This window comes from Streptomyces sp. 63XJN7_1_ISO-PGPR-S23-121, assembly GCF_056173025.1.
In genome coordinates, this window is sequence record NZ_CM149653.1 from 7,281,636 (window position 1) to 7,509,011 (window position 227,376).

Sequence of the window (227,376 nt, forward strand, 5' to 3'; positions counted from 1 at the left end):
CGCCCTGAACTCGTTCGAGCTGCCCGACGAGACGATAGGGCGGCTGGACTGCGCCCTGGCGCACGACGGTTCGCTGCACTCCGCGCACCACAGCGCCGGACTGCACCGCGAGACCTACAGGCACACGTGGCTGCTCGCCGACGGCTCGGCCCTCACCCTCTGGGAGCTCGTCCACAACACCGCCCCGGGCGGCGAGGCGCAGCACGAGGTGTACGTCGACGAGGAGGAGCTGCGCGCCGCCACCGCGAGGCTGGCGCTGCCGCCGGACACACCCGACTTCGAACTGCCGGTGCCGGTGCAGCTGTCGCCGATCCCCACCCCGCGGCACGTCTACGTCCAGGGCGGCTCCGCGGACCACGCGCGCCGGCTGCTGCGCCGGGCGGAGAACGCGGACCGGCCCGGCGCGGACACCGCCGCCCTGCTGGCCACGGCGTCCGCGCACCAGATCACGCAGGCCTTCGGCGCCCCCGGCCGCACGGGCCGCGCCGCGATCGGCTTCTCGCTCTACGAGCACGCCTTCCTCCTGCGGGACGGCGTCGAGATCTCCCTGTGGGAGGTCGAGCACACGGCCACGCCCGACGGGCGGCACATGTGCGAGGTGTACGTGAGCGAGGAGGCGGCCCGCCGGGCCATGGAGCGGCGGGCGGCGCAGCCCTCCTGAACCGCCGTCACGGACCGGCCGTGGAACGGCGCGATGCGCCGGGCCGGATCCTTCTCGGACCCGGCCCGGCGCATCGCACGGTGCCACGGGGCGCCGCCCCGGGCCGCCGTCGGCCGCCGTCTCACGCCGCCACCGGCTGCTCCGTCCCGGCCGTGGAGGCCGACGGGCCCGCGTCGGCGCTTCCCGGTGCCGCGGCCGCGGGCGTCTGCCCGCGCAGGCCCTTGAGGACGACGACCAGGGCGGTGGTGACGCAGACGCCGGCCGCGACGGCGACCAGGTAGAGCAGCGGGTTGCCGATCAGCGGGACCACGAAGATGCCGCCGTGCGGAGCCCGCAGCGTCGCACCGAAGGCCATCGACAGGGCGCCGGTGAGCGCGCCGCCCGCCATCGAGGCGGGGATGACCCGCAGCGGGTCGGCCGCGGCGAACGGGATCGCGCCCTCGGAGATGAAGGAGGCGCCCAGCACCCAGGCGGCCTTGCCGTTCTCGCGTTCGGCGGCGTTGAAGAGCCGGCCGCGCACGGTCGTGGCCAGGGCCATGGCCAGCGGCGGGACCATGCCGGCCGCCATGACCGCCGCCATGATCCTCATCGCCGAGTCGCTGGGGTCGGCGACCGCGATGCCGGCCGTGGCGAAGGCGTAGGCGACCTTGTTGACCGGGCCGCCGAGGTCGAAGCACATCATCAGGCCGAGCAGCGCGCCGAGCAGGACGGCGTTGGTGCCGGAGAGTCCGCTCAGCCAGTCGGTCATCGCCTTCTGCGCGGACGCGATGGGCTTGCCGATCACCACGAACATCAGGAAGCCGACGACCGCCGAGGAGATCAGCGGGATCACCACCACCGGCATGATGCCGCGCAGCGCCGCCGGGATCGGCACCCGCTGGATCGCCATTACCACGGCACCGGAGATCAGACCGGCCGCCAGACCGCCGAGGAAGCCCGCGTTGATGGTCAGCGCGATCGAGCCGCCGACGAAGCCGGGGACGAGGCCCGGCCGGTCGGCCATGCCGTAGGCGATGTACCCGGCCAGGACCGGGACGAGGAAGCCGAACGCCACGCCGCCGATCTGGAACAGCAGCGCCGCCCAGCTGTCGGCCTGCGTCCACACGAAGTGGTCCATCACCGACGGCGCCTTGTTGATCTCGTAGCCGCCGATGGCGAAGCCCAGGGCGATGAGCAGACCGCCCGCCGCGACGAAGGGCACCATGTAACTGACGCCGGACATCAGCCACGTGCGCAGCTTGGTGCCGTAGCCCTCGCCGGGTTCGCCGCCGCGTTCGACGGGCGTCGCACCCGGCGCCGCGGAGGTGACCTCGCCGCGGGCCGCCTTGCCGCGGACCTCGGTGATCAGCTCGCCGGGGCGGTTGATGGCAGCCTTGACGCCGGTGTCGACGGTCGCCTTGCCGGCGAAGCGGTCCTTGTCCCGCACGGGCACGTCGTGGGCGAGGATCACGCCGTCCGCCGCCTCGATCACCGCCGGGTCGAGCCGGGTGAAGCCGGCCGAGCCCTGGGTCTCGACGACGAGGTCCACGCCCGCCTCGCGGCCCGCGTTCTCCAGCGACTCGGCCGCCATGTAGGTGTGCGCGATGCCGGTGGGGCAGGAGGTGACGGCGACGATGCGGAAGGGCCGCTCGGCCTCCGCCGCCGCCTCGCCACCGCCCGCTGTACCGTCCGCGGTGCCGTCCCCGGTGGTGTCCGCGGCGCTGCCCGTGGCGGTCCCGGCGGAGGCCGCCGCCGGGACCGCCACGGAGTCCTCGTCGCCGTCGGGGGCGGCCGGTTCCTCCCCGCGGATCAGCGCCGCGGCGGCCGGGGCGTCGCCCACCGAGCGGAGCGCGGCCGTGAACTCGGCGTTCATCAGCTGCCGGGCCAGCGAGGAGAGGATCGTCAGGTGGGCGTCGTCGGCGCCCGCCGGAGCGGCGATCAGGAAGACCAGGTCGGCGGGGCCGTCCGCCGCGCCGAAGTCGATGCCGAGCGCGCTCCGGCCGAAGGCGAGGGTCGGCTCGGTGACGTGCGCGCTGCGGCAGTGCGGGATGCCGATGCCGCCGTCCAGGCCGGTCGGCATCTGCGCCTCGCGGGCTGCCACGTCGGCGAGGAAGCCCTCCAGGTCGGTCACCCGGCCCTGGGCCACCATCCGTTCGGCGAGGGCGCGGGCCGCCGCTTCCTTGGTGTCTGCGGACAGGTCGAGGTCGACCAGGTCCGCGGTGATCATGTCGGTCATCGCGGGCTCCTTAGCTCGCGTATCGCCCGGTACGCGGGGTGACGGGCGAGGGCGGGGACGGGGGTGCTGCGGGGAGGGGTGACGCGTCGGGGAGGAACGGGCACCGGGGTGCCTCCGTGCGGGCCGGGGCCGCGCGGGCCGGTCATGGGACCGGCTCCCGCAGCGGGCGGTCCACCGGCACCTGGTCCGTGACCGTGACCGCGGCCGGGTCCAGGTCGGCCGGAGTCGGCATGACGCTGCCGGGCAGCCGGACGGCGGCGGCGCCGTGCGCGACGGCGGAGGCCAGGGCCTCCGGTCCGCCGCCGCCGGCGAGGAGGAAACCGGCGAGCGAGGAGTCACCGGCGCCGACGTTGCTGCGTACGGCGTCCACGCGGGCGCTGCCGAACCAGGTGCCCGCGTCGTCCACGAGGAGCTGCCCGTCGGCGCCCAGACTCGCGAGCACGGCACGCGCGCCCAGTTCCCGCAGCTCCCCGGCGGCCTTCAGGGCGTCGCCGACGGTGGCGAGGGGGCGCCCGACGACCTCCGCGAGCTCCTCGGCGTTGGGTTTGACGACGTCCGGCCGTTCGCGCAGCGCCTCGCGCAGGGCGGGGCCGGAGGTGTCCACGGCGACGCGGACTCCGGCGGCGTGCGCCCGGGCGACGAGGGCGGCGTACCAGGACGGGGCGAGTCCGCGGGGCAGGCTGCCGCAGCAGGCGATCCAGTCGGCGTCGCGCGACTGCCGCCGTACGGTCTCCAGGAGGAGTTCCCGTTCGGCCGCCGACAGGTCGGGGCCCGGTGCGTTGATCTTCGTCAGGACCCCGTCGGCCTCGGCGAGCGCGATGTTGGAGCGGGTGGCGCCGGCGACGGGCACCGGCGCGACCTCGATGCCCTGGGCGTCCAGCAGGTCGGCGACGAGGGCGCCGGGTGCCCCGCCGAGGGGCAGCACCGCGACGGTGCGTCGCCCGGCCGCCGTGACCGCGCGCGAGACGTTCACGCCCTTGCCGCCCGGGTCGACCCGCTCGCCGGTGGCGCGGACGACCTCGCCGCGGTCCAGGGCGGGGACCTCGTAGGTCCGGTCCAGCGACGGGTTGGGGGTGACGGTGAGGATCATGCGCGTACTACTTCCGTGCCGTCGCGCTCGATGGCGGCGGCGTCCTCGGGGCTCAGCCCGCTGTCGGTGATCAGCAGGTCCACGTCGCTCAGGGCGCCGAAGCGGGCGAAGTGCTCCTGGCCGTGCTTGGCGGAGTCGGCGAGCAGCACCACGCGCCGGGCCGCGGCGACGGCGGCCCGCTTGACCGCGGCCTCGGCGAGGTCGGGGGTGGTCAGGCCGTGCTCGGCGGAGAAGCCGTTGGCCGCGACCATCAGCACGTCGGCGCGGATCTCGCCGTAGGCGCGCAGCGCCCAGGCGTCCACGGCGGCCCGCGTACGGTGCCGCACACGCCCGCCGACCAGGTGGAGCTGGATGCCGGGGTGGTCGGCGAGGCGGGCAGCGATGGGCAGGCTGTGGGTGACGACGGTGAGCCGCGCCTCGGGCGGGACGGCGGCGGCGAGGCCGGCCACCGTCGAGCCGGCGTCGAGGATGACGGTGCCCTCGGCGGGCAGTTCCGCGAGGGCGGCCCTGGCGATCCGCTCCTTCTCGCCGGCCGCGGTGGACTCGCGCTCGGCGAGGTCCGGCTCGAAGTCGAGGCGTCCGGCGGGGATCGCGCCGCCGTGCACCCGGCGGAGCAGGCCGGCGCGGTCGAGGGCCTTGAGGTCGCGGCGGATGGTTTCCGCCGTCACCTGGAACTCCTCGGCCAACGACACGACGTCCACCCGGCCGCCGTCCCGGGCGAGCCGGAGGATCTCCTGCTGCCGCTCCGGTGCGTACATGCCTGTTCACCTTCACCTTGTGCCCGAACGTGTGGTTTCACCGGAGGCTACGTGCGGTTTTCCGCAATGTAAACAGGCAAGTGGAATCGCTCGGACACAACCGGGCATGAACGGGCGTCTCCGTGTCCGTGTCCGCGGCCGCCTTCATGTCGGTCTCCGTCCGCGTCCGTCCGTGTCCGTGCCGGTGTCCGGTTTCACGGGCCGAGGACGCCGCAGCGGGACGCGGGTGGGCCCGGCACCGAAGTGCCGGGCCCACCCGCGTCCCCGCCGTGTACGCCGTGCGTCGCTCCGTCGTCAGACCAGCGCGGGTGCCTTCTCCTCCCCGGCGGTCTCCTCCCCCGCGGTCTCCTCCTGCGCCTCGGCCCCCTCGGCGTGCTGGGCCGGCCGCCGGGGCAGGGCGAACATCAGCAGGAAGATGGCGCCCATCACCGCGGCCACCCAGCCCAGCGCGTTCTGGAAGGCGTCCGCGTAGGCCGGGCCGATGCCGGCCCGGGTCAGGTGGTCGTCCATCGTGCCGAAGAAGACCACGGACACCAGGCCGAGTCCGAGGGCGTTGCCCATCTGCTGCACGGTGTTGATCAGCCCGGACGCCGCGCCGGCGTGCTCGCGCGGCACCTCGGACAGCACCGCGTCCGTCAGCGGGGCGACGATCAGGCCCATGCCGAGTCCCATGACGACCAGGGGCAACGCCATCTGCCAGGACGTGATGCCGAGTCCGTACCGCTCGGCCTCCCAGATGTAGAGCAGCACTCCGGCCGCCATGACCAGCGCGCCGGCCTGGAGCACCTTGCGCCCGAAGCGCGGGACCAGCTTCTGCACGGACATGCCCGCCGCCGTCGACACCGCGAGGGAGAACGGCACGCCCGTCAGGCCGGACCGCAGCGGGCTCCAGCCCAGCCCCACCTGCATGTAGAGCGTCCACACCAGGAAGAAGATGCCGAGGCCGACCCCGAAGACGGTCTGCACGGCGATGCCCGCCGCGAAGCTCTTCACCCTGAACAGCGACAGCTCGATCAGCGGGGACCCGTCCCGCGCGGTCTTGCGTCGCTCGTAGGCCACCAGCACCGCCAGGACGGCGAACGCGCCGCCCATCGACACGTACCCCCACACCGGCCAGCCCAGCTCGCGGCCCCGGGTCAGCGGGTAGACCAGCATCAGCAGGCCGAGGGTGACCAGGGCGACGCCGACGAGGTCGAGCTTGAGGGCGCGCGGGGCCCTGGACTCGGTGATGAAGCGGCTGCCGAGTACCAGGCCGGCGATGCCGACCGGCAGGTTGATGAGGAAGATGGGCCGCCATTCCAGCCCGAAGAGGTTCCACTCGGTGAGCAGGGCGCCGAGCAGCGGACCGGAGACGGCCCCCAGCCCGACGATCGCGCCGAACAGCCCGAAGACCTTGCCGCGCTCGTGCGCCGGGAAGGTGGCGTGCACGATCGACAGCACCTGCGGCACCATCAGCGCGGCCATGCCGCCCTGGAGGATGCGGGAGGCGACCAGCATCTCCGGGTTCACCGCGAATCCGCACAGCGCCGAGGCGAGCGTGAAACCGCCGATGCCCACGAGGAACAGCCGCTTGCGGCCATGGATGTCGCCGAGCCGCCCGCCGGTGATCAGTCCGGCGGCGAAGGCGAGGGCGTACCCGGCGGTGATCCACTGGATCTGGCTGAAGGTGGCGCCCTCGTCCCGCTGGATCGACGGGATCGCGATGTTGACGATCGTGACGTCGACGAGGTCCATGAACGCCGCCGTCATCACGATGGCGAGGGCGAACCAGCGCCGGCGGTCGCCGCCCGCGGGCCGGGCCGGCGGTGTGTCCGGGGTGTGCGTGAAGGTCATGCGAGCACGCTATGGGACCAGTAGGCCAGATCACGTCCTATTTCTGCGGCATGCTCGGGTCATGACGACGGACACTCCGGCCCGGCTCCTGACGCTGCTCTCCCTCCTCCAGACGCCCCGCGAATGGCCCGGCGGCGAGCTCGCCGACCGGCTCGGGGTGTCCCGCCGCACGGTCCGGCGGGACATCGACCGGCTGCGCGAGCTGGGTTATCCCGTACAGGCGACCATGGGCTCCGACGGTGGGTACCGGCTGGTCGCCGGCAAGGCGATGCCGCCGCTCGTGCTGGACGACGAGGAGGCGGTGGCGATCGCGGTCGGGCTGCGCGCCGGGGCGGGGCACGCGGTGGAGGGCGTGGACGAGGCGTCGGTACGGGCGCTGGCGAAGCTGGAGCAGGTGCTGCCGTCGCGGCTGCGGCACCGCGTCGCCACGCTCCAGGCCGCGACGACGCCGCTGACCAGTGGGGACGGGCCGAGCATCGCCCCCGAGACGCTGACCGTCATGGCGTCCACGGTGGCCGGACGGGAGCGGCTGCGGTTCGCCTACCGCGCCGGGGACGGCACCGCGTCGCGGCGCCTGACGGAGCCGTACCGGCTGGTCTCGACGGGGCGCCGCTGGTACCTCGTCGCGTACGACCTCGACCGCGACGACTGGCGGACCTTCCGGGTGGACCGGGTCGGCGAGCCCTTCGCGACGGGGGTGCGGTTCGCTCCGCGGGAACTGCCGACGGGGGACGCGGCGGAGTACCTGCGCCGGTCCATGCAGCGGCGCGGCGGCTCCTACGACGTCGTGGTCGCCTTCGCCGCGCCGGTGCGGGAGGTCGCCGCCCGGCTGCCGGCCTGGCTCGGCCCGCCGGAGCCGGCGGACGACGGGGCGTCGTGCGTCCTGCGGGCCACGGTCTCCGACGCGGTGGAGTGGATGGCGGTACGGCTCGCGATGCTCGGGGTGGACTTCACGGTGCGGGAACCCGCGGAGCTGGTGGCGGCCGTCGGCACCCTGGGCGCCCGTCTGACCCGGGCGGCCGCGGAGTCCTGACGGCGGGGCGCGGCGGCCCCGGTGGCGGCACCGCGCCTACTCCCCCTCCCCCGGCGCCTCGTCCCATGTGAACCGCCTCAGCACCTCCAGGTTGGCCAGCGCCAGGTCCAGGGCCCTCGCCGGGTCGTCCGCGGACGCGGCCCAGTGCTCCACCGCCACCCGCACCGCCGCCCCCGCCGTGGCGGCGGCGAACCGGAGCCGGGGCCCGGCCACCGGCGCCTCGGCAACGTTGTCGGCACCCGTACTCGCGTCCGCTCGCCGTCCGCTCGGCGCCCGCTCGGCCAGGGCGTCCCCGAGCGCCCGCTCGCTCCGGTGGCACACGTCGGCCCACACCTTCCGCAGCGCCGGGCTGGTCTCGGCCAGGCGGATCAGTGCCCGGGCCGTCTCCCACGACGCGGCGGACACCCCGGCACCCGGCGCCGGCGTGTGCCGCACCGCGTGCTCCAGCGCCTGTGGCGGGGACAGCGCGGCCGGGGCCTCCCGCACCGCCTCGATCCAGCGCTCGGCACCCAGGGCGTAGAGGGGCGCGACGGCCTCCTCCTTGGTGGCGAAGTAGCGGTAGAAGGTCCGCGGGGCGACGCCGGCGGCGCGCGCGATGTCCTCGGCCCGGGTGGCCCGCAGGCCCTGCCGCACGAAGAGGCGGGCCGCCGCACGGGCGATGTCCATGCGGGTCTCGGCCTTGCGCCGCTCGGTCAGCGAGAGCGGTGGCCGTCCGGCGGCGGGAGTAGGGGTGGGGCTGGTGGTGCTGCTCACTTCGGCAGGCTATGCCGCTGTGGCAGAATCTGCCATTCGGCGGGTCACCCCGGGGTTCAGGTTCGGGGTGGCCCGCTTCTTCCTGCCCTGCTTCCGCGCGTCCTCGCCCTGTCCCGCCCGTGCCCGCGCAAGGGAAGAGCCGGGCTGCGGCACCCGGGGGGGGGAGGGGTGCCGAGCCCGGCTCTGGAAGGTCCCGGCGCCGGGGGGAGTGCGTCGGGACGTGGTCCAAGTGTGCGTCGGAACCGGAGCGGATCCGGGCCCGAACCGCCGGGCCCGGAGATTTTGTTCCCGGGCCCCCGCCGGTTGAAGCAGCGTTGTACGGCCATGTTCGCGCGGGCTTCGGCCACCGGCGTACGCCCCACGCGTCACGCCACGCCCCCCGCGCCACTTGGCCGCCTCGCGACGGCCCCTCGACGGTCCTTACGCCGCTGCCTCGAAGCCGGTGTCACGCGCCAGCTTCTTCAGCTCCAGCAGCGCGTGCTTCTCTATCTGCCGGATCCGCTCACGGGTGAGCCCGTGCTCCTTGCCGACCTCGGTCAGCGTGCGCTCGCGCCCGTCGTCGATGCCGTAGCGCATCTTGATGATGGAGGCCGTGCGCGGGTCGAGGCGGCCGATCAGGTCGTCGAGCTCCTCGCTGCGCAGCAGCGTCATCACGGACTGCTCGGGCGACACGGCGGAGGTGTCCTCCAGCAGGTCGCCGAACTGGGTCTCGCCCTCGTCGTCCACCGACATGTTCAGCGAGACCGGGTCGCGGGCCCAGTCGAGCACGTCGGTGACGCGTTCCGGCGTCGAACCGAGCTCGGCGGCGATCTCCGCGGGCTCCGGCTCGCGGCCGTGCTCACGGTTGAACTCGCGCTGCACGCGCCGGATCCGGCCGAGCTCCTCCACGAGGTGGACGGGCAGGCGGATGGTGCGCGACTGGTCGGCGATCGAACGGGTGATGGCCTGCCGGATCCACCAGGTCGCGTACGTCGAGAACTTGAAGCCCTTGCGGTAGTCGAACTTCTCGACCGCGCGGACCAGGCCGGCGTTGCCCTCCTGGATGAGGTCGAGGAGCGGCAGACCGCTGCGCGGGTAGCGGCGGGCCACCGCGACGACCAGGCGGAGGTTGGAGCGGATGAAGACGTCCTTCGCCCTCTCGCCCTCGGCGATCAGGGCCCGGAGCTCCTCCCGGGTGGCGTCCGCGCCGGTCTCCTCGTAGCCTTCGAGTACCTGCCGCGCGAACACGCCCGCCTCGATGGTCTGGGACAGCTCGACTTCCTTGGCGGCGTCGAGCAGCGGGGTCCGGGCGATCTCGTCGAGGTACATGCCGACCAGATCGCGGTCGGCGAGCTCGCCGCCGCTGGCGCGGACGCTGGTTGCCGCGTCGGCCGTCTCGCCGGTGGCGGACTTACGACGGGCGACGGCACGGGTTGCCATGCGTGCTCCCTTGCGATGAGTGGTTCAGCGGGCGGTCCTGCAGATGTCGGGCACTGTCGGGTCGTCTCCGGTCTCTGCTTCTCGTGTCACGGAATCCGTCTCCGGACTCTCCTCGGGTGCCCTGCATCCGATGGAAACAACGACTGGAATCCGGACAGAATTCCCAACCCACCACCCGATTTTTCTGATCATGCAGTACCCTGTGCCGCCGCATGAGGAGGACGGATGCCGTCGGAACGCACGGATGTCCAGGTCAGGCCCGGGGTCGAGGGCGACCTCGAGAGGCTCACCGAGCTCTACAACCACTACGTACGTGAGACGCCCATCACGTTCGACACCGGCCCCTTCACCCCGGAGGAGCGCCGTCCGTGGCTGCTCTCCCACCCTGAAGACGGCCCGTACCGGCTGAGGGTTGCCGCGGACGCGGACTCACAGGAGATTCTGGGCTACGTCACATCCAGCCCTTATCGCGCCAAGCCCGCGTACACGACCTCGGTGGAGACCACCGTCTACGTCGCCCCGCACGCCGACGGCCGGGGCATCGGCACCCTGCTCTACGCCTCGCTGTTCGAGGCCCTGGCGGGTGAGGACGTGCACCGCGCCTACGCGGGCATCGCACAGCCCAACGCGGCCTCCACCCGTCTGCACGAGCGCCTCGGCTTCCGGCACGTGGGCACGTTCCGCGAGGTGGGCCGCAAGTTCGGCCGGTACTGGGACGTGGCCTGGTACGAGAAGCCACTCTAGGTCCGGCCGGGGGCCCGCCCGGCGGCCGGGCGAGCCCCCGGCCGGACCGGTTCGGCTCAGCCGAACTGCACCGAACGCTTCGCCAGCCCCATCCAGAACCCGTCGATCACCGACTTGCGCAGGTCCAGCTCGCCGGCCGCGTCGGCCGCGCCCATCGTCACGAACAGCGGGGCGAAGTGCTCGGTGCGCGGGTGGGCGAGCAGACCCGCCGGGGACTTGCGGCCGAAGTCGAGCAGCGCGTCCACGTCACCGGCGTCCAGCGCGCGCCGCCCCCAGTCGTCGAACTCCGCGGACCAGGCGGGCACGCCGCCCTGGCGCAGGGCGGCCAGGTTGTGAGTGAAGAAGCCGGAGCCGATGATCAGCACGCCCTCGTCGCGCAGGGGCGCCAGCTTGCGGCCGATGCCCATCAGCCGGACCGGGTCGAGGGTCGGCATGGACACCTGGAGCACCGGGATGTCGGCGCCCGGGTACATCTCCACGAGCGGGACGTACGCGCCGTGGTCGAGGCCGCGGTCGGGGACGTCCTGCACGGGCATGCCGGGGGCGCGCAGCAGCTTGCGGACGGAGTCGGCGAGCTCGGGGGCGCCGGGCGCCTCGTAACGCACCTGGTAGTAGTGCTCGGGGAAGCCCCAGAAGTCGTAGACGAGCGGCACGGTGCGGGTGGCGCCGAGCGCGAGCGGGGCCTCCTCCCAGTGGGCGGAGACGACGAGGATCGCCTTCGGGCGCGGCAGACCGGCAGCCCAGGCGGCCAGCTCGCCGGGCCAGACGGGGTCGTCGGCGAGGGGCGGGGCGCCGTGGCTGAGGTAGAGGGCGGGCATGCGGTCCCGGACGTCGGTCGACATGGCGGCGGCTCCCCATCAGTGGCAGTTACATGAACTAGTTGCTTGAAGTCTCAATCTCTTACGCCCCCGAATGTACGCCCCTTTTGTTTAAGATTCAAGAAGTGGTCTCGTAGAGTGGGATGCATGAACACGGCACCCATCCCGGCCCCCGCCGACGAGCCCCGCTGGCTCACCGACGAGGAGCAGCTCGTGTGGCGCTCCTACATCGAGGCCGCCACCCTCCTGGAGGACCACCTCGACCGGCAGCTCCAGCGCGACGCGGGCATGCCGCACGTCTACTACGGCCTGCTGGTCAAGCTCGCCGAGTCACCGAGGCGGCGCCTGCGCATGACGGAACTGGCCAAGTACGCGAAGATCACCCGCTCCCGCCTCTCGCACGCGATCGCCCGCCTGGAGAAGAGCGGCTGGGTCCGCCGCGAGGACTGCCCGTCCGACAAGCGCGGCCAGTTCGCGGTGCTCACGGACGAGGGGTACGCGGTGCTGAGGCGGACCGCGCCGGGCCATGTGGACGCCGTACGCCAGGCCGTGTTCGACCGGCTCACCCCGGAACAGCAGAAGTCCCTCGGCGAGATCATGCGGATCGTCGCCGAGGGACTTCAGCCCGCCGAGGCGGGCGCGGACCTGCCCTGGCTGCGCTGAGCGGACGGCTCGGGCAGCCGGGGCGGGGTCCGCGGGAAGCCGTGCGCACGGGGCGTCCCCTCCCCCTGCGCACGGGTGGTGCTCGGAACCCGAGGGGTGTCTCCGGCCGGTGTCAGTGGGCGACGACCGGCACCGGCAGCTCGTCCTCGACACCGTCGCCGGAGCGGGCCCCCGTGACGGACGCGCCGCCCGGACGGCCGGCGTTGACGAAGGTCAGGGCGATCACACCGGCCAGGGCCAGGATGCCGACGGCGAACCAGATCGCGCTGGTGTAGCCGTGCACCATGCCCTCCAGCTGGACCAGCTGCTGCTGGGACCGGCCGGCCGCGCCGCCGATGTGGTCGGCGACGTAGGTCGTGGTGGCCGACGCGGCGATCGTGTTCAGCAGGGCCGTACCGATCGCACCGCCCACCTGCTGCGAGGTGTTGACCATCGCGGAGGCCACACCGGCGTCCCGGGGCTCGACGCCCTGGGTGGCCAGGGACATGGCCGGCATGAACGCCGTACCCATGCCGAGACCGAGGAGCAGCATGCCGGGCAGCAGCACGGCGGCGTAGGAGGTGTCGACCCCCAGCTGGGTCAGCAGCAGCATGCCGACGGCGGCGACCAGGAAGCCGGGTCCCATCAGGAGACGGGCCGGGACGCGGGTCATCAGACGGGCGCCGATCTGGGTGGAGCCCGTGATCATGCCCGCGACCATGGGCAGGAAGGCGAAGCCGGTCTTCACCGGCGAGTAGCCCTTCACGATCTGCAGGTAGTAGGTCAGGAAGAGGAACAGGCCGAACATGCCGATGATGGCGAGGCCCAGCGAGAGGTAGATACCGCCGCGGCTGCGGTCGGTGACCACGCGCAGCGGCAGCAGCGGGGCCTTGACCCGGCTCTCGACCAGCACGAAGGCGAGCAGCAGCACGGCGGACCCGACGAACATGCCGATCGTCAGGCTGTCGCTCCAGCCGGCCGACTCGGCGCGGGTGAAGCCGTAGACGAGCGCGACCAGCCCGAGGGTGGACAGGATCACGCCGGGGACGTCGAGCGGGGAGCGGTTGCGGCCGTCCTGCGGCTCACGGATGACCAGGTACGCACCGGCCGCGGCGACGACGGCGAACGGGACGTTGACGAAGAACGTCCAGCGCCAGTTCAGGTACTCGGTGAGGAAGCCGCCGAGGATCAGGCCGACGGCGGCACCGCCACCGGCGATCGCGCCGTAGATGCCGAACGCCTTGGCCCGCTCCTTGGCGTCCGTGAACATCACGGCGAGCAGGGAGAGCGCGGCCGGCGCGAGCAGTGCGCCGAAGGCGCCCTGGAGGGCACGGGAGCCGAACATCATCGCCTCGTTGGTGGCCGCACCGCCGAGCGCGGAGGCGGCGGCGAAACCGGCCAGGCCGAGGACGAAGGTGCGCTTGCGGCCCCACAGGTCGGCGATCCGGCCGCCGAACAGCAGCAGGCCGCCGAAGGCCAGGGCGTAGGCCGTGACGACCCACTGCCGGTTGCCGTCGGAGATGCCGAGGTCCTGCTGGGCGGAGGGCAGGGCGATGTTCACGATGGTCGAGTCGAGGACGACCATCAGCTGGGCGAGCGCGATGAAGACGAGCGCCTTCCAGCGGCCGGCGTCGGGGACGCCGGGAGCCTCGACGGCTGCTTGAGACATGGAGATACCCACTTCGGGACTTCGTGACGGAAAAAGGTCTTCAAAAGGGACGACCGGACCGGGGCGGCGACCACGCGGGCCGCCGTCCTGGTCGGACGGTCGTGAGCAGCGGAGCTGTTGGTGGCGGTACTACTGGTCGCAGGGCCGGCGCAGGTCCTCCAGGGTCACGGCGTTCCCCGGCAGGGCGGAGGGGGCCGGAGCCCGCAACCCGTCCAGGAACAGCTGAAGATGGCGGTGGACGAACCGGTCGGCGCGCAGGCACTCGGTACCGGCCGGGGGCCGGCTGAGCTGGGCCACGGCGATCATCAGGTCGCCCACGCCCACGTCGGGACGGAGCTGCCCGGCCGCCGTGGCCCGTTCCATGACCTCGGCGACGAGCCGCTCGACCCGGTCGCGCGCCGCCTCCAGGTCGGGGTGGTGCTGGTCGAACGTGCTGGACACCATCGGGCACAGCGCGCTGATCCGCTCGTCGGCGGCGACGTGCACGAAGCGCTCCAGCGCCTCGAACGCGTCGCCGGTCTCCGCGAGGGCCAGCTCGGCCGCCCGTGCCGTGCGGTCCATGACCGAGCAGACGACCTCGCGGACGAGGGCGTCGCGGTCGGGGAAGTTGCGGTACACCGTGGCATTGCCGACGCCGGCCCGGCGGGCGACCTCGTCGAGCGGCACGTCGGGGCCGTGCTCGACGAACATCTCCCGGGCGGCGGTGACGATCCGCTCCCGGTTGCGCAGGGCGTCGGCGCGCGGCCGGGTCGCCTTGCGCTGCACGGGGGTGGCGGTCTGCACGGTGCACTCCTCGGACTGGGGTGGCGTGAAGCCTGGGTCGCGATCCGGGGATCGTTTCCCCGTTTCGCTCGGACACAGGGCTAAACGGGGAGACGGTCCCCGGTTATTTCCCGCCCGCGCGGCAATTCACAGTGACCTGCGTCACATGCCTGCGCGGGGTCTCGCCGAGCCGCCCGCACCGGCCCGCCGTCCGGCCGCCGGGGGCGCGAACACCCCTGCCGCGCACGGCACTCGGCGGCTACCGGCGAGAAACCCACGATCGGTCCGCCCCAGCGCGCGCCCGCCCACCCGTCGACCCAGGGTGAACACAAGGGTGCAGTCGGTGACCGGCGGCTGCCGTGGTCCGGGAGGTCTGCATGCAGCCGCAGCCGCAGGTGCGGCCACCGAGCCGTCGGATACGCCTGCGCCGGCCGGCCGCGATAGCGACCGTCGCCGTCCTGACGCTCGCCGTCAGCACCTCGGCGGGCACCGGCCGGCTCGCCCCCGGCGCCTCGACGGCCGGCCCCGGCCCGGCCGGCCTCTCCCGCACCTCCGCGCACGGCCCCTGCATGATCAGCGGCGGCTCCGAGATCCAGATGTCCGAGGGCGTCCCCACCTCGTCCGCGTACGCCCGCTCCACCGGCACCGTCCGCGCCCTGAACCTGATGATCGACTTCTCCGACGCGCCCGGCGAGGGCAGCGCCCTCGACCGCTACGAGGAGTTCTTCCCGCAGACCCGGGAGTGGTTCCGCACCAGCTCCTACGGCCGTCTCGACTACCGCCCCGAGAGCCCGGTCGACGACTGGCTGCGCATGCCCAAGTCGTTCGCCGAGTACGGCATAGAGCGCGGCGCCCCCTTCGACCCCGGCTACCGGGACCTGGTGCAGGACCTGGTGTCGGTGGCCGACGCGGAGGTGGACTTCCGCGCGTACGACCTGCTCAACGTGCTGGTGACGCCGAACGCGGGCCCCTCCGCCCTGGACACGGTCCTGTCCGTCACCTTCGCCGGCAACGCCGAGGCCCCGGTCGCCGACGGCGTCCCGGTGGCGAACGCGTCCTTCGTCTACTCCCGCCAGGACGACGGCTCCGGCTCCTACGACAGGACCGGCTACCGCGTGCTCCCCCACGAGAACGGCCACGTCTTCGGCCTCCCCGACCTCTACACCCAGGAGGGCGGGGGCGCGGTCGGCCACTGGGACATCATGAGCGAGGACTGGGGCGCCGACAACGACCTGCTCGGCTGGCACAAGTGGAAGCTGGGCTGGCTGGAACCGTCCCAGGTGCACTGCGCCTCGCAGCCGGGCACGACGGAGTACACACTGACGCCGCTGGCCCGCAAGGGCGGCGACAAGCTCGTCGTCGTACCGCTCGACGGAACGTCCGGGTACGCGGTCGAGCTGCGCACCCGCGAGGGCAACGACGCGGCCGTCTGCCGCGAGGGCGTCCTGATCTACAAGGTCGACGCGGACGTGGACACCGGCATGGGCCCGGTGACGGTGTTCGACGCCCGCAGGGACAGCGGCGGCTGCACCCGCAGCCCCAACGTCCACGCCGAACTCTCGGACGCCGCCTTCGTCCCCGGCGAGACCTTCAAGGACCCGCGCCGGGGCCTCACGATCACGGTGTCGGGGGCGGACCTGAAGGGCGACCACCAGGTGCGGGTCACGCGGAGCTGAGCCGCGGGCCACCGGGGCGGGCCGCCAAGGGAAAGGGCCCACCGGTCGCCGCATTACGGTAGGCCTGCCGCGACCGCCGTACCGGAGAGCCGATGCCCGCCAACACCACGAACGACACCGCCGACAGCGACGCCGGGGGCACCGGGGCCGCCGTGGAGGCCGGGGGTGCCCTGGAGGCCGGGGGTGCCGTCGCACCGGCCGAGGCGGTCGCGCCGCTGCTGCGCGGCATCGCCGTACTGCGGCGGCTGACCGAGGCGGACGGCGGCACCCTCAGCCTCAGCGGGCTGGAGAAGGCCACCGGCCTCGCCCGCTCCACCGTCGACCGCGTCACCGCCACCCTGTCCCGCATGGGATACGTCCGCCTGGACGGCCGCGACGTGACCCTCGCCCCTCGCCTGATGGAACTGGGCAACGCCTATCTCGCCGCCCTGCGCCTGCCCGCCCTGCTGTCCCACCGGGCCGACGCCCTCGCCGACGAGCTGGACGAGTCGGTGTCCCTGGCGGTCGGCGACCGGGACGGCGTCCGCTTCATCCACCAGGCCACGCGCCGCCGGGCGATGTCCCTGAGCTTCCGCATCGGCGACCTGCTGCCCGCCGAACGCACCGCCCCGGGCCCGCTGTTCGCCACGGAGTGGACGGAGCCCGACTGGCGCCGCTGGCACGCCCGCCGGGCGGCGGACCCGGACGACCGCACCTTCCCGTCCGTACCGCCACGCGAACACGCCACCGCCGGAGCCGACTTCGAGCACCGTACGGCGCGGGCGGCGGCCGACGGCTGGGCCCTCGACGACCAGCTGATCGAACCGGGCCTGGTCGCGGTCTCCGTCCCCGTACGGGACCCCGGCACCGGCCGGGTGGCGTGCGTGGCCAGCGTGGTGAGCCACACCAGCCGCCACACGGCACCGGATCTGCGCGCCGCCCTGCTCCCCCGCCTGCGCTCGGCCGTGACGTCGATGGAGGACGACCTGCGCCACGCCCCGCCCCCGGCCCCGGGGCCGCCGCCCGCGGGTCTGGCGACCTGGACGGGCGCGTCGAAGCAGGAACTGGGCCGGGAGTTCGTGGAGTCCCTGGCCCGCGGCCTGACCGTCCTGACGGCCTTCGGCGAGGGCAGGCCCGCCATGACCCTCACGGAGATCGCGAAGGCGACGGGACTGTCCCGGGCGACGGCCCGCCGGGCCCTGATCACCCACGAACACGCGGGCCTGGTGGCGCAGTCCCCCGACCGCGCCTTCACCCTCACCCCCCGCGTCCTGTCCCTGGGCTTCCCGCCGCTCTCCCTGCTCTCGCTCCCCCGGATCGCCCAGCCCCACCTGACCGCACTGGCGGCCCGGATCCACGAGTCCGCGTCCCTCGCCGTCCTGTCGGACTCGGGCGAGGAGATCCAGTACACGGCGGGGGCCTCCACGAGCCGCGTGATGAGCGCCCGCGTCACCGTGGGCTCCCGCCTCCCGGCCCACGCGACCGCCCCGGGCCGCGTCCTCCTCGCCGGCCTCCCGGCAACGCCCCCCGCCCTCGAAGAGGTCCGGGCGCGGGGCTACGCCCTGGTCGACGAGGAACTGGAAGCCGGCCTGCGCTCCATCGCGGTCCCGGTACGCGACCGCACGGGCCGCGTCGTGGCGGCCCTCGACGTGGCGATGCACGCGGCCCGCCGGACGGCTCAGGCCTGCGTGACGGAGATCCTCCCCGACCTCCACCGGACGGCCACCCGCATCGAGGCGGACCTGCGCACGGCGGGCCGCTTCACCCCCGTCCCGCCGACCTGACCACCCGCTACACTGTCGGCGGTGGCACAGCCGAGCCACCGCCCAGGCCTTCGTAGCTCAGGGGATAGAGCACCGCTCTCCTAAAGCGGGTGTCGCAGGTTCGAATCCTGCCGGGGGCACAGAGAAACACCTGGTCAGAGGCCCTTCCGTCCACCGGACGGGAGGGCCTTCGTACTCGCGGCACACATATGGCACACACGCGGCTGCGGGCAGAGGTGGGGAGCTGTGCGAGATGCCCTCAGAGGACGAGCTGGCCCGACGCCGGTACGAGAAGCTGGTCGACCGGCTGGAGACGTTGATGCGCGCCGGCCTGAACCCCATGTACGAGGGCTACTACGGCCAGCTGGTTCTCGGCCGCGAGGACCTTACCGAGATGGGTGAACTCAAAGACCTTCGACGAGCCGCTCGGGAGGCCGGAGGACGTCTCGGCTGGAAGGTGGCCACTCGACTCGTCGACGGCAGGCTCTTCGTGCTTGACCAACGGGAGGTACCCGAGGAGATCGAGCGGCTGGCCGGCGATGCGACCGCAGAGGCCGTCGACCGCGCACGGGAAAGGGCCTTCCGGCCGCGGCTGACCTGACTCGAAGACAGTCCGGAGTGCGCCGCGCCACCGCGCGGAGCGACGAACGACGCACTTGACCGCGGTTTCCCAGCACGGATCAGACACACGTCACGCGGAGCCCTCCTCCAGAACGGCCACCGCTACTGCGGCCTCTCGGGCCTTCCGCTCCGCCTTCTCCAGCTTGGCCTTCGCCATGGCCAACTGCTTGGAGCGCCGCTTGTGCATCTTCTTCGACACCTCGTCCAGGCGGTCCGGGAAGAGGTGTCCGTACGTGTCCAGGGTCAGAGTCGCCGACTTGTGACCCAGCATCGTCTGAACGACGTTGACGTCCGCGCCACTGGCGATGGCCAGCGAGGCTGCCGTGTGCCGCAGCTTGTGCGGCGTGACCTTGAGATGCCCCAGCCCCGCCCGAGTGACCGCCGGCGCGAAGAACCGCTGACGGAAGTTGCGTGCCCGCAGGGGACCGCCCTGAGGGGCCGTGAAGAGCAACTCCTCATCGTCCCGTTTCTCGACATGGGGCTTCAGCTCCTCGGCAAGGAAGCGCGGGATCGGCACGGACCGGCGCTCGTGGTTCTTGGGGGTGTCCAGGTAGAGCTTGCCGTTGTCCTCGACGTACGCCTCGACGATGTGGGCTCTGCAGGCAGCCAGGTCCACACGGCCCACCTTCAACGCCGACGCTTCACCCCACCGCAGACCGGTGTAGGCCAAGAGCTGGACGAACACCCGGTAGGCACCTGCCGCGTTCGCCAGTGCCTCGACCTGCATGTCGTCGAGGTACACGTGGTCGGTCGGAGCCGGCTTCGGCAGGGGTACCCCGAGGGCGGGATTCACGGCCAGGCGTCGGGCCTTGACCGCGTAACCGAGGACACGGCTCAGCACCACATACGCCTTGCGGACCGATCGCGGGCTGAGCTTCCGGCCTCCCGTCGCCTGGCCGGAAAGCAGGTCCGCCAGCCACTCGGCGATGTCCTCGAAATGGATACGGTCGAGGGAGGTGGTGCCCCACCTGGGGACCACGTGGACGTCCAGCACGCCCCGGTACCGGTTGCGCGTGGAACGCTTCAGGTGAATCTGGGCGGCAAGCCATGAGTCCGCGACCTCAGCGAACTTGGCGCGCGCGGCAGCCGGGTCGCGGTAGGAGCCGTCGTTGAGACGCGACTCCACCTTCAATCGCTCGGCGTCGGCATCGACCTTGCGGGCCAAGGTCTTCATCTTCGGCTTGCCGTCCGGGCCATACCAGCGAACCCGGTAGCGCCCAGGTGGGGTGCGCCCCACTCGCTTGGCTTCGGTCACCGCACGCGCGTAAGCCGCGTGACCGATGCGGTCCTCGATCCAGACGCGGGCCAACTAGCGTCCCTCCCGATCGGTACCGGGTGAAGAGGCGAACGGAAGAAGCAGGGCCGTCGGAGGAACCCCGAGCACGGCAGCGATCACCACGAGGTCGTCGACGTCACAACGGCGGCGGGCGCGTTCCGTACGGCTGAGAGCGGTGTTGGTCATCGGGCGCCCCAGAGCCGCACAGCCAGCCGCGAGTTGCTGCTGAGTGAGGCCGCGGTTGAGGCGCACGTGCTCTATCGCCTGGGCGGTATGGAGACCGGCAGGGCCGATTTCTATGGGTCGAGTTGCCATAACACGTAGCTGTAACGTGCGGCCGACCTTTTTGGCAATAGTTGGTTCTTAAACCCTACAGAAGTCGCGCACCGCCGAATCAACGACCGCCCCGACTAATGCCTCACACGCGACACCCAGAGGGCTCCGCTGCAGATTACGCTCGCCGGAAAGCGAGCGCAGTGTAGCTGACTGCATCCATCGACGATGGACCATCACCTGGGCTTACGAACAGCCTGTCACCCTGGCGCCGATTTTTTGGTCAACCGCCAATTCGCCCTTACGGTATTGCCTCCCGTGCTCACCAACGGGAACTTCTGGAGTCTTCTAGAACCAACTCTGGACTTCTCCGCCCAGGGTGTGGCTGTGTTGTCCACGCAGTTGTCCGAAACCGAAAGGGAGCCCTATGCCGAGCCTTTCCCCCCGCCCTGCCCACACCTCTGCCGACCCCAACCGACGCGGCCCCCTGGCCGCCCCGGCGGAAGTTGCCGAGTACCTCGGGGTGCCGGTGAAGACGCTCTACCAGTGGAAGTACCGGGGCATCGGCCCGAACGTGCACAAGGTCGGCCGCCACCTGCGCTACCGCTGGGCCGAGGTGGACGCCTGGCTCAACGCCCAGGCCGCGTACGACCTCGCCGTCTGAGACCGCCCCACAGGGAAAGCGAAGCGGCTCCCGGCGAGCCACCGCCGGGAGCCGCGCGGTCCCTGCCCTCATCGCCCCTTGCCAGAAAACGATCTGTCTCGGTGAATCCGGACCTTGCCCGTCCGGCCCACCAGGGAGGAACGCCTGTGGATGAATCTACGACCTCTCCGACCCCCACCGCACCCGCCAGCCTTCTGCCTTGGCCACCCGTGGCCGTCCCCGGCCAGGGCGATGCGACCGAGCCCCCGTCCTCCGGGGGTAACCAGCCATACAGCGCCAACGAGGGCGCAGCACTGCTGGACGAGCTCCGGGCGGCGATCGCCCGATACGTGATCCTGCCCAACGGTGACGCGCTGACCGCCGTCACGCTGTGGGTGGCGGCCACGCACATCCAGCCCGCACTGCAGCACGCACCGCGCCTGGCGGTGGTCGGGCCCGCGAAGCGGTGCGGGAAATCCCGACTGCTGGATGTGATCACGGAGACGGCGCACGACCCGCTGATCACGGTGAACACCAGCCCGGCTGTCGTCTTTCGCGCCATCGGTGAGGACCCGCCCACTCTGCTGGTGGACGAGGCCGACACCATCTTTGGCAGCATCAAGGCCGCCGAGAAGAACGAGGAACTGCGCGGCCTGCTCAACGCCGGCCACCAGCGCAACCGGCCCGCCCTGCGGATCTCCGGCCCCGAGCACAAGACGCGGAAGTTCCCCACCTTCGCCATGGCCGCGCTTGCCGGCATCGGCGCCCTGCCGGACACGGTCATGGACCGGGCGGTGGTGATCCGCATGCAGCGCCGCAAGGACGGCGAGCGCGTCGAACAGTTCCGCTCCCGCCGCGACATCCCAGCCTTGCACGCTGTGCGGGACCGCTTGGAGGCGTGGCTCCGTCCGCTCCTGGACAGCGCCGAGGGCCTGGTACCGCGGATGCCGGTGCAGGACCGCGCGGCGGACACCTGGGAACCGCTCGTGATCGTTGCGGAGCTGGCCGGCGGTACCTGGCCCGAGGACGCGCGCGCGGCGTGCGCGGCCATGTGCGCCGCCGAGGCGGACAAGGACGACGAGTCCAATCTCAAGACCCGCCTGCTGCAGGACATCCGGCGCGCCTTCGCCCGCTGCGGCGACCCGGACATCATGCGTACCCGGGACCTGCTGGAGGAGCTTCTCAAGGACCAGGAGGCTCCGTGGGCCGAGTACGGCACCACCGGCCTCAGCCCACGCCATCTTGGGCTCCTCTTGAAGGACTTCGACATCAAGGCCGCCACCCTCCGTTTCGAGGGTGGCAGGCAGGCCAAGGGCTTCGCACGCCTCCGCTTCACCGACGCCTGGGCGCGGTACTGCCCGGAGGAGTCCGCCTCCAAGAGCGGTGACGAGAGCACGCCGATGGAGCCGGGCCCGCACCCGTAAAGACTCGTCGCACCCGTCGCATCGCAGGTCAACCCCGTGACGGGTGTCGTCGCTGCGACGAGTCGTCTCGTACCTCGACGGTCACCCGTACCTGCTCTGACCAGCCGTGCGACGGGTGCGACGGGTCCGCCACCTCGCTGCCCACCAGCCCTCCCCGCTTGGAGAACCCGCTTGCCCGTACGCACCACCGCGACCCCAGTATCGACCATGACCGCCGCGATCCGCCTGGGAGTCGCTCTGGTCGGCACGATCGGCTTCGCCCTCTCGTACGACGCCCTGCGGCAGATGGCAGTGGCCATCCACATCCGCGGAATGCTGACGTACGCCTTCCCCCTCGTGATCGACGGGTTCATCGCCATCGGCGTTGCGGCCCTGCTCATCCTGCGCGCCGCCCCCTGGCGATCTCGCCTCTACGTCTGGGCCCTCGTCGGCATTGCCACCATCACGAGCATCTGGGCGAACGCCCTGCACGCCGTCCGTCTCAACCAGGAGGGCGACGCAGCCGGGCTCCACCTGGACGACGTCACCGTCGGCGCCCTGTCGGCCATCGCCCCGCTCGCGCTCGCCGGAGCCGTCCACCTGGATCTTGTCATACGCCGCCACCCCACCGGACGGCCCTCGACTGAACCGGTCAGTGATCAGCGCCACACTCACGTCGAGAACGTGCGGCGGCCCGCTCTGAACACCGACACGGCCGAGGCCTCGAAGAACGCGGCACAAGCACGGCCCGAAGTTGTGGCGGAGGACATCGCAGACGTGGCGGACCCCCCGGCCGAAGTGGCGGATGCGCGTCAGCCCCACAGCCCGATCAAGGGTCGGCAGCCCAGCGCTTCCACGGAAACGCTCCTGGCTCTCGGCCGCGCCGCGCCCCTGGGCCGCCAAGGACGTATCTCCCGCCGCCACGTCGAAGCGGCGATCCGGGCTCAGGGCTACCCCGTCGGCAAAGACCGCCTCGCCGAGATCACCCGCCGCCTGCAGGCCGAACTCGACCGTGCGCCCGAGCGCGTCTCCTAGCGCGCTGACCGGTCGGTACCTCCCGTCATCGCGCTGCTCAGCGAGTGGACAAAGGGCGGAGCCGACCACCCCAGGCACATCCCGTCCGCCGACTCCTAGTAAGGACTGCCCCGATGCGCGAAGCCCGACGTGAGCTGCCCGCCGGACAGCGGGAGATGACCACAAGCGTCACCCAGCCAGCAAGGTATGCCGTTGGACCGTCCAAGGGTCGGTCCAACGGGAGTTCCGCCCCGGGGGTGGCGGAGACCCTCGGACGCCAGGGGGCACCCGAGGGGGAACACCGCGCCAACGCCGCCGCTGTCGCGCTGCCGCGCGCCGCCGAAGCCGCCGCCCTGCACCGCATCGCCCGTCGCCGCAAGCGCAAAGACACCCAGCGCAAGGAGCGCGTCGACGTGCGCTACAGCGTCGAAGAGAAGGCCGCCATCCTCACCAGAGCCCGGTCGCTCAACATCGCCGGCGCCCATTACGTCGGGGCCGTCGTCATGGCCCACATCCACGGCGATCTCGCCCTACCCGGCCAGCGCACTCCGCTGGACGACTACATCGACGAGCTGACCGCCCTGCGCGAGCAGATCGCCAAGATCGGCAACAACGCCAACCAAATCGCCCGGAAACTCAACTCCGGCGGCCATCCACACCCTGGGGATACCGCCGCCCTCGCCCAGACCGAACGCACCCTGGTCGCGGTCCGTACTGCCATCAGCGAGATCGCGGCAGCGGCGAACCAGGCCGTCACCAACAAGGCAGCCCGGTGATCGCCAAGATCAGCAGCGGTAAGGACACGGCCGGTCTGATCCGCTACCTGTTCGACACCAAGAAGGCCGAAGACCACATCGACCCCCACCTCGTCGCCTCCTGGGACGGCTTCGCTCCCGACCCCGGCCGCACCGACGACTTCACCGCCACAAAGAAGCTCCTGGTGGCCGACCTCGACCTGCGCGTCAAGCAAGCCCGCCGACTTGGCCGGGCTCCCGAGCGACACGTCTGGCACTGCTCTATCCGTGCCGCCACAACCGACCGCCACCTCAGCGACGAGGAGTGGGCCGACATAGCCCACCGCGTCGTGGCCGCCACCGGCCTCGCGCCACAAGACGACCCGGACGGCTGCCGCTGGGTCGCCGTCCGCCACGCCCCCGACCACATCCACATCGCCGCCACCAAGGTTCGTGGCGACCTGAGCACCGCACGCCACTGGAACGACTACCTGACCGCCGACCGCGAACTCGCCGCCATCGAAGCGGAATACGGCCTCTTCCAAGTCACCCGCGGCGACCGCACCGCCGCCAAGCGCCCCACCCGCGCCGAACAGGAAAAGGCACACCGCCAGGGCCAGGAGAAGCCGGCTCGCGAACGCCTGCGCACCATCGTCCGCACCGCCGTGGCCGCCACCACCAGCACCGACGAGTTCATCGGCCTGCTCAGCCACACCGAGGGCGTGCTGGTCGAAGTCGTGTACTTCCCTTCTGGCGATGTGCGTGGCTACAAGGTCGCCAGCGAAGACACCACCACGGCAGGCAGGCAACCGATCTGGTTCTCCGGCTCCGAACTCGCGCCGGACCTGTCCTTCCCCAAGATCCGAGCACGCCTGGAGGCCACTGACCCGCAGCCCGCCGACGGGCCGGGGAGGCGCAGGCCCAACCCTTGGCACCGGGCAACCGCAGCCGCCGAACGCATCCCCCACCACCTCAGCGGATACGACGACCGAGCCTCCCAGGCCCACCTCGCCGCCTTCGGTGAAGCTCTCGACGCCCTGCCCCTCCTCGCTCCCGCACCCCTCCGCGCCCAGCTCCGCGGGGCAGCTTCCGCTTTCGAGCGCGCCACCCGATCCCGCGTCCAGGCCGAACACCATCACGCCCGCGCCCTGCGAAGCGCCGCACGGGCGATGCTCCGCGAGCCCGCCCCCGGGGACGGCACGGCTCTGGCGATGCTCCTCGACGCCGCGATCCTCGTCACCGTCGCGGCCACGCGCTGGCACCAGCTCCGCCACCACGACCAGCAGGTCACCGCCGCGCAGCAGGCCCTGCTCCACCTCCAAGCCGCCTACGACGAGGCAGCAGGCGCGCCCCTGACCGCTCTTGTCCAGCATCGACCGCCCCAACAAGCGGTGAACCGGTACATGCGCCACATCCGCCGGGCCCTGCCCGAGCACGCGGAACAGGTCCTGTCAGATCCCGCTGTCGACGCCCTCACCGCCGCGCTCGCCGAAGCGGAAGCACTCGGCCACGACCCGGAGCGACTCCTCAAGCAGGCGGTCGACCAACGAGCCCTGGACGACGCCCGCTCCCCCGCCAGGACCTTGACCTGGAGAACGCAGCGCCTTATCGCACGACCCGCGCCCAGCGACCGCGCAGAACAGGACCGCAGCACTGTGCAGGCCGAAAGGTCACCACGACCCAACCCGTCGGGCCACGAAGCATCTGCGGTCGCGCCCCCGCGACCGCCGCAGGCACGAAGGCGCTGATCACGACCGCGTGGACAGCCTGGGAGCGAGCAGTTCCAGCACTTCCTCCCAGCGGTAGCGGTCGGCCCCGCCGCCGGCCTTCGGCCGGTGAGGCTCGTAGGAGCCGATCAGGACACCCATCTCGCGCAACACGTCCAGGCTGCGGCGGTATGCCGGATGGGCAGCCTGGGCGGAGTTCAGGTACGGCAGCACGGTGACGGGAACACCCGTGGCGGGTGCCTCGCACAGGATCGCCAGCGCGAGGTTGTCGGAGATCCCGGCGGCCCACTTGTTGACCGTGTTGAACGTGGCCGGGGCGACCGCGATGGCATCTGCAGTACGGCTCGGGCGCGGCTCCCCCGGTGTCCGCCAGGCCGAGCGGATGGGGCGGCCGGTCTGGGCCTCCACCGCCGCCGCGTCAAGGAAGCCGAGCCCTTGCGGGGTGGCTACGACGCCGACGTCCCAGTGCCGCTCCTGGGCTGCCGTGATCAGTCGGCCGACGTCGGCGGCGACCCCGGCCGCGCAGACGACGATCTGGAGGAACGGCTTGTCGTGCTGGTCACTCACGCGGGCACTCCCAGGTGGCTGCCGACACGGTGCACGTGCGGATTGGCCAGGGTTTCAGCCGACGCAAGTTTCGCCGTCCGTGTAATGGCCCAGCAGATCATTCAGGGCGGAGCGGCTGAGAATCACCGGTGACAGTTCAAGGTCTTTTGAGTCGCGTACCGCTGCGTACGCACCGAGGTCGGCGATCTCGACGCAATCGTTGGCGCCGCCGCTGTAGGAGCTCTTGCGCCAGCGCGCCTTATGAAGTTCCTCGGCGTGGAGGCGGCGGGGCGGGGGCGTGCTCACGGTTCAAGCTCCTCGGCGGTGCGGGTGAGATGGGTACGGGTCTCGGCGGGGCTGAGGGCCGAGACCCTGAGCTGGTCGAAGATGTCCGTGTAGTTCTGGATGTCGCTCTCGGACTCCAGGTACACGGAGTTGTTGGGGTTCTCCAGCCAGACCAGCGGTGCCGTGGGCTGGGGGAAGGTGAGGATGACGAAGGGCCCGTAGAGGCCGGGGTGGGCGCCGGCGGAGAACGGGAGAAGTTGGATGATGACGTTGGGCTGCTCGCCGGCCTGGACAAGGTGGGCGAACTGCTGGCGCATCACGGCGGGAGAGCCGATAAACCGGTGGAGGACGGCTTCGTCCAGGACGGCCCACAGGTCGGTGGAATGCTCGCCGGACAGGCGGCTTTCCTGGCGTTCCATCCGTACCTTGACCAGGGCGTCCACCTGGACAGAAGTGAGTTCGGGACGCATCTGGGCGATGACTGCGCGAGCGTAGTCCTCCGTCTGAAGCAGGCCGGGAACGAGCAGGGGCTGGTAGTTGGCCAGCCCGATGGCACCTGCCTCCAGGGCGAGGTAACCGTCGTAGCGGGTCGGGGTAAGAACCGTGGAGTACTTCCGCCACCAGGGCTTCTGCTGCTCCTTGTCGGCACGCACCAGGTCGAGGATGTCGTCACGCAGTTCGGTGTCGGCGACGGCGTAGCAGTCGAGGAGAGCCCGGACCAGTATCGGGGTGGTGCCGCGCTCGCCGGTCTCGATCCGGCTGAGAGACCCCTGGTTGACCTCGATCTGTTTCGACACCTCGGTGAGGGTCAGGCCGGACGCCTCCCTCAACTCGCGCAGCCGTGTGGCGAGCTGGCGTCGGTAGACCGACTGAGGGGCCAGCTTCCTCTTCAGTGCCATGAAGGCAGTCTGTCCATCCACCCATCGGCGGACAACCCGAACGGGCCAACTTAGCCAGACATATTGCCCAGTTGCGCTTTGCGTCGGCACTCTTGCGTAGGACATCCCGTACGCCGCACGGTCCGGCGTGCGTGCCGTTTGCCGAGGAGCCCCTGGTTCCGCCGACGTGTTGGGAGGTCTTCCATGCCCCGGAACACGCTGCTTCGGCAGTTACTCGAAGAGCGCCACCTCACGACTTACACGGCATTCGAGGTGCAATTCTCCCGCGCGGCCAAGAACCTGGCCAAGCAGGCGGATGACCCTCGGCTGGCCTCGGTCGCGGTCTCATCGCGGCAGTTCGACCGGTGGATGAGTGGGGAACTGAAGCAGCTTCCCCGCCCCGACACGTGCCGCATTTTGGAGGAGCTGCTGGGCAGGACTGCCCGCGACCTGTTCGCGTCGCCCTCGGCCTATCCGCCGTCCGCCCCAGAACCCCCACCTGCGGACGTTCCACCTTCTCCCCAGCCCGGCCCGACCGCCCCCTCCGACGATCCGACGGACATTGTCGCCCGAGCCCGCCAGCTGGCCTGCGGCAACGTCGACCAGACCACTCTGTCCTTTCTCTCCTCCCGGATTGAGGCGATCACCGAGCGGTACGAGAAGGGCGGGCCGGACGGCCTGTGGGGGCAGACGAAGAGCCTGCACAGCATGGGGCACACCCTGCTCGCCGGTCAGCAACCTCCGGCCGCGCGCAGGGAACTGTTCCGGATCGCCGCACGCGTCGGCGGACTGCTCGGCTACATGGCGGTGAACACCGGCGCGTTCACCCTGGCTGAGGCGTACTGCGCCGAAGCGCTGGAACTGAGTCGGGCGATCGGCGATCTCGACACCGAGCTGTGGGCCTGCGGCACCCAGTCCTTCGCGGCGTACTACGCAGGCCGCTACGACGAGGCCGACGCGCGGGCCGCCGCTGCGGTGGACCGGGCGCCGAACCACCCGCAGGCCATCCGGCTGCTGGTCAACGGCCGGGCCCGGGCGCTCGGCAAGCTCGATGACCGGGCCCAGGCCGAGCGGGCCATCGGGCGGGCTCTGGAGCTCTCCGATCAGCATGACGTGGCTCCTGGCCTGACCTCCTGCATCTCCTTCTCGCCGTATGGGCGGGCCCGCACCTTGGCCAATGCGCTGACCGCCCGTGTCGCTCTGCAGGACACCGGGCACGTGCTGCGAGACGCCGAGAACCTCGACGACCTGGTCGAGAAGTCCGACTCCGCGTGGAGCCGCTCGCTGGTCCGCCTCGACGTGGCCACCGCGATGCTTCAACAGCGAGCACCGGACGTGGAGCACGCCATGTCCCTCGGGCAACAGGCGATCACTCTGGCCAGCCCGCTGCCGATCAGCTCGGTGCGACAACGCTCCCGGGACCTGTACGAGCGAGCAGCCCCTTGGCGGTCCCGGCCGGCAGTGCGCGAGTATGGCGAACAGCTCCGCGCCTGGGGCTGTCAGTTCCCGCCTGCTGAGGCAGGGTGATCACGGAGGAGTTCGCCGGGTGTCTTGGCCGCACGTCCAGCTCAGCGCCGATCCCGCAGCCTTCCCTGCCCACCCGCCGGCCGACCTGAGTGACCCGGCGGTGATTGCGGCGCACGACCAGGGCGCCTTCGACGCCGTGGAGACCATGGTCGATCACTGGGACCGGCCCGGCTGGACGGCACAGACCCGGGCGTACTACTGGATGCTCACCTTCCCGGACAGCCCAGCGCTGGCCGACCTCGCTCTTCGCTGTCAGCAGCACCTCGCGCCGCTTGGCCTGGATCCGGTCCCCGACGACGGGTTGCACATCACGCTCACACGCGTCGGTTCCGCCGCAGCGCTGCCGCTGAGCCGTCTCGATGACGTCATCAGCGCGGCGGCACCGCTTCTCCCGGCGGCCTTCGGCCTGCGGGCGGTCCCGCTCGCGGGTTCTCGGGGAGCCGTACGCCTGACGGTCGCGCCCTGGGGCCCGGTACTGGCGCTGCACGCGGCCCTCAGCGAGTCCATGGCTTCCCTGGAGCTGACTCCCCGGAAGCCGACCGCGCTGTTCCGCCCCCACCTGAGCCTGGCCTACAACAACCGGCCACGCCCCGCTGCCCCGGTCATCGAGGCCGTCACCCCCCTCCGCGGCCTTGCACCAGTCGATCTGCACGTCCAGGAAGTGCAGTTGGTGCAACTGCGACGCGAGGAACGCACCTACCGGTGGAACGTCGTCAAGAGCCTGCCGCTCGGCTGATCGCTGCTTTCCCGCGCGGCAGGACGGCAACGACCGCCTTGGCGACGGCAGTGGTCTCCACATACCACCGACGTGCCAGCGTCTGCACCAGCCACAGTCCACGGCCGGACTCGGCAAGCGGATCCGCAGCCGTCTCCGACAGGTGCACCCGACCGTCGTCAGGCTCCGGGTCGTGGACCGCGACGACGACCTGATCCCCGTCGATCTCGATGGTCAGACGGTCAGGGCCGGCAGTCGTGTGTCGCACTGCGTTGCCCACCAGCTCGGATACGACCAGCACAGCGTCGTCCACGCTGAGGACGACGCCGGCCAGGACGGTACGAACCCGGTCACGGGCCAGGGAGAGCGGCTCGCACCGACCGGTCAGGGGCATCCAGTGCATGTGCGGACTGTGCACTGCCGGGCTTGAGTCGTTCAGCATCGCGGTCGCTCTTCCGGTCGTACGAATGGGCGTGCCCCACAGGGTCCGCTTGTCCGCAGCGCGTCTCCACGCCGTCCCCCCGACGCTTCTCCGCCGCCCGGACGGCGGGGAGACGGCGTATCGGCGGCGTGGAAACGCCCCTACCGCGACGGGAGCCTCGAAGCCGATGGCCGGCCCTCTCCAGAGCCGTCCGGATCGCCGACTTCGCGTAGAGGAGATCACCGTGCCCGCCCCCGTACGAGCTACCTACCGGCTACGCCTCGCTGTGCCAGAGGAGTCGGGGCGATGACGGCCACCACCCTCCGCCCCGGTTGGTCCCATCCCGTGCGAGCCGCCGTACCGCCCTTCACCGAGGCCGGTTTGAGAAGGGTCCTGGAGAAGGTGCAGTGCTGGGCCCCGTATGTCGACGGCTTGCTGCTCGATGACGTGGCAGCCGTCCTGGACGACTACACGCCCACCGAGCACGAGGTCGACGAGCACGCGCAGCGCCTTGGCGGCCACCTGATGCGACTCGTCCACCTCGCCGTGGTCTCCAAGGCGGCTGAGAGGGACGAGCAAACAGCCGACCTCGTCGAGCGCGGGCGCACCATCCGGTCCGAGGAAGTGCCAACGGATCACCGACGTGCCGTCGGACACATCCGACGTATGGCGTGGACGCTCGACGCACTCATTGAACGCCTGGTGGCCCACCAGTGCCTGACGGAGGCGCCGTGACCTTCCCGTCCCTTCGCCTCACGTACAACCCGCGGGCCGTCGAGCCGCGCGGCAAGAACCTCTCCTTGGTCCCGTACATCACCCAGCGAGAAGGGGAGGACGCGGCACCGGACAACCTCCTCATCACGCGCCACTCCTCCGGCCCGCGGCTGTACTACGCGGACGAGGACCCCCGGGACCGAGACCCGCGAGGCGTGCTCTGGGCCCGGTGCGGGTGGAACCCCGTCGATGCCGAAGGCCGGATCTCCGGTGTGCCGCAGTGGAAGCTGATGCACCCCCACCGGCAGATGGTGTGCATGCAGACGCTCACCTGCCAGGTCTGCACAGGCCCCGCCCGCACGCCCCTCGGCTTCATCTTTCTCGCCGGCCCCCGGGATCACGATCCAAGTCGGCCGAGCATCCTCACCAATCAACCTCCGGTGTGCCCCAGGCACACCCGTGCTGCCGCGAGGCTTTGTCCGCACCTGGAGGACGACCCGACGGTGTTCCTGGTCAGGAGCGCGCCCCTGTACGGCGTGCACGGCACTCTGTACGGCCTGGACGAGGGCGGTGTGAAGGTCATCGCACAGCCGGATGCTCCCTTGCCGTACGGCCATCCGAACATCGGGACGTTCCTCGCCTCGCAGTTGGTTCGCCGCCTCACGTCGTTCCGTGTCGTCGGCCTCGACGAGCTGCTCGACGATCTGGCCACTGCCTCATAGATCCCCGCGTCGGGGCCCTCCAGCCTCACCGGCCGGCCAACCGAAGGACAGGGGGCCGGTGAGCGGGGCGGGTCCGAGGAGTTCCCCCGACTCCACCTCTGCACGGACCCGCCCCACCTTCTGCCAGACGACTTGGAGGCAACGTGCACCAACTGATCGCGAGTCCGTTCCTGGGCCAGTACCTCCTCCTCCGGCCCGGTCACGCCAAGGGAGTGGCCATCCCCGAGTCCCGCTTTGCTGACTACTACCCCGGCAGCTCAGGTTCGGCCCCAACACCCCCTTCACAGAACGTACGTTCGACGGGAAGGATGGCGTGATCGATCGCGTGTCAGTTCGGCACGTCGCTCGTTAGGCAGCGCAGTCGAAGCGCCGGGTGGGAAAGACGCTGATGACCAGCGTCCACCCGCTACGGGAGGGGACCCATGGGCGATCGCAGCACAATCGAGTGGACCGAGGCGACCTGGAATCCCACCACAGGATGCGACCGGATCTCCCCCGGGTGTGACAACTGCTACGCCTTGACGTTATCCAGGCGCCTCAAGGCCATGGGTGTCGCCAAGTACCAGACTGACGGGGATCCCAGGACGTCCGGCCCGGGCTTCGGCCTCAGCCCTCACCCAGACGCATTGGCCATTCCCCACCAGTGGAAGGCCCCACGAATGGTCTTCGTCAATTCCATGAGCGACCTCTTCCACGCCAAGGTCCCTCTGGACTTCGTCCGGCAGGTCTTCCAGGTGATTGCCGAGACCCCCCAGCACACCTACCAACTACTGACCAAGAGGGCCCGCAGGCTGCGGCGCGTTGCCGACGAACTCGACTGGCCCTCAAACCTGTGGATGGGCGTCTCCGTCGAAGACGCAGAGCACCTGGATCGTGTCGACGACCTTCGACAAGTGCCTGCTGCTGTGCGCTTCCTGTCCTGTGAGCCTCTTCTCGGTCCGCTTACCGGTCTGCAACTGGACGGCATCGGCTGGGTTATCGCCGGAGGCGAGTCCGGGCCCCACCATCGCCCCGTAGAGGAGGAGTGGCTGGTGGACATCCGCGACGCCTGCAACCACGCCGGAGTGCCCTTCTTCTTCAAGCAATGGGGTGGCCGCAGCCCGAAGTCAGGGGGACGCGAACTCGACGGAGCGACCTGGGACGAGATGCCACCTCGACTGCCAGTCGCAGCCCATTAACGGCCAAAGTCCAGCAGACGCCGTACGCACTCTGGTGGCGTATGGCAACGATGTGTGACCCTCTCCCCAGCGAGGCCGACGGGAGTAGGGGGACCGAAGGTGGCCGTACCGAAGGATGCCGTGTGGGAACGCGATCCGCACACGGCGGCCAAACATGACTTACTCAAGCAGTACTTGGCCGCATGGGCGCCGATTCTGCTGTCACGACTCGACGTGATCACTTATGCCGAAGGCTTCGCGGGTGCCGGCATCTACAAAGAGGGCGAGCCAGGCTCCCCGGTCATCGCCTACGAAGTCTTCGCCGACGCTCTGCACAGGTTCCCGAAACGTATGCGCGTGATCCTCATGGAGGAGGACGCCCGGCGCGTCAAAGAGTTACAGCGCCAGATGGAGTTCGTCCGCTCCCGGCAAACGGACGACATCACCAAACGATTAGCGGTCGACGTACATCACGGAGATTTCCACCCGGCCCTCCTGGAGAAGCTGCGCGGCATTGGAGCGTTGGGGAAGCCCCTCTTCGTCCTGCTGGACAGCTTCGGCGGGCCCGACATCCCCTTCTCGCTGCTCCAAGAGCTGGGGCGTCATCCCAGCACCGAAGTGATGGTGACCTTCGAGCCCAGCTTCCTCACCCGGTTCGCCGAGAAGCACGACGGTCACCGCCAGCTCGGCGACGAAGCATTCGGGAGCCCGGAGTGGCAAGGGGTCTTCCAGCAGTCCCCCTCGGGCAAGTTCACGTTCCTGCGCGAGCAGTACCGGAACACGCTGCGCCAGGCCGGCTTCACGCACACGCTGTACTTCGAGATGGTCGATGAGGGCGGCAGGATGCTCTACCTGATCTTCGGCACCCAGCACGAGCTGGGGCTGGAGAAGATGAAGGACGCGATGTGGAAGGTGGACCCTTCCTATGGCGTCCGCTACCGCGACCCCAGAGACACTCAACAGCAGATGCTTGATCTCGTCTTCGAGCCGGACACGGCTCCGCTGCGACGGATCCTGCACGACTTCATCTCTGAAACGCCCGACGGGCGAACTATCCCAGAGCTCAAGCGATACGCCCTCTTGGAAACCGTCTACCGGCCCGCCCAGGTGATCGAGACCGTCCGGCAGCTGCGTGAGGCGGGCGCCGTGACGACGGAACCTCGTGCCATCAACGCCAAGACGCGAGTGAGCCTGGCGACGACGCCGCCCACTACCCGTCCGACAGCCGAGCAAGGCGCCCTCTGGTGAGAGGCCGGGAGGGCACATCCAGGGCACATGAGCCTGGGAAACGGCGTTGACCCGTGAGAACTACCGAGAGGAGTTTTCCCAGGTCAACGCACATTCTTGTGCGAAATCCCAGGTCCGCGCCCTCCCGCCCCCAATCGCTGCACAAGTGGCAGGACGTCTCATATCGGCCGCACGAGGCGGCACACGGGCCGTACTGCGCGTGTGGCCCTGAGCTGGGGTTTCCCCTGGCTGGGCGGGCCCTGCCCTAGATACGGCGGCAACAGCCCGAGGCAAGCACCGCCAGCGCTTACTCCCCGCGGTAGCGGTCGGCCCCATCGCTCCCTGGCCGGCGAGGCCCGGCCTGGGCGGAGTTCACGTACGGCAACACGGCGCCAGCCGGACAACGTGCTCCGCCAGGCCGTCGCCTCGGCGGTACCGGTCAAGGACCACGGGCAGTCCCGGCCGTGGCCCGCGCCGCCTGTTCCGGTCCCCACTCACAGCAGGAGGTCGAAGACGGCTCGGGCCTCGTCCCAGTGCTGGGTCTGGGGGTTCTTCAGGTCGGGGTGGAGGATCTTGAAGCTCTGGCCAAGGGCGAGGCTGAGGCCGCCCACGATGTCGGGATAGGCCGCCTCGGTCTCCTCATCGGGCGTGCGGTCCAGAGCGGGATGGGTGGCGAGCTGCTCCAGGATCGGTTTGATCTCCACCTCCTGATCGATCTTCCGGAAGCGGTGAATGCTCTCCTGCAAGCCCTTCGTGATCGGCAGGTCACAGGTACGGATGATGTCGCGCCCGTTGGCCTTGGCCGTGGCCTGGGCGACGGTCAGCAGATCGTAGAGCTTGGCGTCGACGAAGTCGCTGTAGCGCTTGAGATCGTTCTTGTCGACGTTCAGCCCTGCGGCCGCGCGAAAGAACCTCTCGAATCTGGCGATGGACATCACTGTCATGGCGCAACCTCCGGCTGCGGGGGACGGCTGATTCCCGGCCCGTGGGCTGTCCAGCCAGCCTGGCCGACGGGAGCGCGTGAACGCATGCGCATGCCGGGCCGAATCAGGCTCGTTGTCTCGCCCTGCCAGGTCCATGCCTCCCGATCGCCGGGGTTGTCGGACGGATGTGCGGGGCGGGAGAGCCGGGTGGGCAGCAGCCGGGGCCGGCTGACGCGGTTCATCCCGCCCACCAGCCGTTACGACACCGGGCGGGGCCCAGCGCTGTCGCCTGCGCAGGCCGGCGGTACGGCCGGCAGGAGCAGGCGGCGTCGGCGTTACCCCGGACGCGTCTGCGGGAACTTGGGGTCGCGGGGCGGCCGACGAGGAGGTTCCTGTCATGCGGGTGTCGTCTCACGGCGTTACGGTCGTGGCTCTCCTGGCGGATCCGTACACGCCGACGGAGATCGCGCAGCGCATGGCCCGGACACTTTCCACTCGGCTCGCCGACAAGGCGGGCCAGGGGCGGCGTTTCGTCGTAGAGGTGGTCAGTGAGCCGTTCACCTCGGGGACGGAGGACCCGCCCACCTTGATGCGCCGGATCATGGACCGCGGGAGTACGGAGGACTGGGACATCGTCGTGGCCCTCACCGACCTTCCGCTGCACGCCCACGGTCGCAGGCTCGCCGTGGATCTGAATCACGAGCACGGCTTGGCGCTGCTCTCTCTTCCTTCGCTGGGGGGCCTGCGGCTGCATTCGAGGGCCCGGCGGGCCGTCGAAGAAGCCGTGCTCGGCCTGGCGGGTCCCCAGACCACGGCGGTCGAAGGACTTCCGCGAGGTCAGCCGTCCCCGCCTCCAGACGATCGTCTCGAGCCTGTTCATCCGGGCCCGATCGGTGAGACGGAAGCCGACGATCTCCGGTACGTCGTCAGCGGCCCGCGTGGTTACCTGCGGGTACTCGTCGGTATGGTCCGCGCCAACCGGCCGTGGCGGTTGGTGACGGGCTTGTCGAAAGCCCTGGCCGCCGCACTCGCCACCGGGGCCATCGCCACCCTCGACTCCACCACCTGGAGCCTTGCCGAGGCCCTGAGCGCGCCGCGCCTCGTGATCGCCATGGTCGGGTCCGTCGGGCTCATGATCGGCTGGCTGATCGTGGACGGAGAACTGTGGCATCGATCGACAGAAGGCTCACCGGAGGCGAGGCAGAGGGCCAGGCTCTACAACGCCTCGACGGTCGTGACCGTGGGTATCGGGGCCCTGGTCTGCTACGTGGGTCTGATGGTCATCAACTTGGTGTGGGCCCTGTTCATCCTCAACGACCAGGTGTTCGCTTCCATGACGCGATCCCCGCTGCACGCCACGGAGTACCTGACGCTGTCCTGGTTCGTCGCGTCGGTCGCCACCGTGGGGGGCGCGCTGGGATCGGGCTTGGAGAGCGACGAGGCCATCCGGGCAGCCGCCTACTCCAAGCGCGAACAGGAACGTCGCCACAGGCTCCAGGGCGCCCACGATGACTAGCCGGGGTCCGAGTCGGACATACGTCGCCGACCGGTGGTCGTTCTTGGGCCCTGCGGCAGTCTCGCCCACCCGGGTGGTCCACCTCGACCAAGCCGTCGAGCCCCGGCAGGGCGTTCCGGCCGGGCTCACGCCGTGAGGTGGCTTCGGACCTTCGGGGAGGTCGTGCGATCCGGGCTCACGATCGAGGAGACCCGGCTGGAGCCTCTGCTCGCGCTGCGCACGGCTGCGGGGGTGGCGCTGGTCGTCGGACCCGCGCTGTGGCTGGTCTCGCCCGCGTTCGCCGCGTCCGCCGCCCTCGGGGCCTTCTCCGCGGGTACGGCCACCTTCCAGCGCACCTGGCGTCCGCGCAAGGTGATCGCGCTCGGCGCGGGGGCGGGCCTGGCGCTGAGTACCTTCGTGGGCTACCTGGCGGCGGGGCGGCTCGCGACTTTCCTCCCGCTGCTGGCCGTATGGGCCTTTGCCGCAGGGATGGCGTGGGCCCTCGGATCGACCGCTGGGATCGTCGCGGCGACGACGGTCGGCAGCATGCTGGTGACCGTCACTCTGCCCACGAGCGTCGGGCTGGCCCTGGAACACGCCGGCGTCATCGCGCTCGGAGGCGTGGCGCAGGCCGTGCTGATCCTGCTGTTCCCGATCCGGCGGTGGGGGGCGCATCGCGACGCGCTCGCCGACGCGCTGGCCGCCGTGGCCGACTACGCCCGTCGGCTGCAAGACGACCCGGCTGCCCCGTTCGACCCGGAGCCCCTGATGACGGCCCGGGACGCGGCCGCCGTGACGCCGTCGCAGGCCCGCACCCGGCCTCCCGTCCTCCACGGCCCCCGGGGCCTCGCCGAGCGCATCGTGCCGGTCGTCGCCGCGCTCGCCGACCCGGACGTCGGCGCCCCGGCGGAGGGGCCCGGGCGGGACCGCGTACGGGAGCTGCTCAATGCGGCCGCCGACGTGCTAGACGCGGCCGCGCGTTCGATCCGCCGCGGCACTTCCACCGAGGTTCCGCCCCGCAGCGCGGACGTGCTGAGCCTCAACGGGCAGGGTGAGATACGGGAGGGCCCTGCCCGGCAGGCCGGGCAGGGCGAGGTGCTGGAGGGCCATGCCCGGCAGGCCGCCGAAGAGCTCGTGAAGCTGCTCGCCGAGACGTTGGAGGTCGCCGGGGGCGTTGGCGCGCACGAGAAGGCGCCTGCGTCGTCCCGCCCCGCGAGCGCTCAGTTCCTGGTGCGCCCGACCTTGTTCCGGCTGCTCCCTGTTGTCGTCCGGGCGGTCCGCCGTGAGCTGCGCCGCGACTCACCCGTGTTCCGGCACGCCGTCCGCCTGGCGGCGGTGGCCCCGCTCGGTTATCTCATCGCTTCCCCGCTGCCCGTGGGCCACGGGTATTGGGCGCCCATCGCCTCGGTCATGGTCATGCGGCCGGACTTCCACCGGACGTACGCGCGTGCGGTGGGCCGCCTCGCAGGGACCCTGGCGGGCGTGGCCCTCGCCACCGGGATGGTGCGGGCCCTTGGCCCGGACGCCCAGGTGTTCGGCGCGCTCGCGGTGGTGTCGGCAGCCCTGTCGTACACGCTGCTCCGTACCGGCTACGCGTATTCCCAGTGCTTCACCGCCGCGTACGTCGTCTTCCTGCTCGGCATGGGGGGCCACGCGTGGGAGCAGACGGTCCCGGAGCGGGTGGTGCTCACCTTGCTGGGCGGGGCCCTGGCAATGCTGGCGTACGTGGTGTTCCCCGCGTGGGAGACTCCCCGGCTCACGAGTCGGCTTGCGGACTGGTTCGCCGCAAACGGCCGCTACGCGGCGGCGGTGCTCCGCGGCTACGCCGAACCGACCCGGGAGCATCGCGCCGACATGCGCGGGGCCCTGCTGGCGAGCCGGGAGGCACGTGCCGCCTGGCAGGAAGCCTATGACCAGGCGAGGCAAGAACCCGTCCGTCCCAGGGGCCTGACGTCCCGCGAGGCGGAGGAGGCGCAGGAGGCGCTCAAGGGGTTCGACCGAGCGACGATGCTCATGGAGAGCCACCTCCTGGGGGCCGACAGTCGTCCTGCCCCCGAGGTGGAGAGGTTCGCCGAGGCTCTGGAAGCGAATACCGCCCAGGCGGCAGAAGACATGCGCGAGCACAGGAACCCGGACTGGGGGCGCGTGGCGGAGGTGCTCGACACCTGGGAGGGTGCCGCCGGGGACCGCAGCCCGGTCCTGCGACGCGGTGCGGAACTGCAGAAGAAGGCCCTGGACAACCTCGCGACAGCCGTGAGCCGCACACCCTTGGAGCGGGACGTCGGCTCTGCTCGCGAGGAGCAACGGGTGCGGGCGGCTCTGGCTTCGGAGGGTGACGGATCGACGCCCGCCCGCGGGGGTGGGTGAGGGTTTCGGCGTCGAGGAGCGCGGCGTCTCCCGAGTCAGCCGGATCCGCCCAGCACGATCTTCCATACGCGGGTCGCCACCTGGAGGTTGAGCCGGTCCTCGACGTTCGCGAGGTCGTTGCCGCTGATGTCACGGATTCGCTGCAGCCGATAGCGCAGCGTGCTTCGGTGGATCGCGAGGGACGCGGCGGTCTCGTCGTAGTTGCCGCCGCAGTCGAAGTACCGGGTCAGGGTGTCCACCATGGTCGCGTGGTGCCGGGAGTCGTACTCGATGAGCTGCCCGATCCACTCGTGGACGAATGCCTCCAACTGCTGGTAGTCGTTGCCGGGGCCGAGGATGCGGTAGAGGCCGAGCTCGTCGAAGAACGTCGTGCCGTGGCCCTCACGGGAGTGACGGCGCACCTCCAGGGCACGCTGCGCCTCCTGATAACCCCGGGGAATGCCGTTCGGGGAGTCGCACGGGGCGCTCACCCCGATGACCCCTGAATGTGTCCCCGTCTCCACGGCGAGCGCGTCGTACAGCGCCTGGGCGCGCGGCCTGGCGTCGGTGACCAGGACCACGTGATCGGAGCGCCGGGTCAGCAGCGAGCGCATGCCCTGGGCTGTGGCCACCCGGCCCACGGTCTCCGCGAAGGAGTCATCCGCCGTGCGGTTCGACCACTGCACCACGACGATGTAGTGGCTGCGGTGCAGGTCGTGACCGATGGCCTCGGACCGGGCGTAGGCGCTCACCGTGTCCGTCCCGGCCAGGAGGTCGTCGGCCAGCTCGCGGCGCAGTCCCAGCTCGACTTCGGCAAGGTTGCGCAGGTGCGCCAGCTCAAGGGCGAGTGACGTGGCGGCATGTTCCAGCGCCAGCACGGTGTGCTCGTCCGCCTCGCCTCCGGCATCGATCAGGGCGAGCACACCCAGGATCTCGCCGTGCGGGCGGACCAGGGTGACCAGCCGGTCCTCTATCCGTACCGGCCCGGCCTCCCGTGCCACGGCGTGCAGCATCTCGTCCTGACGCACGGGGTCCGGTTCCGGATAGGGGTCGGGCCGGCTGGGGCCGCTCCAGGACCTCAACCGGCCGAAACGGTCCTCGACCAGCGCGGGGAGTCCGGTGAGACCGTGGAGTGCCCGCGTGACGGCTTCCTCTCCGCCGCCCGCGGCGGCGACGTCGGTGATGAGCGTGTGAACGGCCCGCTGGTACCGCTGCTCGGCCACGACCGAGATGAGCTGTCGCTGAAGGGCGGTGCGTTCCTCCCTCACCCGGTGGAGCTCCACCGCCTGGTCACGCAGGCGGCGGTGTGCAAAAGCGAGCGAGAGAGCGGCGGCGGTGTGCCGGACGAGCGTGGCCAGCAGGAATCGTTCTGCCTCGGTGGGCTCGGAATCGGACGTCACCACAAGGTAACCGTGGAGTCGCTCCAGCCCGTGCAGCCCGAGGGCGCGGCCCCAGGGCCTGTCGGGTACGGTCACCGGCCCGTCCTGGCCGGCCAGCTCCCGCACTCTCTGGTCCACCGCCGAGGCGTGATTCCGTCCGTTGGCCGGAGCCGGAAACAGATCACCACCCCTTTCGACGAATCCGGCCTCGGCTCTGTAGGCCCCTACGGCCTCCACGTGGGCCATGGCCAGCCCGAGGATCTCAGCTTCGTCCAGGGTGTCGAGCAGAGCGTAGGAGAGCGCCGCCAGGTCGTTGAGGGCACGGTCGAACTGACCGGCCGATGGTGGCCGGCCCGCCGACGGGGCGGCCGCGGAGGCCAGCCCGGCTCCGCCCCGTGGGACATCGTTCTCCCCGTCGGAGCCGCTGGCGTACGGATCCTGCACCCGGCTGCCGGCCATGGGATGCTCCATCCGCCCGAGCCGTCGGTGGACGAGCTGACGGGTACCCGTCCACAAGCCGACTCATTCGAGATACACGACTTGCACCGTCTTGTGCCGACGGTGCGAACGGCCGCGGGCAATCTCGACTCGCCAGGAGCAGGCGTGCTCCTTCTCCTCTCACCACCCTGGGGTGTGTCCGGGAACCTCCGCCCACACCGGCGGCAAGAGCTGGGCGATGCCCGAGAAGCCCGCCCTGCAGGCCAGGAGGTTCCGGTCGTAAGTGAACCCACGCGATCCGGAGAGTCGGCGCAGGCCGCCACAGCAGGAGGAGATCCTCATGGCCAAGGCAGTGGGCATCGATCTGGGCACCACCAACTCGGTGATCGCCGTGTGGGAGGGCGGCGAGCCGTCCGTCGTACCCAACAACGAGGGCAACCGCACCACACCATCCGTGGTGGCCTTCACGGACAGCGGTGAGCGCCTGGTGGGCCAGCTGGCCCGTCGCCAGGCGATTCTCAACCCCAAAGGCACCATCTACTCGGCCAAGAGGTTCATCGGCCGGCACTTCGACGAGATCTCGGACGAGGCCAGAGCGGTGGCGTACGACGTCGTCGAGGGCGACGGCGGGGCGGCCCGCTTCAAGGTGGGCGACAAGCTGTACGCGCCCGAGGAGATCAGCGCGCAGGTGCTGCGCAAACTCGCCGACGACGCTTCCAAGCAGCTGGGCGAGCGGGTGACCGAGGCGGTCATCACGGTGCCGGCCTACTTCAACGACGCGCAGCGCACCGCCACCAAGGACGCCGGACGGATCGCCGGACTGGAGGTGCTGCGGATCATCAACGAGCCGACGGCGGCCGCCCTCGCGTACGGCATGGACAAGAAACAGCACGAGACGGTGCTGGTCTTCGACCTGGGCGGCGGCACCTTCGACGTGAGCATCCTCGACGTCGGCGACGGCGTGGTGGAGGTACGGTCCACCGCCGGCGACAGCCACCTGGGCGGTGACGACTTCGACCGGCGTCTGGTGGATCACCTCGCGGACGACTTCCAGAAGGAGAACGGCGTCGATCTGCGCAAGGACCCGCAGGCGCTGCAGCGGCTTTTCGAGGCGGCGGAGAAGGCCAAGACCGAGCTGAGTTCGGTGACGCAGACGCAGGTCAGCCTGCCGTTCATCACCGCCGACGCCTCGGGTCCCAAGCACCTCACCGACTCGGTGATGCGCTCCACGTTCGAGCAGATCACCAGCGACCTGGTGGAGCGGTGCCTGGGGCCCGTCCAGCAGGCCATGGCCGATGCCAAGGTCGGCGAGAGCGACATCGACGAGGTCATCCTCGTCGGCGGTTCCACCCGTATCCCCGCCGTCCAGTCGCTCGTGCGCCGGCTGACCGGCGGCAAGGATCCCAACATGAGCGTCAACCCCGACGAGGTCGTGGCCCTGGGCGCCGCGATCCAGGCCGGGGTGCTCAAGGGCGAGGTCAAGGACGTCCTGCTGCTCGACGTCACGCCCCTGTCGCTCGGGGTGGAGACACGTGGCGGCGTGATGACGAAGATCATCGAACGGAACACCACCATCCCGGTACGCCGCAGCGAGACCTTCTCCACCGCCGAGGACAACCAGCCGGCCGTCGACGTGGTGGTCCTCCAGGGCGAGCGCGAGCGGGCCGCCGACAACCGGGTGCTGGGCCGGTTCCAGCTCACCGACATCCGGCAGGCGCCGCGGGGCGAACCGCAGATCGAGGTCACCTTCGACATCGACGCCAACGGCATCCTCGAGGTCAAGGCCCGCGACCGGGACACCGGCAAGGAACAGGGCATCACCATCAGCGAGAGTTCGAACCTGGACCGCAGTGAGGTCGAACGGATGGTCCAGGAAGCCGAGCGCAACCAGGGCGAGGACCAGGCACTCCGCGAGGCCGTCGACGCCCGCAACGAGCTGGACGCCGTCGCCTACCAGGTCGAGAAGCGCCTCGCCGAACTGGGCGACACCGCCCCGGCGCACGAGAAGGCACGCGCCGAGATGCTCGTGTCCGACGCTCGGGCGGCGGTCAAGGAAGAGGCGGGCGTGGAGCGCGTACGGCCGCTGACCTCCGAACTCCAGCAGGTGCTCGCCGGGCTGACGGCTGCCCAGCAGAGCTCCACCGCCGCGGGCGGGCCCGGCCAGGACACCGCGGACGGTGGCGCTGCCGGTGGCGGTGACGACGACGTCATCGACGCCGAGTTCGACAAGGACTGAGGCACGCCATGCCCATCCACCCGAACGAACCCGACCGCGCGGCGTCGGACCCGGCCGAGCCGGCGCCGGAAGCCCAACGTCCGCCTCACGGGGATGTGCCGCGACCGGACCCGCCACCGCCTGGACCGGAAGCAGCGCACGACGAATCGGAACCCGACGCCGTCCACCCCGAGCCCGCCGACGACGAGTACACGACCGCGGTCCAGGAACTCGAAGACCGCTGGCGGCGCGCGCTCGCCGACCTCGACAACCTCCGCAAGCGTCATGCCAGGGAGCTGGAGCGGGAACGGGCGGCGGAACGGTCCCGCACCGCAGCCGCCTTCCTCCCCGTCATCGACAACCTCGAACTCGCCCTGAACCACGCCGGTGCCGCCCCCGGCGCGATCGTGGAGGGCATCCGGGCGGTCCGCGACCAGGCGGTGAACGTCCTCGAACTGCTGGGCTACCCACGACACGCGGAGACCGGCGTCGCCTTCGACCCGGCCCGGCACGAGGTGGTCGGCGTCGTCCAGGACCCCGACGCCCCACCGGGCACCGTCGTCGAGGTGCTGCGCCCCGGCTACGGCGACGGTGAGACGCAGCTCAGGCCCGCCGCCGTGACGGTCGCGAAGCGGGAGTGACGGGTCATGGCACGGGACTTCTACGAGGTGCTGGGCGTGTCGCGGACCGCGAGCCAGGACGAGATCCAGCAGGCGTACCGCAAGCTCGCCCGCAGGTACCACCCCGACGTCAACAAGGACAATGCCGTTGCTTTTGGGGTGTGCGTGGTGTTGAGCCATGCGTGTTGGTGTCGCGTCTGGAGCGGTTGGGGTTGGGCATCCTGACTCGGTCGTGTCCTGCTGAGCTGGTGGACCGGGTCGTTGCCGAGGCCGGGTGCGCGGAGAAACGCCGGCGTGTGCTGTCGGCCCGGTTCACGGTGTACTTCGTGCTGGCACTGTGCCTGTTTCCGCAGGCCGACTACCTGGAGGTCTTGCGGTTGGTGAAGGCCGGCGAGCCGACGCTTCGGCCGTGGGCCGGGGTGAACAAGTCATCTCTGACACGGGCGAGGCAGCGGCTGGGCTGGCCGGTGATGCGAGAGCTGTTCCGGGCCGTGGCCCGGCCGCTGGGCCGGAGCACGGAACTCTTCCACGGGCTGCGGGTCCTGGCCCTGGACGGGATGCTGCTGGCCGTCCCCGACTCGGCCCACAACCGGGAAACCTTCGGCAAGTCCGGCTCGCAACGCAATCCGATGGGCTATCCGCAGGCCCGGGTGGTCGCGGTGACGGAGTGCTCGTCGCACGCGGTACTGGACGCGGTGATCGGCGGCTGGAAAGACTCCGAGCGGATCGTGTCCGACGAACTGGAAGCCCATATCGGGGCCGGGACGCTGGTCTTGGCCGACCGCGGACTATGGGGCCTGGCCCGCTGGCACCGCTTTCGCGACCGGGGCGCCCACCTGCTGTGGAGGATCGAGCGCCGGGCAGCCCGCAGGGTCCAGGACGTCCTGCCGGACGGGAGTTACCTGGCCCTGATCCAGGCGAACAAGCACGCCAAGGCCGCCGGAACCGTCAAAGCTCCACCAGTCCTGGTGAGGGTGATTGAGTACCGCGTGGACGGTCAGGCGGACGTAATCCGGCTTGTCACCAGCCTGACGGACCATGAGGAGTATCCGGCCGCCGAACTCGCCGCCCTGTATGCCCGGCGCTGGGAGATCGAGATCATCTTCGATGAGATCAAGACTCATCAGCGGGGCAGACCGGTCCTGCGCTCGCAGACTCCGGACGGGGTCAGGCAGGAGATCTATGCTCACCTGATCGTCCACCACGCGACCCGCGACCTGCTCAACGAGGTGGCCCGGATCGCGCAGACTTCCGCCGAGCGGACATCGTTTACCCGGGCTCTGCATGTTGTCCGCCGTTCGGTGATCGCGCCGTGCGGCTTTTCCCCCCTCAGCCCGAAATCATGACCGCCTTCTCGGCCTCGCCGAGATCCGCTGGTCTCTCCTGCCACGACGACGCTCACGCGACTGCCCCCGCAAACTGAAGTCGTCGATCACCCCGTTCAGCAGCAAGGCCCCCGACGAACCTGCCAGCCACCGCCGCCCACCAGCCGTCATCACCGTGAACCAAAGATGGCAGTAACCACCAAAAGCAACGGCATTGTCAACAAGGATCCGGGGGCGGAGGAACGCTTCAAGGACCTCAACGAGGCGTACAGCGTCCTCTCGGATCCGAAGACGCGCGGCCGTTACGACCGCTTCGGCGAGGACTTCCGCAAGATCCCCGAGGACTTCGACGAACGGGTCGCGGCCGGAGCGGGCGGCGGGTTCCGCGCTCGCAGGACCGCGGGCACGGGTGGCCCCCGCGCCCGGTACGCCACCGGCTTCGGCGACGACTTCGCGGGGGAGGGTGTCGACATCGAGGACCTGCTCGGTTCGCTCTTCGGAGCGGGCGCGGCCCCCGGCGGCGTACCGGGAGCCGACCAGGAGGCCGAGCTGCCGCTCACCGTCGAGGAGGCGTACAGGGGCGGCCGCCGCACCGTCACGCTCGCCGGCCCCGGCGGGCAGCCGCGGCGGTACGACGTCGACGTGCCGCCGGGCGTCACCGACGGGCAGCGCATCCGGCTGGCCGGCGAGGGCGGCCGGGGCAGCGGCGACGCCCCGGGAGGCGACCTGTACCTGAGGGTGCGTCTCCAGCCCCATCCCCGGTTCCGGCTGGAAGGCCGCGACGTGCACGTGCAGCTCCCGGTGGCCCCCTGGGAGGCGGCGCTGGGCGCGTCCGTGCCGGTGCCCACCCCTGGCGGTGGCACGGCCAAGGTCACGGTGCCCGCGGGCTCGTCCAGCGGCCGGCGGCTGCGACTGCGCGGCGAGGGCATGCCCAATCCCCGCGGTGCCGACGGCGACCTGTACGCCGAAGTCCGTGTCATGGTGCCGTCCACCCTCGGCGACCGGGAGCGCGAACTGTTCGAGGAGCTCGCCGCCACCTCTTCCTTCGACCCCAGGAGGACACGATGAAAGACCGACCCGAGAGAGCGGCAGGCCCCGTCCGGACCGGGCTGGGCGACCGCCCGGCCCGGACGCCCGCCGAGGTGACCGCCTCCACGGCCGTCCGGTTCGCACTCGTGCCCGCACCGAGGCTCTCCTTGGACGCCGTGGCCCGCCGCTCGGGCCTCCACCCCGATCTCGTCCGCCGGTTCGTCGCCCTGGGACTGGTCGACGCCGAACGCGACGCCGCGGGACAGCTGGTGTTCGATCCCACCGCCCCAGCGGTACTCGCCCGCATCCAGCGGCTGCGCGCCGGACTCTGCCTCAACTACGCGGCCATCGGCCTGGTGCTCGACCTGCTCGACCGCATCAGTCTGCTCGAGTCCGCCCTGCGCGTCCGCGGCACGAGGAGTGAAACACCCCCATGGACATGAACCGTCTCACCCAGAAATCCCAGGAAGCCCTCCAGGAGGCCCAGACCGCGGCCGCCCGTATGGGACAGACCGAGGTCGACGGGGAACACCTGCTGCTCGCGCTTCTCGACCAGGAGGACGGTCTGATCCCGCGGTTGCTGCAGCAGGCGGGAGCCGAGCCGAAGGAACTGCGCGAGGCCGTGCGCGACGAACTCTCCCGCCGCCCGCGGGTCACCGGTCCCGGCGCGGCGCCCGGCCAGGTCTTCGTCACTCAGCGCCTCGCCGGCCTGCTCGACACCGCAGAACAGGAGGCCAAGCGCCTCAAGGACGAGTACGTGTCCGTGGAACACCTCCTGCTCGCCCTGGCCGGGGAGGGCTCCTCGACCGCCGCCGGACGACTGCTCGGCCGGGCCGGCATCACGACGGACTCGTTCCTGGGCGCGCTCTCCCAGGTGCGCGGCAACCAGCGCGTCACCTCCGCCAACCCGGAAGTGGCCTACGAGGCCCTGGAGAAGTACGGCCGGGATCTCGTGGCCGAGGCCAGGGACGGCAGGCTCGACCCGGTCATCGGCCGGGACTCCGAGATCCGCCGCGTCACCCAGATACTCAGCCGCAAGTCCAAGAACAACCCCGTCCTGATCGGCGACCCCGGCGTCGGCAAGACCGCCATCGTCGAGGGCCTCGCCCAGCGCATCGTCCGCGGTGACGTACCCGAAGGACTCCGCGACAAGATCGTCTTCGCCCTCGACATGGGCTCCCTGGTCGCGGGCGCCAAGTACCGCGGTGAGTTCGAGGAACGCCTGAAGGCCGTGCTCAGCGAGGTCAAGGCCGCCGAGGGAAACATCCTGCTCTTCGTCGACGAACTGCACACCGTCGTCGGCGCCGGCGCCGCCGAAGGGGCCATGGACGCGGGCAACATGCTCAAGCCGATGCTCGCCCGCGGCGAACTGCACATGATCGGCGCGACCACTCTCGACGAGTACCGTCGGCACATCGAGAAGGACGCCGCCCTCGAACGCCGCTTCCAACAGGTCCTGGTGGACGAACCCAGCGTCGAGGACACCATCTCCATCCTGCGTGGACTGCGGGAACGCCTGGAGGTCTTCCACGGCGTCAAGATCCAGGACACCGCGCTGGTCTCCGCGGCCACCCTGAGCCACCGCTACATCACCGACCGGTTCCTGCCCGACAAGGCCATCGACCTCGTCGACGAGGCATGCGCCCGGCTGCGTACCGAGATCGACTCGATGCCCGCCGAACTCGACGAGATCACCCGCCGGGTCACCCGTCTGGAGATCGAGGAGGCGGCCCTGTCCAAGGAGACCGACCCCGCCAGCGAAGCCCGCCTGGAGGAACTGCGCAGGGAGCTGGCCGACCTGCGCGGCGAGGCCGACGCCAAACACGCCCAGTGGGAGGCCGAACGGCAGGCGATCCGCCGCGTGCAGGAACTGCGCCAGGAGCTGGAGCAGGTCCGCCACGAGGCGGAGGAGGCCGAACGCGCCTACGACCTCAACCGCGCCGCCGAACTCCGCTACGGACGCCTCCAGGACCTGGAGCGCCGGCTCGCCGCCGAGGAGGAGCAGCTGGCCTCCAAGCAAGGGGAGAACCGGCTGCTGCGCGAGGTCGTCACCGAGGAGGAGATCGCCGAGATCGTCGCCGCCTGGACCGGCATCCCCGTCGCCCGTCTCCAGGAGGGGGAACGGGAGAAACTGCTGCGTCTCGACGAGATCCTGCGCGAGCGCGTCATCGGCCAGGACGAGGCCGTCAAGCTCGTCGCCGACGCCATCATCCGCGCCCGCTCCGGCATCCGCGACCCGCGCCGCCCCATCGGGTCGTTCGTCTTCCTCGGCCCCACCGGCGTGGGGAAGACCGAGCTGGCCAAGACCCTCGCCCGGGCCCTGTTCGACTCCGAGGAGAACATGGTCCGCCTCGACATGAGCGAGTACCAGGAACGGCACACCGTCAGCCGGCTCATGGGCGCACCGCCCGGATACGTCGGATACGAGGAGGGCGGCCAGCTCACCGAGGCCGTACGCCGCAAGCCGTACTCCGTTGTGCTGTTCGACGAGATCGAGAAGGCGCACACCGATGTCTTCAACACGCTGCTGCAGGTCCTCGACGACGGCCGCATCACCGACGCCCAGGGCCGTACCGTCGACTTCCGCAACACCGTGATCATCATGACGTCCAACATCGGCTCCGAGCACCTCCTGGACGGCGTCACCGCCGAGGGTGAGATCAAGCCGGACGCCCGCGCCCTGGTCATGGGCGAACTGCGCGGGCACTTCCGCCCGGAGTTCCTCAACCGCGTGGACGACATCGTGCTGTTCAAGCCGCTCGGCGAGCACCAGATCGAGCGGATCGTGGAGCTGCAGTTCGACGAACTGCGACAGCGGCTCGCCGAGCGCCGCATCGAGGTCGAACTCACCGATCAGGCCCGTGAGGCGATCGCCCATCAGGGCTACGACCCGGTGTACGGGGCGCGCCCGCTGCGACGTTACATCTCCCACGAGGTGGAGACACTGGTCGGGCGCGCCCTTCTGCGCGGCGACGTCCAGGACGGCGCGACGGTCCGCGTGGACACCGAGAACGGAGAGCTGGTGGTCACCTACGACCAGCGGGAGGCCGCCGCCCGGGAAGCGAGGGCCGCGTGAACACCAGCCGGACTACGACGGTGACCTGCCCGCACTGCGAGCGCGAGAACCGGATTCCCGTGACCGCCGAGGGACGCCCCAGGTGCGGTCACTGCAAGCAGTACCTGCCCTGGATCGTCGACGCGGGCGACGGCGACTTCCGCGAGGTCGTCGAGCAGGCCACGGTGCCCGTCGTCGTCGATCTCTGGGCGACCTGGTGCGGCCCCTGCCGCATGGTCAGCCCCGCCCTCGAACAAGTGGCTCGCGACCTTGCCGGACGGATCAAGCTCGTCAAGGTCGACGTCGACAAGAACCCACTGCTCAGCCAACGGTTCGAGGTGCAGGCGGTGCCCACACTGCTTGTCCTGGACCGGGGCGAGACGGTCGCCCGACAGGCCGGCGCGGCACCCGCGCACGTCCTCCGGGATTGGGTCGAACAGGCCATGGCAGGCCGGCCGGACCGACGAGAAAGCAGAGGTGATCGGTGATGAACATGCCCGTCCGCAGCCACCGCGGTGGCGCGACAGCAGAGCGGCCTCTCGGGTGGGCCCGTAATCCACTGACGGAATTCGACGAACTGCTCAACCAGATGAGCGGACTGCTCGAATCGACGGTGGGCGGGGCGGCCGCGCCCGCAGCCGCCTGGACCCCCCTCGCGGACGTCACGGAGACCGATGACGCCTTCGAGGTCGAGATCGAACTTCCTGGCGTCAAGAGCAAGGACATCCACGTCGAGGCCAACGGACAGGAACTGGTGGTCACCGGAGAGATCAAGGAAAAGGAGCGCAGCGGCGTCCTGCGCCGCCGCGCCCGCCGAACCGGTGCCTTCGAGTACCGGCTGCGGCTGCCGGGCGAGGTGGACACCGAAAAGGTCACAGCGGAGATGTCGGCCGGTGTACTCACGGTCACCGTCCCCAAGGCGGAGGTCGCCAAGCCCCGTCACATCCAGATCACCGAGAGCGGCGAGAGCGGCGAGAGCGGCGATCGCTGACCCGGGAGCCCGGCGGTGCGGGACCGCGGTCCGGCACCGCCGGCCCGCCGGGAGCGAAGGGAGCCCGGTCATGACCGAGACAGGATTTTCCTCTTTCGACACCATGGTGGACAAGGCGAACCGGCTCCTCAGGGAGATCGAGGAAGCCAACGGCTGGCCCAAAGAGCGCCGTAAGCAGTCGTACGCCGCACTGCGCGCCGTCCTGCACCGGCTACGGGACCGCCTCTCCGTCGACGGGGCCGCGCACTTCGGGGCACAGCTGCCCACTTTGATCCGAGGCGTCTACTACGACGGCTGGAAGCCGTCCGAGACACCGGTGAAACTCAGCGGCGAGGAGTTCCTCCAGCGCGTGCGGGACGAGTTTCCCTACGCGGTCGACGGTGGCGTCGAACGAGTCGTGCACACCGTGCTGGAGGTTCTGGAACGCCACGTGAGCGAAGGCGAGTGGAACCACCTCAAGTCCGGACTGCCGAAGTCACTGGCCTCCGTGCTGCCGTAGACGCTCGGCGCGCTGCCGCGCACAGCTGCGAAGCGGCCCCTGTCCAGGAAGGAGCACCCCCTCATGGTTACGATCCCCGACCCGCACCTGGCGATGGTGCGTCCCGTGAGTCCGCGTACCCCGGAAGGATGCGAGGAGTGCCTCAGGGTCCACTCCCCGTGGGTGCACCTGCGGCTCTGCCTCACCTGCGGGCACGTCGGCTGCTGCGACTCCTCGCCCCTCAAGCACGCCAGCCGCCACGCGGCCGGCGTCGGTCACCCCGTCGTGCAGTCCTTCGAGCCCGGGGAGAATTGGCGCTGGTGCTACGTCCACGAGGCGATGGTCTGATGAGCAGCGCCGAGCACGGGCAGGGTGGACCCCGCGAGACACCGGACCAGTACGGGGCTTTCCCGCGCCTCTCACCGGAGCAGCTCCAGGTCCTGACCCCGCACGGGGAGCGCCGCAGGACGGCCGAGAACGAGGTGCTGTACCGCGAGGGTGAGCCGTTCCGGGAGTTCCTCGCGATCCTCAGCGGGACCGTCGAGATCGTCCACGACCACGGCGGACCCGAGGAGCGCACGGTGGCGGTCCACGGACCCGGCCGCTTCCTGGGCGAACTCGGATTGCTGGAGGGCCAGGCGGCCTTCGACACCGCCGTGGTGCGTGAGCCGGGCGAGATCCTCGCCGTACCGGTGGACCGGCAACGCGCCCTGGTCGGCCGCGATCCCGTCCTCGGTGACCTGATTCTCCGCGCATACCTGGGCCGCAGACATCTGCTCATCGGCCTCGGCGCAGGCTTCCGGATCCTGGGATCGTGCTATTCACCGGACACGTTGCGGCTGCGTGAGTTCGCCGCCCGCAACAGGCTGCCCCACCGCTGGGTGGATCTGGAGAAGGACAGGGAAGCGGAGGCGCTGCTGCGTCGGTTCGCGATCCGACCCGAGGAGACTCCGGTGGTCCTCTGGAAGGGCGACCAGGTGCTGCGCAACCCGAGCAACGCAGAACTCGCCCGGATCATCGGGCTGCCCGCCCCCTCGCCGGAGACAGGGCGGTACGACGTGATGGTGGTCGGTGCAGGTCCCGCGGGACTCGCCGCCGCCGTGTACGGCGCCTCCGACGGCCTCACCACCGCCGTCGTCGATGCTGTGGCCACCGGTGGCCAGGCCGGTACCTCGTCCCGCATCGAGAACTACCTCGGCTTCCCGTCGGGCATCTCCGGGGGCGAACTCATCGAACGCGCGGTGCTCCAGGCCCGCAAGTTCGACGCCCGCCTCATGGTGCCCGCCAAGGTCACCGGGCTCACTCCTCAGAACGACGAGTACGTCGTCACCTTCGCCGACGGGTCGAGGGCTCGTGCGAACGCCGTGGTGCTCGCTTCGGGCGTCTGGTACCGCAGACTCGAGGTGCCCGGCATCGACCGTCTGGAGGGCATCAGCGTCTACTACGCGGCGACCGTCCACGAGGCCGGCCTCTGCCGGGCCGATCCGGTCGCGGTGGTCGGCGGCGGGAACTCCGCCGGACAGGCGGCGCTGTTCCTCGCGAACCACGCGTCCAGGGTCCAGCTCCTCGTCCGGGGCGACGACCTCAACGCGGACATGTCGCGCTACCTCGTCGACCAAGTGGAACGGCACCCGAAGATCGAGGTACTGCTGCACACCGAGGTCCGACGCGTCTTCGGGTCGGAAAAGCTGGAAGCTCTGCTGGTGGAGGACAACACGAGCGGCCGACGGCGAGAACTGCAAGCCGCGGCGCTGTTCGTGTTCATCGGAGCCCGGCCGCGCACGGACTGGCTCAGGGATGTGCTGGCCCTGGACGAGAAGGGCTTCGTCCTCACCGGCGCCGACGCCCAGCCGTTGGCCGACCCGGCCCGGTGGGCTGTTCTCGGCCGTGGTCCGTTGCCATTGGAGACCACCCTTCCCGGCGTCTTCGCCGCCGGCGACGTCAGAAGCGGTTCGGTCAAGCGGGTGGCGGCGGCGGCCGGTGAGGGTGCGATGTCGATCCACCTGGTGCACGAGCACCGCGAGCAGACGGGCAACCTGGTCCGTGCCGCGGGCCCGGAGGGGCGTCGGCCGGTGAGGGGCAGTCGGTGAGCGGCCCTGCGGCAGGCGTGTGACGGGTGCTCCCCCCGTGTGGTGATAAGAAGAACCGCCCACCCCCGGCCCGACTTGCACTGATTGCAGAAGCCGCAGGCGAAGCCTGCGGCTTTCAGGCATCCTGGGCGTCAAGGGACGGGAAACCCGTACGCGAGTCCCAGAATCACGGAGCCGCGCGTACGGGTTGGGTCGCGGGCCTCAGGCGGGAATGAGGCCGTGGGGATCGATGATGAACTTCTCGGCCACTCCCGTGTCGAAGGTCGCGTAGGCGTCGGGGGCGTCGTCGAGGCTGATCACCTTCGTGTTGAGCATCGCGCTCAGGTAGGGCATGCGGTCCCACAGGATCGCCATCATCAGCTCGCGGTTGTAGTGCATGATCGGTGCCTGCCCGGCGGCGATCCGCGGCGACTTGATCCAGGCCTTGCCGAAGTCGATCGGGTACGTTCCCTCTTGCTCGGCCTTCGACTTGGCGAGCGGGTCGGCGCCGTAGACGCCGATGACTCCGGTGGCTCCGCCGGCGCGAGTGGCGTCGATCACCTGGTTGAGGGCGTAGGCCGGGTCCATGTCCTCGGCCTCGCGGCCGATGCCGTGTGCCTCGGTGCCGACGTAGTCGACTGCGCAGTCGACCATGGGTTCGCCCAGGATGGCCTCGATCTGGTCGGTGAGCGCTGCGTCCTGGCTCAGGTCGATCGTCTCGCAGCCGTTCTTCTTCACCAGCTCCAGGCGGTCCTTGTGGTAGTCGCCGACGATGATGCAGGACGCCCCGAGGAGGCGCGCCGCCGCCGCGCCGCAGCGGCCGACCGGGCCGGCGCCGGCGAGGTACACGGTCGAGCCCGGCTTGGCACCGGCCTCCATGAGACCGTGGAAGGCGGTGGGCAGGATGTCCGAGAGCAGCGCCAGGTCACGGATCTTCGCCATGGCCTGGTCCCGGTCCGGGAAGCGCAGGAGCTGGAAGTCGGCGTACGGGACGAACAGGTACTCGGCTTGTCCGCCGGCCCAGTCGCCCAGGTTGAAGCCGTACGCTCCGCAGGACACCTCGGGGTTCGTGGTCTCGCAGACGTCGGTCCGGCGCGCCCTGCAGTTGCGGCATCGGCCGCAGGCGACGTTGAACGGGACGGAGACGAGGTCGCCCTCACTGAGGAACTCGACGTCGGGGCCGATTTCGACGACCTCACCGGTCATCTCATGCCCCATCACCATGCCCTGGGGGACCGGGAAGGACCCGCGGTATATGTGCAGGTCGCTCCCGCAGATGTTGGTGGCGACGATCCTGAGGATGACTCCGTGCGGAGCCTTCTTCCCGTTCGGCATCTGGAGCTTCGGGAAGTCCAGGGACTCAACGCGCATGTCTTTCGGGTTCTGGAAGGTGACGGCGCGGTTGCTGCTTGCCATGACGATCTCCTCTGCCGATCCACGGGGCCTGTCCGTGGGACTGCCGGATGTCAATTCGGTGGCTTGCGACTCCTTCCGATCAGGCGGGCTGGGGTGCGCTGGCGAAGCGTTCGACGATCGCCTTGCAGAAGGCGGGGAGGTCCTGCGGGCCGCGGCTCGAAATCAGCTGGCGGTCGATCACGACCTCTTCGTCGACCACCTCGGCGCCGGCGTTGCGCAGGTCAGTCCGAATGCTGGGCCAAGAGGTGAGGCGGCGACCGTGCAGCACGTCAGCCTCCGCCAGGGTCCAGGGTCCGTGGCAGATGGTGGCAACGGGCTTCCCGGTCTCCACGAACTCCCCTACGAAGGCGACGGCGTCGGGGTCGGTGCGCAGCTGGTCGGGGTTCATGGTGCCGCCGGGCAGCAGGAGCGCGTCGTAGTCCCCCACACGGGCGTCGGCGACCTTCTTGTCCACGGAAAAGGTTCCGGCCGGGTCGATGTCCATCTGGCGTGCGTTGATCTCGCCGGTGTGGAGGGACAGGAGTTCAGCCTGCGCTCCAGCGCCCAGCAGTGCGCCGAGAGGCTCTTCGAGCTCGACGCGCTCAACGCCGTCCGTGGCCAGGATTGCGACCTTCCTGCCGTGCAGTTCGTTGGTCATGGTGCGTCATTCCTTCCGGTGGTCGGCGGGCGGCCGGTTCGGGCCCGTGCTGGTCGCCGCTCAGCTGCCGTCGAGGTGGAGGAGGACCTGGACCAGCCGTCCTCTCGGTGGCCGAAGGTTGCTGGGACGACTGCCGGTTGTACGCCTTGACGTCGGCCTGGCCCGTCCCCACGGTCTGGTGTGCACATCACCGTGGACGAAGTGCCGCACGAAAAAAGGCCTCACCACTTCCACTGCCCCACCCTCGCAAGGCATATCAAAGGGGATGAATCGTTGCGCATGGCCGGTTTTGCGCAGAAAACCCGGCATGCGCTGAGGCATGCCGGGTTCGAGTCCGGCGGGTACACGGCCGCCGTGCGTGCCTACCAGTTGGGTCCGCGCACCGCCGCCGGGTTTAGGGCTGGCTTACGGCCACTGGCTGATCCCCGCCGCCCCGCGGGCAGGACCTGCTCTACGCGGGCTGCTTCTCCACGACGACGTCGAGCTGCTCGATCGTGGGCTCCTCGAAGAGCTTGCCCGTGTTCTCACCGAGCGCTTTCGCGACCGCACCCGACAGATGCGCCTGGCGCCCGTCGTCGTCGGGAAAGGCATCGAAGATTCCGAACGACGAGGGTCCGAACTGAATCCCGAACCACCTGACGGTCTTGGGCTCCCCCTCGACGATCGACAGCCCTTGGTTCAAGAAGTCGCGGACGTCGTCCTCCCTGCCGGGCAGTGCCTCGAGGCGTACCAGAAGCGCTTTGCTGACATGCGTTGCCATCTTGGGTCTCCTCTGCCTCTACGCGGTTCGCGTGGTCCGTGACCGGGAACGCCGCTACGACCGAGACTTCGGCCGTCGTAGAGGCTCCTCAGCGGACTGTCGAAGACACGCGCGGTGAAGGCATCCATCGCCTCCGTGGAACCGTTTGATCCATCCACCGTCACCTGGGACCGCATCACGCGCAAACGCAGTCGGGCTACCAGGCTCAGGGCAGAGCCCAGTCAGGCACGCTGCAGGGATGTCACAGCATCTCCAGCGGCCGTTCACTCGCCGGCGGCGGGAACGCCCGATCCAGCATCGCGAGGTCCTCGGCGGTCAGGTCCACGTCCAGAGCTGCTCTGTTCTCCTCGACGTGCGCGCGGGAGGATGCCTTCGGGATCGCGATGACGTCCTCGTGCCGCAGGACCCAGGCCAGGGCGATCTGCGCGGGCGTCGCACCGTGGGCGGCTGCCACGTCCCGCAGCGCCGGGTGGCCGAGCAGTCGGCCCTGCTCGACCGGCGAGTACGCCATGACGGGGATTGACAGTTCACGGCACCTGGGCAGCAGGCTGTACTCAGGACCCCGACGGCTGAGGTTGTACAGCACCTGGTCGGTCTGCGGCGAGGCTCCGGGCGGCAGGTCCGCGAGATCATCCACGTCCAGGTTGCTCACCCCCCAGGAGCGGATGGCACCCTCCCGCATCAGGGACTCGAACGCCTCCACCGTTTCCTCCAGCGGCACGGCACCACGCCAGTGCAGCAGGTACAGATCGATCCGGTCCGTACGCAGCCGGCGCAGGCTCCCCCGGCACGCCTCGGCGACTCCACGGGCGTCCGCGTGGGAGGGGAGCACCTTGCTGACCAAGAAGACCTCGTCCCGCCGGCCGGCCACCGCCTCGGCCACCACTTCCTCCGCCGCGCCGTCTCCGTACATCTCCGCGGTGTCGACGAGGGTCATCCCCAGGTCCAACCCGGCGCGCAGGGCCGACACCTCGGCCGCGCGGCGCCCGGGATTCTCCCCCATCCCCCAGGTGCCTTGACCAAGCGCCGTGACCGCAACCCCGCAAGGAAGGACGACCGCCCGCGGATCCACCATGGCTTCCTCCTGGGTGTAACGGCGGCCAAGGCCGCCAACCACCAACAGACACGCACTGCCCGATCAGCGCATTTTTTCCGGACCCGGTCGACGGCGCGTCGACGCATCTGCTGTTAACGGTCCTGGTCGCCCTCCAGCATGCGGCGACGCTCTTGCTCACGCTTGGAGTAGGCGGCTGCCCGGATCGCCTCGTCAGTCTCCAAGCCCGATCCAAGGGCGCCGCCCACCGTGGCGATCGAAGCGACGAACCAGGACAGCGTCCAGTACGCCGTGGCGTCCAGCGGGTTTCGAGTGAAGGAGGCGAACACCCTGTCGTTGAGGATGAACAACGCCCACACGAAGTTGATGACCAGCAGACCCACGTAGCAGACGACTACCCCGATGCCCACAGTCAAGACGGTCGAGATGTTGTAGAGGGCTGCCTGCTTCCTCGCCTCCGGTGACTCCTCCGCCGTTCGATGCCACAGTTTCGCATCCACGATCAGCCAGCCGATCATGAGCGCGACAGACCCGACCGTGGCGATCACGAGACGTGGCGTGCTCAGAGACGCGGCGAGGCTCCAGACGGTGGAGTTCACCGTGGCGATGGCTCCCGTGGCGAGTGCGGCTGCCAGGGCCTTCGACAGACCCGGCACCAACCGCCAGGGCCGGTTGGCGCGAACCATGCCGACCAGGACCCTGAGGTATCCGCGCGGCCCACTGGTGACGTACCTCAGATCGGCAGATTCCTCCTCTGCGACCGGGTCTGGTTGGACAGGCGCGTGACGGCCGACGGAAGGCTCCAGCGACAGCCGACTCGTTCCAGCCTCTTCACCCTCCCTGGCACGCGCGCCGGCCAAGCTGAGTACGGCTTCCTCCACGGCCCGTCGAACCCTTGTCTGCAGCCGCAGGCCCCCCAGCGAGGGAAGGGACAGCAGCGCCAAACCGTCTTCATGACTCAGATCGACCACGAGTTTGCGCCCATGAGAGTGCAGCGGGAGATCGGTGAGGGCCACGACGATGTCCCAGTTCTCCTCACGCCCGCGGTCCCTGATCCGGCGCATCAAGGTGGGCGGATCCTCCGTCCCCGAAGTGAACGGCTCACTGACCACCTCTACGTCGAACCGTCTCCCCCGGCCCGACTTGCCGGCGAGTCGATCAGGAAGTCTCCGCGCCACACGCTGAGCGATCTCCGTCGGTGCATCGGGATCCGCCAGGAGAACCACCCGCATGACTGGACCCTTCTCGTCGGTCGCCCGCGATCGCAGGTGACCAAAGATTGCCTCCGCGGACGTGTCGGCGCACCCCGGCCTGCACCGTTTGCCACGCCGGACCACGATCGGTGCCCAACCCGGAGGCCGGCATCGAGCCGCATCCCTGTCGTCACTCGGGGCGACGCCATGCCCTGACCAGCGGTTCCATCGATTTTACGGAGCAGCGACCTTGCCCGCCCCGCACGTCTCCCGCCCACACGACGGGACCTCTCTCGGTGTCCCGAACAGCACATGTTCAGCACATATGAACGCGGGAAGCCCCGCGAAGATGTGAGAACTATGGCGTCATGATTCCCTGACCAGGGCGCGTGTTGCCAGCATTCCCGCAGGTCAAGGCCCAGGTCATAAGGACCTCCTAAAGCGGGTGTCGCAGGTTCGAATCCTGCCGGGGGCACAACGCGTTAAGCCGCTGACCTGGGGTTTCTCCCCCAGGGAGGGGTCTTACTCGGCCTCGGACTTCTCGTCCGGGGCCGTTTGCGTGAGCGGTGCGTGAGCGGACGGGGAGTTGATCTCCCGGACTTTCCCCAACGGATCAGCACCATCCGGCACGGATTCCGCGTCGGCAGACTCCGCGTCGTCGGGCTCGGCCTCCGCTTCGGGAACGGTGTTCTCGGGGGTTGCGCGCGCTCGCGGCACAAGCCGGGCCGCAGCCTCTGCGATTGCCAGATCCGCTTCGGGGAGCAGGCTCGTGTAAGTGTCCGACGTGATGGTGATCGAGGAGTGGCCGAGCATCTCCTGGATGTCCTTCAGGCCGGCACCGGCCGCGTGAGCCAGGGTGGCGGCACCGTGACGGAGGTCGTGGAGCCGGATCGGTGGTAGACCGAGTTCCTCGTGCAGTTCGATGAACCGCCGCGTGACGTTGGCAGGGTGGAGCAGTTCTCCGTTCTCACGGGTGAAGACCCTTCCGGTCTCCACCCAGGCGCTCTCCCACTCCTTGCGGTCCTTGTCCTGCTGGGCCCGGTGCCGTGTCAGGGCCTGGACCGTGTCGGAGTCGAGGGCGATGGTGCGCGCTCCGGCGTCCGTCTTCGGATCGTCCTCGTACACCTCCCAGCCGTTCACCACGAGTTGCTTGGCGACCGTGAGGAGCCCGGCGTCCAGGTTCGTGTCGGTCCACCTCTGACCGCACGCCTCGCCTCGCCGAAGTCCGCGGAAGGCGACCAGGTGAAACAGCGCGTACAGCCGGTCCTCGGCTACATGGTCGAGGAAGAGCCCGGTGTGTTCCGGCGTCCAGACCATCACCGGCGAGGGCTTCTCGCCGGTGCGCTTCCAATGGAGGATGCGCTCCTCAGTCCACACAAGCGCCTTGGGGCGCCTGCCGGCCTCCAGCTCGACGTGGGCGGCCGGGTTGAAGGTGATCAGCTGCTGGGCGATCGCCGCGTTCAGCGCTGCCCGCAGTGTGGAGCGAACACGTTGCCGCGTCGCCGGACCGACAATGCGGCGGTAGGGGTCCATCTCGGCGATGGCCGCTTTCATCGCCTTACGGCGGGCGCGGGGCTCGCGCCCCTTCCAGGCAATCTGTGCGAGATCCTCGACCGCCTTGCGTCGTGCGGCGTTCCCCTCGGCGATCTCGACGTTGGCCTCGGCGATGGCCTCGAACATCTCCGAGAGGTGAGTGACCCGAAGGCGGTCGAGCCGAACGTGCCCGATGCGCGGTTGAAGGTGGACGCGAATATTGCTCTCGTCGCGGCTGATTGCACTCTGCCGCCCCTTCTTGCCCGCCAGCCAGATGTCTAGCCACTGGCCGACCGTGAGGCGGCTGGTGAGGTCCAGGCCGTGGCTCAGGCGCCGACGGGTCGCCTCGATGTCCGGAAGCGGAGCCTTCTCGTCTGCCACCTTCTCTAGCAACCCGGCGATCTGATCCAGACCTTCGGAGTCATCGGAGTCGGCGAGGCCGAGAAGCGCGCGTATGTGGTCGAGGTCGGCTTGGGCGGCCTTGATGCTCTCGTAGCCGGCACGGCTGAAGGATCGGCGGATTCCATCGGCTCGGGGTGGGAGCTCCTGGCGTATGGAGTAGGAGCCGTGCTTGCGGCTGGTGAGCTTGGGGCACTTCTTGCCGAGCGGCTTGCCGGTCTCGACGTCGCGGCAGTAGCAGCGGCGGTGGGTGGATCCCTTCAAGGGCGTTTCTCCGTGGTGGTTTCGGGGGCCCATTCGGGCGGGTCGACGTCGTGGAGTGCGGGTGGGAGGTCGGGTGGGGTCGCTCCGTCGCCGAGGAGGTCTCGGCGGAGGTAGCGGAGGTTGTACTTCGCGGAGGCGGCCCGGTCGGCGTACTCGGTCCGTTTGCGTTCGGCTTCTTCCTGCTGGGCGCGGCTGGTGGCCGTCTTGGCGGCGAACCGTGCCCGCTCTTCTTCGTCGAGCGCGGCCAGGGCGGTGCTCACGAGGCTGGCGTGAATCTCGAAGTCGGGCACGAGGCCGGCATCGTGCCCCGGTACTTCCTGCTCGCCGGTGAAGCGTCGCAGGGCGTCCCAGGTCGGCACGAGGTGCTCGAAGGGGAGCTCCTGGGTCTCCTCGACGTAGCCGACCGGGAAGATCAGGCAGGCGGGGTACGTCTGCAGGGCAGCGGCCAGGACCAGGACATCCACCAATGGCAGGCCGGCCCGGCGGCCGGACTCCATGTTGGCGATCACGTTGCGCGGGATCGGGTGCCCGAGCTGCTCGCACCGGTCGGCGAGTTCCTGCGCGCTCCACCCCATCTCCTTTCGTCTGCGGCGGACTTCGCCGGCCACGTTCGCCTGGACCCGGTCCACCCACTCCGGGAAGTCGTCCGCTTCATCATCCACACCGCGTTGTGTCATGAAGACACATTAGCTTGTGGATTCTTATTGGTGGCTGCCTGGAGCCGGACGTGATGCCCGCGTTCGCCGACGGCTGTACCGAAAGGGATGGCGCATGCGAGAAAACACCGCAGAGGGATCGCCAAAGGGGATGAGTCGTGAGGACCTGCTGGCCCTGCCGGTGGCCGTTGACCTCGAAACCAGCAACCGCGCCCTGGGGCTCGGGCGGAGCAAAGGGTATGAGCTGGCGAAGCGCGGCGCCTACCCGTGCAAGGTCCTGCGACTGGGCAACGCCTACCGGGTCGTGACCGCAGATCTACTGATCCTGTTGGGTCTGGCCGCGTGAGAGGGAGGGAGCGTAGCAAACGGTTCTGCGCTGAGCTGACACAGAAACGCTGGACTGTGGCCGGGCGTGACCGTACTGTCCGTGGTCCCTCGCGATGCCCCACTGCGGGAAGGGGGAGAGCCCCCGGCGGTGCAACGCCGGAGGCCCCATAGCTCCCCAGCGATCCGATGAGAACCGACCCGGCGGAAAGGGCGGGCGAGCCCGCCACCGCCAGACGAGGAGCTGCCCAGTGGAACCCGACAACCCCAAGGACTATTCCGAGCCCGCCAAGGCGAGCTGGCCCGCGACCGCCATCCCAGGCCGGCCGGGTGCCTACCTGGGCGCCTCCCAGCCCGCGGTCGCCGATCCGGGCCTGACCGGCGGTTCGGCCGCAGACAGCACCGCTGAGACGCAGGCTCCGAGCGGGCTGGAGGATATGCCCGATGCTGAGCCGACGCAGGGCTCCGAGCTGCTGGATGAACTGCATGCCCGGATAGCCCAGTTCGTGATCCTGCCGTCAGCGGAGGCGCTCGATGCGATCACCTTGTGGGTGGTGGCCACGCACCTGCAGCCCGCGTGGCAGCACGCGCCTCGTCTGGCGGTGGTGGGGCCGGCGAAGCGGTGCGGCAAGTCGCGGCTCCTGGACGTGCTGACCGAGACGGTCCACGAGCCGATGCTGACGATCAACACCACCCCTGCGGCGATCTTCCGCTCGATCACCGAGGAAGAGCCACCGACACTTCTGGTGGACGAGGCGGACACCATCTTCGGTACGCCGAAGCAGGCGGAGCGGAACGAGGAGACGCGCGGCCTACTCAACGCCGGTCATCAGCGTGGGCGTTACGTGACTCGAGTCGTCGGTAACGACCACACGCCGCACAAGTTCGCCACCTTCGCCATGGCGGCCATCGCGGGGATCGGCGACCTGCCCGACACGATCATGGACCGGTCGGTCGTGATCCGGATGCGTCGACGGGCCGAAGGGGAGAAGGTGAAGCCCTTCCGCTCCCGCCGTGACATCCCTGCCCTGCACGAACTGCGCGACCGCGTCAACGCGTGGGCCAGGCCGCTTCTGGAGGAGGCAGCAATCCTTGAGCCGGACATGCCGGTCGAGGACCGCGCCGCCGACACCTGGGAACCCTTGGTGATCGTCGCCGAGCTGGCCGGTGGGTCCTGGCCGCGCCGGTCTCGAATGGCGTGCGCACGCATGGTCGCCGCCGAAGTGACAGCCGAGGAGGACAACCCCGGCGGCGCACGGATCCTCGCCGACATCCGTCGGATCTTCGCTGCCCAGCGGGAGGTGGACAGCCTGTCCACCGAGGAACTCCTGCACCACCTGCGCCAGGACCCCGAGGGCCCATGGGCGGAGTGGGGACGCGGCGGGCTGAACGCCCGTGAGCTGGGCAGGCTGCTGCGGAGCTTCGGCGTGGGGCCGGGCAACGTCCGGATGGCCGACGGAACGCAGCGCAAGGGCTACACGCGCAACAAGTTCCTCGACAGCTGGCGGCGGTACTGCCCCACCGTCCACCCCGTCGGCACCCGCCCCGCCCCCGACAAGGGCTGAGGCCCGCCGCCCTGGTTGCCGTCCCTGCCGTCCCTGCCGTGATCTCGCAGGTCAAACAGCCTGCTAGCGAGACGGCGACCGGGGCCAAGACGGCAACGCGAACACGACCACCGACGTGGCCGCCCAAGACGCTGCCCGGATCCGTCTTTCACCGTCTTACCCGTCCTTGCCGTATCAGAGCAGGTCACAGCCATGGGCGGTGAGACGGAAGACGCAATGCCGCCGTCCCTACTCGGGACACGGGCACCCAGGCCGGGCACTGGCGCGGCGAACCGCCTCCGCCGTATTGCGACACAGAGCTGAAGACGCCGGCGGCACCACCGAGACGGAGAGCCGGAGCCGCTGCCGTACCGCCCTGACCTGCACTTGCAACGGCCAAGACGCCAAAGACGCACCACAGCACCCCCAGGAGCACCCGCTTGCCCACCCCGCCCCTCTCACCCCCGCACCACCACCAGCCGGAGAACCGAACGGCCGAAAAACAGCCGGCAGCGTCCCAGGGGGCTGCCGAGCGATACGCGCTCATCGCGGCCGGCATCGTCATCGTCGCCCTGACCGCCGGAGCGTTCTGTCTCTCCTACGCGCACCTGGCCGACGTCGCCGGGCAGCACGGGCTGGGAGGATCACCGGTCCGCCGCTGGGCATGGCCCGCCACCCTGGACGCCTTCATCGTCGCGGGCGAGCTGCTCATGCTCCGCGCAGGGCTGCGCCGGGTCACCGACCGATGGGCCATCGCCGTGACCGCCATCGGCTCGGCCGGCTCCATCGCCCTGAACGTTGCCGGGGTCAGCGGCACACGCGAAACCGGTGACGCCCCGTTCCTCGACTACGTGGTGGCCGCGGTTCCCCCAGCAGCCGCGATGGTGGCCTTCGCCGTACTGATGCGGCAGATCCACCAGCTCGTGGACCAGCACCCGACCGCAGGTTCCGGGCAGGTGTTGAGGGCATCGGTCACCACACCTCTCCGGTCCGCCGGAATGCCAGCGGAGCCGGCAGAACCCAGCGAGCTCATCGAGCCACCGGTCGCCGTGCCCGGTGGGTCTTCGGAACCTCCTGTGGAGGTTGCGGAGACCAAGGCCCGGGGTGGCCGTCCGCCCGGCGCTCCGCTCGGGGATCTCGTGGAGATCGGCAGGGCTGCCTGTGCTGAGCAGGGAAAACTCACCCGGGCCATTGTCCGGAAGGCAGTTGAGGAAAAAGGTCTTCCGATTTCCAGTGAGCGGCTGACCGAGGTGACGAACGTCCTCCGGAACGAACTCACAGCCTCCCGCGAAGGCGGCCCAGGCAGCGGCTGACCAGGGACCTGCCGGGTGACCGGAACCCGTTCCGGTCACCCGGCCAAGTCTGTCGCTACTGGCTCATCACACCCATGGGCGGGTCCATGTGACCGTTCGCAGCTCGCGGGCCCTACCGAGAGCCCGCCTCATCCTCGTCTGGAGAACCGTTCATGATGCACGAGCCGCCCCACTCCAAGGAACAGATACCGCTGACGAAGTCGCCTGTGCTGACGGAACGTGTACGGCAGGCATTCGGACGGGCTGCTTCAGACGGAGCAAGTTGTCGGGTAAGGAGTCCTTACCCGTCCTCCGCCCCAGGGGAGCCGGAGGTATCCGGCGCCGAGGCGGCTCCGGAGTCGGCCGGCCCGAGGGAGCCGGCCGGGTCAGGGGGCGCCAAGCCATCGTCGAGCGTGCCGCAGCCTCCAGCGCCGCGTCGCCGTCTGCGTGACAAGCAGTTGCGCGACCGCCGCGTCCACCCCCGCTACAACGACTACGAGTTCGTCCTCGTCGAGAACGCCGCTGCGCTGAGCGGCATGGCGACCGGTGGCTACGTGGCCGAGTGCTCGCTCGCCGCCTCCCGCGCCAGCGATCCCACCGCAGCTGTCGCCGACTATCGCGCCATGGTGAAGACACTCATGGCCGCCAACGGACAGCTCGGCAAGATCGGCAGCAACCTCAACCAGCTCACTCATCACCTCAACAAGGACGGCGCCTGGCCCCACCCCGCCACCGTCCAAGAGCTCCTGGCCCGCGTCGAGGCGTCCATCGACGAACTGGACACCGCCATCGCCCAGGTCACTGAGGCCCGGTGATCCGGTGATACCCAAGATCATTCTCGGCGCGGGCCCGAAAGCCACGCAACGCACCATCGCCTACCTCTTCGGCAAGGGACGGGCCAACGAGCACGCCGACCCGCACCTGGTCGCGTCCTGGAACGGCTTCGCACCCGACCCCGGTCGCAGCCCCCGCCGCAACCCGAAGCAGGTCGAGGACCAGCTCGCCGCGCAGCTCGACCAGCCCGTGAAGATGCTGGGCGACAAGGCCCCGACGACCACGGTGTGGCACTGCCCGGTCCGGGCCGCGCCCGAGGACCCGATCCTGTCCGACGCCGACTGGGCGGACATCGCCCGCCGGATCGTGGCCGCCGCCGGCATCGCCCCCGAAGGTGACGAGGAAGCCTGCCGCTGGGTGGCCGTCCGCCACGCCGACGACCACATCCACATCGCCGCGACCCTCGTACGCCAGGACGGCCGCCGCCCCCGTCGCGACCACGACATCCGTGCCGTCCAGCGTGAGGCCCGCAAGATCGAAGTCGACCTCGGCCTGCGCCGCCTCAACCCGGGCGACGGCACCGCCGCCAAACGCCCCACCAGTAAGGAGCACTTCAAAGCCAAGCGCCAGGGCCAGGACACCACCACGCGCGAGATCCTGCGCATGCGCGTACGGCGAGCGGTGGCCGCCGCTTCCAGCGAGGCCGAGTTCTTCGCCGTGCTGGAGGCGACCGGCGTAGACGTGCGGCCCAAGGTCGGACCGTCCGGCGACATCCTCGGCTACAGCGTCGCCCTGCCTGGCGACCTCAACAAGCACGGCGAACCGGTGTGGTTCTCCGGCTCCACCCTCGCCGGCGATCTCTCCCTGCCCAAGATCCGCCACCGCCTCACCGCCACCAGTCCTGAATCGGTCACCGCCCGGCCGGCCGACCCCTGGCACCAGGCCACTGCCGCCACCGAACGCATCCCCGACCACCTCACCCACGGAGACGACCAGATCGCTCAAGGCCAGCTCGTCGCCCTCGGCGGAGCCCTCGACCTGCTGCCCCTCGCCGCACCAGCCGCCGCGAGGAGCGAGCTCGAACGGGCCGCCGCCCTCTTCGAGCGCGCCACCCGCTCCCGCATCACCGTCGGCCCCGACAGCGCCCGCGTCCTGCGCCGCAGCGTCCAGACGATCCTGCGCACCCCTGCCGCAACGCACGACGGGGCCGGGCTGGCGATGCTGCTGGACGCCGCCCTCATCGCCGTGGCCTTCGCCAAGCACTGGCACCGCACCCACCAGCACGCCCAGCAGGAGGCGGCAGCCCAGCAGGCCCTCGTCCACCTCCAGACCGCGTACACCCAGGTCGCCGTTCCCGTCCTGGACGGCCTCGCCCGCCGCACCCCCGGCATCCAGACCAAGCAGCGCTACGCCCGCCACCTCCAGCAGGCCGTCCCCGAGCACGCCGACCGCATCCTGCAAGACTGGGCCTGGGACGCCCTCGCCACCGTCCTCATAGACGCGGAAAAGGCCGGCCACAACCCGGCCACCATCCTTGATCAGGCCCTCGGCCAACGCACCCTCGACAACGCCCGCAGCCCCGCCCGCGCCCTGACCTGGCGCATCCACCGCCTCGGGCAACGCCACACACCCAGCCCCCTCGCCCAGGCAGCCACAGCCCGCAGCACCACACGGCTCCCTGCCACCCCGTTCCACCCGCCGGCGGCCACACCGACCGCCGTACAGCAGCCGCAGGTGCGGCGGCGTTGACCGACCCTCGTGTTCCCCGAGGGAGCAGGGAAAGCGTTCCCTCGGGGAACACCCGATTCGTTCCCTCGGGGAACGGGCGCGTCCCACCGAGACAGACCAGTGATCCTTGTGCGTCTGCACGGCCGACTCCCGTATCGTCGCCAGGGTGACCGACGCGAACGTGGCGGACAGGACGCACCTCCCCACAGACGATCTTGCCGAGCTGATCCGGGCATACGACATCGGCGAAGTACTGGACCGACAGCACCTGGCCGATGGCCTCATGAACGTGAACTGGCGGCTGGACACCCGGGCCGGGAGGTTCGCCCTCAAGCGGGTCACGGACGTGCCGCTCGATCGACTGCGTCGCAACCTCGCAGTCCTTCCTGTCCTGGCTTCGTACGGCGTCCCCGCATGTACCCCGCTCCCCACCGTCCACGGCGATGTGATCGCCGAGGTCCGCAGTGGCGTCTACTGCCTCTTTCCCTGGTCGGCCGGGGAACACGTTCGCGGAACTGACCTGTCGCTGACACAGACGTCCAACCTCGGCACACACCTCGCGGGACTCCATACGGCACTCGGCCGAGCTGTCGATGAGGCCGGGATGCCCGCAGTGCCGGCCTCGGTCACCGCTGAGGTGACCGAGGCCGGCCGAGCCGTCCAGAAGGCTGACCGGCTTGCCGGAGCCGTGTCAGCCCGGGGTGCAGGCGACGTTTTCGACAGGGCCGCGGGGACGGCCCTCGAAGAGCGCAAGATCCTCCTCGACAAGCACGCCCACCTGCGCCCCGAGGGAGACATCCCTGCGGGCCCGCATGGCTGGACGCACGGTGACTTCCAGTACCGGAACCTCCTCTGGGCGGACGGCGGACTGGTCGCCGTCCTGGACTGGGATCGGCTCGGAGTCCGCCCGTACGCGGAAGAAGTCGTTCGTACGGCGCAGGTGCAGTTCGGGGTGGAGGGCGTGTTCGACCTGGAGCGGGTGGCGGCGTTCGTGGCCGGCTACCGGTCGGTGATCCCGTTGGAACCGGCCGCGTTGCTCGACGCCGCGCGACAACTGTGGTGGAAGCGGATGACGGACTTTTGGCAGCTCGAGTTCCACTACGACCGGGGCGACCACTCCTGCGACGAGCTGTTCATCGCCGACGAGGCGCTTCTTCACTGGTGGACGGAGCGGCTCGACGCGGTGGAGCGGGCATTCACCGGATCTGCCTAGATCCCCAGCTCCCGGAGCTCGGGCAGGCACGGTCGCGTGAACGTGACCGCCTGACGCCGGGCCCTCATGCCCAGCGCCTCGTGGTCCGCCTCCCGGATCGCGCGTGCCCACGTCTCGGGGCCGGCTGTGCTCGGCAGGACGATTCCGGCGTCGCCGATGGCTTCGGGGATGCCGCCCCGGTCGACCCCGATGCTCGGGACGCCGTGGAGCGCGGCCTCGACGATCACGCGGGGGAAGGCATCTTCCACGGTGGACGGGACCAGCAGCAGGAGATGGCTGCGGTACAGAGGCCCCATGTCGTACACGCGGGGCACGTACGTCACGTTCGGGTAAGCGGCGAATTCGGCGGCCGTGTCCCACCAGCCTTCGACCAAGGTGAAGTGCTGTTCCGGCATGATCCGGATGAGCTGGTGCAGTAGCTCGGATCCCTTGGCGGGGATGGGGTTGATCATGAGTACGGACCCGGTGCGGGACTCGCCCGAGCCCTTCCCGGGCAGCGCGAACGGCGGGTACATCACGGCGAGGCGGGTGCCAGGCGTGCGGGGTGCGCGTGCCCGGACGAAATCCGACACGGCGAGGCCGTAGTGGGGTCGGCCGGCGAGGACCCCCAGTCCGGTGGCCGAAACGGAGTGCAGGAGGCCGGCCACGAGCGCGGTCGGTCTGGCCTGGACGGCGAGCTGCGCCGAGCCCTCCTGCGAGGTGAACACGACATCAGGGCGGAGATCTCCCAGGAGGCTGCCTAGCGCGTGCTCCACGTTGTTCTGCATGAACGCCGCGCACTCGACGCCGTTCCACCGGTAGCGCAGGCTGCCGTCCGCCTCGTCGTACGCGACGCGATGCCTGTCGAAGTGGGCGCGCATGTCGGGGAGCTGGGTGGCTCCGTCCCAGGGTGGCTCGTGTGAGCCGAGGTAAGTGACGTGCCACCCGGCGGCGGCGAGTTCCTCGGCGAGGAGCTGCTGGGTGACCTCGGCGCCGCCGATGAGGAACGGGGGCGGGGTGCGGCGCCAGGCGAACAGGGCGGTGGGCATCTCCCTTCACCTCGTCCAGAAGGTGACGAGGGCTTCCACGGCCTGGACCACATCGTCCGGCCCCGCGTCGGCGGCCAGGACCGTGAGCTCTCGCGTCGCGGGCCGACGGGGCGCGTGGACGAAATAGTCGCGGGCGTGGCGGAGGAAGCCCGGCTCGTGGAGGAAGTACTCGGACTCGGCGGCGGTGTGGCCGGCGGTCTTGCGGCGGAGGTGGAGCGTCTCCGCCGGTACGTCGAGGTAGAGAGTGTGGTCGGGGCGCAGGAAGGAAAGCGTCCTGAGCCGGTCGCGGAGCTGGTGGTGGACGCCGTACCCGAGCAGGGCGTCCAGGGCGTACGCGTGGGCGAGGAGGGTGTCCACGGACCGGTCAAGGATGACGAACTGCCTGCCGCTCGCGGCGGCCTCGGCGACGCGGGCCGCCTCAATCTCCATGAACCTCTCGAAGGCGGCGAGTTGGGCAGCCGCCGAGTCGGTCCGGGCCGGAGGGATGTCGTCGCGGTGGGCGATGTGCCTGACGTAGCAGTCCGAGATGAACGCCCGCGAGCCGAGAGCGGTCTGGCGGAGGTGGCGTATCGCCGTGGACTTGCCTGCGTAGGAGGGACCTTCCAGGGCGATGATCAGCACGTCGGCTCCTCCATCCGGTAGAAGCGTTCGGCATAGAGGCCAGGCGCGTCGACGAGGTCGGCCGCCGTGGTGAAGGCGTGCCGGATCGGCCGGTACATCTTCCGGGCCGGGTTCATCTGCGAGCCGTGTATCCGCAGGACGGTGACCTTGTCCATGACGACGTCGGTGATGTCGACCAGCTCGGGCCGCATCGTCGCCTCCGTGCGCGTACGGAAGAGGTGCTGGTCGCAGCCGGCGAGCGCGTACGTGGGCCAGAAGGCGAGGTCCTCCCAGAACCAGGTGCAGCCGAGGCGGACGGCCGCCTCGTGGACGAGGAGGTGGTCGGGGTGGCGGGTGACGGCGGCGGGCGCGAGGAGTTCGGCGCCGGGGCGGGCTGCGGTGATCCGGCGGACTTCCTCGGTGATCTGGTCGAGCACCTGGGGGTTGTAGGGACGGTACGGGGGCTCGGCGTCCTTGTGGCCGAGGAGGTGTCGGCGGGCGGCGAACGGTGCGAGCGCGGCGGCACCCTCCCGGTCGCGCAGCTCGGACACGGTGTCGACGTCGGCGTACGTGTCCTCCAGGGCGGGGTGCACGCTCCGGGACCGGGTGAAAACGGTGGCCACGGTCAGCGGTCGGGGGCGGGCGAGGAAGGTGCCCGAGGCCGATAGGGCGAAGTCGTCGTGATGGGGTTCGATGGCAAGGACCGGGCGGCCGGCGGGGGTGCGTGCCTCGATGTAGTACGGGACGCGGGTGTGGGGGGCGGTCACCTCCAGGACGCGGTGGTCGTCGTTCCGGTGGCGGGCGACGAGCTGCTGGGTGTGCGTCTGGTGGGCGCGGTGGAGGTCGTCGGGGAACGTGTAGATGCCGGGCCCGTCCGGCACCGGCAGTTCGACCAGGGGCTGGGGCTGCACAGGAGTCTCCTTCGTCATCGCACGGTCGTCTCGTACCAGTGGCGCCACATGCGGGGCGACCGGAGGCGCAGGCGGGCGGTCACGGGGTTCTGCCACCAGAGCATCCGTAGGCTCGACCACTGGTCGTAGCGGCGGGTCGACGGGCGCACGCGCAGTCCGTCGAGGATGGTCACGGGCCGGTCGGTGGCCTGGCCGTGGGCGGTGAGGCGGGCGAAGAACTCCATGTCCTCGCTCATGAACAGGTCGTCCCGGTACCCGCCGATGTGGTGGAAGGCGTCGGCGGTGCAGAACTGGTTGACGCCCTGGGCCCCGCCGCGCCGGGTGCGGTAGTGGTCCCAGTAGGCGCACAGCAGGCGGGCGCCGAGCCGTTCCGGGGTGTAGAGCGGCGGGATGGCGCCGCCGACGCCCCCGGCGTCCATGGCGGCAGCAGCAGCGGTGACCGCCTCCAGGGGCAGGGCCACGTCCGCGTCGGTGAAGATGAGCCGGCCACCGCGGGCGGCTGCCGCTCCTGTGTTGCGGACCCGGCCGATGTTGCGGACGGACTCGGTGACGACTCGGACACCGAAGGAGGAGGCCATGTCGGCGGTGGCGTCGGTGCTGGCGTTGTCGACGACGATCACCTCTCCCGTACGGCCGGTGATGTCCTCCCAGCGGGTGAGTGAGGCGAGGACGGAGGGCAGGTAGCGGGGCAGGTAGGCGGCCTCGTTAAAGGCCGGGATCACTACCGACAGGGCGGGGGTGCTCATCAGCGCGTCCTTTCCGGGCGGCGCGTACGGAAGAAGTGCGGGGTCCGTCGGCTGAGGTCGTCCAGGCGGCGGGCCCACAAGGCGCGGTCGTCGCCTGGGGAGGAATGCGCCCAGGAGCGCAGGGTGTGGAGGATGACCCAGGCGCCCAACAGGTGGTGATCGAGGGCAAGGGGGTAGGCGTCCGTGACCGTGCGGGCCCGGAGAGTCGAGAGGGCGCCGGTCATGACGAGGGTCTGGGCGACGTCGGATTCGCGGGGACCGGCCGCGGCGTCGGTGAAGTCGACCAGGTGGCGGATGGCTCGGGGGCCGGCGATCACGACGTTGTCGCCGTGTAGGTCGCCGTGGCACCACACGGGCGCCGTGTGGACGGCGTCGGCGATGGCGGCCAGCGCGGGCGCGATGCGGTCGAGGCTGCTGGGCGGGCAGCGGCGGCCCAGTGAGGTGACCTGCTCGTGGAGCGGCCGGCGCGGGGCCGACGGCCGGACGGGGGCCCGGTGCAGGCGGCCAAGCAGGCCGGCCAGGTCTTTCAGAGCTCGCTCGTCGGAGATCCGGCCGGAGCGCATGGCGCTGCCGAGGGTGAGCGGGCCGAGGTCGGCGGTGACGAGGGCGGTCGCCTCGTGGCCTGGAACGTGCCCGTATCCGATGAGGGCCGGTACGGGGACGTGATCGGCCACGGCCCGGATGGCAGCGCTCTCCGTGATCGCGTTGCGGCGTGCGGTCGCCGCGTACAGCTTGATCACGACACCGCGTCCGTCGGCCAGGCCCGCCCGGTACACGACGGTGCGCGTACGTGCAGACAGTCGGCGGGCGGTGCCGGCCGGTACCCCGGTCAGGGCGAGGGCGGCGCGCGAGACAGCGGGCGGTACCCCCGCACTCACCGCACACCTGCCAGTTCCACACCGACGGCACCCAGACGCCAAACGTGACGCATGACCCCTTCCAGGTGCCGCCGGTATTCGACGACTTCCTCCGTGACGGGGCAGTCGGCCTGCCACGGCTTCTCAGGACCGACGAAGTGCACGAGGGCGGCGGTCGGATCGGGCTTCGGCGACCGCGTGACGACCCGGCGCACCCAGTTCCCGCGTTCCAGGAATCGGCCGACCTCGAACCGGTTGAAACCACCGGCCACCGGGCGCACTCGGCCGGATCGCAGAAGCCACAGGTTCAGGGCGTCCTGGTCGTTGTGGAGGATGTGGTGCCGGGCGTGGATCAGGGACTGCTCGACGCCTCGGCGGATGCGGGGCATGTGGTCGGTGTGGGTCCAGAGCACGCCCGCGTTGAAGTACGGGCGTCCGCGCAGATGGGGCCAGCGGTCGGCGGCTCCGGGCAGTGCCGGACACTCGCCGACGGCCGGGTTGAACTCGTCCCGCACGGCGCCGGTCTCGTCCGGCGCAAGGGAGCCGAGCGGCTCGCTCACGTCTCCGCGTACGAGCACGTCGGCGTCCACGTAGATCAGGTAGGGACGGCGGACGAAGCTCGGCGTGAACTCGAACCTCAGATAGGTGGTGACGGTGATGTACGAGGCGTCTGCCATGCGCGAGGAGCGCAGAGGAGCGCATCGATGGAGGTCGAAGGAGCCGAAGCCGGCCCGCTTGGAGAGGTCTGCGAGGAGGAGGGCCTGTGACGGAGCCAGGTCGAGGGTGAGCACCCGTACGGCAGCTTCGCGGCGGGCCGCCGGGGTGAGGCTGTCGGCCAGGCCGGCGAGGGCGGCGAGGCCGGGGACGAGGTACTGCTGGTCGATACAGAGGCCGAACGCGTACACGGCGACTTCGCCTTTCGGGCGTGGTGCACGGGCGTGACGGAAGGGTCGGCAGCGAGCGCGGTCGCTCACGGCGTATCCCTGGCTTCGGAGCGGGCGAGGATTTCGATGGTGTCGGGGTCGTCGGTCTCCCAGTGGGGGCCACCGCCGGTCGGAGGCCGCAGCACCCACACGGTGCCGCCGGCGCGGACGTCGGTGACGATCGCCCGCCGTCCGCCACTGTCCCGGACGAGGTCGCCGACCCAGGCGCGGTGGGCGCTCACGAACCGTCCGCCTCGTACGTGCCTGTCTGCGTGAACCAGCCGGAGGCCGCGTCCGCGATGTCGCGCCGACGACGGGCCTGGCCGGGGGTTCGACAGGTGGGGGTACCGCTCGACGCGTCCGCGAGGAACCCTCCCCGGTCGCGGAGGAGAACGCCGAGAGTCGCGAACTGGGCGGCGTCGGCGGCGACATGCGTCAGGCCGCTGACGACGACACCTCGGATCACTCCGGCGGACAGGGTGGCCGTGACGGCCTGCCAGCCCGGCCGCTCCATGAGCGGCAGCGACGGGGCGGGGTCGGACCAGACGCCGGCGACGTGCCAGTGCCGGGCGTCGGCGTAGTAGCGGCCACGCTCCTCGCTCTCACCGAGGGCGGTGGAAGTGGTGGCGCAGGAATAGACGGCGACGGGTACGTGCCCGAGGCCGCCGGGCGGGTTGGTCGGCATGCCCACAAGGCTGCTGGGCTGCGGAGTTGGGGCCCAGGCACGGCCCGTCGCAATGGAGAGACTCCGTATCCGGTCGGACCGCCACGCCGCGTGGCAGCGGAGGCAGGGGCGCCCGAAGGTGTGCCACGCCCCGTAGCAGTCGCGCTGATGGCGCGCCCGTACCTACTACGGGCCGTGGTACCCCTCGTAGGTCAACGCACTCCGAGGGGTACGCCCGCGGAGTTCGCCAGTCCTCGCAGTCGGTTGACGGACACCCCAGCGAGTCGACTGATGATGACGCCGGGAAGCATCTGGTGACGCACCCATCCCGGGGCCATCGCGCAGACGGCCTGGAGGGTGTCGGCTGCGGCCTCCCACCGTCGGCATTCGACCTGGGTGAGCGCTACGTCCAGGCCGTAGCGGGCCCGAGTGGCCAGGGGCACCGTGTCGTCCAGGCGAACGGTGTCCATGAGCCGCAGCGCTCCAGCCGTATCGCCGAGGGCCACGGCGATACTCATGGCCTGCGTTGCGGCGTACATCGGTCCGTACGGCTGGGCGTGCGCACCACGGGCATGCTCGTCCCCGATTAGGGCAGCGACGGCATGCGCCTGCGAGAGGTATTCACGGGCGTTGTCCGAGTTCGTACCGCCCCGGGACGCGGCGACGGCGGCGTTCGTGACGAGCTGCCCGTACACACTCAGCCGGTCCGGGTCGTGCTCGCTCATCTTGGGCTCGATCCGGTCGGCTTGTGCTGCGGCAAGGAGGAAGCCCTGCTTGGTCCGGCCGTCGCGGAGGTTGACCCAGGCGGTGGTGGCGGCAAGGTGCGCGTCACGGAGATCGTCTCCGCCCTGCACGGCAATCTGCCGTCCGTACGTCAGCGCCGCATACGCCAGATCTCGTGATCCGAGCACGTTGGCGGCCATGCCCGCTGTCTGGAAGGTGTCGATCAAGACGCCGGCCGCGGCCTCCCGCTCATCGAGGCCGGCCATGTCGAACCTGGCCCGCGCCTCGGGTAGGAGCCGCCCGAGAAGAGTGCCGAGCTCGGTGTACCGCCCTCCCCAGTACGCGGCGTCCGCACGACGGACGACGGCGCGGAGCTCTTCGACGGTGCCCGGCTCGACCTCGGCGGGGATGCCGATGGCCGCGTCATGAGTGGCTGCGGAGACCAGGCGCAACGCAGCCCGCTCGTCGCGGTCCATGGACCGCCGTGGCGCCTGCTGCCCGAGGAGCACGGCGATGTCCGTACCGAGCGCGTCGGCGATCGACAGCAAGGACGGCAGGGAAGCCGTCCCGCCGCGTTCGAGCTTGCGCACCACGCCGACGGACACGCCGGCCGCCTCCGCCAATTGCTCCTGTGTCATGCCACCGCGCAGCGCCTTCAAGCGCTCAGAGGTGGTGTACTCCGACCACTGCATGCTCCAGAACCTCCGCGTGATGGACCCCACACGGACAGTACTGACTGGAGCGGTGGAGCCGACAGCCTTTGATCAGAGCGCAGTTGGGTTCACGCGGCGAGCACCGCCGTGACACCAAGGAGGGCCTCCAGCTCTGTCACGGCCTCATCCTCGTCCGTGACGTGGACCGTGGCGATGCCCAGATCGGCGGCCGGCGGAAGGTTCACCGCGTGATCGTCGACGAATACGCACCGCTCGGCAGGCAGTCCGATCCGCTCCAGGGCGAGTTCGTAGATCGCCGGATCGGGCTTCGCCATGCCGACCAGCTCGGAGACGACGTGCACGTCGAACAGGTCCCAGATGCCGACGTGTTCGTACGGGTTGAACGGGTCGAGGCCGAAGCTGTTGGACAGCAGCGCAAGCCGGTGGCCGGAGGCACGCGCGGCACGCGCGAGCGCGACCATCCGACGGGCCACAGGCACCCGGGCCCAGGCCCGCCCCATCAGGTTCACCGGATCCACGTGCGCACCCAACAGCGCGGCCGTGCCCTCGTTCCACTCGGCCTGCCCGATCTCCCCGATCTCCAGAGCCTCGTACAGACGCCGGCCCTCAGGGTGATCGTTGAGAGTGCTGCGCCATGCGCCCGGAGCCAGCCCTTCCGACACGCACCAGGCGCGGTGGATATCGATCGGGCTGGCGGTAAGCACCCCGGCGAAGTCGAGGATCAGGCCGCGCCTGTCGGCGACATCAGTCCTGTGCGGCATCCGGTGATCGTTCCTTCCCTGATGGGTTCTCCCGACGACGCTACCGCGCATCAACCACGTGGCCGGGCAAAGCCTCCCTCACCGATTCGCGCGAGCACCTAGCATCCGAAGAAACATCTCGGCTGAGGAACACTCGATGGCAGCCAGGGGCCGTTCGTCCGTGCACTCGACGATCAGCTGGGCGAAGCCAGGCTCCTGGACCAGGCCACCAGCTGCCTCACCCTGAGCGCCGACCTCCTCGACCACGCCGCGACACCAACGCCGTCGAACACCGGCTCTACGCCAAAGCCGCCCGCGGGTCTTACCTCGCCGGATGGCCTACGACAAGGGCCTTCGCTCCCTCGGCCGGCGCTTCTACGTCGGAACCCTCCGCAGCGCCCACAACGTCCAGGACAACGGCTTCGGCGCCTTCGTCCTCGCCAAGATGGACATCCACGTCTCCAACGCTGGCGACACCGCCGCTCGCGTGAGACTCATCGAGACCGCCCTCGCGCCCCTCCCCACCAGCAGCCCTGGTACCTCCACCTCGGGTTCACCCACCAACAGATTGGGGGCAGATCACCCCCTCGCCGCCACCCTTCTTGGAGAAGGTCCAACCCCCTCGCCTGGATGGGCCTCCTTGGCGCCCACCTGCGGTTGGTACGCCTCAGGTATTGGAACGGGCGCGACGGCGCGCGGGACCCTCAGTTGACGCACCGGCAACAAAGAAGGCGTTCCTTCCAAGAGGCGAGTCCTGGCTGAAGCTTCGCCCAGTTCAAGGTCTCCCACGATTGCCCGCCCCAACACCTCTGCAAGGAGCGGGGGGGTCGCGTTACCCACCATCCGTCGGCCGGCGCGGAACGGGTGGTCGATGCGCCATTCGTCGGGGAAGGTCTGCAAGCGCATCTGCTCCCGCACGGACAGGGGCCGATTGTCCCAGTGGAACGGCCCAGTGCTCGGTCCGGGAGACGCCGGCAAGGTCCAGGACGGCCGGTCCTTGGCTAGCTTCAGCAGAAACGACCAATACCGGGTTCGCCAGCCGAAAAGTTCCTCCCCGTCACCACGGGCCGTGAGATGCAGGTAGTTGCCGCCTTCGGGGATGGAAGGCAACAACGCCGCCCACTGACCTGTGGCGGACGGCTTCTCGTTCTCTTCGAGATCCCAGAGCACATCCCAGGCCCGCATCGGGTTGTCCGCGTGGGTGGCCTCCGGCAGGTGGACCTCCGCACCGTCCCGGTAGGCGATGCCGATGGCCCGGCGCCGGTGCTGTGGCACCCCGAAGTCGGCCGCGTCAACAACCTCGGCCACCAGCCGGTAGGAAGTGCCATGCCGGTCATTGATGCCCGCGAGTCCCTCGTCGATGACCTCGGAGGCATTGTCGTTGCCTCGCAGGAACCCTTCGACGTTCTCGATGAGCAATGCCTTCGGGAGAAAACTCTCAACCAGGTCGAGCATCCCGTGCACACATTTAGCCCGGTCGTCTTGCATGCCGCTACGGGCCGTCGAAGCCCACTGCGCGGCCTTGGAGAAAGGCTGACACGGCGGTCCCCCCGCGATGAGTTCGAGTTCGCCGGGCTTCATGCCCAGCGCCCGGGGTACGAGTTGCTGGGCAGCCGTATGGACGTCTCCATCGCCGGGCAGGGCCCATCCCGGCCGATTGGCCGCGAGTACAGACCTGGCGTCGGCGTCGAGTTCGACGCACGCGACGGTGTCCAGCCCTGCCCGCTCCAGACCTACGTCAAGGCCACCCGCTCCGGTGAAGAGGGAAAGCACCTTCCCCATAGGCCGAGTTCGGGCTGACGATCGTGCGGCGGTCAACGGAGGCACTCCCCGAAGTTGATCTGCTCAGAGTCTTGACACAGGGAGCTCACCGGAGAAAACCTCGATTGTCAAGGCAGTCCGGCAGCTGCACGGACGCCAGCGGCGGAGAATATCCGAATGGGTGTTCGAAAAGCGACCAATGTCCCACCGATGGGCTAACTTCTTCCTACGCAAATGAGGGGGTTGCCCATGGACTATGACGGTTGGAACAGAACGCTCGCGGAACACTTCTTCGCCACCCGCGAAGCGGCAACCCCTGTGTACCTGTCAGTGGATGATGCCCTGCTGGCCGACCTACTGGCCAGTCGGACCAAGGTCGCCGTAGCTCCCCCGGCTGCCGCTGACGACTTCCGGGCCGCCATCAGGAGCGTAGTCTTCGGCCGCAACCCCTTCGACGGCGTCGCCTCCCGCGCTCGCCAGTGGCGACGGAAAGGGGCCGTTGGCACTCCTCCGTTCATCGCTCTGCTCGCGGCGACGGTGCTCGCCGCCTCCCGGATGAACCGCTCCGAGGACACCATGCTCGGCAGGTTCTCCTACTACGGCCCGCTCCGCGATCTGCTCGGCCTGTACGAAGGCTCAGGCATGCCGGACGGCTACGACGTGATCGTCCCAACCCTGTGGGATCACCTGAAGTGGTGGCTGATCGAGCATGAGCGGGGCCATCGCGGCCTGCCCTCCGCCATTCCCCATCCGACCCAGGTCAACATCGGCTGGTCCCTGTCCCAAGCTGTTCTGGTCGGATCCGACCGCGTACAGGTCGGGCTGTTCCTGTCAACGATCGGAGCGCAGCCGGGAGATTCCGTCCCCGAAGCGGAACTCCTCGCCCGGTTTCAGGAGTGGGTGCGGCTCAATCGCCCGAGCCCGCGAATCCAGCGCGCTCTGGCATCGCCGCAGCTGCGACCAATCTTGGCGAGCATCCTGCAGCAGGAACTCACCCACTATGACGGGCTCCCGAGAAACGCTGCCGGCCTGCCGTGTGTGCCTCTTTCTCTCACAACCGAAGCCGGTGGTTCCCCGTACGGCATCGCAGCCCGCGTTCCCTCCCACCTCCGTCTCGAATCGCTCAGCCTGAACGGCGACGTCATCAGGGTTCCCTCAGGCGCAGAATGGCTACCTCTCGCACCTCCGGACCAGAAGGTCACCCCGGGGGCGGCGCTTGAACTGGCCGCCGACGACGCCACCTTGATACTCCCCGCTCGCGACCTCTACGTCCTCCAGGCCAACGACCTGGTCGGGAAGTGGACGTCCGTCAATACAGCGGAAGTCGGCGTACCGCATCGGGTATTGGTGAAGAATGCCTACGCAGCACAGGCCGAGGCGGTGATGCAAGCCTGTGGATCAGACGCCGTGCGCCAGCCCCGCAGGGTTCAGGTGCCGCCCGGCTGGACATTGTTCAGCGGCTACACACCGACCCGATCCGCGACGGTCCCCGGCGTCGTCGGCCCGTTGGCCCCGCTGCACCAGCAGTTGGCTCGCCTGTCCGGCGGCCTCCGCATCGATGGCCGCAGACAGACCTTCCTCCTCGGGTACGCACCCGACCTGGTTCTGCCAGCGACTCCCGGTGACCATCCTCGCACTGTCACCATCAACGGGGTTCCTTTGCCGCCGGTTGACCCGGCCGCGACGGACACGATCACGATCCGGCTGGCGGATCTGGTGCACTCCGTCGGCGAGCACCAGATCGAGGTCGGGAACCGCAAGCTCGTCTTCACCCTGGTCGAGCGCTACCGGGAGAGCGTTGCCCTGCCACTGCTAGCGCTCCCTCCAAGGAGCGACAAGCTGGCCACCATCCCCAGCAGGATGCAGAACACGGTAAGTCCGTCGGCGCGTGCCCCTTGGCTGCCGCCCGGCCATTTATCCGGCTCGTTCTTCGGGAGCTACCATCGCGACCCGCTTCCTTCGATGAGTCTTCTGCGCATCGGCGGCTCAATCTACGCCCTAGGCGGGAATCGCCTCGCTGCCCAGCTCGTCCCCGAAGTGCCGGCCTGGATCGCAACCATGGACCACGTACCTCACGCGATCGACGTCGAACCGCTGCTCGATGCTCTGCCTTTCCAAGCTCTATGGGTGCTTCAGGTGACCAGTTCCCGGAACGCCAGGGTCCGGCGAGCCCCGGTCATCCAAGCTGGCACGCATGGCGCGCCTTCAGGGAGCTGGAATCTTCTCAGCCAAGCCGACTGGCGCAGGCTGACCTCGGGAGGCATCACCGCCCCGGTGGCCAGTGCACAAGACTGGGCCGACTACACGTCAGGGAAATGAATCGTGCATGACGAGCTGCTCCTGTGGTGCTCCGAACGCGGTGCCGGGAGCCTCGATGCCTTCCGCGACACGTACGCGTGGCTGGAGAAGGGCGAGCCGAAGAGTTCCGCGCCGGATTGGCGCATCGCGCTGTACAACCTGCAGGTTCTCGGTCACGCCGAAGTGGACTGGGAGGCCCGGACCTGGAGCGTGACACCACCGGTCCTCACCACCATGCCCAATTCCGGAGGGCACGCCCTCCTGGTGGGGCAAAGGCCGCTCTGGCTCATGCAGCGGCTGGAACGGCTGCACGAGGACCCTGGCTCCGACATCGCCGCCCTCGCGCAGTCCGTGATGCCGCTTCCGCCATTTCGGCAGGCTGGCGGCCCGTCGGTGCGGATGGTGACACTGGCGGATCCTGAGGACTGCCGCGCTCTCTGCCAGGCACTCGGCATCGCCTTCGAGGACCGTGCTGCGGATCAACTCGCCCGGCGTCTTCCCCGCTTCCAAGAAATGCTTGCCGAGCGTGGCGTACAGCGGGGGCCTGGCGGCATCGAGCCGCAGAAAATGTCCGAGGGAGGAAGTGACCTCTGGACAGATATCGAAGGCCACGGCGAGCCGCCTCTCCACGGAGCTTACCGATACCAGCGTTACAACACCCACCGCTATATCTACTGGATCGGCATGAGCGGCTTCATCGCCGACAAGCGCACGGTGGTGTACGCCGAACTCGCTCGCGCAAAACGCTGGGTGCTGCGCTACAACCCGCTGCGGCGGGAACTGTATGCCCCGAAACGCATGCAGCTACCACATCTCCACGCCCGCGCTGCCGTGCTGCGCAGCGGGCTGCTGCCGCAACTCACCGCGCTCAACCCTCAGACAGCGCCCGCCGAGCAGTCGAATCCTGAGCACAAGAGCTACGTCAAATACGTCAACATCGACGAGTCATTCGCCAGGCAAGTGGCCGAATCCCTATACCAGGAACTTCGACTCGTCCCTTGAATCCGAACCTCGTGAGGATCTCCATGTCTGGCATCTCTCCGACGGCTGTCCACGGCCAACTCGCCGACTACTTCCAGCGGTACTACGACACCGCCTACTCCCTGCGCGACTCATCGGTGGGCGAGGAACTCAGAGCACTGCTCCGCACTCCCGGGGTCCTCTTTCAGGAGCCGTACCTGGAGCTGTTGCCCCAGTACGTGCAGTCATCCCAGACCCTGGAAGAGCTGACGGCGGAGATAGGTCTGCCGGAGATTTCGGGACTTCTGGGAGCCGGTCTGCTCCGGGGAATCCCCAGGCTCTACACCCACCAAGCGGACGCGCTGAGGTCAAACCAACAGGGCCGAGACATCGTGGTGACGTCTGGAACCGGTTCCGGAAAGACCGAGGCCTTCCTCATCCCGGTGCTAGCCAGGCTGACCAATGAATCGCGTCGGTGGGCAGCAGCAGAGCCCCAGGACGCCCAGCGGCCCTGGTGGCGCACGTCACGGAACTGGCAGGCCCAACGCAACAGCAGCGGTCGGCCCGCGGCCATGCGAGCCATGCTCCTCTATCCGATGAACGCGCTGGTGGAGGACCAGCTGATCAGGTTGCGACGCAGCTTGGACGCACCGGACGTACGCAGCTGGTTCGACAGGCACCGTAACGGCAACCGCTTCCACTTCGGACGCTACACCGGCCGCACCCCGGTCGCCGGCCCGCTGGAACTAGCCGCCAAGCCGAACTCATCCAAAATGAAGGAATTGCGCAGGACTCTGGCCTCGATGGAGGACCGAAGCCGCCAGCTGGAGCAGCGCATCGCGGACGGCCTCGTGAAGGACGAGGAAGCCCGCTACTTCCTCCCGCGTCCATTCGGGGCCGAGATGCGTTCTCGCTGGGACATGCAGGTCGCTCCGCCGGACATCCTCATCACCAACTACAGCATGCTCAACATCATGCTCATGCGCCGAGATGAGGATCCCATCTTCGATCAGACCCGCGCCTGGCTGAACAGTTCGAAGGACCACGTCTTCAGCCTGGTCGTGGACGAACTCCACATGTACAGGGGGACTCAGGGCACCGAGGTTTCCTACCTCCTGCGCAAGCTCATCGACCGGCTCGGGCTGTCCACCGACTCCGACCAGCTGTCCGTGATCGCTACCTCCGCCTCCATGGATCCGGAGAACCCGGTGGACCGGAAGTTTCTGAGCGACTTCTTCGGACGGTCAGCCGACCGCTTCTCCGTGCTGGCAGGTGAACGCGTCCGGACCAAGGGCAGGACCGATCTCATGCCCTGGGCGGACACCGGTGGCCAAGGAACAGTGGCCCTGCCGCCACTTCCTGACCGGCACGCGGCACTCCAGGCCGCGTTCAGAGCGAGCGACGAGGACGACTCCCCCCGAGCGAAGCCGCTGACCGACGTGTCCGCCAGGCTCTTCCCTGGCCTCGCACCCGATAAGGCGCTGTACGCCACCGACGCACTCATCTCGCGCCTCGATGGGGAGGCGGATGTCGGCTCGCGATTCCGGCTCCACCTGTTCTTCCGGAACGTCACCGGCATGTGGGCGTGCGCGGATCGCAACTGCTCGGAGGTCCAACCGCGCGCTGTGGAGCCACCGGCGGACCGGCTGGTCGGAAAGCTCTACAGTCGGCCCAGGTATGCCTGCGAATGCGGTGCTCGTGTCCTGGAGTTGCTGTACTGCGATACGTGCGGAGAGGTCTTCCTCGGCGGATTCAATTCTCCGATCATCGGCCACGATCCCACCAGGCGCTACCTGGTCTCCACCGCAACCGATCTCGAATCCCTCCCGGACAAAGCGCGCTTCGATCGCACCGCCGACGTGTACAGCGTCTTCCTTCCCACTGCGGGAGAACGCTCCGATCTCGACGTATCGCCACACAAACACAAGGGTGGCCGACCGGGAGCGAGGAATCGGCCGGAATACACGTTCACCTTTGTTCCGGCTGTGCTGGATCCCGCGAGCGGCAAGGTCGGCAGCTGCCCGGACGAGGAGAACAACGGATACCTGCTGGTGGCACAAAGCCAACCCCAGGGCCACCTCGGGAAGGTCCGTGCCTTTCCCACGGTCTGTCCCTGCTGCGGGGAAGACAAGGAGATCTTCAAGAACGTCCGCCAGTTCGAGGACCCATCGCGGTCCAGGTCCCCCATCCGCACAATGGGTACAGGTTTTGAGAAGTCCAACCAGGTCCTGACCGATGCCCTCAAGAGGCAGCTGCAGACGAAGATCGTCGTCTTCTCGGATAGTCGGCAGGACGCAGCCCGCATCTCGGCGGGCCTGGAGCGATCGCACTATCAGGACCTGGTCAGACAGCTCGTGATCGCTACCCTCGACCGTCCGATGGATCTCGTGGCCCTGGCAGCAGAGTTCTTCAAGGGGAATCAGGCAGGCCAGGCCGCGCTAACCCAGCTCGCTGCGACTGGTTCACCCGATCTGGTTCCAGCGGTGGTCGCCTTGGCCCATAACAGCCTCACTCCCCAGCACGAACGCGTGCTGGCGGACTACCGGGCCCAGCAGAGGGGCCCGACGCTTGTCGAACTCGGCAACGGAGTCAGCGCGCAAGCGGTCGCATACGGCGTGCATCCCGGTGGACCCTCGTTTACGCTGAGCAAAAGCACCGAGTCACGAAGCTGGACCGATCTCTACGACTGGACCAGTGGCGTCCCGGTCCAGCGGCCCGATGCTTCCCTCACCAACGATCTGCGCGTCCTGAACTCCGAAATCCACCGGACAGTGCAGGCGCAGGTCCAGCAGGCGGTCTTCGCGGGAGGCGGCCGCGATCTGGAGTCGCTCGGCATCGGCCATGCAGTTCAGGACCTCACCTTCAAGAGCCGGTTGCTGGATGACGAGGTCTTCCGCCAGGTATGCCTGTCCGCGCTGAGGCTGCTGGGAGTGCGCCGCCAGTTCCAGGAACAGAGGCCTGAGCCGCCGGCAAATCTGCACACGGCAGCGAGGAAATACATCAGCGCCGTCGCACAGCATCACGATGTGTTCCCAGACGCGCTGGTCCAAGAAGTGAAGAACGCACTGGGTCTGAGCGACGCGGAGCCCCGGATCGAAGGGCAGAAAATCAGGATCGTCCTGGCCGGCGGGACAGAATGGCGCTGTGAACGCTGTACCAGAAGGCACCTGCACGGCTCCGCAGGCGTCTGTGCCTTCTGCCGCAGCTCACATCTCGTCGCCGAACCCCTCGACCCGGGTTCCGTCACTCTGGACGACTACTACACCTTCCTGGCCCGCGAAGCCGGGGTCCCCTTCAGGCTCCACTGCGAAGAGCTGACAGGCCAGACCGACAACGATGACGCGCAGGCCCGGCAAGCCCTCTTCCAGTCGGTCTTTCTGAGCGGTCAGGACATCGAGTTGGTTGATGAGGTCGACCTACTCAGCGTCACCACCACGATGGAGGCCGGCGTCGACATCGGCGCGCTCCGCGCGGTGGTAATGGCGAACATGCCACCACAGCGCTTCAACTACCAGCAGCGTGTGGGCCGGGCCGGCCGCCGACTCGACCACCTGTCCATCGCCCTGACCCTCTGCCGTGGCACCAGGACCCATGACGACCACTACTTCCAGCACCCCTATCGCATCACTGGCGACCCCTCGCCGAGCCCATACGTGGATCTCGATCGCCTGGAGATCCTGCGCCGCTGCTACGCCGCAAGTCTGCTGACTCTCGCCTTCCGGTCGGTCGAGGGAACGTCCGACTGGGATCCGGGACGCAATGTCCACGGGCCCTTCGGGACCGTCAGTGGATGGTCTCAGGTACGGGATAACGTCCGTACCTGGCTGGCCGGGAACGACATCGCCAAAAGACACGCCGGCCAGGTCCTCCTACAAGGGGCGTCTCCTGGCGCGCCTTCGGTGGATGCTCTGGTGTCTTGGGCCACTTCCAGCCTCTACTCCGAGATCGAGGAGGTGGCGACGAACGCGCCGGACGCGGGTCCGCTCAGCCAGTCGCTCGCGGAGCACGGGGTGCTCCCCATGTTTGGGTTCCCCACCCGGGTCCGCAACCTGCACCATCAAAGGCCGCACGGGCCGGAACTCACCGACGTCATCGACCGGGACATCGACATCGCCATCTCGGAATGGGCACCTGGCGGTGAAGTGGTCAAGGACAAGGCGTTGCACACAGCAGTCGGCCTCGTGACGTACGAGCCCGCGGGCGGGCAGTGGCTGCCAGGCAAGGCTCCGGACAGTGACCGTCTCATGGTGGGCATCTGTGCCAAGTGCCTCTCCGTCGATCTCCGCGAATCCGAGCATTCGTGTCCGGTGTGTGGGGCCACCGCAGGAGAAGCCGGTGACTACCGGATGCTCCCGTCGTGTCAGCCGCTCGGATTTCGCACCAGCTACAAGGCTCAGGATTACGACGGCACCTTCGAGTTCACACCACGCGCGTTCTCCGCGCGCCTCACCCTCGACACCACATCAGCGCTCGTCCCACGCTGGACTAAGGCCGCTGAATTCAGGAGTGGCGAGGGACGCATCGTGGTGGTCAACGCGGGAACTGGTGAGGGATACCAGTTCGGCAAGGTCAAGGGACACGACGGTCTGCTAGAAACGAAACTCCTGGCTGATGCCGACCGGGCGAGAGATCTGGGCCTGCCCACTCGGCCTTCGGTCAGCAACGAGGAGAAGCTGGCACTGGCCTCGGCGAAACTGACCGACGTCCTCTTGGTCGGCCTCCGCGAGCAACCCGCCGATCTGGCTCTTGACCCGAGACGCATGGCCGCAAGGGCCGCTTGGCTCTCACTCGGTACGGTTTTCAAACTCGCTGCCGTCAGGCTACTGGACATCGACGGAAGAGAACTCTCGGCGGGCCTGTACCCCGTCCGAGGGGAAGAGGAAGGCAGTGTCCAGGCACAAGTCTTCCTCTCGGACACGCTGGAGAACGGTGCCGGGTATTCGACCTGGCTGGGGAAGCGCCCTGCCGAATTCCTGCTCGCCGCGCGTGAGGTCGCGGCCGATCTCACCCGCCACCGCTCCGGCGGCTTGATGGCCGCGCCGTGCGACTCGTCCTGCTACGACTGCCTGCGGGACTACAGCAACAGCGCCTACCACCCGCTGCTCGATTGGCGCCTTGCCACACAGATGGTCGAACTCCTCGATGGAGGGAACCTGGACTTCGCCGCTGAGGAGGTCTATGCGTTCCAGCGAGCCGAGCAGTTCGCCAGAAGCTTCTCGCACTGGAAGGCCGATTCCTCCCATGGCTTGCCAGTCCTGAAAGACACTCAGCACGAGGATCTCGCTGTCCTCATCACCCATCCTCTCGAGTCCTGGACCGGTCCCGCCCGCTCCAAGCGGGTGACCGGAGCGCTGGCCTCGCTGGAGGCAGAGGGCTACGAGGTGTTCGAGTCCTTCGGAAACCCGGTCCTGGGCAGCGAACCGCCGCAGCGCGCAGTCGTCGCGGTCGATACGTTCGAGCTGCTTCGGCGGCCCGGCTGGATCGAGTCGAGACTGCAGAGCCTCTTCGACTGACTAGCCGAGCAGTGGGCAGGGCCATCTTCTCTGCCCCTGCCCACTGCCAGCGGGTCCACGGCCGGGCACAGAAACATACGACTGGAATACGCTGATGCATTTTCTTGTAGTGCCTCGCAGCGAGGGCTTCACCGTGCCGTCCAACCTTCCGGCACTCGTTCTTCGGCGCGAGCTCTGGGATGACTTTGGATTCGAAACTATGTTCGATGCATATCTCTACCCCTCTCAGACGGAAGCATCCATCGACCTGGGATCCGTCAAGATCATCAAGAGAGGGCAACGCGGCGGCGCCACGGAGATGCCCGGCAGTTTCGCCCAGCTCGATGAAAATTACTGCTCACTCGGGCAGGCATTTTCCTACTACGAAACACTGCACGGACTTCCCGGTGAATTGCGCGACAGTATCCTGTTCGGGCTCCGCGACATCGCCATCGACCCCTCACTCAGGGAATCGTTCGCCAACGAGCCGGCGATGGCCGCCTCACTCCTGCGCTACGGGAACGCCGAACTCGCACTGAGAGACGCCACAGCCCTGCTTGGAGGCGCAACAGCCCCGCGAGACAGCGCGCTCGCGTTCACGTTCAGAACGAGTGTCGGAGGGGAAGCCTTCTCCATTCACTTTGGTTTCGCGGACCGCCACCCCCTGCCCGGCCGCATCAACGTCGTCGTGGGTTATAACGGATGCGGAAAAACGCAGCTCCTCGCCAACCTAGCCAACACTGCGCATGCAGACCTCACCGACCGAGCCGACGAGAGCTTCGTTCGGCGGTATGGGGAATTCCCCGAAGGGGCCGATGCGCCGCGATTCTCCTCGGTCATAGCCATCTCTTACAGCGCTTTCGACACGTTCGACCTGCCGGGGAAGAACCGACAGGAAGAGGACCGGCTGGAAGCCAGCGGCGAGGTTTCCGGATACACTTACTGCGGCCTTCGGAGATACGATCGCAGTGGCGGTTCGGACGTGCGCCGAACCGGATCACTCAAGGGCGCCGAGGAGATCCAGGGTGACATCATGTCTGCCCTCGCCAGGGCCAGTACCCCCGAGCGTAAACAGAGACTCGTGGCCGCCCTCTCTCCACTGAGCCGAGAGCCCTCGTTCAAACGGGTCGAGCTCTCCGACACCTTCGCTCTCGACAGCGATTCGTGGCAGGGTTCCTTTTCGGGCCTCAGCACCGGGCACAAACTCGTACTCAACATTGTCGTGCAGCTTGCGGCCCACCTGGAGCCCGGATCACTGGTTCTCATCGACGAGCCCGAATCCCACCTGCACCCCCCGCTCTTGGCCGCCCTAATCAAGAGCATCAACATATCTTTGGAACAGTTCGACTCCTACGCCGTGATGGCGACGCACTCCCCGGTCCTTCTCCAGGAAGTCCCCAGACGTTACGTCAGAGTTCTGCAGCGATTCGGAGATCTCACACTCGTTGCCACCCCGGAGATCGAAACCTTCGCTGAAAATGTAGGACTGCTCACACGCCACGTATTCAACTTGGACAGCAGCGCGACCGACTATCACTCAACTCTCCGGTCCATGCAGGAGATTTTCCCCCTGGATGAGATCATGGAACTGTTCGATGGCGAGATGAGTGCGCAGTCCATTTCTTACCTGACGAGCATCCGTCGCGATCGGCCTGGGAGATGATTCGACTTCCCCGCCCGGACAGGGACCACCTGGCCGATCTTGACCTCGCTGTGAGTCGGAGGCGTCCGTCCTCTCGAAGGGTCCTCATGGGCGTGCGCACGGGAATCATCGACGCTTACGGCGACTACGAGGACGTGCTGCGGGATATTCGCCGATTCACGTCGCTTGCCAACGGTTCCGATGCACTCACCAAGGTGCTTCTGGGAAATTACGCGCTTCTGGACAGGGGTCGCCCCCTAGAGGAACTCAGGAACTCAATCTTCCGGACAGCACTGTCCCACAACTATCGGTGCCCGCTGTGCGAAAGAGCCCAGGTCTGTGCCCTCGATCACTTCCTTCCAAAAAAACACTTCCCAGAATATTCAATCCTAGCCAACAACCTTATCCCCGTTTGCGAAAGATGCAATCGTCTAAAGGGTGATGAGTGCGACAGGTCAGACGGCCTGCTCATGTTTCACGCGTACTTCGACGAATTCCCGAACAAAGAAATAGTAGTCGCGGAAATAAGCGTCGATAGCACCGTCTCGATCAGGTACTCCTTGCGTCGCTCCGATGAAATTGACGATTTCACCTTTCAGAGAGTCGAGAAGCAATTCGAGACGCTTGGCCTTTTCGATTTCTACCAGATGGAGGCCGTGGCCGAGCTAACGGATCAGGTTGATCTATACGATGAAACATACGATTCTTTTGGTGATTCGGGGTTGCGATCGACTCTTGACGCTTTGACTCGAGGAGCCGAGAGGAAGGGCATAAACCACTGGAAGGCGGCACTTTATCGTGCCCTATCCAGAAATGCAGAATTCTGCAGTGGTGGCTATCGAAAGCTGCTCCCGACACCGATGGGCTGACGACATTATTGGACAGCCAGCCGCATCGCAGAACGAGGCCCCCAGATTCCTACCTACACGCTTCGCGGCCCCGACCGGGATCCGGTGCCCATTCGGCCAGGTCGGCATCTGCTCACGTGCGTGAGCGCTGCGTGAGCGGACGGCGCAAGACGAGTCGCCACAGGGTGGACCTCTACTCGTCCTGCAAGACGCTGATCAGGCAGAACGGCACCGCGCGGCACGGTCTGGAACCGTCCGGCACGGATTCGATCCCACTCCTAAAGCGGGTGTCGCAGGTTCGAATCCTGCCGGGGGCACAGAGAAACACCTGGTCAGAGGCCCTTCCGACGGACGGGAGGGCCTTCGTACGCGCGGCACAGCGCCAGGGCGGACCAGACCCACGCCTGGCTACCTTTCCGGCGCGTTCTCGGCCGAGCCGCCGGCGTGCGGCAGGCTCGCCCGATTCGTCTCATCCTCAAGGCATCCGCGACGCGCACCGACTCAGGTCGGCGACATCCTCGACGGACCGAGCGCGGCTCGGTTTCAGGCGGCGTGTGGGGTGAAGGTGACGTGGGAGTCACCCTCGTCGATGGCCACGTTCAGGGTGCCGTCGAGGGCCTTGGCCAGGCGTCGCAGCAGCGGGAGAGTGGGCACAGTGTCGCCGCCCTCCATACGGGACACCTGAGGCTGCGTCATCCCGGCCCGCTCGGCCAGTTCGGCCTGGGACAGGCCGAGCTCGATCCGACGGTCGTAGACCGCCTGCCCGAGATCGCCAGCCAGCCGCGCGTCGACGTACTCCTGGTCGTACTCCACCGTCTCACCCGCAAGCTGCCGGGCCCGGCGCGTCTTCCACGTGCTGTGATTCATCAACTCTCCTTGCGCCCCCTCGCCGAGGTGGGTCAAGAGGCGCTCGAGCCGGCTTTCGTCGTGGTGGCCATCGAGGCGCATGTCGGCCCGCAACTGGTCGAGGGCTTCGGGGTGCTCCGCCAACTCGGTGTACCCGACTTCGCCAACGAAGGCACCCGCGCCGTGGCAGTGGACGAGCCAGTGCGGATCCTGCCAAGCGTGGAAGCCGGGTGTGCGGCGGGTGACCTCGTGCAGCACCTCGTCGCTCACGCCGTCGAGCCCGTAGGAGTCGGTGAATTCACCTGCGAAGCGATCAGCCGCGCTCCCGTCTGCGATGCACCAGGGGCAGAAGCGTCCGCTGACCTCTTGCGCGGAGTAGAAGGTTGCCGTGTAGATCCAGCCCGTGCTGCGGCCGCAGCAGGCGCACGACTCGGCGGACGCGCGGATGGACCCGCTTGCCAGGGGGTCCGGGTGATATCGGAAGAAGGGCAGGTCGCCACTCACCGCAGCTTTTTGCTCTGCTCGGCGGTGGCCATGCCCACTGATCCCATGGGGGCAGTCCGTCCACGAGGAACGGTGGGATCAAGTGGCGTCATGGAACTGCTGCCGGTCCTGCCCGCCCTCCGCCCTCCGACCCCACGTGATCCGCTCCCGCGCCGTCACCACCGCCCGGCCCGCACACGCTCAGCTCGCCCAGGGCGCCCCCGACGCCGCCACGGCCACCGCCATGAAGGTCTCCGCCGAAGCCGCCACCCAGCACGCCCGGGTCACGCGCATGCTGCAGGGGTTCGGGGCCGCATCGCGCGCCACCGCGCCCGGCAGCTCCACCGTGCACACACCTGGACCGAGCACACCGCCACCCGGAGGATGGCCGCATGACCACGGCGCCCGCCGTCGAACTGCGCACCTGCACCACCCTCGACACCGCCCGCGGCGACCTCCTCGACGTGTACGCCGACGTACGCGCCCCACTCCTCCACCTGCCGAACTACGCCGTCACCGCGTTCGGCGAGCGCCTGGACCGGCACGGGAGCGAGGCTTCACGGCCGTCCTCGCGTACGCAGCAGGACATCCAGTCGGCTACGCCTACGGCAACACCAGCGTGCCGGACGGATGGCAGACAGTACGCTGAGTCCAGTGGCACAACGTCCGGGAGGTGCTTCATGACGGCCGAGATGGTGGCCCCGGCATGGATGCATGAGCAGATCGCGGCGGAGGACTACGACTCCTGGTCCGAGGAGCAGTGCGCCGGCATCGAGATCGTCGACGGGATGGTCGTCGTGAGCCCGAGTGCGTCCAAGCGGCACAACCGGCTCGCCCGGATTCTGGCCAACGCCCTGGACACCGCCGCGGGCCCGGACTGGAACGCCGACACTGCCTTCGACGTCCGGCTTCAGGACGTCCCGCTCACCAATCGCCGCCCGGACGTCGTCGTGTACCGCGCAGACACGATCGACATCACCCCCACCCGCCCTGAGCACGTGCTGCTGGTCGCGGAGGTGGTGTCGCCGGGCTCGGAGACCACCGACCGGATCGTGAAGGTCGACCAGTACGCCAAGGCAGGCATCGGCTTCTACTGGCGGATCGAGCAGGCCGCGACAGGCGTTCCTCTCGTGTACACCTACGTTCTCGACCCCGCGACGAAGACCTACCGGGACGGAGACCTGTTCACCGGCGTCCTCAAGGTAGCGGCCCCCTTCCCGGTGGAGATCGACCTCGTCCAGGTCTGACCACGCGCTGCTCAGCAGCCTGCAGCGCGTAGAAGAGCACGGTGCCGTGACGGACGACGAGCAGCAAGCAGCATTGGACCGTATCGCCGCGATTGACGGCTGGCACGACGAGCAGCACTCACATTCGGACGAGGCCGCGTGAGCCGCACCGTCCGAGCGAAACTGCACCGGCCGCGACAGCGCGTTTTCGTGTTCGACTCCGAGGCCCTCTCCAAGGCGGTTCACGGCGATCGGGAGATGGCCGCGCTGATCAAGACGGCTCCGCGGCTCGACATCCCGATCGTCACGTCGGCGCTCGCGGGGGACAGGAGGGCACCGGCCCGGAACCAGCCGTCACCGGCCTCGTCGAGGACAGTGGGCGGTCGGTCGCACCGTCATCACCCAGCAGGCGACTGCGCGTTGTTGACGGAGATGATCAGATACGGATCGATCTGACGCAGAAGGTGCCACCGTCCCGTTGGACCGCTCCGTCGAATCCCCTCGCAGCAGTAGGACGCGTCCACGATCATCTGACATGGACGAGGCGGCGCCTTGCCGGCAGGGCGACACACACGCCCGGCCGAGGGCTTGCGCCGACAAAGTGCCTGCTCGGGAGGGGGGCCCCTCATGAGCTGGTCCTTCGCCGTTTCGGGTGCCGTACCACACGCCTGCCATCACGTCCGCCTCCCCGCCCCAGGCGTCACCCATCGAGACGGTGCGCGCAGCGGGCGGCGTCAGTGGGGCCGCCTAGAGTGCGCGGCGTCAGCGCTGGATCGAACACCCAGGGGTGGGACATGACGGAGCCCGAGCGGTTCGCACTGCTGCGGATCACCGGTCAGTACGGCGGCAGCGTCGTGGTCGAACTGGACGAGTCCTACGCCCCGGGGATCCCGGACGTGAAGGCGCAACTCCTGGTCAACAACGATTTCGTGGCCGGCGTCCTCGACACCTACGTGGATCCGAGAGACCTGGCCGGCTGGGCGCACGTACTGGACGAGGTCGCCGCGGGGCGCGACGCCGTCTGGCGCGAGGCCGCGCGGGTCGCCGAGATCGGCATCCGTCTGGATTGGCGGGAGGAGGACCAGGACGGGATCACGGTCACCATCGCGGACCAGCAGACCACCAGGCTGGCCCTCTCCCTCACCGTGGCCCCCGGCTGGATCGACGAGCAGCGTGCCCTCCTCGAGAGGCTCGGCGCCGTCTGGGCGCACCTGATGCCGGCGGACTGAGAAGCTTCGTCAACGGAGTATTCGTGAGGTCGAGTTGCCACCGGACGTCCGTGTGGTCGGGCGAGCGTCTGCGCCCGAGGCCGACAGCAGCCGGGGGCCCGTGAGGCGGCCGGCCTCCGATGGCGAAAACTAAGCCGTCAGCCGCGGTATCCACAACAGATGCGGGGGGGGGATCACGCCGCGGTTTCCGACATGCTCTGGGGGATCCATGTTCAGAAGACGGGCGGCCTGGGCTGCCATTGGCACCGTTGCACTGCTCCTCGCCGGCACCCCGGCGGCGAGCGCCGTGGAGGGACAGGCCCCTGACGTCCGATGGGCGAACAGCGTCTCGGACGACCTCGGAACCCTGGCCGTCAGCATCAGCTCCGACAGCGCCGTCACGGAGATCAGGGCCCACATCGTCTCCGAGGCCACGGACCAGGAGGTGGCCGTCGTGGAGAACGACGCGTTCGCCCTCGCCTCCGGCTCACCCGAAGACGGCGTGTGGCACACGAAGCGGCCGCTGGACCTTGCCGACCTGGGTACCTACACCGTCCGCATCGAGGCCACGGACAGTGACGGCGACCGCACCACCGACGACTCCGCGGGCCGTCTCGTCTACTACATCACGCCGGTATTCGAGGACATGCGCACCGACCGCACGGAAGTCGACATCGACCACCGTCAGGTCCGTGTCGACGGCGTTCTGAAGGGACGCTGGCCGGGGACCCGCGAGTTGAAGCCCCTGGCGGACCACAAGGTGGACCTCGATGTGGACTACTGGCCGGAGGCCACCGTCCGCACTGACGCAGAGGGACGCTTCTCCGGCGTGGTCACCGTGAACGGCGCGGTGCCTGTCCAGGCCATCTACCGGCACGACAAACCCTACGTCCTGTACGGCGAGGCCCCGTCGATTCAGATCGGCGTCCGGCAGGTGGCCACGCGCTGGACGGTTCAGGCCCCGGCGGAGGCGCGGACGATCGATCTCGGGAAGGAAGTCACCTTCACCGCGACGTTGGAGCGCGAAACCCCGCAGGGCTGGGCACCCTTCGGGGACCAGGGCGGTGGGGTCATCTTCGAGCCCTCCTCCGTCGGCCAGCAGTTCGAGACCGTCGGTCAGTTCACGACGGGTGCGGACGGCAAGGTCACCTTCACCCACGCCCCATGGCAGACCGGCAGCTTCCACGTGGCATCGCACAGTGATGACCCGTTCATCGCCTCCGCCTCCACGAACAGTGCCCGGATCACCGTTCTGCGTGCCTCGGTCTTCACCTCGTTCTCAGCCACCCGTCAGCAGGACCGCAGCGTGCACGTCGAGGGTGCGATGGACTTCCCCGACGGCTGGACGCCCGGCACCATCCCGGTGCACATTCAGTACTCACGCAACGGCAAGCAGTGGTCGGACCTGCTCACGACGGAAGCCATCTGGTCCGGTAACGGCCACGCCTTCTCGGCCGACGTCCCCCATACGAGGAACGGCTATTTCCGCGCGCACTTCGAGGCGACCGAGTCGTTCCGTGCGGCGACGTCGGAGACCGTAAAGGTGAGCCACTGACATCGACAACGTCGGGCGGAGGCAGCTCTGTCCGAGGAGCCCCCGGCCGGAAGGCCGGGGGCCGTGGGTGGTGGGGTCAGGGGGTGATCGCCAGGTTGGCCCAGCGGGTCCTGGTGTCGCGGACGCCGAGGTGCGGGTAGAGGCCGGTCCGGTACGTGGAGTCCGTGACGGTGAGCGCGTTCGGCGCCGCGATGTTCGTGCGGGTCACGGTGTAGGGAAATCGGGTTTCCGTGAACGGAAAGCCGCTCGACGAGCCGTACGTGACGGATTCCTACGACGACCCGGCGGTCGAGCCGTACGACGTGACGGTCCCGGAAGGGCGGTTGTTCCTGCTCGGCGATCACCGGGCCAATTCCAACGACTCGCATTACCACCTGGACGAGCAGTCGGGCAGCTTCGCGGCGTCCGGGGTGCGGGGGCGGGTGAGCGGGAAATCCGCCGCGCTGACGGTGCCTTCGATCGTCGGAGGCCTCGGAATCGCCGCGACTGTGCTCGGTGTCGGCGGGTTCGTCGCCGGACGGCGCGCCCGGAGGCCACTGGTGGCCGCCGCCCCGTGGCCGGCGGCCTGAGCTCCGCCCCGGCGCGAAGGCGGTCCGACCCGCCGTGGCCGTCACAGGCCGGTACGCACCGTCAGTCCGTCGGGCGGCTCCAGGCCGCTTCGGCTGCCTCGGCGGTGCGGTGGGCCGGGAGGACGGCGTCCAGGCCGGCGATGCTCAGGATTCTGCTGGTCATGGCGGGGACGGCGGCCAGGACGATGGTGCCGCCCGAGGCGAGGGCGTGGTTGCGGGCGGCGAGCAGGACGGTGATGCCGCTGGAGTCGCAGAAGGTGAGACCGCCGAGGTCGACGACGAGTTGCCGGCCCCGGCCGATGACCAGCCCGGGCAGCAGGCGGCGGACCTCGGGCGCGCTGTAGTGGTCGAGGTCTCCGGTCACCTCGATGACGGGGCCGGAGGGGGTGCTCCGCGTGCGGGTGATCGTCTGGCTCACGGTTGCTCTTCACGGTCGGTGCGGGGCACGTGGACGGCCATGACGGCGGTGTCGTCGTCCACCCCGCTGCCGAGGGCGGCGAGGAGGTCGCGGAGGGCGGCGATGCCGTCCTGGGCCGTGGTGGGGGCCAGGGCGCGGCCGAAGTCGAGGAGTGCTTCGTCGCCGTAGCGGTGGCCGTGGACGGTGGTGTGGGCCTCGGTGAGGCCGTCGGTGTACAGGAGGAGCGTGTCGCCGGGTTCGAGGCGCAACGTGGTGGTGGCGATGTGGGCCCCGGGCAGGACACCGATGAGCTGACCGCCCGGGGTCGGCAGGTAGTCGGCGGTGCCGTCCGCGCGAAGCAGCATGGCCGGGGGGTGGCCGCCGCTGGCCAGGGTGATGCGGAAGCCTTTCTGGTCGTCGTCGGGGGTGAGCAGACCGAAGATGACGGTGCAGAACCGGGGGTCGGTGCCGTTGTACTCGTGGTTGAGCACGGTGTTGAGGTTGCCGAGGACCACGGCCGGGTCGCGGTCGTAGACGGCGGCGGCGCGCAGGGTGTAGCGGGCCAGGGAGGTGACGGCCGCCGCCTCGACGCCCTTGCCGCACACGTCCCCGAGGAAGAGTCCCCAGGTCCCGGCTCCGAGGGGGAACAGGTCGTAGAAGTCGCCGCCGACCTCGTCGACGGAGGCGACGTGGTAGTACGCCGCCACGTCCAGACCGGGCACGTTCTCCAGTGCCGGTGGCAGCAGCGTTCTCTGCAGGGTGGTGGCGAGCTGCTGGAGGCGTTCGTGTTCGCGCTCGGCCGCCCGGCGGGTGCGCAGCAGCTCGTGCTCGTAGGCGCGGCGGTCGCTGGCCTCGAAGAGAGTGGTGCGGATCAACGGCGGCTGTCCGCCGGTGCCGGCCTTGACGGTGGAGGCCACCAGGACCGGCAGCCGGCTGCCGTCGGCCGCTTTCAGCTCCAGCGCTATGCCACTGATCGCGCCCTGCATGCGCAGCAGCGGCGCGAAGTGCGTCTCGTGGTACAGCCGCCCGCCGACGGTGAGGAGGTCGGAGAACGTCCTGCGGCCCACCAGTTCCTCGCGCTCGCGGCCCAGCCAGTTCAGCAGGGTGCCGTTGACCTTGACGATCCGCCCGTCCAGCAGGGTGGAGAGGTATCCGCACGGGGCGTTCTCGTACAGGTCCTCGGTGCTGTCCTCCAGCGGGGCGGACCGGGCCCGGTCGTCGTCCGAGGGCTCCTCGGGATCCGGGGCGGAGTCCTGGCCGCCGTCGGTCCGGCACATCATCGCGGTCTCCTTGCGAACACGGCGATCGCCTGCGCGGTCTCCTCGGGGCTGCGATCCGGGGGCGGTGCGGCGGGAGGTCGCGCGGGTTTCCTTCGGGCGCACTCCTCCTGGCCTCGACCGCAGCAACACACGTACCCGTTTTCCCGGTGCGGACGCATTCGAGCGGTCCGAACGGCAGAGGGTGATCGCCTGCGCTTCGGGCGTGCGCAGGGGCCCGGCCGGATGGGCCGGGCCCCTGTGCGCGCGGGGTCGTGCCTGCGGGTCAGGTCACCATCGGTACCAGCGCCCGCGTCCGCCGCCCGCGTTCGTGGAACGCATGAGGAAACCGAGGAGCCACACCACCAGGACGGCGAGGGCGACCCACCAGAGGATCTTGAGGGCGAAGCCGGCACCGAAGAGAATCAGGGCGAGAAGCAGTACAAGAAGCAGGGGAACCATAGTCATCAACCTCCTGACCGCCCTTGTGCCCTGCGTTTCGCCTCTCATACACCGGCCGGTGCCTTGTTTACGCAGGGAAAGGCGGGGCACGAGCGGATTACCGCGACAGCGGGAAAGCAACTACGAGGAGGCGTTTTCCATGACTGCGGGCGAAAAGGCCAAGGCGAAGACCGAGCAGGCTGAGGGCAAGGCCAAGGAGGCCCTCGGAAGCGCCGTCGGGAATGAGCGTATGGCCGCCGAGGGGCAGGCGAAGAAGAGCACCGGCGACGCCCGTGAGGCCAAGGAGAAGACGAAGGACGCGTTCAAGCACTGACGTCGCGTCCTTGACCGTGCCGGAGCGGGGCTCCCCAGTGGGGAGCCCCGCTCCGGCTTGGGGCCGCCTCGGCCGGCCCCGCGTGGTGCCGTGGTGCCGCGGACCGGCCGGAACCGGCGGCGGCGCACGCCGACGGGGTGTCGGAGTGCGCCGCGCACGGGAGGTGCCGTCGGCCCCGGTTCACTTCGGGTCGCGCTGGAAGACCGCCTTCGACCAGACGTAGCCGAGCGCGGTGAGGCCCAGGCACCAGGCGAGTGCGAGCCAGCCGTTGTGGCCGATCCCGGTGCCGAGGAGCAGGCCGCGCAGGGTCTCGATGGCCGGGGTGAACGGCTGGTACTCGGCGACCGGCTGGAACCAGCCCGGCATCGCGTCCACCGGCACGAAGGCGCTGGAGATGAGCGGGAGGAAGATCAGCGGCATCGCGTTGTTGCTGGCCGCCTCGGCGTTCGGGCTGACCAGCCCCATGCCGACCGCGATCCAGGTGAGCGCCAGGGTGAAGAGCACCAGCAGTCCGAACGCCGCCAGCCACTCCAAAGCCGTGGCGTCCGTGGACCGGAAGCCGATGGCCACGCCGACGGCGCCGACGAGGAGCACGCTCACGACCGACTGCACCACGCTGCCGACGACGTGCCCGACGAGGACGGAGCCGCGATGGATGGCCATGGTGCGGAAGCGGGCGATGATGCCCTCGGTCATGTCCATGGATACGGACACCGCGGTGCCGATCGTGGTGCTGCCGATGGTCATCAGCAGCAGGCCCGGCACCAGGTAGGCGATGTACTCGGAGCGGTCGGCTCCGCCGTCCCCGATGCCGGCGCTCATCACGTCGCCGAAGACGTAGACGAAGAGCAGCAGGAGCATGACCGGCGTGAGCAGCAGGTTCAGCGTCAGGGACGGGTAGCGCCGGGCGTGCAGGAGGTTGCGGCGCAGCATCGTGGCGGAGTCGCGCACGGCGAGGGAGAGGCGGGACGGACGGGCGGGCGCCACGGGGGTGCTCATCGGGCGGTCTCCTTGGGCTGGTCGGTGCCGCCGGTCAGGGCGAAGAACACGTCGTCGAGGTCGGGGGTGTGCACGGTCAGCTCGTCCGCCTCGATGCCGGCGGCGTCCAGCCGGTCGAGGACGGAGCGCAGTTCGCGCTGGCTGCCGCCCGAGGGGATCTGCAGCGTGAGCGCCTCGTCGTCCCGGGTGACCTCCCGCAGCGCGGTGGCGGCGGACCGGTGGGCGGCCGGGTCGGAGAAGCGCAGGCGCACGTGTCCGCCGGGGACGAGCCGCTTCAGCTCCTCGGCGCTCCCCTCGGCGACGATCCTCCCGCCGTTCAGCACGGCGATGCGGTCGGCGAGTTCGTCGGCCTCCTCGAGGTACTGGGTGGTGAGGAAGACGGTCACCCCGCCCGTGACGAGTTCGCGGATGATGCCCCACATGGTGTGCCGCGAGCGCGGGTCGAGGCCGGTGGTCGGCTCGTCGAGGAAGATGATCCGCGGGCTGCCCACCAGGGTCATCGCGATGTCCAGGCGGCGCTTCATGCCACCGGAGTAGGCGGAGGCGGGCTTCTTCGCCGCGTCGGCCAGGTCGAAGCGCTCGAGCAGCTCGGCGGTCACCCGCCGCCCCTCGGCACGGGAGAGGTGGTGCAGGTCCGCCATCAGGAGCATGTTCTCCTCGCCGGTGATCAGGCCGTCGACGGCGGAGAACTGCCCGGTGACGCCGATCGCCGCCCGTACGCCGTCCGGTGACGTGGCGATGTCGTGGCCCGCGACCCGGGCCTGCCCGCCGTCGGCGGAGACGAGCGTGGAGAGGATCTTCACGGCGGTGGTCTTGCCGGCGCCGTTGGGACCGAGCAGCGCGAAGACGGACCCGGTGGGGATGTGCAGGTCGATGCCGTCGAGGACCGTCTTGTCGCCGTACGCCTTGCGCAGGCCGGCGGCGGTGACGGCGGTCGGCGCCGGGTCGCCCTGCCTGGGCGTGGGCATGACAGATGAAGGCATGGAGCCCTCCCGTTCGAGGGGTCGGATGACCGGTGTGGGGTGACGGGGTGGAACGTGACGGCGTGGTCGGGCGGTGCCGTCGGGAGGTGCTCAGCCCTTGGCGCGGCGGACGTCGATGTTGCCGTACCGGGTGCGGGCGCGGACCTTGACGGTGTCCTCGGCCTGCCCGGGGGCGTCGGACGCGGTGAGCGTGTTGCGCACCTGCCCGGCGCCGGAGTACGCGTCGAGCCAGGCGGCCGTGCCCTCCCGGATGCCGATCTCGATGGCGCCGTAGGAGGTCTCCAACTGCACCTCGCCGCGGGCCACCTCGTCCACCCGCAGCGTGCCGTGGGCGGTGGTGGCGGTGAGCGAGCCCTCGGCTCGGGTGATGCCGATGTCACCGTTGGCGTGGCTGACCCGCAGGTCGCCGAGCGCGGCGCCGACGGTCGTGGAGCCGTGCGAGTTCTTCAGCACGGCGGAGCCTTCGAGGAGGCCGACGCGCACGCTGCCGGAGCTGGTGGTGATCTCGGCCCCGCCCTCGACCCGGTCCACGGTGACGGAGCCGTGGGAGGCGGTCAGCCGGAGCGGACCGGTCGTGTCCAGGCGGACGTCACCGCCCGAGGTCTTCACCCGGACCTCGCCCAGCCGTCCCTCGCCGAGCACCTGGGTCCAGGAGCCGGTCGTGTCGACGCGCGAGCCCGTGGGCAGCTCCACCGTCACGTCGACGGCGCCGGCCGGCCCGATGAACCGCCGCTCCTTGGTGCTGATCGTCAGGACGCCGCCCGCGAAGGAGACCTCGGTCTGCTCGGCGGCCCGTACGTCCTTGTCGCGCTTCGGGTCGCCGGGCCGGACCTCGACGACGGTGTCGGGGCGGTCGCTCGCGGTGAACCGGACGGATCCGGCGCCCACGTGGGCGGTCACCGTGATCGGTTCGGGAGTGTCGAAAGAAGGCATGGCTGTACCGTCCTCGTGAGTCCTGGGGGTGTCCCCGCTGGTGGGACGTGCTGTGGGTGCTGTGCTTCTTCTTCGGGTGCTGCCGCTTCGGTGCTTCTTGCTCGGGGTCAGGGGCCGGCGCGGCTAGCGCACCCAGCCCGTGAAGCTCTGTCCGGTGCTGCGGGCCCGCTCAGTCGTGCGCGGTGTGCCGCCGCCGTCGACCGCGGCCGACACGGCCCGCACGAGCCACGCGTTGACCGACAGGCCCTCACGGTTCGCGGCCTCCTCGGCGCGCGCCTTCAGATGGGCGGGCAGGCGCAGGTTGACGCGGGCGGTCCCTCCCTCGTCACCGTCGGCCGGGGCCGGGGTGGGGAGCGGCCCGGCGGTCCCGGCCGGCTCGACGGTGGCGGCGCCGTCGGTGGGCGGGGGTGTCACGACGAAGTCGGGGTCCAGCCCGCGCAGCCGCACGTCGACCGAGCCGGGGGCGAGTTCACGGGTGATCTCGTCCATCGCGGCGGAGAGCACGTTGAGCATGGTCAGGCGGGTCGCCGACTCCAGGGGAGCCGTCAGCCGCTCGGCCAGCTCGCGGGCTTCGTCGCCGCCGGCCTCGGCAGCCACCACGAGTTCGCGGCGGATGGTGTCGACATACGGGGTGAGGTCCATGACGCCATCATGGCACCATCATGGCGCCACCCGCAAGCATTGATGGCATCGCGCATGACCCGCGACGGTTCAGCCCAGCTATGACCTGCGGAAACAGTCCGAGAAGTAGTTCTAGCGACCAGGACTCCGTCCGATCGGGGCCCTTCTGGTGGCACCGGATGGCACCAACTGGCGCCATGGGTGGCGTCGAATGAAACCGCCCCCACCCCGGCACCTTCGCCCGAGTCCGGTCCGGTCCGGTCGGCCGAGGGCGTTTTACTCCCCTCGCCTCCTGGAAACCCGTTCAGAGCGAACCCACCACACGACGAGGTGAGAACCATGGTGCTGCTGGGTCTTCTGCTCATGGCGTGCGCCGCCGCCTTCGCGGGGCTGCTGATCGCTTACAACCTGTCCGGCGGCCCGGACTACACGGTGACCCTCCTGGGGAGCCAGCCGTTCACGATCAACACCCTCGGGGCGTTCCTCGGAGGCGTCGCCCTGACGCTGATCTTCGGTCTGGGCATGTGGATGCTGCTGGCCGACACGGTGATGGCGCGCCGGCGCGGCCAGCGGCGCCGCATGGACCGGGCGTCGGCGGCCCGGTCCGCCCCGGAGTACGACGAATCGGCCGACCAGCCGGTCGGGCGGACCGCTCCCGGCGGCGCGGGCGCGACGACGGAAACCCGCCGTCCGGCCGGGCGCCGGCCCCACTGGCTCCGGGGCCACGCCCACTGAACGTCACGCACCGCGGCGCGCGGCGCCCCCGGCCGGGCGGACACCCGTCCGGCCGGGGGGGTCCGCCCCTACTTGCTCTCCACCCCGCCCAGCGGGGCGGTGTCCTCCGCCAGTGCGGCGGTCGCCTCCTTCCAGGCGTTGTCCGCCGGGTCCAGGGCGCTGCGCAGGTAGGCCGTGGTGAGGCGCTGGAGCAGGGCCACCCGGGCCGGGTTCTCGTCCGTGGTCTCGGCGACCTCGTGGCCCGGTATGCCGCCGAGGGAGTGCTCGGCACCGTAGAGGGTGAGCAGGCTCTTGCTGCCGGGGCTGTACGTGTACGGGTCGGTGAACCAGTCCGGTCCGCGGGTGGACAGGGCGGACCGGTCGTGGTCGCCGGCGACGACCAGGGCCGGGGTCGTCATGCGGTCGAAGGACGGCCGCATGAAGGGCAGGTGCTCGGCGGCGAACGGGGTCAGGTCGTCGCCGAGGCCGGGCAGGGCGAGCAGGACGCCCGCCGCGACCCGCGGGTCGGACAGGTCCTCGCCGGGTACCCCGTCGGCGTCGAGGACGCGGGCGCCCAGCAGCGTGCTCGCCGTCTGGGCCCCCCACGAGTGTCCGGCCACGGCGACGCGGTCGCGGTCGGGACGGCCGCCGAGTCCCGGTACGGCGGCCGCGAGGACGTCGAGTCCGTCGAGGACCCGCTTGAGGTCCTCGACGCGGAAGCGCCACATCCGCGGGGTGCGGGGGTCCTCGGCGGGGATGCCGAGCGTCCTGGAGTCCAGGTGGGTCGGCTGCAGGACGACGAAGCCCCGGGCGGCCCAGTGGTCGGCGAGCGGGGCGTAGCCGTCCATGGACGAGCCGAAGCCGTGCGAGAAGACGACGACGGGCAGGCCGTCGCCGGTCGCGGGTGCGGAGACCCGGACCTGGAGGTCCTCGCCGCGGCCGGGGGCGGGCAGGATCACGGGCTTGGCGGAGAGCACGGTGGGCGTGCTCGCGCTCTCGTGTGCGGTCGCGGGGTTCGGTGCGGACATGGCGATGCCTTCCGTACGGTGTGCGCGGGGCGGGACCCGGCGGTGCGCCGGGCCCGGCAGAGGGGGAGATGAGGGGCCACGACAGACGGGTGGCCTGGCCGACGGCTCCGCGGTCTGCCATGATGCAGGAAACGGAACGTCGTTCCGAAAACAATACGGAGCACTGTTCCGTTTCGCAAGGGCAGGAGAGGACGCGTCGCGTGAACGACAGCGGTCAGAGCACGGGAAGCGCCGCCGGACCGAAGCGCAAGGACGCCCGGCGCAATCAGCAGGCGCTGCTGGACGCGGCCGCCGCCGTATTCGTCGCGTCGGGGGTGGAGGCGCCGGTGCGCGACATCGCCGCCGCGGCCGGCGTGGGGACGGGCACCATCTACCGCCACTTCCCGACGCGGGCCGATCTCGTCGTCGCCGTCTACCGGCACCAGGTCGAGGCCCTGGCGGAGGCGGGCCCGGCGCTGCTGGCGAGCGCCACCAGCCCCCACGCCGCCCTGGGACGGTGGATCGACCTCTTCGTGGACTTCCTGGTCACCAAGCACGGGCTGGCCGCCGCGCTGCGGTCCGACGAGGCCGGTTTCGAGACGCTGCACGCCTACTTCCTCGACCGGCTCGTGCCGGTGTGCGCCGAACTCCTCGACGCCGCCGTCGCCTCCGGCGAGGTGCGTCCCGGTCTCGGGGCCCTGGAGCTCATGCGCGGGGTCGGCAACCTGTGCATCGGCGCCGAGAACGACCCGGCCTACGACGCGCGCCGGCTGGTCGCCCTGCTCGTCACGGGGATGCGGCGACAGGGCTGACGCGGGCGGGCGGCGGGAGCGGGGGCGGGGCTAGCATCCGGGCATGACGACCGCAGAGAACAGCAACGACAGCCTTCCCCTCGACGTCGAAATCGGTGCCCTCCAGGGCGGGGCCGCCGGCCTCTCCCAGTACGCCGGCCAGGTGGTGCTGGTGGTCAACGTGGCCTCCAAGTGCGGGCTGACCCCGCAGTACGCCGGTCTGGAGCGGCTGCACGAGCGGTACGCGGAGCGGGGCTTCACCGTGCTCGGCGTGCCGTGCAACCAGTTCATGGGCCAGGAGCCCGGCAACGCCGACGAGATCGCCGAGTTCTGCTCGGCGACGTACGGGGTGACGTTCCCGATGACCGAGAAGGTGGACGTCAACGGGGCGGACCGGCACCCGCTGTACGACCGCCTGACCGGCTTCGCCGACGCCGAGGGGCACAGCGGGGACATCCGCTGGAACTTCGAGAAGTTCCTGATCGGACGGGACGGCAAGGTGGCGGCCCGCTTCTCGCCGCAGACCGAGCCGGAGTCGGCCGAGGTCGTCGCGGCCGTGGAGGAGCGCCTCGCCGGTTGACCTTGCCCCTGGGGCAGGCCCGAGCCTCGTGGCCGCCGGGCGGACAGGCCGCCCGGCGACGGAGGATGACGACGTGGACGATGCGCGCGACGACGAGTTGCTGACCATCGGGGCGTTCGCCGCGCGGGCCCGGCTGTCGCCCAAGGCCCTGCGGTTGTACGACCGCCTGGGCCTGCTGGTGCCGGCCCATGTGGACGAGACCACCGGCTACCGCTACTACCGCACCGGCCAGGTCGAACGCGCCCGGCTCGTGGCCCTGTTGCGCCAGCTCGACATGCCGTTGGCGGGGGTCGCCGAGGTGGTCCGTGCCGACGGGCCCGGTGCGGCCGGTCTGCTCGGCGCGTACTGGGCGGACGTGGAAGCGCGGTTCGCCGGGCAGCGCACGCTCGCCGCGTACCTCCGTGCACGGTTTTCGGGAAGGAGCTCCGAGGTGTACGAGAAGTTCGCGGTCGAGACGGTGGACGTGCCCGGTCAGGTGCTGATCACCGAGACCCGGCACACGCTGGCGCACGAGCTGCCGGCGTGGATCGGTGCCTCGCTGGGTCGGCTGGAGGAGGCGGCCCGCGGCTGCGGGGGTGTGACGGCGGCGCCGTTCGTCGTCTACCACTCCGAGGTGTCGGCGGAGAGCGACGGCCCGGCCGAGTCGTGCGTGCCGGTCGCCGACGAGGCGGCGGCACGGGCGTGGGTGGAGCGGCAGGGGCGTGCGGTTCGGGCGCGGGTTCGGGTGGAGCCGGCCCGGCGGCTGGCCTGCACCCGGATCACCAAGGCCCAGGTGGCCCATCCGCAGATCCTGGCGGCCTTCGAGGCGGTGGAGGCGTGGATCACCGACCGGGGTCTGACCGTGGACGGGCCGTGCCGTGAGGTGTACTTCGCCGACTGGGACGCGGCCGGACCGGAGGACCCGGTGTGCGACGTGGCGTTCCCGGTGAGGTGACCGTGCCGCCGGAGTGAACAGGGCCCTCTCGGCAAGGTCGGCGAACTGGTCGAGAGGGCTCTGCCGGCGGGGCCGCTGGGGCCGGTGGGGTCGTGCGCCGGGTCGTTACCCCTTGACCGAGGCCACGAAGGCGTTCCAGGCATCGGCCGGGAAGGCCAGCACCGGACCCGCGGGAACCTTGGAGTCGCGGACCGCGAGCGCCGCCACGACCGGGGACTTGACCTCGACGCACGCGCCGTTTCCTCCGGAGTAGGAGGACTTGGTCCAAGAATCCGTGGCGCCCTGAAGAATTGCCATGTCTGCTCCGATGGCGAGTGAGGGGGTTTACGCCAATGACACGTGATCTTTGGCGTGATCGACGCTACTCGCTGACCTCGCCGATCGGAGCCGCCGTTCACCCGACCGGATGGCATATTCCAGGTGACTCTTCCTGAACAGCGCGGCGGGGGTGTAGCATCCCCGCCGCCCTCAGCGTGCGTACTCCTTCGCCACGTCCTCGATGAGCTGACGGGACTGCTCCACGTTCAGCGCCTGGGCCCTCAGGTGCTCGTACATCACCGTGTACTTCTGCACGTCCTGCGCCTTCTCCAGGTACAGGTCGCTGGTGACGCCCTCGATGTACACGACGCTGGAGTCGGCCGCGTCGGCGAACTCCAGGATCGAGTACTGCCCGTTGATGCCGGGGTGCGCCCCGACGTCGTACGGCAGCACCTGCACGGTGATGTGTGGCAGGTGCGACATCTCGGCGACGTGCTCGAGCTGTTCGCGCATCACCTGCTTGCCGCCCACCACCCGGCGCAGCGACGCCTCGTCGAGGACCACCCACAGCCGCAGCGGGTTGCCGGCGGCGGAGATGCGCTCCTGACGCCGTATGCGGACCTGGACCCGCTTCTCGATGTCGGCGACCGACGTCTCGGGCAACGCGCCCTGGATGAGCGCCTCGGCGTACTGACGGGTCTGCAACAGGCCGGTGATGATCTGTGGTTCGTACGTGCGCAGCGACTCCGCGTCGGTCTCCAGGCCGATGTAGACGCTGTAGGGGATGTCCCCGAAGGCGTGCCACCAGCCCTGCTGGCGCGAGTCCTTCGCCATCTGCATCAGCGAGTCGACGACCCGCTGGTCCTCGACCTCGTACACCCCGCACAGGTCGCGGACGTCGCGCTGGCTGATGCTGCGCCGGCCGTTCTCCAGGCGGCTGATCTTCGACTGCGAGACCAGCAGCCGCTCCGCCACCTCCTCGGCCGTCATGCCCTTGAGCTCGCGGAGCCGGCGCAGCTCCTGGCCCAGCCGGCGCCGCCTGACGGTGGGATTGACATTGGACGCCACGGGACGTGCACCTCCGGCTGCGTGACTCATGCCTGCCACTTTGCGTATCTGCTGTTGAGCAGACTGCCACCAAGGTGCTTTCCGGCGCTGGCAAACGGCCGACATGCGCTGCCCGTACGCCGGTTCCGGACCGCTTGCGCACACATGGCCGCGCGGGGCGGCGGGTCCGGCCCCGTCCGGGTGTGCCGGACGTACGGTCGGTCCCGCGGCCCCGCGCGGACCTGCGGCTCCCGTTACCGGGTCCAGGGGACTGTCGGTGCGGCGGTGCGTGGTCGTGCGTGGTGCGGTCGTGCGTGGTGCGTCGGTGACGCCCGTGGTGCGGCTCAGTGGACCACGGCACGGGCCATGGATCCGTGGCGCGGTTGCGCCGGAACACCGCGGGCGGGTTCCGGGGCGGGCCTCGCCCCCGGTCCGGCGGCCTGCCGGCCGGCCGGTGCCGGGCTGCGGCGCGGCTGCGCCGCCGCACCGTTCTGGACGTCCATCACCGCGTGCGCCACCAGGCCGCCCATGGGGTCGTGCCGGATGAGGTCACGCAGCCGGGACCGCGACGAGCGTCCTTCGTTGCCCGGGTAGAGGTGCTTGCCGAGTCCGACCGCGTGGGCCAGCGCGGCGAGCGCCGCGGTCCGCGGGTCCGGCGGTACGCCGGTGCGGATCGCCGAGTCCAGCCGGGCCTTGATCTCCCGGCTGATCGCCGTGTCCGTCGCCTGGTAGCGAGTCGTCGGCAGCACCCCGCACATCTGGCCCTCCACGGCATGCACCATGCCGCAGCGCTCCAGATGCGAGAGGTAGGTCTGACGCAGCCCCAGGCGGGGCCCGCCAATCCAGTTGACCGCCCGTACGGGAGCGCCACGCCTTCGCAGCAACTCCAACGCGCAGTCGAGTGTCGGATCTCCAGTCGGCCGTGGGGCCACCACGGCGATACGATCCCCGTCTGGGGCTATCCGTCCGGCCAGCGCCAGCTCCACCAGCTGTGCTCCGGCCAGACCGAGGTCGAGCGACTGCGGCTGTGCGGTGGTACCCGTGGTCGGGTCCAGCGCCAGCAGCAGAAGCTCCTCCGGAAGTGTTCTGCGGCTCCTGCCCATCCATGCCTCCCCGCGTGGATGACAGACAGGGTGACCCCTCTCACATTGGTCTGTCGAGGGTGCGTGACCGCTTCGTAGTGGAACCAGTAGGTATGTCGTTCTCGTCTACCGCGTGGGTCCTACCCGTACACAGGACACTGGTACATGTTCGGTAGCGCACACAGGACGTGCGGCGCATGGAGGAGGCATCGGTGGCGGGCGAGTCCCCCGACAGGTCGAAGCAGCGCGAGTCGTCGGAAGAACCGACGTCGGGGAGCGCGGGTCCGGTTCCCGAAGCCAGGACAGAGGCGAGCGAGCCGCGTGATCCGCGGCTGGCGGTGGCGCGGGACTCCGCGGAGCCGTCGGCGTCCGCCGGGTCCCAAAAGCCCCGCGGGGGCGTGGATACGGCCACCCGGGTGCTTTCGGTCCGCGACACGGACACCGAGGCGGAGACGCCTGAAGCCGGCAGCACGAAGGCCGGGACGCCGGAGCCGGACACGGCGGAGGCGGACACGGCGGAGTCCGAGACGCCTGAGGGTGGCGGCGAGGCCGAGGCCGCGGCGGACGACGAGGCGAAGGCCGAGGCCGAGTCTGAGTCCGAGTCCAAGGCCGGAACCGACGCGGAACCCGAGCCCGAGGCCGAGGCCGGCACCAAGCCCGACGCCGACGCCGAGCCCGGGTCCGGTGCTCAGGTGGACGGCGAGGACGGCGACAATCCGGAGGAGGCCGGCGGGAAGAGCGCGTCGGAGACCTCCGGTGACGGCCGGCTGCGCGATGTCGTGGCGGCGTGGGTCGCCACCGCGGACGAGCGGGCCGCCGCGAACGCCCGGCCCGAGGCCGAGGGCGAGCCGGAGAACGCCGCGTCCCCCGGCAAGCCGGCCCAGGACGCCGACGCGGCCCCGGACGGGCCCGAGGACGCCTCCGACGGCCCCGACGCCTCCGAGGAGCGCGCGGACGAGCGCGCCGCCGCCGAGCCGCGCCCCGACGCGGACGGGACGGACGACGCGGTGAAGGACGAGGCGGACGGCGAGACCGGGGCCGACCCGAGCCCCGTCGATCAGCCCACCGCCGTCTTCAAGGCCGTACGGCCGCCCGCCAAGCCCTCCGTGGACCAGCCGACGACCATGCTGAAGCTGGGCGACGCCGGGAAGAAGGGCGGGAAGGCCGGCAAGAGCGGCAAGACCGGCAAGCCGGACAATCCCGACGAGGCCGGCAAGCCCGAGACGGAGGCCGAGGCCGAGGCCGAGCGCACCAGCAAGTTCGTCGCGCTGCGGCAGCCGGACGATCCGGCGACCCGCAAGCCCCCGCGGCCCGCGCAGCCCGGCACCGGGGCGCCCCGCGCGTCCGCCGCCGCGGCCACCGCGGCCGTGCCGCAGGTCGGTCCCGACCGGACCACGCAGCAGCCGCTGCCGCCGAAGCCGCCGCTGGACCTGCTGGCGGAGCTGACGAACACCCCGCCGCCCCCGGAGACCCCGCTGCGGACGACCGTGCGCCGGGTCAAGATCTGGACCCCGCTGGTCGTCCTGCTGGTGATCGTCTTCGGTGTGGTGCAGTCGATGCGCCCGCTGCCCGAGCCGACGCTCGACCTCACGGCGCAGGAGAGCTTCACCTTCGAGGGCGGCAAGCCCGAGATCCCGTGGCCGTCCGCGGGACAGGCCGCGCTCGACGTGCAGGGCATCGGTTCGTTCGGCTCCTCCGGCGAGCAGAAGCCCGTGCCGATCGCCAGTGTCGCCAAGGTCATGACCGCGTACGTCATCCTGCGCGACCACCCGCTCAAGAGCGGCGCCGCCGGCCCGGAGATCGCGATCGACCAGACCGCCGAGGACCAGTCGGAGGCGGGCCAGGAGTCGACCGTCAAGGTCTACGCGGGCGACAAGATCTCCGAGCGCGAGGCCCTGCAGAGCATCCTGATCGCGTCCGCGAACAACGTGGCGCGGCTGCTGGCCCGCTGGGACGCGGGGTCGGAGAAGGCGTTCGTCGAGAAGATGAACGCCGCCGCGAAGGACCTCGGCATGACCAACACCACGTACACCGACCCGTCGGGTCTGAACAACACGACGGTGAGCACGGCCGTGGACCAGGTGAAGCTGGCCAAGGAGGCGATGAAGCAGCCCGCGTTCCGCGAGGTCGCCGCGATGATGTCGTACGACGACTACAAGGGCGCGAACCACGGCAACTGGAACCAGCTGGTCGGTCACAACAACGTGGTCGGCATCAAGACCGGCACCACCACCTCCGCGCTCGGCAACCTGGTCTTCGCGGCGAAGAAGGAGGTCGGGGGCGAGACCCGGACCATCATCGGGGCCGTGGTGCGCCAGCCGGCGACCGCGGACCAGGGGATCCTCGCCGCCGCGCTGAGCGCCGGCGACGAGCTGATCCGGGCCGCGCAGGACACCCTGGAGTCGTCGACGATCCTGAAGAAGGGCTCCGTCGTCGGGTACGTCGACGACGGCCTCGGCGGCCGGACGCCCGTCGTCGCCACGCAGGACGTCAAGGCCGTCGGCTGGCCGGGCCTGACCGTCAAGCTGACCTTCGAGGCGGACGAGGTGCCGCACACGGCGAAGGCCGGCACCAAGGTGGGCACGCTCACCGTGGGCGACGGCGGGGTGAGCGGCGCGGTGAAGGTGCCCGTCGCCCTCCAGCAGGACCTGGTCGAACCGGCCTTCACGGACAAGCTGACCCGGATCGGCTGACCCGCCGGCCCGCCGGGCCGGACCGCGACACGGTGCCCCGTGTCCCCTGCGGCGAGCATGAGCCGCAGGGGCGCGGGGCACCCGCGCGGGCGGAGAGGCCAGGGCGCGTGAGCGCGTGCTAGCGTCACGAAACGGGGCAGGTCGCCGGGTCGCGGGAACGCGGCCGTGCAGAGTACGGAACCGACGCGGCCGCAAGCAGAAGACGGGACACGGGGAGTGCCTTCAGGTGGCCACTGCGGAGCCGACACGCGCCGACGACGCCGATCCGGGCTCGGGGACGGGCCCGCGACCACGCGTACCCGCACCCCGCAAGGACGCCGGGGACGGCGGGAGGACCGGCGCCGGACCGGCGGACGGCGATCGTGAGCCCGACCGTGCCGGGCCGGACCCTGCCGGGCCGGAGCCCGCGGGGCCGGAGCCTGCCGAGCCGGAAGCGCCGTCCGCGGTGAACGCCGCCCTCCTGGCCGTGCGCGAGCGCATGCTGCGTCACCCCGTCCTGTCCGTCACCGCCCTCGCCGGAATCCTCCACATCGCCTGGTTCTTCACCTTCGCGAACAGTGGCGGCGACCTCGCGGCGCAGGACGCGTGGGCGGAGTTCGTCGGCCGGCACCCGGCCTCGGCGTACAACCTCGCCTGGTACGGCGGCATGCACCCGGTGTCGTACAGCGTGGTGTCGCCGTATCTGATGTCGGTGCTCGGCGTGCGGACCACGATGATGATCGCGGGGACGGTGTCGGCCGGGCTGCTGACGCTGATCCTGATCCGCAGCCGCGTGGTCCGCAATCCCCTGTGGGCGTCGCTCGCCGGTCTGTTCGGGCTGCTGGCCAACGCCATCTCCGGGCGGGTGACGTTCGGGCTCGGCACGATGTTCGCGCTGGGCGCGGTGGCCACGGTGTTCTGCTGGCCGCACCGCTGGCGCCACGAGCGCTGGGCGAAGGCGCTGTGCGCGGCGCCGCTGGCCGCGCTGTCCACGATGGCCTCGCCCGTCTCGGGCCTGTTCGTGGGCCTGGTGGCGGTGGCCCTCTTCCTCCAGAAGCGCCGGCCGGGCGCCTGGGCGCTGGGCCTGGCGCCGGCCGCGGTGGTCGCGCTGTCGGCCTGGCTGTTCCCGTTCTCCGGCACCCAGCCCATGGGCTTCGGCTCGACCGTCCTGCCGCTGCTCTACGCGGGCTTCGTGTTCGCGCTGGTGCCGCGCGCCTGGACCACCGTGCGGATCACGTCGGCGGTCTACGGGCTGGCCGTGCTCCTGGTCTGGGTGATCAGCTCCCAGATCGGCTCCAACATCACGCGCCTGTCGATGCTCTTCGCCGGGGCGGTGCTGGTGGCCGCGCTGCCCTTCACGGTGCCGCGCTCGCGCAAGTGGTACGCGGTGGTCGTCGCGCTCGCCGGCTTCGCGGGCTGGATCGGTTTCAAGTCGGCCGACGACGCCGTCCACACCACGCCGGCCGCCTCCTGGGCGCGCGAGCTGGCGCCGCTCGTGAACGAGCTCCAGGAGGTCGGCGCGGGGAAGGGCCGGGTGGAGGTCATCCCCGCCCGTTCCCACCGCGAGGCCTCGGCGCTCGCCCCGTACGTGAACCTGGCCCGCGGCTGGAACCGCCAGGCCGACATGGAGCGCAACCCCCTCTTCTACGACGACACGCTCAACTCGGCGAACTACCACGAGTGGCTCCAGCGCTGGGCGGTGCACTTCGTGGTGCTGCCCAAGGACGAGCCGGACGGTGACGGCGGCGAGCGGGAGCGCGAGCTGGTGCAGCGGGGGCTGCCCTACCTGAAGCAGATCTGGGGCGACGCCAACTGGCAGCTGTTCCAGGTGACCGACCCGGCCCCGCTGGCCGAGCCGAACGCGTTCGTCCAGCGCGCCGAACAGGGCGAGTGGACGATCGACGTGAACAGGGCGGGCCCCGTCCTGGTCCGGATGCCGTACTCGCCGTGGCTGAGCCTCGTCGACTCCGAGGGCAAGAAGCTGAAGCCGCCCCGGGAGACGGAGGACTCCGAGGACCGTCCCGAGGGCACGCCGAAGACGTTCGAGAACGTCAACGGCTGCCTGACGGAGACGGACGAGACCGTCGACGGCGACACGTGGACGGTGCTGATCGCCCCGGAGGCGGGCACGTACCGGCTGGCGGCACCGTACGGGTTCTCGCGCGGCACGCCCTGCCCGGACGAGATGAGGGAAGGGCTCCAGGAGCAGCTCGTGGACCGGCTCGGCGACAAGCTGAAGTTCGCGCCGCAGGAGTAGCGCGGACCGCCCCGAGCTGGGGAGACGGCCGGACACCCCGTGCACGGGTGCCGGCCGTCACGTCATGTCGGCGTTCATGTCCATGAACGAAGGTCAGCAAGTAGAACCTTTTTACCCGCTCTTGACCCTCCGCTTTCTTGTCGTGCCCTTGCCGACGCAACCACGATGAGCGGGCACTTCGCCGCGCGCCACGCCCACACCCCGCTCTTGCGAAGTGCCAGCCAGCTGAGCGGAGTTCACAAGGCGGACCCCGGAAGGGGGCACATGAACGGTCTCGACTGGTCCGTGCTCATCGGCTACTTCGCCGTGATGGTGGCGATCGGCGTCTGGTCGCACAAACGCGTGGACAACGTCAGCGACTTCTTCACGGCCGGCGGCAAGATGCCCTGGTGGCTGTCCGGCATCTCGCACCACATGTCGGGCTACAGCGCGGTGATGTTCACCGGGTACGCGGGCATCGCCTACACCTACGGCGTCACGTCCTTCGTCACCTGGTCGTTCCCCATCGCCCTGGGCATCGCCGTCGGGTCGAAGCTGTTCGCGCCGCGCATCAACCGGCTGCGCTCACGGCTCCACGTGGCCTCCCCGCTGGAGTACCTGAAGAACCGCTACAACCTGCCGACCCAGCAGGCGCTGGCCTGGTCCGGCATGCTCCTGAAGATCGTGGACGTGGCCGCGAAGTGGGCGGCCATCGCCACGCTGCTGTCGGTCTTCACCGGCATCTCCCTCAACCAGGGCATCCTGATCACCGGTGTCATCACGGGCATCTACTGCACGATCGGCGGCCTGTGGGCCGACGCGCTGACCGAGCTCGGCCAGTTCGTCATCCAGCTGCTGGCCGGCGTCGCGATGTTCGTCGCCGTCGTCATGAAACTCGGCGACCACGGCGGCTTCTTCGGCGTCTGGGACGAGCCCGCCCTCCAGGGCCACGGCAAGCCGCTGGTCGGCCCGTACGGGACGGTGTTCCTGCTCGCCTTCCTCTTCATCAAGCTCTTCGAGTACAACGGCGGCATGCTCAACCAGGCCCAGCGCTACATGGCCACGCGCAACGCCCGCGAGGCCGCCCGGTCGGCGCGGCTGTCGGCGGTGCTGTGGCTGGTCTGGCCGGTGGTGCTGTTCTTCCCGATGTGGATGTCGCCGCTGCTGGTGGAGTCGCAGAAGCCGGACGGCTCCGACTCCTACGGCCTGATGACCGAACAGCTCCTCCCGCACGGCCTGCTGGGCCTGGTCATCGTCGGCTTCTTCTCGCACACCATGGCCATGTGCTCGTCGGACGCCAACGCCATCGCGGCCGTGTTCACCCGGGACGTGGCACCGGTCGTGTCGGCGCGGGCACGGGCCTGGGGCGAGCGGTCCGGGCTGGTCGCGGCGCGCGTGACGACGGTCGTCTTCCTCGCCCTGTCCATGGCGGTGGCCACGCAGGTCAACTCGCCGGCGTTCAAGGACATCATCACCGTTGTCATCAAGTGGGTCGCCGGTCTGATGGGCCCGATCGCCATCCCGATGATGCTCGGCCTGCTGCGGCCCTTCCGCCGCTCCGGCCCGACGGCCGCACTCACCAGCTGGGCGGCCGGCCTGCTCGCGTTCTGGCTGGTCAACTACCCGATCAACTGGAGCGTCGAGGGCGGGGTGCCGCTGGAGTACCAGGTGTCCGTGCCGCTGGCGGTGTCCCTGGTGCTCTACGTCGTCATCGGCTACCTGAAGCCGGAGGACACCCCGGAGCGGCTCGCCGTCATCGAGCGGGTCAACACGGACGGGGACGACGACGCCTCCGGAGCGGCGGCGGCCGTCCCGGCGCCCGCGGGAGAGAGGGGCGACGCGGTGGGGCGGACCCGGGTGAAGGACTGAGGTCCGCCGTCGGGCCCGCTCACGCCCGGGGGTACCTCGCCAGCCAGCCCGGGGACGAGCCCGCGGGACCGTGCAGGGCCGGGCCCTGGGTCATCTCCATGGCGAAGTCGTCGGCCAGTTCCAGGATCGTCGGACGGCCCTCCAGCTCGGCCACCCAGGCCGGCGGGAGGGCCGTCTCGCCGTGCAGGGCACCGAGCAGCCCGCCCGTCAGCGCGCCGGCCGCGGCGGAGGGCCCGCCGTGGCCGACGGCCAGCCGCAGCCCGTGCCGTACGTCCTCGGCGACGAGGGCGCAGTACACGGCGGCGGCGACCAGGCCCTCCGCCGTGCCCTCGCCGGCCAGCTCGGCGACCCGCGCCGGTGTCGGGAGCCCCTGCCGGACCGCGCCCAGCGCCTGCTGCAACGCCTCCGACACCGGCTCGTGCCCGGGCCGGACGGCGAGCAGCGCGAGCGCCCGCTGCACCGCCGGGTCCGGGCCCTCCCCCCGCGCCAGCGCGTGGACGACCACGGCGTACGCGCCCGCCGCGAGGGTCCCGGTGGGGTGGCCGTGGGTCTGCGCCGCGCACTCCACGGCGAGCTGGGCGACGAGTTGCGGCTCCCAGCCGACCAGCAGCCCGAACGGTGCCGACCGGGCGGCGGCCTCGGGCCCGCGCTCACCGGGGTTCTTGGGCGCCTCGGGAGTGCCCATCGTGTCGTCACCGAGCCCGAGCAGCAGCGCCCGTGTGGGGTCGCGCCGGGTGTACAGCCACTCCTCGCGGGCCAGCCAGCCGTCGTCCTTGCGCCGCTCGTCGGGCCCCCAGTCGTGCTGGGTCGCGTACCAGCGCCGGTACGCGCGGTGCAGATCGGTCGGCGGATGCCAGGCCCCGGTGTCGCGCCGCACCTGGGCGCGGATCAGTCCGTCGACGGAGAACAGGGTGAGCTGGGTGAGGTGGGTGACGGCACCGCGCCGCCCGTGGGCGGGGGCGAGGTCGGCCGGCCCTTCGGGCCCGTGGGCCTCGTGGACGGCGTCGGGGTCCATCCCGTCGAGGGGCGTCCCGAAGGCGTCCCCGACGGCGACCCCCAGCAACGTCCCGCGCACCCGGCTCCGGAAGTCCTGCTGCTCGGCACGACCCCACACGGTGCCGGCTGTCGCGCCCACCCGGCCCTCCCCTCGGTACTGTCCACGCCACTGTCCGTACGTGCGACGCCCAGCACTGTATTCGAACGGGAATGGTCGGTCAGGGCTGGAACGGTGAGGAAACGTTCACGTGACGACGCGTGGGTTCCGGGGCGGGTGCGGGAGCGGTTGGTTACGCGGCCACCCGCTCCGCCGGGCTGCCTGCCCGGCAGTCGCGGCAGCGGCCCGGGCGCGGTGCGCGGAAGGCGCGTTCGCAGCCGTCGCAGGTCTGGAGGGGGGCAGGAGCGTGCGGGCCGGGGGCCGGTGGAGGGGACGCGGGCAGGGCGGGGGGCAGATCGGCGGTGAGGCGGCGCTCCAGGAAGGCCACCGGGTGGCGGATCAGCTCCTGGGGCAGGCCGGTCGTCAGGGTCCGCTCCACCGCGGACGCGGGTACGCCGCGCTCCAGCCAGACGGTGACGGACGGGACGAGGCGGCGTACGTCCCGTTCGGTGAGGAGCAGACGGGAGTCGTGGAGGCGCAGCCGGGTGAGGAGGTCGGACGCCGGGGACCGGCCGGCCCCGGGAGCCGGGGCACGCTCCGTGTCCGGTGCCGGTGCGGTGGCCCCGGCGCCGGCCGGCTCGGCGGGCGGCGGTGCGACTGCCCCCGCCAGGGCCGCGCCGGGCCTGTTGCGGGAGACCGTCCGGGTCACGACTCGGCCGGATTGAAGACGCTCCTTGGTGCGTGCGAGGTAGCCGTGCTCCTCCAGCTCCCGCAGGGCGGCGGCGATGCGGATCTCGCCCTCGGGGAACTTGCCCGCCAGCGTCTTGATCCCGACCGGTGCTCCGGCGGGCAGCGACTGGATGTGGACGGCCAGGCCGATCGCCGTCAGGGACAGCTCGGGGTGCTGGAGGAGGTGATTTCCGACCACGGTGAAGTGGTCGTGGTGCGGGTGGTTGTCGTGCTCGACACCACCGGGGTGACGGCCGGACACGGGGCGGGCGTGCGCGCTAGGGTTCTGCTCAGTCATCAGGAAGAGGTCCGATCTTCCTCGGTGATCAGGCCCTCGCAGTGGGATGGCAGTCCCGGCGGGGGCCGAATCATGTCTGGGGTTGTTGCGGCAGACGCTGCACCATGAACGCCGCGCCACGCCAGCCGAGTTGCCGATGTTCACTCCGGAGAGTGATCGACGGGGGCGGCGGGGGTGGGTCGGTTCTTTCCCCGGTTCTTTGGTCTTTGGCGTCGTGCCCGACCGGGTCACGTCCGGCCGCGACCCGGTGAGAGTTCGGCCCAGACGGTCTTGGCGGGCGCCGGCCCCTGGTCGACGCCCCAACGGTCCGCGTACGCCGCCACGATGTGCAGGCCACGTCCGCCCTCCGCGTCGTCGGCGGCCGGGTCGTGGGGACGCGGGACCCGGTCGCCCCGGGCGTCCGTGACCTCGACGCGGAGGGTACCGCCGGGAGTCAGCCGCAGGGCCAGCCGGAAGTCACGTCCCGGCACCCGGCCGTGCAGCACCGCGTTCGCGGCGAGTTCGGCGACGACCTGCACCGCCGCCCCGGACGGCACGTCCCAGTCGTCGAGCTGGCGTTCCGTGAGCAGCCGCGCGAGCCGGGCACCCCTGCGCGTCGCGGACAACTGGATCGTGAAGTGGCACGCGTTCGCGGTGACGGACAGGTCCAATTTCTGGTTCACGTCACCCAGCGTGGCCGCCCGTCCCTACCCTGAACAGCACCGACCTCGGTACCGAGAGTGACTGTCCGGGTGCCTGCCGTGGTCGTACGGGTCGTACGCCAGGAGGGGAAGACGTGGAGGACGAGGAGGCCGCGGCCGTGCTCAAGGCGGTCGGGCGGCAGATCAAGCTGTGGCGGGAGGCGGCCGGGCTGCGCCAGGCCGAACTGGGGTCCGCCATCGGGTACGGCGAGGACATGGTCTCGTCCGTGGAACGCGGGCGGCGGGTGCCCAAGCCCGACTTCCTGGACAGGGCCGACGAGGTACTCGGCGCGGGCGGGAAGCTCTCGACCATGAAGGAGGACGTGGAGAAGGCCCGCTACCCGAAGAAGGTAAGGGACTTGGCGAGGCTGGAGGAGGAGGCGGTCGAGCTGGGGGCCTACGCGGGCCACCACGTCCACGGGCTGCTCCAGACTCCCGAGTACGCGCGCGCCCTGTACGCGATGCGGCGCCCGGCGTACACGGAGGAGGAAACCGACCGCTACGTCTCCGCCCGTATGGCGCGGAAGGCTGTCTTCGAGCGCGTCCCCCGGCCACAGCTCTCCTTCGTTCAGGAAGAGGTGACCCTACGACGCCCGCTCGGGGGCAGGAGCGTGCTCCGGCAGCAACTTGAACACCTGTTGGAGATCGGGAATTTGAGGCATGTCGAGATCCAGGTCATGCCCACGGACCGTGAAGACCACGCGGGGATGGCCGGATCGCTGCAACTGTTGAAGCTTCGGGGCGGGACGGCGTTCGGCCACTCGGAAGCCCAACTGCACAACCGAGTCATCACCGACCCCCACGAGGTCCAGACCCTGGACTTGCGCTATGGGATCATCCGGGCGCAGGCGCTCACGCCCCGCGAGTCATTGGCCTTCATCGAGAAAGTCATGGGAGAAGAGACATGACCTCCGCCCTCGAGTGGTTCAGAAGCAGCTACAGCAGCAATGACGGCCCCGAATGCGTCGAGGTCGCCATACCCCCCGCCGACACCACCGTCCACGTGCGCGACTCCAAGGCCCCCGACGCCGCTCGTCTGACCTTCGCCGACGCCTCGTGGGCCGCGTTCGTGCAGGCCGTCACGGCGGCCGGATGAGCTTCGGGCCCGTGGGTAATGAGGTGGGCATGACCACCACTTCCGCCTCGCGGGCCCTGCCCCTGGCCGCGGCCCTGCTCACCGGCACCGTCGCCCTCTACATGGCGCTGGTCGCCTTCGGGAACATCACCGACTTCGGGACGAACCAGGCGTTCGTCCAGCACGTGCTCGCCATGGACACCACCTTCAAGGACGACGACCTCATGTGGCGGGCCGTCACCAGCGAGGGCTTACAGAACGCGGCGTACGTGGCGATCATCGTCTGGGAGACGGCCGCCGCGCTCGTGCTCGTCGCCGGGACCTGGTTGTGGTTCCGGCGGGACGGCGCGAGGGCGCGCCTGGTCTCCACCCTCGGCCTGCTGATGGTGATGCTGCTCTTCGGCGTCGGCTTCATCGGCATCGGCGGTGAGTGGTTCGCGATGTGGCAGTCGGACACCTGGAACGGACTGGACGCGGCGACGCGGATCTTCCTGCTCAGCGGCGTCGTGCTGATCGTCACCCACCTGCCGCTGGAGCGGGGCGGTCCTACGGGACGACCGTGACCTTCGTGCCGGCCGTCGCGAACGCCCAGACGGCCTCGCCGTCCGCCGTGTGGAGCCGGATGCCACCGGTCTTCGTCCCCGGAACGGGCGGCGGGGGCGAGGAGCCGTCGACCGCGTTGGAGAAGGCGACCGAGACCCCGTCCTCCAGGGCGAAGTACACGATCCGCTCGATCCGCACGCCGTCGGAGCCGGTCGTGGCGCCCTCGGTGCGGGTGCCGACCGTGTAGGAGCCCGGATCGGGGCTTACCGAGCCGGGCCACACGGTGAACGTCCGGCGCGCGGCGTCGCTCGCGTCGACCAGCCAGACCCGCTTCTGACCGAGGGAGTAGACGATGCGCCGCCCGGTGCCGGAGCCGTCCGGGACGGGGGCCGGTGCCGTCTCCTTCGGCCTGGGCGACGCCTCCGCCGTGGCCGACGGCTTCGGATCGGCCACCGTGGCGGTGGGGTGCGGGCCCCGGTCCGCCTGCACGGTCAGGACGGCTACCGCCGCCATCGCTCCCACGGTCAGACCGGAGACCCAGGCCCACGAGGGAAGTCGGGCAGGCACGGGCACGCATCTCCTCAGCTACGAGAACCCCGACACACCGGGGGTCCGATCATCGTACTGTGAGCGGCCCGTGCCTCGGTCCGGCGGCGGTCAGTCCAGCACCGGCAGCAGCTCCGGCAGGTGCCCGTCCGAGGCCGCCGCCGCCCGCTGCCGTTCCTCGGGGACCTCGCCGTACAGCGTGGTGCGGGGCCTGGCCGGGCGGCCCGCCGCGTCGGCGACCGCGATCAGGTCCTTGACCGACTTGTAGGAGCCGTACGACGAGCCCGCCATGCGGGAGATCGTCTCCTCCATGAGCGTGCCGCCGAGGTCGTTCGCACCGGAACGGAGCATCTCCGCCGCCCCCTCCGTGCCCAGTTTCACCCAGCTCGTCTGGATGTTGGGGATGTGCGGGTGGAGGAGCAGACGGGCCATCGCGGTGACCGCCCGGTTGTCGCGCATCGTCGGCCCCGGCCGGGCGATGCCCGCCAGGTACACCGGCGCGTTCGTGTGGATGAAGGGCAGCGTCACGAACTCCGTGAAACCGCCCGTGCGCTGCTGGATGCCGGCGAGGGTGCGCAGGTGGCCGAGCCAGTGGCGGGGCTGGTCGACGTGGCCGTACATCATCGTGGAGCTCGACCGGATGCCCAGTTCGTGGGCCGTCTCGACGACCTCGATCCAGGTGGCCGTGGGCAGCTTGCCCTTGGTCAGGATCCAGCGAACCTCGTCGTCGAGGATCTCCGCCGCCGTGCCCGGGATGGAGTCGAGGCCCGCCTCCTTGGCCGCGCCGAGCCACTCGCGGATCGACATGCCGGTGCGGGTCGCGCCGTTGACGACCTCCATCGGCGAGAAGGCGTGCACGTGCATGCCCGGCACGCGGGCCTTCACCGCCTTCGCGATGTCGAAGTACGCCGTGCCCGGCAGGTCCGGGTGGATGCCGCCCTGCATGCAGACCTCGACCGCGCCGACCTCCCACGCCTGCTGGGCGCGGTCCGCCACCTGGCCGAGGGAGAGCGTGTAGGCGTCGGCGTCCGTGCGGCGCTGCGCGAACGCGCAGAAACGGCAGCCCGTGTAGCAGACGTTGGTGAAGTTGATGTTCCGCGTGACGATGTACGTCACGTCGTCGCCCACCACCGACCTGCGGACGTCGTCGGCCACCCCGCACAGGGCGTCCAGCGCCGGACCGTCGGCGTGGAGCAGCGCCAGCGCCTCGGCGTCCGTCAGCCTCGTCGGGTCGTCGGCCGCCGTCGCCAGCGCCTGGCGCACGTCGGTGTCGATGCGCTCGGGTGCCATGCCGGGCGCGGCCGCCTCGCGCAGGGCGCCCCAGTCGCCGTACACCTCGTCGAAGTCGTCGCGGCGGTCGGACGTGCGGCCGTCGGTGTCGATGGTGCGGTGCAGGTCGGTGCGGCCGGACGCCTCGAAGACCTCGTCGGGCTCCTGCCACGGCCGTCCCTCCACCGCCGCGTCCTCGACCGCCAGACCGGTGTCCGGGTCGGCGAGCGCCGCCACGTGCGGGCGCAGGCGCGGATCCAGCCACGGTTCGCCGCGCCGGACGAACTCCGGGTAGACGCAGAGCCGCTCCCGGAGCTCGAAGCCGGCCGTGCGGGACTTCTCCGCCAGCTCCTCGATCTGCGGCCAGGGACGCTCGGGGTTGACGTGGTCGATGGTCAGCGGGGAGACCCCGCCCCAGTCGTCGATGCCCGCCCCGATCAGCCGCTCGTACTCCGCGTCCACCAGGTTGGGCGGGGCCTGGAGGCAGGCCGAGGGGCCCATGATGTGCCGCGCCACGGCCACCGTGGCGACCAGCTCGTCCAGCTCCGCGTCCGGCATGCCGCGCATCGCGGTGTCCGGCTTGGCGCGGAAGTTCTGGATGATCAGTTCCTGGACGCCGTGGTAGGCGCGGGAGACCTTGCGCAGCGCGAAGAGGGACTCCGCGCGCTCCTCGTACGTCTCGCCGATGCCGATGAGGATGCCGGAGGTGAAGGGCACGGAGGAGCGGCCGGCGTCCTCCAGGACGCGCAGCCGCACGGCGGGCTCCTTGTCCGGGGAGCCGTGGTGCGGGCCGCCGGGCTCGGACCACAGGCGGGTCGCGGTGGTCTCCAGCATCATGCCCATGGACGGCGCGACGGGCTTGAGGCGCTGGAAGTCCGTCCAGGTCAGGACGCCCGGGTTGAGGTGGGGCAGCAGGCCCGTCTCCTCCAGGACGCGGATCGAGACGGCGCGGACGTAGGCGATCGTGTCGTCGTAGCCGTGCGCGTCGAGCCACTCGCGGGCCTCGGGCCAGCGGTCCTCGGGCTTGTCGCCGAGGGTGATCAGCGCCTCCTTGCAGCCGAGGGCGGCGCCCTTGCGGGCGATGTCCAGCACCTCGTCCGGCGACATGAACATCCCGTGGCCCGCCCGGCGCAGCTTGCCGGGCACGGTGACGAAGGTGCAGTAGTGGCACTTGTCCCGGCACAGCCGGGTCAGGGGGATGAAGACGCTCTTCGAGTACGTGATGACGCCGGGGCGCCCGGCGGCCTCCAGGCCCGCGTCCCGCACCCGGGCGGCGGACGCGGTGAGGGCGTCGAGGTGCTCGCCGCGGGCCTGGAGCAGCACCGCGGCCTCGGAGACGTCGAGGGCGACACCGTCCCGGGCGCGTTTGAGGGCGCGACGCAGGGAGTTCTCGGTGGGGCCGGTGGCGTCGGCGGGTCCGGTTCCGGAGGTCGCGGAAGTCGTCATCCTTCGAGCATACGAGCGCCATGATCGGGCCGCGGAGCACGCGCCGCCCGCCCACCGGGCGGTTTCCGGCCCTCCATCCGCCGACCCCCTTTCCTTGCCCGGGAGTTCACGGCTCAATACCAGGGTTGGGCGCACGCACCACCCCCGCACCACCCGTGCCATGTCACCCACGACACCTGGGGAGAGCAGCATGTGCGAGGACGACCACGCCGGAATCGGCAGACGCGCGGTGTTCGTGACGGGAGCCGCCGCCGCGCTTACCTTGGGAACCGTGAGCTTCGCTTCGGCAGCGGGCGGCCCGGGGCCGCGCACGAGGACCGTACGCGGCACCCTTCCCCCGGGCTCCCCCGACTTCGTGTACGTCCCGGTCGAAGTCCCGCCGGGCGTGCGGGAGATCAGGGTCTCCTACACCTACGACCGGCCCGCGGTTCCCGCCGGGACGCCGGGCAACGCCCTCGACATCGGCGTCTTCGACGAGCGCGGCACCGGGCTGGGCGGCCGGGGCTTCCGGGGCTGGTCGGGCGGGGCGCGCACGGAGTTCTTCGTCCGCGCGGACGACGCCACGCCGGGCTATGTGCCGGGGCCGGTGCGGGCGGGCACCTGGCACATCGCGCTCGGCCCGTACACGGTCGCGCCGCAGGGACTGCCGTACGAGCTCACGATCACGCTGACGTACGGGGAGCCCGGCGAGACCGCCCGGCCCGTGTACCCGCCGTCGCGGGCCCGGGGGCGGGGCCGCGCCTGGTACCGGGGCGACTGCCACCTGCACTCCGTGCACTCCGACGGCCGCCGCACGCCCGCCGAGATCGCGGCGCTCGCGCGGGCGGCGGGGCTGGACTTCGTCAACTCCTCCGAGCACAACACGCACTCCGCGCACGCGCACTGGGCGGACCTGGCCGGCGACGACCTGCTGATCATGCTGGGCGAGGAGGTGACGACGCGCAACGGGCACGTGGTCGCCCTCGGCACCGACCCCGGCACCTTCGTCGACTGGCGCTACCGGGCCCGCGACAACCGCTTCGGCCGGTTCGCTCGGCAGATCCGCCGCGCCGGCGGCCTGGTCGTCCCGGCCCACCCGCACGCCACCTGCATCGGCTGCAACTGGAAGTTCGGCTTCGGGGAGGCCGACGCGGTCGAGGTGTGGAACGGGCCCTGGACGCCCGACGACGAGGTGGCGCTGGCCGACTGGGACGGCATGCTGGTCGCCTCGGTGCGCGACGGCCGCGACTGGATCCCGGCCATGGGCAGCAGCGACTCCCACCGCGACCCGGACGTCGTCGGGCACCCGCAGACCGTCGTCCTCGCCGACGACCTGACCCGGGAGGCGGTCCAGGAGGGCATCCGGGCGGGGCGCTCGTACGTCGCCGAGTCGTCGAGGCTGTCGCTCGCCCTCACGGCGTCCGGCGGGCGCGGCGAGCACGCCGGCATCGGCGAACGGCTCCCCGTGGACCCGGACACCCCGGTCACCGTCCGCCTTGAGGTGACGGGCGCCCCGCGCTGCACGGTCCGCTTCGTCACGGACCAGGGGGTGCTGTTCACCGGCGCACCGCTGCCGGTGTCCGGCTCGGGCACCGTGGAGTGGCGGACGACGGCCTCGTACGCGGCGTACGTCCGGGCGGAACTGCGCCACGAGGCGGCCGCCGGCCCCCTGCCGGGGGCACTGGCGGCGTTCACCAACCCGGTGTTCCTGGGGCGGCGGTAGCGGGCCGGCCGTCGGCGAGGTCCGCGACGACGGCCGCGTGGTCGGAGGGCCAGACGCCGGCCACGGGTCCGGCGCCCGCGCGCCGCACCGCCCGGACGGCGCCCAGCCCGCCGGGGCCGGGCGGCCCGACGTGGACGTAGTCGATGCGGATGCTCGGCTCGCCGTCGGCACGGGACACGTACGGGTTGGCCGTGTCCCAGGTGCCGTGGGGCGCGGCGGGATCGGCGTGGTCCCAGGCGTCGAGGAGGGGCACGGTGCGCAGGAGCCGCACCTCCTCGGTGTCCGGGCGGGCGTTGAAGTCGCCGGTGACGACGGGCGGGAAGCCGGTGCCGGTCCGGTGCCGGGCGACGAAACCGGCGAGGGCGGCCACCTGTGCGCGGCGCACCGCCGAGGCGTGGGACGCGGAGGTCAGGTGGGTGGTGAAGAACGGGACCCGGTGAGCGGGCGCGCCGAGGCCGGCGTAGAGCGCGAGCCGGCCGTCGTCGAGGTCGCCGGGGACGGGCAGCCGCAGCACGGCGCGTTCGACGACGGGCCAGCGGCTGAGCACCGCGGTGCCGATGCCGACCGTGGCGTCGCCGATCCGGCGCTGCCAGGGCTCCGGCGCGGGAGAGGGCGCCCAGGCCCAGTGCAAACCGAGTTCGCCGGCCAGCCAGCCGGCGAGGTTCTCGTCCGCGGTGGACCACACCTCCTGGAGTCCGATGACGTCGGGATCGAGGTCGCGCAGCACGGCGAGGATCGCCTTGCGCCGCTCGGCCCACGGGCCGAACCTCCACCAGAGGTTCCACGTCACGACCCGCACGCCCGCACCGCCCGTCTTCCCGCCCGTCCGCACCCTCCCCATGAGGTTGTCCGGAGAACATGGAGGCACACGAGACGGGAGAGTGAACGAACGATGTCGTCCTGTGCCGAGACCAAGTACCGGGCCGTGACGGCCCTGCAGCGCCGGCTGAACGCGGTCGCGCGCCGCCTTCCGGGCCAGACCCTGCTGGAGACCACCGGCCGCGTCTCCGGCCTCCCCCGCCGCACACCGGTCCGCGGACGCCGGGTCGGCGACTCCTTCCGGCCGGTGTCGGAGTTCGGCGAGCGGGCGCAGTACATCCGCGACATCCGCGCCGATCCGCGGGTCCGGGTGCGGATCCGGGGCCGCCGGCACACGGGGACGGCCCTGCCGCTCCCGGGCGACGACCCGGTCGCGCGCCTGCGCCGCCTGCCCCGGTTCAGCAGCCTGGCCGTGCGGGCGATGGGGGTCGGGACCGGGCTGCCGACGGTGCGGGTGGACCTGGACGGGGGCGGAAGCAGGTGAGGAACCTGTGATCGGCGTCTCCCACGGCTGACGAGGTCGGCATGAACAAGGCAAACTGACGTGGTTGCTCAGGATGTCCTAGGGGGACGGCATGGACGGTGGACCGCGGGTCCCGCAGCAGCGGCTGCCCGGATCCCCGGCGGAACCGGAGCAGTCGGCCGCGCTGCGCTTCGGCGTGCTCGGACCGGTGCGCGCCTGGCGCGGCGACGAGCCGCTGGCCACCGGCTCCCCGCAGCAACGCGCGCTGCTGGCCGCGCTGGTGCTCCGCGAGGGCCGTACGGCGACGGCCGGCGAGCTGATCGACGCCCTGTGGGGCGAGGAACCGCCGTCGCAGGCGCTGGCGGCGGTGCGGACGTACGCTTCCCGGCTGCGGAAGGTCCTGGACCCCGGGGTGCTGGTGAGCGAGTCGGGCGGCTACGCCGTGCGCGGCCTGGACGCCGGGGCCCTGGACCTGTCGGTCGCCCGGGACCTGGCCGTCGAGGCGGAGAAGGCGCGGGCCGCCGGGGACCTGCGCGGCGCCCGTGAGGTGCTGCGGCGCGCGCTGGCGCTGTGGGACGGCGAGGCGCTGGCCGCCGTCCCGGGCCCGTACGCGCAGGCGCAGCGGGTCCGGCTGGAGGAGTGGCGGCTCCAGCTCCTCGAGACGCGGCTGGACATGGACCTGGAGCAGGGCTGCCACGCGGAGGCCGTCTCGGAGCTGACCGCGCTGACCGCCGCGCATCCGCTGCGCGAGCGGCTGCGGGAGCTCCTCATGCTCGCCCTGTACCGCAGCGGGCGCCAGGCCGAGGCCCTGGCCGTGTACGCGGACACGCGCCGCCTGCTCGCCGACGAGCTGGGCGTCGACCCGCGTCCCGGTCTGCGGGAGCTGCAACAGCGCATCCTCCAGGCGGACCCGGCCCTGGCGGAACCGTCCGCGCCGGCCGCGGAACCGGCCGCCGCCCCGGTCCGGCCGGCCCAGCTGCCGGCCACGGTGCCGGACTTCACGGGACGCGCGTCCTTCGTGCGGGAGCTGAGCGAGGTGCTGGGCTCGGCGTCGGGTGCCGAGGGCCGGGTGATGGCCGTCTCCGCGCTGGCGGGCATCGGCGGTGTCGGCAAGACGACCCTCGCGGTGCACGTGGCCCACCGGGCGCGGGCCGCCTTCCCGGACGGGCAGCTCTACGTCGACCTCCAGGGCACGGGGGCGCGGGCGGCGGAACCGGAGACGGTGCTGGGCTCGTTCCTGCGCGCCCTGGGCACGGCCGACTCGGCCGTGCCGGACTCCCTGGAGGAGCGGGCGGCCCTCTACCGCTCCGTCCTGGACGGCCGCCGCGTCCTGGTCCTGCTGGACAACGCCCGGGACGCGGCGCAGGTGCGCCCGCTGCTGCCCGGCACGGACGGCTGCGCGGCGCTGGTGACGTCGCGTGTGCGGATGGTGGACCTCGCCGGGGCGCACCTGGTGGACCTGGACGTGATGTCCCCGGACGAGGCGCTGGGGCTCTTCACCAGGATCGTGGGCGAGGAGCGGGTCGCCGCGGAGCGGAAGGCGGCCCTGGACGTGGTCGCGGCGTGCGGTTTCCTGCCGCTGGCCATCCGCATCGCGGCGTCGCGCCTCGCGGCCCGCCGCACGTGGACGGTGTCCGTCCTCGCCGCGAAGCTGGCGGACGAGCGGCGCCGGCTGGACGAGCTCCAGGCCGGCGACCTGGCGGTCAAGGCCACGTTCGAGCTGGGCTACGGGCAACTGGAGCCGGCCCAGGCCCGTGCCTTCCGCCTGCTGGGCCTGGCGGACGGCCCGGACATCTCCCTCGCGGCCGCGGCGGCGTTGCTGGACCTCCCGGCGGAGGACACCGAGGACCTGATGGAGTCCCTGGTGGACACGTCCCTGCTGGAGTCGGCGGCGCCGGGCCGCTACCGGTTCCACGACCTGGTCCGGCTCTACGCCCGCGCGTGCGCGGAACGCGACGAGCAGCCGCCGAGCGAGCGGGGGGCGGCGCTGTCGCGGCTGCTGGACTTCTACCTGGCGACGGCGGCCGGGGTGTACGCGATCGAGCGGCCGGGCGACCGGCTCGTGGACGGCCTGGAGCCGACCGAGTACCCGGGGCTGACGTTCACCGAGGGCTCGGCGGCGCTGGACTGGCTGTACAGCGAGGCAGCGCCGTTGCTCGCGTGCGTGCGGCAGTCCGCCGGGACCGACCGGCTGCGGCGGGCGGTGGACCTGCTGTGGGCGGCCAAGGACCTGACGGAGTCCGGGGCGAACTCCCACCAGTACGAGACGACGGCCAGGGCGATGTGCGACGCCACCGGGGCGGGCGGGGATCCGCGCGCCGAGGGCAGGGCGCGTACGACGCTCACCAACGTCCTGCTGGTCTCCGGCCGTATCCGGCAGGCCGCCGAACAGGCGGAACTGGCCATGGCGCGCGCGCAGTCCGCGCGGGACACGACCGCCGTGAGCTGGGTCGCGAACGACCGGGGTCTCATCTCGCTGCACCAGGGCCGGTACGCGGACGGGCAGTCCTTCCTGGAGCAGGCCATCGACGGCTACCGGGCGGCCGGCAACCGGGCCGGCGAGGCGCTCAGCCTCTGCAACCTCTCCCGGGCCCACCTGGGCATGGGCAACACCGAGAAGGCGGTGGCCATCGCGCACCGGGGGCTGACCGCCCAGCTCGAGATCGGCCGGACCATGCGCCTGGCCAACGGGCACTTCACCCTGGGCATCGCGCTCACCGGGGCCGGCCGGCACACGGACGCCCTCGCGCAGTTCGCCAGCGCGCTGCGCATCTTCGAGGACCACCGGCAGCGTCTGTGGCAGGGTACGACCAACTTCCGTATCGCCCAGGTGCACCTGTCGGCCCTGCGTCCGGCGCAGGCGGCGCAGCACGCCGAGCAGGCGCTGGCGCTGGGGTGCATCGGCGGGGACCGGATGCGGGGCAACGTCCTGACGCTCCTGGGACGCGCTCTCGCCGGGCTCGGCCAGGCGGACCGGGCCGGTGCCTGCTGGCAGGACGCGCTCGGCCTCTTCCAGCAGTGCGGGGCGCCGGAGGCCGACGAGGTCCGGGCGCTGCTCTCCCCGGCCGCGGCCGCCTGAGGGCGTTCAGCGTTCGTTTATCTCCCCCGTGCAGTCTTCTTCCTGTCACACCGTCGCGTCGGGGGGCAGGCGGTCTGACCGGGAGCCGGGCCAGTTATCGTGCGGCTCCGAACGCCCGTCCGGCGGCCCACGGGGGAGCCACTGGACGGGCGTTCCTCACCAGCCGTCACCGCAGCGAAGGAAGACAGCACATGAGCGACGTCAAGAAGGACGCGGAAGCCACCACGCAGGACAACGCGATGCCCACGCCGCCGGCGAAGGACGAGACCATCACCACGATGGACAACGCCATGCCCACGCCGCCCGCGAAGGACACCATCACCACGATGGACAACGCGATGCCGGCCCCGCCCGCCCTGGGCCGGGACGGCAAGTAGACCTTTCCGCACGGGGATCGGCCGCGGCGGCGCGGAGGGGGAGCCGCCGCGGCCGATGTGTGTCCCAAATGGTTCAGTTCCGGCCAAGCCGTGGCCTGAGTCGTTCGGAAGGGTCGAACGGATCCTCGGGTGTCACTAGGGTCTCCCCGTCATGTCGGTGTACGTCGGTGATGTCCCCGGGAGGGAGGCCCCGGCCGGTGGGTCCGCGAGCGATGAAGGCGCTGCTCCGTGCGCTCGGCGGGGAGGCGGCCCAGGACGTCGAGAGACCGGCGGAGCCGGAGGCCGTCATGCGGGCCTTCTGCCGGGCCATGAGCGTGCGCGCGGGGCGGCCGGTGGAGCTGGTGTTCCGGGCGTTCCCGGCGGACATCCCGGTGTCGGGGCTGCGGCTGGACCTCGGGGACCGGTCCCTCGTCGTGGTCGAGGAACGCACCGTGCCCGAGGCCCAGCTGGTGATCCTCGGGCACGAGCTGTGGCACGAGGAGCAGGGCGACTGCGGGCACCACGTCGCCGGGCTCGCCGAGGCCTCCGCGCGGGCCGGCGCCCCGCCGCAGCAGACGTCCGACGCGGTGCGGCGGGCGGCGGAGCAGATCCTCACCGAGGCCGAGGTGCCGCGCGACGCGCTGCTGGCCGTCGCGGCCCGGGCCGGGTCGCCGGACGGGCACGAAGTGGCCGCCGAGACCTTCGGGCTGCTGTTCGGGCGGGAGGTGCGCACCTGGATGCGCGGCCGGTACGCCGAGGGCCCGGTCTCCCCCGCGACCGTGGAGGGCCGCATGAACCTGTCGCTGACCAACCGCGGCGGGCGCCTGCTCTGATGGCCGCGCATCTCCACGTCCCCTACGCGCTGCCCACCGTCCTGCTCGCCGTCGCCGTCCTGCTCAAGCTGCCGACGTTCGTACGGGCCTGGCGCAACCCCGAGGTGCGGGCGACGACCGTGCTGCTGGTGTGCGCGACGTGCGTGCTCGTCGTCGTCACCCCCGTCAACATCGAGCGCCTCAACGCGTGGACGGGCATCCCCAACTTCGCCTCGCCGTGGGCGTACTCGTTCCTGACCGCGTCCGGCGCCACCGGGCTGACCATGATCACCCGATGGCGGGAGCCGCCGTCGGAGCGGCGCAGGCGCGGCATCCGCCGCATCCACTGGGCGTACGGCGGGGTGGTGGCGGGCCTGTGGGTGACCTTCTTCCTGGCCAGCGTGCCGGAGCCGCGGGTGTACGACCTCGACACCTACTACGCCGGCACGCCGTGGATGCGCGAGCACATCCTGCTCTACCTCGGCGCGCACGCGGTGACCGGCATCGTCGCCACCCGGATGCTGCGGCAGTGGTCGCCGACGGTGACCGACCGCTGGGTGCGGTCGGGGGTCGTCCTCCTGCTGGCCGGCTTCGCCGCCGGCCTGGTCTTCGACGGGGCGAAACTGGCCGCGGTGGCGGCCCGGTGGTGCGGGACGGACTGGGACGTCCTCAGCACGCGGGTGGCGCCGCCGTTCGCCCTGCTCCAGGCGTCGCTGGTCGCCGTCGGGTTCATCGTCCCGCAGGCCGGTCCGGCGTTGCGCAACGCGGTCCGCGACCAGCGGGAGTACCTGCGGCTGCGGCCCCTGTGGCGGGCGCTTCGGGTGCTCGCGCCGGCGGCGGCACCGGCCCGCTTCGGGTTCTGGGTGCCGTTGGACCTGCGGGTCATGCAGCGGCAGCAGCGCATCCACGACGCGCTGCTGCTGCTGGCCCCGCACTTCCGCCACGACGTCCACCGGCGGGCCCTGGCCGCGGCACGCGCCGTCCACGGCGAGGCGAGGGCCCGCGACCTCGCCGGTGCCGTCGCGCTGCGCGACGCCATCGACGCCTGCGCGGCCGGTGTCCCGGCGCCCGCGTCCGACCGGCCGCCGGGCATCGGCACCGACATCAGCGACCACATCGGCACCATCTCCCTCGCCCTGTACCGACGGCGTGCCATCGCCGCCCTCGGCCGCCGGGTGACCAGCACAGGAAGCGGCCTCAACGCACATGCCTGACAAACCCGTCGCCCACCGGCCGCGCGCCGTCGTCCTGGGCGCCAGCGCGGCGGGCCTCTTCGCCGCCGCCGTGCTCACCGAGTTCGCGGACGTCACGGTCGTCGAGCGCGACGTCCTGCCCGAGGGGCCCGAGCCGCGCCGGGGGGTTCCGCAGGCCCGGCACGCGCACCTGGTGTGGAGCGGCGGGGTCCGGGCCCTGGAGGAGCTGCTGCCCGGGCTCGTCGACGACGTCGTGTGCCGGGGCGGGCGCCTGGTCCGCATCATGGGCGACATGGTGTCCCGGGCCCCCAACGAGGTGTGGTTCCGCAGGTTCCTCGCCACCCACCACCGGAACCTGGTCTGCTCGCGCGACCTGCTCGACTCCGTCGTCCGCGACCACGTCCTCAAGGGCGAGCGGATCACCCTGCGCCAGGACACCGCCGCCCTGTCGCTGGAGGGCGACGCCCGCCGCGTGAGCGGGGTGCGCGTCCTGGCCCGCGACGGCGACGAGCATCTGCTGGACGCCGACCTCGTCGTGGACGCGACCGGACGCGGCTCCCGTGCCCCGCAGTGGCTCGTCGACCTGGGTCTGCCCCGGGTCACCGAGCGGGAGGTCGACGCCGGCCTCACCTACGCCACCCGCGTGTACCGCGCTCCCGGCAGCACGGCCGACGGCGCCTTCCCGCTGATCAACGTGCAGGCCAACCCGGCCGATCCGCCCGGGCGGGGCGGCGTCATCCTGCCCGTCGAGGGCGACCGGTGGATCGTCACCCTGGGCGGTACCCGGGGCGGCGAGCCCGGCCCCGACCCGGACGCCTTCGTGCCGTTCGCGCTCTCCCTCGCGGACCCGGTCATCGGCGAGCTGCTGCGGGACGCCGAACCGCTCGGAGACGTCACCGTCACCCGCAGCACCGCCAACCGGCGCCGCTACTACGAGAAGCTCAGGCGCCGCCCCGAGGGCTTCGTCGTCCTCGGTGACGCCGTCGCCGGCTACAACCCCGTCTACGGGCACGGCCTGACCGTCGCCGCGCAGGGCGCCCTCGCCGTCCGTGACGTGCTGCGCCGCACCGGCCTCACCGCGCCCGGGACGGCCGGTGCCGTCCAGCGCGCCGCGGCCCGCCCGGTCGCGGGCGCCTGGGGCCTGGCGGTCGGCCAGGACGCGTTCTACCCGGGCGCAGCGGACACCCCGCCGGCCGTGGCGGAGAGGCTCCTGGCCCGCTACGTCGACCGGGCCGTCGCCACCGGCGCCCGCAGTCCCCGCGCCCTGGGTGCCCTGCTCGACGTGATGAGCATGGAGCGGCCCCCGACCCGGCTCTTCTCGCGGGACATGCTGGTCCCCATGCTGTTCGGCCCGCGGAGGCCGCACCTCCAGGGCCCGCCGATCAGCGAGGCGGAACGCCGGGCGGCCCGCAACTGACCGCCCGGGCGCCGCGGTCAGGTCAGCGGGAGGATCTCCTCGTCGTCCAGCTCGCAGTGGTCGGCGGTCCGGCCCGGGGCGTCGAGCGCGAGGCGTACGCGGCTCGCGCTGCCGGCGGGGACGGTGGTCTCCTGGCGGGCGTCGTCGATCGTGACGTCGCTCCCGTCCTTGAAGAACACGGTGACGGCGAAGGTGAACTCGCGGTCGTTGGGGTTGGTCACCTCGACCGTGGCGTACGGATCGTCCTCGGTCGCGCAGCTCACGAGTTCTACCGTGGCGGCCTCCGGGGCGGCGCGGCCGCCGTCACCACCCCCGCCGTCGGTGTCGGTGTCGTCGGTGTCGGAGCGGCCGTAACCGTAACCGCCGCTCGTGCCACTGCCGTACGAGTCGTCGCCGTCGTCCTTGTACACGTCGCCGTCCGACGTGGACGACGAACCGTCGTGGTCCTGGCCGCTGCTGCTGCACCCGCTCCCACCGTCACCGCCGCCGTGGCCGTGCCCGCGCCCCGTCGAGAACCCGGTCAGGCTGAGGACCACCAGTGCCGAGATGGCCGCGAACCTGCATGCTCGTCCCCGTGTCGTCATGACGCCACGCTAACCAGCGGCTGTCACGGGCATGTCACCGCCGCGCCACGGCCGGGCACGCCGTGCGGCCGTGCCGGGGCGGGGCGCGTCAGGCCGTGCGCGCCGTCCCCGTGCCCTTCTCCGCGTCCAGCGCGTACACGCAGCGGTCCTTGCTGCACGCGTACACGATGCCGTCCCGCACGACCGGGGAGCCGGTGATCTCGCCGCCCGTCGCCAGCTTCCAGCGCAGGCGGCCGTCGTCGGCCTTCAGCGTGTAGAGGAGGTGGTCGGTGGAGCCGAAGTGGATCCGGCCCTCGGCCACCACGGGCGCGCCGACGATCTCGCCGCCCGCCTGGAAACGCCACTTGGGCGTGCCGGTGACGGCGTCCAGGGTGTACAGGCCCTTGCCGCTGCCCACGTGGACGTGACCCGCGGCCACCAGGACCGGGTCGGTGGAGGAACGGCCCTCCGTCGCGATGCGCCAGCGGTCGCGGCCGTCGGTGGCGTCGAGGGCGTACACCGTGCCGAGGTAGTCGGCCAGGTAGACGCCGCCACCGGTGACCGCGGGGCCCGGCACGAAGACCGGCGGGGACAGGAAGACCGCCGGGGCCTCGAAGTGCCAGCGGACGTGTCCGGAGGCGACCTCCAGGGCGAGGACGCGGGTGCCGGCCGCGACGTACACGTAGCCGTCGGGTGCCTGGGACAGGCGGACCGGCACGCCGCCGCAGGACGCCGCGTCGCCGATCGGGTACGACCAGCGCTCGTCGCCGGTCCGGGCGTCCAGGGCGCGCAGCCTGGCGTCCTGCCAGACGTACACCGTGCCGTCATGGACGGCCGCGCCCGCCTCCGGGGACTCGAAGTCGGTCTGGGCGCCGGTGATCTCCCACAGCTTCTGGCCGCCCGAGGCCTCCCACGCCTGGACGCCGCCGCCGCGGGTGGCGGTCACGACCGTGCCGCGGTCGGCCCGGAGTGAGTAGACCCAGGCGTCCGTCTGGACACGCCACAGGTCGGCGCCCTCCCGCGCGTCCAGGGCGAAGAGGGTCGGGCCGTCGGAGGCGTGGATGCGGCCGTCCGCGACCGCCATCGACCAGGCCACGTCCCGGGTCTTGAAGCGGCGGCGTCCGGTGGCCACGTCCAGGGCGTGCACCTCGAAGGAGGTGACGTAGACCAGGTCCCCGTCGACGGACGGCGTGCCCCAGACGTCGTTGGACATGCGGAACCGCCAGGGCCGCCAGCCGCTCGCGGCCGCCTCGGGGGGCGCCGGGGGCACGGCGGGTGCCGGTACGGCCGGGTCGGCGCCGTTGACGCCGGGGTGCGGCCGGGACCAGGAGGCGGCGAGGGCGGACTCCGGCGGGGGCGCGGCCACGGCGGCCGCCCGCATGTCCGCGACGCGCGGGCCGGGGCCGATGGGCACCGGGGCGCCGGCCAGCTGGACGGGCCCGGTGTCCGGGGCACCGACGGGCGCGGGCACCGGGGGGCCGTGCACGGACGGCGCCGGGACGACGGGGTCGTGCGAGGGCGGCGGCGGCAGCGAGGGCGCCGGTACGGCCGGCCGGGCACCGCCCGCGCCTCCGCCGCGCCCGCCCGCCGTCGCCGCGGGCCGGATCGAGGTGCGGCCGCCCCGCCGTCCCTCGATCAGCCCCACCGCCCGTTCGGGCAGCCACGCCGACGCCGTACCGCTGTCGTCGGAGCCGGAGCCGAACAGGTGCGGGGCGAGCTGGGACTGGAGGTCGGCGGGGTTGGGGCGGGCCGTCGCCTCCATCTGCATGCAGGACTCGATGAGCGGACGCAGCTCGTCGGGGAGGCCCTCCAGGTCGGGGCCCTCGCGCAGCAGCATGAAGACCGTCTCCACCGGGTTGGCCCCGTGGAACGGCGGGTGCCCGGTGGCGGCGAAGACCAGCATGGAGCCGAGCGAGAAGACGTCGCTGGCGCCGGTGACGCTGCGCGAGTCCTTGGCCTGCTCCGGGGACATGTACGCGGGGGTGCCGACGGCGACGTTCGTCATGGTCAGGCGGGTGTTCGAGACGCCGGAGGCGATACCGAAGTCGATCACCCGGGGGCCGTCCTCGACGACGAGGACGTTCGACGGCTTGAGGTCGCGGTGGACGAGCCCGGCGCCGTGGATCGACTGGAGCGCCTCCGCGACGCCCGCCGCCAGCCAGCGCACGGCCTGGGCGGGCAGCGGCCCGCACTCGTTCACTATCTCCTCGAGGGAGGGCGCGGGGACGTACGCCGTGGCCAGCCACGGCACGGCGGCCCGGGGATCGGCGTCGACCACGGCCGCCGTGTAGAAGCCGGAGACCGCGCGGGCGGCCTCCACCTCACGCGTGAAGCGGACGCGGAACAGCTGGTCCTCGGCGAGCTCCGTCCGCACCGTCTTGATCGCCACGCGCCGGCCGGACGCCGAACGCGCCAGATAGACCAGCCCCATGCCGCCGGCGCCGAGCCGCCCCAGCACCTCGAACGGCCCGATCCGCCGCGGATCGTGCTGCGTCAGCTGATCCACCACTTGCCTGCCACCTCCCCGTACGAGCCGCGCCACCCACATATGTACGCGACCGACGTGCAGCGTCTCACCACCGCACCGCCGCGGCGGCACACACCCCGATTCTTCCTGTCCGGAGCCGTGGTGGCGAACCCTGGGACAATCCGGGTGTCACGTCCCAATCCCGGGCGAACACCCACCCGGACCCGGCGCCGCGGCGGTCCTCAGCGCTGGAGCAGCGCGAACGAGGCGCCCTGGCCGTCCGAGACGACGGCCACCCTCCCGTACGACGTCCCGAACGGCGGCACCCGCACCCGTCCGCCGAGCCGGGCCACCGTGCCGAGCGCCGCCTCGCAGTCCTCGACCCGGAAGTGCACGAGGAAGTGCGGCGGCATCTCGGCGGGGAAGACGTCGGTCACCGCCGCGCGGCCCACGTCGGGGGCGGCGCCCGGGCCGAAGAGGGCCTCGTGGAAGAGGTCGCCGTAGAAGGCGTTGGCGGCCTCGGTGTCGCGGGTGTACAGCTCGGCCCAGGCGAAGGTGCCCGGCCGGTGCCGCCTGCCGAAGCCGGCGAAGGCGGTCCCGCCGGCGCCGGGGGCCCCTTGCCACAGGGCGAAGACCGCGCCCTGCGGGTCGGCCACGAGGGCGGTCGTGCCCAGGCCGTCGACCGGCCGCGGCGGCACGACGATCTGCCCGCCGGCCTCCCGGACCCGTCCGGCCAGCGCCCCGGCGTCGCGGGCGGCGAAGTACACCGTCCACACCGTGGGCATCCGGCCGTCCGTCTTGGGCACCAGCGCGGCGACGGGCTCGCCGTCCAGCCGCGCCCACGCGGCGGCGCCGGGCCCCGCGTCCTCGAAGGACCATCCGAAGAGCTCGCCGTAGAAGCGCCGGCCCGCGGGGACGTCGGGGAGCTGTGCGTCCACCCAGCAGGGGACGCCTTCTGCGTACGCGGACGCCCTCTGGGCGGATGCACCGTTTTCGGCCATGCCGCCAACGTAACCGCGTCCCGCGCACGCCGCAGACCAGGCACAGCAGCCACTCCACGCCCGCGCACCCCATTTGCAGTCGGCCGAATCGCGCTGGGATCGCCCGTCGGTAAGCTGACTGCATGACAGGACAAGTGCGCACCGTGGACGGCCGCGTGGCCGGTCGACGCGGGCAGGCGACCCGGCAGAAACTGCTCGACTGCCTGGGCGACATGCTCAGCTCCTCGCCCTACCGGGACGTCAAGGTCATCGATGTCGCCCGGAAGGCGGGCACTTCGCCCGCGACCTTCTACCAGTACTTTCCGGACGTCGAGGGAGCCGTCCTGGAGATCGCCGAGCAGACGGTCGCCGAGAGCTCCGGCCTGGCCGAGCTGGCGGCGAACCGTTCCTGGGTCGGCAAGTCCGGATGGCAGACGGCGCAGGAACTGGTCGACGGGTTCCTCGAGTTCTGGCGGAAGAACGACGCGATCCTCCGGGTCGTCGACCTGGGCGCCGCGGAGGGCGACAAGCGGTTCTACAAGCTGCGGATGAAGATCCTCAACTCGGTGAACACGGCCCTCGCGGACTCCGTCGCCGAGCTGCAGGCCAAGGGCAAGGTCGACAAGGACGTGAACCCGGCGGCGATCGCCGGCGCGCTGGTCACGATGCTCTCGGCCGTCGCCTCGCACCAGAAGGGCTTCACCTCCTGGGGCGTGAAGCAGGCCGATCTCCGGCCGAACCTCGCCCTGTTGACGTACCTGGGCATGACCGGCAGGAAGCCCACGAAGTAGCGCGCCCGACCGGTCACGCGGCAGCCTGTCATCCCTGCCCGATCCGCCACGCCCCGGTCCCCCGCACGCCCTGCCACGCCGGTGCCCGCTCCGCGCACCGCCCCCCCCCCGGCTCCCCCGCTCTTCCCCCGCCTCCTCCCCGCGCCTCCTTCCTGGCCCTGGACGCCCGCCGCCGCACCCCTCCGTGGTGCCGAGCCGCCCGCCGCCCGGCCGCCGCCCGGCCCGCAGGGGAACAACCGCCCGGACGCCCGCTGTTGCGAACGGTGCAGACACCCGGACAGCCCGACAGCCGGACACCCGAACGCCGTTGGAGGAGACCGCGATGGCTCTGAGCCGCGAAGAGCGTGAACAGTTCCTGGCCGAACCCCACGTCGCCGCGCTGGCGGTGGACGCGGGAGCCGGACGGGCCCCGCTGACCGTGCCGATCTGGTACCAGTACGAGACCGGTGGCGACGTCTGGATCCTGACCGGGCTCGACAGCCGCAAGAACGAGCTGATCAAGGCGGCCGGCCGGTTTTCCCTGATGGTCGACCGGCTGGAGCCCACCATCCGGTACGTCTCGGTGGAGGGCCCGGTCGTCGAGACGGCCCCCGCGACCGTCGAGCTGCTGCGGGAGATGTCGGCCCGGTATCTCCCGGCCGAGAAGGTCGACGGCTACGTCGACTTCGCCTGGAAGAACCACGGCGAACAGGTCGTCGTCCGGATGCGGCCCGAGCGCTGGGTCTCCTCCGACCTCGGCCAGGTGTGAGCCGTAGGACGAACGTCCCCCGCCCGGACCGCCGCCACGTGACAATCGGCACATGGAACCCGATCTTCACGAGCTGCTGAGGTCACTGCGGGTGTGGGACCCGGCGGTCACCGAACTGCGGCCGTTCGACCCCGCCACCGCGCCCGGCGACCCGCTGCCCCTGTTCACCCGGTGGTTCGCCGAGGCGGTGGCGGCCGGCCAGGACGAGCCGCACACCGTGTCGCTGGCGACGGCCGATGCCGAGGGATGGCCGGACGTGCGGATCGTGATGCTGCACGGCGCGGACGGGGACGGCTGGTCCTTCGCCACGCACGCCGACAGCCGCAAGGGCCGCCACCTCGCCGCCCGGCCGTACGCCGCGCTCGTCTTCTACTGGCCGGTGCTGGGCCGCCAGGTGCGGGTGCGCGGCCCGGTCGCCGTCGCCCCGGCCGAGGAGGCACGGGCCGACCTGCACGCCCGGTCGACCGGCGCGCTGGCCGCCGCCCTCACCGGCCGGCAGAGCGCGCCCCTGAGCTCGCCGGAGGAGCTGGCGCGCGCCTCCGGCACGGCCTGGGAGCAGGCCGAGCGGGAGCCGGAAGCGTCCGTCCCGTCCTGGACGCTCTACCGGCTGCGACCCCAGGAGGTGGAGTTCTTCCAGGGCGACGCCCGGCGCCGCCACGTACGCCTCGCCTACCGGCGGACCGGGGCGGGCTGGCGCACCCAGCTGCTGTGGCCGTGAGCGCCGGTCACCGCGTGCCGGGAGCCGCCGGCTCCGCGTCGGTCGCCAGCCGGGCGTGCAGGTGGGCGTCCCGGAACGCGTCGTGCCGGCCGGCCTCGAACAGGGCCTCGCGCATCGTGCCCTCGTAGCGGTACCCGGACCGTTCGGCGACCCGGCAGGAGGCGTCGTGGCCCACGGCATGGCCCAGTTCCAGGCGGTGGACGCCGAGTTCCGCGAAGGCCCAGCGCGACGCCAGGAGCAGGGCGCGGGTGGCGACGCCCCGGCCGCGGGCCCCGGGCAGCACCCAGTAGCCGACGCGGGCCAGCTTCAGGGGGAGGTTGATCTCGTTGACGCCGACGTGCCCGAGCGTCGTGCCGTCCGCCCCGTCCGTGATCCGGAACGACGCGGACCTGCCCTCGTCGGCGTCCCGCGCCCGCGCCCGCAGCGACTCGCGGGCCGCCCTCAGGTCGGACATCGGCCGGAGCGGCGTGTTCCAGCGCTGGAAGTCGGGGTCCTGGTAGCCGCTCAGCCACGTCCGCACGTCGGCTTCGCTGCCGGCGTCCCAGGCACGGAGGTGGAGGCCGTGCCCACGCGGTTCGGTGACGGAGGGGGCGAGGGTGCGTGTACGTGTGTGGGCCATCCGCCCATTCAAACCGACCGGGGCCGGTGGAGGCCCGAGAGTTTCCGTGACCGATCCGCAACCGATTCCGGTCTTGACCGAGACCCATCAAGCGAGACCCGGATTACCCTCGCCGCATGGCCGACTCCACAGCGTCCGCTGCATCACGGTCCGCCCACCCCGCGGACCTGCCCGTGTACGTCATCGGCGGCGGGCCCGGCGGCCTGGCCGTCGCCCACGCGCTGCGCGCACGGGGGCTGCGGGCCGTCGTCCTGGAGCGGGCCGACCGGGTCGGCGCGTCCTGGCGGCGCCACTACGACCGGCTCCGGCTGCACACCACCCGCCGGCTGTCGGCGCTGCCCGGTCTGCCGATGCCGCGCCGCTTCGGGCGGTGGGTGGCCCGCGACGACGTGGTGCGGTACCTGGAGAAGTACGCCGCCCACCACCAGCTGGAGATCGTGACCGGTGTCGAGGTCTCCCGCGTCGAGCGGGCGTCCGACGGCACCGGCTGGGTGCTGCACGCGTCCGGGGGCCGCGAACTGGCCGGCGCCGCGGTCGTGGTCGCCACCGGGTACAACCACACCCCGCGGCTGCCGGACTGGCCCGGCCGGGACACGTACACCGGGGAGCTGCGGCACGCCGCCGAGTACCGGAACCCGGCTCCCTACGCGGGCCGGGACGTCCTGGTCGCCGGCGTCGGCAACACGGGTGCGGAGATCGCCGTGGACCTGGTGGAGGGCGGCGCCGCACGGGTGCGCCTGTCCGTCCGCACCCCGCCGCACATCGTGCGCCGCTCCACCGCCGGCTGGCCCGCCCAGTACACCGGCGTCCTCTGCCGGCGCCTCCCGGCCGGCCTGGTCGACCGGCTGGCCCGGCCGCTGGCCCGGCTCAGCGTGCCCGACCTGTCGGCACAGGGCCTGCCGCGCCCCGAGGCCGGGCTCTACACCCGGGCACGGCAGGGCGCGATTCCGGTGCAGGACGTCGGCCTGATCGACGCGGTGCGCTCGGGCCGGGTGGAGGTCGTGGCCGCGGTGAACGGGTTCGAGGCCGGCAAGGTGCTCCTCGCGGACGGCTCCCGCGTCGCCCCCGACGCGGTGATCGCCGCGACCGGGTACCGGCGGGGCCTGGAGGGCCTGGTGGGCCACCTGGGCGTCCTCGACGCGGCGGGGAAGCCGGTCGCGCACGGCGGCCGCACGCCGCCGGGCGCCCCCGGCCTGTACTTCACCGGCTTCACCAACCCGATCAGCGGCATGCTCCGTGAGCTGGCGCGGGACGCGACGCGGATCGCCGCGGCGGTCGGCCGGGACGGGGACCGCCGGGTCACACGGCTGCCGCGCTGAGTCCCCCGCCGGCCCCGGGCCCGCTCAGGGCGCCGCGAGCTCCGGGGTTCCCGTCCGGCGGATCACCAGCGCCATCAGGGCGGCCACCGCGCACAGGGCGCCGGAGGCGTACCAGACGACGTCGTACGTGCCGAAGGTGTCGCGGGCGACGCCGCCGAGGAAGGCGACGAGGGCCGCGCCGACCTGGTGGGAGGCGAGGACCCAGCCGAAGACGATCGCGCTGTCCTCGCCGTACCGCTCGCGGCACAGGGCGAGGGTGGGCGGCACGGTGGCGACCCAGTCGAGGCCGTAGAAGACGATGAAGAAGATCATCGGCGGGTGGACGCCGGGCGCCAGCAGGAAGGGGAGGAACAGGAGGGAGACGCCGCGCAGGGCGTAGTAGACGGCGAGCAGGCGGCGCGGTTCGAAGCGGTCCGTGAACCAGCCGGAGGCGATCGTGCCGATCACGTCGAACACGCCGATGACGGCGAGCAGCGAGGCGGCGGCGGTCAGCGGCATGCCGTGGTCGTGGGCCGCGGGCACGAAGTGGGTCTGGATCAGGCCGTTGGTGGAGGCGCCGCAGATCGCGAAGGTGCCGGCCAGCAGCCAGAACGGGCCGGTGCGCACCGCGGAGAACAGGACCGTCAGGGCGCGGCGGGCGGCGCCGGGGACGGGTGCGGGCTTGGGCACGAACTCCTTCGCGCCGTAGGGCTTCTGGCCGACGTCGGCCGGGTGGTCGTGCAGCAGCAGCCAGACGAAGGGGACGACGGCGAGGGCGGCCAGGGCGACCGTGACGGCCGCGGGGCGCCACTTGTACGTCTCCACGATCCAGGACAGCAGCGGCAGGAAGATCAGCTGCCCGGAGGCGGAGGCGGCGGTGAGGACGCCGGTGACCAGTCCGCGCCGCTCGGTGAACCAGCGGTTGGTGACGGTGGCGGCGAAGGCCAGCGCCATCGAGCCGGAGCCGAGGCCGACCAGCAGGCCCCAGCACACGATGAGCTGCCAGGCGGAGTCCATCCACACGGTCAGGCCCGAGCCGAGCGCGATGACGGTGAGCGCGACGGCGACCACCCGCCGGATGCCGAAGCGGTCCATGAGCGCGGCGGCGAAGGGGGCGGTCAGGCCGTAGAGCGCGAGGTTGACGGAGACGGCGGCGCTGATCGTGCCGCGCGACCAGCCGAACTCGTCCTGGAGCGGGTCGACGAGGATGCCGGGCAGGGACCGGAAGGCGGCGGCGCCGATGATCGTCACGAAGGTGACGGCGGCCACCCACCAGGCACGGTGCACCCGGGGGCCGCGGCGCGGCCCGGCGGGCTCGGCGCGGCGCACGGCCGCCGTGGTGTCGGTTGTCTGGGTCACGTCATCGAGCTTCGGGCCCGACGGCCACCGGATCGAGTGGCCCGGAAGACAGGGTTCGCTAGGATCGGGCCATGACGTCCGGCCCTACGCACCGCCCGCACCGCGTCGTCGTCCTCGCCCTCGACGGCCTGCTCCCCTTCGAACTGGGCATCCCGCAGCGGATCTTCGGGCTCGCCCGCGACGAACGGCGGCGCCGCCTGTACGAGGTGGTCACCTGCTCGGTCCGGCCGCCGGGGCCGGTGCGGACGGACGCCGACTTCGCGATCCTCGTCGAGAACGGGCCCGAGGCGCTGGCCGGCGCGGACACGGTCGTCGTGCCGGCGTCGTACGAGCTCGGCCCGGTGTACGAGGAGGGCAGGCTGACCGGGGAGCTGGCCGCCGCCCTGGCCGGGATCCGGCCCGGCACCCGGCTGGTCGCCATCTGTACCGGGGGGTACGTGCTGGCCGCCGCCGGTCACCTCGACGGCCGCCCGGCGACCACGCACTGGGCCTCCGCCACGCACTTCCAGCGGCTCTTCCCCAAGGTCCGGGTCGATGCCGACGTGCTGTTCGTCGACGACGGCGACGTGCTCACCTCGGCCGGGGTCGCGGCCGGGATCGACCTCTGCGTGCACATCGTGCGCCGGGACCACGGCACCGCCGTCGCCAACGAGGTGGCCCGCCGGACCGTCGTCCCGCCCCACCGCGACGGCGGGCAGGCGCAGTACATCGAGCGGCCGGTGCCCGATCCGCAGCAGTCGTCCACGGCCGGAGCCCGCGCCTGGGCGCTCGGGCGGCTCCAGGAGCCGATCCAGCTCCGGGACATGGCCGAGCAGGAGGCCATGTCGGTGCGCACCTTCACCCGCCGGTTCCGCGAGGAGGCCGGCATCAGTCCCGGCCAGTGGCTGACCCGGCAGCGGGTCGAGCGGGCCCGGCACCTCCTGGAGTCCACCGCTCTCTCCGTCGACCAGGTGGCCCGTGCGGCGGGCTTCGGGACGGCACAGTCGATGCGGCAGCACCTGCAGGCGGCGCTGGGGGTCACACCGACCGCGTACCGGCGGACGTTCCGGGCGGAGTTTTCCACAGCCTGTGGAGAATGACGGCACCGCCGGAAGTCGTCGGCCGGCGGCGCGGCACCGTCCGCCCCGCGCATGGCACCGCACGCCGCCACCCGACTCCGGCGCTCCCGCACGGTTCCCGCCGCCCCCGGGAGGAACCGCCGCCGAAACACGACCCGCACTCGCCGAGGACTCCGCCACCGAGCCCTCGCCGTCCCCTCGCGGCGAATCGTTGCCTCCAAGCGTGAGGATCCGGTGACGATCCGTCAACCTTCAACCAATTACGGGCAGTTGCTCCGCGTTCACGCGGGAAGCGCACGGAAGCACGCCCGGGCGCACCGCCGCACCGACGCCGCGGGAGGAGGGGGCCGGTGCGCCCGGCACGCCTCGCGCCGGGGTGCCTACACCGCCTCGTAGGCGAGCCCTTCCCGGGGGGCCGCGCCGCCCGCGCGGGCCGGCGGGGCCGCCAGGGCATCGGGGCAGCGGTCCAGTTCGCACCAGATGCGCTTGCCGGCGTCCTCACGGCTCCAGCCCCAGCGGTCGGCGAGGCAGTCGACGAGGGCGAGGCCCCGGCCGCCCGTCGCGTCGCCGTCCACGCACCGGGGCACCGGGGCACGGCCGCTGGTGTCCTCCACCTCGAGGCGGACCGTGGCCTCACCGCTCACCGTGCCCGGCAGCACGAGCCGCAGCACGGCGGGGCGGCCGGTGTGCATGACGGCGTTGGTGACGAGCTCGGAGACGAGCAGGGCCAGCGTCTCGGCGAGTGGTTCGTCGGCCTGTATCCCGCACCCGGCGAGCCGTGAGCGGGCCCACCGACGGGCTCGCCCGACCTCTGCGGGGTCGGGCCGGATCTCCAGCTGCACTTGAAGCACCTGCACCGCTCACACCATCCGAACCGGCGGACACAAAGGCTCGCGCCTCATGAGGGCCACGATCGTAGCCATTTTCTGCATGACCAGAACAACGGCCGGGCCAGAGATCACGGAACGTGATCCCCGTAAAGGACAGCATGGTTGACGTACAGTCACCTCAACAAGCGCTTCGGGCATATTCCAGCGCGAAGGAGTACCTGTGCGGCATACTGTGCGACGCCCGGTCCGGGGGGTCGAACAGGCGGTGGCCGACGGCCGTTCCGCCCTGCGGGGCAAGGCGCACACGCCCGGTTCCGGGGCCGCCCGACGGACGGCACCGGCGCGGTCCGCGCTCGGGAGCACTCGCATCCCACCCAAGGTACCCGAGCACGGCGCCGACTCCGGACCGTGACGGCGCGTCCGCCGGACCCGGCGTGATGCCGACGCTCAGTGACGACGCGCTGCCACGATCCGCGACAGCGACGGCGAGGACGCCCGCGGCGCCGCGCGTGTCATTCGGGCACGGTGAACCAGCGGGCGAAGGCCGGGACGGCCTCGGCCTCCCCCACCCTGCCGTCGCCGTCCGTGTCGAGGGCGCCGGCGACGCCACGGGCGGTGTCCCCGGGGACGCCGAGCGCGGTGAGCATCCGCGCGGTGTCGGCGACGGTGACGGCGCCGTCCGTGCCGGCGACGGCGAGGGCCGCGTGCAGGAACGGGCGGGCGATCTCGGCGAACCGGTCCGGGTTGTCCCGCAGCCGCTTGACCGCCGCGGTGACGAACTCCTCACGCGTGATGCGCTGGTCGCCGTCGCGGTCGGCGATGCCGGCCATGCCCTGCCAGAGTGCCTCCGCTCCGGCGTACAGGGCCTGACCCCGGTCGGACCGGGCCGCGACGGCGAACTCGGCGAGCAGCGCCTTGGCCGCCTCGCTGAAGTCCTGCCGGTCGATGTAGCCGTTGCCGTCCTGGTCGAAGGTGGCGAACCGCGCCGCGATCCGGCGCTCGTACTCGCTGCTGACCATGTGTTCTCCGACCGCCTTCACATCACGTCGGTGGGTGCGTCTCGCACGGAGGGTACGACGCCCGGGACCCGCCCGTCGGGGGAACGACTGCCCGTCCCTCCCCCGGGGCACGCTCCGGGGCATGTCCCTGGGTCCTGTCGTCGAACTCCCGTCGTACGCCCGAAGGGCGGGCCTGGCGGCGTCAGGCAGACGGGAGTTCGACGACAGGGCCTAGGCGGAGAGGGAGTGTGGTCCGTCGCCGGTCGCCGAGGTGAGGTCGGGGTGGACGTCGAAGAGCCGGCGCACACCCAGCGCACCGAGGACCCGGTTGACGTGGGAGCCGTCGACGGCGCCCTGGGCGGGCAGTATGAGGCGCAGCCGGCCCTGGCAGGAGCGGATGAGACGCCGGGAGGCGATGAGCACCCCGACCCCGCTGGAATCGCAGAACAGGACCTCGGAGAGGTCCAGGACGAGGCTGTGCCGCCCCTCGGCCACCTCGTCGTGCACCCGCTGCCGCAGCACCGGGGACGTCACCAGGTCCAGTTCACCCGACACCTGGAGCACGGCCCAGTCGCCCCGCTCGTCGCCGGTCACATTGAACGTCACCACCATGCCCTTCATTCGTCGGTACGCCCGGACTCGCTCGATACGGAAGCCATCCTTACGTTTCTTGGCGGCGCGCCTGCCCACCGGCCGTTCCCGCAAACACCCGGCCGGAAACGGGCTTCGATCAAAAGAGGCTTGTTTCAAACGGTTTCGATCCTGTTCGATCGAATTCGGTCGCACTATGGAGCGTAGGGGGTCGATCTGAGAGACCGATGAGCGCCCTACCACCTGCGGCCCGCACGGGGGCGCACATTGACACAAAGGGGCGTGCGTCACCGGACGTGCCGACTACATTCGAGGAGACGGTGGCCGCAGGCTGGATGCCGGCAGGGAACCGGTCCGGCCGTCGGCCCGAGCAGGGGGGTGGAGGAGCCGTATGGCGAACAAGGACCTGCCGCTGCGCTGGGACCGGAAGATGCAGCAGCGGCTCGCCCGGGGCGAGGCCGCGGCCCTCGGTGAGCTCTACGACCGGTTCGCCTCGCTCGTGCACGGCCTGGCGCACCGCGTGCTCGACGACGAGCGGGCCGCCGACCGCATCACCCGGGACGTGTTCGCCCACGTCTGGGAGCACCCGGACACCTACGACCCCAGGCAGGGCCCGCTGCGCACCTGGGTCGCGACGCTGACCCACCGCCTGGCCGTGCAGCGCCTGCGGGCCACCGAGGCGGCCGCCCTCGCCCGCGGCGGCCCCGGCACCACCGAGGAACTGGAGCGCAGGGTGCGCCACGCCTCGGTCGCCGCCCGCGCCGACTACATCGTCCAGTCCATGCCGGCCCCGCTGCGGGCCGCGCTGGAGCTGGCCTACTTCCAGCGCCGCGACTACCGCCAGACCGCCGCCGACCTCGGCGTCACGGAGGACGAGGCCCGCCGCCGGCTCCGCCTGGGCCTGCAACTGCTGGCCACGGCCCGCGACGCCGGATCACCGGGGGCGCCGCCCGGATACGGGGGCGCGGCATGAGCGGGACGTACGGCCGGCGCGACGAACCCGAGGGACCCGACGAAAGGGACGAGAGGCGCGAGAAGCGCGAGAAGGAGACGCACGACGGGAACGGGGCGTTCGCCGACGCCGGCGGGCCGGAGTCCGCGCCGCGCATTCCGCTGCCGCGTGCCTCCGTCGAGGACGGCGGGCGCCCGCTGCCCGCGGCGGTACCGGCCGCACCCCTCGTACTGGAGCATCACGTGCTGACCTCCCTCCTCGGTGCCTGGGCGCTGGCCGCCTGTTCACCGGAGGAGGCGGCGGCCGTCGACGAGCACCTGGACGACTGCGGGGCCTGCGCCGAGGAGGCGCTGCGGCTGCGCGACGCCGTCGCGCTGCTCCAGCGCCCGGAGAGCCTGGACCTGGACCCCGCCCTGCGCACCCGCGTCCTGGACGGCTGCCTGGAGCGCCGCCCGCCGCGCATCCCGGTGCCCGGGTGGGCCACGGCGTACGACGCCGAGACCGCGCGCCTGGACGCGCTGCTGCAGGACATCGGGGACTCCGAGTGGCACGCGCCGGTGCGGCTGCGCTGGTTCGGGGAGGACGGCCAGGCGAGCCGGCGCACCACCGTCGCCGGGGTCATGGCGCACCTGCTGACGGTCGACGGGCTGGTCGGGGTCGCGCTGGGCCTGCCCGACCCGCTCGGCGACATCACCGCCCGGACCCCGGCCCCGGCGAGCCGCACCGAGGCCTACTGGCGCGCCTCGCACCGTCCGCCGACGCGCGCGGTGCGGGCGCCGTGGCGCGAGCAGAGCCACGCCATCGTGCGGACCGTGGCGTTCACCGGCGGTACGGGCGGCGGCGCGGGCCGGATGCCGGTCTCCTACGGCGACTTCGAGCTGCCGCTGCACGACGCCATGCTGGACCGGGCCTTCGAGTGCTGGGTGCACGCGGAGGACATCGCCCGGGCGGTGGACTACCCCTACGCCCCGCCCTCGCCGCGCCACCTCAACCGCATGATCGACCTCGCCGCCCGGCTGCTGCCCGGTGTCCTGGCCGCGCGCCGCAGGGCCGGGCTGGCCGCGCCCGCCGACGGCCGGCACCTGGTCGCGGCCGGGGGACCCGGACGCAGTCTGCGGCTGGAGATCGAGGGGTCGGGCGGCGGCGAGTGGCTCATCCCGCTGGACTCACCGGCCGCGGTGGGCTCGGCTGACCACGAGGTCGCCCATGTCGCCCTGGACGGCGTCGAGTTCTGCCGCCTGGCCGCGGGCCACGTGCCTCCGGCGGAGGCGGCCGCGGGTCAGGTGGGCGACCGGGAGGCGATCCGGGACGTGCTGTTCGCGGCGGCGAGCCTGAGCCGGATGTAGGGGCGGGTCGCGGTTTCGCCGGCGCGTGCGGTCCGTCGGTGGCCGCTCGCACGCGCCGACGGAACAGGGCCCCCGAGCCGCTAGGCGAAGACGACCGTGCGGCGCCCGTTGAGCAGGATCCTCCGCTCGGCGTGCCACTTCACGGCCCGCGCCAGCGCCTGGCACTCCACGTCCCGCCCGATGGCGACCAGCTGGTCCGGCGTGACGTCGTGACCGACCCGCTCGACCTCCTGCTCGATGATCGGTCCCTCGTCCAGGTCGGCCGTCACGTAGTGCGCGGTCGCGCCGATCAGTTTCACGCCCCGGGCGTGCGCCTGGTGGTACGGCTTCGCGCCCTTGAAGCTCGGGAGGAAGGAGTGGTGGATGTTGATGATCCGGCCGCTGAGCTGCTTGCACAGGTCGTCCGAGAGGACCTGCATGTAGCGGGCCAGCACGACGAGTTCGACGTTCTCCTCGCGCACGATCTCCAGCAGCCGCGCCTCGGCGTCCGCCTTGGTGTCCCTGGTCACGGGAATGTGGTGGAAGGGGATGTCGTACGACCCCACCAGCTCCGCGAAGTCGGTGTGATTGGACACCACGGCGGCGATCTCGACGGGCAGCGCCCCGATCCGGGCCCGGAACAGCAGGTCGTTCAGGCAGTGCCCGAACTTGCTGACCATGAGCACGATGCGCGTCTTCTCGTCGGCCCGGTTGATCTGCCAGTCCATGTGGAAGGAGTCACCGATCGCCGCGAAGCTGGCGCGCAGCTTGTCCACGGTCACCGGGGCGTCGGCCGAGAAGTGGACGCGCATGAAGAACAGGCCCGTGTCGTGGTCGCCGAACTGCTGGCTGTCCTCGATGTTGCAGCCGGTCATGAACAGATAGCTCGACACGGCGTGCACGATGCCCTGCTTGTCGGGGCAGGACAGGGTGAGGACGTACTGGTCGGCCGGTGCGGCGGCGGGGCTGGACTGCTCGTTCATGGGGGACAGGGTCCCATATCCGGCCCTCGCGGGCCGACGTCCGTCCCGTCAGGCGGACCGGGTCATGATCCGCAGCACCTCGAGGCTGCGGGGCTCCGAGTCCGGCTCCTCGCCGTCGCTGGTGGCCAGCCGCACGTGCGCGTCCCGCGCCGCCCGCACCGCCTCCGGCCAGTCCGGGTGGTCGAGGTAGGCGGCCACCGGCGCGTCCGGCCCCACCTGGTGCATGATCCGCAGGACCCGCAGCACGGCGGAGTCGACGAGCGCCGCCTCCTGGGAGTCGCGGAAGATCGTGCCGACGTACTTCTCCGCGGACCAGTGGTCCAGCCAGGTGTCCTCCACCAGCCGGTACACCGCGTCGGTGACGTCGCCGTAGCCGGGTGTGCCGGCCAGCCAGACGTCCCGCTGGAAGGCGGGCGCGGAGAGCATGTGCAGCGCGGAGCGCACCTGGCTGCGCCAGCGCCACCACGGCATGTCGTTGAGTGGCATGCCGCCCATGGTGGAGGAGCGGCGGCCGCGACGGGAAGTGTTCTCCGAACCTTGCACGGTCATCGATCGTACGTTCCCCTCCACCCGGGCCGTACCGGCCCCCGCAATTCACCCCGGCGTCACCATGCGTTGACCGGAGGTCACTTCCAGGTTATCCGTGTGGCGGAATCGTGCGGAACCATGACCGGCAGGCGACGCAACCGCAGCTCGTTCCCCAGCGGCCTCACCGGCCGCTTCCGGCCCACCCGAACCGGCGCGCTGACCGCGGGTGCGCTGGCGGCGTGTGTCTCGCTCGTCGCCGGCTGCGGGATCGTCCCCGGGGTCACGGGGGGCTCCGGGGACGACCCGATCACCGTCATGACCTGGGCGCCCTCGGACACGGACGCGACCAACAAGCCCGGCATGCCCGCCTTCGCCCGTGCCTACGCCCGCTGGGTCAACGCGCACGGCGGCCTCGACGGCCGCAAGCTGAACGTCCTGACCTGCAACGACCGCAACGAGAGCGTGGCCGCCGCGAAGTGCGCCCGCCGTGCCGTCAAGGAGGGCGCGGTCGCGGTGGTCGGCTCCTACAGCCAGCACGCCGACTCCTTCTTCCCCGTCCTGGAGGGCGCCGGCATCCCCTACATCGGCGGCTACGGCATCACCAACACCGAGTTCACCAGCCCCCTGTCCTACCCCGTCAACGGCGGCCAGCCCGCGCTGCTCGCCGGTCTGGGCAGTGCGCTCGCCGAGGACTGCGGGCCCGTCACGCTCGTCCGGCCCGACACCATCGCGGGCGACCAGCTGCCCGCGCTGCTCGACTCGGGACTGACCGGGGGCGGGCACGCCCCGACCCACGACCAGCGGGCGCGGGAGGACGCCACGGAGTACGACGGCGACTCCGGCCGTGCGCTGCGGCAGGCGACCGCCGAGCCGTCGCGGGAGGGGTGCGTGGTGCCGGTCCTCGGCGACCGCACCGGCACCTTCATGGACTCCTTCCGGCGGGCCCGCGGCGAGTACCCGGAGGTCCGGACGGCGACCGTGCTCGGCAGCGTCGACCAGTCGACGGTCAACGCGTCCGGCGGCGCCTCGGGCCCCTACGAGGGCGCGTACGTCACCGGCTGGTACCCGGAGGCGGACGATCCGGGCTGGGCCGGGATGAAGAAGGTGATCCAGGAGGAGGCGTTCGGCGACAACACCGTCGACGCCACGGACGCGGGGGTGCAGACCACCTGGATCGCGTACACCGTGCTGAGGCAGGTCGTCGAGTCGCTCGGGGGCGGCGCGGTGAGCGCCGACCGCGTCACCCGGGCCCTGGACGGCGGGCTGGAGGTCGGCACGGGCGGCCTCACCCCGGCGCTCCGGTGGGAGTTCCAGGACAAGCTGGCCGCGGTCGGCTTCCCGCGGCTGGTGAACACCGAGGTCACGCTGCAGGTCGTCCGGCGGGGCAGGCTGGTGTCGGCCCGCGAGGGCGCCGTCGACACCACACGGACCCTGCGCACCGCCGACCTCGCCTGAGCCGGACCGGGCCGCACGCCGGGGCGGGCTCGGGAGCCCGCCCCGGGACGGTCACAGCTGGGTCGGCTGGCGTTCGGTGAGGCCGTACTGCTTGGCGATGGTGTTCCAGAGCGCGGCGGCCTTGGCCTTCTCCGTGCTCGCCGTGCCGCTCGCCCGGTTGCCGGCCTGCGTCTCGCCGGTGGTGCGGGCCTTGCCCTTCTTGCAGCCCTTCTTCCCGGCCGTCTGGTCGGCCCAGGCCGCGTAGTGGTTGTCGGCCGACGCCGAGGCCTGCCACGCCTTGGTGAGCGCGGCGGTCAGCTCGGCGTGGCCGGGCAGCTTGTCCACGGAGAGCTGGGAGAGGCTGGTGACCAGCCCGGTGCGCTGCTTGGCGGCCTCACGCAGGTCCTTGGCCGCCTGGGGCAGGTTGTCGCAGGACCTCACGTCGGCCACCGCGTTGATCACGCTGGTCCGGCTGCTGCCGCTGTCGGCCAGCAGCTTGTCCAGCTCGACCGCCTGCTGCCGGACCGGGTCGGCGGACGGTGACGCCGAGGCCGACGCGGTGTCCGCGGGGGCCGTGGCCGACACCGTCTGGTTGCCGCCCTTGTCGTCGCCGCCGTCCCCGCCGGCCATCATCGCGCCGGCGCCGACCCCGACGACGGCGATGCCGACGCCCACGGCCGCGAAGAGCGGCAGCCGCGAACCGGTCCGGCCGCCCCGGCCGCCGCCCCGGCCCGCGTCGTCGCCGCCGCGGCGCCTGCCGCCGCCTCCCGGGCTCTGCGGGACGTACGCGGCCTGGTCGGCGGGGTACGCGGAGCCCGGCTCGTCGAAGCGGGGCATCTGCTGGGTGGAGGAGGCCGGGCCGTCGGCGCCCGGGGCGCTGCGGAAGAGGCTGTCGAACTCGGCGGGCGGCTGCCGGGCGTCGTCGGGGCCGGGAACGCCGCCCTGGGGTCCCGCGGGGGGCCCGGCGGGCACGGGCGCGATGTACTGCGTGGCCTCGGCGTCGGGGTGGGAGACCGCCGGGGCGGGCTGGTGGCCGGCCCCGGGATGCGGCGCGTGCCCGAGGAACTGGGTCGCGTCGGGGAGGGTGCCCGCGGGTCTCTCGGGAGGCAGCGCCCCCGGGCTCACGGGCGGTATGTACTGCGTCGCCCCTTCGTCGGCGGGCATGCCGACTGGCGGCAGGTACTGGGTGGCACCCTCGTCGGCCGACGGGAGCGGCGCGGACGGCTGCCCGTGCTGGCCGTGCTGGCCGTGCTGGCCGTACGCCGGCTGCCCGTACGCGGGCTGCCCGTAGTCCTGCCGGCCGTACTCCGGCTGCCCGTACGGCGGCTGCGCGCCCTGGGCGTGCCCGGCGGCGGCCGGACCGCCGTACGCGGGCGGCTGGGCGTTCTCCGGGGGCAGCGGGCCGGGGCCCGCCTCGGGCGGCAGGCCGCCGGGGCCCTGCCCGGGCCAGGCGTGCTGCCCGGCGGGCGGGCCGGCCTCCGGGGACCCCCAGGGCTGGGCGTCGGGCGGAGTGGGCCAGCTCTGCCCCTGGGACGGTCCGTACTGCTGCTCGGGTCCCCACGGCTGGTCCCAGGCCTGGGCGCCGGGCGGCGCCGAGGCGGGTGCGGGCCGAGCGGCCTCCGGCCCGGCGGGTCCGCCCGCCGAGCCCGGCAGCAAGGGCGCGCCGCCGTCCGAGGGCAGCACGATGCCTTCGCGCGCTTGCCGCGGCGAGGGCTCCTCGCCCTGTCCACTCTGCGTCACCGGGACTCCTGTGAATGGGGGACCTTCGGAATCGTCGGCTCACGCTACCGGGTACCCCGAGCCCCCTGCCACGCCGCCCGGGGCGTGACCCTCTTCCCTGTGACCGCAGTAACAAAACCGTGCCCCGGCACGCTGTTTACGTTCCTTTCCACTCTCCGCACCGCGTTTCACCGGACGTTCACGCGGCGGCGGGCAGCTCGAGCCGTGCGCCGAACTCCCGCACCACCGCCTCGTCCCGGTAGGGCTCCAGGCGCTGCTGGAAGTCCTCGAGGTACTCGGCGCCCCGGTTGGAGCGCAGCGTCTCCAGCAGGTCCACGGCCTTCAGCGCGGTGTGGCAGGCCTGTTCGATCTCCCGCTGCTGCACCTGCGCCGTGGCGAGCAGCACATGGCCGATGGCCCGCCTGCGGGCCCTCGACTCGGGATGTCCCGCCAGGGACTCCCGGGCGCACCGCGCCGCCGCGTCGGCCTGCCCGAGGTCCCGGTGGCAGTGCGCCAACTCGTCGGCCAGGTAGGCCCGGTCGAAGTGCGCGATCCACGCCGGGTCGTCCCCCGAGGCCGGGTCGGCCGCCTCCATCGCCCCGACCGCGCGTCCGGCGGCCGCCTGGGCCGACCGGACGTCGCCGAGCAGGGCGTGGCCGCGCGCCTCGGCGGCGTGGAACATCGACTCCGCGCGCGGGGTGACCCGTCCGCGCGCGCCCTCCTGCGCCGCGCGCGCCAACTGCGCGATCTCGCGCGGGTTCCCGAGCTGCGCGGCCAGGTGGCTCATCGACGCGGCGAGGACGTAGCCGCCGTAGCCGCGGTCGCCGGCCGCCTGCGCGAGCCGCAGCGACTGGATGTAGTACCGCTGGGCCAGGCCCGGTTGCCCGGTGTCGACGGCCATGTACCCGGCGAGCTCGGTCAGCCGGGCCACCGTGGCGAACAACTCCCGCCCGACCGCCTCGCGGTAGGACCCCGCGAGCAGCCCGGAGACGACGCTGTTGAGGTAGTGCACCACGACCGGGCGCACGTGCCCGCTGCCGTACTGGTGGTCCAGGTCCACCAGCGCCTGCGTCATCGCCCGCACCGCCGCCACGTCCGACTGGCCCACCCGCGGCCCGGCCGAGCGCGACACCTGGGGGTCGGGCGCGGAGATCAGCCAGTCGCGGCTCGGCTCGACCAGCGCGGACGCGGCGACGGAGGAGCCGGACAGGAAGTCCCGCCGCCCCACGTCGCTGCGCCACAGCTCGCAGACCTGCTCGATGGCCCCCAGCACCGTCGGCGAGAACTGGAGGCCGACGCCAGACGCCAGGTTCTTGCCGTTGGCCATGCCGATCTCGTCGATCGTGACCGTACGGCCGAGCTTGCGCCCCAGCGCCTCCGCGATGATCGCCGGTGCCCGGCCCCGCGGCTGCTGTCCGCGCAGCCAGCGGGCCACCGACGTCTTGTCGTACCGCAGGTCGAGGCCGTGCTCGACACCGCACATGTTCACCCTGCGGGCGAGGCCCGCGTTCGAGCAGCCCGCTTCCTGAATGAGCGCCTGCAGCCGTTCGTTCGGCTGTCGCGCGACGAGAGGCCTTGCGGCCATGGCGTACCCCCATGCGGTCTCGATGCTGTCCCGGCGAACGCGAGATGTCCGGCCGTGAGGATCAATGCCCCGCCGACGTGCCGACAATGCGAGGCTTGCGCGGTTTGCCGGGGTTACGGCCGGCACCGGCCCCAGACGTGGCTACCCACCCCCGGCCACGGATCCTCCCGCGCGCCCCCGTACATGCACCCATGCGCCCCGGATGTGGGATCGGTGCTCCTCCCCCGCGCGCGCGGGGGCCGTAACCCGGGGTGGGTGCGGGAGTTGTGCTCCACGTGGAAGAGACCATCCCGGGTGCCGAAACCGCTCAGATCCCGCAGCAGCGCGGAACGTCGCTGCTGGAGACCGCCGTCCGCTACGCCGAGGAGCGCCACTGGGACGTGTCGCCCGGGACCTGGCTGGAGGCCGCCGACGGGGTGCAGCGCTGTTCCTGCGGAGACGCGGCGTGCGCCGCCCCGGGCGCACACCCCGCGCGCGAGGACTGGGCGGCGCAGGCGACGGGCAGCGCGACCGTCGTCCGCCGGCTGTGGCAGCAGCAGCCGGCCGCGTCGGTCCTGCTGCCCACGGGACGGACGTTCGACGCGATCGACGTGCCCGAGTCCGCGGGCTTCCTCGCGCTCGCCCGGATGGAGCGGATGGAGCTGACGCTGGGCCCGGTGACGCTGGCGCCGGACCGGCGGATGCGGTTCTTCGTGCTGCCGGGGGCCACGGCGAAGGTGCCCGATCTGGTGCGCCGGCTGGGGTGGTCGCCGCGGGCCCTGGACCTGGCCGCGTTGGGCGAGGGCGCGTACGTGGCCGCGCCGCCCACGCGGTACGGGACGCGGGGCGCCGTGCAGTGGGTCCGCCGGCCGACACCGGCGAACCGGTGGCTGCCGGACGTGGAGGAGCTGATCTCTCCGTTGGCGTACGCGTGCGGCAGGGATCGTTAGGACGGCGCCGTCGTCCCGTGGCTCGTGCCTGACGGCGGCTGCGGGTTCGTTCCGGTTCCGCGCGTCCCCGCGCCCCTGGCGGGGCGCGCCTCCCCCGTAGGGTTCGAGGTGACGGAGGGAGACGTGGTGGGCACAAGCGCCGTGCGTGTACAGGGGCTCTGGAAGCGGTTCGGGCAGCAGGTCGCCGTGAGCGGGATCGATCTGGAGCTGCCCGCGGGCAAGTTCATCGGACTCGTCGGCCCGAACGGGGCCGGGAAGACCACCACGCTCTCCATGGTCACCGGGCTGCTCCGGCCCGACCAGGGGTCGGTCGAGGTGGTCGGGCACGACGTCTGGCGGGACCCGGTCGAGGTGAAGGCCAGGATCGGGGTGCTGCCGGAGGGGCTGCGGCTGTTCGAGCGGCTGTCGGGGCGGGAGTTGCTCGCCTACTCGGGCCGGCTGCGCGGACTGCCCGGCGCCGAGGTGGACAAGCGGGCCGCACAGTTGCTGGACGTGCTCGACCTGGCCGGCGCCCAGCACAAGCTGGTCGTCGACTACTCGACCGGCATGCGCAAGAAGATCGGCCTCGCGGCCGCCCTGCTGCACAACCCCGAAGTCCTCTTCCTGGACGAGCCGTTCGAGGGCGTCGACCCGGTGTCCGCGCAGACGATCCGGGGCGTCCTGGAGCGCTACACCGCCTCCGGCGCCACCGTCGTCTTCTCCTCGCACGTGATGGAGCTGGTGGAGTCGCTGTGCGACTGGGTGGCCGTCATGGCCGCCGGGCGCATCCGCGCCACGGGCACGCTCGCCGAAGTACGCGGTGACGCCCCCTCGTTGCAGCAGGCCTTTCTCGAACTCGTCGGCGCGGGCGCCCGGGACACCGGAGGCGACCTCGACTGGCTGGGCGGCGGGGCACGATGAGCGCCCGCACCGCCCCCGCCACCACCGCGACCACCCAGCCCACGCCCGTCACGGCCGTCTTCGTGCGGCTGAAGCTCTCCCTGCTGCGCAACGGGCTGCGGCAGTCCGGCGGCCGGCGGGCCGCCTACGTCGCCTCGGCCGTCGTCGTCCTGCTCTTCACCGCGCTCCAACTCATCGGCCTGGTCGCCCTGCGCGGACACGCGCACGTGGACGCGCTGACCGTCCTGTCCGCGGCGGTCCTCGGCCTGGGCTGGGCGGTGATGCCGCTGTTCTTCCCGAGCGGCGACGAGACCCTGGACCCGACGCGGCTGGTGATGCTGCCGCTGCGGCCCCGCCCGCTGGTGCGGGCCCTGCTCGCCGCCTCGCTGGTGGGCATCGGGCCGCTGTTCACCCTCTGCATGTTCGCCGGTTCCGTGGTCGCGGTCGCGCACGGCGGGGCGGCGATCGCGGTCGGCGCCGTCGGCGCCGTCCTCGCGCTGCTGGTGTGCGTGACCCTCGCGCGGGCCGTCGCCGCCGCCAACGTCCGGCTGCTGACCAGCCGCAAGGGCCGCGACCTCGCGGTGCTGAGCGGACTGGTCGTCGCGGTCGGGGCGCAGCTCGTCAACCTCGGCGCGCAGCGGCTGGGCACGTCCGGTCTGGGACAGCTCGACCCGGTGGCCGACGTACTGCGCTGGGTACCGCCCGCCTCGGCGATCGGCGCCATGGACGCGGCGAGCGACGGGGCGTACGGCACCGCCCTCGCCCAGCTCGCGCTGACCGCGGCGGCCCTGGTGCTGCTGCTGTGGGTCTGGGCGCGGCACCTGACCCGGCTGATGACCTCGCCCGACGGCTCCACGCTCCAGGCGGCCGGGGGCGGGCCCGCCCGCGAGCCGGGCTCGGCGGGCCCGGCCCGGCTGCTCCCCGCGGGCCGCACCGGCACCACCATGGAGCGCACCCTGCGGTACGTGTGGCGCGACCCCAAGACCAAGGCGGCCTGGGTGACCTCGCTCGCCATCGGCCTGATCGTGCCGGTGTTCAACGCCTGGCAGGGCACCGGCTCGGTCTACTTCGCCTGCTTCGCCGCCGGAATGCTCGGCGTCCAGATGTACAACCAGTTCGGCCAGGACACGTCCGCCTTCTGGATCGTCGCCATGACGATCTCCTCGACGCGCGACGCGTACGTCGAGCTGCGCGCCCGCGCGCTGGCCCTGCTCCTGATCACGCTGCCGTACGCCACCCTGGTCACCGTCCTGACCACCGCGATGCTCGACGACTGGCAGCGGCTGCCCGAGGCGCTCGGCCTGTCCTTCGCCCTGCTCGGCGCGATGCTCGCGACCGGCGCCTGGACCTCCGCGCGCTTCCCCTACTCCATCCCGCAGGAGGGCCACAAGAACGTGGCCCCCGGCCAGGTGGGCCTGGCCTGGATCTCCATCGTCGGCGGGATGATGGGCGCGGCCCTGCTGTGCGCCCCGGTCATCGCGCTGACGGTCTGGCTGAACGTGCGCGAGGGCGGCGACGCGTGGAGCGCGGTCCTGCTGCCGGTGGGCGCGGTGTACGGCGCGGTGATCACCCTGCTCGGCCTGCGTCTGGCCGCCCCGCACACGGCCCGGAGGCTGCCGGAGATCCTCGCGGCGGTGAGCAGGGGGTGACCGCGGACGCGACCGGGCCCCGTGCCCTGGTCGCCGGTGAGGACACTCGCGCCGGTTACCTGTTTGAACACGTGCGCGTCGGTCACCTACCGTGCCGCGCATGACGCAGCGGCGGGCGATTCTGAGCGGTTCCCTGTTCGAGGAGCGGATCGGGTACGCCCGGGCCGTCGTCGACGGGGACCGGGTGCACGTGTCGGGGACGACCGGGTTCGACTACGCGGCGATGACCATCGCCGACGACGTGGTGGAGCAGGCCGAGCAGTGCCTGCGCACCATAGGGGCCGCGCTCGCCGAGGCGGGCTGCACGTTCGCGGACGTGGTGCGGGTCCGGTACCTGCTGCCGGAGCGGGAGGACTTCGAGCCGTGCTGGCCCGTGCTGCGGCGGGTGTTCGGCGAGGTGCGGCCGGCGGCCACGATGGCGGTGTGCGGGCTCGCCGACGAGCGGATGCGGATCGAGATCGAGGTGGACGCGCGCCGGGGACCCGTAGGGCCCGGCTCGGGCCTGCGGATCGAGGTCGTGGACGGCGAGGCCATGGCGGAGGAGTGGCGGCACGTCCACAACGTGATCGTCCCGCCCGCCGCGATGTCCCCGGCGGACGTGCGCGAGCGCGGCGTCCGCTACCGGCTGGAGAACGCCTACCTGGGGGACGTCCTCGTCGGGTGCTCCACCGTGCGTCCGCCGCAGGGGGACGCACGGGTGGCGACCGTGATCGCCCGGGTGCTGCCGGCGTTCCGGGGGCGCGGGATCGGCGCGGCGCTGTACGAGCGGGGGCTGGCGCACGCGCGCGGGCTCGGTGCCGCGGCGGTGGAGACGGTGGTGCTGGCGGCCAACGAGGAAGGGCTGCGGTTCGCCGCGGCGCGGGGGTTCACCGAGCTGGAGCGGTACGTGCTGGACGGCGAAACCGACGAGTGGGTCGATCTGCGGCTGGCGGCCGGAGTGTGACGGCGGGACCCTTGATGACAGGGGCGTATGCCGAGTTTCCGCTGCGCAACGATTTCCGCAATCTTGCGGGAACCCGGTGTGTGCTGCATCACGTTCGAGTTGAATGAAGACCAGTGAAGGAACCGGCGTACGGTGCGGCGGACGCAGCCTGCAGGGGGTTCAGGTGAGTGCATCCCGGCGTAGTGGGACCACGGACGAGCTGGGGCCGGACGAACCGGAGCAGCCCGAGCGGGACGGCGCGGACCTGTTGGCCGCCCTCCTCGACGGGATGGACGCGGCCCTGTGCGCCTTCGACGCGGAGGGCGTCGTCACCCACTGGAACCGTGAGGCCGAGCGCATCCTGGGCTGGACCGCGGCCGAGGCCGTGGGGCGCCAGGGGTTCGCCGGCTGGGCGGTGCGCAGCGCGGACGCGGGCGAGGTCGAGGAGCGGCTGCTGTCCGCGATGCGCTCGCCCGGGCGTCAGGTGAACGAGTTCGCGCTCCTGACGAAGGACGGCGGGCGGGTGCTGGTGCGCACCCAGTCGGCGGCGGTGCGCGGCCCGGACGGCAGGCCGGCCGGGGTGTACTGCGCGTTCAGCGAGGTCCACACGCAGATCGACCTGGAGCGGTCGATCGCGCTGAGCGAGGCGCTGCTGGAGGAGGCGAGCTGGGGTGTCGTCCTCATGGACGTGGACCTGCGGCCCGCCGTGGTCAACGCGCACGCGGCGCGCGCCCTGGGCACCGCCCGCGGCTCGGTCCTGGGCCGGCCGCTCGGCGATCTGCTGTCCCAGGGCGTGGAGGAACTGGAGAGCGCGCTGACCCACGTCCTGGCGGAGGGCGCGCCGCCGGCGCCCGCCGAGATCTGGGTGAGTGTGCGTACCACCGACGGGGAGCGGCGGCGGTGCTGGCGCAGCGGGTTCGTGCGACTGTCGTCGCCGCTCGCGGAGGAGCCGGTGCCGCTGGGGGTCGGCTGGCTGTTCCTGGACGTCACCGAGGTCAAGCAGGGCGAGCAGGAGGCGTCGCTGCTGCGCTTCCGCGCCAACCAGCTGCACCGGGCGGCGCGGGCGGCGGCGGAGTGCGAGGACCCGGCGGAGGCGGCGACCGTGCACCTCGACTTCGCGCTGGCCGGGTTCGCGGACCACGCGCTGATCGACCGGGTGGCGGGCGGGTCGCTCGCGGACTCCGGGACGGCGGACCCCGTCCGCCTGGTGCGGGTCGCGACCACGCCCTCCGGGGCGCCGGGCACCGGTCTGCCGTCCGGTGCGGCCGGGCTGCCGGCGCGGTACGGCGAGGGCCATCCGGCACTGCAGTGCGTGGAGCGCGCCGGCTCGGTGCGGGCCAGCGCGGGCACCGGCACCGTGCCGCCCGAGCGGGCGCGCCGGTGGGCCGAGACCCGGCAGTGGCCTTCGGACACGGTGCACGCGCTGTGCACGGTGCTGCGCAGCCGGGGGCGGACGCTGGGCGTCCTGACGTTCCTCCGCGGCGCGGGCCGCAACGCCTTCGAGCGGCCCGACGCGATGTACGCCGAGGACGTGGCGGTGCGCATCGCGACGACGCTGGACCTGGCCGGGGCGGTCGAGGAGTAACCGGGCCGCGGGCGTGCGCGGTCGGTGCCGGTGTCGCGGTCGGTGCCGGTCTGCGCGGTCAGTGCCGGTAGAAGATCCGGTCGCCGTACTCCGCCAGCACGCGGCCGTTCCACTCGTGGCCGCCGTCCACGTTGCCGGAGCGCAGCAGGGGCGGCTCGATGCCGTGGTCGGCGAGGGCGCCGGCCGCCGTGGCCATCACGGCCTGCATCAGCGCCGTGGTGACGACCGTGGACGCGGGCGCGAAGGGCGCCGGGACGGTGTCGAGGGTGAGTTCCGCGTCGCCGACGGCGATCTTCGAGTCCAGGACGAGGTCGCAGTGGTCCTTCAGGAAGGTGCCGGAGCCGTGCCGGGACCTGGTCTCGGACGCGTACGCCACCGAGGTCACGCCGATGACCTTCACGCCGAGTGCGCGGGCGTTCATGGCCATCTCCACGGGGAGCGCGTTGCGCCCGGACAGGGAGATGATCACCAGGGCGTCGCCCGCGCGCAGGGGCGACGAGTCGAGCACGGCGCTCGCGAGGCCGTCGACGCGCTCCAGGGCGGAGCCGAGCGTGGCCGGCATGACGTCGACGCCGACGACGCCGGGCACGGCGAGCAGGTTCATCAGGGCGAGTCCGCCGGCGCGGTAGACGACGTCCTGCGCGGCGAGGGAGGAGTGACCGGCGCCGAAGGCGAAGAGGCGGCCCCCGTCGCGGACGGTGTCGGCGAGCAGGGTGCCGGCCGCCTCGATGGCGTCGGCCTCCTCGTCCCGGACGCGGCGCAGCAGGTCGATCGCCGCGTCGAGGAACTGGCCGGCCGGCTTGCGGTCGCTCATGCGGGGCCCCTTCGGTGTGGCTGCGTCGCGGATCACGGTGCGGTCCCCAGCGGTGCGGTGTCAATACGGCCGGGCGGGCCGTGCGGCGGTGACCGGCGGGGCCGGCCGGGCCGGCTCATCGCGGCGAGGGACGCTTGTCGGTGGTATGCGTCAGAATTGGAGCAGGGCCAGCGCACGCGCCGGTGGGCCTCCTCCTCCGGCAGATCTCACCAAGGGGCACGTATGTCCGGACTGATCGACACCACGGAGATGTATCTCCGCACCATCCTCGAGCTGGAGGAGGAAGGTGTGGTCCCCATGCGCGCCCGGATCGCCGAGCGGCTCGACCAGAGCGGCCCGACGGTCAGCCAGACGGTGGCGCGGATGGAGCGCGACGGCCTGGTGTCCGTGGCGGCCGACCGGCACCTGGAGCTGACCGACGAGGGGCGCCGGCTGGCCACGCGCGTGATGCGCAAGCACCGGCTCGCGGAGTGCCTGCTCGTCGACGTGATCGGCCTGGAGTGGGAGCAGGTGCACGCCGAGGCCTGCCGCTGGGAGCACGTGATGAGCGAGGCCGTCGAGCGCCGCGTGCTGGAGCTGCTGCGGCACCCGACCGAGTCGCCGTACGGCAACCCGATCCCGGGCCTGGAGGAGCTGGGCGAGACGGACGGCGCGGACCCGTTCCTGGACGAGGGCATGGTGTCGCTCGCCGACCTGGGTCCGGGCCCCGAGGGCAAGACGGTCGTCGTGCGCCGCATCGGCGAGCCGATCCAGACGGACGCGCAGCTCATGTACACGCTGCGCCGGGCGGGCGTGCAGCCGGGCTCGGTGGTGAGCGTGACGGAGTCGGCGGGAGGAGTGCTGGTCGGCAGCGGCGGCGAGGCGGCCGAGCTCGAGGCGGACGTCGCGTCGCACGTGTTCGTCGCCAAGCGCTGAGACGTCCGCACGGGCGCTCACGGGGCCCTCGGCCGGCCGGTGGCGCGGACGGCGCGGAGGTTCGCGCCGGGTTCCGAGCCGCCGTGCCGATCCCGTCGGTTCCGGGACGGGGTGCGCCGAACGGCAGCGGTCGCGCGCCGCGCGTGCGAGGCTGTCGCCCGAGGCGTACGGCGGGTCCGGCGGTGCCGGGCCCGGCCGGAGAGGGGGAGGGACATGCCGGAGAGACGCGGAGGGCCCCGGCGCCTTGCGGCGCCGGGGCCTGTCCTCCCCTGTGCTGACCCGGAGCCCCGAGCTCTCAGGGTCAATCCCCTCGGACCGTTTTCCCCGAGCGGTCCGCCTCCCGTTGAAGATCTCCCCTCGGCGACGGCGATCAATCCCTGAGGGGTGTCACTCGAACGAGGGGTGTTGCCTGGCGGGACAGTATTTTCGAATACCCATTCGATACTCTGCGGTGGTCGGACACGAACGGCCCGCACAACGGGCGCCCGGCAGGACGGGCGCGGACACCGGACGCGGCGGGCACGACAGGGCGCAGGCACGACAGGGCGCGACACTTGGGGGTGCCAGGACCTATGGCGCGGCGCATCGACGTGACCGGGGCGGGCGGGGTACGCCTCGCCGCCTGGGAGTTCGGCGACCCTCCCAAGACCGACGGGACGCCCGGCGCGGGCCCGGCGGACGGCGGCGGCCCGCCCGGCGTACTGCTGCTGCACGGCCTGATGGGCCGGGCGTCGCACTGGGCGACCACGGCGCGCTGGCTCTCCGCGCGCCACCGGGCCGTCGCCCTCGACCAGCGCGGCCACGGCCGCAGCGAGAAGCCCCCGGAGGGCGTCTGCTCCCGGGATGCCTACGTCGAGGACGTCGAGGCGGCCCTGGAGCAGCTCGGCCTCGGCCCGGCCGTCCTCGTCGGTCACGCCATGGGGGCGCTCACCGCCTGGCAGCTCGCCGCCAGACGGCCCGATCTGGTCCGCGGCCTGGTCGTCTGCGACATGCGGGCCTCCGCGCTGGGCGCCGCCTCGCAGCAGGTGTGGGCCGAGTGGTTCCGGGCCTGGCCGGTGCCCTTCGCGACGCTCGCCGACGTGCGCAAGTGGTTCGGCGAGGACGACCCGTGGGTGGAGCGGCCGAACCCGGCCCGCGGCGAGTTCTACGCCGAGGTGATGGCCGAGTCCCCGGACGGCTGGCGCCCCGTCTTCGAACCCGAGCAGATGCTGCGGACCCGCGAGACCTGGGTCCACGACGCCCACTGGGAGGAGCTGGCCCAGGTCCGCTGCCCCACCCTGGTCGTGCGCGGCCTGGACGGCGAACTCGGCCGCGCGGAGGCGCAGGAGATGGTGCGGGTCCTGCCGCGCGGCCGGTACGCGGAGGTCGCCGACGCCGGTCACCTCGTCCACTACGACCAGCCGGAGGCCTGGCGGGCGGCCGTCGAACCGTTCCTGGACACCCTCGGCGCGGCAGGTTCTCCGAAAATGGGTTGATCCGCCGGGGACGGCTTTCTAGTGTGGTTGTCACTTCGGAAAGGAGGTGGTTCGGCAAATGTATGAATACCGGACGGAAGAGGTGGCTGCGGGCTAGCAGCCCGTCACCACATCCTGTGCGGTGCCGGACCAGCGTGTGTGCCTTGCGCGCAGCCGGCCAATCCATCGCAGTCACCCGACCCGCGAGTCGCCGGTACGTCCGGCCGGCTCCTCCACGGAGGAACCAGACTCGCGGGTCGTCTGCGTTCCGCGGCCCCTTCCGGGATCAGACCGCGATGTCCCCGTAGCCCTCGACCTCGCGCGGGTCGCGGGGGCCCGGTCCGGTGTAGCGGGCGGAGGGGCGGACCAGGCGGCCCGTGCGCTTCTGCTCCAGGATGTGCGCCGACCAGCCGGCCGTGCGGGCGCAGGTGAACATGGACGTGAACATGGGGGCCGGGACCTCGGCGAAGTCCAGCATGATGGCCGCCCAGAACTCGACGTTGGTGGCCAGGACACGGTCGGGACGGCGGTTGTGCAGCTCCGTCAGGGCCGCCTTCTCCAGGGCCTCGGCGACCTCGTAGCGCGGCGCGCCCAGCTCGCGGGCGGTGCGGCGCAGGACGCGGGCACGCGGGTCCTCGGCCCGGTAGACGCGGTGCCCGAAGCCCATGAGGCGCTCGCCGGCGTCCAGGGTCTTCTTGACGTAGGCCTCGGCGTCCCCGGTGCGCTCGATCTCCTCGATCATGTGCAGGACGCGGGAGGGCGCGCCGCCGTGCAGCGGACCGGACATGGCGCCGACGGCGCCGGAGAGGGCCGCCGCGACGTCCGCGCCGGTGGAGGCGATGACGCGGGCGGTGAAGGTGGAGGCGTTCATGCCGTGCTCGGCGGCCGAGGTCCAGTAGGCGTCCACCGCGGCCACGTGCTTGGGGTCGGGCTCGCCGCGCCAGCGGATCATGAAGCGTTCGACCACCGACTGGGCCTTGTCGATCTCGCGCTGCGGGACCATGGGCAGCCCCTGGCCGCGCGCCGACTGGGCGACGTAGGACAGGGCCATGACGGCGGCGCGGGCGAGGTCGGCGCGGGCCTGCTCGGCGTCGATGTCCAGCAGCGGCTTGAGGCCCCAGACCGGTGCCAGCATGGCGAGCGCCGACTGGACGTCGACGCGGATGTCGCCGGAGTGCACGGGGATGGGGAAGGGCTCGGCGGGCGGCAGGCCGGGGTTGAACGCGCCGTCGACGAGCAGGCCCCACACGTTGCCGAAGGAGACGTGTCCGACCAGGTCCTCGATGTCGACCCCGCGGTAGCGCAGGGCGCCGCCCTCCTTGTCGGGTTCGGCGATCTCCGTCTCGAACGCGACGACTCCCTCTAGCCCGGGTATGAAATCGGACATCAGGCGGCTCCTCGTGATCGTGATGTGTGGCGACCCGCGCGGGGGCGGTGCGGTCGTCCCCGGGATCCACGGTCGTGCGCCGGCTCGCGGTCCCTGCGGTCATCCGTGTGATGCCCCGTCCGGCCGGCGGTCATCCAACCGGGACGGAACCAGCACGATATCCCCGGGTGCCACCCTTGGGGAGGGGTCGCGGCACTCAGTGCCACTCCGTGACGAAGGACACCGCGGGGCGGAGCCGCGCGGATGCGGCAGGATGGCCGTCGTGACCGACCGCGATGCCGTCCCCTTCGATCTTCCCTCGATGCGCAAGCAGTACCGCGCCGACGGGCTCTCCGAGAGCGAGCTCGCCGCCACTCCCGTCGAGCAGTTCGCGCGCTGGTTCGGGCAGGCCGCGACGGAGGGCGGCCTGTTCGAGCCGAACGCCATGGTCGTCTCCACGGCGGATGCCGAGGGGCGCCCCAGCTCCCGCACGGTGCTGCTGAAGCACTTCGACGAGCAGGGCTTCGTCTTCTACACCAACTACGACTCCCGCAAGGCGCGCGAGCTGGGCGAGAACCCGCACGTCTCGCTGCTCTTCCCCTGGCACGCGGTGGCCCGCCAGGTCATCGTGACGGGCGTGGCGCGACGCACCGGGCGGGACGAGACCGCCGCGTACTTCCGGACCCGGCCGCACGGCTCGCAGCTCGGGGCGTGGGCCAGTATCCAGTCCTCGGTGGTGGCCGGCCGGGGCGCCCTGGACTCCGCCTACGCCGAGCTGGCGGCGCGCTATCCGGAGGGCGAGCGGGTGCCGGTGCCGCCGCACTGGGGCGGGTTCCGGGTGGCGCCGCACACCGTGGAGTTCTGGCAGGGCCGGGAGAACCGGCTGCACGACCGGCTGCGGTACCTGGCGGAGGCCGGCGGCGGCTGGCGGGTGGAGCGGCTCGCTCCGTGACCGGCCGGCCGGGCGGGCCGGGGGCCGAGGCGGGGCGGGGACGGGTCAGTCCAGCGCCTCGTCCAGCAGGTCCGCCCACTGGGCCACGACCCGCTCCCGCCGGCCGGCGTCGTCGGTGAGGAGGTTGGCGAGGCCGAGGCCGCGGGCCATGTCCAGCAGGCCCTGGACGGTCTCGCGGGCGCCGGGGCGGCTCTCGTCGGCGCCGAGCAGGTCGACGGCGATGCGGTGGGTCTCGCGTCCGACGCGGGCCTCGAGTTCGGTCACGCGGCCGCGCAGCTGCTCCTCGTTGGAGGCGGCGACCCACAGGTGGAGCGCGGCGCGGAACAGCGGGCCCGTGTAGAGGTCGACCAGGGCGGCGACCACGGCGCGGCGCCCGTCGGCCGCCGCGCCCTCCGGGAACAGGGCGCGCAGCGCGCCGGAGCGTTCCTCGGCGACGTACTCGACGGCCGCCGTGAACAGGTCCTCGCGGGTCGGGAAGTGGTGCTGGGCGGCGCCGCGGGAGACGCCGGCGCGCTCGGCGACGACGGAGACGGTGGAGCCCGCCCAGCCGTGTTCGGCGAGGCAGGCCACGGCGGCTTCGAGGAGCCGCTGCCGGGTGGCCCGGCTGCGGTCCTGCTTGGGTACTCGTTCGGCACGGTCGGCCGTGCTCACACCACCCATTCCGGATCCCGTCGTTCGAGGAAGGCCGTCATCCCCTCGCGGGCCTGCGAGGAGGAGAACAGCCGGGCCGAGAGCGCGGTGAGGTGCGCCGCGTCGCGGTCGAAGGCCTCCAGCACCCTAGCCGTGAGCAGCCGTTTCGTCTCCGCCAGGCCCTGGGGTGAGGCACGGCGCACACCGTCGAGGACGGGCGCGAGTACGGCGTCCACGTCGTCGCCCGCCGCGGTCACCAGGCCGGTGCGGACGGCCTCGGCGGCGTCGAAGCGCTCGCCGGTGAGGTAGTGGCGGGCGAGGGCGCGGGGGTCGGCCCGGGGCAGCACGGTGAGGCTGATGACGGCGGGTGCCACGCCGATGCGGACCTCGGTGAAGGCGTAGGTCGAGGTGGTGGACGCGACGGCGACGTCGCAGGCGGCGAGCAGGCCGAGGCCGCCGGCGCGGACGTGTCCGATGACGCGGGCGATCACCGGTTTCGGCAGCTCCACGATCTGCCGGAGCAGGGCCACGAGGTCGTCCGGGCCGGGCGGGTCCCGCAGGTCGGCGCCGGCGCTGAAGGTGCTGCCGGTGTGGGTGAGGACGATGGCGCGGACGCCGGTGTCCTCGTCGGCCTCCGCGAGCGCGCCGGCCAGGCCGGCGACGAGGGCGGCGGAGAGGGCGTTGCGGTTGTGCGGGGCGTCGAGGGTGAGGGTCTCGACGCCCCGCGTGCGGTTGCGGACGATCGGGGTCACGGGCGGCCTCGCAGTTCCCGGCGGAGGATCTTGCCGCTGGCCGCCCGGGGCACGGCGTCGACGAAGGTGACCCGGCGGACGCGTTTGTAGGGGGCTACGCGTTCGGCGACGTACATCATGACCTCTCCTTCGGTCGGCCCGCCGGCGGGCGTCCGGCGCACCACGTGGGCGTGCGGCACCTCGTTGCCGTCGTCGTCGTGGGCGCCGACGACGGCGGCGTCGGCGATGCCGGGGTGGGTGAGGAGGAGGGCCTCGAGTTCGGCGGGGGCCACCTGGAAGCCCTTGTACTTGATCAGTTCCTTGACCCGGTCGACGACGAACAGCCATCCGTCGGCGTCGACGTGTCCGACGTCCCCGGTGTGCAGCCAGCCGTCCGGGTCGATCATGGCGGCGGTGGCGTCGGGGCGGCCCAGGTAGCCCTTCATGACCTGGGGGCCGCGGATGAGGATCTCGCCGGACTCGCCGGGCGCGAGGTCCCTGCCGGGGTCGTCGAGGGCGACGATGCGCATCTCGGTGCCGGCGATGAGCTTGCCGACGGTGCCGGGCGGTGCTGCGGCCATGCCGTCCAGGGGGACGACGTGGGTGCCCGGGGACAGTTCGGTCATGCCGTAGGCCTGGCCGACGGGTGGCAGGCCGAGCCGCCGGGAGCAGGCGGCGGCGAGGCCGGCGTCCAGGGGTGCGGCCGCGCTGACGACGTACTTCAGGGAGGACAGGTCGTAGTCGGCGACCACGGGGTGCTTGGCGAGGGCCAGGACGATCGGCGGGGCGACGTACAGGCCGGTGATGCGGTGGTTCTGGATGGCGGCGAGGAACTGCTCCAGGTCGAAGCGGGGCAGGACGACGACCGTGGCGCCGAGCCGCAGCGGGGCGTTCATGAGGGCCGTCAGCCCGTAGATGTGGAACAGCGGAAGCACCGCGAGGATGCGGTCGCCGGGCCCGGCCGGGGCGGCGGGCTGGAGCTGGGCGAGGTTGGTGGCGATCTGCCGGTGGGTGAGCATGACGCCCTTGGGGGTGCCGGTGGTGCCCGAGGAGTAGGGCAGGGCGGCGACGTCCTCGGCGGGGTCGATGGCGACCTCGGGTTCGGGCGCGGTCGAGGCCAGCATGTCGAGGAGGGAGCGGTGGCCGGGCGCGCTGTCGCACACGAGGATCTCCCGGATCCCGCCCGCGAGCGCGGCGGCCCGGCGGGCGGTGTCCAGCAGGGGCGAGACGGTGACGATCCAGCGGGCCCGCGCGTCGCCGAGCTGCTTGGCGAACTCCTCCGCCGTGGCGAGCGGGTGCACGGTGGTCACCGAGGCGCCGGCGCGGGTGGCGGCGTAGAAGGCGATCGGGAAGGCGACCGTGTTCGGGCTGTGCAGGGCGAGGACGTCGCCCTTGCGCACGCCGGTCTCGGCGAGGGCGGCGGCGACGCGCCGGTGGAAGCGGTCCACCTGCTCGTACGTGAGGGTGGTGCCGTCGGTGCCGTCGATCAGGGCCGGGGCGTTGCCGAACACGGCGGCCCGGCCGAGCACGGCGTCGTGGATGGGCTGTTCGACGGGCGGGACGTCTGCGTACTCGCTGCGGAACACGGTTCCTCCAGGGCGGGCTAGTACGACTTGGGCAGACCGAGGGTCTGGTGGGAGACGTAGTTGAGGATCATCTCCCGGCTCACCGGGGCGATACGGGACACGCGCGCGGCCGTTATCAGCCGGGCGATCCCGTACTCGCGGGTGAGGCCGTTGCCGCCGAGGGTGTGCACCGCCTGGTCGACGGCCTTCACACAGGCCTCCCCGGCCGCGTACTTGGCCATGTTGGCGGCCTCGCCGGCGCCCATGTCGTCGCCGGCGTCGTAGAGGTGGGCCGCCCTCTGCATCATCAGCCGGGCCAGTTCGAGGTCGATGTGGGCCTGGGCGAGGGGGTGGGCGATGGCCTGGTGGGCGCCGATGGGGGCCTTCCAGACGGTGCGTTCGCGGGCGTACTCGACGGCGCGGGCGAGGGCGAAGCGGCCCATGCCGATCGCGAAGGCGGCGGTCATGACGCGCTCGGGGTTGAGGCCGGCGAAGAGCTGGAGGAGGCCGGCGTCCTCATCGCCGACGAGGGCGTCGGCGGGCAGCCGCACGTCGTCCAGGACGAGCTCGAACTGCTTCTCGGCGGCGTTGAGTTCCATGTCGATGGGGCGCCGCGTGAAGCCCGGCGCGTCGCGCGGGACGATGAACAGGCAGGGCTTGAGGCGGCCGGTGGACGCGTCCTCGGTGCGGCCGACGACGAGGGTGGCGTCGGCGATGTCGACGCCGGAGACGAAGACCTTGCGGCCGGTGAGCAGCCAGTCGGCGCCGTCGCGGCGGGCGGTGGTGGTGATGCGGTGGCTGTTGGACCCGGCGTCGGGTTCGGTGATGCCGAAGGCCATCAGGCGGCTGCCGTCGGCCAGGGCGGGGAGCCACTCCCGCTTCTGGGCCTCGGTGCCGAAGCGGGCGATGACGGTGCCGCAGATCGCCGGGGAGACGATCATCATGAGCAGGGGGTTGCCGGCGGCGCCCATCTCCTCCAGGACGAGGGAGAGTTCGGTGATGCCGCCGCCGCCCCCGCCGTACGCCTCCGGCAGGTTGACGCCGATGTAGCCGAGCTTGGCGGCGTCGCGCCAGAACTGCCGGTTGTCGGTGGCGGGGTGGTTCTTCGCGAAGGCCGCGACCGCTTCGCGGAGGGACTTGTGCTCGTCGGATTCGATGAGGGTGGTCACTGTGCTCCTTCGGGTGCGGGTTCGTTGTGGCTGGTCGCGCTCACGCGGCGGGGCCGCATGTTCCATGCGGCCCCGCGCCCCTAGGTGGCCTGGACCACCGCCAGTAGAGAACCCACCGTGACCTGTTGTCCCGTGACGGCGTTCAGGGCGCTCAGTGTTCCCGTGACCGGGGCGGTGATTTTGTGTTCCATCTTCATCGCCTCCAGCCACAGCAGGGGCCGGCCCGCCTCCACGGTCGCTCCTTCGGTGACGCCCTCCGCGATGCGGACGACCGTGCCCGGCATGGGGGCGAGGAGGGAGCCGGGGGCGTGCTGGGCGGTGGGGTCGGCGAAGCGGGGCAGTGCGGTGAGGGTGGTGGCGTTCACGTGGACGCGGTCGCCGTGGCGGGCGACCTCGTACGTGCGCCGGACGCCGTCCGTCTCGAGGACGACGCGGGCGGCGTCGGCGTGGAGGACGCGGACGCCGTCGGCGGTGATGCCGTCGCGGGTGTGGTGGTAGCGAACCTCGTGCTCCTCGCCCGCCATGGCGTACCGCTTGACCTGGGGCTGTGACGGGACGTTCCGCCAGCCGCCGAACCGGGAGCGGCCGTGGGCGTCGGCGAGGGCGGCGGCCAGCGGGGCGAGGGGGTCGGGGGCGGGCTCGGTGAGCCGGGCGAGGTGGCGGTCGTAGAAGCCGGTGTCCATGCGGGCGGAGGTGAACTCCTCGTGGCGCAAGGAGCGGACGAGCAGGTCCCGGTTGGTGACCGGGCCGTGGATCACGGCCCGTTCCAGGGCGCCGGCGAGGCGGCGGACGGCCTCCGCGCGGGTGGGTGCGTGGGCGACGGCCTTGGCGAGCATCGGGTCGTAGTGGACGCCGATGTCGTCGCCGTCGGCGTAGCCGGTGTCCAGGCGGATGCCGTCGGACACGGCGAGGCGGTGCAGGCGGCCGGTCTGCGGGGCCCAGTCGTGGGCCGGGTCCTCGGCGTACAGGCGGGCCTCCACCGCGTGGCCGCGTGCGGGCGGCGGATCGCCTTCGAGGGCGTGGCCCTCGGCGACGCGGAGCTGGAGGGCGACCAGGTCGACGCCGAAGACCGCCTCCGTGACGGGGTGTTCCACCTGGAGGCGGGTGTTCATCTCCAGGAAGTGGGCCCTGCCGTCCGCGACGAGGAACTCGACGGTGCCGGCGCCGGTGTAGTCGACGGCGCGGGCGGCGCGGACGGCCTGCTCGTGCAGGTCCCGGGTGAGCGGTGCGGTCAGTCCCGGCGCCGGGGCCTCCTCGATCACCTTCTGGTGGCGGCGCTGGAGGGAGCAGTCCCGGGTGCCGAGCACCCACACCGTGCCGTGCGTGTCGGCGAGGATCTGCACCTCGATGTGGCGGCCGTTCTCCACGTAGGGCTCGACGAACACCTCGCCGTCGCCGAACGCGCTCGCCGCCTCCGCGCGCGCGGCGGTCAGCCCGGCGTCGAGGTCCGCCAGGCGCCGTACGACGCGCATGCCGCGTCCGCCGCCGCCCGCCGCGGCCTTGACCAGCACCGGCAGGTCGGCCTCGGTGACCTCGCCCAGGGGCGCGATGCCCATCAGCTCCTTGGCGCGCGTCTTGGACGCCATCGCCTCGATGGCCTCCGGCGGCGGTCCGATCCAGGTCAGGCCCGCGTCGGTCACGGCGCGCGCGAAGCCGGCGTTCTCGGAGAGGAAGCCGTAGCCGGGGTGCACGGCGTCGGCGCCGGCCGCGATCGCGGCCTTCACGATCAGGTCGCCGCGCAGGTAGGTGTCGGCGGACGCCGTTCCCGGCAGGCGGACGGCCGCGTCGGCCGTGCGCGTGTGGAGGGCGTTCTCGTCCGCGTCCGAGTACACCGCGACGGTCCGGATGCCCGCCGTGCGGCAGGTGCGGAAGACGCGGCAGGCGATCTCGCCCCGGTTGGCGACGAGCACGGAAGTGATCACTGGTCCCTCACCCTCACGTCGGGGATCACATTCGGAAGACGCCGAAGCCACCGCGCGCCCCTTCGTAGGGCGCGGTGTGGACGGCCGACAGGCACAGGCCGAGGACGGTGCGGGTGTCGCGCGGGTCGATGACGCCGTCGTCGTAGAGCCGCCCGGACAGGAACATGGGCAGCGACTCGGACTCGATCTGCTGCTCCACCATGGCGCGCAGCGCCGCGTCCGCCTCGTCGTCGTACGGCCGTCCCTTCGCGGCGGCCGACTGGCGGGCGACGATGGAGAGCACCCCGGCGAGCTGCTGGGGGCCCATGACGGCCGACTTGGCGGTGGGCCAGGCGAACAGGAAGCGCGGGTCGTAGGCCCTGCCACACATGCCGTAGTGCCCGGCGCCGTACGAGGCGCCCATGAGGACGGACAGGTGCGGCACGCGCGAGTTGGAGACGGCGTTGATCATCATGGCGCCGTGCTTGATGATGCCGCCCTGCTCGTACTCCCTGCCGACCATGTAGCCGGTGGTGTTGTGCAGGAAGAGGAGCGGGATGTCCCGCTGGTTGGCGAGCTGGATGAACTGGGCGGCCTTCTGCGACTCCTCGCTGAACAGCACGCCCCGCGCGTTGGCGAGGATGCCGACCGGGTAGCCGTGCAGGCTCGCCCAGCCGGTGGTGAGGCTGGTCCCGTACAGCGGCTTGAACTCGTCGAAGTCGGAGGCGTCGACGATCCGGGCGATCACCTCGCGCGGGTCGAAGGGGGTCCGCAGGTCGCCGGGGACGATGCCGAGGAGTTCCTCCGGGTCGTACCTGGGCGGCTCGGCGGCCGGCGGGTCCGCGTACGCCTTGCGGTGGTTGAGGCGGGCGACGACGCGGCGGGCCTGGCGCAGGGCGTCCGCCTCGTCCACGGCGAAGTGGTCGGCGAGTCCCGAGGTGCGCGCGTGCATCTCGGCGCCGCCGAGCGACTCGTCGTCGCTCTCCTCGCCGGTGGCCATCTTCACCAGCGGCGGCCCGCCGAGGAACACCTTGGCGCGCTCCTTGACCATGATCGTGTGGTCGGACATGCCGGGGATGTACGCGCCCCCGGCCGTCGAGTTGCCGAACACGACGGCGACGGTGGGGATGCCGGCCGCCGACAGCCGGGTGAGGTCCCGGAAGATCGCGCCGCCGGGGATGAAGATCTCCTTCTGCGACGGCAGGTCGGCGCCGCCCGACTCGACCAGGCTGATGCAGGGCAGCCGGTTGGCGAGGGCGATGTCGTTGGCGCGCAGGGCCTTCTTCAGTGACCAGGGGTTGCTGGCGCCGCCGCGGACGGTCGGGTCGTTGGCGGTGATCAGGCACTCCACGCCCTCGACCACGCCGATGCCGGTGACGAGGGAGGCACCGACTGTGTATCCGGGGGCCTCGCTGCCCCAGGCCGCGAGGGGCGACAGCTCCAGGAAGGGCGTGTCGGGGTCGAGGAGCAGCTCGACGCGTTCGCGGGCGAGCAGCTTGCCCCGTTTCCGGTGCCGGGCGACGTACTTCTCGCCGCCGCCCGCGAGCGCCTTGGCGTGCTCGGCGTCCAGCTCGGCGAGCCGGGCGAGGACGGCCTCGCGGTTCGCCCGGTGGTCGGGGCCGGCCGGGTCGACGGCGGAGGGCAGGACCGTCACAGGAGTACCTCCGGAATGTCCAGGTGGCGGGCGCGCAGCCATTCGCCGAGCGCCTTGGCCTGCGGGTCGAAGCGGTGCTGGGCGGCGACGCCCTCGCCGAGGATCGACTCGACCACGAAGTTCAGGGCGCGCAGGTTCGGCAGCACGTGCCGGGTGACGGGCAGGTCGCGGGTCTCGGGGAGCAGCTCGCGGAACCGGTCGGCGGTCAGTTCGTGCGCGAGCCAGCGCCAGGCCTCGTGGTTGCGGGCCCACACGCCGACGTTGGCGCTGCCGCCCTTGTCGCCGCTGCGGGCCCCGGCCACGAGCCCGAGGGGGGCGCGCCGGCGGGGCCCCTCCGGCAGCGGCTCGGGCAGGGGCGGCTCCGGTACGGCGTCCAGGGCGGCGGTGTCCGCGGCCGGCGGCACCGGGAGCCGGCTGCCGTCGGGCAGTACGGCGGTGTGGCCGACGGTGTCCCGGGGGACGTGGACGGCCTCGAAGACGCCGTAGGGGGCGCCCTTTCCGGGGGGTGCGAGAACGTGGAAGCCGGGGTAGCTCGCGAGGGCCAGCTCGACGGCGGCGCCGCTCAGCGCCCGTCCGACGTTCCGCTGATCGGCGTCGCGGACGACGAGCCTGAGCAGGGCGCTGGCCGTCTCCTCGGTCGGGGCGTCGGGCCGGTCGGTGCGGGACAGGTCCCAGCGGACGTCGGCGGCCTTCGCCAGGGCGGGTCCCATCTGCTCCCGCACGAGCGCGGCCTTGGCCTCGACGTCGAGGCCGGTGAGCACGAAGACGACCTCGCCCCGGAAGCCGCCGAGGCGGTTGCGGCCGACCTTGAGCGTGGGCGGCGGGGCCTCGCCCCGGACGCCGTCGATCCGCACCCGGTCGGGGCCGTCCTGGGTGAGCCGTACGGTGTCCAGCCGGGCCGTGACGTCCGGTCCCGCGTACCGGGCGCCGCCCGTCTCGTACAGCAGCTGGGCCGTCACCGTGCCGACGTCGACGAAGCCGCCGGTGCCGTCGTGCTTGGTGATGACGCAGGTGCCGTCGGCGTGCAGCTCGGCGAGCGGGAAGCCGGGGTGGCGGACGTCGCCGTCCCGGAAGAAGGCGTAGTTGCCGCCGGTGGCCTGCGTGCCGCACTCCAGCACGTGCCCGGCGACGACCGCGCCCGCGAGCCGGTCGTACTCCGCCGGCGCCCAGCCGAAGTGCGCGGCGGCGGGCCCGGTGACCAGGGCGGCGTCGGTGACCCGCCCGGTGACGACGACGTCGGCGCCCGCGCGCAGGCACTCCGCGATGCCGAAGCCGCCGAGGTAGGCGTGCGCGGCCAGCGCTCCCGGGTGGGCGGCGGTGAGGTCGTCGCCCTCGACGTGCGCGACCCTTACGGGGATGCCGAGCCGGGCGGCGAGGGTGCGTACGGCGTCGGCGAGTCCGGCGGGGTTGAGTCCGCCGGCGTTGCTGACGATCCCGACGCCCCGCTCGTGGGCGAGGCCGAGGCACTCCTCGAGCTGGCTCAGGAAGGTGCGCGCGTACCCGGCGTCGGGGTTCCTGAGCCGGTCGCGGCCGAGGATGAGCGTGGTCAGCTCGGCGAGGTAGTCGCCGGTGAGGACGTCCAGCGGGCCGCCGGTGAGCATCTCGCGCATCGCGTCGAAGCGGTCGCCGTAGAAGCCGGAGGCGTTGCCGATCCTCAGCGGCCCCGTCACTCCCGGGCGCCTTTCGGCTCCCGGCCCGCACCCGGCGGTCCGGCGAAGGCCTGGGCGATGTCCAGCCAGCGGTCGGCGTCCGGGCCGTCGGTGGTGAGGGCGAGGTCGGCGCGGTGGGCGCGCTGGGTGACCAGGAGGCAGAAGTCGAGGGCGGGTCCGGTGACGCGCTGTCCCGCGTCCTCGGGGCCGTACGTCCACCGGTCGCCGTCCGGGCCGGTGAGCTCGACGCGGAACGGTTCGGGGGGCGGGGTGAGGCCGTGGGCCGCGTAGGCGAAGTCCCGGGTCCGCACCCCGAGGCGGGCCACGTGCCGGAGCCGGGCGGTGGGCGGGCGCGTGACACCGGTCGCGGCGGCGATGTCGAGGCCGTGGGCCCAGGTCTCCATGAGCCGGGCGGTGGCCATGGAGGCGGCCGCCATGGGCGGGCCGTACCAGGGGAAGCGGGCGCCGGGGGCCGACGCGCGCAGCGCGGCCTCGAGCCGCCGGCGGCCCTCCCGCCAGTCCTCCAGCAGCTCGGCGGGGGTCCGTCGGGCGCCTTCCTCCGCGCCCTCGTCGACGAAGGTGCCGGGCGCGGCGAGGGCCTTCTCCACCAGTACCCGGAAGCCGTCCTCGTCGGTGACGGCGAGCAGGGCTGACCGGTCGGTCCAGGCCAGGTGGGCGATCTGGTGGGCGACCGTCCAGCCGGGGGCGGGTGTGGCGAGCGCCCACTGCGCCGGGCTCAGCCGGGCGACCAGCGCGTCGAGTTCCTCGCTCTCCTCGCGCAGGTCGTCGATCACGGGCGTCGGGTCGGACACGGGCGCTCCCCTCGGGCACGGCGGCGTGCGGCGCGATGTGGGGAGGAGCATGGCAGCAGGGCCGGAAACAATCAAGCATGCTTGCATGAATTGCCGGGACGGACGGGCCGCTGCGCCGGAGGCCGGAGAACGCCGGAGAACGGGGCGGGAAAGGCCCCGGGCCCCCGCTCCGGTCGGAACCGGGGCGGGGGCCGGGGGACGACGGGGGCCGGGCCCGGGGACGGGGGCGCCGTGGGCGCCGGGGGCGTCGGGGCGGCCGTCGCCGTCTACTTCCCGTCGGCTCCCGCCCCCGGGAGCTGCCGCCGCGCGCGGCCGCGCCGCCCCACCTGGGTCCGTACCGCGCCCATGCTGGCCACGACCACCAGGGCGATGGCGGCGGACTGCGGGGCGGACAGGGCCTGGTCGAGGATGAGGAAGCCGGCCGCCGCGGCGATGGCGGGCTCCAGGCTCATGAGGATGGCGAAGGTCGGCGCGGGCAGGCGCCGCAGCGCGAGCAGCTCGAGGGTGTACGGCAGGACGGAGGAGAGCAGGGCCACCCCGGCGCCCAGGGCGAGCGTCACGGGGTCGATCAGCTCGGCCCCCGACTCGGCGATGCCGAGCGGCAGGAACAGCACCGCGCCGACCGCCATGGCGAGGGCCAGCCCGTCGGCCTGCGGGAAGCGGCGGCCGGTGCGCGCGCTGAAGACGATGTACGCGGCCCACATCGCGCCCGCCGACAGCGCGAAGGCGGCACCGGCCGGGTCGAGGTCGTCGAAGCCGCCGCCGCCGAGCAGGAAGACGCCGGCCAGGGCGAGCGCGGCCCAGACCAGGTTGACGGCCCGGCGGGAGGCGAAGACGGACAGGGCGAGCGGGCCGAGCACCTCCAGGGTGACGGCGGGGCCGAGCGGGATGCGGTCGACGGCCTGGTAGAAGAGGCCGTTCATGCCGGCCATGGCGATGCCGAAGACGACGACCGTGCCCCAGTCGGCCCGGGAGTGGCCGCGCAGCCGGGGACGGCAGACCAGGAGCAGGACGACGGCGGCCACGACCAGCCGCAGGGTCACCACGCCGAGGGCACCGGCCCGGGGCATGAGGCTCACCGCCAGGGCGGCGCCGAACTGCACGGAGACGCCCCCGGCGAGGACCAGTCCGACCGGGCCGAGGGCACCCCACCGGCCGGCCGGGGCACCACCCGGCGCGGGCGCCTGCCCCGGGGCCCGCGCTGCGTGGGGACCGGCCGTGGAGGCGGCCGGGGCGGGGGTGCCGGGGGCGGCGCTGGACGTGCTCACGAGGGCTCCGGGGCGGTACGTGGATCGGTTTCGTTCATCGTGCTGTACGGCACAGTCCAGGGTAGTGGACTGAGACAGGCGCGTAGCCCTGCCATGCAACTGTCGCGGGCGGGTGCGCGGCTGTCAACGGACGTCCGCCCGGCGGACGGGACCTCGCCCGGCGGGCCCGTACGCCCAGGAGGTAGCGTCCGCGGAGTGAGACGACTCCTTGCCCGCCTCTGGCGCCTGCTGCGCCCGCTGCAGAGCCGCGTCATGTGGTTCCTGAACGCCAAGTTCGTGGTCGGCGTGACCGGCGTCGTGCGCGACGACGAGGGGCGGGTCCTGATGCTGCGGCACCGGATGTGGCCGCCGGGCCGCCAGTGGGGTCTGCCGAGCGGTTTCGCGCACCGGGGCGAGGACTTCCGGGCGACCGTGGTGCGCGAGGTCGGGGAGGAGACCGGCCTGGAGGTGGAGGTGGGCCGGCTGGTCATGCTGAACAGCGGCCTGCGCACCCGCCTGGAGGTGGCGTACGAGGCCCGTCTGCTGGGCGGCGAGCTGCGCCTCGACCCGTTCGAGATCCTGGAGGCCCGCTGGTGCGAGCCGGACGACCTGCCCGAGGGCGTCCAGCCGGTGTGCGGTCCGCTGGCGCGCGGCGAGACGGCCCCGTGAGCCGGCCCGCCGCGCGGCCCGCCGCGCGGCGTCCTGACCGCGTCGCCGGTCAGCCCATGCTCTTGGCGCCGTCCAGGGACTCGCGGATGATGTCGGCGTGGCCGGCGTGCTGGGCGGTCTCGGCGATGACGTGCATCAGCACCCGGCGCGCCGACCAGTGCGTGTCCTGGAACCAGGGGGCCTTCGGCAACGGCTGCGTGGCCCCCAGGTCGGGCACGGTGGCGACCAGCTCGTCGGTCCGGCGGGCCGCCTCGGCGTAGTCGGCCAGCACGCCGGCCAGCGTCTCACCGGGCAGCATCCGGAACTCGTCGGCCCGCCGGGCCCAGTCGGCCTCGGTCATGGCCGTGAAGTCCCCTATCGCCGACGGGCCGTTCAGGATGAAGTCCCCCCAGCTCCGCTCGCCCGAGGTCATGTGCTTGATCAGGCCGCCCAGACAGAGCTCGCTGACCGTGGTCCGCAGTCCGGCCTGCTCGTCGGTGAGGTCACGGGTGGTGAAGCGCAGGAAGTGCCGGTGCTTGGCCAGCATCTCCAGCAGGTCGGCACGTTCGCCGGTGACGGCCGGGGATCCGGCCGCGTCACGGGTGGTCGGGTCGCCGGTGGCCAGGTCTCGCGTGGTCGTCTCGTCGAAGGTCATGATCGGTCTCCGTCTTCCGGTGTCACTGCTGCGTCGGTCGAGGACCACACTAGGAGCGATCGAGGTCAGATCCTGTCCTAGAGCGGCGCGGAGAGTGGAGAACCCGAGGACGGTCCGGTGGGCGGCTCCTCGACGGTGACTTCTTCGTCCGGGCCCCCGGGGCCGGGCTCGGCGGGCGGCCCGTTCCTGGCCGCGTTCCACCGGCCGTAGGCTCCCCGGCGCACGGCCGACCGTCACTCCTCCGCCAGCCCGTCCGCCAGCACCTCCGCCAGATGCCGCCCCCGTACCCCCGCCAGCTGCTCCAGCTGCGTCCGGCACGAGAAGCCGTCCGCCAGGACCACCGCCCCGTCCGGTGCCTCCCGCACCGCCGGCAGCAGCCGGTCCTCCGCGCACGCGGCCGAGACCTCGTAGTGGCCGTCCTCGAAGCCGAAGTCGCCCGCGAGGCCGCAGCAGCCGCCGCTCAGCTCGCCGGTCAGGCCCGCCGCCTCGCGCAGGCGGCGGTCGGCCGCGTCGCCGAGGACCGCGTGCTGGTGGCAGTGGGTCTGCCCGGTGACCGGACGGTCCACGGCGGGCGGCACCCAGCCGGGGGCGTGGCGCTCCAGGGCCTCCGCGAAGGTCACCACCCGGGCGGCGAGCCGGGCCGCCCGCGGGTCGTCGTGCAGCAGCTCCGGCAGGTCGGTGCGCAGGGCCGCCGCGCAGCTCGGTTCCAGCACCACGACCGGGGCCCGCGCCTGAAGCACCGGGGCCATCAGGTCCAGCGTGCGGCGCATGACCGCCCGCGCGCGGTCCAGCTGGCCCGTGGAGACGTACGTCAGGCCGCAGCAGACCCGGCCCCGGCGGGCGGTCAGCAGGGCGGCCGGCGACCTGGAGACACCGTCCCCGACGGCGGCCCGCCCCCGCAGCGTCGGCGGCAGCGCCACCCGCAGCCCAGCCGCCTCCAGCACCCGTACGGCCGCCCGGCCCACGGACGGTGACAGGTGCTCGGTGAAGGTGTCGGGCCAGAGCACCACCAGGTCGCCGGACCCCCCGGCGACCGGGCGCCGCCCGCGCCACCACCCGCTTAACGTCTCCCCCGCCAGCCGCGGCACCTCCCGCTCGGCCGCGATCCCGCCCAGCCGCTTCACCACCGCGGCTAACGGCCGTACGGCGGCGAGCCGGTTGACGAGGGGCGCGGTACGCGTACGCGCCACCCAGCGCAGCCACACCGGCAGCCACCCCATCGCGTAGTGCGCGGCCGGGCGGCGCCGGCCCGCGTAGTGGTGGTGCAGGAACTCCGCCTTGTACGTGGCCATGTCGACCCCGACGGGGCAGTCGGAGCGGCAGCCCTTGCAGGACAGGCACAGGTCCAGGGCGTCCCGGACCTCCGTCGACCGCCAGCCGTCGGTCACCAGCTCGCCGGCGAGCATCTCGTGCAGCAGCCGCGCCCTGCCCCGCGTGGAGTGCTCCTCCTCCCCCGTCGCCCGGAACGACGGGCACATCACCCCGGAGCCGGAGACCTGCGCGGTACGGCACTTGGCGACGCCGACGCAGCGCCGCACCGCCGCCGGGAAGTCGCCCCCGTCGGCGGGGTAGCCGAACTCCACGTCCACCGGCCCGCGCGGCAGGACGGCGAAGCGCAGGTTCGCGTCCAGCGGCGCCGGGCGGACCAGCATTCCCGGGTTGAGCAGGTCGTCGGGGTCCCAGACGCCCTTGGCCCGCTCGAAGAGGGCCACCGTCCGTTCGCCGTACATCCGCGGCAGCAGCTCCGCCCGCGCCTGCCCGTCCCCGTGCTCCCCGGACAGTGAGCCGCCGTGCGCCACGACCAGGTCGGCCAGCTCCTCGGAGAACCGGCGGAAACGGGAGATCCCGGCGTCCGTCAGCAGGTCGAAGTCGACGCGCACGTGGACGCAGCCGTCCCCGAAGTGCCCGTACGGCGTGCCCCGCAGGCCGTGGGCCGACAGCAGGGCGCGGAAGTCCCGCAGGTAGTCGCCCAGCCGCGCCGGCGGCACCGCGCAGTCCTCCCAGCCCGGCCAGGCCTCCGTGCCGTCGCCCATGCGCGTCGCCGTACCGCCGGCGTCCTCCCGGATCCGCCACAGCGCCCGCTGCCCGGCCGGGTCGGTCACCACCAGCGAGTCCACCACGTCGGCCGCCCGCACGACCGCCTCCGCACGCGCCCGCGCCTCCGCACGCGACGCGCCGCCGGTCTCCACGAACAGCCAGGCCCCGCCCCGCGGCAGGCCCTTTGTGGACGGCACCAGGTCCACCGCCATGCCCTCCACCGTCAGCGGACCGAGCGGCAGCAGGCCCGCCGCCGCCTGGGCCGCGTCGGCCTCGTCGGCGTAGCCCAGCACCGCCAGCGCCCGCGCGCGCGGCGCCTCGACCAGCCGGACCACCGCCTCGGTCAGCACGCCCAGCGTGCCCTCCGAACCGCAGAAGGAACGGGCCACGTCCGCACCGTGCTCCGGGAGCAGCGCGTCCAGCGCGTAGCCGGAGATGCGGCGGGGCAGGTCGGGGAAGCCGGTGCGCAACCGCGCCAGGTCGCCGTCCACCAGCTCGCGCAGGCCCTCCGGTGCCCCGGCCCACTCCCGCCCGAGCCGCAGCCGCCGCCCCCGCGCGGTGAGCACCGTCAGCTCGCGCACGCTGTCCGCCGTGGTGCCCCAGGCCACCGAGTGGGACCCGCACGCGTTGTTGCCGATCATCCCGCCGAGCGTGCAGCGGCTGTGGGTGGAGGGGTCGGGGCCGAAGCGCAGGCCGTGCGGTGCGGCGGCCTCCTGGAGCCGGTCGAGGACCAGGCCCGGCTGGACGACGGCCGTGCGGCTCTCCGGGTCCAGGGACAGCAGCCGGTTCATGTGCCGGGTGAAGTCCAGGACGACGCCCGTGCCGGTGGCCTGGCCCGCGATCGACGTGCCCCCGCCGCGCGCCACGACCGGCACGCCCCGCTCCCGGCACACCTCCAGCACGGCCGCCACGTCGTCGGCGTCCCACGGCGCCACCACACCGAGCGGGACCCGCCGGTAGTTGGACGCGTCCATGGTGGTCAGCGCCCGGGAGGTGACGTCGAATCCGACCTCGCCCCGGACGGCCCCGCGCAGTGCTGCCTCAAGACCGGTCATGCGTCCAGGATGGGCTCTCGTAGCTCCGTACAGGTCCGCACGGCGGAGATCTCGTCTCATCGGACGGACATGTCGTCGTCCGGTTTCGTCCAGGGGGTAGCCTCCGGCTCGTGGCTGAGATCCAGATTCCTGCTGACATCAAGCCCGCGGACGGTCGATTCGGCGCGGGTCCCTCCAAGGTGCGGGTGGAGGCGCTGGACGCCCTGGCCGCCACCGGTACGTCCCTCCTCGGCACCTCACACCGCCAGGCCCCGGTCAAGAACCTGGTCGGCAAGGTCCGTGAGGGCATCCGCGAGCTGTTCCAGCTCCCCGACGGCTACGAGGTGGTCCTCGGCAACGGCGGCTCCACCGCGTTCTGGGACGTCGCGACCCACGGCCTGATCGAGAACAAGTCGCAGCACCTGACCTTCGGCGAGTTCTCCTCCAAGTTCGCCAAGGCGGCGAAGCTCGCCCCCTGGCTGGCCGAGCCGACGGTCGTCTCCGCCGACCCGGGCACCCACCCCGAGGCGCGGGCCGAGGCCGGCGTGGACGTGTACGCGTTCACCCACAACGAGACCTCGACCGGCGTCGCCATGCCGATCGAGCGGGTCGCCGGTGCCGACGAGGGCTCCCTCGTGCTGGTCGACGCCACCTCCGGCGCCGGCGGCCTGCCCGTCGACATCGCCGAGACCGACGTCTACTACTTCGCCCCGCAGAAGTCCTTCGCCTCCGACGGCGGCCTGTGGATCGGCGTGTTCTCCCCGGCCGCGATCGAGCGCGCCGAGCGGGTCCACGCGTCCGGCCGGCACGTCCCGGAGTTCTTCTCGCTGCCGACGGCGATCGACAACTCCCGCAAGAACCAGACGTACAACACCCCGGCGCTGGCCACCCTGTTCCTGCTGAACGAGCAGCTGGAGTGGATGAACGGCCAGGGCGGCCTGGACTTCACCGTCCGCCGCACCGCGACCTCCGCGCGCACGCTGTACGGCTGGGCGGAGGACGTGAAGTTCGCGACGCCGTTCGTCACCGACCCGGCCAAGCGGTCGCAGGTCATCGGCACCGTCGACTTCTCCGACGACATCGACGCCGCCGCCGTCGCCAAGGTGCTGCGCGCCAACGGCATCGTCGACACCGAGCCGTACCGCAAGCTCGGCCGCAACCAGCTGCGCGTCGCGATGTTCCCGGCGATCGACCCGGCCGACGTCGAGGCGCTGACCAAGTGCATCGACTACGTGATCGAGAAGCTGTAGCCGTCACCGGCAACGACGAGGAGGGCGCCCGGCGGACCACCCGCCGGGCGCCCTCCCACATGTTCGGCGGAATGTCGGCAACTCCCCACGCGGTTCAGCGGCTCAGCCGCCGGAACCTCCGTACCGCCAGGGGCAGGAAGATCGCCGTCAGCACCACCGGCCACACGCACGCCATCAGCACCGCGTGCTGCTCGACCCACGAGTCGCCGCCGCCGACCGGCGTGCCGAACAGCTCGCGGGCGGCCGCCGCCGTGGAGGAGATCGGGTTCCAGGCGGCCACCCAGCCCAGCCAGTCCGGCATGAGCTGCGGGGCGACGAAGATGCTGGAGATCATCGTCAGCGGGAACGCCACCGCGAACAGACCGCCGGCCGCCTCCGGGTTCGGGACCAGCAGACCCAGCCACACACCGATCCAGATCAGCGCGAACCGCAGCCACAGCAGCAGCGCGAACGCCGCCAGGAAGCCCCAGCCGCCGTCCGGCCGCCAGCCCATGGCCAGCGCCGTCAGCATCATGATCGCCAGCTCGGCGCAGGCGATCACGAGGTCGGTCACGCCGCGCCCCGCGACCACGGCGGAGGAGGACATCGGCATGGACCGGAACCGGTCGATGACGCCCTTGGTGGAGTCGTAGACGACGACGGTGGCGGTGTTGATGAAGCCGAACGCCATGGTCATCACGAACATGCCCGGCATCAGGAAGTCCTTGTAGTCCCCGCCGCCCGGCACGGTCATCGCGCTGCCGAAGACATAGCCGTAGAGGAGGACGGACAGGATCGGGAAGCCCAGCTGCCAGGCGATGTTGACGGGCTGGCGCTGGTAGTGCGTCAGGCCGCGGCGCACGATGTTGCCGCAGTCGGCCAACAGCCAGTACAGCCGACCGCGTTCGCGCGGGGCCGTCGTCGGGTCGAGGGCGCTCATGCCGCCGCCTCCTTCTCGGTACGGGCGGCACGGTCCGTGCGGTGCCCGGTCAGGCGCAGGAACACGTCGTCGAGGCTCGGCCTGCGCAGCCCGATGTCCTCCACGCCGACCCCCTCGTCCTGAAGGGTCCGTGCCACCTCGGTCAGCGCGGAGACCCGGTCGGTGACCGGGGCGTGCACGCGCAGCGCCTCCTCGTCGGCCTCCGGTTCGCCCTCGCAGACCCGGGCGACCACCTTCACCACCCTCGGGATGTCGGTCCGCTCGGCCACCACGACCTCGACGCGGTCGCCGCCGACCAGGTTCTTCAGCCCGTCCGGGGTGTCGTCGGCGATGGACCGGCCCTGGTCGATGACGGTGATGCGGGAGGCCAGCTTGTCGGCCTCCTCCAGGTACTGCGTGGTCAGCAGCACGGTCGTGCCGTTCGCCACCAGGGCCCGGACCGAGTCCCAGACCTCGCCGCGGCTGCGGGGATCGAGGCCCGTCGTCGGCTCGTCCAGGAACAGGACGGAGGGGGCGAGGATCATCGAGGCGGCGAGGTCGAGGCGGCGCCGCATGCCGCCGCTGTACTTGCCGACGCCCCGGTCGGCGGCGTCGGTCAGGTCGAACTGCTCCAGCAGCTCGACCGCGCGGGCCCGGGCCCGCCGGCCGCCCAGGTGGAACAGGCGCCCGAACATCTCCAGGTTCTGCCGGCCGGTGAGCACCTCGTCCACGGCCGCGTACTGCCCGGTGAGGCCGATCCGGGCCCGCACCTCACGCGCCTGCCGGGCGACGTCCAGGCCGGCCACCTCGACACGCCCCGCGTCCAGCCGGACCAGCGTGGACAGGATGCGCACGGCGGTGGTCTTCCCGGCGCCGTTCGGCCCGAGCAGGCCGTGCACGGTGCCCTCGCGGACGGCCAGGTCGAAGCCGTCGAGCGCGCGCTTCTCGCCGTACCGCTTCTCGAGCCCCTCGGCCCGTACCGCGTGTCCGTCACCCATGGGTCCCCCTCTCGCTCACCAATTGAGTACACCGTACTCGATTACGCGTACACCGTACTCAGTTTCTTGGCGCGGATTTAAACTGACCCCATGGCGAGCGGTACGGAGACCAGCGGCAGCGGCGACATCGGCCGCACCCTCGAACTGTTGTGGGACACCGGCCGGCGCCCCAGCCGAGGCCCCAGGCCGGGCCTGACGCTGGAGCGGATCGTGGAGGCCGCCGTCGAGGTCGCCGACCGGGACGGACTCGGCGCGGTCTCGATGCGGCGGATCGCCACCGAGCTGGGCACCGGCACGATGTCCCTGTACCGCTACGTCCCCGGCAAGGGCGAGCTGATCGACCTGATGCTGGACCGCGTGCAGCGCCCGTCCGAGGACCCGGCCGACCTCGGCGACGGCGGCTGGCGCTCGGCACTGGAGGCCCTCGGCCACGCCACACTCGCCCTCTACCGCCGCCACTCGTGGCTGCTGGAGGTCAACCAGTCCCGCCCGATCCTCGGTCCGTCCGCCCTGGACGGCATGGAGAAGGTGCTCGCCCGGATCAAGCCGATGGGGCTGACCGACCCCGAGCTGGTCTCGGTGATCGTCATGATCGACGGGTACGTCGTCGGGGCCGCCCGAACGCAGGTGTACGAGCGGGAGGCGGAGCGCAGGTCCGGGCTGACGGACGCGCAGTTCTGGGCGGCCCAGGAGCCGGTACTGGTGAAGGCCATGGCCAGCGGGCGCTACCCCGTGCTGGCCTCCCTGTCCGAGGACGCCTTCGGCGCCGGCTTCGACCACTTCGAGTTCGGGCTCCGGCGCATCCTGGACGGGCTGGAGGTGCTGGTGGCCGCACGGCGGGCGGCGGACGGCTCAGCGGCGCCGGAACAGCCGGCGTAGGCCGAACAGCGCGGCGCACGCCACGAGCAGGCCGACCGCGCCGACCTTGAGCGTGTCCCCGCCGGTGCCGTCCGCACCGGAGGCGCCGGACCCGCCGTCGCCGGACGAGGCGCCGTCCCCGCCCGACGAGCCGCCCCCGGGCGCGTCCTGGGCCCGCACCGGGCTGTTCTCGCCCTCCATGCCGAGCAGCAGCTTCTTGCCGTCGGCGGTGTAGGTGACCGACTCGCCCTGCCCCAGGGGCACGCTGATCCGCCCCTTGCGCTGGATCCTCCCCCCGTTCCAGGCGTACCAGATGCCCCCGAGATAGCCGCGCACCGCGAGCTGCTCGCCGTCCGGGGAGAACGCGGCGTCGGTGGCCCAGAGGTCGACGGGAACGGTGGGCCGGAAGACGTTGGTGCCGGAGGAGGACAGCTTCGCCGGGCCCTCGTACAGGTGCCCGCCGTCCTCGTTCTTGTCGACGATGTAGACGCGCCCGGTCTTCGGGTGGACGACCATCGACTCGGCGTCGCGGGCGCCGTCCGCGTACTTCACGACGTACTGCGTGGCCTCGACCGTCTGGTCCCTGAGCTCCTTCGGCTCGGGCAGCTCGTAGATCCACACGTACGGCCAGGTGCCGCCGAGGTTGTCCCCGATGTCGCCGACGAAGATCCTGTTCCCGGGCCCGACGGCGATCGCCTCGACGTCCCGGGGCGTGCCCACGCCGGACAGCGCGACGCGCGCGACGGTCTCGCCGGTGGCGCCGTCCACGGCGTAGAGGTAGGGCCCGTTGTCCTGGTCGTTGTGCGTCCAGTAGACGCCGGGGTGCAGGCGGGAGGCGGCGAGGCCGCTGGACTCGGTGATGCGCGGGTCCTTGATGGTGAACCCGTCGCTCCCGTCGTCCCCGTCGGCGGCGGCCGGCACGGCGAACGCGCCCACGAGGAGGGCCGAGGCGAGGAGGGCGAGAGATCGGCGCATGCGCCAAGCCTGCCATCCCGCGCGGGTGTTCACCGTGACGGCCGTCCCGGGTGGCCGGGCTCACATCGCGCCCGCCAGGCGGATCGTCCATGATGAGCGGATGCTCAGGTTCATGTTCGTCGGTGACTCCACGACGATAGGGAGCGCCGGCGAACACACGTGGCGCCACCGGATGTGGCAGCACCTGCGTGACACGTACGGCCGCCCCTTCACCTTCGTCGGCCCCCGCGAGGCGCTGCACGACCCGTCGACGGACGCCCCCACCTCGTACGCCTACGCCGACCCCGGCTTCCCCCGCGCCCACCTGGCCGGCTGGGGCGAGGGCTGGCACCACATGACGCCGCTGATCGGCGAGGCGGTGCGCGCCCACCGCGCGGACGTGCTCCTGGTCTCCCTGGGCCTGATAGACCTCGGCTTCTACACCAACCCCGAGCAGACCGCGGACAACGTCCGCGCCTTCGTGGCCGGGGCCCGGTCGGCGAACCCGCGCGTCCGCGTGGCCGTCATGCCGGTGCTCACGAACATCCGGGTGGAGGCCGACGCGGCCTTCGCCGACCAGGTCCACCGCTTCAACGAGCTCCTGGCCAAGACGGTCGCCGACCTCGACGCACCGGACTCCGCCCTCCTCCTCGTCCCCCCGCCGGCGTCGTACGACTTCCACACGGACACCTACGACGGCACCCACCCCAACGCCGACGGCGAACACAGGATCGCGGGGGCGTTCGCGGAGGCACTGCACGAGGAGTGGGGGCTGGGCGGGCCGTACGCGGGCGAGTCCTAGTCACCTGACATATGCGCGTCCTCCCGTGACCCGGCCGCCGTGCGTATCGTTGTACCGCGCGGTTACTCCCGCCCGTGGGACGGCCGGGGAGGAGCGCCACGATGACCGTCCTTGAAGACAGGATCGCCATGGCCGACGCCAACACCCAGCGCCTGGACGAGTGGTTCGAGCGGCTGGAGCGGATGCCCGTCCCCGAAGGATTCAGGGTCGAGATCGTCGGGGGCAACGTCCACATGACACCGCAGCGGGACACGCACTGGGGCATCATCCGTCGGATCGTACGGCCCGTCGAGGACCGATTCGGCATGGACGTCGCGGTCTTCTCCGACGTCCGCATCGACTTCCCCGGTCACGAGAACGGCTTCTGCCCGGACGTCGCCAAACTCCGCGACGGAGCGGAGCGGGACGACACTGGCCACTGGCGCCACCAGGACGTCGAGTTCGTGGCCGAAGTCATCTCCCAGGGCACCGCCGCCAACGACTACGGCCCCAAGAAGCTCGCGTACGCCGCCGCCGAGGTCCCCCTTTACCTCATCGCCGACCCGTACCAGGGCAGGTGCCACATCTACACCCGCCCCAAGGACGGCGACTACACGACCGAGACCCGGGTCGCCTTCGGGCAGGACCTGGACCTCACCGACACCGTCCTCGGCCTCACGCTGCCCACCGCCGGGTTCCCCCGCGACTGAGCGGATCCGCTTGCCTGGAGCGCACTCCAAGCCGTTGGCTGGGGGCCATGGAGTACACGCAGCTCGGACGCACAGGACTCAAGGTCAGCCGGCTCGTCCTCGGCACCATGAACTTCGGTCCGCAGACCGACGAGGCCGACAGTCACGCGATCATGGACGCGGCGCTGGACGCGGGCATCAACTTCTTCGACACCGCCAACGTGTACGGCTGGGGCGAGAACAAGGGCCGCACCGAGGAGATCATCGGCAACTGGTTCGCCCAGGGGGGCGACCGGCGCGACAAGGTCGTCATCGCCACCAAGGTGTACGGCAACATGGGCGCCGACGGCGAGGCGTGGCCCAACCACGACAAGCTGTCCGCCGTGAACATCCGCCGGGCCGTCGACGCCAGCCTCAAGCGGCTCCGGACCGACCACATCGACCTGTACCAGTTCCACCACATCGACCGCGCCACCGGATTCGACGAGATCTGGCAGGCCGTCGACACGCTGGTCCAGCAGGGCAAGGTCCTCTACGCCGGCTCCTCGAACTTCCCCGGTTACAAGATCGCCCAGGCCAACGAGACCGCCGCCCGGCGCGGCGGCACCATCGGCCTGGTCAGCGAGCAGTGCCTCTACAACCTGGCCGAGCGCCGCGCCGAGATGGAGGTCATCCCGGCCGCGCAGGACTACGGTCTGGGGGTCATCCCGTGGTCGCCGCTGCACGGCGGGCTGCTGGGCGGGGTCATCAAGAAGCAGGCGGAGGGCGGACGGCGCGCCTCCGGGCGAGCTGCCGACACCCTGGCCGACCCGGCCTCGCGCGCGCAGATCCAGGCGTACGAGGACCTGCTCGACAAGCACGGCGTCGCACCCGGCGAGGCGGCGCTGGCCTGGCTGCTGACCCGGCCCGGCGTGACCGGCCCCATCGTGGGTCCGCGGACCGGCGAGCAGCTGGCGTCGGCGCTGCGCGCCGTGGAGCTGGAGCTCTCCGATGAGCTGCTGAGCGGGCTGGACGAGATCTTCCCGGGGCCGGGCCCCTCCCCGGAGGCCTTCGCCTGGTAGGCCGCGCGGGGCACACCGGCGGCGGCCTCGGCTAACCGAGCGCCGCCGCCACCGCCACGACGACGAACATCAGCACGAGCACACCGGCCATGATCCGGTTACGGGTCTTCGGGTCCACGCCCCCGAGCCTAACCGGCCGCGCCGAGCGGAGTGCGGGCGACCGTCTCGTAGCGGGGCTGCTCGCCGGGCACCCCGGACCTCGGCAGGTCGCTGCGCACCAGCGCCAGGTCCGTCACGGTCCAGGTGCGGCTCGTGAAACCGGCCAGCGCGTCGACGTACGGAGCCACGTCGAACGCCGCCCGGCCGCGGGCCAGTGTGAGGTGGGCCGTGTAGCGCCGGTGCTCCCCCATCGGCACGCCCGCCCGGCGCCCCGCCGACTCGGCACGCTCCGCGAGCAGACGCAGGGCGCCCAGATCGCCCGCGCCCCCGGCCCACAGGGCCCGGCCGTGCCCGAAGTGGCCGCCGCCGCGCAGCGCCAGCTCGAACGGCGCGGTGCGGCGCGCGGCCCGCTCCAGGCGCGCGGAAAGCTCCGGTACGACGTCCTCGCCGACCTCGCCGTAGAAGGCGAGCGTGACGTGCCACCCCGGGCGGCCGGTCCAGCGCAGCCCGTCCGCGCCGGGCAGCTTCCTGAGCGCGGCCACCTCGGCGGCGAGAGCGGCGACGACGTCCTCGGGCGGCAGCACGGCGGCGAAGAGTCTCATGCCGCCACCTTCCCAGACCTCCTACGCCGCCGGTGCCAGTCGCTCCCGGTGCTCGCGCGGCACGAACCGCACCTGCGGGTGTCCCCGGTGCCAGCCGACGGACAGGCGCAGGTTCCCGACGCGGGCCAGGACCAGGCCGACCACGGCCGCCGCGGTGGCCGCCACGGCCCCGCCCGCGGCGAAGCCGACCCGGGCGCCGTAGGTGTCGGTGACCCAGCCGACGATCGGGGCGCCGACCGGGGAACCGCCGAGGAAGACCATCATGTAGAGGGCCATGACGCGGCCCCGCATGGCCGGGTCGGTGGACATCTGGATGCTGGTGTTGGCGGTGACGTTGACCGTCATGCTGAAGACGCCGATCGGGACCATCAGCAGGGCGAACAGCCACAGCGACGGCGCCGACGCGGCGACGATCTCCAGGACGCCGAAGCCGAGGGCCGCCGCGATCAGCACCCGCAGCCGGGCCGTGCCGCGCCGGGCGGCGAGCAGCGCGCCGGCCAGGGAGCCGACGGCCATGAGGGTGTTGAAGAGGCTGTACTCGCCGGCGCCCGCGTGGAAGACGTCGTCCGCGAAGGCGGACAGGAACACCGGGAAGTTGAAGCCGAAGGTGCCGATGAAGCCCACCAGGACGATGGTCCAGATCAGCTCGGGGCGCCCGGCGACGTAGCGCAGGCCCTCGCGGAGCTGTCCCTTGCCGCGCGGGGCGCGCTGTGCGACGTGCAGCTCGCGGGCCCGCATCAGCAGCAGGCAGCCCAGCGGCGCCACGAAGGACAGCCCGTTGGCGAGGAACGCCCAGCCGGTGCCCACGCCCGTGATCATCAGGCCCGCGACGGCGGGGCCGACCAGGCGGGCGGACTGGAAGTTGGCCGAATTCAGGCTGACCGCGTTCTGGAGCTGGTCGCGGCCGACCAGCTCGGAGACGAAGGACTGGCGGGCCGGGTTGTCCATGACGGTGGCCAGGCCCATCGCGAAGGCCGCGACGTAGACGTGCCAGACCTCGACGTACCCGGTCAGGGTGAGCGCGGCGAGGGCGAGCGCGGTCAGGCCCATGGCGGACTGGGTGACCAGCAGCGTGGGCCGCTTGCGCAGGCGGTCGACGAGGACGCCGCCGTAGAGACCGAAGAGCAGCATCGGCAGGAACTGCAGGGCCGTCGTGATGCCGACGGCCGCGGAGGACCCGGTGAGGCTGAGCACCAGCCAGTCCTGGGCGATGCGCTGCATCCAGGTGCCGATGTTGGAGACGACCTGGCCCAGGAAGAACAGGCGGTAGTTGCGGACCCTCAGGGAGGCGAACATGGACGTCTTGTGCGGGGCCCCGGGGGCCTTGGACAGGGAGTCGTCGTGGTCAGGTGCGGGGACGGAAGCTGCTCCGGGTCCCGTACTCAAAGGGTCGCCTCCTCGCGATCGCTTTCTACAGGTGTGCGAGCTTCTCCAGCACGGGGGCCGCTGCGCGCAGCTTCGCCCACTCGTCCTCGTCGAGCCCCTCGACCAGCGCGGCCAGGAACGCGTTGCGCTTGCGGCGGCTCTCCTCGAGCATCACCACGGCCTGCTCGGTCTGCGTCACGACCTTCTGGCGCCGGTCCTCGGGGTGCGGCTCCAGCCGGACCAGCCCCTTGGCCTCCAGGAGCGCCACGATGCGGGTCATCGACGGCGGCTGGACGTGTTCCTTGCGGGCGAGCTCGCCCGGGGTCGCGCTGCCGCAGTTGGACAGGGTGCCGAGCACCGACATCTCGGTGGGGCTGAGCGACTCGTCGACCCGCTGGTGCTTGAGCCGACGGGAGAGCCGCATCACGGCGGAGCGCAGGGAGTTCACGGCGGCGGCATCGTCGCCATGCTTGAGGTCCGGCATGTTCCTTAGCCTAACTCATTAGGTTCGCGAAATACCAACGCTCACCCCGCCGGCTGCCCGTGACCCCACCCCCGCCACTGAAACCCGAGGGTCACCCGTACGAGTGAGCTATTTCCGGAAACCGTGGCATCACCCGGCGGGCGGGGGCGACCCTCGTGCGCATGGGGACCAGTGTGCTCAGCCTGCGGATGGACGGGGAGCTGCTCGAACGGCTCCGGCACCACGCGGCGAAAAGAGGAATGAGCGTCCAGGACTATGTCGTCCGGACGCTCATTCGGGATGACTTCGACGAGCGGTTCCAGTCCGCCGTCGAGGAGACGGAACGGTTCTACGGGGTGCCGTGACCCCGCGGGATCAGGTCAGGCCCAGGGCCGGCATCAGGTAGTAGAAGGCGAAGACCGCCGACACCGCGTACATCGCCACCGGCACGTCCCGGCCGCGGCCGACCGCCAGGCGCAGCACCGTGAAGGTGATGAAGCCCATGCCGATGCCGTTGGTGATCGAGTACGTGAACGGCATCATCAGCATCGTCACGAAGGCCGGGACGGCGATCGTGAAGTCGGCCCAGTCGATCTCCTTGACCGAGCCGGCCAGGATCAGGAAGCCGACCGCGACCAGCGCCGGGGTGGCCGCCTGCGACGGGACCATCGTGGCGACCGGCGTGAGGAACAGGGCCACGGCGAACAGCCCGCCGCTGACGATGTTGGCGAAACCGGTCCGGGCGCCCTCGCCGACGCCGGCCGTGGACTCCACGAAGCAGGTCGTGGCCGACGCCGAGGCGGCACCGCCCGCGGCGACCGCGACACCGTCCACGAACAGGACCTTGCTGATGCCCGGCATCTGGCCCTCGCCGTCGGTCAGCTTGGCCTCGTCACTGACGGCCATGATCGTGCCCATGGCGTCGAAGAAGCAGGACAGCAGGACGGTGAAGACGAACAGGACGCCGGTCAGGACGCCGACCTTCCCGAACCCGCCGAACAGGCTGACCTGGCCGACCAGGCCGAAGTCGGGCGTGGAGACCGGGTTGCCGGGCCACTCCGGGGTGGTCAGGCCCCAGGACGGGATGTCCGCGACGGCGTTGATGATCATCGCGATGACGGTCATCACGACGATGGAGATCAGGATGGCGCCGGGGGTCCTGCGGACGATCAGCGCCAGCGTGAGCAGCACGCCGAGGACGAAGACCAGGACGGGCCAGCCGAGCAGGTGACCGCCCGTGCCCAGCTGGAGCGGGACGGTGGTCTGGGCGGCGTCCGGCATCCGGGTGACGAACCCGGAGTCGACGAGGCCGATGAGCATGATGAACAGGCCGATACCGATCGCGATGGCCTTGCGCAGACCGAACGGCACGGCGTTCATCACGCGCTCGCGCAGACCGGTGGCGACCAGCAGCATGACGACGAAACCGGCCAGCACCACCATGCCCATGGCGTCCGGCCAGGACATCCGCGGGGCGAGCTGGAGGGCGACGACCGAGTTCACGCCGAGACCGGCGGCGAGCGCGATCGGGACGTTGCCGATGACGCCCATGAGGAGCGTGGTGAACGCCGCCGTCAGGGCGGTCGCGGTCACCAGCTGGCCGTTGTCGAGCTGGTGCCCGTACATGTCCTTCGCGCTGCCCAGGATGATCGGGTTCAGCACGATGATGTAGGCCATCGCGAAGAAGGTGGCCAGACCGCCGCGGATCTCGCGGGACAGCGTGCTGCCGCGCTCGGAGATCCGGAAGTAGCGGTCGAGGGCGTGCTGCGGGGGTCGCCGGTCTTCGGGCGACTCGGGGGACGGGGGGACCTTGGCGGCGGCCGAGGCGGACATGCGAGACCTCATCACCAACAGGTTCCCCCACGGCCTTGTTGGCGTTTCCTACGAATGAAAGCGGTCAGAGACAAACGGATTCAGTATGAACGTATGAGCCCGAGATCGCTATCTCCGCGCGTAGACCCGTGCGGCGGCACCCGCCCGGCCGACCGGCCGCCGCCCCGCGAGGGCGCGCCGGCATCCTCGTAAGCTGTACGCATGGCGAAGTGGACACCTACGCATGAGGCGCCGGAGCCCCTTGAGGGCCCCGTGGTCGCGACCATCACCGGCGGCACCATCCTCTGGTTCGTCCTCTTCCTGGCCCAGCTGCCGTTCTACGGCTGGTTCGACGACCACGGGCACACCTGGTGGGTGTGGACCTGCCTGGCGGGCGGCGGGCTCGGCCTGATCGGCATCTGGTACGTCCGCCGGCGCGACGCCGCGATCAAGCGGGACACCGCGGCCCGCGCGGCCCGGCCCACCCCGTAGTACCACGGCAGCACGCGGCGGCCGGGCTTCTCGTACCCAGGTCGGATCTTCCACCCATCCAGCGGGTGAAGCCCCAAAACCGCACGTACCGTCGAATGCATGACGCATATCGACGCGGGCGCCGCACTCGATCCCGCGCGCCCCGCTCCCCTGTCCTCGCCGGAGACGGGGCTGACCGCCGCCGAGGTCGCCGAGCGGGTCGCGCGCGGGCAGGTCAACGACGTACCGGTGCGCAGCAGCCGCTCACTCGGCGAGATCGTCCGCGCCAACGTCCTCACCCGCTTCAACGCGATCATCGGCGTCCTGTGGGTGATCATGCTGATCGTGGCGCCGATCCAGGACAGCCTGTTCGGCTTCGTGATCCTCGCCAACACCGGCATCGGCATCGTCCAGGAGTGGCGGGCGAAGAAGACCCTCGACTCCCTGGCGCTGATCGGCGAGGTCAGACCGGACGTGCGCCGGGACGGGCGGACCACCTCGATCAGCACCTCGCTGATCGTGCTGGACGACGTCATCGAGATCGGCCCCGGGGACAAGGCCGTGGTCGACGGGGTGTGCGTCGAGGCCGACGGACTGGAGATCGACGAGTCGCTGCTGACCGGCGAGGCCGACCCGGTCGTCAAACGGCCCGGGGACCAGGTCCTGTCCGGCAGCTTCGTGGTCGCGGGCGGGGGTGCCTTCCGGGCGACCAGGGTGGGGCGCGAGGCCTACGCCGCACAGCTCGCCGAGGAGGCGTCCCGCTTCACCCTCGTCCAGTCCGAGCTGCGCTCCGGCATCTCCACGATCCTGAAATACATCACGTGGATGATGGTCCCGACCGCGATCGGCCTGATCATCAGCCAGCTGCTCACCAAGGACGACGCCTTCAAGGACTCCGTCGCGCGGACCGTCGGCGGCATCGTGCCCATGGTCCCGGAGGGGCTGGTGCTGCTCACCTCCGTGGCCTTCGCGATCGGCGTCGTCCGGCTCGGCCGCAAGCAGTGCCTCGTCCAGGAGCTGCCCGCCATCGAGGGCCTCGCCCGCGTCGACACGGTCTGCCTGGACAAGACCGGCACACTCACCGAGGGCGGCATGGACGTCACCGAGGTGCGCGTGCTCGGCGGCGCCGACGAGGAGTACGTCCGTACGGTGCTCGGCGCCCTCGGCGCGTCCGACCCGCGACCGAACGCCTCCCTCCAGGCGATCATCGACGCCTCCGCGGCCACCGGGTCCGCCGAGGGCTGGCGGTGCACCGACTCCCTGCCCTTCTCCTCCGCCCGCAAGTACGCCGGCGCCACCTTCGAGGCGGCCGACGGCGCCTCCGGCACCTGGCTGCTGGGGGCACCCGACGTGCTGCTGACCGAGGACGACCCCGCCCTCGCCGAGACCGGGCGGCTCAACGAGCAGGGCATGCGGGTGCTGCTGCTCGCCCGCGCCACCCGGGACCTCGAGGACGCCGAACCGGCCGAGGGCGCCGTGCCGACCGCGCTGGTCGTGCTGGAGCAGCGGCTGCGGCCGGACGCCGCCGACACCCTGCGCTACTTCGCCGACCAGGACGTGCGGGCCAAGGTCATCTCCGGGGACAACGCCGTCTCCGTCGGCGCGGTGGCCGCCAAGGTCGGGCTGTCCGGCAGCGCCGTCGACGCGCGCCGGCTGCCCGCAGACCGGGAGGCCATGGCCGGCGAGCTCGACGCGGGCACGGTGTTCGGCCGGGTCACCCCGCAGCGGAAGCGGGACATGGTGGGCGCCCTCCAGTCGCGCGGGCACACGGTCGCGATGACCGGCGACGGGGTGAACGACGTCCTGGCCCTGAAGGACGCCGACATCGGCGTGGCGATGGGCTCGGGCTCGGAGGCCACCCGGGCGGTCGCGCAGATCGTGCTGCTGAACAACAGCTTCGCCACCCTGCCCTCGGTGGTCGCCGAGGGCCGCCGGGTCATCGGCAACGTCACGCGGGTCGCCACCCTGTTCCTGGTGAAGACGGTCTACTCGGTGCTGCTGGCGGTGCTGGTGGTGTGCTCACGCGTCGAGTACCCGTTCCTGCCCCGGCACCTGACCCTGCTGTCCACCCTCACCATCGGCGTCCCGGCCTTCTTCCTGGCCCTCGCCCCGAACACGGAGCGGGCCAGGCCGCACTTCGTACGGCGGGTGATGCGGTACGCCGTCCCGGGCGGGGTGGTGGCCGGGGCGGCGACCTTCGTGACGTACCTCGTCGCCCGGCACCACTACAGCGGGCCGGGGTCGCTGGACGCGGAGACCAGCGCGGCGACGCTGACGCTGTTCCTGGTCTCGATGTGGGTGCTGGCGATCGTCGCGCGGCCCTACACCTGGTGGCGGGTGCTGCTGGTCGCGGCGATGGGGCTGGCCTTCCTGGTGGTGCTGGTGGTGCCGTGGCTGCAGGACTTCTTCGCGCTGAAGCTGGTGGGCGTGACGATGCCGTGGACCGCCGTCGGCGTGGCGGTCGTCGGAGCGGGCCTGCTGGAAGTGGTGTGGAGGTGGGTGGACCGGCGTGTCCCCGGGTGACGGCGCGTCCGTGCCGGGGGCGGCCGGTCCGTCGTTCACCGCGGCACCGTCGTGGCCGGGCGCGCCGTTCCCCGCGCCCCTTGCGGGGCGCGGTCCCGTCGCCCGTCACACGGCACCGCGGGTCAGTCGAACCAGCGGTCCCGGGCCAGCTCCTCCGTGCGGGACGGGTCCTCCAGCAGGGCCGCGACCTCGAAGCGGCGGGGCCACTGGCCGGCCGCCCAGGCGAGGCCGGCGGCGACGCCCTCCAGGGTCGCGGCGTGCAGCACGCCGGCGGGCGTGAGGCGCCAGTCGATCTCCACGCCGTCGACCACGAGCTCCTCGTGCTCCACGTACGACGCCGGGGTCCGCGCCCCGAGCAGCATCCGCACCGGCTCCGGCACGTCGTGCTCGGTGCCCTCGGAGTGCACCTCGCCGGTGACGGACTCGCTCAGCCGCCGCACCTGGAACAGCTCCGCCAGCTCGGCGGCCAGCACCGGCCGTACCGGCAGCAGGGGCACGCCCGACGTGAAGGGCAGCAGGTCGGGCGAGTCGACCACGACGGCGTCGGCGGCGTCGACCACCTCGACGCGGCCGTCGCGGACGGCGCGCAGGTCGTCCGGCAGGGTGACCTGCTCCGGGTCCAGCCCGGCCAGCGCCCCGTACAGGGCGTGCAGCTGGGCCGCCGTGACCGGGCGGCCGGGGTCGGCGAGGCGGTCCAGCAGCTCGGCCGCGCCACCGGGCTCGTCGAGCAGGGCGGCCACCGAGGTGCGCACACCCAGCGCCCGCAGCACCTGCTCGTCCTCGAAGCCGGTCGCGTCCGCCTCGTCGTACAGCCCCCGCAGGAGGGGGTCGCCGCCGGCCGCGCGCAGTCCGGCCGGGCGCCGGCCGCCGAGCACCGGGTGCCCGCGCAGCCACCACGCGGTGTACGGCCGGACGACCTCGTGGGTGCCGTCGGGCAGCAGGACGCGCACCGGCTCGACCAGGGCGTCCCGCAGCGGCGGCCGCGACAGCAGGGCGAGGGCCCGGGGCCACTGGTCGTCGTCCACCAGGTCCAGGTCGCGCACGGCGACGATCTCGGTGGCGACCGGCGGGACGGGGCTGTCCGGGAAGCGGTCGAGGACGTCCTCGCTCCACACGTCCACGGCGTCCAGCAGACCCGCGTCGTCGGGCTCGGCGAAGTCTCCCTCGCGGGGCTCCAGTTCGTCCGGGTCGAGGACGACGTCGGTGGCGCGGACGAGGGCGAAGGTGACGAGGACGCCGCAGGCGGCGAGCGGCTCCGGGCCCCACTTCCGGGCCAGTTCCGCGTCCACGGCGGCGAGTTCGTCCTCGCGCATGACCTGGGCGAAGGGGCCGCCGGGGAAGACGAGTTCACCGGCCGGGGAGAGTTCGCCGTCCTCGTCGGGCAGCGCGAGCGCGCCGAGCCACGGCTCGTCGCCGGGGTCGAGGGCGGCGTCGCGGACCAGGCCGAGCACCGTGTCGGCGAGTTCCTCGGCGTCGAGGACGTCGTCCTCCCAGTTCATGCCGCCCTCGTCGTCCAGGGAGGCGGCGACGGCGGCCCGGACCTGCGGGGTGGTCAGTACGGCCCGCGGGGTGGCGGGGAGGGCGCCGAGCTTCTCCAGGAGCGGGTGGGCGGCGTCCGGGTGGGCGACCTTGAGGCCGAGGCGGGTGAGGACCCCGGGGTCGACGGAGGCGGCGTCCGGGGAGGGCAGCAGCACCTGGCGGGGGCCGATGGTGGTCCGCCCGTCGGCCAGTGGCACCGGCAGCCCGGACAGCCGCTCCGGGTCGACCCCGGCGAGGCTGTCGTAGAGCCGCCGCCACCAGGCGGGGTCCTTCTCCAGTCCGGCCAGCCGGTCGACCGCGTCGGTCAGCGGCACCCGGGCCACGCCCAGCGTGCGCAGCTCCGGCCGGCGCTCCAGGCCGCCGGGCAGCAGGGTGGGCAGCACCTCGGCGAGCACGCGCACCGTCTCCGCGCCCGCGCCCTCGACCACCTCGGCGTCGCGGGGGCGCAGGGACTCGGCGAGATCACCGAGGCCGCCGTCGTGCGCCGGGTCACCGGGCGCCGGGGCGGGCAGCGCTTCGGCGTCACCGAGGTGGAGGGGCGCGGACAGGTCGCCGGTGTTCCCGGCGTGCGGTCCGGCGGCGGGCGGCAGGAAGGAGGTGCGCGGCAGCCGGCCGAGGATCGCCTGGCGCAGGGCGCCGTCCAGTTCGCCCTTGCCCAGCGGGCCGGGCACCAGGTCGAGGATGCCGGCGGTGACCGGGCGCCAGCCGGCGAGGAGGGCGGCGTAGGCGTCCGCCGCCCGCTGCGTCAGGAAGTCGGTCAGCGGTCCGGGCGCCGCGTGCCGGCGGGTCGAGTCCAGCGGGAAGGACGCGATGAGCAGGGCGGGCACACCGAGGGGTTCGTCGCTGGGGGTGGGGGCGTGCACGACGGGGCTGGTGCGGGGGCGGGCGGGTGCGCCGTCGGCGTCCACGGGGACGGCCCACGTCACGGACCAGTGGGGGCGCAGGCGCTCCTCGACCGGCCGGTCGGCGAGCAGGTCGGGCGTGAGCGGACCGTGCGCGGCGGCCGTGCGCCAGCGGGTGACGCCCTCCCGGGAGTCCTCCACGACCGTGAGGGCGCCGTCGGCACCGCGGCGCAGCGTGCGGACGTCGTCCCCGGCCTCGATCACGACCTCCTCCAGGCCCGGCAGGGCGAGGAGCAGCGCGTCGTCCACGGCGTGCAGGAGCCGTTCGGCGAGGTCGGCGGCGGCGGCGTCGCGCAGCGGCAGGATGACGGCCGTGTCGTACGGGTCGGGGGCGCTGCCCTCGGCGGGGAACGGCAGCCGCAGCAGCGGCACGTGACCGTCGCGGCGCCGGATCTCGTCGCCCAGGCCGGGGCTGTGCCGCGCGGTGTCGGCGGCCAGTCCCCGCGCCTCGGCCAGGGACCAGCGCACGCCGCCGTGCCGGCCGACGACGGCGGGTTCGTCGGTGACGGCGAGGACGGCGGCGAAGCCGACCCCGAACCGGCCGACCGCGCCCTCCCCGCCCTCCCGCTTGGCGGAGGCGCGCAGCGTGGACAGCGACTCGGCGCCGGCCGCGTCCAGCGGGGCGCCGGTGTTGGCGGCGACGAGGACGCCGTCGCGCAGGGTCAGCCGCAGCCGGCCGGGCACGCCCGCGCGGGCGGCGGCGTCGGCGGCGTTCTGGGCGAGCTCGACGACCAGCCGGTCTCGGTAGCCGCCGAGGACGAGGTCCTCCTCGGCGTTGGCGTCCTCACGGAACCGGGCGGGGCTCGTCGCCCAGGCGTCCAGCACCCCGCGCCGCAGGCGTGCCGTAGCGAAGGGGTCCGCACCCTCTTCGGCGGGCCGCACGAACATGCTCACGGTCACTCTCCTCTTCGACGGACCACGAAGGTACCGCGAGCACGCCCGCCCTCCGGCCGGACGTTCAGCGGCCGGACCACCGGTACCGTCCCACCCGGTCCCGACGCCCGGCGACCGAGTACCGGCGGTCGCCGCCTTCCAACCCCTCCGGCGTCCGCCGCCCGGTGAGGGACGGCGCCCTCACCCGATTCCGGGCACGATCAACCGGTCCGACCTGTGTGCGAGGACTACGAGGACGGTGGCCCGCGCCGCGCACGCACCCGGCGCGACGGCGGTGCTAGGGGGCGTCTGCCACATGAGCGCGGGAGAAGGAGCGGCGTCCGGTGCGTGCGATCGCAAGGCGCCGGAGCGCCCTCGTGGCGGAGCCACGTGGGCGGTTCGGCAACGCGGCGAGCGTGCGTACCGGGCGTCGCGACGCCGCGGGCATTTGTCAGACACCCCCTAGTCCTAGGAGTGCCCGAGGTCCGCCGACGCCTCGTCCCCGGTCACCGGCACCGAGCCGGAGTCCGGCGCGGGGCGCAGCGGGAACGGGTCGATCCGCGTCTCGTCGATCACCGGCGGAGCCGGCTGCGGGGTCTTCGGCATCACCGCGGCCTCGGAGTGGCCGCCGCAGCCGTAGGCCAGGGACACGACCCGGCCGTCCGCCGGGGAGAACTCGTTGGCGCACACGCCGAAGGCCTGGCCCAGCGAGCCGCCGATGCGGGCGAGGAAGCCGCAGGAGGCGCAGGAGGCGGGCGCGGCCTGGGCCATCGCGGTCTTGGGCCCGAAGGCGTCCTCCCACCGGTCGGCGGCGACGTGCAGGCCGTAGCGGGAGAGCACCCGCGCCCGGCGCAGGCCCAGTTCCTCGGCGACGGCCGCGATCGTGCCGCGGGCCGGGATGGTCGTCAGCTCCGCGGGGGGCCCGGCCGTGACCTCGGCGTCCTCCGCCTCGACCAGGTCGGCCATCTCGTGGGAGACCACCGAGTTGGGCGGCGGCTCGTCCTCGCCGGTCCAGCCCTGCTCCAGCCGCAGGTCCTCCGCGTCGGTGGGCAGCAGGTCGCCGGGGCCCATGTCGCCGGGTCGCAGCCGCTCGCTCCACGGCACCCACTCGGGGGCGAGGAGGGCGTCCGGGCCGGGCAGCAGCACCGCCTCGTCCACGGTCACGATCTTCGCCCGGGAGGCGCGGGCCACGGTGACGGCCCAGCGCCAGCCGCGGTAGCCGAGCTCCTTGGCGGCGAAGTAGTGGGTGACGACCCGGTCACCCTCGGACACGAGCCCCTCGTGCTCGCCGACGACGCCGGGGGCGGCGGCCTCCTCGGCTGCGGCGCGGGCGAGGTCGACGGCCTCGGCGCACAGGCGGTCAGGGGTGCGGCTTCGCGTTGTCGCTGCGCTCACAGGTATCGCTTCTCTCCATACGCCGTCTCACGAGTGCGCCGCTGCCTGCGAGGGGCGGACGGAGCGGACCTGTGGACCGCGTCGACGTCCGCGCCCGATCGCGCTCGGGCACACCTACGTCATCCATTCTGCGGTATGCACGTAAGGCGCGCGGCCGAGAACGTCGCCACGGCGCGCTAGGCACGCTACCTGCTCACGTGCGCTGGGCCTACACCGACGGGAGTTTCGACCGGGGCGCGATCCCGCTCCGGCGCGCTCCCGCCCCCGTGCGGGCGACGGCGAACCCGGTGCCGGAACGGCGCCGCACCCGGTCCCGGACCGGGTGCGTCACCCGACCCGATCAGCGCCATGCGTGCCGTAACGGCGCTAGACCCCGGGCTCACGGGGCACTATGACGGGGTGGCAGCCGCACGGACGGAGTTCAAGGGCGGAAGCCGGGGACGAGGTCCCGGCTGGCTCCGCGCGGTCGGCCGTGCCCTGCGCCGGCCGGTGACCGGGACGGTGCGCGGCATCCGCCGGGCGACGCACGCGCACGGCGCCGGCGAGTCCGGCCTCGGCAAGCTGATCGAGCTGCACGGGGTGAACGGCGCGGGCGACGTCATGATCACCGTGGCCCTCGCCTCCACCGTGTTCTTCTCCGTGCCGACGGACGAGGCGCGGGGCCGGGTCGCGCTCTACCTCGCCATCACCATGGCCCCGTTCACCCTCCTCGCCCCCGTCATCGGCCCGCTCCTGGACCGCGTCCCGCACGGCCGGCGCGCGGCCATGGCGACGGCGATGGGCGCCCGCGCGCTGCTCGCGCTGGTGCTGTCCGGAGCGGTGATCACCGGCAGCATCGAGATGTACCCGGCGGCGCTCTGCGTGCTGGTCGCCTCCAAGGCGTACGGCGTGGTCAGAAGCGCGGTGGTGCCCCGGCTGCTGCCACCCCGGTTCTCCCTGGTGAAGGCCAACTCCCGGGTGACGCTGTGCGGGCTGCTCGCCACCGGCGTGGCCGCGCCGATCGCGGCGGGACTCCAGCACCTGGGACCGCGCTGGCCGCTGTACGGCGCGTTCGTGATCTTCGTCGCGGGGACCTTCCTGTCCTTCACCCTGCCGCGGAAGGTGGACTCGGCGCGCGGAGAGGACCGGGCCCTGCTCGCCGCGGACGAGCGGCACCTGCACGGGCCGCGCCGCGGCAAGCGCCCCGGGCTGCGCACGGTGGGCCCGGCGGTCACCCACGCACTGGCCGCCAACGCCGCCATCCGCTGCCTGACCGGCTTCCTGATCTTCTTCCTGGCGTTCCTGCTGCGCGTCCATCCGATGACGGGACAGAGCGCGGCGGTGTCGCTCGGGATCGTCGGCGTCGCGGCCGGGGCGGGCAACGCGCTGGGCACGGCGGTCGGGGCGTGGCTGCGGTCCCGGGCACCGGAGATCATCATCGTGACGGTCGTCGCGATCGTGCTGGGCGCGGCGGTGACGGCCGCGGTGTTCTTCGGCGCGGTGCTGGTGGCGTGCCTGGCCGCGGTGGCCGGTTTCGCCCAGGCGCTGGCCAAGCTGTCCCTGGACGCGCTGATCCAGCGGGACGTGCCCGAGCAGGTCCGCACGTCGGCGTTCGCCCGCTCCGAGACGCTGCTCCAGGTCGCCTGGGTGCTCGGCGGGGCGGTGGGCATCGCGATGCCGCTGAACGGCACGCTGGGCCTGTCGGTGGCCGCCGCGATCGTCGCCGCCGGATGGCTGACCACCGTACGGGGGTTGATCGGTTCGGCCCGGCACGGCGGCACCGCGCGGGCCAGGGTGGCGTGACCACGCCACGCCGTACCCAGGTGGGGGGACCGCCGGAGCCGCAATATAGCCTTCGTCCATGACCACGTTGCCCCGCGGCGCAGCCGCCATCGGACACCGCGTTGTGCGACGCCGCCGTGCCGTCGCCGCCGCCGGTGCCGTATCCGCCGGACTGCTCCTGCTGTCCGCCTGTGACGAGCCGACCGCCATCTCCACGATCACGGTCGGCAGTGACTCGGTCAGCTCCGAGGCCACCTGCGGAGGAGAGGACAAGGCCCTCTCCGACGACGAGATCAACAAGTGCCTGAAGGACCCGGACGCCAAGTCCATCAGCGTCGACCAGGACGAGACCGTCCGCTTCGGTGTCGACCCGGAGATCGCCGACGACCACTGGACGATCCTGATGAACGGGCAGCAGCTGGTCGAGGACAGCAAGAAGACCTACCGCACCATCCCCGGCAGCGTCTTCTTCAACGCCCAGTACGGCGCCCAGGGCAACTCGACGAACGTCGCCGTCGCGGCCCGCGACGGCAAGGACGGCAGCCAGAAGATCACCGGCGTGTGGGTCTTCAAGCTGAAGAAGGACGACTGACCACGTCCTCCGTGCGCGTCCTCGTGGCCACCGCGGTCCCTGCCGAACGGGACGCGGTGGCTCGGGCGTTCCCCGGGCCGGCGGTGGAGACGCCCCGGCCCGGTACGGTCCTCCACCGGCTCCCGGAGGGGCCTGACCTGCTGGCGGCCGGTGTCGGCCCCGCCCTCGCCGCCGCCTCCACCGCCGCCGCCCTGACCGCGGCGGCCCTGGACGGCGCCCCGTACGGCCTCGTCGTCTCGGCCGGCATCGGCGGCGGCTTCGCGCCCGGCGCGCCCGTCGGCTCCCTCGTCGTCGCCGACGAGATCACCGCCGCCGACCTGGGCGCCGAGACCGCCGACGGCTTCCTGCCGGTGACCGACCTCGGCTTCGGCGCCGTCACCCACCGCCCGCCCGCCGGGCTCGTCGGCCGGGTGGCCGCCGCGACCGGGGCCCGCCCCGGCACCGTCCTGACCGGATCCACCGTCACCGGGACCGCCGAACGCGCCGCCCTGCTGCGCGCCCGCCACCCCCGCGCCCTCGCCGAGGCCATGGAGGGCTTCGGCGTCGCCGAGGCCGCCGCCGCGCACGGGGTGCCCGTGCTGGAACTGCGCGCGGTCTCCAACCCGGTCGGCCCGCGCGACCGCGCCGCGTGGCGCATCGGCGACGCGCTCGCGGCCCTGACGGACGCCTTCGGGAAGCTCGCACCCGTCCTCGGAAGTTGGAACCCCCATGAGCAGTGACACCTTGCGCATCGCGTACTCCCCCTGCCCGAACGACACCTTCGTCTTCGACGCCCTGGCCCACGGCCGCGTCCCCGGCGCGCCCGCCCTCGACGTGACGTTCGCCGACATCGACATCACCAACGGCATGGCCGAGCGCGGCGAGTTCGACGTGCTGAAGGTGTCGTACGCGGTGCTGCCGTACGTCCTCGGCGAGTACGCCCTGCTGCCCTGCGGCGGAGCGCTGGGCCGGGGCTGCGGGCCGCTCGTGCTGACCCGGGAGGCGGGAACCGACCTGCGGGGCCGTACCGTCGCCGTGCCGAGCGAGAAGTCGACGGCGTACCTGCTGTTCCGGCTGTGGGCGGCGGACACCGTGCCCGGCGGGGTCGGCGAGATCGTCGTCATGCCCTTCCACGAGATCATGCCGGCCGTGCGGGACGGGAAGGTCGACGCGGGCCTCGTGATCCACGAGGCGCGCTTCACGTACCAGAACTACGGGCTGCACAAGCTCGCCGACATGGGCGAGCACTGGGAGCACACCACCGGGCTGCCGATCCCGCTCGGCGCGATCATCGCCAAGCGGTCGCTGGGCGCCGAGGCGCTGACGCGGCTCGCCGACTCCGTCCGCGCGTCCGTGCGCGCGGCGTGGGACGACCCCGAGGCGTCCCGCCCGTACGTGATGGAGCACGCCCAGGAGATGGACCCGGCCGTCGCCGACCAGCACATCGGGCTGTACGTCAACGAATTCACCGCCGGCCTGGGCGAGGCCGGCTACGCGGCCGTGCGCGGGCTGCTGACCCGCGCGGCGGCCGAGGGACTGGTGCCGGCCCTCGGCCCGGACGCGTTGGAATTCCCCTGAAAAGGGCCGGCCGGTACGGCTATACGTCGAGCTGGTCGGCGACCGCGCGGAGCAGGCCCGCGATTTTCTTTCCGGAGGCCTTCTCGGGGTAACGGCCCTTCTCCAGCATCGGCGTGATGTTCTCGAGGAGGGTCGTCAGGTCCTGCACGATGGAGGCCAGTTCGTCCGGCTTCCTGCGCTGCGCGGCGGCGACCGACGGGGCCGGCTCCAGCAGGGTCAGGGACAGGGCCTGGTCGCCGCGCTGGCCGGCGACGACGCCGAACTCCACGCGCTGGCCCGGCTTCAGGGCCTCGACTCCGGCGGGGAGGACCGAGGAATGGACGAAGACGTCACCGCCGTCGTCACGGGAGAGAAAGCCGAAGCCTTTCTCACTGTTGAACCACTTGACCTTGCCAGTCGGCAAAGCACACACTCCCTCGATCGCTCCCGGACTGGCCGGACACCCTTGATCTGCCGTTGAGACAGCCTACCGGGGGTCTCTCCAGCCGAACACGCCTTAAAACGAGACTGAGCCCCTACCAGTGAAGGCAGAGGCTCAAAGTGGTGCAGGAAGCGTGAGGGGCTACCCGATGTGCCGGTAGAGAGTCGCGCGGGAGACTCCAGGAGCCTTGGCAATGGCAGTGCTGCTCTCCCCCTTGGCCTTACGAGCCTTGGCCACCGTGAGCACGTCCTCAGTGATGACGGTAGGACGTCCACCGGTACGCCCCTGAGCCTTGGCAGCGTCGAGACCAGCGCGGGTGCGCTCTACGATCATGTCTCGCTCAAGCTCGGCAGAGGCAACCATCATGGTGAAGAAGAATTTTCCCTCTCCCTTGGGCGAGTAGTTACCGGCGAGAGTTCCAGTAAGGACGCGGAGCGCGATTCCACGGGAGTGCAGATCCTCAGCGATCGTCAGTACGTCCTTAGTTGAGCGGCCCAACCGGTCAAGCTTCCAGACACGGAGAGTGTCTCCCTCAGTTCCTTCAGGAATGCAGGTACATCATCCTCAGCGGATTCCCGCAGTTCGGGGTCAGTCCATTGTGCCGGTACATTGCGACCGACCAGAAGCCTGTCCATTCCGTCTTCCTTGCTCAGGTCGAGTTCCTGCGCCATGGTCTGGATATCGCCCATATCCATAACCATCCCCGTACCCGCGTCTGGAATAGCGTCACTCCAAGCCCAGAGCTTTACTTGGTACTTCCTCAAGAATTCCCTGCGGTCTTCCTGGTCTTTGGCTCCCCAGACTTCCCCGTATTTCTTACCCGTCGCCCGCAGTACGGGATTCGCTCGCTGCTCCTCCTGCTTAGCAAGGAGAGCGACCTTTGCCGACAGACCCTTGTGCATGCGCTTGTACGACTCTTCCTGTCCCTCTCCGTCGTAGTCGCCTGCCAGGAAGTCAGCTTCCAGCTTTTCCAGGCGCGCCCTTGCTGACTGGAGTTCCCTTGCCTGAGAGGGGCCGGTACCGGCTCGCTCGTACATGTCCCACTGGCCGATAGAGTCACGGATTGCCTGGTCAACCCACTCGTCAAGGATGTCCGCACGGACGTAGGGGCCACTCGTGCACGCCCCTCCCTTGAACTTGTTGGTGCAGCGGTAATACCTGTGTCCGGGAACCCTCGTACCGTCTTTCCTCTTATGGCCGGAATTCAGAAGAGAAGAGAAAGGAGCACCGCATTCCCCGCAGCGAGCAATGCCAGCAAGCAAGCTCCTTGCTCCCGTACGCCTTTCCTTATTCTCTGCCTTGGGGGCGGGTTTGATTTGGTCCACCAGGTATTCCCACTGCTGAATTGAAGCCAAAGGCTTTTCAGGGAGAATTACCGGTTCCCCCTCGTTGTCCAAGACAGCCTCACCTTTGTACGTGTAGATACCGGGGATCCAGGGAGAGCGGATGAATTTATTGATGATGGTCGATTGCCACTGAGTTCCCTTTGTGTCCTCCCCCTTCGATTTCCTGAGGTGATCCGACCACGTGAGTACGCCACGGCTGTTGAAGTCACGTGCGATTCGGTGTGTGGACTGTCCCTCTCCGATGCGGGAGAAGATCTCTGTCACGTAGGGGTGGAAGTCCTGGTCAATCTCCAGAACCTTCCTCTTGCCTCCCTCTACGGCTTTGATGCGGTAGCCGGTAGGCGGAGCACCCGTGAGCCATGAACGGTTCTCCAGGCGGTTCTGTACGCCGTTGAGGATGCGTGCCTGGATTGTGTCCCACTCAGCCTCAGCGAACACGGCTGTCATGCGAGCCATCATCTTTCCCTGAGGAGTCGAGAGGTCGAACCCCTCTTCCACGCAGACGATGAACTTCCCGTTTTCCTGCGCCCACTCCAAGAGTTCATTGAAGTGCATCGAGCGACGCGTAAGCCTGTCCATCTTGGCTGCAATGATCACGTCGAACTCATCGGCTCTGTCCGTGAGCCAGCGTCCGAGCTTGGGACGCTTGAAGGGGCTCATCGAGCCTGAGACGTCCGTGTCCTCTGCCTCCCCCACCAGGACGCCGGACAGGTGCGGAGAGCTGACGTGGTGTCGGATCACGCCACGCTGCCACTCGATGGACGTCGAGCCGTCCGAGTCGGCAGACAGGCGGAGGCAGGCGAGGTAGCGCAGGCTGGGTTGCATGAGGGGAGGCTAGCGGAGCCTGTGTGCCTAGGTAACCGGCTCGACCTTGCCGGTAGGCACGTCTGTCCTCGTCCTCGTACTCGTCGGAAAAGTGCTCTTGATGGCACTCGGGCGGGTCGAGGACCCGCCGGTACCCAGGCTGATGGTCTTCACGCCGGTGACAAGACGTCTCCCGGTCGTTCCTCGGGCAGGGAACTACCCTGGTCGGGTGCGTGACAAAACCCGAACGAATTCCGCGGAGCCCGGTGACCGGCTGATCCGCGCCGGTGTGATCGTCTTCTTCGTCGGCGCCGTGGCCACACTGGTCACGGTGGCCCCGCTGCTGCTGGGGACGACGCCCTTCCCGACCTACATGTTCGGCCTGAGCATGCTCATGGGGGTGGGCTTCCTGGTCGCCGGCGCGGGCGTGCTCCGGTCGATCGCGGCGGGGCGGCGTCAGGCGCGCGCCGTGCCGAGCCCGTCGGCGCCGCGGTAGCCCGCGAGCCACGCGGGGAAGTCCGTCAGGGCGGCGAGGACGACGTCGGCGCCCGCGGCGCGCAGTTCCTCGGCGTCGCACGGTCCGCTTGCCACGGCGACGGAGAGGGCGCCGGCCGTGCGGGCGCCGCGGACGTCGCCGACGTGGTCGCCGACGTACACGTCGGCGGCGTGCTCGCGCAGCGCCACGGCCTTCTGCTCGGCCCACAGGTCGCCGATCACCGCGTCCGGCGCCATGCCGAGGTGCTCCAGGTGCAGCTTGGCGTTGGGTTCGTACTTGGCGGTGACGACGATCGCCCGTCCGCCGGCCGCCCGCACCGCCTCGATCGCCTCACGGGCGCCGGGCAGCGCGGTCGTGGCGGTGACGGCGTACGCCGGGTACATCTCCCGGTACAGGGCGGCGGTGGCCTCGACCTCCTCGGCGGGGAACCAGTGCGCCAGCTCCTCCACGAGCGGCGGCCCGAGCCGGGTGACGGCCAGGTCGGCGTCGACGTACGTACCCGTCCGCTCCGACAACGCCAGATAGCAGGCGCGGATGCCGGGACGGGAGTCGATCAGCGTCATGTCGAGGTCGAACCCGACGGTGGGCGCGGGCACGGGGTGGATCGCGGAGGCCATACCGCCATTGTGCCGGGCCGCCCGCCCCGCCCGGCCGCGGGCACAGCCCCGCCGCCGCCTAGCTGCGGGCAGTCGTGCCGCTGGGGCGATGGGGGTCCCCCCCCCCCCCGCTCGAGCGAAGCCGAGAGTGGGGGGGGGGGTGGGCGCAGCGGCACCCCGTAACGCCGGGCCGCGCACCCGACCGCCGGCCCGGCCCGGTGCCGGGCGCCTTCCCTCAGGAACCCGCCCGGGGCGGGCCCCGCTCAGGCCCGGGACCGGCGCGCGCGCCAGAGGAGGTACAGCGCCGTGGCGACGGCCGCACACCGCAGCACCCACGGCCACGTCTCGGCGACCGCGTCGTTCATGTGTCCCTCGGCGATCGGTTCGCCCCAGCGCCCCTCCGTCCGGCCCCAGAGCCACACCACACCCGCCGCCAGCACCGTGCCCGGCAGCCCCAGCACCGCCCACTTCGCCTGGACCGGGGTCAGCCGCCGGGAGAGGTAGGCGATCAGCCAGCCCAGGCCGAGCGGGACGAGACTGCCGAGCACGGCGCCGGCGAGCAGCAGGGCGGCGGCGAGCAGCAGGAGCGGGTTGTTCCAGCCGCCCTGGGGCCACAGGCGGCGGCGCGCGGCGCGCGCGGGGCGGGACCGGCCCGGCTTCCCGGCGGGCGGGTCCACCGCCTCCGCCGCCTCGTCCTCCGCCGGTGCCTTCCGCCCGGCGCCGCCCTTGCCGTCCTTCTCGCCCGGCTCCCCGGGCGGGGGCCTGAGCAGGTCCGGGATCTCCACGCCGCCGACGAACCCCGGCACGCTGTCGCCGCCGCCCCCGAAGGGCCCGTCGTCCACCCGCCACCAGTCCGGCTGCACGGTGCTGTCCCCCAGCTCCCGCGCGCTCGCCAGATGCGGTGGGGAGGCGGCGGGCTCGGGCGCGGCCTCGGCGGGGCGAGGCCGCGGTACGGCGCGCCGCGGGCCCTTGCGCTTCCGACGGCTCTCCGGCTCGCCGTCCCGCTGCACGGGCACGGCGGCGGACGGCTCCCGGACCGCCCCTCCGGACCCGCCGGACCCGCCGGTGCCGCCCGCCGCGTCGACGACGTCGTCGGGGCTGCCGAGCCGGTCCAGGATCCGGCGGACGGCGGCCGGGCTGTCGACCGTGGTCTTCGCCCGGTGCCGGTCGATCTCGTTGCGCAGCTCGGACACCAGCCGCATGCGGGTGGCCGACGGCAGCTGCCGTTGCTGGGCCACGTCGCCGACGCGGCTCAGATACTCGTAGACGACCTGGTCGCTCTCGATCCCCACGAACAACCCCTCCGGGACGGGTGAGTGGTGACGTCCCGTCGGACGAAGGTACCGAAAGTTCCCGGATGCGGCTGACGCCCCGCGGACCGGACCGCACCGCGCACGAGCCGCCCCGCCGTCGTGCCCACCCGCTAACGTTGGCCGGATGAGCACCGAGGAGAAGTCCGCGGCCCCCCGGTCCCTCGCGGAAGCGCTCCGCGCGCGGGACGACGTCTCGCTGGCGGCCCTCCTGCGCAGCCGGCCCGACCTCATCACTCCCGTGCCCACGGACCTCACCCAGCTCGCCACCCGGGCCGGCACCCGGGCCTCGGTGGTGCGGGCGCTGGAGCGGCTGGACCGGTTCACGCTGCAGACGGCGGAGGCGCTGGCCGTGGCGGCGGACCCGGCGACGTACGGCGAGCTGCTCGGTCTCATGGCCGGTGACGACGGGGACCCGGCCGTCGCCGGTGCCCTGCCGCGGGCCGTCGCCCTCCTGCGCGAACAGGCGCTGGTGTGGGGCGGCGACGACCGGCTGCGGCTGGTGCGCACGGCCCGGGAGCTGCTCGCGCCCTCCCCGCAGCATCCGTCCCCGACCGGTCTCGGGCCCACCGTGCGGGAGGCCGCGGCGGGGATGTCGCCCGGCCGCGTCCAGGAGATCCTGACCACCGTCGGCCTGCCCTCGACCCACGACTCCGTCACCGCCCTGGCCGCGCTCGGCGACCTGTTCACCGACCGGGAGCGGATGGCGGACCTGCTGGCCGAGCTGCCCGCGGGCTCCCTCGAGGTGCTGGACCGCCTGGTCTGGGGCCCGCCCTACGGCCAGGTCACCCACGACCCGGCGCCCCACCTGCGCCGGCTGCTGGACCGCGGTCTGCTGCTGCCGACCGCGCCCGGCACCGTCGTCCTGCCCCGCGAGGCCGCCCTGCACCTGCGCGCCGGCCGGGCGCACCGCGCGGTCGAACCGGTGCCGCCGCCGGTGGAGGCCGCCGCCGCGCACCGTCCACAGGTGGTGGACGCCACCGCGGCCGGCCAGGCCCTCGCGGCGCTGGCCACCGTCGAGGAGTTGCTGAAGGACTGGCACGAGGGTGGCCCGGCGGTGCTGCGGGCCGGCGGGCTGAGCGTGCGCGACCTGAAGCGGACGGCCGTCGCGCTGGACGTGCCCGAACCGGTCGCCGCGTTCTGGGCCGAGCTGGCCTACGCGGCCGGGCTGCTGGCCTCCGACGGGGAGGCGGACGAGCGGTACGCGGCGACCCCGGCGTACGACGACTGGCGCGAACTGCCCCCCGCCGAGCGCTGGGCGCGGCTCGCCGAGGCGTGGCTGACGGCCACCCGGACGCCGGGACTGGTCGGCGGGCGGGACGCCAAGGACCGTACGCTCTCGGCGCTCGGCCCGAACCTGGACCGGTCGGCCGCGCCCGAGGTGCGGCACCGGGTGCTGGCCCTGCTGGCCGGGCTGCCGGAGGGGTCCGCGCCGGGCGCGGAGTCGGTGCTGGCCAGGCTCCGCTGGGAGCGTCCGCTGCGGGGGCCGCGGCGGGACGGGCGGGACGGCCAGGAGGACGACCTGCGCACCCGCCTCGCCCGGTGGACGCTGTCCGAGGCGGAGTTGCTGGGCGTCACCGGGCGCGGTGCGCTGGCGGCGCCGGGGCGGGCGCTGATCGGGGCGCCGGAACCGCCCCGCGCGGCGGACGCGCCGGAGGACTCCGACGGACCCGGCGCCAAGCTCCCGGTCCACCACCACCGCACGCCCGCCGCGCTCCCGTCGCCGAGCCCCGCCGAGCGGGCGGCCGCCACCGAGCGGGCCGCCCGGCTGCTGGCGCCGCTGCTGCCCGAGCCGCTGGACCACGTGCTGCTGCAGGCCGACCTGACGGCGGTGGCGCCGGGGCCGCTGGAGCGTCCGCTCGCGGACATGCTGGGGGTGCTCGCGGACGTGGAGTCCAGGGGCGGGGCGACCGTCTACCGGTTCACGCCGGGCTCGGTGCGCCGTGCGCTGGACGCCGGCCGGACCGCCGCCGACCTGCACGCCTTCCTCGCCCGGCACTCCCGAACGCCGGTGCCGCAGCCGCTCACGTACCTGATCGACGACGTGGCCCGGCGGCACGGGCAGCTGCGGGTAGGGGCCGCCTCGGCGTACGTGCGGTGCGACGACGACGCGACGCTGGACGAGATCCTGGCCGACAAGCGGGCCGCCGGCCTCGGCCTGCGCCGCCTCGCCCCCACCGTGCTGGCCGCGCAGACCGGCCCGGGCGCGCTGCTGGAGGGGCTGCGCGCGATGGGGTTCGCGCCGGCCGCCGAGTCCGCCGGGGGCGACGTGCTGATCGCCCGTGCCGACGCCCACCGGACGCCGCCGCGGGCGGCACCCGAGCCGGTCCCGGACGGTCCGCCGGTGCCCGACGACACCCTGCTGGCGGCCGCGATCCGCGCCGTCCGGGCGGGTGACCTGGCGTCCACCGCCCCGCGCAAGCCGGGCCCGGCCACCGGCGGGGGCTCGCCGGCCGCGGACGGCGAGCTGCCCCGCACGGGCGCGGCCGAGACCCTGGCCACCGTGCAGGCGGCCGTGATGACGGGCGAGGCCCTGTGGATCGGCTACGTGAACGCCGAGGGCGCGGCCAGTCAGCGCGTCATCGCCCCGATCCGGGTCGAGGGCGGATTCGTGACGGCGTACGACCACACGGCGGACGAGGTGCGCACGTATCCGCTGCACCGGATCACGGGCGTGGCGGAGCTCGCCGACGACCCGACCTGAGGTCTTCCGCCCCGCGGCCGCGCACACCTGGTGCCGCCGCGGTGCGCACTTTCGGGCGTACGGGACGGTTCATGCACGCCACGCCGGACTTTTCGCACGCGCGGGGGAGCTTTCCCCGTGTCCCGCATCGGCCTGCCGGGACGGGGGCAGCCACCGGGTGTCCTGGTGCCGAACCGAAAGGAACCCTCCGGATGCGTGCCGCGCGTCATGTCGTCACCGCCGAGGCCGCCGAGGCCACCGCGGCCGGCATCGACCCGGGCGGGGGCTCGCCCTCTGACCCGTCCGTCCCGCATCCCGCCGTCCACGGGCCGGCCCCAGCCCTCTCCCTGGAGCCGGCCCGTCCCGCGAAAGGCCGGACCGTCCCGTGCACACGAAGCTTCCCGAAACCGCCCGCCCCGCCGTCGCCGTCTCCGTCGCCGCCCTGATCACCGCGGCCGCCCTCTTCGGCTCGCTCGCCCCCGAGGTCACCGGGCCGCCGCTGCCGCTGCCGACGGCGGGCGTCGATCCGCCGGTCACCGCGGGGATCACCGGGGAGGGCCCGCTGGCCGGGCACCTCACGCGGCGGTAGCCGCCCCTTCGCGCCGCGATCAGGCACACTGGACGATTGGCCGTGCCGTCGTCCGGCCGTACGCACGCGAAAGGGTGCCGCCCGTGAATGGTCCGCTCATCGTCCAGTCCGACAAGACCCTGCTCCTGGAAGTCGACCACGAGCAGGCCGACGACTGCCGCCGGGCCATCGCGCCCTTCGCCGAACTGGAGCGGGCACCCGAGCACATCCACACCTACCGGGTGACCCCGCTGGGCCTGTGGAACGCGCGGGCGGCGGGTCACGACGCGGAGCAGGTCGTGGACGCGCTCGTGCAGTACAGCCGCTACCCGGTGCCGCACGCGCTGCTCGTCGACATCGCCGAGACGATGGACCGCTACGGCCGCCTCACCCTCTCCAAGCACCCCGCGCACGGACTGGTCCTGACGACCACCGACCGGCCGGTGCTGGAGGAGGTCCTGAAGTCGAAGCGGATCGCGCCGCTGGTCGGCGCCCGCATCGATCCCGACACGGTGGCCGTGCACCCTTCCGAGCGCGGGCAGATCAAGCAGACGCTGCTCAAGCTGGGCTGGCCGGCCGAGGACCTCGCCGGGTACGTCGACGGCGAGGCGCACCCGATCGAGCTGGCCGAGGACGGCTGGGCGCTGCGCCCGTACCAGAAGCAGGCCGTGGAGAACTTCTGGCACGGCGGCAGCGGTGTCGTCGTCCTGCCGTGCGGCGCGGGCAAGACGCTGGTCGGGGCCGGGTCGATGGCGCAGGCCAAGTCGACGACGCTGATCCTCGTCACCAACACCGTCTCGGCCCGGCAGTGGAAGCACGAGCTGGTGAAGCGGACCTCGCTGACCGAGGACGAGATCGGCGAGTACAGCGGGACGAGGAAGGAGATCCGGCCCGTCACGATCGCCACCTACCAGGTGCTGACGACGAGGCGGAAGGGCGTCTACCCGCACCTGGAGCTGTTCGACTCCCGGGACTGGGGGCTGATCGTCTACGACGAGGTGCACCTGCTGCCGGCGCCGGTCTTCAAGTTCACCGCCGACCTCCAGGCGCGCCGGCGGCTCGGCCTGACCGCGACGCTGGTCCGCGAGGACGGCCGCGAGTCGGACGTGTTCTCGCTCATCGGCCCCAAGCGCTTCGACGCGCCGTGGAAGGAGATCGAGGCGCAGGGCTACATCGCACCCGCCGACTGCGTCGAGGTCCGGGTCAACCTCACCGACTCCGAGCGGCTCGCGTACGCCACCGCCGAGACGGAGGAGAAGTACCGCTTCTGCGCGACGACCGCGACCAAGCGGAAGGTGACGGAGGCGATCGTGCGCCGCTTCGCCGGGCAGCAGATCCTCGTCATCGGCCAGTACATCGACCAGCTCGACGAACTGGGCGAGCACCTGGGCGCGCCGGTCATCAAGGGCGAGACGTCCAACGCCCAGCGGGAGAAGCTCTTCGAGTCCTTCCGGCAGGGCGAAATCAGTGTCCTCGTGGTGTCGAAGGTCGCGAACTTCTCCATCGACCTGCCGGAGGCGACGGTCGCCGTGCAGGTGTCGGGCACCTTCGGTTCGCGGCAGGAGGAGGCCCAGCGCCTGGGCCGGGTGCTGCGCCCCAAGGCCGACGGCCACCAGGCGCACTTCTACTCGGTGGTCGCCCGCGACACCCTCGACCAGGACTTCGCCGCCCACCGCCAGCGCTTCCTGGCGGAACAGGGCTACGCGTACCGGATCATGGACGCGGACGAGCTGCTGGCGGAGGGCTGAGGCGTCACCGGCGGCGGACGCCGGCCTCCTCGCCGTACTCGCCGAGGACGACCACGTCGAAGGCGGCGCCCGCGAACACCTTGACGGCACGCACGGCGTCACCGAGCCGGTGCCGGTGGCTGCCGGCCACGGGCGTGGCGCCGGGCGGGCGGACCGGTGCCGGGGCGGGGGAGATGGTTGCTGCGCTCATGTCTCCATAGTGCGATTCCGGACATACGGCTGTCATCGGTCTCCGGACCGACCCCGCGCCACCGTCCGCTACGACCGTGGAGGGAGCGCGTCCCCGACCACCGGGGGCCCGGTCCCCTAGGGGGTGCGGAAACCGTTGGCCCGCGCCGCGTCCGTTCCCCTAGAATCTCCGCTCTTGCCCGCCTCCCTCACGGAGCGCCGCCGGCCGGACGGAAACCGGCCGGCCCCTCGCGCAGCCCGCGCCCGACGAACCGCAGGTCATCCGGAGGCACCCCCTTGTCCACGCCCGTCCACGACGACCCCCTGTCCCGCGAGCGCGCCCACCTGGCCGCGTCCCGTTCCGCGCTGCGGGCCATGCGGGAGGACGTCGAGTCCCTCGACATCAGCGACGTCACCGCGAACTGGGTCAACGCCGCGGTGCTGGAAGCCCAGATCGAGGACCGCATCAAGGCGCTCGCCGACCTCAGCGACACCCCGCTGTTCTTCGGCCGGCTCGACTACCTGCACGCCCCGGGGGCGGAGCTGGCGGAGGGTGGGGAAGGGGAGCGTTTCTACATCGGGCGCCGGCACGTCCATGACGCGGACGGCGACCCGATGGTGATCGACTGGCGTGCGCCGGTCTCCCAGCCCTTCTACCGGGCGTCGAAGAAGGACCCGCTGGACGTCGGGCTGCGCCGCCGCTTCGGGTACACCGGCGGGGACCTGACGGCGTACGAGGACGAGCACCTGTCCGACCCGGCCGAGGCGGCGGCCACCAGCAAGCTGCTCCAGCAGGAGATCGAGCGGCCCCGCGTCGGCCCGATGCGCGACATCGTGGCGACCATCCAGCCCGAGCAGGACGAGATCGTGCGCGCCGGGCTCGCCGGGTCGGTCTGCGTGCAGGGCGGCCCCGGCACCGGCAAGACCGCCGTCGGCCTGCACCGGGTCGCCTACCTGCTGTACGCCCACCGCGAGCGGCTCGCCCGCGCCGGCACCCTGGTCATCGGGCCGAACAAGTCCTTCCTGCACTACATCGAGCAGGTCCTGCCCGCCCTCGGCGAGCTGACGGTCCGCCAGGCCACCGTCGACGACCTGGTCGCGCACGTCGAGGTGCGCGGCACGGACGACGCCGCGGCGGCGGTGATCAAGGGCGACGCGCGGATGGCGGAGGTGCTGCGCCGGGCCCTGTACTCGCACGTCACGCCGCCCGCCGAGGGGATCGTGGTCGTGCGCGGCTCGCGCCGCTGGCGGGTGGCGGCGTACGAGCTGGAGGAGATCGTCCGCGAGCTGCTGGCCCGCGACATCCGCTACGGCGCCGCCCGCGAGGCCCTTCCGCAGCGCGTCGCGCACGCCGTGCTGGTGCAGATGGAGCGGGCGGGCGAGGCCCCGGACGACCGGGTGCAGAACGCGGTGGCGCGCGACGCCGCGGTGAAGGTTGCGGTCAAGGCCGTCTGGCCGCAGGTCGACCCGGCGAAGCTGGTGCTGCGCCTGCTGACCGACGCGAACTTCCTCGCCGAGCACGCCGGGGGCGTCCTCACCGAGGACGAGCAGAAGGCGATCCTGTGGGTGAGGCCGGCCCGCTCGGTGAAGTCCGCCCGGTGGGCGCCCGCCGACGCCGTGCTGATCGACGAGGCGACCGACCTGATCGAGCGCACCCACTCCCTGGGGCACGTGGTGCTCGACGAGGCGCAGGACCTCTCCCCCATGCAGTACCGCGCGGTGGGCCGGCGCTGCACCACCGGCTCGGCGACGGTCCTCGGCGACCTGGCGCAGGGCACCACGCCCTGGGCGACGCGGAGCTGGGAGGAGGCGCTGGCCCACCTGGGCAAGGGCGAGGCGGTGATCGAGGAGCTGACGGCCGGTTTCCGCGTGCCGACGGACGTCATCACGTACGCCTCGCGGCTGCTGCCGTCCATCGCGCCCGGGCTGACGCCGGTGGCGTCGATCCGTGAGAACCCGGGCTTCTTCGAGATCCGCGCGGCGGAGGGGACGGCCGGTGTGGTGGCGGCGTGCCGCGAGCTGCTGTCCCGGGAGGGCTCGGTCGGCCTGATCGCCGCCGACGCGCGCGTGCCGGAGCTGGCGGACGCGCTCGCCGCCGCCGGGATCGGCCACCTCGGCCCCGGCGAGGAGACCACCCACGCCACCCGCCTGACTCTGGTCCCGGCCTCGCTGGCCAAGGGCCTGGAGTACGACTACGTGGTCCTGGACGAGCCGCGGGCCGTGGTCGACGGCGAGCCGGACGAGCGCACGGGCCTGCGCCGCCTGTACGTGTGCCTGACCCGAGCGGTCTCGGGGCTGATCGTGACGCACGGCACGGACCTGCCCCCGCAGCTGACCGCCTGAGCCGGCACGGTGCCGGGCGGCGGACGCGGCGCGGCGCCGTCGCCGAGGCGTCGGTGTGAGCGCGGGCGCCCGAGTGGCCGCGCGGCCGGGGGCACCGGCGCCCGCGCCGGACCGGCCGGGGGTGCTCAGCCCCCCAGCACCCGCCGCCACTGGGCGACGGCCTGCTCCGACACCGGGCCGTCCCACCCCGCGGGCCGTGCCGCGCCGCCGATGTGGAAGCCGTCGATCCCCGCGTCCAGCAGCCCCGGCACGTGCTCCAGGCGCAGGCCGCCCCCGACCAGCAGCTGCTGCTCGTACCCCGGCTCACCCCGCCGCCGCGCCTCCGCGAGCAGCACGCCCATGCCCTCGTCCACGCCGCCGGCCGCCCCGGCGGTCAGATAGGTGTCCAGCCCCGGGAAGTCCGCGAGCCGCTTGCGCACCGCGTCCCGGTCCGCGGCCCGGTCGATGGCCCGGTGGAAGGTCCACCGGCACCCCCGCAGCGCCCCGGCGATCCGCTCCACCGCCCGCACGTCCACGTCGCCGTCCGCGTCGAGGAACCCGAGCACGAACTGGTCCGCCCCCGCCTCCCGCATCTCGACGGCGACCCGTGTCAGCCGCTCGACGTCCCCGGCGTCGAACCCGTCCGCGAGCCGCAGCATCACCCGCAGGTCGATGTCGACGGCGGCGCGGATCGCGGCGACGGTCCCGGCCGACGGGGTGAGGCCGTCGGCCGCCATGTCGGTGACCAGTTCGAGGCGATCCGCGCCTCCGGCCTGGGCGGCGACCGCGTCCTCGACGTCGAGGGCGATCACCTCCAGGACTGCACGCTTGCTCATGGGACCCCATTCGTCGGGCTTCGTCGGCTTGCTCGGCTGTCCGGACCGCTACAGGTCTAGTCCAATCCAAGCCTACGCCCCGGCCGCCCGCCAGGGGATACCTTCCCTTCCCCTCGGGACCGGCCGCCGCTCAGTCGCCGAAGATGTTCAGCTCCCCCGCCTCGACCCCGGCGAGCTCGTACCCGGCCCCGGCGTCCACCGGCCGCCCCGCGTACAGCCGCACCAGCGTCGCCGCGTCGCCGATGAACCGCCCCGGCGGCCGCGCGCCGCTCACCTCGCCCAGTTTCAGCGGCTCGTCCACGTCGTCGAGGTCGGCGTGCAGCGGGACGTGGCCGAGGTCCCGGGTGACCGTGGTCAGCAGCGTGAGCGCGTCCGGCAGCCCGCGCCCCGCGTACGCCCCCGGCTCGCCGAAGGCCACCCGCACATCACCGGCGTGCACCCACTCGCCCAGCGCGACCCGGTCCAGCACACCGCCCGCCCGGCCGATCACCGGCCCGGCCTCGGTCATGCCGCGTTCCAGCTCGTCGACGATCCGGGCGTTCGCCCAGTCGGCGCGCTCGGCGATGTCCCGGTCGTTGGACGCGGGCGAGAAGACGCCCTTCTCGAAGCGGCGCTCCACCACCCGCATCAGCGCGGCCGAGCAGTGCGCCAGCACGTCCCGCACGGTCCAGCCCGGACACGCCGCCACCGGCAGCGCGAAGTCGTCGTCGGACCGGGCCCGCAGCAGCGGCACCAGTTCGTCCCGTTCGACGGCCAGCAGCCGCCCGGGCAGTTCGGGGTCGCGTACGTCGTGCACGTCAGCAGGAGTCGTCATGGGCTCCACGCTAGGGGGCAGCGGGCCGATCGCGGGAGAATGAGGGCATGCCCGATCCCGACGCCCTGCGCGCCCGCTTCGCCCGTGCCCTGAACGGAGCCCGGGGCTCCGGCACCGGACCGGACCCGGCGCCCTACGCCGGCAACCTGCTCGCCCGCTGGCAGGAGCCCCAGCGCCGCTATCACACGCTGGATCACCTCACCGCCGTCCTCGACCGCGTCGACGAACTGGAGGGGTACGCGGACGACCCCGACGTCGTACGGCTCGCCGCCTGGTTCCACGACGCGGTCTACCTGCCCGAGCGCTCCGAGAACGAGGAGCGGTCGGCGCGGCTGGCCGAGCGCGCGCTGCCCGAGGCCGGCGTGCCGGCGGGGAAGACCGCCGAGGTGGCCCGGCTGGTGCGGCTCACCGTCTCCCACGACCCCGCCGACGACGACCGCGACGGCCAGGTGCTGTGCGACGCCGACCTGGCGGTCCTCGCCTCGCCCCCGTCGGCGTACGCCGCCTACACGGCCGCCGTCCGCGCGGAGTACCACTTCGTGCCGAACGACGCCTTCCGCGGGGGACGCGCGGCGATTCTCCGCCAACTCCTCTCCCTCCCCCGGCTGTTCCGTACGCCGCACGGCCGGCGGGAGTGGGAGGCGACCGCCCGGCACAACCTCGTCGGAGAGCTGGAAATGCTGTCGCCCGACGGTGACCCGGCCCCGTAACGTGCCCCGCATGCGGACCATGGGCGGGGATCAGGTGGAAGAGGCGGTGGCGGGCGCGGTGGCGCTGCTCCGCACGGCGGCGGACCGGGACTGGGAGGGAGTGCGGGCCGGGCGGCTGGAGTGGACCTGCCGGTACACGGCGGAGCACGTCGCGGGCGACCTGATCGCGTACGCGGGCCAGCTCGCCGGACGCGCCACCGGCGCCTACGTGCCGTTCGAGATCACCCTCGACGACGGCACCGGCAACGAGGACGTCCTCCAGGTGATCGGGACGACCGGCGCGCTGCTGGCCGCCACCGTCCGCACCACCCCGCGCGAGGTCCGCGCCTTCCATCCGTACCCGTTCCGCAGCGCGAGCCGCGAGGGCTTCGCCGCGATGGGCGTCACCGAGGTCCTGGTGCACACGCACGACATCGCCGAGGGCCTCGGCCTCGCCTACGAGCCGCCCGCCGGGCTGTGCGAGGACGTGTTGACCCGGATCTTCCCGCAGGTCCAGCCGGGCTCCGACCCCTGGCGCACCCTGCTGTGGGCCACCGGCCGCGGCGACCTGCCCGGACGCGCCCCGCTCACCGAGTGGCGCTGGAGCAACAACCTCGTGATCCCCACCGGGCGCCTCACCCTCCAGGGCGTCACCCCCGCCGCCGCCGCCGACCTCGCCGCGGAGGGCGACGGCGGGTTCGCGTGGGTCGACGGCGGGCCGTACCAGGGCACGCGGGACGCCGCCGGGATGCTGCTGAAGGCGTACGAGGCGGGCGTGCACCGGCCGGAGTGGGGGGTGTTCACGCTCGTGCGCACGGAGGACGGGCGCGCGGTCGGCGGCATCGGCTTCCACGGCCCGCCCGACGAGGACGGCCGGGTGGAGATCGGCTACGACCTCGCCGAGGCCGCCCGGGGCCACGGGTACGCCACCGAGGGCCTGCGCGCGCTGTCCGCGTGGGCGCTGGAGCGCGAGGAGGTGACGTCCGTGTTCGCCCGGACCGAGCCCGGCAACCTGCCGTCCCAGGCCGTCATCGCGCGCGCCGGCTTCACGCGGGTCGCGGGCGAGGGCGAGGAGGAGTTCGCCTACGAGCTGCGCGGCTCGCGCGGCTGACCCGCGCCCTTGCGCCGGCGCAGCCCCGCCCCGTGCAGCAGCCGTACGACCTCGCGGCTGCTGACCTCCTGGGCGCCGGCGGACACGGCGTCCGCGTACCGGTGGGCGGGGATGTCGTAGTGGTCGCGTTCGAAGGCACGGCGCGGCACGCCCAACGCCTCGGCGAAGGCGTGCAGTTCGGCGAAGGAGACGTCACTGACGAGGTGCGACCACAGGCGGCCGTGGCCCGGCCACTGCGGCGGATCGATGTAGACGGTCACCGGGGCGCCCTCACGACGACTGCGCGCCGCCCGTGGCGGCACCCAGCGAGCCGACCGCCGCGACCTTCACCCCGGCCTTGCCGCACACCCAGTGCGGGTCCGGGCCCAGTTCGGGTTCGACGTCCAGCGCGTGCGGGTCGCCGGAGCCGCACACCGGGCACAGCGGCCAGCGGCCGTACCGCTCCAGCAGGGCGTCCTGGACGTCCTGCGCGACGAGTCCGGCCACGAACTCCGCGCCCTCGGGCCACTGCTCGACCCACCAGCGCCGCTGCACGACGGACTCCTCGACGAGCGACACGACGTCCGCCTCGGCCACCTGGCCCGCCACCAGGTCGGCGAGCACGAGGGCGCGTGCGGCGTGCAGGGCCTGCTCCAGGGGGCTGATGGGGTCCATGCCCCCATTGTGCGCACTCTTGACCCGCAGACCGAAACGAAAATATCTTTCATGAGTGACCGATGACGTGAAGGAAACTTTCGCGAACGCGTCCGGCGGCCGCCGCGCCACCGGAGGCGGCGGCGCACCGCCCGCGCCCGCCGCCCTCGCGGCCAAGGTGCGCACGCTGGCACCGTCGATGACCCGCTCCATGCAGCGGGTCGCCGAGGCCGTCGCGGGCGACCCGGCCGGCTGCGCGGCCCTCACGGTCACCGGCCTCGCCGAGCTGACCGGCACCAGCGAGGCCACCGTCGTGCGCACCGCCCGCCTGCTCGGATACCCCGGTTACCGGGATCTGCGCCTCGCGCTCGCCGGGCTCGCCGCGCAGCAGCAGTCGGGGCGCGCACCCGCCATCACGACCGACATCGCGGTCGACGACCCGATCGGCGACGTCGTCGCCAAGCTGGCCTACGACGAGCAGCAGACCCTCGCCGACACCGCCGCCGGACTGGACACCGTCCAGCTCGGCGCGGCCGTCGCCGCCCTCGCCGCCGCCCGCCGAACCGACGTGTACGGCATCGGCGCCTCCGGGCTGGTCGCCCAGGACCTCACCCAGAAGCTCCTGCGCATAGGGCTGATAGCCCACGCCCCGAGCGACCCCCACCTCGCCGTGACCAACGCGGTGCAGCTGCGGGCCGGGGACGTCGCCCTCGCCATCACGCACTCCGGGTCGACCGGGGACGTCATCGAGCCGCTGCGGGTCGCCTTCGAACGCGGTGCGACGACCGTCGCGATCACCGGCCGCCCCGACAGCCCCGTCACGCAGTACGCCGACCACGTACTGACCACGTCCACGGCGCGGGAGAGCGAGCTGCGGCCGGCGGCGATGTCCTCGCGGACCAGTCAACTGCTGGTGGTGGACTGCCTGTTCGTGGGAGTGGCGCAGCACACGTACGAGTCGGCCGCGCCGGCGCTGGCGGCCTCCTACGAGGCGTTGGCCCACCGGCACGGGTCGCGCGGCAGACCGTAAGGACCCGATCACCGCGGGCGGCCGCGGCCGGGTCCGGCCGTCCGCGCCCACGCGGCGGAGCCGCGCACCGGAACGCCCCGCGCCCGGCGGGCACGTACAGACACCGAAGTCGAAGAGAGCCGCTGCCACATGACCTCCACCCCCCATCACCCCGATCTCCGTTCCCAGTTGGAGACGATGACCACCGAGGCGTTCCGGCCCGAGCTGGCCGAGATCGACCGGATGTCCACCCTCGACATCGCGCGGGCGATGAACGGCGAGGACAGCACCGTGCCCGCCGCCGTCGCGGCGCGGCTGCCCGAGATCTCCGCCGCCGTCGACGCCATCGCCGCCCGGATGAGCCGGGGCGGCCGGCTGGTCTACGCGGGCGCCGGCACCGCCGGCCGGCTCGGCGTGCTGGACGCCTCGGAGTGCCCGCCCACCTTCAACACCCGGCCGGGGCAGGTCGTCGGCCTGATCGCGGGCGGCCCGGAGGCCATGGTCACCTCCGTCGAGGGCGCCGAGGACTCGGCCGGGCTGGCCCGTGCCGACCTCGACGCCCTCGGCCTCACCGCCGACGACGCGGTGGTCGGCGTGTCCGCCTCCGGGCGCACGCCGTACGCCGTCGGCGCCGTCGAGCACGCCCGCGCGCTCGGTGCGCTGACCGTCGGCCTGGCCTGCAACGCGGGCAGTGCGCTGGCCGCCGCCGCCGAGCACGGCATCGAGGTCGTCACCGGCCCCGAGCTGATCACCGGCTCCACCCGGCTGAAGGCCGGTACGGCGCAGAAGCTGGTCCTCAACATGCTGTCGACGATCACGATGATCCGGCTCGGCAAGACGTACGGGAACCTGATGGTCGACGTCCGTGCCTCCAACGAGAAGCTGCGCGCCCGCTCCCGCCGGATCGTCGCGCTCGCCACCGGTGCCGGGCACGCGGAGATCGAGCGGGCCCTGGCCGCCACCGACGGCGAGGTCAAGGACGCCATCCTGACCCTGCTGGCCGATGTGGACGGCCCGACGGCCGCCCGCCTCCTGGCGGACTCCGACGGTCATCTGCGCGCCGCGCTGGCGGCGGCGAACGGCTGACCGCACGCCGGGCGCCGGCCCCCCGGGCGGCGCAGCGGGCGGGTTCGCCGGCGCCGTGTGCGACCCTGAGGAGCATGAACCACGCCCAGCTGACCGCTCTGGGCCGCGCCCTGCGTCTCCTCGGTGAGCACGGCGAGGCCCTGACCGCCGACACGCCGGACGCCAAGCTCCACGAGATCCGCGCCGACCTGAAGCGCGCGCTGGACCAGCTGGAGGAGAGCGTCACCACGGCGGCCCCCAGCACGCGCTGCCCCGAGCACCCGAACGGGCCGGTCGACAAGGCCGCCCCCGACCTGTGCCTGCTGTGCGAGACCCGCCGCCGTGCCGCCCGCCGCGCCGAGTACAACGGCGGCCCCCTCCCGACCCGGCCCACCGAGCCGGTCCCGTCCCGCTACGGGGTGCGCGGCGACCGTCCGCAGCCCCAGCAGCGCTGGCTGCCGGAGCTGTGGAACGGCCAGGCGTGGCAGCTGTGCGGCACCCCGCGCCGCGACCGCCGCGAGGCCGAGCTGTACATCGCCGCACAGTTGCGCGCCCCGCGCGCGGCCATGGCGTACCGGCTGGTGCACGAGTTCACGGACTACGAGGTGCTGCGCGTGTGGGGGACGCCGGTGCGGGTGGACGTCGAGCCGATGGGCGGAGGCGGCCCAATCGGCTGACGCCGGCACCGGTGGGCGATGCCGGCGTCACCGGTGTCAGCGGACGACGTCGAAGACGTTCTTCTGGATGCCGTTGGCGTAGGCCTCGTGCTCGACGAGCCGCAGCCGCTGGGTGTCCTTGTCCGTGTCGCTGAACAGCCGCTTCCCGGCGCCGAGGAGCAGCGGGAAGACCAGCAGGTGGTAGCGGTCGACGAGGTCGGCGTCCGAGAGGGCCCGGTTGAGGGTGGCGCTGCCGTGCACGATGATCGGGCCGCCCTCCGTCTCCTTCAGCGCGGCGACGTCGTCGAGCGAGCGCAGGATCGTGGTCTCGCCCCAGTTCGCCACCAGGTCGCCGTCGGTGAGGGTGGTGGAGACGACGTACTTCGGCATCACCTTGTAGTCGGCGAAGTCCGCCATGTCCGGCCAGACCGCGCTGAACGCCTCGTAGCTGACCCGGCCGAGCAGCATCGCGCCGGCCTCCTTCTGCTCCCGGCCCTTGATCTCGTACGCCTCGGGGAGGAACTCCAGGTCCTTGAAGGTCCAGCCCGCGTTCCGGTAACCGGCCTCGCCGCCGGGCGCCTCCACGACACCGTCGAGCGAGACGAAGGCGGTGCTGATCAGCGTGCGCATCTGGGGTTCTCCTGGGTGTCTCGTGGTTCCGGGGCTCCCGTGGCTCCGGGTGTCCCCTGCTGCCCTCACCCTGTACGACCGCGGCGCCCGTGAGAACTCATCGGTCGCCGTGTCGCTCCCCCGGCCGGTCGACGTGTCCGGAGCGGGCCGCGGGTCAGCTCAGGGTCTTCAGCGCCGCCGCGTCGAAGGGGGTCAGCTCGTCGAAGCGGCCGTCGAGGACCTTCCGGGCCCACTGCGGGTCCTGGAGGAGGGCGCGGCCGACGGCGACGAGGTCGAACTCGTCGCGCTCCATGCGGTCCAGGAGGTCGTCGAGGCTGCCGAGCGCGGCGCCCTCGCCCTGGAACGCCTTGCCGAACTCGCCGTCGAGCCCGACCGAGCCGACCGAGATGGCGGTCTTCCCGGTCAGCTTCCTGGTCCAGCCGGCCAGGTTGAGGTCGGAGCCGTCGAACTCGGGGCGCCAGTAACGGCGGGTGGAGGCGTGGAAGGCGTCGACGCCGGCCGAGGCGAGCGGGGCGAGGATCGCGTCCAGCTCCTCGGGGGTCTCGGCGAGGCGGGCGTCGTAGGCGTCCTGCTTCCACTGGGAGTAGCGGAAGATCACCGGGAACTCGGCCGAGACCCTCTCCCGCACGGCGGCCACGATCTCCGCGGCGAACTTCGTCCGGGCCACCGGGTCGCCGCCGTAGGCGTCGGTGCGGCGGTTGGTGCCGGCCCACAGGAACTGGTCGACCAGGTAGCCGTGGGCGCCGTGGATCTCCACGCCGTCGAAGCCGATGCGCTCGGCGGCGGCGGCGGCCTCCGCGAAGGCGCCGACGACGTCGTCCAGGTCGCGCTTGGTCATGGCCTTGCCGGTGACCTCGTCCTCGCCGATGCGCAGGCCCGAGGGACCGACGGCGGGGGCGTCGGGGAACGGCTGGTCGCCCTGCTTGCGCACCATCCCGATGTGCCAGAGCTGCGGCACGATCGTGCCGCCCGCCGCGTGGACGGCGTCGGCGACCTTCGCCCAGCCGGCCAGCTGCTCCTCGCCGTGGAAGCGCGGCACGCGGTCGCTCTGCCCGGCGGAGTCGTGGCCGACGTACGTGCCCTCGGTGACGATCAGGCCGACACCGGCGGCGGCGCGGCGCGAGTAGTACGAGACCACGTCCTCGCCGGGGATGCCGCCCGGGGAGAACATGCGGGTCATCGGCGCCATCGCGATCCGGTTCGGCACGGTCAGGCCGTTGATGACGGTGGGGCGGGCGAGGATCCGCGCGGCGCGCGAGGCGGCGTCGGGGGCGGTGACGGTCATGGGGGCTCCTCAGGGGTACCAGTCGGTATGTGCATACGCATGCATGCCTGCATCCGTGCAACCGGCACACCCGCCACCGCCATTCCGGTGGCCCGTCATCCGTGACCCGGCTCACACACGCCCGCGGCGCCACGGGGCACGACGCGCCCGAGGGCGGCACCCCCGGCCGTGGCCAGGGGTGCCGCCCTCGGTACGTGAAGGACGGTCGATCAACCGGAACCGGTCGATCAGAAGTCCATGTCACCGCCCGGCATGCCGCCCGGGGCGGCCGCGGCGGCCTTCTCCGGCTTGTCGGCGATGACGGCCTCGGTGGTGAGGAACAGCGCGGCGATGGAGGCGGCGTTCTGCAGCGCGGAACGGGTCACCTTCGCCGGGTCGATGATGCCCTCGGCGATCATGTCGACGTACTCACCGGTCGCGGCGTTCAGGCCGTGGCCGACGGTCAGGTTGCGGACCTTCTCCACGACGACGCCGCCCTCGAGACCACCGTTGACGGCGATCTGCTTCAGCGGGGCCTCCAGGGCGAGCTTCACGGCGTTGGCGCCGGTCGCCTCGTCACCCGTGAGCTCCAGCTTCTCGAAGACCTGGGAGGCCTGGAGCAGGGCCACGCCACCACCGGCGACGATGCCCTCCTCGACGGCCGCCTTCGCGTTGCGAACGGCGTCCTCGATGCGGTGCTTGCGCTCCTTGAGCTCGACTTCGGTGGCGGCACCGGCCTTGATGACGGCCACGCCGCCGGCCAGCTTCGCCAGACGCTCCTGGAGCTTCTCGCGGTCGTAGTCCGAGTCGCTGTTCTCGATCTCGGCGCGGATCTGGTTGACCCGGCCCTGGACCTGCTCGGCGGAGCCGGCGCCGTCCACGATCGTGGTCTCGTCCTTGGTGATGACGACCTTGCGCGCCTTGCCCAGCAGGTCGAGGGAGGCGTTCTCCAGCTTGAGGCCGACCTCCTCGGAGATGACCTCGCCGCCCGTGAGGATGGCGATGTCGCCGAGCATGGCCTTGCGGCGGTCGCCGAAGCCCGGGGCCTTGACGGCGACGGACTTGAAGGTGCCGCGGATCTTGTTGACGACCAGGGTCGACAGGGCCTCGCCCTCGACGTCCTCGGCGATGATCAGCAGCGGCTTGCCCGACTGCATGACCTTCTCCAGGAGCGGCAGCAGGTCCTTGACGTTGCCGATCTTGGAGTTGGCGATGAGGATGTACGGGTCGTCGAGCGACGCCTCCATCCGCTCCATGTCGGTGGCGAAGTACGCCGAGATGTAGCCCTTGTCGAAGCGCATACCCTCGGTGAGCTCCAGCTCCAGACCGAAGGTCTGGGACTCCTCGACGGTGATGACGCCTTCCTTGCCGACCTTGTCCATGGCCTCGGCGATGAGCTCGCCGATCTGGGTGTCGGCGGCGGAGATGGAGGCCGTGGAGGCGATCTGCTCCTTGGTCTCGACATCCTTGGCCTGCTCGAGCAGGGCGGCGGAGACGGCCTCGACGGCCTTCTCGATACCGCGCTTCAGGGCCATCGGGTTGGCGCCGGCGGCCACGTTGCGCAGACCCTCGCGCACCAGGGCCTGGGCGAGGACGGTCGCGGTGGTCGTACCGTCACCGGCGACGTCGTCCGTCTTCTTGGCGACTTCCTTGACCAGCTCGGCGCCGATCTTCTCGTACGGGTCCTCGAGCTCGATCTCCTTGGCGATGGAGACACCGTCGTTGGTGATCGTGGGCGCGCCCCACTTCTTCTCGAGGACGACGTTGCGGCCCTTGGGGCCGAGCGTCACCTTGACGGCGTCCGCGAGCTGGTTCATGCCGCGCTCGAGGCCGCGCCGCGCCTCCTCGTCGAACGCGATGATCTTGGCCATGTGAAGTGGTCCCTCCAGGACTGGGGGTGATTCCTTCGGACCGCGCCCGCGCCCGCGACGGACGGCTCGCCGGCCTCGTGGGTTCCTTCCCCACCCGGCCCGCGGGCCTCACCGACCCGGTCCTCGTTGTCACTCTCACCTTCAGAGTGCTAACGCAATGATTAGCACTCGCCCCTGCCGAGTGCAAGCGCCCCCCGGGGATCGAGCCGGTCGCTCAGCCGCCCGCGAACACCGGCCCGCGCGGACCCCCGGGGTCCGGGCCTGGGCCCGGGCAGGCCGAAGGGCCCGCACCCCAGGGGGTACGGGCCCTTCGGAGAAGACCGTTGGCTTGCGGTGGCCGCACGTCTCAGGCGCTGAGGCGAACCATGTCGGCCTGCGGGCCCTTCTGACCCTGCGAGATCTCGAACTCGACCCGCTGGCCTTCTTCGAGGGTGCGGTAGCCGTCCATCTGAATCGCGCTGTAGTGGACGAAAACATCCGCACCACCGTCGACCGCGATGAAGCCGTACCCCTTCTCCGCGTTGAACCACTTGACGGTGCCCTGAGCCATGCCTAACTCCCCTATTACTGGCCCTTGCACAGATCCGCACTTCGCGGATCCGGGTCAGACCTCACCCCCCAATGGGTGGGGGCGTGCGCCGGAACGCGTCGACCGCGGCCGAATGTATCTGTCCAACTGCCGTCTGCAACAGGGCAATCGGACGAGAAATCTGGACGTAGCCGGTCCGGAATGTGGCGACAATGCGCCTGAATTCGGGTCAAGTCGGGCTACACAAAGAGAACAAAAGCCGCGAAATACGCCCACACTTTGGCTACATCTTGTCGGGCCGGGGGCAGGAATTCCGGGGCGCCGTCCCGGTGATCGGGAGCGCGTTCCCCAACTCTACCGCGCTCAATCACATGGAATTGCCCCCTCCACTTCTCTCCCGGGAGGGGGCAATTCGCTGAACGCGGAGTGACGCCGTTTACCGAAGGTAACGAAGGGGGCGTTTCAGCCGCCCGCGACCGCCGGGATGATCGAGACGCCGGCGCCGTCCGGGGTCTCCGTCTCCAGGCCCTGCTCGAAGCGGACGTCGTCGTCGTTGACGTAGACGTTGACGAAGCGGCGCAGCCTGCCCTGGTCGTCCAGGACGCGGGCGGCGATCCCGGTGTGGTTCTTCTCCAGGTCCGAGATGACCTCGGCGAGGGTCGCGCCGTCGGCGGCGACCTCGGCCTTCCCGCCGGTGTAGGTGCGCAGGATGGTGGGGATGCGAACGGTCACGCTCATGCGAGGCCAGCCTCTCGGAAGGAGTCCAGGTTGGGGCGGATCGTCGCGGTCAGGCCGGTGCCGGCCACCGCGTCGAGGGTCTTGAGGCCGTCGCCGGTGTTGAGGACGACCGTGGTGAGCGACGGGTCCAGCACGCCGTTCTCGATCAGCTTCTTCGTGACGCCCACCGTCACACCGCCGGCGGTCTCCGCGAAGATGCCCTCCGTGCGGGCCAGCAGCTTGATCGCGTCGACGACCTGCTCGTCGGTCACGTCCTCCACCGCGCCACCGGTGCGACGGGCGATGTCGAGCACGTAGGGGCCGTCGGCCGGGTTGCCGATCGCGAGGGACTTGGCGATGGTGTTCGGCTTCTGGGGGCGCACGACGTCGTGTCCCGCCTTGTAGGCGGTGGACACCGGCGAGCAGCCCTCGGCCTGCGCGCCGAAGATCTTGTACGGCTTGTCCTCGACCAGGCCGAGCCCGATCAGCTCCTGCAGGCCCTTGTCGATCTTCGTGAGCTGGGAGCCGGACGCGATCGGGACGACGAGCTGGTCGGGCAGCCGCCAGCCGAGCTGCTCGCAGATCTCGTACGCGAGGGTCTTGGAGCCCTCGGCGTAGTACGGCCGCA

Annotated in this window: 208 protein-coding genes, 1 tRNA gene and 4 pseudogenes (2 of these 213 running past the window's edge); 108 read left to right on the top strand and 105 right to left on the bottom strand. The window is 71.8% G+C overall.

Going from position 1 to position 227,376, the window contains the following annotated elements:
- Positions 1–661, top strand: the 3' portion of a protein-coding gene (locus tag AC0VYN_RS32505) for a DUF6227 family protein (RefSeq protein ID WP_475533868.1). The gene continues 86 nt to the left of window position 1, outside the view; the window shows 661 of its 747 coding nt (coding positions 87–747); its start codon lies off the left edge, out of view; it ends in the stop codon at positions 659–661.
- Positions 662–782: 121 nt separating this feature from the next.
- Here AC0VYN_RS32505 and AC0VYN_RS32510 read toward each other — a convergent pair whose 3' ends face one another.
- The 4 genes from AC0VYN_RS32510 to AC0VYN_RS32525 form a co-directional block, all read right to left on the bottom strand.
- Positions 783–2,876, bottom strand: coding sequence for a PTS fructose transporter subunit IIABC (locus AC0VYN_RS32510; protein ID WP_475533869.1), 2,094 nt, complete (start codon positions 2,874–2,876; stop codon positions 783–785).
- Positions 2,877–3,018: 142 nt separating this feature from the next.
- Positions 3,019–3,966: a 1-phosphofructokinase gene (pfkB, locus tag AC0VYN_RS32515; RefSeq protein WP_475533870.1), complete on the bottom strand. Its 948-nt coding sequence runs from the start codon at positions 3,964–3,966 to the stop codon at positions 3,019–3,021.
- Positions 3,963–4,724 carry a DeoR/GlpR family DNA-binding transcription regulator gene (locus AC0VYN_RS32520; RefSeq protein WP_385473582.1) on the bottom strand — a complete coding sequence of 254 codons (762 nt, stop codon included), beginning with the start codon at positions 4,722–4,724 and terminating at the stop codon, positions 3,963–3,965. Before AC0VYN_RS32520 ends, pfkB begins: the two co-directional genes overlap by 4 nt.
- Positions 4,725–5,018: 294 nt before the next feature.
- Positions 5,019–6,557 (bottom strand): MFS transporter, encoded by a 1,539-nt coding sequence (locus tag AC0VYN_RS32525; RefSeq protein WP_475533871.1) that lies wholly within the window; start codon positions 6,555–6,557, stop codon positions 5,019–5,021.
- A gap of 61 nt (positions 6,558–6,618) precedes the next feature.
- Between AC0VYN_RS32525 and AC0VYN_RS32530 the strand changes: the two genes are divergently transcribed.
- A complete protein-coding gene (locus AC0VYN_RS32530) occupies positions 6,619–7,590 on the top strand; it encodes a helix-turn-helix transcriptional regulator (protein ID WP_475533872.1) in 972 nt (323 codons plus the stop codon).
- A gap of 36 nt (positions 7,591–7,626) precedes the next feature.
- On the opposite strand, the gene AC0VYN_RS32535 is transcribed toward AC0VYN_RS32530, so the two are convergent.
- Positions 7,627–8,343: a TetR/AcrR family transcriptional regulator gene (locus tag AC0VYN_RS32535; RefSeq protein WP_475533873.1), complete on the bottom strand. Its 717-nt coding sequence runs from the start codon at positions 8,341–8,343 to the stop codon at positions 7,627–7,629.
- Between the two features lie 420 nt (positions 8,344–8,763).
- The gene (locus AC0VYN_RS32540) at positions 8,764–9,762 is read right to left on the bottom strand and encodes a sigma-70 family RNA polymerase sigma factor (RefSeq protein ID WP_475533874.1); all 999 of its coding nucleotides are present in this window, start codon (positions 9,760–9,762) and stop codon (positions 8,764–8,766) included.
- 225 nt (positions 9,763–9,987) lie between these two features.
- On the opposite strand from AC0VYN_RS32540, the gene AC0VYN_RS32545 reads away from it, so the two are divergent.
- A complete protein-coding gene (locus AC0VYN_RS32545; protein WP_475533875.1) occupies positions 9,988–10,506 on the top strand; it encodes an N-acetyltransferase family protein in 519 nt (172 codons plus the stop codon).
- Positions 10,507–10,562: 56 nt separating this feature from the next.
- Here AC0VYN_RS32545 and AC0VYN_RS32550 read toward each other — a convergent pair whose 3' ends face one another.
- Positions 10,563–11,324, bottom strand: a complete 762-nt coding sequence (locus AC0VYN_RS32550) for a dioxygenase family protein (RefSeq protein WP_475537032.1) — start codon at positions 11,322–11,324, stop codon at positions 10,563–10,565.
- Positions 11,325–11,471: 147 nt separating this feature from the next.
- Between AC0VYN_RS32550 and AC0VYN_RS32555 the strand changes: the two genes are divergently transcribed.
- Positions 11,472–11,987, top strand: a complete 516-nt coding sequence (locus tag AC0VYN_RS32555; protein ID WP_385462516.1) for a MarR family winged helix-turn-helix transcriptional regulator — start codon at positions 11,472–11,474, stop codon at positions 11,985–11,987.
- A gap of 112 nt (positions 11,988–12,099) precedes the next feature.
- Here the strand turns inward: AC0VYN_RS32555 and AC0VYN_RS32560 are convergent, their stop codons facing one another.
- Positions 12,100–13,635 (bottom strand): MFS transporter, encoded by a 1,536-nt coding sequence (locus tag AC0VYN_RS32560; protein ID WP_475533876.1) that lies wholly within the window; start codon positions 13,633–13,635, stop codon positions 12,100–12,102.
- Positions 13,636–13,764: 129 nt separating this feature from the next.
- The gene (locus tag AC0VYN_RS32565; RefSeq protein ID WP_385462522.1) at positions 13,765–14,418 is read right to left on the bottom strand and encodes a TetR/AcrR family transcriptional regulator; all 654 of its coding nucleotides are present in this window, start codon (positions 14,416–14,418) and stop codon (positions 13,765–13,767) included.
- A gap of 356 nt (positions 14,419–14,774) precedes the next feature.
- Between AC0VYN_RS32565 and AC0VYN_RS32570 the strand changes: the two genes are divergently transcribed.
- The 4 genes from AC0VYN_RS32570 (at position 14,775) to AC0VYN_RS32585 (ending at position 18,416) form a co-directional block, all read left to right on the top strand.
- Positions 14,775–16,073, top strand: a complete 1,299-nt coding sequence (locus tag AC0VYN_RS32570; RefSeq protein WP_475533877.1) for a M6 family metalloprotease domain-containing protein — start codon at positions 14,775–14,777, stop codon at positions 16,071–16,073.
- 92 nt (positions 16,074–16,165) lie between these two features.
- Entirely contained in the window at positions 16,166–17,836 is a 1,671-nt protein-coding gene (locus AC0VYN_RS32575; RefSeq protein ID WP_475533878.1) for an IclR family transcriptional regulator domain-containing protein, read from the top strand.
- 46 nt (positions 17,837–17,882) lie between these two features.
- A tRNA-Arg gene (locus AC0VYN_RS32580) sits at positions 17,883–17,955 on the top strand.
- Positions 17,956–18,068: 113 nt separating this feature from the next.
- On the top strand, positions 18,069–18,416 hold the full coding sequence (locus AC0VYN_RS32585; protein WP_469184410.1) for a hypothetical protein: 348 nt from the start codon (positions 18,069–18,071) through the stop codon (positions 18,414–18,416).
- 90 nt (positions 18,417–18,506) lie between these two features.
- On the opposite strand, the gene AC0VYN_RS32590 is transcribed toward AC0VYN_RS32585, so the two are convergent.
- Both AC0VYN_RS32590 and AC0VYN_RS32595 read right to left on the bottom strand, forming a co-directional pair.
- The gene (locus AC0VYN_RS32590; RefSeq protein ID WP_475533879.1) at positions 18,507–19,745 is read right to left on the bottom strand and encodes a tyrosine-type recombinase/integrase; all 1,239 of its coding nucleotides are present in this window, start codon (positions 19,743–19,745) and stop codon (positions 18,507–18,509) included.
- Positions 19,746–20,027: a helix-turn-helix domain-containing protein gene (locus AC0VYN_RS32595; RefSeq protein WP_087808844.1), complete on the bottom strand. Its 282-nt coding sequence runs from the start codon at positions 20,025–20,027 to the stop codon at positions 19,746–19,748.
- A gap of 385 nt (positions 20,028–20,412) precedes the next feature.
- On the opposite strand from AC0VYN_RS32595, the gene AC0VYN_RS32600 reads away from it, so the two are divergent.
- The 5 genes from AC0VYN_RS32600 to AC0VYN_RS32620 all read left to right on the top strand — a co-directional run bounded on the left by AC0VYN_RS32600 (position 20,413) and on the right by AC0VYN_RS32620 (position 25,527).
- Complete coding sequence (locus tag AC0VYN_RS32600; protein ID WP_366766645.1) at positions 20,413–20,649, top strand: helix-turn-helix transcriptional regulator; 237 nt, start codon at positions 20,413–20,415, stop codon at positions 20,647–20,649.
- Positions 20,650–20,795: 146 nt separating this feature from the next.
- Positions 20,796–22,052 (top strand): DUF3631 domain-containing protein, encoded by a 1,257-nt coding sequence (locus AC0VYN_RS32605; RefSeq protein ID WP_469184399.1) that lies wholly within the window; start codon positions 20,796–20,798, stop codon positions 22,050–22,052.
- A 207-nt stretch (positions 22,053–22,259) separates the two neighbouring features.
- On the top strand, positions 22,260–23,066 hold the full coding sequence (locus AC0VYN_RS32610) for a DUF2637 domain-containing protein (RefSeq protein WP_366766647.1): 807 nt from the start codon (positions 22,260–22,262) through the stop codon (positions 23,064–23,066).
- Positions 23,067–23,302: 236 nt separating this feature from the next.
- A complete protein-coding gene (gene mobC, locus AC0VYN_RS32615; protein ID WP_366766648.1) occupies positions 23,303–23,821 on the top strand; it encodes a plasmid mobilization relaxosome protein MobC in 519 nt (172 codons plus the stop codon).
- On the top strand, positions 23,818–25,527 hold the full coding sequence (locus tag AC0VYN_RS32620; RefSeq protein ID WP_469184397.1) for a relaxase/mobilization nuclease domain-containing protein: 1,710 nt from the start codon (positions 23,818–23,820) through the stop codon (positions 25,525–25,527). The genes mobC and AC0VYN_RS32620 overlap by 4 nt, the downstream gene beginning before the upstream one ends.
- Here AC0VYN_RS32620 and AC0VYN_RS32625 read toward each other — a convergent pair whose 3' ends face one another.
- The 3 genes from AC0VYN_RS32625 to AC0VYN_RS32635 are packed head-to-tail and all read right to left on the bottom strand — an operon-like array spanning position 25,528 to position 27,236.
- Positions 25,528–26,073, bottom strand: a complete 546-nt coding sequence (locus AC0VYN_RS32625) for a flavoprotein (protein ID WP_469184395.1) — start codon at positions 26,071–26,073, stop codon at positions 25,528–25,530.
- Positions 26,074–26,127: 54 nt separating this feature from the next.
- Positions 26,128–26,358: a DUF397 domain-containing protein gene (locus AC0VYN_RS32630; protein WP_408062599.1), complete on the bottom strand. Its 231-nt coding sequence runs from the start codon at positions 26,356–26,358 to the stop codon at positions 26,128–26,130.
- The gene (locus AC0VYN_RS32635; RefSeq protein WP_469184392.1) at positions 26,355–27,236 is read right to left on the bottom strand and encodes a helix-turn-helix domain-containing protein; all 882 of its coding nucleotides are present in this window, start codon (positions 27,234–27,236) and stop codon (positions 26,355–26,357) included. Before AC0VYN_RS32635 ends, AC0VYN_RS32630 begins: the two co-directional genes overlap by 4 nt.
- 183 nt (positions 27,237–27,419) lie before the next feature.
- On the opposite strand from AC0VYN_RS32635, the gene AC0VYN_RS32640 reads away from it, so the two are divergent.
- Positions 27,420–28,742: a tetratricopeptide repeat protein gene (locus AC0VYN_RS32640; RefSeq protein ID WP_469184374.1), complete on the top strand. Its 1,323-nt coding sequence runs from the start codon at positions 27,420–27,422 to the stop codon at positions 28,740–28,742.
- Positions 28,743–28,761: 19 nt separating this feature from the next.
- A complete protein-coding gene (locus AC0VYN_RS32645; RefSeq protein ID WP_469184372.1) occupies positions 28,762–29,478 on the top strand; it encodes a 2'-5' RNA ligase family protein in 717 nt (238 codons plus the stop codon).
- Here AC0VYN_RS32645 and AC0VYN_RS32650 read toward each other — a convergent pair.
- On the bottom strand, positions 29,456–29,860 hold the full coding sequence (locus AC0VYN_RS32650) for an ATP-binding protein (RefSeq protein WP_475533880.1): 405 nt from the start codon (positions 29,858–29,860) through the stop codon (positions 29,456–29,458). The genes AC0VYN_RS32645 and AC0VYN_RS32650 overlap by 23 nt on opposite strands.
- Positions 29,861–30,184: 324 nt before the next feature.
- On the opposite strand from AC0VYN_RS32650, the gene AC0VYN_RS32655 reads away from it, so the two are divergent.
- The 4 genes from AC0VYN_RS32655 to AC0VYN_RS32670 all read left to right on the top strand — a co-directional run bounded on the left by AC0VYN_RS32655 (position 30,185) and on the right by AC0VYN_RS32670 (position 33,719).
- Positions 30,185–30,613 carry a DUF6415 family natural product biosynthesis protein gene (locus AC0VYN_RS32655; RefSeq protein WP_469184370.1) on the top strand — a complete coding sequence of 143 codons (429 nt, stop codon included), beginning with the start codon at positions 30,185–30,187 and terminating at the stop codon, positions 30,611–30,613.
- The gene (locus AC0VYN_RS32660) at positions 30,610–31,314 is read left to right on the top strand and encodes a hypothetical protein (RefSeq protein ID WP_469184368.1); all 705 of its coding nucleotides are present in this window, start codon (positions 30,610–30,612) and stop codon (positions 31,312–31,314) included. Before AC0VYN_RS32655 ends, AC0VYN_RS32660 begins: the two co-directional genes overlap by 4 nt.
- Positions 31,315–31,736: 422 nt before the next feature.
- Positions 31,737–32,492, top strand: a complete 756-nt coding sequence (locus tag AC0VYN_RS32665; protein WP_469184366.1) for a DUF5131 family protein — start codon at positions 31,737–31,739, stop codon at positions 32,490–32,492.
- A 99-nt stretch (positions 32,493–32,591) separates the two neighbouring features.
- Positions 32,592–33,719 carry a three-Cys-motif partner protein TcmP gene (locus tag AC0VYN_RS32670; protein WP_469184364.1) on the top strand — a complete coding sequence of 376 codons (1,128 nt, stop codon included), beginning with the start codon at positions 32,592–32,594 and terminating at the stop codon, positions 33,717–33,719.
- Between the two features lie 473 nt (positions 33,720–34,192).
- Here AC0VYN_RS32670 and AC0VYN_RS32675 read toward each other — a convergent pair whose 3' ends face one another.
- A complete protein-coding gene (locus AC0VYN_RS32675) occupies positions 34,193–34,642 on the bottom strand; it encodes a DUF1931 family protein (RefSeq protein WP_087808829.1) in 450 nt (149 codons plus the stop codon).
- Between the two features lie 406 nt (positions 34,643–35,048).
- On the opposite strand from AC0VYN_RS32675, the gene AC0VYN_RS32680 reads away from it, so the two are divergent.
- Positions 35,049–36,137: a hypothetical protein gene (locus tag AC0VYN_RS32680; protein WP_475533881.1), complete on the top strand. Its 1,089-nt coding sequence runs from the start codon at positions 35,049–35,051 to the stop codon at positions 36,135–36,137.
- A gap of 132 nt (positions 36,138–36,269) precedes the next feature.
- On the top strand, positions 36,270–38,483 hold the full coding sequence (locus AC0VYN_RS32685; RefSeq protein WP_475533882.1) for an FUSC family protein: 2,214 nt from the start codon (positions 36,270–36,272) through the stop codon (positions 38,481–38,483).
- Positions 38,484–38,518: 35 nt separating this feature from the next.
- Here AC0VYN_RS32685 and AC0VYN_RS32690 read toward each other — a convergent pair whose 3' ends face one another.
- Positions 38,519–40,300 (bottom strand): PucR family transcriptional regulator, encoded by a 1,782-nt coding sequence (locus tag AC0VYN_RS32690; RefSeq protein ID WP_475533883.1) that lies wholly within the window; start codon positions 40,298–40,300, stop codon positions 38,519–38,521.
- A gap of 319 nt (positions 40,301–40,619) precedes the next feature.
- On the opposite strand from AC0VYN_RS32690, the gene dnaK reads away from it, so the two are divergent.
- The 12 genes and pseudogenes from dnaK to AC0VYN_RS32750 all read left to right on the top strand — a co-directional run bounded on the left by dnaK (position 40,620) and on the right by AC0VYN_RS32750 (position 52,082).
- On the top strand, positions 40,620–42,515 hold the full coding sequence (gene dnaK, locus AC0VYN_RS32695) for a molecular chaperone DnaK (RefSeq protein WP_475533884.1): 1,896 nt from the start codon (positions 40,620–40,622) through the stop codon (positions 42,513–42,515).
- Positions 42,516–42,523: 8 nt separating this feature from the next.
- Complete coding sequence (locus AC0VYN_RS32700) at positions 42,524–43,135, top strand: nucleotide exchange factor GrpE (RefSeq protein WP_390093966.1); 612 nt, start codon at positions 42,524–42,526, stop codon at positions 43,133–43,135.
- A gap of 6 nt (positions 43,136–43,141) precedes the next feature.
- A pseudogene (locus AC0VYN_RS32705) lies at positions 43,142–43,255 on the top strand (DnaJ domain-containing protein); the annotation flags it as partial.
- Between the two features lie 107 nt (positions 43,256–43,362).
- Complete coding sequence (locus AC0VYN_RS32710; protein WP_475533885.1) at positions 43,363–44,460, top strand: IS4 family transposase; 1,098 nt, start codon at positions 43,363–43,365, stop codon at positions 44,458–44,460.
- A 165-nt stretch (positions 44,461–44,625) separates the two neighbouring features.
- Positions 44,626–45,507, top strand: coding sequence for a DnaJ C-terminal domain-containing protein (locus AC0VYN_RS32715; RefSeq protein WP_475533886.1), 882 nt, complete (start codon positions 44,626–44,628; stop codon positions 45,505–45,507).
- Positions 45,504–45,911 (top strand): chaperone modulator CbpM, encoded by a 408-nt coding sequence (locus AC0VYN_RS32720; protein ID WP_133889039.1) that lies wholly within the window; start codon positions 45,504–45,506, stop codon positions 45,909–45,911. Before AC0VYN_RS32715 ends, AC0VYN_RS32720 begins: the two co-directional genes overlap by 4 nt.
- The gene (gene clpB / locus AC0VYN_RS32725; protein WP_475533887.1) at positions 45,902–48,544 is read left to right on the top strand and encodes an ATP-dependent chaperone ClpB; all 2,643 of its coding nucleotides are present in this window, start codon (positions 45,902–45,904) and stop codon (positions 48,542–48,544) included. Before AC0VYN_RS32720 ends, clpB begins: the two co-directional genes overlap by 10 nt.
- A complete protein-coding gene (gene trxA / locus AC0VYN_RS32730; protein ID WP_133889037.1) occupies positions 48,541–49,011 on the top strand; it encodes a thioredoxin in 471 nt (156 codons plus the stop codon). Before clpB ends, trxA begins: the two co-directional genes overlap by 4 nt.
- Positions 49,011–49,514, top strand: coding sequence for an Hsp20/alpha crystallin family protein (locus AC0VYN_RS32735; protein ID WP_469184351.1), 504 nt, complete (start codon positions 49,011–49,013; stop codon positions 49,512–49,514). The genes trxA and AC0VYN_RS32735 overlap by 1 nt, the downstream gene beginning before the upstream one ends.
- A 70-nt stretch (positions 49,515–49,584) precedes the next feature.
- Positions 49,585–50,013 (top strand): DUF2267 domain-containing protein, encoded by a 429-nt coding sequence (locus AC0VYN_RS32740; protein WP_087808818.1) that lies wholly within the window; start codon positions 49,585–49,587, stop codon positions 50,011–50,013.
- 63 nt (positions 50,014–50,076) lie between these two features.
- Positions 50,077–50,340, top strand: a complete 264-nt coding sequence (locus tag AC0VYN_RS32745) for a UBP-type zinc finger domain-containing protein (protein ID WP_087808817.1) — start codon at positions 50,077–50,079, stop codon at positions 50,338–50,340.
- Positions 50,340–52,082, top strand: a complete 1,743-nt coding sequence (locus AC0VYN_RS32750; protein WP_475533888.1) for an FAD-dependent oxidoreductase — start codon at positions 50,340–50,342, stop codon at positions 52,080–52,082. The genes AC0VYN_RS32745 and AC0VYN_RS32750 overlap by 1 nt, the downstream gene beginning before the upstream one ends.
- Before the next feature lie 201 nt (positions 52,083–52,283).
- On the opposite strand, the gene AC0VYN_RS32755 is transcribed toward AC0VYN_RS32750, so the two are convergent.
- The 7 genes from AC0VYN_RS32755 to AC0VYN_RS32785 all read right to left on the bottom strand — a co-directional run bounded on the left by AC0VYN_RS32755 (position 52,284) and on the right by AC0VYN_RS32785 (position 59,994).
- The gene (locus tag AC0VYN_RS32755; protein ID WP_392132713.1) at positions 52,284–53,477 is read right to left on the bottom strand and encodes an alcohol dehydrogenase catalytic domain-containing protein; all 1,194 of its coding nucleotides are present in this window, start codon (positions 53,475–53,477) and stop codon (positions 52,284–52,286) included.
- A 79-nt stretch (positions 53,478–53,556) separates the two neighbouring features.
- Positions 53,557–54,114, bottom strand: a complete 558-nt coding sequence (locus tag AC0VYN_RS32760; RefSeq protein ID WP_393790066.1) for a type 1 glutamine amidotransferase domain-containing protein — start codon at positions 54,112–54,114, stop codon at positions 53,557–53,559.
- Positions 54,115–54,565: 451 nt separating this feature from the next.
- Positions 54,566–54,874 (bottom strand): putative quinol monooxygenase, encoded by a 309-nt coding sequence (locus AC0VYN_RS32765; protein ID WP_114527925.1) that lies wholly within the window; start codon positions 54,872–54,874, stop codon positions 54,566–54,568.
- A gap of 241 nt (positions 54,875–55,115) precedes the next feature.
- Positions 55,116–55,949: an aldo/keto reductase gene (locus tag AC0VYN_RS32770; RefSeq protein WP_386660514.1), complete on the bottom strand. Its 834-nt coding sequence runs from the start codon at positions 55,947–55,949 to the stop codon at positions 55,116–55,118.
- A 113-nt stretch (positions 55,950–56,062) separates the two neighbouring features.
- Complete coding sequence (locus tag AC0VYN_RS32775; RefSeq protein ID WP_466326784.1) at positions 56,063–57,160, bottom strand: hypothetical protein; 1,098 nt, start codon at positions 57,158–57,160, stop codon at positions 56,063–56,065.
- A 483-nt stretch (positions 57,161–57,643) separates the two neighbouring features.
- Positions 57,644–59,317 carry a site-specific integrase gene (locus tag AC0VYN_RS32780; protein ID WP_475533889.1) on the bottom strand — a complete coding sequence of 558 codons (1,674 nt, stop codon included), beginning with the start codon at positions 59,315–59,317 and terminating at the stop codon, positions 57,644–57,646.
- Complete coding sequence (locus AC0VYN_RS32785) at positions 59,314–59,994, bottom strand: helix-turn-helix domain-containing protein (RefSeq protein ID WP_475533890.1); 681 nt, start codon at positions 59,992–59,994, stop codon at positions 59,314–59,316. The genes AC0VYN_RS32780 and AC0VYN_RS32785 overlap by 4 nt, the downstream gene beginning before the upstream one ends.
- Positions 59,995–60,088: 94 nt before the next feature.
- Between AC0VYN_RS32785 and AC0VYN_RS32790 the strand changes: the two genes are divergently transcribed.
- The 6 genes from AC0VYN_RS32790 (at position 60,089) to AC0VYN_RS32815 (ending at position 66,848) form a co-directional block, all read left to right on the top strand.
- Positions 60,089–60,319 (top strand): hypothetical protein, encoded by a 231-nt coding sequence (locus tag AC0VYN_RS32790; protein WP_328900683.1) that lies wholly within the window; start codon positions 60,089–60,091, stop codon positions 60,317–60,319.
- Positions 60,320–60,548: 229 nt separating this feature from the next.
- Complete coding sequence (locus AC0VYN_RS32795) at positions 60,549–61,862, top strand: DUF3631 domain-containing protein (RefSeq protein WP_475533891.1); 1,314 nt, start codon at positions 60,549–60,551, stop codon at positions 61,860–61,862.
- A 419-nt stretch (positions 61,863–62,281) separates the two neighbouring features.
- Complete coding sequence (locus tag AC0VYN_RS32800; protein ID WP_475533892.1) at positions 62,282–63,154, top strand: DUF2637 domain-containing protein; 873 nt, start codon at positions 62,282–62,284, stop codon at positions 63,152–63,154.
- Positions 63,155–63,546: 392 nt separating this feature from the next.
- A complete protein-coding gene (locus AC0VYN_RS32805; RefSeq protein ID WP_451307611.1) occupies positions 63,547–63,948 on the top strand; it encodes a MobC family plasmid mobilization relaxosome protein in 402 nt (133 codons plus the stop codon).
- A gap of 4 nt (positions 63,949–63,952) precedes the next feature.
- Positions 63,953–65,656 (top strand): relaxase/mobilization nuclease domain-containing protein, encoded by a 1,704-nt coding sequence (locus tag AC0VYN_RS32810; RefSeq protein WP_475533893.1) that lies wholly within the window; start codon positions 63,953–63,955, stop codon positions 65,654–65,656.
- Between the two features lie 106 nt (positions 65,657–65,762).
- Positions 65,763–66,848, top strand: a complete 1,086-nt coding sequence (locus tag AC0VYN_RS32815; protein ID WP_475533894.1) for a phosphotransferase — start codon at positions 65,763–65,765, stop codon at positions 66,846–66,848.
- On the opposite strand, the gene AC0VYN_RS32820 is transcribed toward AC0VYN_RS32815, so the two are convergent.
- The 11 genes from AC0VYN_RS32820 to AC0VYN_RS32870 all read right to left on the bottom strand — a co-directional run bounded on the left by AC0VYN_RS32820 (position 66,845) and on the right by AC0VYN_RS32870 (position 76,487).
- On the bottom strand, positions 66,845–67,876 hold the full coding sequence (locus tag AC0VYN_RS32820) for a glycosyltransferase (protein WP_475533895.1): 1,032 nt from the start codon (positions 67,874–67,876) through the stop codon (positions 66,845–66,847). The genes AC0VYN_RS32815 and AC0VYN_RS32820 overlap by 4 nt on opposite strands.
- 6 nt (positions 67,877–67,882) lie before the next feature.
- Complete coding sequence (locus tag AC0VYN_RS32825; protein ID WP_475533896.1) at positions 67,883–68,497, bottom strand: AAA family ATPase; 615 nt, start codon at positions 68,495–68,497, stop codon at positions 67,883–67,885.
- Positions 68,491–69,405 carry a PIG-L deacetylase family protein gene (locus AC0VYN_RS32830; protein ID WP_475533897.1) on the bottom strand — a complete coding sequence of 305 codons (915 nt, stop codon included), beginning with the start codon at positions 69,403–69,405 and terminating at the stop codon, positions 68,491–68,493. Before AC0VYN_RS32830 ends, AC0VYN_RS32825 begins: the two co-directional genes overlap by 7 nt.
- Positions 69,402–70,133, bottom strand: coding sequence for a glycosyltransferase (locus AC0VYN_RS32835; protein WP_475533898.1), 732 nt, complete (start codon positions 70,131–70,133; stop codon positions 69,402–69,404). The genes AC0VYN_RS32830 and AC0VYN_RS32835 overlap by 4 nt, the downstream gene beginning before the upstream one ends.
- Positions 70,133–71,011 carry a phosphotransferase gene (locus tag AC0VYN_RS32840; protein WP_475533899.1) on the bottom strand — a complete coding sequence of 293 codons (879 nt, stop codon included), beginning with the start codon at positions 71,009–71,011 and terminating at the stop codon, positions 70,133–70,135. Before AC0VYN_RS32840 ends, AC0VYN_RS32835 begins: the two co-directional genes overlap by 1 nt.
- Positions 71,008–71,895: a glycosyltransferase family 8 protein gene (locus AC0VYN_RS32845; protein ID WP_475533900.1), complete on the bottom strand. Its 888-nt coding sequence runs from the start codon at positions 71,893–71,895 to the stop codon at positions 71,008–71,010. Before AC0VYN_RS32845 ends, AC0VYN_RS32840 begins: the two co-directional genes overlap by 4 nt.
- Before the next feature lie 65 nt (positions 71,896–71,960).
- A complete protein-coding gene (locus AC0VYN_RS32850; RefSeq protein WP_475533901.1) occupies positions 71,961–72,155 on the bottom strand; it encodes a hypothetical protein in 195 nt (64 codons plus the stop codon).
- Positions 72,152–72,598 carry a recombinase family protein gene (locus AC0VYN_RS32855; protein ID WP_475533902.1) on the bottom strand — a complete coding sequence of 149 codons (447 nt, stop codon included), beginning with the start codon at positions 72,596–72,598 and terminating at the stop codon, positions 72,152–72,154. Before AC0VYN_RS32855 ends, AC0VYN_RS32850 begins: the two co-directional genes overlap by 4 nt.
- Before the next feature lie 191 nt (positions 72,599–72,789).
- Complete coding sequence (locus AC0VYN_RS32860) at positions 72,790–73,992, bottom strand: helix-turn-helix domain-containing protein (RefSeq protein ID WP_475533903.1); 1,203 nt, start codon at positions 73,990–73,992, stop codon at positions 72,790–72,792.
- Positions 73,993–74,081: 89 nt separating this feature from the next.
- Positions 74,082–74,735 (bottom strand): HAD family hydrolase, encoded by a 654-nt coding sequence (locus AC0VYN_RS32865; RefSeq protein WP_274344783.1) that lies wholly within the window; start codon positions 74,733–74,735, stop codon positions 74,082–74,084.
- Between the two features lie 558 nt (positions 74,736–75,293).
- The gene (locus AC0VYN_RS32870; RefSeq protein ID WP_158688656.1) at positions 75,294–76,487 is read right to left on the bottom strand and encodes a DNA cytosine methyltransferase; all 1,194 of its coding nucleotides are present in this window, start codon (positions 76,485–76,487) and stop codon (positions 75,294–75,296) included.
- A gap of 237 nt (positions 76,488–76,724) precedes the next feature.
- Here AC0VYN_RS32870 and AC0VYN_RS32875 point away from each other — a divergent pair, with 237 nt between their 5' ends.
- The 5 genes from AC0VYN_RS32875 (at position 76,725) to AC0VYN_RS32895 (ending at position 87,736) form a co-directional block, all read left to right on the top strand.
- Complete coding sequence (locus AC0VYN_RS32875) at positions 76,725–78,794, top strand: hypothetical protein (protein ID WP_475533904.1); 2,070 nt, start codon at positions 76,725–76,727, stop codon at positions 78,792–78,794.
- A 3-nt stretch (positions 78,795–78,797) separates the two neighbouring features.
- The gene (locus AC0VYN_RS32880) at positions 78,798–79,775 is read left to right on the top strand and encodes a hypothetical protein (protein ID WP_381321165.1); all 978 of its coding nucleotides are present in this window, start codon (positions 78,798–78,800) and stop codon (positions 79,773–79,775) included.
- The gene (locus tag AC0VYN_RS32885; RefSeq protein WP_475533905.1) at positions 79,772–85,246 is read left to right on the top strand and encodes a DEAD/DEAH box helicase; all 5,475 of its coding nucleotides are present in this window, start codon (positions 79,772–79,774) and stop codon (positions 85,244–85,246) included. Before AC0VYN_RS32880 ends, AC0VYN_RS32885 begins: the two co-directional genes overlap by 4 nt.
- A gap of 133 nt (positions 85,247–85,379) precedes the next feature.
- Positions 85,380–86,888, top strand: coding sequence for an AAA family ATPase (locus tag AC0VYN_RS32890; RefSeq protein ID WP_475533906.1), 1,509 nt, complete (start codon positions 85,380–85,382; stop codon positions 86,886–86,888).
- Positions 86,889–86,980: 92 nt separating this feature from the next.
- Positions 86,981–87,736: an HNH endonuclease gene (locus tag AC0VYN_RS32895; RefSeq protein WP_158688658.1), complete on the top strand. Its 756-nt coding sequence runs from the start codon at positions 86,981–86,983 to the stop codon at positions 87,734–87,736.
- Between the two features lie 522 nt (positions 87,737–88,258).
- Here AC0VYN_RS32895 and AC0VYN_RS32900 read toward each other — a convergent pair.
- Positions 88,259–88,582, bottom strand: a complete 324-nt coding sequence (locus AC0VYN_RS32900; protein ID WP_469240403.1) for a helix-turn-helix domain-containing protein — start codon at positions 88,580–88,582, stop codon at positions 88,259–88,261.
- Between the two features lie 72 nt (positions 88,583–88,654).
- Positions 88,655–89,065 (bottom strand): annotated as a pseudogene (locus tag AC0VYN_RS32905) (CbrC family protein); the annotation flags it as partial.
- Between the two features lie 118 nt (positions 89,066–89,183).
- On the opposite strand from AC0VYN_RS32905, the pseudogene AC0VYN_RS32910 reads away from it, so the two are divergent.
- The 6 genes and pseudogenes from AC0VYN_RS32910 to AC0VYN_RS32935 all read left to right on the top strand — a co-directional run.
- Positions 89,184–89,440 (top strand): annotated as a pseudogene (locus AC0VYN_RS32910) (hypothetical protein); the annotation flags it as partial.
- A pseudogene (locus AC0VYN_RS32915) lies at positions 89,437–89,660 on the top strand (GNAT family N-acetyltransferase); the annotation flags it as partial. The pseudogenes AC0VYN_RS32910 and AC0VYN_RS32915, both read left to right, overlap by 4 nt.
- Positions 89,661–89,724: 64 nt before the next feature.
- A complete protein-coding gene (locus tag AC0VYN_RS32920; protein ID WP_475533907.1) occupies positions 89,725–90,291 on the top strand; it encodes a Uma2 family endonuclease in 567 nt (188 codons plus the stop codon).
- 138 nt (positions 90,292–90,429) lie between these two features.
- Positions 90,430–90,726 carry a hypothetical protein gene (locus tag AC0VYN_RS32925; RefSeq protein ID WP_475533908.1) on the top strand — a complete coding sequence of 99 codons (297 nt, stop codon included), beginning with the start codon at positions 90,430–90,432 and terminating at the stop codon, positions 90,724–90,726.
- A 338-nt stretch (positions 90,727–91,064) separates the two neighbouring features.
- Positions 91,065–91,499, top strand: a complete 435-nt coding sequence (locus tag AC0VYN_RS32930) for a DUF5959 family protein (protein WP_475533909.1) — start codon at positions 91,065–91,067, stop codon at positions 91,497–91,499.
- Between the two features lie 208 nt (positions 91,500–91,707).
- The gene (locus tag AC0VYN_RS32935; RefSeq protein WP_475533910.1) at positions 91,708–93,033 is read left to right on the top strand and encodes a hypothetical protein; all 1,326 of its coding nucleotides are present in this window, start codon (positions 91,708–91,710) and stop codon (positions 93,031–93,033) included.
- 76 nt (positions 93,034–93,109) lie between these two features.
- Here AC0VYN_RS32935 and AC0VYN_RS32940 read toward each other — a convergent pair whose 3' ends face one another.
- Positions 93,110–93,241: a hypothetical protein gene (locus tag AC0VYN_RS32940; RefSeq protein ID WP_475533911.1), complete on the bottom strand. Its 132-nt coding sequence runs from the start codon at positions 93,239–93,241 to the stop codon at positions 93,110–93,112.
- A 22-nt stretch (positions 93,242–93,263) separates the two neighbouring features.
- Here AC0VYN_RS32940 and AC0VYN_RS32945 point away from each other — a divergent pair, with 22 nt between their 5' ends.
- Positions 93,264–93,602 (top strand): S26 family signal peptidase, encoded by a 339-nt coding sequence (locus AC0VYN_RS32945; protein ID WP_475533912.1) that lies wholly within the window; start codon positions 93,264–93,266, stop codon positions 93,600–93,602.
- A 61-nt stretch (positions 93,603–93,663) separates the two neighbouring features.
- Here the strand turns inward: AC0VYN_RS32945 and AC0VYN_RS32950 are convergent, their stop codons facing one another.
- From AC0VYN_RS32950 to AC0VYN_RS32960, 3 genes are all read right to left on the bottom strand, one after another.
- A complete protein-coding gene (locus tag AC0VYN_RS32950; protein WP_475533913.1) occupies positions 93,664–94,020 on the bottom strand; it encodes an STAS domain-containing protein in 357 nt (118 codons plus the stop codon).
- On the bottom strand, positions 94,017–95,276 hold the full coding sequence (locus AC0VYN_RS32955; RefSeq protein WP_475537033.1) for a PP2C family protein-serine/threonine phosphatase: 1,260 nt from the start codon (positions 95,274–95,276) through the stop codon (positions 94,017–94,019). Before AC0VYN_RS32955 ends, AC0VYN_RS32950 begins: the two co-directional genes overlap by 4 nt.
- A 270-nt stretch (positions 95,277–95,546) precedes the next feature.
- Positions 95,547–95,717 carry a hydrophobic protein gene (locus tag AC0VYN_RS32960; RefSeq protein ID WP_475537034.1) on the bottom strand — a complete coding sequence of 57 codons (171 nt, stop codon included), beginning with the start codon at positions 95,715–95,717 and terminating at the stop codon, positions 95,547–95,549.
- Between the two features lie 139 nt (positions 95,718–95,856).
- Between AC0VYN_RS32960 and AC0VYN_RS32965 the strand changes: the two genes are divergently transcribed.
- Positions 95,857–96,030 carry a CsbD family protein gene (locus tag AC0VYN_RS32965; RefSeq protein ID WP_386921730.1) on the top strand — a complete coding sequence of 58 codons (174 nt, stop codon included), beginning with the start codon at positions 95,857–95,859 and terminating at the stop codon, positions 96,028–96,030.
- Positions 96,031–96,210: 180 nt separating this feature from the next.
- Here AC0VYN_RS32965 and AC0VYN_RS32970 read toward each other — a convergent pair whose 3' ends face one another.
- From AC0VYN_RS32970 to AC0VYN_RS32985, 4 genes are all read right to left on the bottom strand, one after another.
- Positions 96,211–97,029, bottom strand: coding sequence for an ABC transporter permease (locus AC0VYN_RS32970; protein ID WP_475533914.1), 819 nt, complete (start codon positions 97,027–97,029; stop codon positions 96,211–96,213).
- A complete protein-coding gene (locus tag AC0VYN_RS32975) occupies positions 97,026–98,012 on the bottom strand; it encodes an ATP-binding cassette domain-containing protein (RefSeq protein WP_475533915.1) in 987 nt (328 codons plus the stop codon). Before AC0VYN_RS32975 ends, AC0VYN_RS32970 begins: the two co-directional genes overlap by 4 nt.
- Positions 98,013–98,102: 90 nt before the next feature.
- Positions 98,103–98,945 (bottom strand): DUF4097 family beta strand repeat-containing protein, encoded by an 843-nt coding sequence (locus AC0VYN_RS32980; RefSeq protein ID WP_475533916.1) that lies wholly within the window; start codon positions 98,943–98,945, stop codon positions 98,103–98,105.
- A gap of 123 nt (positions 98,946–99,068) precedes the next feature.
- Positions 99,069–99,587, bottom strand: a complete 519-nt coding sequence (locus AC0VYN_RS32985) for a hypothetical protein (protein ID WP_475533917.1) — start codon at positions 99,585–99,587, stop codon at positions 99,069–99,071.
- A gap of 318 nt (positions 99,588–99,905) precedes the next feature.
- Here AC0VYN_RS32985 and AC0VYN_RS32990 point away from each other — a divergent pair, with 318 nt between their 5' ends.
- Positions 99,906–100,301 (top strand): hypothetical protein, encoded by a 396-nt coding sequence (locus AC0VYN_RS32990; RefSeq protein WP_475533918.1) that lies wholly within the window; start codon positions 99,906–99,908, stop codon positions 100,299–100,301.
- A gap of 68 nt (positions 100,302–100,369) precedes the next feature.
- On the opposite strand, the gene AC0VYN_RS32995 is transcribed toward AC0VYN_RS32990, so the two are convergent.
- Positions 100,370–101,308, bottom strand: coding sequence for an alpha/beta hydrolase family protein (locus AC0VYN_RS32995; RefSeq protein WP_475533919.1), 939 nt, complete (start codon positions 101,306–101,308; stop codon positions 100,370–100,372).
- A 200-nt stretch (positions 101,309–101,508) separates the two neighbouring features.
- Between AC0VYN_RS32995 and AC0VYN_RS33000 the strand changes: the two genes are divergently transcribed.
- From AC0VYN_RS33000 to AC0VYN_RS33010, 3 genes are all read left to right on the top strand, one after another.
- Positions 101,509–102,099 (top strand): TetR/AcrR family transcriptional regulator, encoded by a 591-nt coding sequence (locus AC0VYN_RS33000; RefSeq protein ID WP_451627585.1) that lies wholly within the window; start codon positions 101,509–101,511, stop codon positions 102,097–102,099.
- 43 nt (positions 102,100–102,142) lie between these two features.
- Complete coding sequence (locus AC0VYN_RS33005) at positions 102,143–102,658, top strand: glutathione peroxidase (protein WP_475533920.1); 516 nt, start codon at positions 102,143–102,145, stop codon at positions 102,656–102,658.
- 73 nt (positions 102,659–102,731) lie between these two features.
- Positions 102,732–103,592: a MerR family transcriptional regulator gene (locus AC0VYN_RS33010; protein WP_475533921.1), complete on the top strand. Its 861-nt coding sequence runs from the start codon at positions 102,732–102,734 to the stop codon at positions 103,590–103,592.
- Positions 103,593–103,697: 105 nt separating this feature from the next.
- Here AC0VYN_RS33010 and AC0VYN_RS33015 read toward each other — a convergent pair whose 3' ends face one another.
- The 3 genes from AC0VYN_RS33015 to AC0VYN_RS33025 form a co-directional block, all read right to left on the bottom strand.
- Positions 103,698–103,889, bottom strand: coding sequence for a DUF397 domain-containing protein (locus AC0VYN_RS33015; protein WP_385465395.1), 192 nt, complete (start codon positions 103,887–103,889; stop codon positions 103,698–103,700).
- Positions 103,890–104,060: 171 nt separating this feature from the next.
- On the bottom strand, positions 104,061–104,918 hold the full coding sequence (locus AC0VYN_RS33020; protein WP_451686385.1) for a helix-turn-helix domain-containing protein: 858 nt from the start codon (positions 104,916–104,918) through the stop codon (positions 104,061–104,063).
- Between the two features lie 323 nt (positions 104,919–105,241).
- Positions 105,242–106,000, bottom strand: coding sequence for a GOLPH3/VPS74 family protein (locus tag AC0VYN_RS33025; protein WP_189233184.1), 759 nt, complete (start codon positions 105,998–106,000; stop codon positions 105,242–105,244).
- A gap of 176 nt (positions 106,001–106,176) precedes the next feature.
- On the opposite strand from AC0VYN_RS33025, the gene AC0VYN_RS33030 reads away from it, so the two are divergent.
- The 3 genes from AC0VYN_RS33030 to AC0VYN_RS33040 all read left to right on the top strand — a co-directional run bounded on the left by AC0VYN_RS33030 (position 106,177) and on the right by AC0VYN_RS33040 (position 112,756).
- A complete protein-coding gene (locus AC0VYN_RS33030; protein ID WP_475533922.1) occupies positions 106,177–108,672 on the top strand; it encodes a D-alanyl-D-alanine carboxypeptidase in 2,496 nt (831 codons plus the stop codon).
- A gap of 226 nt (positions 108,673–108,898) precedes the next feature.
- A complete protein-coding gene (locus tag AC0VYN_RS33035; RefSeq protein ID WP_475533923.1) occupies positions 108,899–110,908 on the top strand; it encodes an MFS transporter in 2,010 nt (669 codons plus the stop codon).
- Between the two features lie 264 nt (positions 110,909–111,172).
- On the top strand, positions 111,173–112,756 hold the full coding sequence (locus tag AC0VYN_RS33040) for a sodium:solute symporter family protein (RefSeq protein ID WP_475533924.1): 1,584 nt from the start codon (positions 111,173–111,175) through the stop codon (positions 112,754–112,756).
- Positions 112,757–112,775: 19 nt separating this feature from the next.
- Here AC0VYN_RS33040 and AC0VYN_RS33045 read toward each other — a convergent pair whose 3' ends face one another.
- The 3 genes from AC0VYN_RS33045 to AC0VYN_RS33055 form a co-directional block, all read right to left on the bottom strand.
- Positions 112,776–113,891, bottom strand: coding sequence for an ADP-ribosylglycohydrolase family protein (locus AC0VYN_RS33045; RefSeq protein WP_475533925.1), 1,116 nt, complete (start codon positions 113,889–113,891; stop codon positions 112,776–112,778).
- A 151-nt stretch (positions 113,892–114,042) separates the two neighbouring features.
- Complete coding sequence (locus AC0VYN_RS33050; RefSeq protein ID WP_475533926.1) at positions 114,043–114,876, bottom strand: helix-turn-helix domain-containing protein; 834 nt, start codon at positions 114,874–114,876, stop codon at positions 114,043–114,045.
- 227 nt (positions 114,877–115,103) lie between these two features.
- Positions 115,104–115,538, bottom strand: coding sequence for an ATP-binding protein (locus AC0VYN_RS33055; protein WP_475533927.1), 435 nt, complete (start codon positions 115,536–115,538; stop codon positions 115,104–115,106).
- 113 nt (positions 115,539–115,651) lie between these two features.
- Here AC0VYN_RS33055 and AC0VYN_RS33060 point away from each other — a divergent pair, with 113 nt between their 5' ends.
- From AC0VYN_RS33060 to AC0VYN_RS33070, 3 genes are read left to right on the top strand one after another with little or no spacing between them, the layout of a single operon-like run.
- Positions 115,652–116,464 carry a helix-turn-helix domain-containing protein gene (locus tag AC0VYN_RS33060; RefSeq protein ID WP_475533928.1) on the top strand — a complete coding sequence of 271 codons (813 nt, stop codon included), beginning with the start codon at positions 115,652–115,654 and terminating at the stop codon, positions 116,462–116,464.
- Positions 116,461–116,652, top strand: a complete 192-nt coding sequence (locus tag AC0VYN_RS33065) for a DUF397 domain-containing protein (RefSeq protein ID WP_475533929.1) — start codon at positions 116,461–116,463, stop codon at positions 116,650–116,652. The genes AC0VYN_RS33060 and AC0VYN_RS33065 overlap by 4 nt, the downstream gene beginning before the upstream one ends.
- A 29-nt stretch (positions 116,653–116,681) precedes the next feature.
- Positions 116,682–117,194: a DUF2165 domain-containing protein gene (locus AC0VYN_RS33070; protein WP_475533930.1), complete on the top strand. Its 513-nt coding sequence runs from the start codon at positions 116,682–116,684 to the stop codon at positions 117,192–117,194.
- Here AC0VYN_RS33070 and AC0VYN_RS33075 read toward each other — a convergent pair.
- Together AC0VYN_RS33075 and AC0VYN_RS33080 are read right to left on the bottom strand one after the other, a co-directional pair.
- A complete protein-coding gene (locus AC0VYN_RS33075; protein WP_475533931.1) occupies positions 117,178–117,741 on the bottom strand; it encodes a hypothetical protein in 564 nt (187 codons plus the stop codon). The genes AC0VYN_RS33070 and AC0VYN_RS33075 overlap by 17 nt on opposite strands.
- Before the next feature lie 90 nt (positions 117,742–117,831).
- Positions 117,832–120,435 carry a bifunctional FO biosynthesis protein CofGH gene (locus AC0VYN_RS33080; RefSeq protein ID WP_475533932.1) on the bottom strand — a complete coding sequence of 868 codons (2,604 nt, stop codon included), beginning with the start codon at positions 120,433–120,435 and terminating at the stop codon, positions 117,832–117,834.
- Between the two features lie 190 nt (positions 120,436–120,625).
- Here AC0VYN_RS33080 and AC0VYN_RS33085 point away from each other — a divergent pair, with 190 nt between their 5' ends.
- A complete protein-coding gene (locus AC0VYN_RS33085) occupies positions 120,626–122,137 on the top strand; it encodes a CehA/McbA family metallohydrolase (RefSeq protein WP_475533933.1) in 1,512 nt (503 codons plus the stop codon).
- Here the strand turns inward: AC0VYN_RS33085 and AC0VYN_RS33090 are convergent.
- Entirely contained in the window at positions 122,106–122,936 is an 831-nt protein-coding gene (locus AC0VYN_RS33090; protein ID WP_475533934.1) for an endonuclease/exonuclease/phosphatase family protein, read from the bottom strand. The two genes, AC0VYN_RS33085 and AC0VYN_RS33090, sit on opposite strands and share 32 nt — an antisense overlap.
- Before the next feature lie 93 nt (positions 122,937–123,029).
- Between AC0VYN_RS33090 and AC0VYN_RS33095 the strand changes: the two genes are divergently transcribed.
- From AC0VYN_RS33095 to AC0VYN_RS33120, 6 genes are all read left to right on the top strand, one after another.
- A complete protein-coding gene (locus AC0VYN_RS33095) occupies positions 123,030–123,440 on the top strand; it encodes a nitroreductase/quinone reductase family protein (RefSeq protein WP_475533935.1) in 411 nt (136 codons plus the stop codon).
- A gap of 91 nt (positions 123,441–123,531) precedes the next feature.
- Positions 123,532–126,498 carry an SARP-family global regulator AfsR gene (gene afsR, locus AC0VYN_RS33100; protein WP_475533936.1) on the top strand — a complete coding sequence of 989 codons (2,967 nt, stop codon included), beginning with the start codon at positions 123,532–123,534 and terminating at the stop codon, positions 126,496–126,498.
- A gap of 191 nt (positions 126,499–126,689) precedes the next feature.
- Complete coding sequence (gene afsS, locus AC0VYN_RS33105) at positions 126,690–126,875, top strand: regulatory protein AfsS (RefSeq protein ID WP_385465349.1); 186 nt, start codon at positions 126,690–126,692, stop codon at positions 126,873–126,875.
- Between the two features lie 197 nt (positions 126,876–127,072).
- Positions 127,073–127,687, top strand: a complete 615-nt coding sequence (locus tag AC0VYN_RS33110) for a toxin (RefSeq protein ID WP_475533937.1) — start codon at positions 127,073–127,075, stop codon at positions 127,685–127,687.
- On the top strand, positions 127,687–128,880 hold the full coding sequence (locus AC0VYN_RS33115) for an MAB_1171c family putative transporter (RefSeq protein ID WP_475533938.1): 1,194 nt from the start codon (positions 127,687–127,689) through the stop codon (positions 128,878–128,880). Before AC0VYN_RS33110 ends, AC0VYN_RS33115 begins: the two co-directional genes overlap by 1 nt.
- Positions 128,873–130,276: an NAD(P)/FAD-dependent oxidoreductase gene (locus AC0VYN_RS33120; RefSeq protein ID WP_475533939.1), complete on the top strand. Its 1,404-nt coding sequence runs from the start codon at positions 128,873–128,875 to the stop codon at positions 130,274–130,276. Before AC0VYN_RS33115 ends, AC0VYN_RS33120 begins: the two co-directional genes overlap by 8 nt.
- Before the next feature lie 17 nt (positions 130,277–130,293).
- Here the strand turns inward: AC0VYN_RS33120 and AC0VYN_RS33125 are convergent, their stop codons facing one another.
- From AC0VYN_RS33125 to kbpA, 3 genes are all read right to left on the bottom strand, one after another.
- The gene (locus tag AC0VYN_RS33125) at positions 130,294–130,860 is read right to left on the bottom strand and encodes a hypothetical protein (RefSeq protein ID WP_475533940.1); all 567 of its coding nucleotides are present in this window, start codon (positions 130,858–130,860) and stop codon (positions 130,294–130,296) included.
- Positions 130,861–130,948: 88 nt separating this feature from the next.
- On the bottom strand, positions 130,949–133,348 hold the full coding sequence (gene afsK / locus AC0VYN_RS33130; RefSeq protein WP_475533941.1) for a protein serine/threonine kinase AfsK: 2,400 nt from the start codon (positions 133,346–133,348) through the stop codon (positions 130,949–130,951).
- Positions 133,349–133,548: 200 nt separating this feature from the next.
- Positions 133,549–134,307 (bottom strand): AfsK-binding protein KbpA, encoded by a 759-nt coding sequence (gene kbpA, locus AC0VYN_RS33135; RefSeq protein ID WP_475533942.1) that lies wholly within the window; start codon positions 134,305–134,307, stop codon positions 133,549–133,551.
- 122 nt (positions 134,308–134,429) lie between these two features.
- Between kbpA and AC0VYN_RS33140 the strand changes: the two genes are divergently transcribed.
- From AC0VYN_RS33140 to AC0VYN_RS33150, 3 genes are all read left to right on the top strand, one after another.
- Positions 134,430–135,077 carry a TetR family transcriptional regulator gene (locus AC0VYN_RS33140; RefSeq protein WP_475533943.1) on the top strand — a complete coding sequence of 216 codons (648 nt, stop codon included), beginning with the start codon at positions 134,430–134,432 and terminating at the stop codon, positions 135,075–135,077.
- 322 nt (positions 135,078–135,399) lie between these two features.
- Complete coding sequence (locus tag AC0VYN_RS33145) at positions 135,400–135,825, top strand: pyridoxamine 5'-phosphate oxidase family protein (RefSeq protein WP_475533944.1); 426 nt, start codon at positions 135,400–135,402, stop codon at positions 135,823–135,825.
- 52 nt (positions 135,826–135,877) lie between these two features.
- Positions 135,878–136,543, top strand: coding sequence for a pyridoxine/pyridoxamine 5'-phosphate oxidase (locus tag AC0VYN_RS33150; RefSeq protein ID WP_475533945.1), 666 nt, complete (start codon positions 135,878–135,880; stop codon positions 136,541–136,543).
- A 7-nt stretch (positions 136,544–136,550) separates the two neighbouring features.
- Here the strand turns inward: AC0VYN_RS33150 and AC0VYN_RS33155 are convergent, their stop codons facing one another.
- Positions 136,551–137,162: a GNAT family N-acetyltransferase gene (locus AC0VYN_RS33155; RefSeq protein ID WP_475533946.1), complete on the bottom strand. Its 612-nt coding sequence runs from the start codon at positions 137,160–137,162 to the stop codon at positions 136,551–136,553.
- A gap of 116 nt (positions 137,163–137,278) precedes the next feature.
- Between AC0VYN_RS33155 and AC0VYN_RS33160 the strand changes: the two genes are divergently transcribed.
- Entirely contained in the window at positions 137,279–138,481 is a 1,203-nt protein-coding gene (locus tag AC0VYN_RS33160) for a flavin-containing monooxygenase (protein ID WP_385464487.1), read from the top strand.
- A 24-nt stretch (positions 138,482–138,505) separates the two neighbouring features.
- On the opposite strand, the gene AC0VYN_RS33165 is transcribed toward AC0VYN_RS33160, so the two are convergent.
- Complete coding sequence (locus tag AC0VYN_RS33165) at positions 138,506–139,819, bottom strand: MFS transporter (protein ID WP_475533947.1); 1,314 nt, start codon at positions 139,817–139,819, stop codon at positions 138,506–138,508.
- A gap of 71 nt (positions 139,820–139,890) precedes the next feature.
- On the opposite strand from AC0VYN_RS33165, the gene AC0VYN_RS33170 reads away from it, so the two are divergent.
- Positions 139,891–140,898, top strand: a complete 1,008-nt coding sequence (locus AC0VYN_RS33170; protein ID WP_475533948.1) for a GlxA family transcriptional regulator — start codon at positions 139,891–139,893, stop codon at positions 140,896–140,898.
- Positions 140,899–141,257: 359 nt separating this feature from the next.
- On the opposite strand, the gene AC0VYN_RS33175 is transcribed toward AC0VYN_RS33170, so the two are convergent.
- From AC0VYN_RS33175 to AC0VYN_RS33185, 3 genes are all read right to left on the bottom strand, one after another.
- Positions 141,258–141,719, bottom strand: coding sequence for an ATP-binding protein (locus AC0VYN_RS33175; RefSeq protein WP_475533949.1), 462 nt, complete (start codon positions 141,717–141,719; stop codon positions 141,258–141,260).
- A gap of 500 nt (positions 141,720–142,219) precedes the next feature.
- On the bottom strand, positions 142,220–142,726 hold the full coding sequence (locus AC0VYN_RS33180) for an EF-hand domain-containing protein (protein WP_475533950.1): 507 nt from the start codon (positions 142,724–142,726) through the stop codon (positions 142,220–142,222).
- Between the two features lie 210 nt (positions 142,727–142,936).
- On the bottom strand, positions 142,937–143,317 hold the full coding sequence (locus AC0VYN_RS33185) for an STAS domain-containing protein (RefSeq protein WP_385464473.1): 381 nt from the start codon (positions 143,315–143,317) through the stop codon (positions 142,937–142,939).
- 370 nt (positions 143,318–143,687) lie between these two features.
- On the opposite strand from AC0VYN_RS33185, the gene AC0VYN_RS33190 reads away from it, so the two are divergent.
- Together AC0VYN_RS33190 and AC0VYN_RS33195 are read left to right on the top strand one after the other, a co-directional pair.
- Positions 143,688–144,269 carry a sigma-70 family RNA polymerase sigma factor gene (locus AC0VYN_RS33190; RefSeq protein ID WP_451686432.1) on the top strand — a complete coding sequence of 194 codons (582 nt, stop codon included), beginning with the start codon at positions 143,688–143,690 and terminating at the stop codon, positions 144,267–144,269.
- Entirely contained in the window at positions 144,266–145,594 is a 1,329-nt protein-coding gene (locus AC0VYN_RS33195) for a zf-HC2 domain-containing protein (RefSeq protein ID WP_475533951.1), read from the top strand. Before AC0VYN_RS33190 ends, AC0VYN_RS33195 begins: the two co-directional genes overlap by 4 nt.
- Positions 145,595–145,674: 80 nt before the next feature.
- On the opposite strand, the gene purU is transcribed toward AC0VYN_RS33195, so the two are convergent.
- Positions 145,675–146,556 carry a formyltetrahydrofolate deformylase gene (gene purU, locus AC0VYN_RS33200; RefSeq protein WP_385464464.1) on the bottom strand — a complete coding sequence of 294 codons (882 nt, stop codon included), beginning with the start codon at positions 146,554–146,556 and terminating at the stop codon, positions 145,675–145,677.
- 48 nt (positions 146,557–146,604) lie between these two features.
- Complete coding sequence (locus AC0VYN_RS33205) at positions 146,605–147,105, bottom strand: SCO4402 family protein (protein WP_475533952.1); 501 nt, start codon at positions 147,103–147,105, stop codon at positions 146,605–146,607.
- A gap of 117 nt (positions 147,106–147,222) precedes the next feature.
- Between AC0VYN_RS33205 and AC0VYN_RS33210 the strand changes: the two genes are divergently transcribed.
- Positions 147,223–148,539, top strand: coding sequence for an ABC transporter substrate-binding protein (locus AC0VYN_RS33210; RefSeq protein ID WP_475533953.1), 1,317 nt, complete (start codon positions 147,223–147,225; stop codon positions 148,537–148,539).
- Positions 148,540–148,590: 51 nt separating this feature from the next.
- Here the strand turns inward: AC0VYN_RS33210 and AC0VYN_RS33215 are convergent, their stop codons facing one another.
- Positions 148,591–150,258, bottom strand: a complete 1,668-nt coding sequence (locus tag AC0VYN_RS33215) for a hypothetical protein (RefSeq protein WP_475533954.1) — start codon at positions 150,256–150,258, stop codon at positions 148,591–148,593.
- 178 nt (positions 150,259–150,436) lie between these two features.
- The gene (locus AC0VYN_RS33220; RefSeq protein WP_475533955.1) at positions 150,437–151,822 is read right to left on the bottom strand and encodes a tetratricopeptide repeat protein; all 1,386 of its coding nucleotides are present in this window, start codon (positions 151,820–151,822) and stop codon (positions 150,437–150,439) included.
- A 275-nt stretch (positions 151,823–152,097) separates the two neighbouring features.
- On the opposite strand from AC0VYN_RS33220, the gene AC0VYN_RS33225 reads away from it, so the two are divergent.
- The 5 genes from AC0VYN_RS33225 to AC0VYN_RS33245 all read left to right on the top strand — a co-directional run bounded on the left by AC0VYN_RS33225 (position 152,098) and on the right by AC0VYN_RS33245 (position 157,786).
- The gene (locus tag AC0VYN_RS33225) at positions 152,098–152,751 is read left to right on the top strand and encodes a bifunctional DNA primase/polymerase (protein WP_475533956.1); all 654 of its coding nucleotides are present in this window, start codon (positions 152,098–152,100) and stop codon (positions 152,749–152,751) included.
- A 108-nt stretch (positions 152,752–152,859) separates the two neighbouring features.
- On the top strand, positions 152,860–153,651 hold the full coding sequence (locus AC0VYN_RS33230) for an ABC transporter ATP-binding protein (protein ID WP_385464446.1): 792 nt from the start codon (positions 152,860–152,862) through the stop codon (positions 153,649–153,651).
- Positions 153,648–155,279, top strand: coding sequence for a transporter (locus tag AC0VYN_RS33235; protein WP_475533957.1), 1,632 nt, complete (start codon positions 153,648–153,650; stop codon positions 155,277–155,279). Before AC0VYN_RS33230 ends, AC0VYN_RS33235 begins: the two co-directional genes overlap by 4 nt.
- A gap of 100 nt (positions 155,280–155,379) precedes the next feature.
- The gene (locus AC0VYN_RS33240) at positions 155,380–156,222 is read left to right on the top strand and encodes a GNAT family N-acetyltransferase (protein WP_385464440.1); all 843 of its coding nucleotides are present in this window, start codon (positions 155,380–155,382) and stop codon (positions 156,220–156,222) included.
- Between the two features lie 103 nt (positions 156,223–156,325).
- Positions 156,326–157,786, top strand: a complete 1,461-nt coding sequence (locus AC0VYN_RS33245) for a PAS domain-containing protein (RefSeq protein ID WP_475533958.1) — start codon at positions 156,326–156,328, stop codon at positions 157,784–157,786.
- Positions 157,787–157,844: 58 nt separating this feature from the next.
- Here the strand turns inward: AC0VYN_RS33245 and AC0VYN_RS33250 are convergent, their stop codons facing one another.
- Complete coding sequence (locus AC0VYN_RS33250; protein WP_475533959.1) at positions 157,845–158,600, bottom strand: SIS domain-containing protein; 756 nt, start codon at positions 158,598–158,600, stop codon at positions 157,845–157,847.
- A gap of 222 nt (positions 158,601–158,822) precedes the next feature.
- Between AC0VYN_RS33250 and AC0VYN_RS33255 the strand changes: the two genes are divergently transcribed.
- Together AC0VYN_RS33255 and AC0VYN_RS33260 are read left to right on the top strand one after the other, a co-directional pair.
- The gene (locus tag AC0VYN_RS33255; RefSeq protein ID WP_225637286.1) at positions 158,823–159,515 is read left to right on the top strand and encodes an iron-dependent transcriptional repressor DtxR; all 693 of its coding nucleotides are present in this window, start codon (positions 158,823–158,825) and stop codon (positions 159,513–159,515) included.
- A 572-nt stretch (positions 159,516–160,087) separates the two neighbouring features.
- Positions 160,088–160,990: an alpha/beta fold hydrolase gene (locus tag AC0VYN_RS33260; protein ID WP_475533960.1), complete on the top strand. Its 903-nt coding sequence runs from the start codon at positions 160,088–160,090 to the stop codon at positions 160,988–160,990.
- Positions 160,991–161,255: 265 nt separating this feature from the next.
- Here the strand turns inward: AC0VYN_RS33260 and AC0VYN_RS33265 are convergent, their stop codons facing one another.
- Positions 161,256–162,356, bottom strand: a complete 1,101-nt coding sequence (locus AC0VYN_RS33265) for a citrate synthase 2 (protein ID WP_385464427.1) — start codon at positions 162,354–162,356, stop codon at positions 161,256–161,258.
- Positions 162,357–162,609: 253 nt separating this feature from the next.
- Between AC0VYN_RS33265 and pdxH the strand changes: the two genes are divergently transcribed.
- Positions 162,610–163,287, top strand: a complete 678-nt coding sequence (gene pdxH / locus AC0VYN_RS33270) for a pyridoxamine 5'-phosphate oxidase (RefSeq protein ID WP_475533961.1) — start codon at positions 162,610–162,612, stop codon at positions 163,285–163,287.
- A gap of 45 nt (positions 163,288–163,332) precedes the next feature.
- Here pdxH and AC0VYN_RS33275 read toward each other — a convergent pair whose 3' ends face one another.
- The 9 genes from AC0VYN_RS33275 to AC0VYN_RS33315 all read right to left on the bottom strand — a co-directional run bounded on the left by AC0VYN_RS33275 (position 163,333) and on the right by AC0VYN_RS33315 (position 174,666).
- The gene (locus AC0VYN_RS33275) at positions 163,333–163,947 is read right to left on the bottom strand and encodes a TetR/AcrR family transcriptional regulator (protein ID WP_451627600.1); all 615 of its coding nucleotides are present in this window, start codon (positions 163,945–163,947) and stop codon (positions 163,333–163,335) included.
- Positions 163,935–164,669, bottom strand: a complete 735-nt coding sequence (locus tag AC0VYN_RS33280; RefSeq protein ID WP_475533962.1) for an enoyl-CoA hydratase family protein — start codon at positions 164,667–164,669, stop codon at positions 163,935–163,937. The genes AC0VYN_RS33275 and AC0VYN_RS33280 overlap by 13 nt, the downstream gene beginning before the upstream one ends.
- Entirely contained in the window at positions 164,666–166,234 is a 1,569-nt protein-coding gene (locus tag AC0VYN_RS33285; protein WP_475533963.1) for a 4-coumarate--CoA ligase family protein, read from the bottom strand. Before AC0VYN_RS33285 ends, AC0VYN_RS33280 begins: the two co-directional genes overlap by 4 nt.
- Before the next feature lie 17 nt (positions 166,235–166,251).
- Positions 166,252–167,382 (bottom strand): acyl-CoA dehydrogenase family protein, encoded by a 1,131-nt coding sequence (locus AC0VYN_RS33290; protein ID WP_475533964.1) that lies wholly within the window; start codon positions 167,380–167,382, stop codon positions 166,252–166,254.
- A gap of 80 nt (positions 167,383–167,462) precedes the next feature.
- Positions 167,463–169,304 (bottom strand): acetyl/propionyl/methylcrotonyl-CoA carboxylase subunit alpha, encoded by a 1,842-nt coding sequence (locus tag AC0VYN_RS33295; RefSeq protein WP_475533965.1) that lies wholly within the window; start codon positions 169,302–169,304, stop codon positions 167,463–167,465.
- Between the two features lie 25 nt (positions 169,305–169,329).
- Positions 169,330–170,937: an acyl-CoA carboxylase subunit beta gene (locus AC0VYN_RS33300; RefSeq protein WP_475533966.1), complete on the bottom strand. Its 1,608-nt coding sequence runs from the start codon at positions 170,935–170,937 to the stop codon at positions 169,330–169,332.
- A complete protein-coding gene (locus AC0VYN_RS33305) occupies positions 170,934–172,607 on the bottom strand; it encodes an acyclic terpene utilization AtuA family protein (protein ID WP_475533967.1) in 1,674 nt (557 codons plus the stop codon). The genes AC0VYN_RS33300 and AC0VYN_RS33305 overlap by 4 nt, the downstream gene beginning before the upstream one ends.
- The gene (locus AC0VYN_RS33310) at positions 172,604–173,398 is read right to left on the bottom strand and encodes a TIGR03084 family metal-binding protein (protein ID WP_475533968.1); all 795 of its coding nucleotides are present in this window, start codon (positions 173,396–173,398) and stop codon (positions 172,604–172,606) included. The genes AC0VYN_RS33305 and AC0VYN_RS33310 overlap by 4 nt, the downstream gene beginning before the upstream one ends.
- 266 nt (positions 173,399–173,664) lie before the next feature.
- Complete coding sequence (locus tag AC0VYN_RS33315) at positions 173,665–174,666, bottom strand: EamA family transporter (RefSeq protein WP_475533969.1); 1,002 nt, start codon at positions 174,664–174,666, stop codon at positions 173,665–173,667.
- 195 nt (positions 174,667–174,861) lie between these two features.
- On the opposite strand from AC0VYN_RS33315, the gene AC0VYN_RS33320 reads away from it, so the two are divergent.
- Complete coding sequence (locus AC0VYN_RS33320; RefSeq protein ID WP_475533970.1) at positions 174,862–175,314, top strand: NUDIX hydrolase; 453 nt, start codon at positions 174,862–174,864, stop codon at positions 175,312–175,314.
- Between the two features lie 49 nt (positions 175,315–175,363).
- Here AC0VYN_RS33320 and AC0VYN_RS33325 read toward each other — a convergent pair whose 3' ends face one another.
- Together AC0VYN_RS33325 and AC0VYN_RS33330 are read right to left on the bottom strand one after the other, a co-directional pair.
- Entirely contained in the window at positions 175,364–175,948 is a 585-nt protein-coding gene (locus AC0VYN_RS33325; RefSeq protein WP_475533971.1) for a DinB family protein, read from the bottom strand.
- A gap of 233 nt (positions 175,949–176,181) precedes the next feature.
- Positions 176,182–179,040, bottom strand: a complete 2,859-nt coding sequence (locus AC0VYN_RS33330) for an FAD-binding and (Fe-S)-binding domain-containing protein (RefSeq protein ID WP_475533972.1) — start codon at positions 179,038–179,040, stop codon at positions 176,182–176,184.
- A 110-nt stretch (positions 179,041–179,150) separates the two neighbouring features.
- On the opposite strand from AC0VYN_RS33330, the gene serC reads away from it, so the two are divergent.
- On the top strand, positions 179,151–180,269 hold the full coding sequence (gene serC / locus AC0VYN_RS33335; protein ID WP_385472464.1) for a phosphoserine transaminase: 1,119 nt from the start codon (positions 179,151–179,153) through the stop codon (positions 180,267–180,269).
- Positions 180,270–180,363: 94 nt separating this feature from the next.
- On the opposite strand, the gene AC0VYN_RS33340 is transcribed toward serC, so the two are convergent.
- Positions 180,364–181,188: an ABC transporter permease gene (locus AC0VYN_RS33340; RefSeq protein WP_475533973.1), complete on the bottom strand. Its 825-nt coding sequence runs from the start codon at positions 181,186–181,188 to the stop codon at positions 180,364–180,366.
- A complete protein-coding gene (locus AC0VYN_RS33345) occupies positions 181,185–182,165 on the bottom strand; it encodes an ATP-binding cassette domain-containing protein (RefSeq protein ID WP_475533974.1) in 981 nt (326 codons plus the stop codon). Before AC0VYN_RS33345 ends, AC0VYN_RS33340 begins: the two co-directional genes overlap by 4 nt.
- 90 nt (positions 182,166–182,255) lie before the next feature.
- Between AC0VYN_RS33345 and AC0VYN_RS33350 the strand changes: the two genes are divergently transcribed.
- A complete protein-coding gene (locus tag AC0VYN_RS33350) occupies positions 182,256–183,044 on the top strand; it encodes a TetR/AcrR family transcriptional regulator (protein WP_475533975.1) in 789 nt (262 codons plus the stop codon).
- Here the strand turns inward: AC0VYN_RS33350 and AC0VYN_RS33355 are convergent.
- Positions 183,018–183,998 carry a WD40 repeat domain-containing protein gene (locus AC0VYN_RS33355; protein WP_475533976.1) on the bottom strand — a complete coding sequence of 327 codons (981 nt, stop codon included), beginning with the start codon at positions 183,996–183,998 and terminating at the stop codon, positions 183,018–183,020. The two genes, AC0VYN_RS33350 and AC0VYN_RS33355, sit on opposite strands and share 27 nt — an antisense overlap.
- A 100-nt stretch (positions 183,999–184,098) precedes the next feature.
- On the opposite strand from AC0VYN_RS33355, the gene AC0VYN_RS33360 reads away from it, so the two are divergent.
- From AC0VYN_RS33360 to AC0VYN_RS33370, 3 genes are all read left to right on the top strand, one after another.
- On the top strand, positions 184,099–184,779 hold the full coding sequence (locus AC0VYN_RS33360) for a GDSL-type esterase/lipase family protein (protein WP_475533977.1): 681 nt from the start codon (positions 184,099–184,101) through the stop codon (positions 184,777–184,779).
- Positions 184,780–184,880: 101 nt separating this feature from the next.
- Positions 184,881–185,468 (top strand): Uma2 family endonuclease, encoded by a 588-nt coding sequence (locus AC0VYN_RS33365; RefSeq protein WP_475533978.1) that lies wholly within the window; start codon positions 184,881–184,883, stop codon positions 185,466–185,468.
- A gap of 47 nt (positions 185,469–185,515) precedes the next feature.
- Positions 185,516–186,508, top strand: coding sequence for an aldo/keto reductase (locus tag AC0VYN_RS33370; RefSeq protein WP_475533979.1), 993 nt, complete (start codon positions 185,516–185,518; stop codon positions 186,506–186,508).
- A gap of 128 nt (positions 186,509–186,636) precedes the next feature.
- On the opposite strand, the gene thpR is transcribed toward AC0VYN_RS33370, so the two are convergent.
- Genes thpR through AC0VYN_RS33385 form a run of 3 tightly spaced genes read right to left on the bottom strand, consistent with a single transcriptional unit; the run spans position 186,637 to position 189,058 of the window.
- A complete protein-coding gene (thpR, locus tag AC0VYN_RS33375; RefSeq protein WP_475533980.1) occupies positions 186,637–187,209 on the bottom strand; it encodes an RNA 2',3'-cyclic phosphodiesterase in 573 nt (190 codons plus the stop codon).
- Positions 187,210–187,230: 21 nt separating this feature from the next.
- Positions 187,231–188,595: an MFS transporter gene (locus AC0VYN_RS33380; RefSeq protein WP_475533981.1), complete on the bottom strand. Its 1,365-nt coding sequence runs from the start codon at positions 188,593–188,595 to the stop codon at positions 187,231–187,233.
- A 25-nt stretch (positions 188,596–188,620) separates the two neighbouring features.
- On the bottom strand, positions 188,621–189,058 hold the full coding sequence (locus AC0VYN_RS33385; RefSeq protein WP_351014225.1) for a MarR family winged helix-turn-helix transcriptional regulator: 438 nt from the start codon (positions 189,056–189,058) through the stop codon (positions 188,621–188,623).
- Between the two features lie 161 nt (positions 189,059–189,219).
- On the opposite strand from AC0VYN_RS33385, the gene AC0VYN_RS33390 reads away from it, so the two are divergent.
- Positions 189,220–189,402 carry a ribbon-helix-helix protein, CopG family gene (locus AC0VYN_RS33390; protein ID WP_362101560.1) on the top strand — a complete coding sequence of 61 codons (183 nt, stop codon included), beginning with the start codon at positions 189,220–189,222 and terminating at the stop codon, positions 189,400–189,402.
- 10 nt (positions 189,403–189,412) lie between these two features.
- Here AC0VYN_RS33390 and AC0VYN_RS33395 read toward each other — a convergent pair whose 3' ends face one another.
- Positions 189,413–190,870 carry an NCS2 family permease gene (locus AC0VYN_RS33395; RefSeq protein ID WP_475533982.1) on the bottom strand — a complete coding sequence of 486 codons (1,458 nt, stop codon included), beginning with the start codon at positions 190,868–190,870 and terminating at the stop codon, positions 189,413–189,415.
- Positions 190,871–191,071: 201 nt separating this feature from the next.
- On the opposite strand from AC0VYN_RS33395, the gene AC0VYN_RS33400 reads away from it, so the two are divergent.
- Positions 191,072–191,341: a DUF2530 domain-containing protein gene (locus AC0VYN_RS33400; protein WP_475533983.1), complete on the top strand. Its 270-nt coding sequence runs from the start codon at positions 191,072–191,074 to the stop codon at positions 191,339–191,341.
- 99 nt (positions 191,342–191,440) lie between these two features.
- Positions 191,441–193,843: an HAD-IC family P-type ATPase gene (locus AC0VYN_RS33405; RefSeq protein ID WP_475533984.1), complete on the top strand. Its 2,403-nt coding sequence runs from the start codon at positions 191,441–191,443 to the stop codon at positions 193,841–193,843.
- A gap of 122 nt (positions 193,844–193,965) precedes the next feature.
- Here AC0VYN_RS33405 and AC0VYN_RS33410 read toward each other — a convergent pair whose 3' ends face one another.
- Both AC0VYN_RS33410 and AC0VYN_RS33415 read right to left on the bottom strand, forming a co-directional pair.
- On the bottom strand, positions 193,966–197,178 hold the full coding sequence (locus tag AC0VYN_RS33410) for a sacsin N-terminal ATP-binding-like domain-containing protein (protein ID WP_475533985.1): 3,213 nt from the start codon (positions 197,176–197,178) through the stop codon (positions 193,966–193,968).
- A gap of 447 nt (positions 197,179–197,625) precedes the next feature.
- Positions 197,626–198,552: a DUF3027 domain-containing protein gene (locus AC0VYN_RS33415; RefSeq protein ID WP_475533986.1), complete on the bottom strand. Its 927-nt coding sequence runs from the start codon at positions 198,550–198,552 to the stop codon at positions 197,626–197,628.
- Positions 198,553–198,951: 399 nt separating this feature from the next.
- Here AC0VYN_RS33415 and AC0VYN_RS33420 point away from each other — a divergent pair, with 399 nt between their 5' ends.
- From AC0VYN_RS33420 to AC0VYN_RS33435, 4 genes are read left to right on the top strand one after another with little or no spacing between them, the layout of a single operon-like run.
- Positions 198,952–200,334, top strand: a complete 1,383-nt coding sequence (locus AC0VYN_RS33420; protein ID WP_385458298.1) for an MFS transporter — start codon at positions 198,952–198,954, stop codon at positions 200,332–200,334.
- 58 nt (positions 200,335–200,392) lie between these two features.
- On the top strand, positions 200,393–200,905 hold the full coding sequence (locus tag AC0VYN_RS33425) for a DUF2771 domain-containing protein (RefSeq protein WP_475533987.1): 513 nt from the start codon (positions 200,393–200,395) through the stop codon (positions 200,903–200,905).
- An 11-nt stretch (positions 200,906–200,916) separates the two neighbouring features.
- A complete protein-coding gene (locus AC0VYN_RS33430) occupies positions 200,917–201,624 on the top strand; it encodes a futalosine hydrolase (protein ID WP_451627610.1) in 708 nt (235 codons plus the stop codon).
- Positions 201,614–202,462 (top strand): 1,4-dihydroxy-6-naphthoate synthase, encoded by an 849-nt coding sequence (locus AC0VYN_RS33435; protein WP_385458301.1) that lies wholly within the window; start codon positions 201,614–201,616, stop codon positions 202,460–202,462. Before AC0VYN_RS33430 ends, AC0VYN_RS33435 begins: the two co-directional genes overlap by 11 nt.
- Before the next feature lie 19 nt (positions 202,463–202,481).
- Here the strand turns inward: AC0VYN_RS33435 and AC0VYN_RS33440 are convergent, their stop codons facing one another.
- The 3 genes from AC0VYN_RS33440 to AC0VYN_RS33450 form a co-directional block, all read right to left on the bottom strand.
- Positions 202,482–202,865: a cold-shock protein gene (locus AC0VYN_RS33440; protein ID WP_385458302.1), complete on the bottom strand. Its 384-nt coding sequence runs from the start codon at positions 202,863–202,865 to the stop codon at positions 202,482–202,484.
- 159 nt (positions 202,866–203,024) lie between these two features.
- Positions 203,025–203,381 carry a recombinase family protein gene (locus AC0VYN_RS33445; protein ID WP_475533988.1) on the bottom strand — a complete coding sequence of 119 codons (357 nt, stop codon included), beginning with the start codon at positions 203,379–203,381 and terminating at the stop codon, positions 203,025–203,027.
- Positions 203,354–205,054 carry a recombinase family protein gene (locus AC0VYN_RS33450; RefSeq protein WP_475533989.1) on the bottom strand — a complete coding sequence of 567 codons (1,701 nt, stop codon included), beginning with the start codon at positions 205,052–205,054 and terminating at the stop codon, positions 203,354–203,356. Before AC0VYN_RS33450 ends, AC0VYN_RS33445 begins: the two co-directional genes overlap by 28 nt.
- A gap of 208 nt (positions 205,055–205,262) precedes the next feature.
- Here AC0VYN_RS33450 and AC0VYN_RS33455 point away from each other — a divergent pair, with 208 nt between their 5' ends.
- Complete coding sequence (locus AC0VYN_RS33455; protein ID WP_475533990.1) at positions 205,263–205,529, top strand: hypothetical protein; 267 nt, start codon at positions 205,263–205,265, stop codon at positions 205,527–205,529.
- Here AC0VYN_RS33455 and AC0VYN_RS33460 read toward each other — a convergent pair.
- Both AC0VYN_RS33460 and AC0VYN_RS33465 read right to left on the bottom strand, forming a co-directional pair.
- Entirely contained in the window at positions 205,490–206,146 is a 657-nt protein-coding gene (locus tag AC0VYN_RS33460; protein ID WP_475533991.1) for an HAD family hydrolase, read from the bottom strand. The genes AC0VYN_RS33455 and AC0VYN_RS33460 overlap by 40 nt on opposite strands.
- Before the next feature lie 242 nt (positions 206,147–206,388).
- Positions 206,389–207,417 carry a hypothetical protein gene (locus AC0VYN_RS33465; RefSeq protein ID WP_475533992.1) on the bottom strand — a complete coding sequence of 343 codons (1,029 nt, stop codon included), beginning with the start codon at positions 207,415–207,417 and terminating at the stop codon, positions 206,389–206,391.
- Positions 207,418–207,562: 145 nt separating this feature from the next.
- Between AC0VYN_RS33465 and AC0VYN_RS33470 the strand changes: the two genes are divergently transcribed.
- From AC0VYN_RS33470 to AC0VYN_RS33480, 3 genes are all read left to right on the top strand, one after another.
- Positions 207,563–210,139: a helicase-associated domain-containing protein gene (locus AC0VYN_RS33470; RefSeq protein ID WP_475533993.1), complete on the top strand. Its 2,577-nt coding sequence runs from the start codon at positions 207,563–207,565 to the stop codon at positions 210,137–210,139.
- Positions 210,140–210,503: 364 nt separating this feature from the next.
- Complete coding sequence (locus AC0VYN_RS33475; RefSeq protein WP_475533994.1) at positions 210,504–210,707, top strand: hypothetical protein; 204 nt, start codon at positions 210,504–210,506, stop codon at positions 210,705–210,707.
- A gap of 83 nt (positions 210,708–210,790) precedes the next feature.
- Entirely contained in the window at positions 210,791–212,434 is a 1,644-nt protein-coding gene (locus AC0VYN_RS33480) for a DNA repair helicase XPB (RefSeq protein WP_475533995.1), read from the top strand.
- A gap of 4 nt (positions 212,435–212,438) precedes the next feature.
- Here AC0VYN_RS33480 and AC0VYN_RS33485 read toward each other — a convergent pair whose 3' ends face one another.
- Positions 212,439–212,624, bottom strand: coding sequence for a hypothetical protein (locus AC0VYN_RS33485; protein WP_475533996.1), 186 nt, complete (start codon positions 212,622–212,624; stop codon positions 212,439–212,441).
- A 275-nt stretch (positions 212,625–212,899) separates the two neighbouring features.
- On the opposite strand from AC0VYN_RS33485, the gene AC0VYN_RS33490 reads away from it, so the two are divergent.
- A complete protein-coding gene (locus tag AC0VYN_RS33490; protein WP_475533997.1) occupies positions 212,900–214,945 on the top strand; it encodes a HelD family protein in 2,046 nt (681 codons plus the stop codon).
- Between the two features lie 125 nt (positions 214,946–215,070).
- Here the strand turns inward: AC0VYN_RS33490 and AC0VYN_RS33495 are convergent, their stop codons facing one another.
- On the bottom strand, positions 215,071–215,760 hold the full coding sequence (locus AC0VYN_RS33495; RefSeq protein WP_451686523.1) for a copper homeostasis protein CutC: 690 nt from the start codon (positions 215,758–215,760) through the stop codon (positions 215,071–215,073).
- Positions 215,761–215,890: 130 nt separating this feature from the next.
- Positions 215,891–216,574: a maleylpyruvate isomerase family mycothiol-dependent enzyme gene (locus AC0VYN_RS33500; RefSeq protein WP_475533998.1), complete on the bottom strand. Its 684-nt coding sequence runs from the start codon at positions 216,572–216,574 to the stop codon at positions 215,891–215,893.
- A gap of 47 nt (positions 216,575–216,621) precedes the next feature.
- Here AC0VYN_RS33500 and AC0VYN_RS33505 point away from each other — a divergent pair, with 47 nt between their 5' ends.
- Entirely contained in the window at positions 216,622–217,284 is a 663-nt protein-coding gene (locus tag AC0VYN_RS33505; protein WP_385458313.1) for an HD domain-containing protein, read from the top strand.
- Positions 217,285–217,294: 10 nt separating this feature from the next.
- The gene (locus AC0VYN_RS33510; protein WP_475533999.1) at positions 217,295–218,374 is read left to right on the top strand and encodes a GNAT family N-acetyltransferase; all 1,080 of its coding nucleotides are present in this window, start codon (positions 217,295–217,297) and stop codon (positions 218,372–218,374) included.
- On the opposite strand, the gene AC0VYN_RS33515 is transcribed toward AC0VYN_RS33510, so the two are convergent.
- On the bottom strand, positions 218,347–218,634 hold the full coding sequence (locus AC0VYN_RS33515) for a DUF4031 domain-containing protein (protein WP_475534000.1): 288 nt from the start codon (positions 218,632–218,634) through the stop codon (positions 218,347–218,349). The genes AC0VYN_RS33510 and AC0VYN_RS33515 overlap by 28 nt on opposite strands.
- A gap of 10 nt (positions 218,635–218,644) precedes the next feature.
- Complete coding sequence (locus tag AC0VYN_RS33520) at positions 218,645–219,028, bottom strand: hypothetical protein (RefSeq protein WP_385458316.1); 384 nt, start codon at positions 219,026–219,028, stop codon at positions 218,645–218,647.
- A gap of 55 nt (positions 219,029–219,083) precedes the next feature.
- On the opposite strand from AC0VYN_RS33520, the gene AC0VYN_RS33525 reads away from it, so the two are divergent.
- From AC0VYN_RS33525 to AC0VYN_RS33535, 3 genes are all read left to right on the top strand, one after another.
- Complete coding sequence (locus AC0VYN_RS33525) at positions 219,084–220,037, top strand: MurR/RpiR family transcriptional regulator (protein WP_475534001.1); 954 nt, start codon at positions 219,084–219,086, stop codon at positions 220,035–220,037.
- A gap of 129 nt (positions 220,038–220,166) precedes the next feature.
- Complete coding sequence (murQ, locus tag AC0VYN_RS33530; protein ID WP_475534002.1) at positions 220,167–221,102, top strand: N-acetylmuramic acid 6-phosphate etherase; 936 nt, start codon at positions 220,167–220,169, stop codon at positions 221,100–221,102.
- Positions 221,103–221,176: 74 nt separating this feature from the next.
- The gene (locus AC0VYN_RS33535) at positions 221,177–221,758 is read left to right on the top strand and encodes a hypothetical protein (RefSeq protein ID WP_475534003.1); all 582 of its coding nucleotides are present in this window, start codon (positions 221,177–221,179) and stop codon (positions 221,756–221,758) included.
- Between the two features lie 36 nt (positions 221,759–221,794).
- Here AC0VYN_RS33535 and AC0VYN_RS33540 read toward each other — a convergent pair whose 3' ends face one another.
- The 6 genes from AC0VYN_RS33540 to thrC all read right to left on the bottom strand — a co-directional run.
- A complete protein-coding gene (locus tag AC0VYN_RS33540) occupies positions 221,795–222,367 on the bottom strand; it encodes a dihydrofolate reductase family protein (RefSeq protein ID WP_475534004.1) in 573 nt (190 codons plus the stop codon).
- A 154-nt stretch (positions 222,368–222,521) separates the two neighbouring features.
- Entirely contained in the window at positions 222,522–223,652 is a 1,131-nt protein-coding gene (locus AC0VYN_RS33545) for an NADH:flavin oxidoreductase (RefSeq protein WP_475534005.1), read from the bottom strand.
- A 227-nt stretch (positions 223,653–223,879) separates the two neighbouring features.
- Positions 223,880–225,502, bottom strand: a complete 1,623-nt coding sequence (gene groL / locus AC0VYN_RS33550; protein WP_189233956.1) for a chaperonin GroEL — start codon at positions 225,500–225,502, stop codon at positions 223,880–223,882.
- Between the two features lie 346 nt (positions 225,503–225,848).
- Complete coding sequence (locus AC0VYN_RS33555) at positions 225,849–226,052, bottom strand: cold-shock protein (RefSeq protein ID WP_004929928.1); 204 nt, start codon at positions 226,050–226,052, stop codon at positions 225,849–225,851.
- 441 nt (positions 226,053–226,493) lie between these two features.
- Positions 226,494–226,769: a MoaD/ThiS family protein gene (locus tag AC0VYN_RS33560; protein WP_451686537.1), complete on the bottom strand. Its 276-nt coding sequence runs from the start codon at positions 226,767–226,769 to the stop codon at positions 226,494–226,496.
- Positions 226,766–227,376, bottom strand: the final stretch of a protein-coding gene (gene thrC / locus AC0VYN_RS33565) for a threonine synthase (protein WP_475534006.1). 700 nt of this gene lie beyond the right edge of the window; only the last 611 of its 1,311 coding nucleotides appear in the window; the start codon falls outside the window, past its right edge; the stop codon is at positions 226,766–226,768. Before thrC ends, AC0VYN_RS33560 begins: the two co-directional genes overlap by 4 nt.

Bases quoted from the DNA above. Each gene is read 5' to 3' on its own strand.
- AC0VYN_RS33150 (WP_475533945.1), top strand. From the start codon at position 135,878: ATGGAACCCGATCTTCACGAGCTGCTGAGGTCACTGCGGGTGTGGGAC.
- AC0VYN_RS33485 (WP_475533996.1), bottom strand. From the start codon at position 212,624: ATGAGCGCAGCAACCATCTCCCCCGCCCCGGCACCGGTCCGCCCGCCC.
- AC0VYN_RS32610 (WP_366766647.1), top strand. From the start codon at position 22,260: ATGACCGCCGCGATCCGCCTGGGAGTCGCTCTGGTCGGCACGATCGGC.
- AC0VYN_RS32550 (WP_475537032.1), bottom strand. From the start codon at position 11,324: ATGCCCGCCCTCTACCTCAGCCACGGCGCCCCGCCCCTCGCCGACGAC.
- AC0VYN_RS32935 (WP_475533910.1), top strand. From the start codon at position 91,708: ATGTTCAGAAGACGGGCGGCCTGGGCTGCCATTGGCACCGTTGCACTG.
- AC0VYN_RS33240 (WP_385464440.1), top strand. From the start codon at position 155,380: ATGACGCAGCGGCGGGCGATTCTGAGCGGTTCCCTGTTCGAGGAGCGG.
- AC0VYN_RS33325 (WP_475533971.1), bottom strand. From the start codon at position 175,948: ATGACCTTCGACGAGACGACCACGCGAGACCTGGCCACCGGCGACCCG.
- AC0VYN_RS33555 (WP_004929928.1), bottom strand. From the start codon at position 226,052: ATGGCTCAGGGCACCGTCAAGTGGTTCAACGCGGAGAAGGGGTACGGC.
- AC0VYN_RS32820 (WP_475533895.1), bottom strand. From the start codon at position 67,876: ATGCCCACCGCCCTGTTCGCCTGGCGCCGCACCCCGCCCCCGTTCCTC.
- AC0VYN_RS33005 (WP_475533920.1), top strand. From the start codon at position 102,143: ATGACGACCGCAGAGAACAGCAACGACAGCCTTCCCCTCGACGTCGAA.
- AC0VYN_RS33080 (WP_475533932.1), bottom strand. From the start codon at position 120,435: ATGACGACTTCCGCGACCTCCGGAACCGGACCCGCCGACGCCACCGGC.
- AC0VYN_RS33120 (WP_475533939.1), top strand. From the start codon at position 128,873: ATGCCTGACAAACCCGTCGCCCACCGGCCGCGCGCCGTCGTCCTGGGC.
- AC0VYN_RS33155 (WP_475533946.1), bottom strand. From the start codon at position 137,162: ATGGCCCACACACGTACACGCACCCTCGCCCCCTCCGTCACCGAACCG.
- AC0VYN_RS33540 (WP_475534004.1), bottom strand. From the start codon at position 222,367: ATGCGCACGCTGATCAGCACCGCCTTCGTCTCGCTCGACGGTGTCGTG.
- afsR (WP_475533936.1), top strand. From the start codon at position 123,532: ATGGACGGTGGACCGCGGGTCCCGCAGCAGCGGCTGCCCGGATCCCCG.
- AC0VYN_RS32975 (WP_475533915.1), bottom strand. From the start codon at position 98,012: ATGCCTTCATCTGTCATGCCCACGCCCAGGCAGGGCGACCCGGCGCCG.
- AC0VYN_RS32960 (WP_475537034.1), bottom strand. From the start codon at position 95,717: ATGGTTCCCCTGCTTCTTGTACTGCTTCTCGCCCTGATTCTCTTCGGT.
- AC0VYN_RS32525 (WP_475533871.1), bottom strand. From the start codon at position 6,557: ATGACCTTCACGCACACCCCGGACACACCGCCGGCCCGGCCCGCGGGC.
- AC0VYN_RS33340 (WP_475533973.1), bottom strand. From the start codon at position 181,188: ATGAGCGCCCTCGACCCGACGACGGCCCCGCGCGAACGCGGTCGGCTG.
- AC0VYN_RS32785 (WP_475533890.1), bottom strand. From the start codon at position 59,994: ATGACACAACGCGGTGTGGATGATGAAGCGGACGACTTCCCGGAGTGG.
- AC0VYN_RS33560 (WP_451686537.1), bottom strand. From the start codon at position 226,769: ATGAGCGTGACCGTTCGCATCCCCACCATCCTGCGCACCTACACCGGC.
- thpR (WP_475533980.1), bottom strand. From the start codon at position 187,209: ATGAGACTCTTCGCCGCCGTGCTGCCGCCCGAGGACGTCGTCGCCGCT.
- AC0VYN_RS32585 (WP_469184410.1), top strand. From the start codon at position 18,069: ATGCCCTCAGAGGACGAGCTGGCCCGACGCCGGTACGAGAAGCTGGTC.
- AC0VYN_RS33520 (WP_385458316.1), bottom strand. From the start codon at position 219,028: ATGGACCCCATCAGCCCCCTGGAGCAGGCCCTGCACGCCGCACGCGCC.
- AC0VYN_RS32635 (WP_469184392.1), bottom strand. From the start codon at position 27,236: ATGGCACTGAAGAGGAAGCTGGCCCCTCAGTCGGTCTACCGACGCCAG.
- AC0VYN_RS32665 (WP_469184366.1), top strand. From the start codon at position 31,737: ATGGGCGATCGCAGCACAATCGAGTGGACCGAGGCGACCTGGAATCCC.
- AC0VYN_RS33095 (WP_475533935.1), top strand. From the start codon at position 123,030: ATGTCGTCCTGTGCCGAGACCAAGTACCGGGCCGTGACGGCCCTGCAG.
- AC0VYN_RS32955 (WP_475537033.1), bottom strand. From the start codon at position 95,276: ATGTGCCGGACCGACGGCGGCCAGGACTCCGCCCCGGATCCCGAGGAG.
- clpB (WP_475533887.1), top strand. From the start codon at position 45,902: ATGGACATGAACCGTCTCACCCAGAAATCCCAGGAAGCCCTCCAGGAG.
- afsS (WP_385465349.1), top strand. From the start codon at position 126,690: ATGAGCGACGTCAAGAAGGACGCGGAAGCCACCACGCAGGACAACGCG.
- kbpA (WP_475533942.1), bottom strand. From the start codon at position 134,307: ATGGCCGAAAACGGTGCATCCGCCCAGAGGGCGTCCGCGTACGCAGAA.
- AC0VYN_RS33360 (WP_475533977.1), top strand. From the start codon at position 184,099: ATGCTCAGGTTCATGTTCGTCGGTGACTCCACGACGATAGGGAGCGCC.
- AC0VYN_RS33330 (WP_475533972.1), bottom strand. From the start codon at position 179,040: ATGACCGGTCTTGAGGCAGCACTGCGCGGGGCCGTCCGGGGCGAGGTC.
- AC0VYN_RS33050 (WP_475533926.1), bottom strand. From the start codon at position 114,876: ATGACTGAGCAGAACCCTAGCGCGCACGCCCGCCCCGTGTCCGGCCGT.
- AC0VYN_RS32545 (WP_475533875.1), top strand. From the start codon at position 9,988: ATGCCGTCGGAACGCACGGATGTCCAGGTCAGGCCCGGGGTCGAGGGC.
- AC0VYN_RS33015 (WP_385465395.1), bottom strand. From the start codon at position 103,889: ATGGCAATTCTTCAGGGCGCCACGGATTCTTGGACCAAGTCCTCCTAC.
- AC0VYN_RS32865 (WP_274344783.1), bottom strand. From the start codon at position 74,735: ATGCCGCACAGGACTGATGTCGCCGACAGGCGCGGCCTGATCCTCGAC.
- AC0VYN_RS32760 (WP_393790066.1), bottom strand. From the start codon at position 54,114: ATGACCAACGAACTGCACGGCAGGAAGGTCGCAATCCTGGCCACGGAC.
- AC0VYN_RS32540 (WP_475533874.1), bottom strand. From the start codon at position 9,762: ATGGCAACCCGTGCCGTCGCCCGTCGTAAGTCCGCCACCGGCGAGACG.
- AC0VYN_RS33275 (WP_451627600.1), bottom strand. From the start codon at position 163,947: ATGGGTGGTGTGAGCACGGCCGACCGTGCCGAACGAGTACCCAAGCAG.
- AC0VYN_RS32600 (WP_366766645.1), top strand. From the start codon at position 20,413: ATGCCGAGCCTTTCCCCCCGCCCTGCCCACACCTCTGCCGACCCCAAC.
- AC0VYN_RS32930 (WP_475533909.1), top strand. From the start codon at position 91,065: ATGACGGAGCCCGAGCGGTTCGCACTGCTGCGGATCACCGGTCAGTAC.
- AC0VYN_RS32570 (WP_475533877.1), top strand. From the start codon at position 14,775: ATGCAGCCGCAGCCGCAGGTGCGGCCACCGAGCCGTCGGATACGCCTG.
- AC0VYN_RS32575 (WP_475533878.1), top strand. From the start codon at position 16,166: ATGCCCGCCAACACCACGAACGACACCGCCGACAGCGACGCCGGGGGC.
- AC0VYN_RS33500 (WP_475533998.1), bottom strand. From the start codon at position 216,574: ATGACGACTCCTGCTGACGTGCACGACGTACGCGACCCCGAACTGCCC.
- AC0VYN_RS33505 (WP_385458313.1), top strand. From the start codon at position 216,622: ATGCCCGATCCCGACGCCCTGCGCGCCCGCTTCGCCCGTGCCCTGAAC.
- AC0VYN_RS32510 (WP_475533869.1), bottom strand. From the start codon at position 2,876: ATGACCGACATGATCACCGCGGACCTGGTCGACCTCGACCTGTCCGCA.
- AC0VYN_RS33180 (WP_475533950.1), bottom strand. From the start codon at position 142,726: ATGGTCAGCAGCGAGTACGAGCGCCGGATCGCGGCGCGGTTCGCCACC.
- AC0VYN_RS33255 (WP_225637286.1), top strand. From the start codon at position 158,823: ATGTCCGGACTGATCGACACCACGGAGATGTATCTCCGCACCATCCTC.
- AC0VYN_RS33355 (WP_475533976.1), bottom strand. From the start codon at position 183,998: ATGCGCCGATCTCTCGCCCTCCTCGCCTCGGCCCTCCTCGTGGGCGCG.
- AC0VYN_RS33395 (WP_475533982.1), bottom strand. From the start codon at position 190,870: ATGTCCGCCTCGGCCGCCGCCAAGGTCCCCCCGTCCCCCGAGTCGCCC.
- AC0VYN_RS32920 (WP_475533907.1), top strand. From the start codon at position 89,725: ATGACGGCCGAGATGGTGGCCCCGGCATGGATGCATGAGCAGATCGCG.
- AC0VYN_RS32770 (WP_386660514.1), bottom strand. From the start codon at position 55,949: ATGGTGGATCCGCGGGCGGTCGTCCTTCCTTGCGGGGTTGCGGTCACG.
- AC0VYN_RS32715 (WP_475533886.1), top strand. From the start codon at position 44,626: ATGGCAGTAACCACCAAAAGCAACGGCATTGTCAACAAGGATCCGGGG.
- AC0VYN_RS32555 (WP_385462516.1), top strand. From the start codon at position 11,472: ATGAACACGGCACCCATCCCGGCCCCCGCCGACGAGCCCCGCTGGCTC.
- AC0VYN_RS32830 (WP_475533897.1), bottom strand. From the start codon at position 69,405: ATGACGAAGGAGACTCCTGTGCAGCCCCAGCCCCTGGTCGAACTGCCG.
- AC0VYN_RS33510 (WP_475533999.1), top strand. From the start codon at position 217,295: ATGCGGACCATGGGCGGGGATCAGGTGGAAGAGGCGGTGGCGGGCGCG.
- AC0VYN_RS33495 (WP_451686523.1), bottom strand. From the start codon at position 215,760: ATGAGCAAGCGTGCAGTCCTGGAGGTGATCGCCCTCGACGTCGAGGAC.
- AC0VYN_RS33265 (WP_385464427.1), bottom strand. From the start codon at position 162,356: ATGTCCGATTTCATACCCGGGCTAGAGGGAGTCGTCGCGTTCGAGACG.
- pdxH (WP_475533961.1), top strand. From the start codon at position 162,610: ATGGCCGTCGTGACCGACCGCGATGCCGTCCCCTTCGATCTTCCCTCG.
- AC0VYN_RS33450 (WP_475533989.1), bottom strand. From the start codon at position 205,054: ATGCAACCCAGCCTGCGCTACCTCGCCTGCCTCCGCCTGTCTGCCGAC.
- AC0VYN_RS33170 (WP_475533948.1), top strand. From the start codon at position 139,891: ATGACGTCCGGCCCTACGCACCGCCCGCACCGCGTCGTCGTCCTCGCC.
- murQ (WP_475534002.1), top strand. From the start codon at position 220,167: ATGACCTCCACCCCCCATCACCCCGATCTCCGTTCCCAGTTGGAGACG.
- AC0VYN_RS33400 (WP_475533983.1), top strand. From the start codon at position 191,072: ATGGCGAAGTGGACACCTACGCATGAGGCGCCGGAGCCCCTTGAGGGC.
- AC0VYN_RS32640 (WP_469184374.1), top strand. From the start codon at position 27,420: ATGCCCCGGAACACGCTGCTTCGGCAGTTACTCGAAGAGCGCCACCTC.
- AC0VYN_RS33370 (WP_475533979.1), top strand. From the start codon at position 185,516: ATGGAGTACACGCAGCTCGGACGCACAGGACTCAAGGTCAGCCGGCTC.
- AC0VYN_RS32530 (WP_475533872.1), top strand. From the start codon at position 6,619: ATGACGACGGACACTCCGGCCCGGCTCCTGACGCTGCTCTCCCTCCTC.
- AC0VYN_RS33345 (WP_475533974.1), bottom strand. From the start codon at position 182,165: ATGGGTGACGGACACGCGGTACGGGCCGAGGGGCTCGAGAAGCGGTAC.
- AC0VYN_RS32765 (WP_114527925.1), bottom strand. From the start codon at position 54,874: ATGGCAACGCATGTCAGCAAAGCGCTTCTGGTACGCCTCGAGGCACTG.
- AC0VYN_RS32775 (WP_466326784.1), bottom strand. From the start codon at position 57,160: ATGCGGGTGGTTCTCCTGGCGGATCCCGATGCACCGACGGAGATCGCT.
- AC0VYN_RS33535 (WP_475534003.1), top strand. From the start codon at position 221,177: ATGAACCACGCCCAGCTGACCGCTCTGGGCCGCGCCCTGCGTCTCCTC.
- purU (WP_385464464.1), bottom strand. From the start codon at position 146,556: ATGAACGAGCAGTCCAGCCCCGCCGCCGCACCGGCCGACCAGTACGTC.
- AC0VYN_RS32735 (WP_469184351.1), top strand. From the start codon at position 49,011: ATGAACATGCCCGTCCGCAGCCACCGCGGTGGCGCGACAGCAGAGCGG.
- AC0VYN_RS33250 (WP_475533959.1), bottom strand. From the start codon at position 158,600: ATGAGCGACCGCAAGCCGGCCGGCCAGTTCCTCGACGCGGCGATCGAC.
- AC0VYN_RS32875 (WP_475533904.1), top strand. From the start codon at position 76,725: ATGGACTATGACGGTTGGAACAGAACGCTCGCGGAACACTTCTTCGCC.
- AC0VYN_RS32990 (WP_475533918.1), top strand. From the start codon at position 99,906: ATGGTGCTGCTGGGTCTTCTGCTCATGGCGTGCGCCGCCGCCTTCGCG.
- AC0VYN_RS32970 (WP_475533914.1), bottom strand. From the start codon at position 97,029: ATGAGCACCCCCGTGGCGCCCGCCCGTCCGTCCCGCCTCTCCCTCGCC.
- AC0VYN_RS32980 (WP_475533916.1), bottom strand. From the start codon at position 98,945: ATGCCTTCTTTCGACACTCCCGAACCGATCACGGTGACCGCCCACGTG.
- AC0VYN_RS32755 (WP_392132713.1), bottom strand. From the start codon at position 53,477: ATGGCAAGCAGCAACCGCGCCGTCACCTTCCAGAACCCGAAAGACATG.
- AC0VYN_RS33160 (WP_385464487.1), top strand. From the start codon at position 137,279: ATGGCCGACTCCACAGCGTCCGCTGCATCACGGTCCGCCCACCCCGCG.
- AC0VYN_RS32720 (WP_133889039.1), top strand. From the start codon at position 45,504: ATGAAAGACCGACCCGAGAGAGCGGCAGGCCCCGTCCGGACCGGGCTG.
- AC0VYN_RS32595 (WP_087808844.1), bottom strand. From the start codon at position 20,027: ATGGCAACTCGACCCATAGAAATCGGCCCTGCCGGTCTCCATACCGCC.
- AC0VYN_RS32900 (WP_469240403.1), bottom strand. From the start codon at position 88,582: ATGAATCACAGCACGTGGAAGACGCGCCGGGCCCGGCAGCTTGCGGGT.
- AC0VYN_RS33220 (WP_475533955.1), bottom strand. From the start codon at position 151,822: ATGGCCGCAAGGCCTCTCGTCGCGCGACAGCCGAACGAACGGCTGCAG.
- AC0VYN_RS32655 (WP_469184370.1), top strand. From the start codon at position 30,185: ATGACGGCCACCACCCTCCGCCCCGGTTGGTCCCATCCCGTGCGAGCC.
- AC0VYN_RS32745 (WP_087808817.1), top strand. From the start codon at position 50,077: ATGGTTACGATCCCCGACCCGCACCTGGCGATGGTGCGTCCCGTGAGT.
- AC0VYN_RS32675 (WP_087808829.1), bottom strand. From the start codon at position 34,642: ATGACAGTGATGTCCATCGCCAGATTCGAGAGGTTCTTTCGCGCGGCC.
- AC0VYN_RS33115 (WP_475533938.1), top strand. From the start codon at position 127,687: ATGGCCGCGCATCTCCACGTCCCCTACGCGCTGCCCACCGTCCTGCTC.
- groL (WP_189233956.1), bottom strand. From the start codon at position 225,502: ATGGCCAAGATCATCGCGTTCGACGAGGAGGCGCGGCGCGGCCTCGAG.
- AC0VYN_RS32855 (WP_475533902.1), bottom strand. From the start codon at position 72,598: ATGCCGACCAACCCGCCCGGCGGCCTCGGGCACGTACCCGTCGCCGTC.
- AC0VYN_RS33125 (WP_475533940.1), bottom strand. From the start codon at position 130,860: ATGACGACACGGGGACGAGCATGCAGGTTCGCGGCCATCTCGGCACTG.
- AC0VYN_RS33350 (WP_475533975.1), top strand. From the start codon at position 182,256: ATGGCGAGCGGTACGGAGACCAGCGGCAGCGGCGACATCGGCCGCACC.
- AC0VYN_RS32860 (WP_475533903.1), bottom strand. From the start codon at position 73,992: ATGCAGTGGTCGGAGTACACCACCTCTGAGCGCTTGAAGGCGCTGCGC.
- AC0VYN_RS33140 (WP_475533943.1), top strand. From the start codon at position 134,430: ATGACAGGACAAGTGCGCACCGTGGACGGCCGCGTGGCCGGTCGACGC.
- AC0VYN_RS33210 (WP_475533953.1), top strand. From the start codon at position 147,223: ATGACCGGCAGGCGACGCAACCGCAGCTCGTTCCCCAGCGGCCTCACC.
- AC0VYN_RS32790 (WP_328900683.1), top strand. From the start codon at position 60,089: ATGCGAGAAAACACCGCAGAGGGATCGCCAAAGGGGATGAGTCGTGAG.
- AC0VYN_RS32520 (WP_385473582.1), bottom strand. From the start codon at position 4,724: ATGTACGCACCGGAGCGGCAGCAGGAGATCCTCCGGCTCGCCCGGGAC.
- AC0VYN_RS33040 (WP_475533924.1), top strand. From the start codon at position 111,173: ATGAACGGTCTCGACTGGTCCGTGCTCATCGGCTACTTCGCCGTGATG.
- AC0VYN_RS32700 (WP_390093966.1), top strand. From the start codon at position 42,524: ATGCCCATCCACCCGAACGAACCCGACCGCGCGGCGTCGGACCCGGCC.
- AC0VYN_RS32985 (WP_475533917.1), bottom strand. From the start codon at position 99,587: ATGGACCTCACCCCGTATGTCGACACCATCCGCCGCGAACTCGTGGTG.
- AC0VYN_RS32740 (WP_087808818.1), top strand. From the start codon at position 49,585: ATGACCGAGACAGGATTTTCCTCTTTCGACACCATGGTGGACAAGGCG.
- AC0VYN_RS32560 (WP_475533876.1), bottom strand. From the start codon at position 13,635: ATGTCTCAAGCAGCCGTCGAGGCTCCCGGCGTCCCCGACGCCGGCCGC.
- AC0VYN_RS32835 (WP_475533898.1), bottom strand. From the start codon at position 70,133: ATGAGCACCCCCGCCCTGTCGGTAGTGATCCCGGCCTTTAACGAGGCC.
- AC0VYN_RS33065 (WP_475533929.1), top strand. From the start codon at position 116,461: ATGACCTCCGCCCTCGAGTGGTTCAGAAGCAGCTACAGCAGCAATGAC.
- AC0VYN_RS33185 (WP_385464473.1), bottom strand. From the start codon at position 143,317: ATGGTGGTGACGTTCAATGTGACCGGCGACGAGCGGGGCGACTGGGCC.
- AC0VYN_RS32650 (WP_475533880.1), bottom strand. From the start codon at position 29,860: ATGCACTGGATGCCCCTGACCGGTCGGTGCGAGCCGCTCTCCCTGGCC.
- AC0VYN_RS33385 (WP_351014225.1), bottom strand. From the start codon at position 189,058: ATGCCGGACCTCAAGCATGGCGACGATGCCGCCGCCGTGAACTCCCTG.
- AC0VYN_RS32750 (WP_475533888.1), top strand. From the start codon at position 50,340: ATGAGCAGCGCCGAGCACGGGCAGGGTGGACCCCGCGAGACACCGGAC.
- AC0VYN_RS33405 (WP_475533984.1), top strand. From the start codon at position 191,441: ATGACGCATATCGACGCGGGCGCCGCACTCGATCCCGCGCGCCCCGCT.
- AC0VYN_RS33190 (WP_451686432.1), top strand. From the start codon at position 143,688: ATGGCGAACAAGGACCTGCCGCTGCGCTGGGACCGGAAGATGCAGCAG.
- AC0VYN_RS33195 (WP_475533951.1), top strand. From the start codon at position 144,266: ATGAGCGGGACGTACGGCCGGCGCGACGAACCCGAGGGACCCGACGAA.
- AC0VYN_RS33145 (WP_475533944.1), top strand. From the start codon at position 135,400: ATGGCTCTGAGCCGCGAAGAGCGTGAACAGTTCCTGGCCGAACCCCAC.
- AC0VYN_RS32690 (WP_475533883.1), bottom strand. From the start codon at position 40,300: ATGGCCGGCAGCCGGGTGCAGGATCCGTACGCCAGCGGCTCCGACGGG.
- AC0VYN_RS32995 (WP_475533919.1), bottom strand. From the start codon at position 101,308: ATGTCCGCACCGAACCCCGCGACCGCACACGAGAGCGCGAGCACGCCC.
- AC0VYN_RS32965 (WP_386921730.1), top strand. From the start codon at position 95,857: ATGACTGCGGGCGAAAAGGCCAAGGCGAAGACCGAGCAGGCTGAGGGC.
- AC0VYN_RS33390 (WP_362101560.1), top strand. From the start codon at position 189,220: ATGGGGACCAGTGTGCTCAGCCTGCGGATGGACGGGGAGCTGCTCGAA.
- pfkB (WP_475533870.1), bottom strand. From the start codon at position 3,966: ATGATCCTCACCGTCACCCCCAACCCGTCGCTGGACCGGACCTACGAG.
- AC0VYN_RS33205 (WP_475533952.1), bottom strand. From the start codon at position 147,105: ATGACCGTGCAAGGTTCGGAGAACACTTCCCGTCGCGGCCGCCGCTCC.
- AC0VYN_RS33470 (WP_475533993.1), top strand. From the start codon at position 207,563: ATGAGCACCGAGGAGAAGTCCGCGGCCCCCCGGTCCCTCGCGGAAGCG.
- dnaK (WP_475533884.1), top strand. From the start codon at position 40,620: ATGGCCAAGGCAGTGGGCATCGATCTGGGCACCACCAACTCGGTGATC.
- AC0VYN_RS33365 (WP_475533978.1), top strand. From the start codon at position 184,881: ATGACCGTCCTTGAAGACAGGATCGCCATGGCCGACGCCAACACCCAG.
- AC0VYN_RS33435 (WP_385458301.1), top strand. From the start codon at position 201,614: ATGAGCAGTGACACCTTGCGCATCGCGTACTCCCCCTGCCCGAACGAC.
- AC0VYN_RS33085 (WP_475533933.1), top strand. From the start codon at position 120,626: ATGTGCGAGGACGACCACGCCGGAATCGGCAGACGCGCGGTGTTCGTG.
- AC0VYN_RS33260 (WP_475533960.1), top strand. From the start codon at position 160,088: ATGGCGCGGCGCATCGACGTGACCGGGGCGGGCGGGGTACGCCTCGCC.
- AC0VYN_RS33245 (WP_475533958.1), top strand. From the start codon at position 156,326: ATGAAGACCAGTGAAGGAACCGGCGTACGGTGCGGCGGACGCAGCCTG.
- AC0VYN_RS33030 (WP_475533922.1), top strand. From the start codon at position 106,177: ATGGAGGAGGCATCGGTGGCGGGCGAGTCCCCCGACAGGTCGAAGCAG.
- AC0VYN_RS33025 (WP_189233184.1), bottom strand. From the start codon at position 106,000: ATGGGCAGGAGCCGCAGAACACTTCCGGAGGAGCTTCTGCTGCTGGCG.
- AC0VYN_RS33425 (WP_475533987.1), top strand. From the start codon at position 200,393: ATGACCACGTTGCCCCGCGGCGCAGCCGCCATCGGACACCGCGTTGTG.
- AC0VYN_RS33460 (WP_475533991.1), bottom strand. From the start codon at position 206,146: ATGGCCTCCGCGATCCACCCCGTGCCCGCGCCCACCGTCGGGTTCGAC.
- AC0VYN_RS33070 (WP_475533930.1), top strand. From the start codon at position 116,682: ATGACCACCACTTCCGCCTCGCGGGCCCTGCCCCTGGCCGCGGCCCTG.
- AC0VYN_RS33545 (WP_475534005.1), bottom strand. From the start codon at position 223,652: ATGACCGTCACCGCCCCCGACGCCGCCTCGCGCGCCGCGCGGATCCTC.
- AC0VYN_RS33235 (WP_475533957.1), top strand. From the start codon at position 153,648: ATGAGCGCCCGCACCGCCCCCGCCACCACCGCGACCACCCAGCCCACG.